Annotated in this window: 204 protein-coding genes, 9 tRNA genes and 1 riboswitch (1 of these 214 only partly in view); of the genes, 138 read left to right on the top strand and 75 right to left on the bottom strand. The window is 69.3% G+C overall.

The features are described from left to right. Positions 1–103 precede the first annotated feature (103 nt). Positions 104–1,639, bottom strand: coding sequence for a leucyl aminopeptidase (locus RBS12_RS00775; protein WP_307964147.1), 1,536 nt, complete (start codon positions 1,637–1,639; stop codon positions 104–106). Positions 1,640–1,854: 215 nt separating this feature from the next. On the opposite strand from RBS12_RS00775, the gene RBS12_RS00780 reads away from it, so the two are divergent. The 4 genes from RBS12_RS00780 (at position 1,855) to RBS12_RS00795 (ending at position 7,229) form a co-directional block, all read left to right on the top strand. Further along, the gene (locus tag RBS12_RS00780; protein WP_307964148.1) at positions 1,855–2,874 is read left to right on the top strand and encodes a PAC2 family protein; all 1,020 of its coding nucleotides are present in this window, start codon (positions 1,855–1,857) and stop codon (positions 2,872–2,874) included. A 10-nt stretch (positions 2,875–2,884) separates the two neighbouring features. Then, entirely contained in the window at positions 2,885–4,216 is a 1,332-nt protein-coding gene (locus RBS12_RS00785) for an MFS transporter (protein ID WP_307964149.1), read from the top strand. Between the two features lie 133 nt (positions 4,217–4,349). Then, the gene (locus RBS12_RS00790) at positions 4,350–5,678 is read left to right on the top strand and encodes a DUF4192 domain-containing protein (RefSeq protein ID WP_307964150.1); all 1,329 of its coding nucleotides are present in this window, start codon (positions 4,350–4,352) and stop codon (positions 5,676–5,678) included. A gap of 222 nt (positions 5,679–5,900) precedes the next feature. Continuing rightward, positions 5,901–7,229, top strand: coding sequence for an RNA polymerase sigma factor (locus RBS12_RS00795; RefSeq protein ID WP_373886460.1), 1,329 nt, complete (start codon positions 5,901–5,903; stop codon positions 7,227–7,229). Between the two features lie 165 nt (positions 7,230–7,394). Here RBS12_RS00795 and RBS12_RS00800 read toward each other — a convergent pair whose 3' ends face one another. After that, positions 7,395–8,522: a hypothetical protein gene (locus tag RBS12_RS00800; protein ID WP_307964152.1), complete on the bottom strand. Its 1,128-nt coding sequence runs from the start codon at positions 8,520–8,522 to the stop codon at positions 7,395–7,397. 236 nt (positions 8,523–8,758) lie between these two features. After that, positions 8,759–8,980, bottom strand: a complete 222-nt coding sequence (locus RBS12_RS00805; protein ID WP_307964153.1) for a hypothetical protein — start codon at positions 8,978–8,980, stop codon at positions 8,759–8,761. A gap of 265 nt (positions 8,981–9,245) precedes the next feature. On the opposite strand from RBS12_RS00805, the gene RBS12_RS00810 reads away from it, so the two are divergent. Continuing rightward, entirely contained in the window at positions 9,246–11,354 is a 2,109-nt protein-coding gene (locus RBS12_RS00810) for a DNA topoisomerase IV subunit B (protein ID WP_307964154.1), read from the top strand. A 14-nt stretch (positions 11,355–11,368) separates the two neighbouring features. On the opposite strand, the gene RBS12_RS00815 is transcribed toward RBS12_RS00810, so the two are convergent. Together RBS12_RS00815 and RBS12_RS00820 are read right to left on the bottom strand one after the other, a co-directional pair. Continuing rightward, on the bottom strand, positions 11,369–12,352 hold the full coding sequence (locus tag RBS12_RS00815) for a M56 family metallopeptidase (protein ID WP_307964155.1): 984 nt from the start codon (positions 12,350–12,352) through the stop codon (positions 11,369–11,371). Positions 12,353–12,379: 27 nt separating this feature from the next. After that, positions 12,380–12,751, bottom strand: coding sequence for a BlaI/MecI/CopY family transcriptional regulator (locus tag RBS12_RS00820; RefSeq protein WP_307964156.1), 372 nt, complete (start codon positions 12,749–12,751; stop codon positions 12,380–12,382). 271 nt (positions 12,752–13,022) lie between these two features. Here RBS12_RS00820 and RBS12_RS00825 point away from each other — a divergent pair, with 271 nt between their 5' ends. The 4 genes from RBS12_RS00825 to RBS12_RS00840 all read left to right on the top strand — a co-directional run bounded on the left by RBS12_RS00825 (position 13,023) and on the right by RBS12_RS00840 (position 20,202). Further along, complete coding sequence (locus tag RBS12_RS00825; protein ID WP_307964157.1) at positions 13,023–14,609, top strand: cytochrome ubiquinol oxidase subunit I; 1,587 nt, start codon at positions 13,023–13,025, stop codon at positions 14,607–14,609. A 9-nt stretch (positions 14,610–14,618) separates the two neighbouring features. Continuing rightward, entirely contained in the window at positions 14,619–15,704 is a 1,086-nt protein-coding gene (gene cydB / locus RBS12_RS00830) for a cytochrome d ubiquinol oxidase subunit II (protein ID WP_307964158.1), read from the top strand. Positions 15,705–15,708: 4 nt separating this feature from the next. Continuing rightward, a complete protein-coding gene (gene cydD, locus RBS12_RS00835; protein ID WP_307964159.1) occupies positions 15,709–19,128 on the top strand; it encodes a thiol reductant ABC exporter subunit CydD in 3,420 nt (1,139 codons plus the stop codon). A gap of 150 nt (positions 19,129–19,278) precedes the next feature. Beyond that, positions 19,279–20,202, top strand: a complete 924-nt coding sequence (locus RBS12_RS00840) for a G1 family glutamic endopeptidase (protein WP_307964160.1) — start codon at positions 19,279–19,281, stop codon at positions 20,200–20,202. Here RBS12_RS00840 and RBS12_RS00845 read toward each other — a convergent pair. The 4 genes from RBS12_RS00845 to RBS12_RS00860 form a co-directional block, all read right to left on the bottom strand. Next, on the bottom strand, positions 20,199–20,717 hold the full coding sequence (locus RBS12_RS00845) for a DinB family protein (RefSeq protein ID WP_307964161.1): 519 nt from the start codon (positions 20,715–20,717) through the stop codon (positions 20,199–20,201). The genes RBS12_RS00840 and RBS12_RS00845 overlap by 4 nt on opposite strands. Before the next feature lie 9 nt (positions 20,718–20,726). Beyond that, a complete protein-coding gene (locus tag RBS12_RS00850; protein ID WP_307964162.1) occupies positions 20,727–21,656 on the bottom strand; it encodes an NAD(P)-dependent oxidoreductase in 930 nt (309 codons plus the stop codon). Positions 21,657–21,681: 25 nt separating this feature from the next. Continuing rightward, a complete protein-coding gene (locus RBS12_RS00855) occupies positions 21,682–23,166 on the bottom strand; it encodes a four-carbon acid sugar kinase family protein (protein WP_307964163.1) in 1,485 nt (494 codons plus the stop codon). Between the two features lie 112 nt (positions 23,167–23,278). Further along, a complete protein-coding gene (locus tag RBS12_RS00860; RefSeq protein WP_307964499.1) occupies positions 23,279–25,750 on the bottom strand; it encodes a DNA topoisomerase IV subunit A in 2,472 nt (823 codons plus the stop codon). A 104-nt stretch (positions 25,751–25,854) separates the two neighbouring features. Between RBS12_RS00860 and RBS12_RS00865 the strand changes: the two genes are divergently transcribed. The 4 genes from RBS12_RS00865 to RBS12_RS00880 are packed head-to-tail and all read left to right on the top strand — an operon-like array spanning position 25,855 to position 31,216. Then, complete coding sequence (locus RBS12_RS00865; protein ID WP_307964164.1) at positions 25,855–28,581, top strand: GNAT family N-acetyltransferase; 2,727 nt, start codon at positions 25,855–25,857, stop codon at positions 28,579–28,581. 58 nt (positions 28,582–28,639) lie between these two features. Further along, the gene (locus RBS12_RS00870) at positions 28,640–29,359 is read left to right on the top strand and encodes a DUF5998 family protein (RefSeq protein WP_373886461.1); all 720 of its coding nucleotides are present in this window, start codon (positions 28,640–28,642) and stop codon (positions 29,357–29,359) included. Positions 29,360–29,418: 59 nt separating this feature from the next. After that, positions 29,419–30,558 (top strand): alkaline phosphatase family protein, encoded by a 1,140-nt coding sequence (locus tag RBS12_RS00875; protein ID WP_307964166.1) that lies wholly within the window; start codon positions 29,419–29,421, stop codon positions 30,556–30,558. Further along, positions 30,551–31,216, top strand: coding sequence for a thymidine kinase (locus RBS12_RS00880; protein WP_307964167.1), 666 nt, complete (start codon positions 30,551–30,553; stop codon positions 31,214–31,216). The genes RBS12_RS00875 and RBS12_RS00880 overlap by 8 nt, the downstream gene beginning before the upstream one ends. A 33-nt stretch (positions 31,217–31,249) precedes the next feature. Here RBS12_RS00880 and sepH read toward each other — a convergent pair whose 3' ends face one another. Next, entirely contained in the window at positions 31,250–32,605 is a 1,356-nt protein-coding gene (gene sepH / locus RBS12_RS00885) for a septation protein SepH (RefSeq protein ID WP_307964168.1), read from the bottom strand. 245 nt (positions 32,606–32,850) lie between these two features. Between sepH and RBS12_RS00890 the strand changes: the two genes are divergently transcribed. Further along, positions 32,851–33,150, top strand: a complete 300-nt coding sequence (locus tag RBS12_RS00890; RefSeq protein WP_043122976.1) for a DUF4193 domain-containing protein — start codon at positions 32,851–32,853, stop codon at positions 33,148–33,150. Between the two features lie 6 nt (positions 33,151–33,156). Here the strand turns inward: RBS12_RS00890 and RBS12_RS00895 are convergent, their stop codons facing one another. Then, a complete protein-coding gene (locus RBS12_RS00895; protein WP_307964169.1) occupies positions 33,157–33,642 on the bottom strand; it encodes a DUF3093 domain-containing protein in 486 nt (161 codons plus the stop codon). A gap of 115 nt (positions 33,643–33,757) precedes the next feature. On the opposite strand from RBS12_RS00895, the gene dut reads away from it, so the two are divergent. From dut to RBS12_RS00915, 4 genes are all read left to right on the top strand, one after another. Then, positions 33,758–34,258 (top strand): dUTP diphosphatase, encoded by a 501-nt coding sequence (gene dut, locus RBS12_RS00900; RefSeq protein WP_307964500.1) that lies wholly within the window; start codon positions 33,758–33,760, stop codon positions 34,256–34,258. A 65-nt stretch (positions 34,259–34,323) separates the two neighbouring features. Further along, complete coding sequence (locus RBS12_RS00905; protein ID WP_307964170.1) at positions 34,324–35,049, top strand: DUF3710 domain-containing protein; 726 nt, start codon at positions 34,324–34,326, stop codon at positions 35,047–35,049. Continuing rightward, a complete protein-coding gene (locus tag RBS12_RS00910) occupies positions 35,042–35,359 on the top strand; it encodes a hypothetical protein (RefSeq protein ID WP_307964171.1) in 318 nt (105 codons plus the stop codon). Before RBS12_RS00905 ends, RBS12_RS00910 begins: the two co-directional genes overlap by 8 nt. Before the next feature lie 21 nt (positions 35,360–35,380). Beyond that, entirely contained in the window at positions 35,381–36,133 is a 753-nt protein-coding gene (locus tag RBS12_RS00915; protein WP_307964172.1) for a DUF3159 domain-containing protein, read from the top strand. Positions 36,134–36,157: 24 nt separating this feature from the next. Here the strand turns inward: RBS12_RS00915 and RBS12_RS00920 are convergent, their stop codons facing one another. Together RBS12_RS00920 and RBS12_RS00925 are read right to left on the bottom strand one after the other, a co-directional pair. Continuing rightward, complete coding sequence (locus tag RBS12_RS00920; protein WP_307964173.1) at positions 36,158–36,880, bottom strand: TrkA family potassium uptake protein; 723 nt, start codon at positions 36,878–36,880, stop codon at positions 36,158–36,160. After that, positions 36,877–37,551, bottom strand: a complete 675-nt coding sequence (locus RBS12_RS00925) for a TrkA family potassium uptake protein (RefSeq protein WP_307964174.1) — start codon at positions 37,549–37,551, stop codon at positions 36,877–36,879. The genes RBS12_RS00920 and RBS12_RS00925 overlap by 4 nt, the downstream gene beginning before the upstream one ends. Before the next feature lie 149 nt (positions 37,552–37,700). Between RBS12_RS00925 and RBS12_RS00930 the strand changes: the two genes are divergently transcribed. The 12 genes from RBS12_RS00930 to RBS12_RS00985 all read left to right on the top strand — a co-directional run bounded on the left by RBS12_RS00930 (position 37,701) and on the right by RBS12_RS00985 (position 53,999). Next, positions 37,701–39,674 carry an APC family permease gene (locus RBS12_RS00930; protein WP_307964175.1) on the top strand — a complete coding sequence of 658 codons (1,974 nt, stop codon included), beginning with the start codon at positions 37,701–37,703 and terminating at the stop codon, positions 39,672–39,674. Further along, entirely contained in the window at positions 39,671–41,002 is a 1,332-nt protein-coding gene (locus tag RBS12_RS00935) for a class I SAM-dependent RNA methyltransferase (protein ID WP_307964176.1), read from the top strand. Before RBS12_RS00930 ends, RBS12_RS00935 begins: the two co-directional genes overlap by 4 nt. Positions 41,003–41,418: 416 nt before the next feature. Beyond that, complete coding sequence (locus RBS12_RS00940) at positions 41,419–42,132, top strand: DUF559 domain-containing protein (protein ID WP_307964177.1); 714 nt, start codon at positions 41,419–41,421, stop codon at positions 42,130–42,132. 267 nt (positions 42,133–42,399) lie between these two features. Next, entirely contained in the window at positions 42,400–45,267 is a 2,868-nt protein-coding gene (locus RBS12_RS00945) for an aconitate hydratase (protein WP_307964178.1), read from the top strand. 161 nt (positions 45,268–45,428) lie between these two features. Next, the gene (gene dxs, locus RBS12_RS00950) at positions 45,429–47,411 is read left to right on the top strand and encodes a 1-deoxy-D-xylulose-5-phosphate synthase (RefSeq protein WP_307964179.1); all 1,983 of its coding nucleotides are present in this window, start codon (positions 45,429–45,431) and stop codon (positions 47,409–47,411) included. Then, complete coding sequence (locus RBS12_RS00955; protein WP_307964180.1) at positions 47,408–48,025, top strand: DUF402 domain-containing protein; 618 nt, start codon at positions 47,408–47,410, stop codon at positions 48,023–48,025. The genes dxs and RBS12_RS00955 overlap by 4 nt, the downstream gene beginning before the upstream one ends. Then, entirely contained in the window at positions 48,022–48,579 is a 558-nt protein-coding gene (locus RBS12_RS00960; protein ID WP_307964181.1) for a hypothetical protein, read from the top strand. The genes RBS12_RS00955 and RBS12_RS00960 overlap by 4 nt, the downstream gene beginning before the upstream one ends. A 42-nt stretch (positions 48,580–48,621) precedes the next feature. Next, positions 48,622–49,599 (top strand): aldo/keto reductase, encoded by a 978-nt coding sequence (locus tag RBS12_RS00965; RefSeq protein WP_307964182.1) that lies wholly within the window; start codon positions 48,622–48,624, stop codon positions 49,597–49,599. A 39-nt stretch (positions 49,600–49,638) separates the two neighbouring features. Further along, positions 49,639–50,709: a nucleoside hydrolase gene (locus RBS12_RS00970; protein WP_307964183.1), complete on the top strand. Its 1,071-nt coding sequence runs from the start codon at positions 49,639–49,641 to the stop codon at positions 50,707–50,709. 122 nt (positions 50,710–50,831) lie between these two features. Further along, positions 50,832–51,668, top strand: a complete 837-nt coding sequence (locus RBS12_RS00975; RefSeq protein ID WP_307964184.1) for an ECF transporter S component — start codon at positions 50,832–50,834, stop codon at positions 51,666–51,668. Then, positions 51,661–52,491 carry an energy-coupling factor transporter transmembrane component T gene (locus RBS12_RS00980; RefSeq protein ID WP_307964501.1) on the top strand — a complete coding sequence of 277 codons (831 nt, stop codon included), beginning with the start codon at positions 51,661–51,663 and terminating at the stop codon, positions 52,489–52,491. Before RBS12_RS00975 ends, RBS12_RS00980 begins: the two co-directional genes overlap by 8 nt. Continuing rightward, the gene (locus RBS12_RS00985; protein WP_307964185.1) at positions 52,488–53,999 is read left to right on the top strand and encodes an ATP-binding cassette domain-containing protein; all 1,512 of its coding nucleotides are present in this window, start codon (positions 52,488–52,490) and stop codon (positions 53,997–53,999) included. The genes RBS12_RS00980 and RBS12_RS00985 overlap by 4 nt, the downstream gene beginning before the upstream one ends. Before the next feature lie 21 nt (positions 54,000–54,020). On the opposite strand, the gene RBS12_RS00990 is transcribed toward RBS12_RS00985, so the two are convergent. The 3 genes from RBS12_RS00990 to RBS12_RS01000 all read right to left on the bottom strand — a co-directional run bounded on the left by RBS12_RS00990 (position 54,021) and on the right by RBS12_RS01000 (position 59,114). After that, positions 54,021–56,171: a 3-hydroxyacyl-CoA dehydrogenase NAD-binding domain-containing protein gene (locus RBS12_RS00990; RefSeq protein ID WP_307964186.1), complete on the bottom strand. Its 2,151-nt coding sequence runs from the start codon at positions 56,169–56,171 to the stop codon at positions 54,021–54,023. Continuing rightward, the gene (locus RBS12_RS00995; RefSeq protein ID WP_307964187.1) at positions 56,172–57,389 is read right to left on the bottom strand and encodes a thiolase family protein; all 1,218 of its coding nucleotides are present in this window, start codon (positions 57,387–57,389) and stop codon (positions 56,172–56,174) included. A gap of 132 nt (positions 57,390–57,521) precedes the next feature. Then, entirely contained in the window at positions 57,522–59,114 is a 1,593-nt protein-coding gene (locus tag RBS12_RS01000) for a long-chain fatty acid--CoA ligase (protein WP_307964188.1), read from the bottom strand. Between the two features lie 145 nt (positions 59,115–59,259). Between RBS12_RS01000 and RBS12_RS01005 the strand changes: the two genes are divergently transcribed. From RBS12_RS01005 to RBS12_RS01020, 4 genes are all read left to right on the top strand, one after another. Further along, entirely contained in the window at positions 59,260–59,604 is a 345-nt protein-coding gene (locus RBS12_RS01005) for a lipopolysaccharide assembly protein LapA domain-containing protein (protein ID WP_307964189.1), read from the top strand. An 84-nt stretch (positions 59,605–59,688) separates the two neighbouring features. Next, entirely contained in the window at positions 59,689–60,804 is a 1,116-nt protein-coding gene (locus RBS12_RS01010; RefSeq protein ID WP_307964190.1) for a hypothetical protein, read from the top strand. A 44-nt stretch (positions 60,805–60,848) separates the two neighbouring features. Next, positions 60,849–62,150 carry a histidine kinase gene (locus tag RBS12_RS01015; RefSeq protein ID WP_307964191.1) on the top strand — a complete coding sequence of 434 codons (1,302 nt, stop codon included), beginning with the start codon at positions 60,849–60,851 and terminating at the stop codon, positions 62,148–62,150. Next, the gene (locus RBS12_RS01020; RefSeq protein ID WP_307964192.1) at positions 62,144–62,818 is read left to right on the top strand and encodes a response regulator transcription factor; all 675 of its coding nucleotides are present in this window, start codon (positions 62,144–62,146) and stop codon (positions 62,816–62,818) included. Before RBS12_RS01015 ends, RBS12_RS01020 begins: the two co-directional genes overlap by 7 nt. On the opposite strand, the gene RBS12_RS01025 is transcribed toward RBS12_RS01020, so the two are convergent. From RBS12_RS01025 to RBS12_RS01060, 8 genes are all read right to left on the bottom strand, one after another. Next, positions 62,787–64,160, bottom strand: coding sequence for a ribonuclease D (locus tag RBS12_RS01025; RefSeq protein ID WP_307964193.1), 1,374 nt, complete (start codon positions 64,158–64,160; stop codon positions 62,787–62,789). The genes RBS12_RS01020 and RBS12_RS01025 overlap by 32 nt on opposite strands. Positions 64,161–64,189: 29 nt before the next feature. Then, positions 64,190–64,807 carry a DUF3000 domain-containing protein gene (locus tag RBS12_RS01030; RefSeq protein WP_307964502.1) on the bottom strand — a complete coding sequence of 206 codons (618 nt, stop codon included), beginning with the start codon at positions 64,805–64,807 and terminating at the stop codon, positions 64,190–64,192. A 182-nt stretch (positions 64,808–64,989) separates the two neighbouring features. Continuing rightward, the gene (locus tag RBS12_RS01035; RefSeq protein WP_307964503.1) at positions 64,990–66,057 is read right to left on the bottom strand and encodes a low specificity L-threonine aldolase; all 1,068 of its coding nucleotides are present in this window, start codon (positions 66,055–66,057) and stop codon (positions 64,990–64,992) included. A gap of 94 nt (positions 66,058–66,151) precedes the next feature. Next, the gene (locus RBS12_RS01040) at positions 66,152–66,913 is read right to left on the bottom strand and encodes an SDR family oxidoreductase (RefSeq protein WP_307964194.1); all 762 of its coding nucleotides are present in this window, start codon (positions 66,911–66,913) and stop codon (positions 66,152–66,154) included. Then, the gene (locus RBS12_RS01045; protein WP_307964195.1) at positions 66,910–68,295 is read right to left on the bottom strand and encodes a DUF6421 family protein; all 1,386 of its coding nucleotides are present in this window, start codon (positions 68,293–68,295) and stop codon (positions 66,910–66,912) included. The genes RBS12_RS01040 and RBS12_RS01045 overlap by 4 nt, the downstream gene beginning before the upstream one ends. A 149-nt stretch (positions 68,296–68,444) precedes the next feature. Further along, positions 68,445–68,897, bottom strand: a complete 453-nt coding sequence (gene msrB, locus RBS12_RS01050) for a peptide-methionine (R)-S-oxide reductase MsrB (protein ID WP_307964196.1) — start codon at positions 68,895–68,897, stop codon at positions 68,445–68,447. A gap of 14 nt (positions 68,898–68,911) precedes the next feature. Further along, positions 68,912–69,397 carry a hypothetical protein gene (locus RBS12_RS01055; protein ID WP_307964197.1) on the bottom strand — a complete coding sequence of 162 codons (486 nt, stop codon included), beginning with the start codon at positions 69,395–69,397 and terminating at the stop codon, positions 68,912–68,914. 88 nt (positions 69,398–69,485) lie between these two features. Then, complete coding sequence (locus tag RBS12_RS01060; RefSeq protein ID WP_307964198.1) at positions 69,486–70,592, bottom strand: thioredoxin domain-containing protein; 1,107 nt, start codon at positions 70,590–70,592, stop codon at positions 69,486–69,488. 227 nt (positions 70,593–70,819) lie between these two features. Between RBS12_RS01060 and RBS12_RS01065 the strand changes: the two genes are divergently transcribed. Then, the gene (locus RBS12_RS01065; protein ID WP_307964199.1) at positions 70,820–72,100 is read left to right on the top strand and encodes an alpha/beta fold hydrolase; all 1,281 of its coding nucleotides are present in this window, start codon (positions 70,820–70,822) and stop codon (positions 72,098–72,100) included. Here the strand turns inward: RBS12_RS01065 and ybaK are convergent. Beyond that, positions 72,086–72,604 carry a Cys-tRNA(Pro) deacylase gene (gene ybaK / locus RBS12_RS01070; RefSeq protein ID WP_307964200.1) on the bottom strand — a complete coding sequence of 173 codons (519 nt, stop codon included), beginning with the start codon at positions 72,602–72,604 and terminating at the stop codon, positions 72,086–72,088. The genes RBS12_RS01065 and ybaK overlap by 15 nt on opposite strands. A gap of 320 nt (positions 72,605–72,924) precedes the next feature. Here ybaK and RBS12_RS01075 point away from each other — a divergent pair, with 320 nt between their 5' ends. Next, positions 72,925–73,989, top strand: a complete 1,065-nt coding sequence (locus RBS12_RS01075) for a hypothetical protein (RefSeq protein WP_307964201.1) — start codon at positions 72,925–72,927, stop codon at positions 73,987–73,989. A 10-nt stretch (positions 73,990–73,999) separates the two neighbouring features. Here RBS12_RS01075 and RBS12_RS01080 read toward each other — a convergent pair whose 3' ends face one another. Further along, entirely contained in the window at positions 74,000–74,467 is a 468-nt protein-coding gene (locus tag RBS12_RS01080; RefSeq protein ID WP_307964202.1) for a SufE family protein, read from the bottom strand. Between the two features lie 86 nt (positions 74,468–74,553). Beyond that, entirely contained in the window at positions 74,554–75,468 is a 915-nt protein-coding gene (locus tag RBS12_RS01085) for a sulfurtransferase (protein ID WP_307964203.1), read from the bottom strand. Between the two features lie 237 nt (positions 75,469–75,705). Here RBS12_RS01085 and zapE point away from each other — a divergent pair, with 237 nt between their 5' ends. Next, positions 75,706–76,749 carry a cell division protein ZapE gene (zapE, locus tag RBS12_RS01090; RefSeq protein ID WP_307964204.1) on the top strand — a complete coding sequence of 348 codons (1,044 nt, stop codon included), beginning with the start codon at positions 75,706–75,708 and terminating at the stop codon, positions 76,747–76,749. Between the two features lie 545 nt (positions 76,750–77,294). Here zapE and RBS12_RS01095 read toward each other — a convergent pair. The 5 genes from RBS12_RS01095 to RBS12_RS01115 all read right to left on the bottom strand — a co-directional run bounded on the left by RBS12_RS01095 (position 77,295) and on the right by RBS12_RS01115 (position 77,813). Continuing rightward, a tRNA-Val gene (locus RBS12_RS01095) sits at positions 77,295–77,366 on the bottom strand. 59 nt (positions 77,367–77,425) lie between these two features. Further along, positions 77,426–77,498 (bottom strand) — tRNA-Gly (locus RBS12_RS01100). A gap of 22 nt (positions 77,499–77,520) precedes the next feature. After that, positions 77,521–77,592 (bottom strand) — tRNA-Val (locus RBS12_RS01105). Positions 77,593–77,629: 37 nt separating this feature from the next. Further along, a tRNA-Cys gene (locus tag RBS12_RS01110) sits at positions 77,630–77,700 on the bottom strand. A gap of 40 nt (positions 77,701–77,740) precedes the next feature. After that, a tRNA-Gly gene (locus RBS12_RS01115) sits at positions 77,741–77,813 on the bottom strand. 291 nt (positions 77,814–78,104) lie between these two features. Between RBS12_RS01115 and RBS12_RS01120 the strand changes: the two genes are divergently transcribed. The 15 genes from RBS12_RS01120 to hisF all read left to right on the top strand — a co-directional run bounded on the left by RBS12_RS01120 (position 78,105) and on the right by hisF (position 89,785). Then, a tRNA-Val gene (locus RBS12_RS01120) sits at positions 78,105–78,176 on the top strand. A 116-nt stretch (positions 78,177–78,292) separates the two neighbouring features. After that, positions 78,293–79,162 (top strand): cytochrome, encoded by an 870-nt coding sequence (locus RBS12_RS01125; protein WP_307964205.1) that lies wholly within the window; start codon positions 78,293–78,295, stop codon positions 79,160–79,162. Between the two features lie 67 nt (positions 79,163–79,229). Beyond that, a complete protein-coding gene (gene def, locus RBS12_RS01130; protein WP_307964206.1) occupies positions 79,230–79,832 on the top strand; it encodes a peptide deformylase in 603 nt (200 codons plus the stop codon). After that, on the top strand, positions 79,829–80,752 hold the full coding sequence (locus RBS12_RS01135; protein WP_307964207.1) for a methionyl-tRNA formyltransferase: 924 nt from the start codon (positions 79,829–79,831) through the stop codon (positions 80,750–80,752). Before def ends, RBS12_RS01135 begins: the two co-directional genes overlap by 4 nt. Beyond that, on the top strand, positions 80,707–82,257 hold the full coding sequence (locus tag RBS12_RS01140) for an RsmB/NOP family class I SAM-dependent RNA methyltransferase (protein WP_373886462.1): 1,551 nt from the start codon (positions 80,707–80,709) through the stop codon (positions 82,255–82,257). The genes RBS12_RS01135 and RBS12_RS01140 overlap by 46 nt, the downstream gene beginning before the upstream one ends. Beyond that, entirely contained in the window at positions 82,258–82,941 is a 684-nt protein-coding gene (gene rpe, locus RBS12_RS01145; protein ID WP_307964209.1) for a ribulose-phosphate 3-epimerase, read from the top strand. Between the two features lie 137 nt (positions 82,942–83,078). After that, positions 83,079–83,220: riboswitch (FMN riboswitch) on the top strand. A gap of 77 nt (positions 83,221–83,297) precedes the next feature. Then, the gene (locus RBS12_RS01150; RefSeq protein WP_307964210.1) at positions 83,298–84,086 is read left to right on the top strand and encodes a nicotinamide mononucleotide transporter family protein; all 789 of its coding nucleotides are present in this window, start codon (positions 83,298–83,300) and stop codon (positions 84,084–84,086) included. Continuing rightward, entirely contained in the window at positions 84,083–85,198 is a 1,116-nt protein-coding gene (ribD, locus tag RBS12_RS01155) for a bifunctional diaminohydroxyphosphoribosylaminopyrimidine deaminase/5-amino-6-(5-phosphoribosylamino)uracil reductase RibD (protein ID WP_373886448.1), read from the top strand. Before RBS12_RS01150 ends, ribD begins: the two co-directional genes overlap by 4 nt. After that, positions 85,198–85,854, top strand: coding sequence for a riboflavin synthase (locus RBS12_RS01160; protein WP_307964211.1), 657 nt, complete (start codon positions 85,198–85,200; stop codon positions 85,852–85,854). The genes ribD and RBS12_RS01160 overlap by 1 nt, the downstream gene beginning before the upstream one ends. Next, entirely contained in the window at positions 85,851–86,498 is a 648-nt protein-coding gene (gene ribB, locus RBS12_RS01165) for a 3,4-dihydroxy-2-butanone-4-phosphate synthase (protein ID WP_307964212.1), read from the top strand. The genes RBS12_RS01160 and ribB overlap by 4 nt, the downstream gene beginning before the upstream one ends. A 1-nt stretch (position 86,499) precedes the next feature. Next, positions 86,500–87,189 carry a GTP cyclohydrolase II gene (gene ribA / locus RBS12_RS01170; protein ID WP_307964213.1) on the top strand — a complete coding sequence of 230 codons (690 nt, stop codon included), beginning with the start codon at positions 86,500–86,502 and terminating at the stop codon, positions 87,187–87,189. Positions 87,190–87,222: 33 nt separating this feature from the next. Continuing rightward, a complete protein-coding gene (gene ribH, locus RBS12_RS01175; RefSeq protein ID WP_307964214.1) occupies positions 87,223–87,696 on the top strand; it encodes a 6,7-dimethyl-8-ribityllumazine synthase in 474 nt (157 codons plus the stop codon). A 98-nt stretch (positions 87,697–87,794) separates the two neighbouring features. After that, complete coding sequence (locus RBS12_RS01180) at positions 87,795–88,058, top strand: phosphoribosyl-ATP diphosphatase (RefSeq protein WP_307964215.1); 264 nt, start codon at positions 87,795–87,797, stop codon at positions 88,056–88,058. A gap of 82 nt (positions 88,059–88,140) precedes the next feature. Continuing rightward, entirely contained in the window at positions 88,141–88,986 is an 846-nt protein-coding gene (hisG, locus tag RBS12_RS01185; protein ID WP_307964216.1) for an ATP phosphoribosyltransferase, read from the top strand. 25 nt (positions 88,987–89,011) lie between these two features. Then, a complete protein-coding gene (gene hisF, locus RBS12_RS01190) occupies positions 89,012–89,785 on the top strand; it encodes an imidazole glycerol phosphate synthase subunit HisF (RefSeq protein WP_307964217.1) in 774 nt (257 codons plus the stop codon). 31 nt (positions 89,786–89,816) lie between these two features. Here hisF and RBS12_RS01195 read toward each other — a convergent pair whose 3' ends face one another. Then, positions 89,817–90,275: a hypothetical protein gene (locus RBS12_RS01195; protein ID WP_307964218.1), complete on the bottom strand. Its 459-nt coding sequence runs from the start codon at positions 90,273–90,275 to the stop codon at positions 89,817–89,819. 54 nt (positions 90,276–90,329) lie between these two features. Further along, positions 90,330–90,974 carry a TIGR03085 family metal-binding protein gene (locus RBS12_RS01200; protein ID WP_307964219.1) on the bottom strand — a complete coding sequence of 215 codons (645 nt, stop codon included), beginning with the start codon at positions 90,972–90,974 and terminating at the stop codon, positions 90,330–90,332. A gap of 78 nt (positions 90,975–91,052) precedes the next feature. On the opposite strand from RBS12_RS01200, the gene hisI reads away from it, so the two are divergent. The 11 genes from hisI (at position 91,053) to pyk (ending at position 106,472) form a co-directional block, all read left to right on the top strand. After that, on the top strand, positions 91,053–91,490 hold the full coding sequence (hisI, locus tag RBS12_RS01205; RefSeq protein ID WP_373886449.1) for a phosphoribosyl-AMP cyclohydrolase: 438 nt from the start codon (positions 91,053–91,055) through the stop codon (positions 91,488–91,490). A 122-nt stretch (positions 91,491–91,612) separates the two neighbouring features. After that, positions 91,613–93,178, top strand: coding sequence for an anthranilate synthase component I (locus RBS12_RS01210; RefSeq protein ID WP_307964220.1), 1,566 nt, complete (start codon positions 91,613–91,615; stop codon positions 93,176–93,178). Next, positions 93,171–93,854 carry a Trp biosynthesis-associated membrane protein gene (locus RBS12_RS01215; protein WP_307964221.1) on the top strand — a complete coding sequence of 228 codons (684 nt, stop codon included), beginning with the start codon at positions 93,171–93,173 and terminating at the stop codon, positions 93,852–93,854. Before RBS12_RS01210 ends, RBS12_RS01215 begins: the two co-directional genes overlap by 8 nt. Positions 93,855–93,976: 122 nt before the next feature. Then, on the top strand, positions 93,977–94,240 hold the full coding sequence (locus RBS12_RS01220; RefSeq protein WP_307964222.1) for an HGxxPAAW family protein: 264 nt from the start codon (positions 93,977–93,979) through the stop codon (positions 94,238–94,240). Further along, on the top strand, positions 94,240–95,070 hold the full coding sequence (gene trpC, locus RBS12_RS01225; RefSeq protein ID WP_307964223.1) for an indole-3-glycerol phosphate synthase TrpC: 831 nt from the start codon (positions 94,240–94,242) through the stop codon (positions 95,068–95,070). Before RBS12_RS01220 ends, trpC begins: the two co-directional genes overlap by 1 nt. A gap of 161 nt (positions 95,071–95,231) precedes the next feature. Then, positions 95,232–96,536 carry a tryptophan synthase subunit beta gene (gene trpB / locus RBS12_RS01230; protein ID WP_307964506.1) on the top strand — a complete coding sequence of 435 codons (1,305 nt, stop codon included), beginning with the start codon at positions 95,232–95,234 and terminating at the stop codon, positions 96,534–96,536. Then, positions 96,533–97,387 carry a tryptophan synthase subunit alpha gene (trpA, locus tag RBS12_RS01235; protein ID WP_307964224.1) on the top strand — a complete coding sequence of 285 codons (855 nt, stop codon included), beginning with the start codon at positions 96,533–96,535 and terminating at the stop codon, positions 97,385–97,387. The genes trpB and trpA overlap by 4 nt, the downstream gene beginning before the upstream one ends. Beyond that, positions 97,384–98,502 (top strand): prolipoprotein diacylglyceryl transferase, encoded by a 1,119-nt coding sequence (gene lgt / locus RBS12_RS01240; protein ID WP_307964225.1) that lies wholly within the window; start codon positions 97,384–97,386, stop codon positions 98,500–98,502. The genes trpA and lgt overlap by 4 nt, the downstream gene beginning before the upstream one ends. Positions 98,503–98,754: 252 nt before the next feature. After that, entirely contained in the window at positions 98,755–103,413 is a 4,659-nt protein-coding gene (gltB, locus tag RBS12_RS01245) for a glutamate synthase large subunit (RefSeq protein WP_307964226.1), read from the top strand. Next, the gene (locus RBS12_RS01250) at positions 103,406–104,863 is read left to right on the top strand and encodes a glutamate synthase subunit beta (protein ID WP_307964227.1); all 1,458 of its coding nucleotides are present in this window, start codon (positions 103,406–103,408) and stop codon (positions 104,861–104,863) included. Before gltB ends, RBS12_RS01250 begins: the two co-directional genes overlap by 8 nt. Before the next feature lie 124 nt (positions 104,864–104,987). After that, positions 104,988–106,472, top strand: a complete 1,485-nt coding sequence (pyk, locus tag RBS12_RS01255; protein WP_307964228.1) for a pyruvate kinase — start codon at positions 104,988–104,990, stop codon at positions 106,470–106,472. Between the two features lie 79 nt (positions 106,473–106,551). On the opposite strand, the gene RBS12_RS01260 is transcribed toward pyk, so the two are convergent. Continuing rightward, complete coding sequence (locus RBS12_RS01260) at positions 106,552–107,193, bottom strand: response regulator (protein ID WP_307964229.1); 642 nt, start codon at positions 107,191–107,193, stop codon at positions 106,552–106,554. Between the two features lie 145 nt (positions 107,194–107,338). Between RBS12_RS01260 and RBS12_RS01265 the strand changes: the two genes are divergently transcribed. The 4 genes from RBS12_RS01265 (at position 107,339) to RBS12_RS01280 (ending at position 109,538) form a co-directional block, all read left to right on the top strand. Further along, positions 107,339–107,420, top strand: a tRNA-Leu gene (locus RBS12_RS01265). Between the two features lie 122 nt (positions 107,421–107,542). Beyond that, the gene (locus RBS12_RS01270; RefSeq protein WP_307964230.1) at positions 107,543–108,736 is read left to right on the top strand and encodes an anion permease; all 1,194 of its coding nucleotides are present in this window, start codon (positions 107,543–107,545) and stop codon (positions 108,734–108,736) included. After that, on the top strand, positions 108,733–108,969 hold the full coding sequence (locus tag RBS12_RS01275; RefSeq protein ID WP_307964231.1) for a hypothetical protein: 237 nt from the start codon (positions 108,733–108,735) through the stop codon (positions 108,967–108,969). Before RBS12_RS01270 ends, RBS12_RS01275 begins: the two co-directional genes overlap by 4 nt. Positions 108,970–108,998: 29 nt before the next feature. Further along, positions 108,999–109,538 (top strand): dihydrofolate reductase family protein, encoded by a 540-nt coding sequence (locus RBS12_RS01280; RefSeq protein WP_307964232.1) that lies wholly within the window; start codon positions 108,999–109,001, stop codon positions 109,536–109,538. 50 nt (positions 109,539–109,588) lie between these two features. On the opposite strand, the gene RBS12_RS01285 is transcribed toward RBS12_RS01280, so the two are convergent. Next, positions 109,589–110,083, bottom strand: a complete 495-nt coding sequence (locus RBS12_RS01285; protein WP_307964233.1) for a hotdog fold thioesterase — start codon at positions 110,081–110,083, stop codon at positions 109,589–109,591. A gap of 103 nt (positions 110,084–110,186) precedes the next feature. Between RBS12_RS01285 and polA the strand changes: the two genes are divergently transcribed. The 4 genes from polA (at position 110,187) to rpsA (ending at position 116,744) form a co-directional block, all read left to right on the top strand. Then, a complete protein-coding gene (gene polA, locus RBS12_RS01290; RefSeq protein WP_307964507.1) occupies positions 110,187–112,820 on the top strand; it encodes a DNA polymerase I in 2,634 nt (877 codons plus the stop codon). Between the two features lie 24 nt (positions 112,821–112,844). After that, entirely contained in the window at positions 112,845–114,128 is a 1,284-nt protein-coding gene (locus RBS12_RS01295) for a GNAT family N-acetyltransferase (protein ID WP_307964234.1), read from the top strand. A 62-nt stretch (positions 114,129–114,190) separates the two neighbouring features. Further along, positions 114,191–115,117, top strand: a complete 927-nt coding sequence (locus RBS12_RS01300; protein ID WP_307964235.1) for a polysaccharide deacetylase family protein — start codon at positions 114,191–114,193, stop codon at positions 115,115–115,117. Between the two features lie 160 nt (positions 115,118–115,277). Then, a complete protein-coding gene (rpsA, locus tag RBS12_RS01305) occupies positions 115,278–116,744 on the top strand; it encodes a 30S ribosomal protein S1 (RefSeq protein WP_307964236.1) in 1,467 nt (488 codons plus the stop codon). 174 nt (positions 116,745–116,918) lie between these two features. Here rpsA and RBS12_RS01310 read toward each other — a convergent pair whose 3' ends face one another. Then, positions 116,919–117,596 carry a YigZ family protein gene (locus tag RBS12_RS01310; protein ID WP_307964237.1) on the bottom strand — a complete coding sequence of 226 codons (678 nt, stop codon included), beginning with the start codon at positions 117,594–117,596 and terminating at the stop codon, positions 116,919–116,921. Positions 117,597–117,650: 54 nt separating this feature from the next. Between RBS12_RS01310 and coaE the strand changes: the two genes are divergently transcribed. Genes coaE through RBS12_RS01325 form a run of 3 tightly spaced genes read left to right on the top strand, consistent with a single transcriptional unit; the run spans position 117,651 to position 121,798 of the window. Beyond that, on the top strand, positions 117,651–118,277 hold the full coding sequence (coaE, locus tag RBS12_RS01315) for a dephospho-CoA kinase (RefSeq protein ID WP_307964238.1): 627 nt from the start codon (positions 117,651–117,653) through the stop codon (positions 118,275–118,277). 52 nt (positions 118,278–118,329) lie between these two features. Continuing rightward, complete coding sequence (gene uvrB / locus RBS12_RS01320; protein ID WP_307964239.1) at positions 118,330–120,438, top strand: excinuclease ABC subunit UvrB; 2,109 nt, start codon at positions 118,330–118,332, stop codon at positions 120,436–120,438. Next, complete coding sequence (locus tag RBS12_RS01325) at positions 120,431–121,798, top strand: MFS transporter (protein ID WP_307964240.1); 1,368 nt, start codon at positions 120,431–120,433, stop codon at positions 121,796–121,798. Before uvrB ends, RBS12_RS01325 begins: the two co-directional genes overlap by 8 nt. A 75-nt stretch (positions 121,799–121,873) precedes the next feature. Here RBS12_RS01325 and RBS12_RS01330 read toward each other — a convergent pair whose 3' ends face one another. The 3 genes from RBS12_RS01330 to RBS12_RS01340 all read right to left on the bottom strand — a co-directional run bounded on the left by RBS12_RS01330 (position 121,874) and on the right by RBS12_RS01340 (position 126,390). Further along, a complete protein-coding gene (locus tag RBS12_RS01330) occupies positions 121,874–123,175 on the bottom strand; it encodes an alpha/beta fold hydrolase (protein WP_307964241.1) in 1,302 nt (433 codons plus the stop codon). A gap of 11 nt (positions 123,176–123,186) precedes the next feature. Beyond that, entirely contained in the window at positions 123,187–123,648 is a 462-nt protein-coding gene (locus tag RBS12_RS01335) for a GNAT family N-acetyltransferase (protein WP_307964508.1), read from the bottom strand. Positions 123,649–123,831: 183 nt separating this feature from the next. Further along, positions 123,832–126,390: a DUF3516 domain-containing protein gene (locus RBS12_RS01340; RefSeq protein WP_307964242.1), complete on the bottom strand. Its 2,559-nt coding sequence runs from the start codon at positions 126,388–126,390 to the stop codon at positions 123,832–123,834. A gap of 34 nt (positions 126,391–126,424) precedes the next feature. Between RBS12_RS01340 and RBS12_RS01345 the strand changes: the two genes are divergently transcribed. Then, positions 126,425–127,234 carry a trans-aconitate 2-methyltransferase gene (locus tag RBS12_RS01345; RefSeq protein WP_307964243.1) on the top strand — a complete coding sequence of 270 codons (810 nt, stop codon included), beginning with the start codon at positions 126,425–126,427 and terminating at the stop codon, positions 127,232–127,234. Between the two features lie 25 nt (positions 127,235–127,259). Here the strand turns inward: RBS12_RS01345 and RBS12_RS01350 are convergent, their stop codons facing one another. After that, positions 127,260–127,910: an MBL fold metallo-hydrolase gene (locus RBS12_RS01350; RefSeq protein ID WP_307964244.1), complete on the bottom strand. Its 651-nt coding sequence runs from the start codon at positions 127,908–127,910 to the stop codon at positions 127,260–127,262. Between the two features lie 63 nt (positions 127,911–127,973). Between RBS12_RS01350 and RBS12_RS01355 the strand changes: the two genes are divergently transcribed. The 13 genes from RBS12_RS01355 to secG all read left to right on the top strand — a co-directional run bounded on the left by RBS12_RS01355 (position 127,974) and on the right by secG (position 142,478). Beyond that, the gene (locus RBS12_RS01355; RefSeq protein ID WP_307964245.1) at positions 127,974–128,351 is read left to right on the top strand and encodes a GntR family transcriptional regulator; all 378 of its coding nucleotides are present in this window, start codon (positions 127,974–127,976) and stop codon (positions 128,349–128,351) included. Between the two features lie 155 nt (positions 128,352–128,506). Beyond that, positions 128,507–131,371, top strand: a complete 2,865-nt coding sequence (gene uvrA / locus RBS12_RS01360) for an excinuclease ABC subunit UvrA (protein ID WP_307964509.1) — start codon at positions 128,507–128,509, stop codon at positions 131,369–131,371. A 102-nt stretch (positions 131,372–131,473) separates the two neighbouring features. Further along, on the top strand, positions 131,474–132,235 hold the full coding sequence (locus RBS12_RS01365; RefSeq protein WP_307964246.1) for an HAD hydrolase-like protein: 762 nt from the start codon (positions 131,474–131,476) through the stop codon (positions 132,233–132,235). Continuing rightward, complete coding sequence (locus RBS12_RS01370; RefSeq protein ID WP_307964510.1) at positions 132,235–132,897, top strand: lysophospholipid acyltransferase family protein; 663 nt, start codon at positions 132,235–132,237, stop codon at positions 132,895–132,897. The genes RBS12_RS01365 and RBS12_RS01370 overlap by 1 nt, the downstream gene beginning before the upstream one ends. 74 nt (positions 132,898–132,971) lie before the next feature. Continuing rightward, on the top strand, positions 132,972–134,909 hold the full coding sequence (gene uvrC / locus RBS12_RS01375) for an excinuclease ABC subunit UvrC (RefSeq protein WP_307964247.1): 1,938 nt from the start codon (positions 132,972–132,974) through the stop codon (positions 134,907–134,909). Between the two features lie 17 nt (positions 134,910–134,926). After that, positions 134,927–135,850 carry an RNase adapter RapZ gene (gene rapZ, locus RBS12_RS01380; RefSeq protein ID WP_307964248.1) on the top strand — a complete coding sequence of 308 codons (924 nt, stop codon included), beginning with the start codon at positions 134,927–134,929 and terminating at the stop codon, positions 135,848–135,850. Positions 135,851–135,857: 7 nt separating this feature from the next. Next, positions 135,858–136,862, top strand: coding sequence for a uridine diphosphate-N-acetylglucosamine-binding protein YvcK (gene yvcK / locus RBS12_RS01385; protein ID WP_307964249.1), 1,005 nt, complete (start codon positions 135,858–135,860; stop codon positions 136,860–136,862). Positions 136,863–136,950: 88 nt separating this feature from the next. Then, complete coding sequence (gene whiA / locus RBS12_RS01390) at positions 136,951–137,931, top strand: DNA-binding protein WhiA (RefSeq protein WP_307964250.1); 981 nt, start codon at positions 136,951–136,953, stop codon at positions 137,929–137,931. 111 nt (positions 137,932–138,042) lie between these two features. Further along, complete coding sequence (locus RBS12_RS01395; protein ID WP_373886450.1) at positions 138,043–138,666, top strand: superoxide dismutase; 624 nt, start codon at positions 138,043–138,045, stop codon at positions 138,664–138,666. Positions 138,667–138,973: 307 nt separating this feature from the next. Further along, positions 138,974–139,981 (top strand): type I glyceraldehyde-3-phosphate dehydrogenase, encoded by a 1,008-nt coding sequence (gene gap, locus RBS12_RS01400; RefSeq protein WP_307964251.1) that lies wholly within the window; start codon positions 138,974–138,976, stop codon positions 139,979–139,981. A gap of 42 nt (positions 139,982–140,023) precedes the next feature. Next, positions 140,024–141,259 carry a phosphoglycerate kinase gene (gene pgk / locus RBS12_RS01405; protein WP_307964252.1) on the top strand — a complete coding sequence of 412 codons (1,236 nt, stop codon included), beginning with the start codon at positions 140,024–140,026 and terminating at the stop codon, positions 141,257–141,259. Positions 141,260–141,353: 94 nt separating this feature from the next. Further along, on the top strand, positions 141,354–142,166 hold the full coding sequence (gene tpiA, locus RBS12_RS01410) for a triose-phosphate isomerase (RefSeq protein ID WP_307964253.1): 813 nt from the start codon (positions 141,354–141,356) through the stop codon (positions 142,164–142,166). A gap of 54 nt (positions 142,167–142,220) precedes the next feature. Beyond that, entirely contained in the window at positions 142,221–142,478 is a 258-nt protein-coding gene (gene secG / locus RBS12_RS01415) for a preprotein translocase subunit SecG (RefSeq protein ID WP_307964254.1), read from the top strand. Positions 142,479–142,645: 167 nt separating this feature from the next. Here secG and pgl read toward each other — a convergent pair whose 3' ends face one another. The 6 genes from pgl to tkt form a co-directional block, all read right to left on the bottom strand. Next, positions 142,646–143,464: a 6-phosphogluconolactonase gene (pgl, locus tag RBS12_RS01420; RefSeq protein WP_307964255.1), complete on the bottom strand. Its 819-nt coding sequence runs from the start codon at positions 143,462–143,464 to the stop codon at positions 142,646–142,648. Continuing rightward, on the bottom strand, positions 143,454–144,395 hold the full coding sequence (locus tag RBS12_RS01425; RefSeq protein WP_307964256.1) for a glucose-6-phosphate dehydrogenase assembly protein OpcA: 942 nt from the start codon (positions 144,393–144,395) through the stop codon (positions 143,454–143,456). Before RBS12_RS01425 ends, pgl begins: the two co-directional genes overlap by 11 nt. Beyond that, positions 144,392–145,948, bottom strand: a complete 1,557-nt coding sequence (gene zwf, locus RBS12_RS01430) for a glucose-6-phosphate dehydrogenase (protein WP_307964257.1) — start codon at positions 145,946–145,948, stop codon at positions 144,392–144,394. Before zwf ends, RBS12_RS01425 begins: the two co-directional genes overlap by 4 nt. Positions 145,949–146,044: 96 nt before the next feature. After that, positions 146,045–147,655, bottom strand: coding sequence for a glucose-6-phosphate isomerase (locus tag RBS12_RS01435; protein WP_307964258.1), 1,611 nt, complete (start codon positions 147,653–147,655; stop codon positions 146,045–146,047). Then, the gene (tal, locus tag RBS12_RS01440) at positions 147,652–148,773 is read right to left on the bottom strand and encodes a transaldolase (RefSeq protein WP_307964259.1); all 1,122 of its coding nucleotides are present in this window, start codon (positions 148,771–148,773) and stop codon (positions 147,652–147,654) included. The genes RBS12_RS01435 and tal overlap by 4 nt, the downstream gene beginning before the upstream one ends. Positions 148,774–148,816: 43 nt before the next feature. Beyond that, positions 148,817–150,925: a transketolase gene (gene tkt / locus RBS12_RS01445; RefSeq protein WP_307964260.1), complete on the bottom strand. Its 2,109-nt coding sequence runs from the start codon at positions 150,923–150,925 to the stop codon at positions 148,817–148,819. 305 nt (positions 150,926–151,230) lie between these two features. On the opposite strand from tkt, the gene RBS12_RS01450 reads away from it, so the two are divergent. After that, the gene (locus RBS12_RS01450) at positions 151,231–152,169 is read left to right on the top strand and encodes a heme o synthase (protein WP_307964261.1); all 939 of its coding nucleotides are present in this window, start codon (positions 151,231–151,233) and stop codon (positions 152,167–152,169) included. A 40-nt stretch (positions 152,170–152,209) separates the two neighbouring features. Here the strand turns inward: RBS12_RS01450 and RBS12_RS01455 are convergent, their stop codons facing one another. Genes RBS12_RS01455 through RBS12_RS01465 form a run of 3 tightly spaced genes read right to left on the bottom strand, consistent with a single transcriptional unit; the run spans position 152,210 to position 154,891 of the window. Continuing rightward, entirely contained in the window at positions 152,210–153,139 is a 930-nt protein-coding gene (locus RBS12_RS01455) for a COX15/CtaA family protein (RefSeq protein WP_307964262.1), read from the bottom strand. A 25-nt stretch (positions 153,140–153,164) separates the two neighbouring features. Further along, positions 153,165–153,905, bottom strand: a complete 741-nt coding sequence (locus RBS12_RS01460; RefSeq protein ID WP_307964263.1) for an ABC transporter permease — start codon at positions 153,903–153,905, stop codon at positions 153,165–153,167. Next, complete coding sequence (locus tag RBS12_RS01465) at positions 153,902–154,891, bottom strand: ABC transporter ATP-binding protein (RefSeq protein ID WP_307964264.1); 990 nt, start codon at positions 154,889–154,891, stop codon at positions 153,902–153,904. The genes RBS12_RS01460 and RBS12_RS01465 overlap by 4 nt, the downstream gene beginning before the upstream one ends. A 127-nt stretch (positions 154,892–155,018) precedes the next feature. Between RBS12_RS01465 and RBS12_RS01470 the strand changes: the two genes are divergently transcribed. The 7 genes from RBS12_RS01470 (at position 155,019) to RBS12_RS01500 (ending at position 162,545) form a co-directional block, all read left to right on the top strand. Next, positions 155,019–155,828, top strand: a complete 810-nt coding sequence (locus RBS12_RS01470) for a winged helix-turn-helix transcriptional regulator (RefSeq protein WP_307964265.1) — start codon at positions 155,019–155,021, stop codon at positions 155,826–155,828. Then, positions 155,828–157,297: a Fe-S cluster assembly protein SufB gene (gene sufB / locus RBS12_RS01475; RefSeq protein WP_307964266.1), complete on the top strand. Its 1,470-nt coding sequence runs from the start codon at positions 155,828–155,830 to the stop codon at positions 157,295–157,297. Before RBS12_RS01470 ends, sufB begins: the two co-directional genes overlap by 1 nt. Then, entirely contained in the window at positions 157,297–158,613 is a 1,317-nt protein-coding gene (gene sufD, locus RBS12_RS01480; RefSeq protein ID WP_307964267.1) for a Fe-S cluster assembly protein SufD, read from the top strand. Before sufB ends, sufD begins: the two co-directional genes overlap by 1 nt. A gap of 75 nt (positions 158,614–158,688) precedes the next feature. Next, positions 158,689–159,468, top strand: a complete 780-nt coding sequence (sufC, locus tag RBS12_RS01485) for a Fe-S cluster assembly ATPase SufC (protein ID WP_307964268.1) — start codon at positions 158,689–158,691, stop codon at positions 159,466–159,468. Positions 159,469–159,483: 15 nt separating this feature from the next. Then, positions 159,484–159,828 carry a metal-sulfur cluster assembly factor gene (locus RBS12_RS01490; RefSeq protein ID WP_373886451.1) on the top strand — a complete coding sequence of 115 codons (345 nt, stop codon included), beginning with the start codon at positions 159,484–159,486 and terminating at the stop codon, positions 159,826–159,828. A gap of 121 nt (positions 159,829–159,949) precedes the next feature. Further along, positions 159,950–161,350: an AMP-binding protein gene (locus RBS12_RS01495; RefSeq protein ID WP_307964269.1), complete on the top strand. Its 1,401-nt coding sequence runs from the start codon at positions 159,950–159,952 to the stop codon at positions 161,348–161,350. Next, complete coding sequence (locus RBS12_RS01500; protein WP_307964270.1) at positions 161,331–162,545, top strand: thiolase family protein; 1,215 nt, start codon at positions 161,331–161,333, stop codon at positions 162,543–162,545. Before RBS12_RS01495 ends, RBS12_RS01500 begins: the two co-directional genes overlap by 20 nt. A 77-nt stretch (positions 162,546–162,622) precedes the next feature. Here the strand turns inward: RBS12_RS01500 and RBS12_RS01505 are convergent, their stop codons facing one another. The 3 genes from RBS12_RS01505 to RBS12_RS01515 are packed head-to-tail and all read right to left on the bottom strand — an operon-like array spanning position 162,623 to position 164,597. Beyond that, positions 162,623–163,261 carry an energy-coupling factor transporter transmembrane protein EcfT gene (locus RBS12_RS01505; RefSeq protein WP_307964271.1) on the bottom strand — a complete coding sequence of 213 codons (639 nt, stop codon included), beginning with the start codon at positions 163,259–163,261 and terminating at the stop codon, positions 162,623–162,625. Further along, on the bottom strand, positions 163,261–163,974 hold the full coding sequence (locus RBS12_RS01510) for an ABC transporter ATP-binding protein (RefSeq protein ID WP_307964272.1): 714 nt from the start codon (positions 163,972–163,974) through the stop codon (positions 163,261–163,263). Before RBS12_RS01510 ends, RBS12_RS01505 begins: the two co-directional genes overlap by 1 nt. Further along, positions 163,971–164,597 carry a biotin transporter BioY gene (locus tag RBS12_RS01515; RefSeq protein WP_307964273.1) on the bottom strand — a complete coding sequence of 209 codons (627 nt, stop codon included), beginning with the start codon at positions 164,595–164,597 and terminating at the stop codon, positions 163,971–163,973. Before RBS12_RS01515 ends, RBS12_RS01510 begins: the two co-directional genes overlap by 4 nt. A 185-nt stretch (positions 164,598–164,782) precedes the next feature. Here RBS12_RS01515 and RBS12_RS01520 point away from each other — a divergent pair, with 185 nt between their 5' ends. Further along, positions 164,783–166,384, top strand: coding sequence for an ABC-F family ATP-binding cassette domain-containing protein (locus tag RBS12_RS01520; RefSeq protein ID WP_307964274.1), 1,602 nt, complete (start codon positions 164,783–164,785; stop codon positions 166,382–166,384). A 7-nt stretch (positions 166,385–166,391) separates the two neighbouring features. Here RBS12_RS01520 and RBS12_RS01525 read toward each other — a convergent pair whose 3' ends face one another. Genes RBS12_RS01525 through RBS12_RS01540 form a run of 4 tightly spaced genes read right to left on the bottom strand, consistent with a single transcriptional unit; the run spans position 166,392 to position 168,516 of the window. Next, positions 166,392–166,877, bottom strand: a complete 486-nt coding sequence (locus RBS12_RS01525; protein ID WP_307964275.1) for a YbaK/EbsC family protein — start codon at positions 166,875–166,877, stop codon at positions 166,392–166,394. Then, positions 166,874–167,788 carry an SURF1 family protein gene (locus tag RBS12_RS01530; protein WP_307964276.1) on the bottom strand — a complete coding sequence of 305 codons (915 nt, stop codon included), beginning with the start codon at positions 167,786–167,788 and terminating at the stop codon, positions 166,874–166,876. Before RBS12_RS01530 ends, RBS12_RS01525 begins: the two co-directional genes overlap by 4 nt. Next, complete coding sequence (locus tag RBS12_RS01535; RefSeq protein ID WP_307964513.1) at positions 167,789–168,022, bottom strand: hypothetical protein; 234 nt, start codon at positions 168,020–168,022, stop codon at positions 167,789–167,791. An 11-nt stretch (positions 168,023–168,033) separates the two neighbouring features. Next, the gene (locus tag RBS12_RS01540) at positions 168,034–168,516 is read right to left on the bottom strand and encodes a DUF3099 domain-containing protein (RefSeq protein WP_307964277.1); all 483 of its coding nucleotides are present in this window, start codon (positions 168,514–168,516) and stop codon (positions 168,034–168,036) included. A gap of 209 nt (positions 168,517–168,725) precedes the next feature. Here RBS12_RS01540 and RBS12_RS01545 point away from each other — a divergent pair, with 209 nt between their 5' ends. Beyond that, entirely contained in the window at positions 168,726–169,451 is a 726-nt protein-coding gene (locus RBS12_RS01545; protein ID WP_307964278.1) for a beta-ketoacyl-ACP reductase, read from the top strand. A gap of 34 nt (positions 169,452–169,485) precedes the next feature. Continuing rightward, the gene (locus RBS12_RS01550; protein ID WP_307964279.1) at positions 169,486–170,253 is read left to right on the top strand and encodes an SDR family oxidoreductase; all 768 of its coding nucleotides are present in this window, start codon (positions 169,486–169,488) and stop codon (positions 170,251–170,253) included. Positions 170,254–170,356: 103 nt separating this feature from the next. Here RBS12_RS01550 and serB read toward each other — a convergent pair whose 3' ends face one another. Beyond that, positions 170,357–171,235 (bottom strand): phosphoserine phosphatase SerB, encoded by an 879-nt coding sequence (gene serB, locus RBS12_RS01555; protein WP_307964280.1) that lies wholly within the window; start codon positions 171,233–171,235, stop codon positions 170,357–170,359. A 66-nt stretch (positions 171,236–171,301) separates the two neighbouring features. Between serB and RBS12_RS01560 the strand changes: the two genes are divergently transcribed. From RBS12_RS01560 to RBS12_RS01580, 5 genes are all read left to right on the top strand, one after another. Next, on the top strand, positions 171,302–172,105 hold the full coding sequence (locus RBS12_RS01560; protein ID WP_307964281.1) for an ABC transporter ATP-binding protein: 804 nt from the start codon (positions 171,302–171,304) through the stop codon (positions 172,103–172,105). 2 nt (positions 172,106–172,107) lie between these two features. Continuing rightward, complete coding sequence (locus tag RBS12_RS01565) at positions 172,108–172,905, top strand: sulfite exporter TauE/SafE family protein (RefSeq protein ID WP_307964282.1); 798 nt, start codon at positions 172,108–172,110, stop codon at positions 172,903–172,905. A gap of 54 nt (positions 172,906–172,959) precedes the next feature. Beyond that, entirely contained in the window at positions 172,960–173,772 is an 813-nt protein-coding gene (locus RBS12_RS01570) for an RNA methyltransferase (RefSeq protein WP_307964283.1), read from the top strand. 120 nt (positions 173,773–173,892) lie between these two features. Beyond that, entirely contained in the window at positions 173,893–174,150 is a 258-nt protein-coding gene (locus tag RBS12_RS01575) for a type B 50S ribosomal protein L31 (RefSeq protein ID WP_307964284.1), read from the top strand. 99 nt (positions 174,151–174,249) lie between these two features. Next, positions 174,250–175,308: a biotin/lipoate A/B protein ligase family protein gene (locus RBS12_RS01580; RefSeq protein WP_307964285.1), complete on the top strand. Its 1,059-nt coding sequence runs from the start codon at positions 174,250–174,252 to the stop codon at positions 175,306–175,308. A 12-nt stretch (positions 175,309–175,320) separates the two neighbouring features. On the opposite strand, the gene pepN is transcribed toward RBS12_RS01580, so the two are convergent. Further along, a complete protein-coding gene (gene pepN, locus RBS12_RS01585) occupies positions 175,321–177,960 on the bottom strand; it encodes an aminopeptidase N (protein ID WP_307964286.1) in 2,640 nt (879 codons plus the stop codon). A 109-nt stretch (positions 177,961–178,069) separates the two neighbouring features. Here pepN and RBS12_RS01590 point away from each other — a divergent pair, with 109 nt between their 5' ends. From RBS12_RS01590 to RBS12_RS01600, 3 genes are all read left to right on the top strand, one after another. Continuing rightward, entirely contained in the window at positions 178,070–179,626 is a 1,557-nt protein-coding gene (locus RBS12_RS01590; protein WP_307964287.1) for a circularly permuted type 2 ATP-grasp protein, read from the top strand. Between the two features lie 72 nt (positions 179,627–179,698). After that, the gene (locus RBS12_RS01595; RefSeq protein WP_307964288.1) at positions 179,699–180,625 is read left to right on the top strand and encodes an alpha-E domain-containing protein; all 927 of its coding nucleotides are present in this window, start codon (positions 179,699–179,701) and stop codon (positions 180,623–180,625) included. Beyond that, positions 180,622–181,473: a transglutaminase family protein gene (locus tag RBS12_RS01600; protein WP_307964289.1), complete on the top strand. Its 852-nt coding sequence runs from the start codon at positions 180,622–180,624 to the stop codon at positions 181,471–181,473. Before RBS12_RS01595 ends, RBS12_RS01600 begins: the two co-directional genes overlap by 4 nt. 57 nt (positions 181,474–181,530) lie before the next feature. Here the strand turns inward: RBS12_RS01600 and RBS12_RS01605 are convergent, their stop codons facing one another. The 4 genes from RBS12_RS01605 to glgC form a co-directional block, all read right to left on the bottom strand. Continuing rightward, positions 181,531–182,730, bottom strand: coding sequence for an MFS transporter (locus tag RBS12_RS01605; RefSeq protein ID WP_307964290.1), 1,200 nt, complete (start codon positions 182,728–182,730; stop codon positions 181,531–181,533). Positions 182,731–182,833: 103 nt separating this feature from the next. Further along, the gene (locus tag RBS12_RS01610; RefSeq protein ID WP_307964291.1) at positions 182,834–183,442 is read right to left on the bottom strand and encodes a TetR/AcrR family transcriptional regulator; all 609 of its coding nucleotides are present in this window, start codon (positions 183,440–183,442) and stop codon (positions 182,834–182,836) included. A gap of 43 nt (positions 183,443–183,485) precedes the next feature. Then, entirely contained in the window at positions 183,486–184,955 is a 1,470-nt protein-coding gene (locus RBS12_RS01615) for an SDR family NAD(P)-dependent oxidoreductase (protein ID WP_307964292.1), read from the bottom strand. Positions 184,956–184,978: 23 nt separating this feature from the next. Continuing rightward, positions 184,979–186,400, bottom strand: coding sequence for a glucose-1-phosphate adenylyltransferase (gene glgC / locus RBS12_RS01620; protein ID WP_307964293.1), 1,422 nt, complete (start codon positions 186,398–186,400; stop codon positions 184,979–184,981). 111 nt (positions 186,401–186,511) lie between these two features. On the opposite strand from glgC, the gene glgA reads away from it, so the two are divergent. Next, positions 186,512–187,708, top strand: a complete 1,197-nt coding sequence (gene glgA, locus RBS12_RS01625; RefSeq protein ID WP_307964294.1) for a glycogen synthase — start codon at positions 186,512–186,514, stop codon at positions 187,706–187,708. A gap of 104 nt (positions 187,709–187,812) precedes the next feature. Here the strand turns inward: glgA and RBS12_RS01630 are convergent, their stop codons facing one another. The 3 genes from RBS12_RS01630 to RBS12_RS01640 all read right to left on the bottom strand — a co-directional run bounded on the left by RBS12_RS01630 (position 187,813) and on the right by RBS12_RS01640 (position 191,301). Then, on the bottom strand, positions 187,813–188,265 hold the full coding sequence (locus RBS12_RS01630; RefSeq protein ID WP_373886452.1) for an Hsp20/alpha crystallin family protein: 453 nt from the start codon (positions 188,263–188,265) through the stop codon (positions 187,813–187,815). A gap of 109 nt (positions 188,266–188,374) precedes the next feature. Next, positions 188,375–190,471, bottom strand: coding sequence for an acyl-CoA dehydrogenase (locus RBS12_RS01635; protein ID WP_307964295.1), 2,097 nt, complete (start codon positions 190,469–190,471; stop codon positions 188,375–188,377). Further along, positions 190,468–191,301, bottom strand: coding sequence for a TetR/AcrR family transcriptional regulator (locus tag RBS12_RS01640; protein WP_373886453.1), 834 nt, complete (start codon positions 191,299–191,301; stop codon positions 190,468–190,470). The genes RBS12_RS01635 and RBS12_RS01640 overlap by 4 nt, the downstream gene beginning before the upstream one ends. 90 nt (positions 191,302–191,391) lie before the next feature. On the opposite strand from RBS12_RS01640, the gene RBS12_RS01645 reads away from it, so the two are divergent. Genes RBS12_RS01645 through RBS12_RS01655 form a run of 3 tightly spaced genes read left to right on the top strand, consistent with a single transcriptional unit; the run spans position 191,392 to position 195,010 of the window. Then, complete coding sequence (locus RBS12_RS01645) at positions 191,392–192,696, top strand: acetyl-CoA C-acetyltransferase (protein WP_307964296.1); 1,305 nt, start codon at positions 191,392–191,394, stop codon at positions 192,694–192,696. 11 nt (positions 192,697–192,707) lie between these two features. Further along, positions 192,708–194,087 (top strand): 3-oxoacyl-ACP reductase, encoded by a 1,380-nt coding sequence (locus RBS12_RS01650; RefSeq protein ID WP_307964297.1) that lies wholly within the window; start codon positions 192,708–192,710, stop codon positions 194,085–194,087. Further along, positions 194,084–195,010 (top strand): MaoC/PaaZ C-terminal domain-containing protein, encoded by a 927-nt coding sequence (locus RBS12_RS01655; protein ID WP_307964298.1) that lies wholly within the window; start codon positions 194,084–194,086, stop codon positions 195,008–195,010. The genes RBS12_RS01650 and RBS12_RS01655 overlap by 4 nt, the downstream gene beginning before the upstream one ends. Positions 195,011–195,110: 100 nt before the next feature. Here RBS12_RS01655 and RBS12_RS01660 read toward each other — a convergent pair. Next, a tRNA-Leu gene (locus RBS12_RS01660) sits at positions 195,111–195,194 on the bottom strand. A gap of 234 nt (positions 195,195–195,428) precedes the next feature. Continuing rightward, a tRNA-Leu gene (locus RBS12_RS01665) sits at positions 195,429–195,512 on the bottom strand. A gap of 163 nt (positions 195,513–195,675) precedes the next feature. Here RBS12_RS01665 and RBS12_RS01670 point away from each other — a divergent pair. Both RBS12_RS01670 and RBS12_RS01675 read left to right on the top strand, forming a co-directional pair. Continuing rightward, positions 195,676–196,998, top strand: coding sequence for a M20/M25/M40 family metallo-hydrolase (locus RBS12_RS01670; RefSeq protein ID WP_307964299.1), 1,323 nt, complete (start codon positions 195,676–195,678; stop codon positions 196,996–196,998). A gap of 51 nt (positions 196,999–197,049) precedes the next feature. Then, positions 197,050–198,210, top strand: a complete 1,161-nt coding sequence (locus RBS12_RS01675) for an acyl-CoA dehydrogenase family protein (RefSeq protein WP_307964300.1) — start codon at positions 197,050–197,052, stop codon at positions 198,208–198,210. Positions 198,211–198,215: 5 nt separating this feature from the next. Here RBS12_RS01675 and RBS12_RS01680 read toward each other — a convergent pair whose 3' ends face one another. Continuing rightward, the gene (locus RBS12_RS01680; protein WP_307964301.1) at positions 198,216–198,446 is read right to left on the bottom strand and encodes a DUF5703 family protein; all 231 of its coding nucleotides are present in this window, start codon (positions 198,444–198,446) and stop codon (positions 198,216–198,218) included. A gap of 87 nt (positions 198,447–198,533) precedes the next feature. Here RBS12_RS01680 and RBS12_RS01685 point away from each other — a divergent pair, with 87 nt between their 5' ends. Beyond that, positions 198,534–198,755, top strand: coding sequence for a hypothetical protein (locus tag RBS12_RS01685; protein WP_307964302.1), 222 nt, complete (start codon positions 198,534–198,536; stop codon positions 198,753–198,755). 63 nt (positions 198,756–198,818) lie between these two features. Next, the gene (mshC, locus tag RBS12_RS01690; protein ID WP_307964303.1) at positions 198,819–200,093 is read left to right on the top strand and encodes a cysteine--1-D-myo-inosityl 2-amino-2-deoxy-alpha-D-glucopyranoside ligase; all 1,275 of its coding nucleotides are present in this window, start codon (positions 198,819–198,821) and stop codon (positions 200,091–200,093) included. A gap of 29 nt (positions 200,094–200,122) precedes the next feature. On the opposite strand, the gene RBS12_RS01695 is transcribed toward mshC, so the two are convergent. Further along, positions 200,123–201,025 (bottom strand): PAC2 family protein, encoded by a 903-nt coding sequence (locus tag RBS12_RS01695; RefSeq protein WP_307964304.1) that lies wholly within the window; start codon positions 201,023–201,025, stop codon positions 200,123–200,125. A gap of 107 nt (positions 201,026–201,132) precedes the next feature. On the opposite strand from RBS12_RS01695, the gene RBS12_RS01700 reads away from it, so the two are divergent. From RBS12_RS01700 to RBS12_RS01785, 18 genes are all read left to right on the top strand, one after another. Beyond that, entirely contained in the window at positions 201,133–201,867 is a 735-nt protein-coding gene (locus tag RBS12_RS01700; RefSeq protein ID WP_307964305.1) for an HAD family phosphatase, read from the top strand. Next, positions 201,864–203,048, top strand: a complete 1,185-nt coding sequence (locus tag RBS12_RS01705; protein WP_373886454.1) for a site-2 protease family protein — start codon at positions 201,864–201,866, stop codon at positions 203,046–203,048. The genes RBS12_RS01700 and RBS12_RS01705 overlap by 4 nt, the downstream gene beginning before the upstream one ends. A gap of 52 nt (positions 203,049–203,100) precedes the next feature. Then, positions 203,101–204,117 (top strand): tRNA (adenine-N1)-methyltransferase, encoded by a 1,017-nt coding sequence (locus RBS12_RS01710; RefSeq protein WP_307964306.1) that lies wholly within the window; start codon positions 203,101–203,103, stop codon positions 204,115–204,117. 148 nt (positions 204,118–204,265) lie between these two features. Then, on the top strand, positions 204,266–206,014 hold the full coding sequence (gene arc / locus RBS12_RS01715; RefSeq protein WP_307964307.1) for a proteasome ATPase: 1,749 nt from the start codon (positions 204,266–204,268) through the stop codon (positions 206,012–206,014). A gap of 24 nt (positions 206,015–206,038) precedes the next feature. Then, entirely contained in the window at positions 206,039–207,688 is a 1,650-nt protein-coding gene (gene dop, locus RBS12_RS01720; protein ID WP_307964308.1) for a depupylase/deamidase Dop, read from the top strand. A 105-nt stretch (positions 207,689–207,793) separates the two neighbouring features. Beyond that, complete coding sequence (locus tag RBS12_RS01725) at positions 207,794–207,994, top strand: ubiquitin-like protein Pup (RefSeq protein WP_307964309.1); 201 nt, start codon at positions 207,794–207,796, stop codon at positions 207,992–207,994. A gap of 9 nt (positions 207,995–208,003) precedes the next feature. After that, a complete protein-coding gene (gene prcB / locus RBS12_RS01730) occupies positions 208,004–208,813 on the top strand; it encodes a proteasome subunit beta (protein WP_307964310.1) in 810 nt (269 codons plus the stop codon). 1 nt (position 208,814) lies between these two features. Then, positions 208,815–209,513, top strand: coding sequence for a proteasome subunit alpha (gene prcA / locus RBS12_RS01735; RefSeq protein WP_307964311.1), 699 nt, complete (start codon positions 208,815–208,817; stop codon positions 209,511–209,513). 46 nt (positions 209,514–209,559) lie between these two features. Next, the gene (pafA, locus tag RBS12_RS01740; RefSeq protein WP_307964312.1) at positions 209,560–210,936 is read left to right on the top strand and encodes a Pup--protein ligase; all 1,377 of its coding nucleotides are present in this window, start codon (positions 209,560–209,562) and stop codon (positions 210,934–210,936) included. Between the two features lie 115 nt (positions 210,937–211,051). Then, positions 211,052–211,972, top strand: a complete 921-nt coding sequence (locus tag RBS12_RS01745) for an FKBP-type peptidyl-prolyl cis-trans isomerase (RefSeq protein WP_307964313.1) — start codon at positions 211,052–211,054, stop codon at positions 211,970–211,972. A 43-nt stretch (positions 211,973–212,015) separates the two neighbouring features. Next, positions 212,016–212,411 (top strand): FKBP-type peptidyl-prolyl cis-trans isomerase, encoded by a 396-nt coding sequence (locus RBS12_RS01750; protein ID WP_307964314.1) that lies wholly within the window; start codon positions 212,016–212,018, stop codon positions 212,409–212,411. Positions 212,412–212,505: 94 nt separating this feature from the next. Then, positions 212,506–214,479: a WYL domain-containing protein gene (locus RBS12_RS01755; protein ID WP_307964315.1), complete on the top strand. Its 1,974-nt coding sequence runs from the start codon at positions 212,506–212,508 to the stop codon at positions 214,477–214,479. 9 nt (positions 214,480–214,488) lie between these two features. Beyond that, positions 214,489–214,845: a hypothetical protein gene (locus RBS12_RS01760; protein ID WP_307964316.1), complete on the top strand. Its 357-nt coding sequence runs from the start codon at positions 214,489–214,491 to the stop codon at positions 214,843–214,845. A gap of 27 nt (positions 214,846–214,872) precedes the next feature. Continuing rightward, positions 214,873–215,151 (top strand): Sec-independent protein translocase subunit TatA, encoded by a 279-nt coding sequence (gene tatA, locus RBS12_RS01765; protein ID WP_307964317.1) that lies wholly within the window; start codon positions 214,873–214,875, stop codon positions 215,149–215,151. A gap of 44 nt (positions 215,152–215,195) precedes the next feature. Further along, positions 215,196–215,990: a twin-arginine translocase subunit TatC gene (tatC, locus tag RBS12_RS01770; protein WP_307964318.1), complete on the top strand. Its 795-nt coding sequence runs from the start codon at positions 215,196–215,198 to the stop codon at positions 215,988–215,990. A 9-nt stretch (positions 215,991–215,999) separates the two neighbouring features. Further along, entirely contained in the window at positions 216,000–218,969 is a 2,970-nt protein-coding gene (locus tag RBS12_RS01775) for a DEAD/DEAH box helicase (protein ID WP_307964319.1), read from the top strand. Between the two features lie 88 nt (positions 218,970–219,057). Then, positions 219,058–220,698 carry an amidohydrolase family protein gene (locus RBS12_RS01780; protein ID WP_307964320.1) on the top strand — a complete coding sequence of 547 codons (1,641 nt, stop codon included), beginning with the start codon at positions 219,058–219,060 and terminating at the stop codon, positions 220,696–220,698. A gap of 371 nt (positions 220,699–221,069) precedes the next feature. Further along, a complete protein-coding gene (locus tag RBS12_RS01785) occupies positions 221,070–221,804 on the top strand; it encodes a polyprenol monophosphomannose synthase (protein WP_307964321.1) in 735 nt (244 codons plus the stop codon). 16 nt (positions 221,805–221,820) lie between these two features. On the opposite strand, the gene RBS12_RS01790 is transcribed toward RBS12_RS01785, so the two are convergent. Further along, on the bottom strand, positions 221,821–222,834 hold the full coding sequence (locus tag RBS12_RS01790; RefSeq protein ID WP_307964322.1) for a LacI family DNA-binding transcriptional regulator: 1,014 nt from the start codon (positions 222,832–222,834) through the stop codon (positions 221,821–221,823). A gap of 370 nt (positions 222,835–223,204) precedes the next feature. Here RBS12_RS01790 and RBS12_RS01795 point away from each other — a divergent pair, with 370 nt between their 5' ends. The 5 genes from RBS12_RS01795 (at position 223,205) to RBS12_RS01815 (ending at position 227,684) form a co-directional block, all read left to right on the top strand. Continuing rightward, the gene (locus RBS12_RS01795; protein ID WP_307964323.1) at positions 223,205–224,131 is read left to right on the top strand and encodes an extracellular solute-binding protein; all 927 of its coding nucleotides are present in this window, start codon (positions 223,205–223,207) and stop codon (positions 224,129–224,131) included. Positions 224,132–224,367: 236 nt separating this feature from the next. After that, a complete protein-coding gene (locus RBS12_RS01800; RefSeq protein WP_307964324.1) occupies positions 224,368–225,015 on the top strand; it encodes an ABC transporter permease subunit in 648 nt (215 codons plus the stop codon). Next, positions 225,012–225,773, top strand: coding sequence for a hypothetical protein (locus RBS12_RS01805; RefSeq protein ID WP_307964325.1), 762 nt, complete (start codon positions 225,012–225,014; stop codon positions 225,771–225,773). The genes RBS12_RS01800 and RBS12_RS01805 overlap by 4 nt, the downstream gene beginning before the upstream one ends. Further along, a complete protein-coding gene (locus RBS12_RS01810) occupies positions 225,770–226,855 on the top strand; it encodes an ABC transporter ATP-binding protein (protein WP_307964326.1) in 1,086 nt (361 codons plus the stop codon). The genes RBS12_RS01805 and RBS12_RS01810 overlap by 4 nt, the downstream gene beginning before the upstream one ends. A gap of 10 nt (positions 226,856–226,865) precedes the next feature. Next, positions 226,866–227,684, top strand: a complete 819-nt coding sequence (locus RBS12_RS01815) for an MBL fold metallo-hydrolase (RefSeq protein ID WP_307964327.1) — start codon at positions 226,866–226,868, stop codon at positions 227,682–227,684. 93 nt (positions 227,685–227,777) lie between these two features. Here the strand turns inward: RBS12_RS01815 and RBS12_RS01820 are convergent, their stop codons facing one another. The 4 genes from RBS12_RS01820 to RBS12_RS01835 form a co-directional block, all read right to left on the bottom strand. Then, positions 227,778–228,122, bottom strand: coding sequence for an RNA polymerase-binding protein RbpA (locus RBS12_RS01820; RefSeq protein WP_307964328.1), 345 nt, complete (start codon positions 228,120–228,122; stop codon positions 227,778–227,780). Positions 228,123–228,264: 142 nt separating this feature from the next. Next, positions 228,265–229,374 carry an SPFH domain-containing protein gene (locus tag RBS12_RS01825; protein ID WP_307964329.1) on the bottom strand — a complete coding sequence of 370 codons (1,110 nt, stop codon included), beginning with the start codon at positions 229,372–229,374 and terminating at the stop codon, positions 228,265–228,267. A 44-nt stretch (positions 229,375–229,418) separates the two neighbouring features. Beyond that, positions 229,419–229,883, bottom strand: coding sequence for an NfeD family protein (locus tag RBS12_RS01830; protein ID WP_307964330.1), 465 nt, complete (start codon positions 229,881–229,883; stop codon positions 229,419–229,421). Positions 229,884–229,983: 100 nt separating this feature from the next. Next, positions 229,984–230,686, bottom strand: the 3' portion of a protein-coding gene (locus RBS12_RS01835) for a PLP-dependent aminotransferase family protein (protein WP_307964331.1). 698 nt of this gene lie beyond the right edge of the window; only the last 703 of its 1,401 coding nucleotides appear in the window; its start codon lies beyond the right edge, outside the window — the gene reads right to left on this strand; it ends in the stop codon at positions 229,984–229,986.

Consider the following 230,686-nt stretch of genomic DNA (forward strand, 5'->3'; position numbering starts at 1 on the left):
GGTGGGGCGGCTCCCCGGGGGGGGTGGGGGGGGGGCGGGGGGGGGCCCCCCCCCCCCCCCCCCCCTCTCGGGTCTTCGGGGACCGCAGATCGGTACGTGCTCGTCAGGACGCGGCCGCGTCGGCGACGCCCTCGAGATAGCGCACGAGGGTGCGGACGATCGCTCCCGTGCCGAGCTTCGGGGTGTAGCCGTAGGCCGAAGCTGTGTTGTACGAGGGGCCGGCGATGTCGATGTGTGCCCACGGGATCGGCGAGCCGTCTGCCCGGTCGCCCACGAACTCGCGCAGGAAGATGCCCGCCGTGAGCATGCCGCCCGGCCGGTCGCCGACGTTCGCGATGTCCGCGACCGACGAGTCGAGTCCGGCTCTCAGCTCGTCGGGAAGCGGCATGGCCCACGCGGCCTCGCCTTCGTCGTCGGCCGCCGCCTTGAGCGCGCCCGTCACCTCGGTGTCCCCCATGAGCCCCGCCGTCCGCATTCCCAGCGCGATGATGGCTGCGCCTGTGAGTGTTGCGACGTCGATGATGGCGTCGGGGCCTTCTTCGCTTGCGGCGGCGAGCCCGTCTGCCATGACGAGGCGGCCTTCGGCGTCCGTGTTGAGCACCTCGACGCTCGTGCCGCCGCGCGTCACGATGACGTCGGACGGTCGCTGCGCGCTGCCCGAGGGCATGTTCTCCGCGATGCACAGCCACGCGGTGACCTTGGCCTTGACCCCGAGGCGAGCCGCGGCGACGACCGCGGCGAGGGCCGATGCGGCGCCGGCCATGTCGCTCTTCATCTCGTCCATCTTTGCCGCAGGCTTGATGGAGATGCCGCCCGAGTCGAACGTGATCCCCTTGCCGACGAGATGGATGGACGGAGCCTTGGACGCCTGCGACGGCACGTATTCCATCTTGACGAGTCGAGGCGGGCGCGCGCTGCCCTGGCCCACGGCGAGGATGCCGCCGAAGCCGTCCTTCTCGAGCCGCTTCTCATCCCACACGGTGATCTTGACGGGCAGGCCCTTGGCGAGGTCCTTCGCCGCGTCCGCGAAGGACGCGGGGAAGAGCTGGCTCGGCGGCATGTTCACGAGGCTTCGCGTCGTGTTGACCGCATGGCCGACGACGACGGCCCGCGCGAGCGCAGCGTCGGCAGCAGCGCTGCCTGCCGCAGGGGAGAGGACGACGACGCGCGCGACGTTGGGCTTCGCGGCGGCGGACGAGCGCTTCCGGTGCTCGGTGTAGGAATACGCGCCGAGCGCCGCGCCTTCGGCGACGGCTGCGAGATCGTCGGCCGTCGGGGCCGGGAGCGCGAGGGCAACCGTCTTGAGGCCGGCGAGCTGCCTCACGGCGGAGCCGGACGTGCTGCGGAGCTGATCGCGGGAGGGGGCATCGCCGTCGAGCTTTCCGACCCCCGCGAGGGCGATGACCTGGGTGTTCAGCTCGGGAACACCGGGAAGCCGCACGAGTGAATCGGCCGCGCCGGTGGCGCCGAGCATGGCGAGCGTGGCCTGGATTGCCTCGGCATTCTTGGCGCTCAGGGGGCTGTCGAGGAGGACGGGGCCCTCCGGCCCCTGGGCGACTCCGATGACTACCGCGTCGCTGGGGTGCTTGCGCAGATCCCGGGCGACGGCGCTCAGTGATGCTTCGGCGTTGGTGAACACGGTGTGGGGCCTCGATTCTTCGCGTGCGGGCAGAATGCCTGCGGGCCCGTCAGGCGTCGTGCGTCCCCTTCCGTGCCCGGACTTCCGATCGTAGTCGGTGGTGGAATGATGGAACGCCGTGCGCCGTTGTCCTTGAGGAGACCGTCGCTGCGGCACGCCCTGTCGGTTCTCGTAACAGCTGCCGCCAAGCCGTCGCCGAGAGGAGCGAACGCCACATGAACGACCCCCTGGGTGGGCCACGCCAGGATCCTGCCGGCCTGTACGCTGCGGCGCAGGAGCTCTTGGATGATCCGGAGCTCAAGGGGCTTCCGATGCTCATGGGCTTCACGGGGTTCGCCGACGCGGGCCACGCGGTCGAGCAGATCACGACCGAGCTCCTCCGCTCCGGATCCCCGCGGACTCTCGCCGAGTTCGACGTCGACCAGCTCGTCGACTACCGCGCGCGGCGTCCGCGCATCACGTTCGTCGAAGACCACCTCGAGGACTATGCGCCGCCTCGGCTCGCCCTCCACGTGCTCGACGACGGGCTCGGCCAGCCGTATCTCCTCCTCGCCGGCCCCGAGCCCGACTTCCAATGGGAGCGGTTCGCGCGCGCCGTCGTCGGCCTCGTCGAGGAACTCGACGTGCGGCTGGTGGTGTGGACCCACTCGATACCCATGCCCGTCCCGCACACGCGGCCCCTAGGCGTCACGGTGCACGGGAATAGGCCCGAGCTCATCGAGGGCATCTCGCGATGGAAGCCGGTCGTGAGCGTGCCAGCCGCGATTGGCCATCTTCTCGAGCTCCGGCTCGTCGAAGCCGGCCGAGGCGTCGCGGGGTTCGTCGTCCACACACCCCACTACCTGGCCGAGGCGGAGTACCCCGCAACGGCTGTGGCGGGCCTCGAGCACCTGGGGGCGGCGGCGTCGCTCATGCTCCCCACCGACCGTCTGCGGGAAGCCAACCGGGAGATCGAGCGCCAGATCGCCGAGCAGGTTGCCTCCTCGGACGAGGTCCGCGAGCTCGTCGAGGGGCTTGAAGCGCGATTCGACGAGCGCAGCGAGGACGTCCCGCGCCGCTCGCTGCTCGCGGCCATGAGCGGAGAGCTTCCGGACGCCGAGGTGCTTGGCGCCGCGGTCGAGGCGTACCTTGCGACCCAGGACGGAGGGCGCGAAGAGCCCGGCTTCCGAGATGAGACGCACGACGACGCCGCCGACGACGGCGGGACTGCGGAAGGAGCTGCGCCCGCCGACTAGGATCGGTGGGGTGAACAGCTGGCGCGCGTGGACAGTGTGGGGGATCGGGGTCTTCGCGTACCTCGTGGCAGTCGTTCAGAGGACCTCGTTCGGCGTGGTCGGGCTCGAAGCTTCGGACCGGTTCCACGTCGGCGGTGCCGTCCTCTCGGCGTTCACGGTGCTCCAGCTCGTCGTGTATGCCTCGCTCCAAATCCCGGTCGGCATGCTCGTGGACAGGTTCGGCTCCCGCGTCATGGTCTCGACTGGCGCCGTCTTCATGGCGCTCGGCCAGCTCCAGATTTCGGTGGCCGAGTCGGTCGTGACAGGCATCATCGGGCGCATGCTGGTCGGCATGGGGGACGCGATGACGTTCGTCTCGGTCCTGCGCCTCGTCCCACTCTGGTTCAATGCCAAGCGGGCGCCGCTTCTCACTCAGCTCACGGGGATGCTCGGCATGCTCGGCCAACTCGTGAGCGTCATCCCGTTTCTCGCGCTCCTGCACGCGCGCGGCTGGAGCACGGGCTTCCTTTCGCTTGCCGCCCTGTCCGTCCTCGTCGTCGTCCTCGTCCTCGCGGCGTTGCGCGATGCCCCGCAGGGAAGCGCACGGACCGCCGAGGGGACGCCTGAGGGGACCAAGGCGGTGTTGGCGGCGGCCTGGCGGCAGCCGGGAACGCGGCTCGGCTTGTGGAGTCACTTCACCGTGCAGTTCAGCGGGACCGTGTTCGCGCTTGCCTGGGGCTTTCCGTTCATGGTCGCCGGCCAGGGCTACGACTCCGGGACCGCGGCCGCGCTCATGTCCTTCTTCGTCGTCGTGGCGCTCCTGGCTGGCCCGCCCATGGGCCGTTTCGTGTCCCGCCACCCTCTGCGCCGCTCGACCCTCGTCCTGCTCATCACGGGGCTCACGGCCCTCGTATGGGCGGTCGTGCTGCTGTATCCCGGGCGGGCGCCGCTATGGCTCATGGTCATCCTCGTCGCGGTGCTCGCTGTCGGCGGCCCGTCGTCGATGATCGGTTTCGACTTCGCGCGGACGTTCAATCCCTCGCACCGCCTCGGCACGGCGACCGGCATCGTCAATTCGGGCGGCTTTGTTGCGGCCCTCGCGACCATGTTCCTCGTGGGGTACCTGCTGGACCTCCAGCATGCGCTCGGCATGTCCCCAGCAGGCCTGTATTCGCTTGATGCGTTCCGGGTCGCGCTCGCGGTCCAGCTCGTCGTCATGGGCTTCGGCTCGGCGATGATCTTCGGTGTGAGACGCAAGGTGCGACGCCAGCTCGCCGCAAGCGGCGTACACGTCGCTCCTCTCAAGGTGGCCTTGGGCGTCGCGCTCGCCGACGCGCGGGCGAGGCGTCTCGCCCGCCGCTGAGGACCCTTCGACCGCGCCGTGCCCCTCCGCGGGATCGGGCCGTATGTCCTCCCCAGAAATTGCCTCCCGCGTGTCGTCCACATAGGGCTCATCGCGCAGGGCCGGCGCCGTGCCGCGCCGGAAGACTAGCGGCATGGACAAGGCGATTCACGACGACGCAGACGGCACCGGACCCCTCGACGCGCCCGGACCGGCACCGGGTGCCCTCTCGATCCGAGAGCCGGAAGATCTCCTGGGATTCATTCCCCACACGATCGGGGAGTGGCCGCGCGAGAGCCTCGTGGCGGTATCCGTCGGAGCCGGGTCGATCGGCGTGACGGTTCGGGTGGACCTCCCGCCACCGGGTCGGGACGGAGACCTCGGCGCCTATGCGGCAGCGGTCCGGGACTACCTCCTGACCGATGTTCTCGCGGAGGGCGCCGTTCTCGCGGTCTACACGGCAGAGCCCTGGGTGGTCGTGGGGTCGCCGCCGCAGGGCAGCCTCGTCGGAGCGCTTCGGGAAGCTCTTGCGGAGGCAGGGCTCCCTCTTCTCGACGCGTGGATCGTGGGCGAACGCTTCTGGCGGAGCCTCCTGTGCGAACGCAGCTCGTGCTGCCCCTGGCCGGGGAAGCCGCTCGACGCCATCACCTCGAGCCAGCTCGGAACGGAACTCGTCTACCGCGGCAGCACGTATGAATCGTGGGAGCCGTCCGGTGGTTCGGCCGAGGGGGAACCACCTCGCCACGCCGATCCTGCCGCACCTGCGCGCTCGGGGGCGCCGCCGGGGCCCGTGCCCTCGGACGCCGCCGCTGAGGCGCTCCTCGAGCGGCTTCGCGGCGCTGAGGATGCGTGGTGGGAGCCTCCCGTCTTTGCCGCGGCTCTTGCGGCCTGGGACGATACGCTCAGCAGCGACCGCGCCCCTGAGGCTCGCCGCGTGGCGCTCCTGGCGGCAACACTGGCCCGCCCAGCCGTCCGCGATGCCGCGATGGTGTCGGCATCCATCGGAGCCTCTGCGGCGTGGCGCGGGTCCCCCGCAATCGGGATGGTCCACAGCGCGGACGGGCCGATTCCTGAGCTCCCGGGCGGGCTGAGCGCGCGGGACGTCGAGCGCTTGATCTTGGCGTGGACCGAAGGCGAAGGCGACTGGCCCGAAGGCGCCGTGCTCGAGTTCGGGGCCGTGTTGCTCGGCGCCACGCGCGCTGCACCCGATTGGAGGCGGATCGCGCGCCTCGAACGCCAGGCACGGCGCCTTACCGAGTTCGAGGACCCAGAGGTTCGTGCTCCCGCCCTGTCCCTTCTCGGCTGGATCTGCTGGGCGCGCGGCCGCGGATCGAAGGCGGCCGGATATCTCAGGCGTGCCCTGACCGTCCAGCCCGGATATCGTTTCGCGGAGCTTTTCGCGGGAATGATCGATGGTGGAGAGCTCGCGGGCTGGGCGAAGCGCCCCGAGACAGCGTGGCGGCGGCTTGAGGATGTCGCATAGCCGCGATTGCGTGGTGAATGCCGTGGAGACGGGAAGGGCGTGCGACAATGGACGACAGACCCGGTCGGGTCCGAGCACCGGAAGCCAGATTGTCCCTCGCGAATATTCCGTCGGCGGGAACGAATCAGGCTGCTGGAGGGTTGTTATTTGAGACCCTTCGGTCCGGATCGCGCATGGCGCGTCGCACGGACTTGACAGGGTCATAGTGGTGTTGCCCTCATGGTGACGCCGGACAGCAGCAGGAAGGTGATCGTGACGCCCCCCACGGAGAAGGAAACGGCTCAGAAGGCCACGGCTGAGACCGAGGCGCTCAAGGCTGCATCCACCAAGCGCGCGACGGCGGGCCCGCGCTCCAAGGCCTTGGCGGCAACCAAGGCCAAGGCACCGGCGCGGAAGACCGCGAGTGTGAAGGATGGGGACGCGAAAGACGCCCCGACGGACGGCGCGGCCGCACCCGCAGAGGCGGAAGAGCTCGAGGCCGCGGATCTCGATGCAGTGACTCCCGGCGACGAAGAGCTCGCTGCCGAGACCGACGCCGAGGAAGCCGACGAGGAGAAGGAGACGCGCGGTTCGGCCGCGATGGTCATCTCCGACGCCGACGAGGACGATGCCCCGGTCCAGCAGGTCACGTCTGCAGGTGCGACGGCGGACCCGGTCAAGGACTACCTCAAGCAGATCGGCAAGGTCGCGCTGCTCAACGCGGAACAGGAGGTCGATCTCGCGCTGCGGATCGAGGCCGGCCTGTTCGCGAAGCACAAGCTCGATGAAGATGGCGGGACGTACGACGCCCAGTATCGGCACGATCTCGAACGGATCGTGCACGACGGCGAGCGGGCAAAGAACCACCTGCTCGAGGCCAACCTGCGCCTCGTCGTCTCGCTTGCGAAGCGCTACACGGGGCGCGGCATGCTCTTCCTGGATCTCATCCAGGAAGGGAACCTCGGCCTCATCCGCGCAGTCGAGAAGTTCGACTACACCAAGGGCTTCAAGTTCTCGACCTACGCGACGTGGTGGATCCGCCAGGCGATTACGCGCGCCATGGCGGACCAGGCTCGCACCATTCGCATCCCTGTCCACATGGTCGAGGTCATCAACAAGCTCGCCCGCGTTCAGCGCCAGATGCTCCAGGACCTGGGCCGCGAACCCACCCCGGAAGAACTCGCCAAGGAACTCGACATGACCCCCGAAAAGGTCGTCGAGGTGCAGAAGTACGGCCGCGAGCCGATCTCGCTGCACACCCCGCTCGGCGAGGATGGCGACTCCGAGTTCGGCGACCTCATCGAGGACTCCGAGGCAGTCGTCCCGGCCGACGCCGTGAGCTTCACGCTCCTCCAGGAGCAGCTGCACTCCGTCCTCGACACGCTCTCCGAGCGCGAGGCCGGCGTCGTCGCGATGCGTTTCGGATTGACCGACGGCCAGCCGAAGACGTTAGACGAGATTGGCAAGGTCTATGGGGTGACGCGTGAGCGGATCCGCCAGATCGAGTCCAAGACGATGTCGAAACTTCGGCACCCGTCGCGCTCCCAGGTGCTGCGCGACTACCTCGACTAGGCACCGCCCGGCCAGGCGCTGCCTGGTGGGCACCCCACGGCGAAGCGCCGGGGCCACCGCGGTTTCAACCGCGGGGTCCCGGCGCTTCGCTGTTGATGCGTTCAGAGTGCGGGTCGTTGCCCCGTCATCCAAGCCTCACCGGCCTAGGCACCACTGACTCAGGAGTCATTGGCCGAAGCCGAACGGCGGCGTCAAGCCCGTGTAGTCGCCCACAACCTTCGCGTCATAGGGCGCGAAGAGTCCGACCGTCGTCGTGCTGGGGCTGTACCCGGACACGTTGAGCAGCCCTTCCTGGCGGACGATCATGCCGGCCGGGTTGACCTCGATGACCCGGTTGTTGAACTGATCGCTGATGAGCGTGTTGCCGGTCGCGAGGCGGACCGCCCGCGTGGGCAGAGGGGCCCGGTTGCTGCCCTTCTGGAGGTCGGTCGTGTAGCTGAAGACGACCTCGCCTGCCATGGTCACCTCGATGACCCGGTTGTTGTTGGAATCCGTGATGAGCGTGTTCCCGCTGGGAAGCCGGCTTGCGAACGCCGCCCCGCTCAGGAGCTCGCGGCGCGGGTCCTCGGGGTACTGCCACACGATGTCGTGCTGGCGGTTGACCTCGATGACCCGGTTGTTGTTCTCGTCGGAGATGAGGATGTTCCCGTTGGCGAGCAGTTCAGCGCTGTTGGGGTTGTTGAGCTGATCGAATCCGATCCCCGTGACGCCCGTCATGCCGTACTGCCACACGATCTCCTTGGACTGCGTGACTTCGATGATCCGCTCGTTGGACTGGTCGGTGATGAGGACGTCCGTATTGGGCAGCCACGTCGATTGGACCGGCGTATTGAGCTGGTTCGGGCCCGAGCCGGTCACCCCGAACTGCCCGTACTGCCAGACGATCTGCCCGGACCGGTTGACGAGGATCACCCTGTTGTCAGGGCAGCCCTGCGGGCACTCGGGCACCGTGCTGGGTGGTGTCCCGGTGCCGGCCATCAGAGTGAAGGACCCGACTCGCTGGGCGTCGTTGGTGCCGATGATCGAGCGGGCCGAGAAATCGTTGGGGCCAAGGCCGAACTGCCACACGATCTGGTGGGCAGCGTTGACCTCGATGACGCGATTGTTGAATTGGTCGGCGATCAGGAGGTCGCCGGGTTGGTTGAACGTGGTGGAATCGGCTGAGGATCCTGCCGAGGCGAGGGCTTGGGCGACGGCGGGAGCGGCCGTGCCCATCGCGACGACGAGGACCGAGAGGCTCGCCGCGGAGAGCCAACGGCGGAGCCGGCCAGTGCGGGCCGGTGCATTGAACATCGGGTTGTCCTTTCCAGGGGCACGACCGCACCGCCGGAAGGAGAGAGCGGCGGCAAACGGGCCTGGGTCCCTATAGACGATTCTCCCGGCCCGATGGTTCACGTCCTACGCCCGGCGAAGCCCAGAGAACGCGGATAGGCCCGGACACCATCGGTGTCCGGGCCTATCCGGCGGCTGTTCGGGCTACGAACGGCGAGGCGTGACGCGCGAGGCGACGGACGCCGTCGTCCGGCAGGTCAGTCCTCCGGAAGGGCGGCCTTCTCGCTCAGGCGGTCCGTCTCGTCGTGCCACTCGGATGCGAGAGGGCGCAAGGTCGTCTCCACGGCGCGCGCGTGGTGCCCACAGAACATGAGCTCTCCGCCGGACGCCTCGAGGACCACAAGCACGTAGGCCTGGGCTCCGCAGCGGTCGCAGCGGTCGACTGCGGTCAGGGTGCGATCCGCAAGGGCTGAAGTCATCTTGGCCTCCTTCACTTCACCGGGCAGTTCCGCGGTTCATCTCATCTAACACCCCACTGCCAGTTGTCCCATCCCACGAAACGGCTACTTTCGCTCGCGGCGTATCAAGCTTCTGTAACGAGGAGGACCTGATTCGGGGCCGTGGGTCCCGATTCGGTCTCCGCCAGAGTGGCAGAACCGCTGAAACGCGGGTTGCGATTACCCTGTGGAATAGCGCGTGTCCCGACCGCCCACCCACATGCCTTGATGAAGGAGCCCCTCGAGCGTGACCCCGAGCTCTGAATACACCGCCCGACACCTGTCGGTCCTCGAAGGTCTTGAGGCCGTGCGCAAGCGACCGGGCATGTACATCGGTTCAACGGATTCCCGCGGGCTCATGCACTGCCTGTGGGAGATCATCGACAACTCCGTCGACGAGGCCCTCGCGGGCTTCGGGCATGACATCAAGGTCATCCTGCACCCGGACGGATCCGTCGAGGTCCACGACGACGGTCGCGGCATCCCCGTCGACGTCGAGCCCAAGACGGGCCTCACGGGCGTCGAGGTCGTGTTCACGAAGCTCCACGCGGGCGGGAAGTTCGGCGGCGGCTCGTACACGGCCTCGGGCGGCCTCCACGGCGTCGGCGCGTCCGTCGTCAACGCACTCTCGGCGCGCCTCGACGTCCAAGTGGACCGCGGCGGCAAGACCTACCAGATGTCGTTCCGTCGCGGAGAGCCCGGCCGCTTCGCGGACACCGGGTCACGTCTCAATCCAGAAGCCCCGTTCGAGCCGTTCGTCGAGGATTCGGTGCTCGACGTCGTCGCGAAGGCCAAGCGGGGCGTGACCGGCACGCGCATCCGCTACTGGGCGGATCGCCAGATCTTCACCTCCGACGCACGGTTCTCCTACGACGATCTCGTGGGGCGCGCGCGCCAGACGTCGTTCCTCGTGCCTGGCCTCAAGATCACGGTGCGCGACGAGCGGCGGCTGGCTGGGACGCCGGGGGAATCGGGCCCGCACGAGGAAGTCTTCCATCACGACGGCGGGATCTCGGAGTTCGTGGACTTCCTCGCGATCGACGCCCCGGTCACCGACACGTGGCGGTTCCACGGCTCGGGGACGTTCAAGGAGACGGTGCCGGTGCTCGACGACCAGGGGCACAGCCGGATCGCCGAGGTCGAGCGCGACTGCGACGTCGACCTCGCCGTCCGCTGGGGGGTCGGCTACGACACGGCGGTCCGGACCTTCGTCAACATCATCGCGACGCCCAAGGGCGGAACCCATCAGGCCGGATTCGAGGCTTCGCTCCTCAAGGTGTTCCGCAAGGCGGTGGAGACCAATGCGCGCAAGCTCAAGGCCGGAAGCGACAAGATCGAAAAGGACGACGTTCTCGCGGGCATGACGGCCGTGCTCACGGTCCGCCTCGCCGAGCCCCAGTTCGAGGGCCAGACGAAGGAGATCCTGGGAACCCCGGCGGTCCGGCAGATCGTCTCGCGCGTCATCGAGAAGGAACTCGCGGCGAAGCTCAACTCGACTGCACGGGCGGACCGGAACCAGAGTTCCGTTCTGCTCGAGAAGGTGGTCAACGAGATGAAGTCGCGCGTGACAGCGCGGCTCCACAAGGAGACCCAGCGCCGCAAGACGGCGCTCGAGACCTCGACCCTCCCGGCGAAGCTCATCGACTGCCGGACCGACGACGTCACGCGGTCCGAGCTGTTCATCGTCGAGGGCGATTCGGCCCTCGGGACAGCACGCCATGCGCGCTCGTCCGAATTCCAGGCGCTTCTGCCCATCCGGGGCAAGATCCTCAACGTCCAGAAGGCCTCGGTCGGCGACATGCTCTCCAACGCCGAATGCGCGGCCCTCATCCAGGTGGTCGGGGCGGGCTCCGGCCGCAGCTTCGACATCGACGCGGCGCGGTACGGTCGCGTGATTCTCATGACGGATGCCGACGTCGACGGCGCCCACATCCGCACCCTCCTGCTGACGCTGTTCTTCCGCTACATGCGGCCCATGATCGAGGCGGGGCGCGTCTACGCGGCCGTCCCGCCGCTCCACCGCGTCGAGGTCGTCAACCCGGGCAGCAAGGCCAATGAGCTCGTCTACACGTACTCGGACGCCCAGCTCCACGCGCTCCTCAAGCGCCTCGCGTCCGAGGGCCGGAAGCACAAGGAGCCACCGCAGCGCTACAAGGGCCTTGGCGAGATGGACGCGGACCAGCTCGCCGAGACGACCATGGACCCGCGCCATCGGAGCCTGCGGCGCGTGACGATCGAGAGCGCGCAGCGCGCGGAGGAGGTCTTCGAGCTGCTCATGGGGTCCGATGTGGCCCCGCGCAAGGACTTCATCGTCTCGGGCAGCGCGAACCTCGACCGGGACCGGATCGACGCGTAGGGCCGGGGCCGTGCCTAGCTCGTGAGCCCCGGGACGAGAAGAAGCACTGTGGGGACGGCGAGAAGAAGCGCAGAAGCCGCGAGCACGGCCGTCCTCGCGGCCCCGCCGAGCGGCGGCCGCGGGCTCAGGAGACGGCCGACCCTCGACGCGAGGGACGCTTCGCCTTCGTCCGGCATCCCGCTCTCGGAGCGGGCGTCGGCCACAGTCGTTGTGACGGCGGCGGCCCCGCCTTCCGATGCCCCTTCGCTGCGGCCGAGCGCGACGAGTGCGATGGCGCGGACGAGGACACCGTCGGGCGTAGTCCGGCGTGCGACGTCGTCCGCGAGCATCTCGACGAGCGAGGACACAGCCTGCCGGGAGAGGCGAGAGGTCGGGAGCCACGGAAGTGCCTGGCGCCACGCCTCGAACGCCCAGAGGAGCAGGTGGTGGCGTTGCGTCAGGTGGGCCCGTTCGTGGTCGACGACGGCGGCGAGCTCATCCGGCGTGAGGACCTCCATGAGCCCGTCGGAGAGGACCGTGACGGACCGCGAGCCCCCGGGAAGACAGTATGCGACCGGAGCCGGATGGCTGATGACGAGCGTGCGTTCCATGGCTCCCGACGGCGAGCTGAGCACTTCGAGGAGCTCTCGGTGCCGCCGGCGCTGGGTCGTGATGCGCGCATACGTGAGCCCGAGCGTGAACACGAGGTGTGTTCCGAGCAGCGCCGCAGCGCACAGGGCGAAGAAGTGCCAGAAGGGCAGTTCCGCCGACGAGCGATTGCCCAAGATGATCTCGGCGGCTCGCCGCACCGCGTGGATGAGGTTGTCCCCGAGCGGTTCGAGGCCGTAGACGAGCATCGCGCCGATCATCGAGAGCCCGCCCGCGAGCGCGATCGACTGCCACAGGACCATCGCCGTAAAAGGTGACCGCGATGTCCAACGCGCGCGGGAGAGGGCCACTGGCACCGGCCATGCGAGCAGGACTGCCAGCAGTGCGAGGAGGTACGCGGTCAGGAGCACGGCCGGTCCGGAAGGACTGAGCTCGGGTCAGCCGCGCGACAGAAGCCTGCGCAGAGTCGCGGCCTCGGCCTCGCTCACGCTGCCGATGAAGCGGGCGAGGACGGCCTCGCGGTCGGGCGCCGTGCCGAGGGCTTCGTGCATGAGCCGGGCCGTGTGGTCTTCGCGCGTCGAGACGGCGCGGTAGCGATGCGGACGCGTTCCGCGCTCGCGCTCCACGAGGCCCTTCTTCTCGAGCCGGGAGAGGACGGTCAGGACCGTCGTGACCGCGAGATCCTTCGCCTCGTGATCCTGCCCCTCGCTCTGGGCCAGGCGGTCCCGCAGCTCATTTGCGGTGGAGGCCTCCGATGTGGACCACAGCTGGTCCATCACTGAACGCTCGAGCTCCCCGAGGCTTGCCATCGTTCTGTCCTCCCCTGATGATCGTCCCGGGTCCGGGTGCCAGCCGACAGGATGGATCCGAAACCCTGACCCTCATTCTACGTGAGGTAGAAGAAGGGCGCAGCACAAGCCTAGCGTGTTCGCTGTCGGCGGCACGCGTGGCGCGACAGTGCCGGTGCGCCGGCGCGGAAGTGCTGTGGGGGTGCGGGGCCCGACCGAAGTGTTCTACACTCTGTAGAAGAATCATTTCTACGGAACGTAGAAGATTCTCGAGCCGTCGACAGGAGCGCAGATGGACGCCTTGGAAATCGCCCGCTGGCAGTTCGGCATCACGACTGTCTACCACTTCATGATGGTTCCGCTGACCATCGGACTCGGCCTCGTCGTCGCCGTCATGCAGACGGCCTGGAAACGCACCGGCAAGGCCGAATACCTCAGGATGACCAAGTTCTGGGGCAAGCTCTTCCTCATCAACTTCATCATGGGCGTCGCGACGGGCATCGTGCAGGAGTTCCAGTTCGGCATGGCGTGGAGCGAGTACAGCCGCTTCGTCGGTGATGTCTTCGGGGCGCCGCTCGCCATGGAGGCGCTCCTCGCGTTCTTCGTCGAGTCGACGTTCCTCGGGCTCTGGATCTTCGGATGGAAGCTCCTGCGCCCGGGCCTCCACCTCGCCGCCCTGTGGTGTGCCGTCATCGGCTCGGCCGTCTCGGCGTATTTCATCATCGTCGCGAACAGCTGGATGCAGCATCCGGTGGGCGTGACCGTCGTCAACGGCCGGCCGGTCATGACCGACCCCTGGGCCGTCTTCACGAACAACACGGCACTTGTCGCCGTGCCCCACACGCTCCTCGGCGCCCTCGGCGTCGCGGGAGCGTTCCTCCTCGGCATCTCGTGGTACCACCTGTGGCAGCGCCGGCGCGACGGCATCGACACGGCGGGCGCCGACGGGCGCGTGATCCCCGGGGAGGACCTCGAGCTCCCGGGCCGCGACCGGACCGACCACCGCGTGTGGCTGCGCAGCCTGCGCATCGGTGCCGTCGTCGCCATGATCTCCTTTGCCGGCACGGCGATCACGGGTGACATTCAAGGCAAGCTCATGTTCGAGCAGCAGCCCATGAAGATGGCCGCGGCCGAGGCCGCGTGCCACGACGGGACGAGCTTCTCCGTCCTGTCCGTTGGCGACGTCGGCTCGAAGGACTGCTCGAACGTGGCCGCGGTCATCGAGATCCCGGGCCTCCTCTCCTTCCTCGCAAAGGGCGACTTCTCGACCGACGTCAAGGGCGTCAACAGCCTCCAGAGCCAGTACAGGCACGCCTACGGCACGAACCTTCCGAACAATCCCATCTACGGCGACCGGGCCGGCCAGCCGATCCAGTACGTACCCGTCATGGAGGTCACCTATTGGGGCTTCCGGATGATGATCGGCTTCGGCGGGCTCGCAGCCCTTGCTGCCGCCGTCGCGCTCTATCTCACGCGCAAGGGCACGGTGCCGCAGTCGCGGTGGCTCATGCGGCTCGCCGTCGTCGGCATCCTCGCGCCTTTCGGCGCGAACGCTGCGGGCTGGATCTTCACCGAGATGGGCCGCCAGCCGTTCGTCGTCGCGCCGAATCCCGCCATGGCCGGGAGCGTGGATCAGGTGTTCATGTTCACCGCGGCCGCCGTCTCGCCGGGCGTGAGCGCAGGAGAGATTCTCACCTCTCTCATCGTCCTCACACTCATCTACGCGGCCCTCATGGTCGTCGAGGTCCGGCTTCTGTGGCGCTACACGCGCGGCGGCGTCGCCTCCGCGATGCCCGAGCTCACGGCCCCGCACAGTGGCAAAGGGGACGGGCCGGGAGACGGCAAGCAGTCCGACGACGTCCTGGCCTTCGCCTACTAGGAGCGCACCATGTCTTCAGAAGTTCTGCCCACCGTCTGGTTCTCCGCGGTCGCCGTCCTCTGGATCGGCTACCTCTTCCTCGAAGGCTTCGACCTCGGGGTCGGTATGCTCATGAAGCTCTTCGCCCGCAGCGATGCCGAGCGGCGCGTGCTGCTCAACACGATCGGCCCCGTGTGGGACGGCAACGAGGTGTGGCTCCTCACCGCGGGCGGCGCCACCTTCGCAGCGTTCCCGCGCTGGTACGCGTCGCTGTTCTCTGGCCTGTACCTGCCGCTCACCCTGGCCCTCGTCGCGCTCATCTTCCGCGCTGTCGCGTTCGAATACCGCGGCAAGATCGTCTCGGAGCGGTGGACGCGCGCATGGGACTGGGCCATAGCGCTCGGCTCGGGAGTTGCGGCGTTCTGCGTCGGGGCCATGCTCGCCCTCACGACGACCGGCCTCCCCCTCAACGCGAACGGCGACCGGGTGGGAGGGCCGTTCGCGTGGCTCAACGGGTACGCCGTGCTCGGCGGCGTGGCCGTCGTCGCCTTTGCGCTCGTCCACGCGCTCGCCTTCCTCGCGCTCAAGACCGACGGTGAGATCCGTTCGAGGGCCCACCGCTCGTTCCGCCGTTGGATGCCCCTCGGGCTCCTTCCGCTCGTCGCGTGGGTCGCCGTCGTCCAGCTCGCCGACGGCAAGTGGTGGAGCTGGGTCCTCACGGGCCTCGCGGCCGTCGCGGCATTGGCATCGTGGATGCTCGCGAACAGGGGATCGGAAGGCCGCGCGTTTCTGCTCCTCGCGGGCTTCCTCGCGACCGGCGCGGCAGCGATCTTCAGCGCCGTGTTTCCCGTCGTGCTTCCCTCGACCCTCGACGCGGCGCACAGCCTCACGGTCACGAACGCGTCGTCGTCCGCGACGACGCTCGGGCTCATGACGGTCGTCGCGCTCATCGGCCTCCCGCTCGTCCTCGCGTATCAGAGCTGGACCTACTGGGTGTTCCGCAAGCGGATCACGGTGGGCAGCATCCCGAGCGCACACAACGTCGTGCCCGCGTTTGTCGCCCGGATCGTGACGGGCCGCAGCCCCGCGGATGGCTCGCCCGCGGCAGGAGCCTGAGCCCATGCGCCCCAGCGTCCCGCCCGGCCGCACGACCAAGGCCGCGCTCGCCGTCCTCGGCGTCCTCGCGGTCGCCAAGGCCGCTGGCCTCGTGCTCGTCGCGCAGGGCCTCGCGACCGGCCTCTCCGACGCGTTCGCCGGCGCGCCCGACGGGCCGGGCGCGTGGCGCGGGGCGGCGCTCATGGCGGCTGCCGGCGTCGTCGTGCGCGCGGTGGCGGAGTGGGGCTCGCTCCAGGCGGGGCGCTGGGCCGCAGTGGGCGTGCGCGAAGAGCTCCGAGCACGGCTCGTGGGCGGGGCCCTCGAGCACGGCGGCCGCGCCGCGCCGGACGGGCCGGCGGGGGCAGAGGACGACGGCGCTGCCCGCGTCGCGTCGTCGGCTGCCGCGACCGCCGTGCTTGCCGTGCGCGGCCTCGACGCCCTCGACGCGTACTACACGGCGTACCTCCCGGCCCTTGTGCAATGCGCCGCGATTCCGCTGCTCGTCGGCGCGCGCGTCCTGGGAGCCGACTGGGTGAGTGCGCTCATCATCGCGCTCACTCTGCCGCTCGTCCCCGTCTTCATGATCCTCATCGGCAAGCACACCGAGAATCGCGTCGCGGCGGCGCAGCACGCCCTCGCCCGCCTCGGCACACACCTCGTCGAGCTCGCCCAGGGGCTCCCCGTCCTCGTCGGCCTCGGAAGGGCCGGCGAGCAGCGCAGGGCGCTCCGTTCCATCTCGGAGGAGTTCTCGGCCCGAACGATGGCGACGCTGAGGGTCGCGTTCATGTCCTCACTCGCGCTCGAACTTCTCTCGACCATCTCGGTCGCGGTCGTCGCGGTCTTCATCGGGGTTCGGCTCGTCAACGGCGAGCTCCCGCTTGAGACCGGCATCCTGGCCCTCGTCCTCGCCCCCGAGTGCTTCCAGCCAGTGCGCGACCTTGGAACCGCGCACCATGCGAGCCAGGACGGAATCGAGGCCCTTCGGCGGGCCGAGGACGCGATCGCCCGTCCGCACGGCACCCCGCTCGCGCGAGCCGCCGGCATCGCGTCTGATCAACCTGGCCTTTCGGCGCCGACCGCCCTGCGCGCCGAAGGCCTCCGCGTCCGGTATGACGGCCGCGACGACGCGGTGCTCGACGGCATCTCCTTCACGGCCCCCGCGGGGGAGATCACGCTGCTCGCGGGGCCGAGCGGGGCCGGCAAGACGACGCTCCTGCACGTCGTCGCCGGACTCGTCTGTGACGGCGCCGCGGCGAGCGTCCGCGGCGCGCTCGCGGGGGCAGAGCCCGAGCGCATCGCCTACGTTCCGCAGCATCCGCAGTTCACCGAGCCGAGCGTCGGCGCCGAGCTCGCCCTCGCCGCAGAGGGGATCCCCGGGGATCAGGCTGAAGCCGCCGTCGCCCACGTGCTCGATGCCGTCCTGTGCACGGGACTCGCCTCGGCCGCCCCCGCGGAGCTGAGCCCCGGGCAGCAGCGGCGCATCGCCGTCGCCCGCGGCCTCCTCCGCGTCCGCGCGGGCGCGACCCTCGTGCTCCTCGACGAGCCCACCGCCCATCTCGACGCGCGATCGGCCAGCGCCGTCGAGGCCGCTATCGCGGCTCTCCGCGGAAGCGCGACCGTGCTGCTCATCGCCCACGATCCCGCGACGGCGGCGCTCGCCACCACTCGCGTCGAGCTCGCGGCCGCGCCACGCGAGGTCGCGGAGCCCGCGACTCCACCCGTCGCGGGCCGCTTCGAGGTGGACTCGTTCGCGCCGGATGAGAGTGCCGCGCGCGCGGGGTCAATACCGTGCGACGACGGGGCGGCGGCGCCCGGAGCGACCCTCCGCGCGCTGTGGAGCCTCACCCGCCCTGACCTGGCCCGGTATCTCCTCGCCGCCTTCGCAGGGCTCGGGTCCGCGTCGGCGGCCGCGGCGCTCGCGGGCCTCTCCGGCTGGCTCATTGTGCGCGCCGCCGAACATCCGCCGATCCTGTACCTTCTCGCGGCGATCGTCGGCGTGCGGTTCTTCGGGATCGCGCGCGCGGTGCTCCGCTACGCCGAGCGGCTCGCGACCCACGCCGCCGTCTTCGCGACCCTCACGGCACTGCGCGACAGGCTCTGGCGCTCGCTCGCGTCCCGTGGCCTGAGCGCGCGTCGGCTCCTCGTCCCGGGCGCCGCGCTGGAAAGCCTTATCGGGGACGCCGAGTCCGTCCGGGACGAGCTTCCGCGCGTCGTCCAGCCCGTCGCGACAGCTGTCCTCGTTGGCGTGGCTTCGCTTGTCGCGATTGGCTGGCTCCTGCCGGGGCAGGTTCCCCCGCTGGCGTGCGCCGAACTGGCGGCACTCGTGGTTGCACCGATCGCAACCCTCTGGGCGGACCGCCGTGCCGCACGCGACATCCAGGCCGGGCGAGCGCGCCTGCTCGAAAGGATCGGGCAGGTGCTCTCGGCGGCCAACGACATCAAGGCCAACGGGCTCGCGCCGCGAGTCCTCGCGTCCATCACGGCGGACGATCGCCGACTGGCCGCATTCGAGCGCCGCGGAATCGCCGCGGAGGGGCTCGGCAAGTCCCTCGTCGTCTTGGCCATGGGGTTCGCCGCCGTCGCAACGCTCGCGCCGGGCAGCGCGCCCGCGCCGGTCCTGGCCGCCGTCGTCATGCTGCAGCTCGCGCTCGCCGAGCCGTTCGCGGCGGCGAGCACCGCGGCCCAGCGGGTTCCCGCACTCCGTTCAGCCCTGCGTGGCCTAGTGCAGGCCTCGCGCGAGGGCGACGCGCGGGCCGTGCAGCCTTCCGCGGGGCCGCACCCCGAAATGCCCCGGCCCTCTGAGGGGTTGGCGATCGAGGGCTTGGCGGCGGGATGGCCAGGGGGCCATGACGTCTTCGGTGGCCTCGACGCCGTCGTTGACCCGGGGGAGTGGCTCATCGTGGCAGGACCATCGGGAAGCGGCAAGACCACGCTTCTCGCGGTGCTCCTCGGCTTCCTTGCGCCGCGCGCCGGGGCCGTCCGCGTCGGCGGCCGCGTCGCATGGTGCCCCCAGGAGTCCCATCTGTTCGACTCGACCTTCCGTGGGAACCTTGCCGTCGCGCGTGCCCGTGAGGATGCACCGGACGACGACGAGCTGTGGGCCGTGCTCGACCGCGTCGGCCTCGGCGACCATGTCCGCGGGCTTCCCGGCGGGCTCGACGCGCGGATCGGAAGCCGCGGCTCCCAGCTCTCGGGAGGCCAGCGCCAGCGGCTCGCCGTCGCACGCACGCTCGTCGCGGGCGCCGCCGTCGTCCTCCTCGACGAGCCGACGGCGCACTTGGATCCCGAAGCTGCCCACGAGCTCGTCTCCGCCCTGCACACGGCCCTCGCCGACCGCGCCGTCATCATGGTCACCCACCGCGCGGCGGAGCTTCGGGACGGGGATCTGCTCGTCCGGCTGGACGCCCTCGGCGATGGCGTCCGGCGGTTCGCGCTCGCGAGCTGACGCTCCCTCGGGCCGAACCCGTGCCGAGGCGGAACGAAATCGACGCCTCCAAGCGAACATGTCAAATTATTCTGGCATCTGAAATGCCTTTGACATGACAGGAATTGCAATTTAGTTTACAGAATTGTGAAAACGCGTCTGGGAATTCTCGTGACCGTCGTAAGCCTCATTTCGTTCGTGCTCATCGCGGCCAGCGGCGCCGCCGCAGACGCGCATCCCACCGCCGTCGCCCACCGGGCCCCGAGCTGCGGGCCCCATGTTTCTGTGCTCACGCCGACGTCCCCAGACGGGGCGATGGCCGCCTCCGACGCGGGCATGCCGAAGGGCGCCGCGCTCTTCGCGAAGGCGGCGGCCCACCATGCGACGTGGCGCTCCGCGCTCCAGTGCACGGCCATGAGGTCGCGGCACGAACGGGCGGCTGCGCCCTCCGCGACCAAATATTCGCTCAACTGGTCCGGATATATCGCCGCCGCGACCGCACCGACCTACGCGCAGGCCGAATGGGGCGTGCCGGCCGTGACCTCGACGGGGAGCGGGCCCGCCTACTCGTCCATCTGGCCCGGGATCGGCGGGGCCGGCGGAACGTCCGGAACGCTCATCCAAGCGGGAACGGAACAGGACGTGACAGGAGGCAGCCAGTCGACGTTCTTCTGGATCGAGGTCGTTCCGAACGACCCGTACGAGCTCAGGATCTCGAACCTCGTCCCCGCCGTGGGCGACGACGTTGCGGCCGCCGTGTCATGGAACAACGGGACGGCCTACTTCACGCTGTGCGACTACACGCAGCAGTCGTGCGTCACGGCGCAGCAGACCGGCGTCGCGGCGCCCGGGAACAGCGCCGAATGGGTCGTCGAGCGGCCCACTCTGGGCAGCGGCGCAGTCGCGGACCTCGCAGGCTTCGGCACCGTCTCCCTCAGCAATGCGTATTACGGCGCGGGAGGGACGTACTACGCGGCCTCGGCGGGCGGCGAAGCGACGGTCATGCTCAATTCATCAGGGAATGCCCTCGCGTATCCCGGCGCGTTCACGCCCGCAGGGGCAGGATTCACTGACTACTGGCTTTCCTACAACTAGCCCCGGACGTCGTGCAGATGATGCTCGACGTCGTGGAGGAAGTACTGGGCGAGGGTCACGACCGTGAACTCCGAGCCGTTGCTCCGCAGCCCTCGGCGCCCGTAGGACTCCTCGGGCACCGCGGCGAACGCGTCGCGCGCGGACGCGCCCCGTTCCGCCAGCTCAGCCCGCACCGCTTCCGGGTCCGAGTCCGCGTAGGCCTTCTCGAGCGCCGTCGCGTCCTGATCCCAGTTCGCGAACCTCGCGCCGTCCTCGGCGAGCATGAGCTCGAGCCGGTGCCGGAAGAGTTCGAAGACGTCCCGCACGTGGCAGCCGTATTCGAGTGGCGACCAGGTCTGCTCGTCGGGGCGCTTGCGGACCTCCGCATGGCGGAGCGCCGCGTCCCAGCGAGGCAGGGTGGAGTCCACCCGCCGGGCGACGTCACGGGGTGTGAGGCCGGTCGCCTCGAAGCCGCATTCGGGGCACCGCTCGGTGAGGACCCAAGTCCAGTCCTTGGTGTCAGGGGTGATCGCCATGCCCGCAGTCTACTGGCCGGCTGCGGTGCGCTTCTCCGGCGCGATGACCTTGATGACAGCGGAATCGTCATGCGCAGCGAGGCCCTGCGCCTGCCCGAGGAGGTAGAGCTGCTCGGCCGCTGCCGCGACCGGCGACGCGAGACCCGCGGCCCGGGCCGCCTTGCCCACGATCCCCATGTCCTTCACGAAGATGTCGAGGCGACTCAGGACCTCCGCGCCGGCGCCGGCGTAGGCCTCGAGCATGCGGGGGCCGCGATTCGCGAGCATGAATGATCCCGCGGCCCCCGCGTTGAGCGCTTCGAGCGTCGTCGCCTGGTCGAGGCCGAGGGCATCCGCGAGGGCGAGGGCCTCGGCTGCGGCCGCGATGTGCACCCCGCACAGGAGCTGGTTGACCGTCTTGAGCGCCTGGCCGTCGCCGGGCCGATTCCCTACGACCGTGAGCGTCGACGCGAGGAGTTCGAGCACGGGTCGTGCCTTCTCGAGGTCCTCGGGCGCCGCTCCGACGACGATGAGCAGATCGCCCTCGCCGGCGCGGACGGGGCCGCCCGAGAGCGGCGCGTCGACGAGGCCGACGCCGAGCGCGGCCAGGCCCTCAGCCGCCGCCCGCACGGCCTCGATGCCGACAGTGCTCGTGAGGATGACGACGGAGCCTCGCCTGAGCGAGCTCGCGACGCCCTCCGCGCCGAACAGGACATCATCGAGCTGCTCGCCGGTGCGGACGGCGAGGACCAGGGCGTCGGCCCCTTCCGCGGCGGCACGACCCGACGTAAAAGTCGCGACGCCCGCCTCGGCCGCGAGGTCGAGGCGCGCTTGGGCGATGTCGAAGCCGTGCACCGTGAGCTGGCTTGCAAGGCGTGCGGCCATGGGCAGGCCCATGGCCCCTAGCCCGAGGACTGCGACGACGGACGTTCGGGCGGACGCGATGAAATTCTCGGACATGGTGTCTCCTGGGGGCGGGCGGGGATCAGAACGTGCGGCTGAGCGTGCGGGTCACGTCCGCGAGCGATTCGTCGTCGCCCACGTTGCCCGCGAACACGACGTAGGGGATTCCACGCGCAGGGCCGTCGACAGGCTCCCAGAGCGAGACGATTCCCGGGAGCATGGGTCCCCGGACGATCGCGCGGCGGATCTCGAGCCCGTGTGCAGCGACATCCGAGGACGTGATGCCGCCCTTGGCGATGACGAAGCGCGGCGGCGTCGTCGTGAGCACGCGGTTGACGAGGCGTACGACGGCGGCGCTCACCGTGCGAGCGATCCGCAGGCTCTCGGCCGGGTCGTCCGAGCGCACGAGTGTGCGGCTCGTGTGGACGATGACGTCGCCCGCAGCGAGGGCCTCAATGACGACCGCGACGCGTGCGTCGAGGTAGGCCTCGGCCCGCGGCGGGTCGAGGAGGTGCTCGACGTCGAGCTCGACGATGCGGGATGACGAATGCTGTTCCGTGAGCCGCGCGAGCTGGCGGGTCGTCTGTCCGACATGCGAGCCGACGACGATGAGCCCGCCCGCGGCAGCGCCCCCGAGGGCGCGGTCTTGGCCGTGGAAGATCTCGTCCGCGGTGAGGGGCTTTCGTTCTTCCTGGCCGATCCGGCCTCGCACAAACGGTGGACCCACGCGGTAGAGGAGCTTCTTCCCGCGGCCTTCGGCGGCCTCGAGCCCGAGGGCCAGGGCGCGGAAGTCGGACTCGGCCACGATGTCCGCGACGATGGGCGTCGACGATTCGGCGGGCGCGATCGCGTCGGCGATGGCCTCGGCGCCCGCGCGGATCGTGCCGAGGTCGAGGACGATGACGTCGGAGGAGGCGAGCCGCCCGGCCGACTTCTCCTCGACGTACGCGGGAAGGTACGACGTGGAGAAGCCGAAGCTCGCGTCCCGGGCGAACTCGGTCTCGCTCACGCGGGTCAGCGCGGCAGCGCCGTCTGGGCCGCTCGTCCGCATGTAGTGCTCCCCGCCGATCGTGACGCGTCCCGCGTCGGGGAATGCGGGGACGATGACGATCCCGTCGACGGCGCCGCGGCCGCCGTCGGCCGTACCGTGCTCGGCGAGGGCCTCCGAGATCACGTCGGTCTCGAGCGGGAAGTGGCCCCGGAGCGTCGAGTCGCTGCGGCTCACGAAGGCGATCTCGGTGCCGCTCTCGGCCGCAGCCTCGAGGGCGGCGCCCACCACTTCGCGGTTTCGGCGCGCGGCCTCGTCCGGGTCGAGACTGCGGGTGTTGGTGAGGACATAGACGGCGGACGCGCGCGACCCCGAGAGCTCGACGCCGAATGCCCACCGGAAGTCGTCGACCTCCCAGCTCGTGAGCACGGGCAGATCCGCGACGGACTGGGTTCCGGTCGGATCGTCGTCGAGCACGACGAGGACGCGGCCCGAGCGGGCGACGGCGGAGGCGACTGCCGCGGCGGGTATCAGCGATTCGGCGGGATACGGGGCAAGCGCATCGGCTTCGAGGAGCAAAGTGACACTTCCTTGTGCTGGGCGTTCGGCCACAGACATCATTTGTAAGATGTCTGACATCTACCTCAAGGGTGGCACATCCTCGATCGGACCGCAAACGGTCCGAAACCGATCAGCCGAAGCTCGGGCCGACCTCTTCGACGCCCTGCGAGAGCGGGACGCCCGAGCCGTCGCGCCGACCATGCTCGCTGGGGAGCGAGCGCGCGACGCCCGCCGTCGAGGAGGCCTTCGCGGGCCCGTGGCCCGCCCAGGCCACGAGGAGAACATCCTCGCCCTTGAGATAGCGGTGCGAGCGCACGCCGCCCGTCGCGCGCCCCTTTGCGGGGTACTCGGCGAACGGCGTCACCTTCGCTGTTCCCGGCGCGGTACCCGGGAGCGCGCCGCGGCTCCCCGCGATCGTGACGACGACGGCGGCCTCGTCGCCCGGCGCCACGACGCCGAAGTACAGCACCTTGTCCCCCTCCGCGAGCTTGATGCCGGCCATGCCGCCAGCGACCCGGCCCTGGGGCCGCACGCTTGACGCGGGATAGTGGAGGAGCTGGGCCTGCTCCGTGATGAAGGCGAGCGAATCGTCGTCGGCCGCCGGCGCGGCACCGATGACACGGTCGCCTGCCTTGAGCGTGATCCCCTCCCAGTCCTCGCGGTTGAGCGGGTATTCGGGCGTGACACGCTTGACGATGCCCTGCTCCGTCCCGAGCGCAAGCACCGTGTCGAGCGGGACGAGCGCGACCAGCGCCTCGCCCTTCTCGAGCGTCACGAAGTCCTTCGCGGGCACGCCGCCCGCAAGGTTCGGGAGTCCCGCGGCCGGGGCGAGGACCGGGAGGTCGACGGCCTGAAGCCGCACCATGCGCCCTGCCGACGTCACGGCACCCAGCTCGCCGCGCGCCGTCGTCCGCACGACTGAGCGGAAGACGTCGTGCTTGACGCGCGGGCCGCCCTCGGCGAGCGGCTCGGCGGTCGCGGTGCGGGCCATGACCCCCGACGCCGAAAGGACCGCCCAGCATGGTTCGTCGGCGATCTCGAGCGCGAGGGCGGGCGCCTTGCCCGGGGCCTTCTTGGCGTCGCCGTCGCCCGAAGCGGCGAGCGCGGACGCCGGCCGTGCCTCGGACTCGAGCAGCACCGTGCGGCGCGGCGTGCCGTACTTCGCCGCGACGTCGCCGAGCTCCCCCGACACGAGCTCGCGCAGGAGCAGGTCCGAGCCGAGGATCGCCTCGAGCGCCTCGATCTCGCGGCGCAGCTCGTCCTGCTCCTTCTCGAGCTCGATGCGCGAGTACTTCGTGAGCTGGCGGAGGCGCAGCTCGAGGATGTAGTTGGCCTGGATCTCGGAGAGGTCGTACACGGCCATGAGCCGTTCGCGCGCGACGGCGGCCTCGTCCGAGGTCCGGATGATCTGGATCACCTCGTCGATGTCCATGATCGCCACGAGGAGGCCCTCGACCAGGTGGAGGCGGTCCTTGCGCTTGCCCAGCCGGAACGCTGTGCGCCGGCGCACGACCATGAGACGGTGGCCCGCGTAGACGCGCAGGAGCCCGAGGAGGCCGAGCGTCTGGGGCTGCCCGTCGACGAGCGCCACGTTGTTGATGCCGAACGAGTCCTCGAGGGGCGTGTAGCGGTAGAGCTGCTCGAGGACGGCGTGCGGATTGAACCCGTTCTTGAGCTCGATCACGAGGCGCAGCCCGTGGTTGCGGTCCGTGAGGTCGACGACGTCGCTGATGCCCTGGAGCTTTTTCGAGTTGACCGCGTCCTTGATCTTCTCGATGACCTTCTCGGGCCCGATCGTGTACGGGAGCTCGGTCACGACGAGTCCCGTGCGGCGCGCCGAGAGCTGTTCGATCGCGACGGTCGCGCGCGTGCGGAACGAGCCGCGTCCCGTGCGGTACGCGTCCCGGATGCCCTCGAGGCCCACGATGCGCCCGCCCGAGGGAAGGTCCGGTCCCGGCACGAGCTGCATGACGTCGTCGAGGGTCGCGTCGGCGTTCGCGATCACAAGCTGCGCGGCCGCGACGACCTCGACGAGATTGTGGGGCGCCATGTTAGTGGCCATGCCGACGGCGATGCCCGTCGCTCCGTTGACAAGCAGGCTCGGGAACGCGGCCGGGAGGACCTCGGGCTGCATGAGCTGGCCGTCGTAATTCGGGACGAAGTCGACGACATCCTCGTCGAGATCATCCGTGAGCGCGAGCGCGGCGGCGGCCATGCGGGCCTCGGTGTAGCGGGGCGCGGCGGGACCGTCGTCGAGCGAGCCGAAGTTCCCGTGCCCGTCGATGAGGGGCAGGCGCAGCGAGAAGTCCTGCGCCATACGCACCATCGCGTCGTAGATCGCGGCGTCGCCGTGCGGGTGGAGCTTGCCCATGACCTCGCCGACGACGCGGGCGCTCTTGACGTGCGCGCGGTCGGGCCGCAGGCCCATGTCGCTCATCATGTAGAGGATGCGCCGCTGCACGGGCTTGAGCCCGTCGCGCGCGTCCGGAAGGGCGCGCGAATAGATCACGGAATACGCGTATTCGAGGAACGACGTCTCCATCTCGGACGCGACATCGATGTCCGTGATGTTCTCGGCCGGGGCGTCGCCCAGGGGCAGCATTTCGGAGGACTTCCCGGACGGGGACGATCGACGTGCCAACGCTTGCTGAATCCTTACAGTTGAGATGACGAGGGGGAGAACGGGGCCTGAACTAGGCTAAGCCTATGGCGGATCAGGGCTCTGTCAGCGCATATCCCCAGCACTGGGAAGCCGATGTCGTGCTCCGGGACGGCGGGACGGCCCATTTGAGGCCTATTCGCCCGAGCGATGCCGAGGCGCTTCAGGCATTCCACCTCGGCCAGTCGGAGAACTCGGTCTACCTGCGCTTCTTCAGCTACAAGGCGCGTCTCACCGACGCCGAGCTCAAGCGCTTCACGGAAGTGGACTACCGCGATCGCGTGGCCCTCGTCATCACCATCGGGGACGAGATCCTCGGCGTGGGCCGCTACGACCGGCTCGACGATCCCGCCGAGGCCGAGGTCGCGTTCAACATCTCCGACCGCCACCAGGGGCGCGGACTCGGCTCGATTCTCCTCGAGCACCTAGCGGCCGCGGCCCGCGAGCGCGGAATCCGCCGCTTCACCGCGGAGGTCCTGCCCGAGAACCGCAAGATGCTCACCGTCTTCGCCGAGGCTGGCTATGCGGTCGAGCGGCATTTCGACGACGGCGTCGTCATGGTCGCGTTCGAGATCGACCCGACCGAGAAGTCCCGTGCCGTCATGGAATCGCGCGAGCATCGTGCCGAGGCCCTCTCGGTGCGGGGCCTCCTCGCTCCCAGGTCGGTCGCGATCGTCGGCGCGAGCCGGCGCTGGGGCTCGATCGGTCAGCAGCTCCTCGCCCATATCGTCGAGGGCGGCTTCCCGGGCGGGGTTGCCGCGGTCAACCGGGAGGCCCTCGAGCTCGGGGGGATGCTCACCTACGCGGGCATTCGGGACGTCCCCGGGCCGGTCGACGTCGCCCTCGTCGCGGTGCCGTACGACGACGTCGCCGAGGTCGTCGCGGAATGCGCCGCCGCGGGGGTCAGGGGAGTCGTCGTCGCCTCCGCGGGCCACGCGGAGGACGGCGAACGCGGCCTCGCACGCCAGCGCGAGCTCGTGCGGGACGCCCGCGCGCGCGGCATGCGCGTCGTCGGTCCGGGCTCGCTCGGCATCGTCAACACGGACCCGGACGTGCGGCTCAACGCGTCCCTCGCCCCCGACATGCCGCGCCGTGGCACGCTCGGCCTGTTCAGCCAGTCCGCCGCGATCGGCATCGCGCTCTATGCGGCGGCCGCGCGCCGCAGGCTCGGCTTCTCGACCATCGTCTCTGCGGGAAACCGCGCGGACGTCTCGGGCAACGACGTCATGCAGTTCTGGGAGGACGACGCCGCGACGAGCGCCGTCGCCCTGTACCTCGAATCCTTCGGCAACCCGCGCAAGTTCTCGCGCATCGCGAGGCGCCTCGCCCGGACCAAGCCCGTCGTCGTCGCGAAGAGCGACGTGCTCGGGGTCCGGCTGCCCCCCGGGCACGCCGTGCGGGCCTCCGAGGCCCCGCCGGGGGCCCTCGATGCGATGCTGCGGCAGGCCGGGGTCATCCGCGTCTCGACGCTCGAGGAGCTCGTCGACGTGGCCCAGGTGCTCCAGGGCCCGTTGCCAGCGGGTCCCCGGGTTGCCGTGGTCGCGAACGCCGTCTCGCTCGGCCGCGTCGTCGCGGACACCTCGGAGTCGCGTGGGCTTGTCGTACGGCTCAACGCGTGGGACGTCGACCTCTCGGGCCCCTCGACCGCGCTTCCCGAGTTCACGGCGCGGGTGCTCGAGATCATGGACAGCGGAGAGGTGGACGCCGTCGTCGTCGCCCTCGTGCCCACGGCGGGCGTCCGGCCGCACGCCGTGGCCGAGGCCCTCGCGGAGTGCGCCGCGTCCCGGTCGAAGCCCGTCGTCGCGGCGTTCACGGGCATCCTCGGCCACCCCGAGGACGCCGAGGGCATGATCCCCGATGACTCCGGCGCGGAGCTGACTCCTGCACGGATTCCCGCCTTCACGAGTGCCGGCGACGCGGTCGCGGCCCTCGGCGCCGTCGTGCGCTACAGCGAATGGCTCGCGCGGGAAGAGGGGACCCAGTTCGAGGCCGAGCACGACGCCGCCGCGGCGGACGCGCTCATCGCGCGGGTGCTCGCCCAGGCCGGAGCCGCGGGCACTGACCTCGTCCGGCTCGAGCCGGACCTTTCGGCGGCCCTCCTCGCGTGCTACGGCATCTCGGTCCTCCCGTCCCGTCCCGTCGTGAGCGCGGAAGAGGCTGTCGCGGCGGCCGACGAGCTCGGCTGGCCGGTCGCTGTCAAGTCCACCGCGGCGAGCCTCCGCCATCGCCTCGATCTCGGGACCGTGCGGCTGGACATCCGCGACGAGGCATCGCTGCGTTCGGCCGTGGGCGTCATGGAGGAGTCGCTCGCCGCGTACGGACCGCTCGCCGAGGCACCGGGCGAGGCGGCGAAGCTCGAGGTCCAGCGGATGGCTCCCCTCGGCGAGGCCTGTGTCGTCCGGGCGATCGAGGATCCGCTGCTCGGCCCGGTTGTCTCGTTCGGGCTCGCGGGGGATGCCGTCGCGCTGCTCGACGACTGGGCGCACCGCGTCCCGCCGCTCACGACGCAGGACGTGGGCGACCTCGTCAGGGCACCGCGCGCCGCGCAGAAGCTCTTCGGCTACGAGGGGCTGCCGGCGCTCGACGTCGCCGCCCTCGAAGGGCTCGTGGGTCGCGTCGCCCTCCTCAAGGACACGCACCCCGAAGTGTCGGTGCTCGAGCTCAGGCCCGTCGTCGTGAGCGAAACGGGACTCACCGTCCTCCACGCCGACGTGTGGCTCGGCAATGCCGCCCACCGCACGGACACCGCCCGCAGGGCGATGTCCGAGCAGTAGGGTAGGCCCGCGCGAGCCCACCATGGCAGAACGCGTGCTCGACGTGGGTTCTGGGACAATGGTGCGCATGAGCCATACGCCGTCCCCCCGCGTGCCCGGACAGGAGACCGCGGCGCCGAGGACCCTGAGCGCCGACCTCGAGCGAACCGGCTTCTACCCGCGGCTCGTCGCCGACGTCGTCGACGACGCCCTCGACGGCGCGCCGACGCTCGCCCACCTCGTGCATCTCGAGACCCACTTCGAGCGCGCCGAGGTCCGTCGCCATGTGACCGTCCTCGCGCTCACGGACGAGCTGCTCGTCATCACCCACGTCGACGAAGCGCCGCTCGAGGCGGACCCGCAGAGCACCACGGCACAGGTCTCGACCGAATCGGTTCCGCTCGCCCAGATTGCGACGGTGGTCTTGAGCTACGTGTTCTCCGAGCCCGCCGCGTACCAGCCGGGGGATCCGGTCCGCGAGGTCACGCTCGCGATCGCGTGGTCTGGCGGCCAGCGGGTCGACATGCTCCCGGCCTCGTGCGGCGACCCGAACTGCGACGCCGACCACGGGTACACAGGGACCATTGCGCAGGAAGACATTGTGCTGAGAATCAGCGCCGAGGCGGACGGGCCGGAGGCGGTCAGCACCGCGAAGCACTTCGCTCGGCTCCTGCGCGCCGCGAACGCGGCGAGCCCGTCGGGTCCGGCAGGAGGCGCGGCGGGCGCCGCGGCCGATTCCCCGCGGCCCAGGCTCGCAGGCTTCGGCGGGCGCGTCCGCGGCCACGGGGGCCGCCAGTGACGGCTGTCGGGCAACCGCTGCCCGAGCCGCCCGCGTATGGTCGCCGCAGCCTTACCGAAGTGCTTCCGAGCTGCGCCGCCGCGCTCGGCCTCCCGGGCTTCGACAATGCTCTCGGCCTGCCCGCGGCCTCTCGGGTCTGCGTCGTCATGGTCGACGGACTCGGCCGCTCGCTTCTCACCCAGCGGGCGGCCCACACGCCATTTCTGCGCGCCAAGCTGCAAGAGGGCCAGGGCGGGATCCCGACGACGCTCGACGCAGCATTTCCCAGCACGACGGCGTCGTCCCTCGCGAGCTTCGGAACGGGACTGCCGCCGGGGCAGCACGGGATGGTCGGCTACGACGTGCTCGCGCCGCACCTCGACCGCGTCGTGAACCAGCTCGGGGGATGGGACCCGGACGTCGATCCGGACCGATGGCAGCCCTTCCCCACCATCTTCGAGCGCATGGCCGGGACCATCCCGGTCGCGACCGTGAGCCTCCCGCAGTTCGAGCGCTCGGCGATGACACGCGCGGCTCTGCGGGGCAGCCGGTTCATCGGGGCCGAAACTCTCCATGCACGCTCGACGGCCGCGGCCCAGACGATGGCCGCGACACCGCGCATGCTCCTCTACTTCTACCTCAACGATCTCGACAAGGCAGGCCATCTCTCGGGCTGTGGGTCGAGGGCCTGGGAGGAGGCCCTCGAGGAAGTCGACTCGTGCGTCCGACGCCTCGACGCCCAGCTTCCCGGCGGGACGCTGGTCCTCGTCACGGGCGATCACGGCATGGTGGATATTCCCGAGCACCGGCGCATCGACTTCGGGGCGGAAGCCGACCTCATCGAAGGGGTGCGGCATACCGCGGGCGAGCCCCGCATGGTCCATCTGCACGTCGAGGATCCCGCGCGCGACGGCGCGGTGCAGCGCGTGATCGACCGCTGGCGCGAGCGCTTCGGCAGCCAGGCCTGGGTCATGACGCGGAAGGAGGCCGTCGAGGCGGGCTTCTTCGGCGACGTGCGCGAGGAGGTCCTGCCGCGCATCGGCGACATCCTGGTCGCCGTCCACGGCGAAATCGCCCTGTACGACGGCCGCCGCGTCCGCCCCACCGCGTTCTCGATGGTGGGCCAGCACGGCTCGCTCACGAAGGCGGAGCGCCTCGTCCCGCTCGTCGTCTTCCGGGCCGGTGGCCCGACGAAGGCGAAGCGGAGGCGGCGTGGCTGAGCTCGTCTTCTTCACGGGAACAATGGACAGCGGGAAATCGACCCTTGCGCTCCAGATGGACTACAACCACCGAGCGGGCGGGCGCCGCGGAGTCCTCTTCACGAAGCACGACCGGGCGGGGGAGGCCGTGATCACGAGCCGGCTCGGGCTGCGGGTCGGCGCGACCGAAGTCACGGGCGGGCTGAGCTTCTGGGACGAGGTCGTGCGGCTGCGCACATCCGGCCACGAGGTCGACTATCTCGTGTGCGACGAGGCCCAGTTCTACGAACCCGCCCAGGTCGACGAGCTCGCGCGGGTCGTGGACGAGCTTGAGGCGGACGTGTACGCGTTCGGGATCCTCACGGACTTCCGCACCGAGCTCTTCCCGGGATCGCGGCGCCTCGTCGAGCTCGCCGACCGCATCGAGGTGCTCCAGGTCGAGACGCTGTGCTGGTGCGGGCGCCGGGCGACCCACAACGCGCGCACCGTGGGCGGCCGCATGGTCCTCGAGGGGGACCAGGTGGTCATCGCGGACGTGAACGCCGCACAGGACGAGGGGAAGGTGGGGGAGGAGGTCGGCTACGAGACGCTGTGCCGCCGGCACCATCGCGAAGGCCGGACGGCTGCGACTGCCAACGTCCTCCGCGAGGAAGAGCAGCTCTTGCCGTTCGGCGACTGACCCGCGCGTCGACGATGGCCGATGCGGACGGCGCTAGTCGCCCTTCGTGCCGAAGACGATTTCGTCCCAGCTGGGGATCGACGAGCGCTTGGGCCGCGACGAACGCCGTTGCGGCTCTGCGGCGGGTTCGTCGGTCGCAGAGGATTCGGCTCCGCCCGATTCCGACGTCTCCGCCGTAGCCGGGGCGCTCGCGGGTGCGGGTGCCTCGTGGTCGCCGTCCGCGGGTTCGGAGTCCCCTCCCGATGCAGGCGGTTCCGCCGCGGCGTCGGTCGAGTCTTCCGGCTCGGACGGCGCGTCCTGCTCGGTGTCGCTCCGCTCCGGACGCAGGGTCGGGGCGGCGGGCAGGATGGTGACTTCCCGGGTCGCCGTCAAGATGCCCGGGGCCAAGCGCAGATGTCCGTCCTCGGACGAACGGCTCGCCTCGTCCTCGCGGGGCAGACGCGGGAAGATCGGGGTGATGCTGTCGCGGACGGGCTCGAGCCGGCGCGGGCGCGGCTCGCCGTCGCGTCCTTCGCGCTCGGACTGGCCCTCGGCCGGTCGGGGATGCGCGGCCGGAATGCCCTGCGTGAGCAGGAGCGCGAGGGCGTCGTCCGCGTTTTCGTCGACCCCGAGGCGCTGGCCCCGACGGGCCCGGAGCATGTCGAGGAGATCGGTTTCTGCGTCGTGCGCATCCTGCTGGGCCGGCTCGGCTTCGACATCGAAGGGACGGTCGACGACGGAGAGGCGCCGCGGCGACGTCGGGCCGTCCAAGGGCTCGAGCTCGCTCAGCTGCTGCGCCCAGCGGTTCGCGTTCGCGACGGTCCGGCGCACGGGATTGAAGGTCCAGGTTGCGGGGGGCTCCTCGCCGATTGACGACGGGGCTCCTTCGGAGAGCTCGAATCGTGCGACGACGGTCCACAGGCCGTCCCGTCGACGCCACGAGTCCCACTCGACCGTGGACGCGTCCACGCCGTGGACGGCGAGCCGATGAGCGACCATGTCGCCAAGATGCGCGGGACCCTCCCCGAATTCGGCGGCAAAGGCGGACTGTGCGGGCGGCGGAGGCCCGACTTCCGCGGCCTGGGCGAGGCGCACCATGTGCTCCCGCTCGGCGAGGACCGGCGTCTCATACCGCTGGACCCTCGCGAGCGGTATCCCGGAGGCTTCGGCGATGCTCTCCGCTGAGGCGCCGGCACGGATCTCGGCTTGGATCTGGCGGGGGGACATGTTCGCGGCGCCGGACGGCGCCGGCCGCTGGGGAGCCGGGCGTGCGATAGCGCGCCGGAGCGCCTCGTCGAGGGGCAGGCGGAATGTCCCGCCCGAGCCGGCGGTCAGCAGAAGGTGCTGGCCGTCGTCGTGCACTCCGACGAGGCGAAGTTCCTGCAGATGATCCTGCGGCTGATCCCGCATCGACGCCTCCAGCGTTGCCTAGTCCTCGACAGAACTTTGCCATCCTCTTCCTCGGATTTCCGGGCAATCGCTCGGTGTGCCGCGACATCGGCACGGTCAATTTCTGTTCCCGAGTGGCGAAACCGGCGCCGATCGGGAACAATCTCCCCGTCACTGGGCACAAAATGGGGGCCGAGTGCGTTAGAGAGTGGACTACGTGGAGTGACCACGTGACGAAGCGATAACCGGAGCGTGAACGAAGAACTATGGCGACCGATTACGATGCGCCGCGCAAGAACGAGGAAGAGCTCAACGAGGATTCGATCGAAGAGCTGAAGACGCGGCGCACGGACAAGCAGTCCGCCTCGGTGGACGAGGACGAGGCCGAGGCCGCAGACAGCTATGAGCTGCCCGGCGCGGATCTGTCCGGCGAGGAGCTGCTCGTGCGAGTCCTGCCCGCGCAGGCGGACGAATTCACGTGCGCATCGTGCTTCCTCGTGCGCCACAGGTCGCAGATCGCCCGTGAGAAGAACGGCCTGTACTACTGCAAGGAATGCGAGGGCTGACGCGCGTCAGCCTTGCGTGACGGCCAGTGCAGCGACGAGCTGCGCTGGCCGTCGCGTTGAGACGAGCCAGTACGGCGTGGGGTCGTCCGGATCGTCGAGCTGGACGCGGACGACGGGCGAGATCCATCCGCGCAGGCACAGGTAGGCCCTGCCGTCGAGCCGTGTGCCGCGCTCGGCGGTGGCTTCGTCGCCCATGAATCCCTCGGCCGAGGCGACGAACTCGCGGGGCAGGACGGCGCGGCCCGCGCGGAACTCCTGCGGGGTCACGACGACGGCGGGCGTCGTCGCGACGAGGATCCCGCACAGCACGACGAAGACGATGGCGGCGCCCGTGAAGCCCGCAGCAACGCTGATCGGCGCGAGCACGAGGACGCACGCGCACGCGATGCCGAAGACGACCACCCACACCCACCACGCGGGCCAGAGCTTCTCACTGAAGACGGCTCCCGCGGATTCTCGGGGCAGGGGTGCGGCGGAGGACGAATCAGACATGGTTCCAGCTTTCCATTACGCGCTCGCAAGCGCCAAAGCGGGCGGACAGGCCCGCGCCAGCCGATACAGTGGATGGGTGACCGCAGCCCAGACGACTGACGACCAGCCCGACGCCATGGCTGACCCGGCCGAGATCGCCCGTTCGGCGGCCCACGACGCGTGGCGGCCGACCCTCGACGTCGAGGTGGTGATGCTCGACGACGGCCTGCCGGCGCCGTCGTACGCTCACCCCGGCGACGCGGGCGCCGACCTGCGCTCGCGCATCGACTTCACCCTCGCTCCGGGGGAGCGCCGCCTCGTCCCGACCGGGGTGAGCATCGCGCTGCCGTTCGGCTACGTCGCCCTCATCCACCCGCGGTCCGGCCTCGCGACGAAGCACGGCCTCACCGTGGTCAACGCGCCGGGCACCGTCGACGCCGGCTACCGCGGCGAAATCGCGGTGACGCTCCTGAACACGGATGTCCGCGAGACACTCAGCCTCCAGCGCGGCGATAGAATTGCACAGATGGTGATCCAGCGCGTCGAGTACGCGCGCTTCGTCCCTGTCGCCGAGCTCTCGGAGTCGGCGCGGGGGACCGGCGGCTTCGGCTCCACCGGGGGATTCTCGGCGCAATAGCGCCTGCACGGACCGGGCCCCGCCCTGCGGGAGCGCCAGGACGGCTGACTGAAGGAGTTGTAGACGTGCTGTTCGGACGTGGCAAGAACGCCAAGCTGACGGCCGAGGACCCCACGGTCCTCGGCGCCCCTCGGCGGCGCCCCGAGCCAGACAAGAGCGGCTATGGCCGGCCTGACAAGGGCCCCTTCGACGCGAGCGAGAAGGACACCGCCGTCGGCTACGTCGATCTCGGTGCCATCCTCATCCGGCCCATCGAGGGCCTCCAGATCCGTCTCGAGGTCGAGGAGGCGACGCGCCGCGTCGTCGCCGTCACGATGGACCTCAACGGCTCGAGCCTTCAGGTCCAGGCCTTTGCGGCTCCGCGCTCTGAGGGACTGTGGGGTGAGATCCGGGCGCAGATCGCGCAGTCGGTCGAGAGCCAGGGCGGCACGGTCGAGGAGGTCGAGGGAAGCTTCGGCGCCGAGCTCATCGCGAAGCTCCCGACGTCGATGGCAGACGGCCGCCGCGGCCACCGCGTCGCACACTTCATGGGGGTCGACGGCCCGCGGTGGTTCCTCCGCGGCGTGATCTCGGGCAACGCCACGACGGATCGCGGAGCGGCGGCGGAACTCGAGGAGCTCTTCCGATCGGTCGTCGTCGACCGCGGCGAGTCGCCGCTCCCGCCCAGCGAGCTCCTGCCCCTGCGGCTCCCGGTCGATCAGGCGCAGGCCGAGGGCGAGGCGTCGGACGCGTCGCCGGATCAAGCTCCGAGCGCGCCGGAACGCGGCCCGGAGATCACGCATCTTGGCTGACGGTCCGACCGCGATCCCGTCGGATTTCTCCCGGCTCCCGGATCGGGGCCGAGTCGCGGGGGAGGGCGTCATCCGCTCGGTGACGTTCGTGCCACCGTCGGAGGCTCCCAGCTTCAGCGCCCTCATCGAATCGAGGAGCGCGCCGCATCCGGGTCGCGGCCCCGCCGTCCGCCTCATCTGGCTCGGCCGTCGGCGTCTTCGCGGGGTCAGTGCCGGCACGCCCCTGCGGTTCTCGGGCATGCTCTCGACGCACCGGGGCGAGCCGACCATCTACAACCCCCGCTACGAGATCCTCGCGAAGGAAGACTAAGAAGGACTAGGAGAGGCAGCCATGGGCCCCGCCGGAGAGCACAAGGAACACGAGGACCGGGAGGCCGGGCGCTCGGGCTTCGCCCGGGAGATCGCGAGCGCATATGCCGCGAAGGCCGGACTGCATCGTCACGAGGACGGTCGCATCGACGTGCTCCGCAGCGCGGGCGGCATCCGCGGCGTCGTCGAAAGCGTGCTCCCGGGGCTCGTCTTCCTCGTCGCGTTCACGGCTCTCAAGGACCTCGTGCTCTCCGCCGTTCTTTCGGTGGCTGTCGCCGCCGTCTTCGTCGTCGCCCGCCTCGCAGGGCGATCGACGCCGACCCAGGCGTTCGCGGGCATCGTCGGCATCGGCGTGTCCGCGGCTCTCGCGCTCTTCACCGGCAAGGCCGAGAACTTCTACGTGTCGGGGTTCGTCACGAACGCGGCCTACATCCTCGTGCTCGCCATCTCGATCGCGGTCCGCTGGCCGCTCATCGGTGTCCTGTTCGGCTTCCTGCGCAACGAGGGCCTCCACTGGCGTGGGGACGCCGTCAGAGCCCGGCAGTACCGGATCGGCACGTGGATCATGGTTGCCGTGCTCGCGCTGCGGCTCGTCGTCGAAGTTCCGCTCTACCTCATGGGCGACGCCGGGCTCGTCGCCCTCGGCGCGATGCGGCTCATCCTCGGGGTGCCCCTCTACGCGCTCGGCCTCTGGCTTGCCTGGCTTGTGACTCGCGTGATCGCGAGCGCGCCGGAGGACGCCGCCCGCGCCGCGGAGGGCGACGCGCGCCCCTAAGGGTCGACCGCCGACGCGGTCGCGTCAGCCGTCGAAGCCGTCGTCCTCGGTCTCGTCGGACACGAGCTCGTCGGATTCCGCATCGCCGGCGCCGGGCGAGAGGAGCACGCGGAGCTCGTCCTCGGCAGCGATCGTCGAGACGAAGAAGAGCTCGTCGCGGTGGTCGATGACGTCGTCGCTGCTCGGCGCGAGAGGTGCCTGATCCCGCAGGATCGCGACAAGGGTCGCGTCCGTGGGCCAGTCGATCTGGCCGACGGTCCGGCCGATGAGGTCGGAGCCGTGCGGCACCGTGAACTCGACGAGTGACGCGACGCCGGTCTGGAGCGTCAGGAGCCGCACGACGTCGCCGATCTCGACCGCCTCCTCGACTAGCGCGGTCATGAGGCGCGGCGTGTTGACCGCGACGTCGACGCCCCACGAGCCATCGAACATCCAGTCGTTCTTGGGATTGTTGACGCGACCCACCGTGCGGCCCACGCCGAACTCGGTCTTGGCCAGAAGGGAGACGACGAGGTTGACCTTGTCGTCGCCCGTCGCGGCGACGACGACGTCGGCGCCGTCGACCTGGGCCTCCTTGAGCGTCGAGAGCTCGCACGCGTCGCCGATGAGCCACTTGGCGCCCCTGAGCCCGCTCCGTCCGATGACTTCGGGCTTCGGGTCGATGAGGAGGACCTCGTGCCGGTGGGCGAGGAGTTCGCGCGCGATGGAGGAGCCCACGCTTCCGGCTCCCGCGATGATGACTTTCACATGCCCTCCTTGGCGGGCGGCGCGGCGAGGATGCGGGCCACCTCGGACGAATCGTCGAGGCGCATCATGACGTGGACCGTGTCGCCCTCCTGATAGCCCGTGCCCGGGCCGGGGATGATCCCCTCGCCGAACCGGGTCAGATACGCGACCCTGACTCGCGCGGCGCTCTCGATCGCCGACACCGGCTGGCCCAGCCACGAGGGGTCGAGGTCCACCTCGGTCAGCACAAGCTGGCCCGACGCGTCGCGGAAATCGCCCGCGATCCCGGCCTCTGGGAGGATGCGGCGCAGCACCTGATCGGCGCTCCAGCGAACCGCGGCGACCGTCGGGATTCCGAGCCGCTGGTAGATCTCGGCGCGGCCCGGGTCGTAGATGCGGGCGACGACATGGGGCACATGGAATGTCTCGCGCGCAACGCGCGTCGCGAGGATGTTGGAGTTGTCTCCGCTCGAGACGGCCGCGAAGGCGTAGGCCCCCTCGATGCCGGCCTGCTTCATCGTGTCGCGGTCGAAGCCGATTCCCGTGACCTTCCGGCCGCCGAACGTCCGGCGCAGGCGGCGGAACGCCCGGTCGTCCTGGTCGATGATGGCCACCGAGTGCCCCGAGTCCTCGAGCGTGTGGGCGAGGGAGACGCCGACGCGCCCGCACCCCATGATCACGTAATGCGCCACGCATGCTCCTTGCTTCCTCAGCCGACATCAAGCCGGCCCGCCTCCGTGCATGGAGGCTCGAGACCCAATCTATCGAATCGGCCGCCGGTCGCGTCGTGTCCCGCGGGCGCAGACTATGACTTGCCGCGCGCAGCGCATACCGTGTCAGAGTGCTGCAGATACTCAACGCGGTCAAACGGGTGCTCGTCGGGCGGCCTTACCGCAACGACCGGATGAGCCACACGCTTCTTCCGAAGCGGATCGCCCTCCCGATCTTCGCCTCGGACGCGCTCTCGTCCGTCGCGTACGCCCCGGATGAGATCCTCCTGACGCTCGCACTCGCGGGCGTGGGTGCTGTGGCCTTCTCGCCGTGGGTCGGGATCGCCGTCATCCTTGTTCTGCTCACGGTGGTCGCGTCGTATCGCCAGAACGTCCACGCCTACCCCTCAGGCGGAGGCGACTACGAGATCGCGACTACCAACCTCGGCCGCGTTGCGGGTCTCACCGTCGCGTCCGCCCTGCTCGTCGACTATGTCCTGACCGTGGCGGTCTCGATCTCGTCTGCCGCGAGCTACCTCACGACCGCGCTCCCGTTCCTGGCCGGCCAGCGGTCGGCGATCGCCGTCATCGGCGTCCTCGTCCTCGCCCTCGTCAATCTGAGAGGCGTCAAGGAAGCCGGCACCGTCTTCGCAGCACCGACCTATGTCTTCATGGCCTCGATCCTCGGCATGACGCTCGTGGGGCTCGTGCAGTTCCTCACGGGCAACCTCAAGCCGGCTGCGAGCGCGGCCTTCGAGATCGTTCCTTCCCCGGATTTCGACCAGGGCCTTGTGGGCCTCGCCGGCGGGTTCCTCCTCCTGCGGGCGTTCTCCTCGGGTGCCGCGGCGCTCACGGGCGTCGAAGCCATCAGCAACGGCGTGCCGAACTTCAGGGCGCCCAAGAGCGAGAACGCGGCGAAGACGCTGCTTCTCCTCGGCGCTGTCGCGGCGAGCATGCTCGCCGGAATCCTGTTCCTCGCGAACACGACCCACGTCCACCTCGTGCAGGATCCCGCCATGGGGCTCCGACAGAACGGGCAGCCGCTTCCGGCCGACTACGTCCAGACCCCGGCCATCGGTCAGATCGCCGACGCCGTCTTCGGCAGCGGGAGCATCGCGTTCTACATCGTCGTCGTGGCGACGGGCGTCATCCTCGTCTTTGCGTCCAACACGGCCTTCAACGGCTTCCCGATCCTCGGGTCGATCCTCGCGCAGGACGGCTATCTCCCGCGCCAGCTCCGGACCCGCGGCGACCGCCTCGCGTTCAGCAACGGGGTACTCGCGCTCGCGGCGGGCGCCCTCGTGCTCATCATCGCCTTCGACGCCGACGTCACCAAGCTCATCCAGCTCTACATCGTCGGCGTCTTCGTTTCCTTCACGTCAAGCCAGTTCGGCATGATCCGGCACTGGACCCGCGAGCTCAAGCGCGTCAAGGACCGTCATGTCCGGCAGCGCATGGTGCGCTCGCGGGTTGTGAACTCGATCGGCTTCGCCATGACCGCGACGGTGCTGGTGATCGTGCTCATTACGAAGTTCGAGCACGGAGCATGGATCGCGATCCTCGCGATGGTCGTCCTGTTCCTCATCATGTGGAGCATCCGCGCGCACTACGACAGGGTCGCGCGCGAGCTCGCGGTCGGCGACGACTCGTCGGCGCGTGCCCTCCCGAGCCGTGTGCACGCCGTCCTCCTCGTCTCCCACGTGCGCAAGCCGGTTCTCCGCGCGCTCGCCTACGCACGCGCGTCCCGCCCCTCGCGGCTCGACGCCGTCACCGTTGATATCAGCCCCGAGGAGACGGCCCAAACGGTCGCCGACTGGGAAAAGCTCGACATCCCGGTGCCGCTCACGGTCCTCGCGAGTCCCTTCCGCGAGACCGTCACGCCACTGCTCGATTACATCGAGAACGTGCGGCGCGAGTCGCCACGCGACCTCATCGTCGTGTATATCCCGGAGTACGTCGTCGGGAAATGGTGGGAGCAGCTCGTCCACAATCAGACGGCACTCCGGATCAAGGCCCGCCTCCACTTCGAGCCCGGCGTCATGGTCGCGAGCGTCCCGTGGCAGCTCAAGTCGTCGGAGCACGCACGGAGGTTCCAGGAGCTATGAACACACTTCTTGACCTGCAGCTTGGGGCCATCGCCCATGGCGGGCACACCGTCGCGCGCCACGAGGGCCGCGTCGTCTTCGTCCGCCATGGCCTTCCGGGCGAAGCCGTCCGGGTACGCCTCACGGAGGCGGAGGAAGGGAAGAAGTTCTGGCGGGCCGACGTCGTCGACGTGATCGAGGCCTCGCCGGCCCGGCGCCCGCACGTGTGGGCCCCGGCGGACGCGCTCGCGGCCTACGCCGAGGGCCGACTCCCCGTCGGAGGGGCCGAGTTCGGGCACATCGACCTCGCGGAGCAGCGCAGGCTCAAAGCCGCTGTCGTGCGCGAGCAGCTCGAGCGCCTGGCTCGCCTCGAGCTCGACGTCGAGGTCGAGGCGGTGCCAAGCGCGTCGCCACGCGCTGGCGCGGCCGACGACGACGGTCTCCGCTGGCGGACACGCTGCAGCTTCGCGGTCGACGACGGCGGGCGGCTCGCGATGCACGCCCATCGCTCGACTGAGACGATCGCGGTGCACGACATGCCGCTCGCGGTCGATGCGATCTCGAAGCTCGGGCTCTGGGACGTGGACCTGACCGGCGTCGAGCGGGTCGAGGTCGCGGCGCCCGCGGCCGGGACGCCGCCGCTCGTCGTCTTCACGCTCGCCGAGGAGCTTCCGTCCGCGCGACTCAAGGAGCTCGTCGAGGCCGTGGATCCGAGCGCGTCCGTGAGCGCCGTCGGGCCTCGCGGGAAGACACCGCTCACCCTCCGCGGCCACGGCTCTGTCGCCGAAGAAGCGGGGGGCTACCACTACACCGTGACGGGTGAAGGGTTCTGGCAGATCCACCGACGAGCGCCCGAAACGCTCATGGGTGCTGTGCTCGACGCCGTCGGTCCCGTTCTGGGCACGGGAGCGGCGGTCGCCGACCTGTACGCCGGCGCGGGGCTGTTCACGGCGCCGCTCGCCGCGGCCGTCGGGCCGTCCGGCTCGGTCCTCTCCGTCGAGGGCTCGCCCGGGACGAGCAGGGACGCGCGCCGGACGTTCAAGCATCAGCGGCATGTCGACGTCGTCCAGGGACGCGTCGAACGGGTCCTGCGGCAGCGCTCGGGCGGGCGCTTCGACGCCGTCGTCCTCGACCCGCCGCGCGCGGGGGCCGGCCGCGAGGTCGTTCGCCAGCTCGTGGACGCCGCTCCCAGGGCCGTCGCGTACGTCGCATGCGACCCAGCGTCGTTCGCGCGAGACCTCGGCTGGTTCCGGGAGGCCGGATGGCGGCTCGAGTGGCTCCGGGCGTTCGATCTGTATCCGCAGACCCACCACGTAGAGACGGTCGCTCTGCTGCGGCCCGGATCCTGAGCCCGCCCGGATCAGGGTGGGGGACGGGGCGGACGGTCGCTCTGCTGCGGCCCGGCGCCTGAGCCCGCCTCGCGCCGCCCGCGGTCCAGTCCGGTTGATTCTCCTCGATCGGTCGAAACGCGGCGTGTCCCGCCAGAGCACGATTCCGAGGGCAGATGAACCGGACTGGAACGCGCGCCTCGACGTGCCGCAATCGCCCTCCCCAGAAGTGGAATGGGCGTGTTGTCCACATGGGCCGGCTTGCGTCCCCACGGCGATGACTGACGTGAACTGCTTGGGGGATGGACCCTCTTAAGCTCTTGCAGTCGCTCGGCGGTGTGGCCCGTGCCAGGACGCTCCTTGACGCCGGCCTCGGGCGGAGCGATCTGGTTTTTCTCTCAAGCCATGTTGCGAGACCGAAGCGAGGTGTCTACGCGATGCCTGACTGCCGCAGCGATTACCTCGCGGCGATCATGCACAACGGAGTAGTCAGCTGCGCGTCGGCTGCGCGTGACTACGGGCTCTGGATTCGCAGCGCTCCTCGGCAGGTCCATCTCGGGTGTCCTCACGGATACCTGCGCGGGACTTCGGGCCCCGCGACCCCGTTGTTCCACCGAGGCCTTCGATACCCCGCTCACCACACGCTCCCCTTGGCGGCCGTCGAGGACGTCGTGTTTCACGCCCTTCGCTGCCTCCCAGCCAACGTGGCCGTTCCGCTTGTTGCATCGGCCGTCAGGGTGCACGGCCTCCGGATTGAGCTCCTCGAGGAGGACCTCTTGGCGCGCAAATCTGGCCGGGTCCTCACAACGCTCCGACTCGTCGATCCTCGAGTCGAATCGCTGCCGGAGGCTGAGGCCCTCCTCCTCCTCTTGGAGATCGCGCGCGAATTAGGTGTGGACGTGGAACCCCAGGCATTCGTTCCGGGCGTCGGTCGGGTCGACTTCCTCATCGCCGGGTTCCTCATTATTGAGATCGACGGGTTGGCCTATCACAGCGACCGGGCGTCGGCGCGGCGCGACCGCGGGCGGAACAATGCGGCGACCTTGTATGGCTACCGCTGCCTCCGATACGTACCGGAGACCGTGTGGAACGAGCCCGAGCGGATCGTTGCCGAGATTCGGGCGGCGCTGACGGGGCGCGTCATGCGGTGAGGGTGAGGCGGACCCCCATTCCAGTCCGGTTGATTCTCCTCGATCAGTTGAATAGGCGGCGTGTCGGGCGGGACGCGTCCTGGTGGCCTGAAGAACCGGACTGGAACGCATGTGACGGTCGCTCTGCCCAGGCCCGGCGCGCGGAACTAGGATGGGCGGTGGCGCCGGGAGCCAGTGCGCGGCGGGCGCAAGCTAGCTTAGGCTCACCTAACTAGCAACGGCCCTTCCGCGCGGCAAAGATGGCAGTGTTGCGAGAGGAGTGGTGCATTGAGCACTGTGGACAGCTTCGGATCCAAGGGCGTACTGAACGTCGGTGGCACCGATTACGAAATATTCCGACTGAGCGCCGTGGAGGGGTCGGAATCCCTCCCGTTCAGCCTCAAGGTTCTGCTCGAGAACCTTCTCCGCACCGAGGACGGTGCCAACATCACGGCGGACCATGTGCGTGCCCTCGCCGGGTGGGACCCGAGCGCGCAGCCCAACACGGAGATCCAGTTCACGCCGGCGCGCGTCATCATGCAGGACTTCACAGGCGTCCCCTGTGTCGTGGACCTTGCGACGATGCGCGAGGCGATCAAGGACCTCGGCGGCGACCCGGAGCGCGTCAACCCGCTCGCGCCGGCCGAGCTCGTCATCGACCACTCCGTCCAGATCGACGTCTTCGGCAACGCCGGCGCGATCGAGCGGAATATGGAGATCGAGTACCAGCGCAACGGCGAGCGGTACCAGTTCCTGCGGTGGGGCCAGACGGCGTTCGAGGACTTCAAGGTCGTCCCCCCGGGCATGGGCATCGTCCACCAGGTCAACATCGAGTACCTCGCGCGCACCATCATGACCCGCGAGGTCGAGACTCCGGAGGGCACGGTCCTCCGCGCGTACCCCGACACGCTCGTCGGCACCGACTCCCACACGACGATGGTCAACGGCCTCGGCGTCCTCGGCTGGGGCGTGGGCGGCATCGAGGCCGAGGCTGCGATGCTCGGCCAGCCCGTCTCGATGCTCATCCCGCGTGTCGTGGGCTTCAAGCTCTCGGGCTCGATCCCGGCCGGCGCGACCGCGACCGACGTCGTCCTCACGATCACCGAGATGCTGCGCAAGCACGGCGTGGTCGGCAAGTTCGTCGAGTTCTACGGCGAGGGCGTCGCGGCGGTCCCCCTCGCGAACCGCGCGACGATCGGCAACATGAGCCCCGAGTTCGGCTCGACCGCTGCGATCTTCCCGATCGACCAGGTCACGCTCGACTACCTGCGCCTCACGGGCCGTTCCGAAGAGAACCTCGCCCTCGTCGAGGCGTACACCAAGGAGCAGGGACTCTGGCACGACGCGGCCCACGAGCCGCGGTTCTCCGAGTACCTCGAGCTCGACCTCTCGACCGTCGTCCCGTCGATCTCCGGGCCGAAGCGCCCGCAGGACCGCATCGAGCTCTCCGACGCGAAGGAGCAGTTCCGCAAGGACCTCCACAACTACGTCGAGATCGGCGACGGCCATGTCGAGGACGGCACGGTCGACGAGACGCTCGACGAGTCCTTCCCGGCCTCGGACGCGCCGACGACGACCGAGGCGGACAGCCACGTCCACGAGACGGCGCGGCTCTCCAACCCGCTCGAGTCCGCCGCGAGTGGGGCATTCGGGCGCGCGTCCAAGCCGACCCACGTCAAGATGGCCGACGGCCGCGAGTTCGAGCTCGACCACGGTGCCGTGACCATCTCCTCGATCACGTCGTGCACGAACACGTCGAACCCGTCCGTCATGCTCGCAGCCGCGATCCTTGCGCGCAACGCGGTCGAGAAGGGCCTCGCGTCCAAGCCGTGGGTCAAGACGTCCGTCGCCCCGGGTTCGAAGGTCGTCACGGACTACTACGAGAAGTCGGGCCTCGTGCCCTACCTCGAGAAGCTCGGCTTCTACACGGTCGGCTACGGCTGCACCACGTGCATCGGCAACTCCGGTCCGCTCGAGACGGAGATCTCCGAGGCCGTCCAGGCCAACGACCTCTCGGTCACGTCGGTCCTTTCCGGCAACCGCAACTTCGAGGGCCGCATCAACCCGGACGTGAAGATGAACTACCTCGCGTCCCCGCCGCTCGTCATCGCCTACGCCCTCGCCGGCACGATGGACTTCGACTTCGACACGGAGCCGCTCGGCCAGGACCAGAACGGCAGCGACGTGTTCCTCAAGGACATCTGGCCGAACCCGACCGAGGTTCAGCAGGTCATGGACGCATCGATCGACCAGGACATGTTCACGAAGTCCTACGCGACGATCTTCGACGGCGACGAGCGCTGGCAGTCCCTCCCGACGCCGACTGGCTCGACGTTCGAGTGGAGCGACGACTCCACGTACGTCCGCAAGCCCCCGTACTTCGAGGGCATGAAGGCGCAGCCGGACGCCGTCTCCGACATCGAGGGCGCGCGCGTGCTGCTCAAGCTCGGCGACTCCGTCACGACCGACCACATCTCCCCGGCCGGCTCGTTCAAGTCGGAGACCCCCGCGGGCCAGTACCTGCTCGCCCACGGCGTCGAGCGCAAGGACTTCAACTCCTACGGCTCGCGCCGCGGCAACCACGAGGTCATGATCCGTGGCACGTTCGCGAACATCCGCATCAAGAACCAGCTTCTGGCCGATTTCAACTCCGGTGCCGGAGTTGAGGGCGGCTTCACGAAGGACTTCTCACAGGACGGCGCGCCGCAGGCCTACGTCTACGACGCCGCGATGAACTACCAGAAGGCCGGCACGCCGCTCGTGGTCCTCGCGGGCAAGGAGTACGGCTCCGGCTCCTCCCGCGACTGGGCCGCGAAGGGCACCGCGCTCCTGGGCGTCAAGGCCGTCGTCGCCGAGAGCTACGAGCGCATCCACCGCTCGAACCTCATCGGCATGGGCGTCCTTCCCTTGCAGTTCCCCGCCGGCGAGTCGGCCGCGACGATCGGCCTCACGGGCAACGAGGTGTTCTCCTTCGAGGGCATCACGCAGCTCAACGAGGGCACGACGCCGTCGACCGTCACGGTGACCGCGACGGCGGAGGACGGCAGCGCGAAGTCCTTCGACGCCGTCGTCCGCATCGACACCCCCGGCGAGGCGGACTACTACCGCAACGGCGGCATCCTCCAGTACGTCCTGCGCCAGATCTCGGCGAAGTGACGTATCACGCTGACGTAGCCAATCGCTGAGCAGGTCGCGCGAGGGCCCCCACCGCAACGGTGGGGGCCCTCGCCCGTTCGGCCCGATTCCGGGCGGATTCCGGGGCCTGCGAGGCCCAGGCGCTAGAGTGGGTTGAGCACGATTCGAGCAAGGAGCCGCCGTTGGGCATTCTGGAGAGCATTCGGGGACCGAAGGACCTCGACCGACTCACCTCCCACGAGCTGACGGATCTGGCCGAAGAGATCCGCCGGTTCCTTATCCGCAACGTCGCCCAGACCGGGGGGCATCTCGGCCCGAATCTCGGGGTCGTGGAGCTCACGCTCGCAATCCACCGCGTCTTCGACTCGCCGCGCGACAGCGTCGTCTTCGACACGGGACATCAGTCGTACGTGCACAAGCTCCTCACGGGGCGCCAGGACTTCTCAACCCTTCGGCAGCAGGGCGGTCTCTCGGGGTACCCTTCGCGGGCCGAGAGCGAGCACGACATCGTCGAGTCTTCGCACGCGTCGTCGTCCCTCTCCTGGGCGGACGGCATCTCGAAGGCCCGCAAGCTCACGGGCCAGGGCGACCGCTACGTCGTCGCCGTCGTGGGGGACGGCGCGCTCACTGGCGGCATGGCCTGGGAGGCCCTCAACAACATCGCGGCAGACAAGGACCGCCGCGTCGTCATCGTGGTCAACGACAATGGGCGGTCCTACGCGCCGACCGTCGGCGGCTTCGCCGATTACCTTGCGTCGCTGCGGCCGGCGATCGACGCCGTGCGCACGGCTGCCGCGTACGAGGGCACGCTCGAATTCTGGAAGAAGCGTCTCCAGGAGGGCGGGCCCGTGGGCCGCTTCGCGTACAAGAGCCTTCACGCCGCGAAGAAGGGCGTCAAGGACTGGTGGGCGCCGCAGGGCATGTTCGAGGACCTTGGGCTCAAGTACCTCGGCCCCGTCGATGGACACGATGAGAGGGCCCTCGAGAACGCCCTCACGACGGCGAAGAATTTCGCGGGGCCCGTGATCGTCCACGCGATCACCGAGAAGGGCCGCGGCTACGCCCCGGCCCGGGCCGATGAGGCGGACCAGTTCCACGCCGTCGGCATCATCGACCCGGACACGGGCCAGCCCGTCTCGGCGAGCGGGGCCGCCTCGTGGACGAGCGTCTTCGCCGACGAGATCGCGGCCATCGCCGACGAGCGGCCTGACGTCGTCGGCATCACCGGGGCGATGCTCATTCCAGTCGGCCTGCACAAGTTTGCCGAGCGTCACCCGGAGAGGGTCTTCGACGTCGGCATTGCCGAGCAGCACGCGATCACGAGTGCCGCCGGAATGGCGTTCGGCGGTCTGCATCCCGTCGTCGCCGTGTACTCGACGTTCCTCAACCGCGCGTACGACCAGCTGCTCATGGACGTCGCGCTCCACAAGGCGGGAGTCACGATCGTGCTCGACCGCGCCGGGGTCACGGGACCCGACGGCGCGAGCCACCACGGCCAGTGGGACATGGCGCTCGTCCAGAGCGTCCCGGGCCTGCACCTCGCGGCGCCGCGCGACGCGACGCGGCTCCGCGAGGAGCTGCGCGAGGCGGTCGCGATCTCCGACGCCCCGAGCGTCGTGCGCTTCTCGAAGGGGACAGTCGGCCCCGAGACGCAGGCGATCGAGCGCCTCGCCGACGGCGTCGACGTGCTTCGCCGCATGGGCACCGGGGGACCGGGGCAGCCCGGACCCGACGTCCTCCTCGTCGCCGTGGGCGCCATGAGCGATCTCGCGCTCGATGTCGCGGAGCGGCTCGATCACCAGGGCATCAGCTCGACGGTCGTCGACCCCCGCTGGGTCCTCCCGGTCCCGAAGAGCGTCATCCGGCTCGCGGCCGAGCACCGCATTGTCGTATGCCTTGAGGACGGGGTGCGCGCGGGCGGCGTCGGCTCGCGGATCCGGCAGGAGATGCGTGCGGCAGGCGTCGACACCGCGCTCAACGAGGTGGGCCTCCCGGCCGAGTTCCTCGACCACGGGACCCGAACGGAAGTCCTCGCGCGCGTGGGGCTCACGGGCCAGCAGATCACGCACGACATCGTCGCCCAGGTGCTCGGCACCAAGGTTCCGTTCGCGCGCCCGCTCCCGGGACAGACCGCGCCGCGGACCGGAAGCCTCCCGCAGCTGTGAGCTCTGGAGCGAAGCCCGACTCGGCGGCCTGGCTCGACGGTGACCTCCCGCGCCAAGGAGAGCTCGTCGTCGCCCGCAACCGCAAGTGGGACGGGAGCGCCCATTGGGTCGTTCCGGGGTTCCACCTCGGCGAGGACGAGCACGGCGCATGGATCTACCAGGGGCGCGGGGAGTTCATCTCGCGGCCCGGCGTCGCCCTCCACACCCTTGCCGATGCGGTCCTGCTGGTGCCCCGGGAGGGGAAGTACGCCGCGACCTTCTACGACGACGAGAATCCGGGCGAGTTCCGCATCTATGTCGACCTCGCGTGGGACCTCGCGTGGCGTCGGATCAGGGCGGCGTCGGCCGGCCGCAGGGGTGCCGTCGAGTTCCACATGATCGACATGGACCTTGACGTGATCCGCTCCGCGACGCGCGGCGTGTTCGTGGATGACGAGGACGAGTTCGAGGAGCACGCCGCGAGCATGGCGTACCCCGAGTGGCTCGTAGGCGCCGTGCGCGACGAGTGCGCGCGGCTGTACGAGGCCGTTCGGAATGGAACAGGGCCCTTCGGAGGCGCGGCCGACGCATGGCTCGCCCGGGGCCGGCAGCATACAAGAGAGGACCGTTCATGAGCTTCCTGCGCTTCTACCGTCGCCGCGGCGACGGCACACTCGAATTCCGGGAGGCATGGCACGACGCCGAAGCGGCGCAGTTCGTCGTCAACCACGGCACCGTGGGCCACGTCTCGACGTCCAAGTCCACGGACGACGTCGACGCTGCCGCCGGCGAGGCGCTGCTCGGCGCCTTTGCTGCCCAGTGCGGCGAGGACGGGTACGCGGAGATCCCGGAGTCGGAGCTGCACCGCGTCGTCGCCCAGTTCTCGCTCAAGACCCAGGACGGGACGGAGCGCGACAGGTTCCTCGAGCGTCAGGCCGTCGGCGCCCTCGCGGCCTACCTCGCGTGGCGGGGCCTCGGCACGGTCGATGGCAGCTCGCTCGGATCAGGCAAGCTCACGATCTTCACGCGATGCGTCGAGCCGAACAAGGCCGTCGCGGCGGTCAAGACGTGCCTGCGCGAGGCGACGAGCGATTTCACGAAGCTCTCGATCGCCGTCGCCGGCCCCGACGAGCCCGAGGCATTCAAGCTCAAGCACGCGCCCGCGGGCGTCCGCAGCTTCTCACTCTGACCGGGGCGCGCGGGCCCCAGCGGGCCCGAGTAGGCTGGCGCTATGACTGACTACCGCCGCCTCGGCCGCTCCGGCCTGACCGTCTCGACCGTTGGCCTCGGGTGCAACAACTTGGGCCGCGCCAACACCCCCACCGAATCGCAGGAGGGGACCGACGCCGTCGTCCACGCCGCGATCGAGGCCGGCATCACGCTCTTCGACGTCGCCGACGTGTATGGGAAGACGCCCGGCCTGAGCGAGGAGATGCTCGGCCGTGCGCTCAAGGGCCGTCGTGACGACGTCATCGTCGCGACGAAGTTCGGCATGGACATGCACGGCGCCAACGGGAAGGACTTCGGTGCGCGCGGCTCGCGGCGGTATATCCAGCAAGCCGTCGAGGCGTCCCTGCGCCGCCTCGGAACCGACTGGATCGACCTGTACCAGTTCCACACGCCGGACCCCGAGACGCCGATCGAGGAGACGCTCTCGGCCCTCGACGACCTCGTGCGCGAGGGCAAGGTGCGATACATCGGGCACTCGAATCGCGCGGGGTGGCAGATCGCCGAGGCCGAGTTCGTTGCGCGCATGGGCGGCTACACGCCATTCATCTCGAGCCAGAACCACTACAACCTCCTCGACCGTCGCGCCGAGCTCGAGGTGACGGAGGCGGCCGAGGCGTACGGCCTCGGCGTCCTGCCCTACTTCCCACTCGCGAATGGGCTCCTCACCGGAAAGTACTCGCGCGGAATCGCGCCAGAGGGTTCGCGGCTCTCGCACTCGAGGACCAACCTCGTCCACGACGCCGACTGGGACCAGCTCGACCGATTCTCGGCCTTCGCGGAGGAGCGGGGTCTCACCGAGCTCCAGGTCGCGTTCTCGTGGCTCGCGGCCCAGCCGTCGGTCGCGAGCGTCATCGCCGGCGCGACGCGGCCCGAACAGATCCGCGAGAACGCCGAGGCCGCGTCGTGGCAGCCGAGTGCGGAGGACCTCGCCGAACTCGACGAGATCTTCCCGCGCACGCCCAAGGTCGCGCTGTTCTGAGCCGGCGCCAGCCAGCCTGCTCCTTTCGGGGCGAACCCTATGCATGACGCCTCACGCCCCGTCCCGCACGAGCCGAGCCGAGATCCCGTGGCCATCCTCCTCGACTGCGACACCGGCATCGACGACGCGCTCGCGCTCATCTACCTATGCAGCCAGCCGCACGTCGAGCTCGTGGCGGTCACGAGCACGCCCGGCAACGTGGACGCCGCGCAGGCGGCGCGCAACAACCTCGCGCTCCTCGAGCTGTGCGGCCGTCCCGACGTGCCCGTGGTCATCGGCGCGAGCTCGCCCCTGCGCGTCCCGCTCGTGACGACGCCCGAGACCCACGGACCGCAGGGGATCGGCTACGCCGAGCTCCCGCCCGCGCGTCGCACGCTGGACGCACGGGACGCCGTCGAGCTCTGGGTCGAGGCCGCCCGGGCACGCCCGGGGGAGCTCACCGCGCTCCTCACAGCGCCGCTCACGAACTTCGCGTTGGCGTTGCGCGCCGAGCCGCGGCTCCCAGAGCTCCTCAGGCGAACCGTCATCATGGGCGGCTCGTACTACTACCAGGGGAACACGACCCCGACGGCCGAGTGGAACGCCCACGTGGATCCGCATGCGGCGGCTGAGGTCTTCGCGGCGTTCGCGGGCCAGCCCGAGGAGCGGCTCCCGACGGTGTGCGCGCTCGAGACCACTGAGCGGATTGAGCTGCGCCCCGAACACGTCGCGGCGCTCGCCGAGGCCGCCGGGTGCGCCGACCCCGAGCTCGTGCTTCCAGAGCAGCCCGAGGGGCTGCGGAGCCGCGCCTCGAACGGGCTCGTGCGGCACGTGAGTGACATGCTGCGGTTCTACTTCGAGTTCCATCGCGGCTACGACCAGGGCTACGTCGCGCACGTGCACGACTACTTCGCCGCGAGCGTCGCGGCCGGGACGGCTTACTGCGCGACGCGGACCGCAAGCGTGCACGTCGAGACCGAAGCCCCGCGGCTCATGGGGACCACGGTTGCGGACTACCGTGGGCTGTGGGGAGAGCCGCCGAACGCCCGGATCGTGAGCGACAACCGGCCGGACGAGTCGTTCGCCGAGTTCGTCCGTTCGGTCGGGGCGCTCGCGCGAACGCTCGGCTAGACTCGCAACCGGGCCCCCGCGAGGGACCTCCGCCGAGGTGACATGAGGCGGAACCCCAGTCCATCCGCAGCATCGAAGGCCGCCATCGAGGGCCTTCCCATCATCGAAGGACAAAGTCCGTCATGTCACATCAGCTCACTGTTGATGCGCCCCGCCGTTCGCCCCTGAGGGTCGTCCTCACGATCCTCGGCGTCGCGGCGGTCGTCGCGACCTACGCGTTCCTCATCGTGTCCCAGCCGGCCGACGTCGTGAATGGGCCTACAGCCGCCTCGGCGCTCGTCGCACTCGCCGGCTTCGGCCTCGCGATGGTGCTGCTCTTCGTCGGCATCCTGCCGACATTGCCGACGACGACGCTCGCCCTCATCCCCGTCGCGCTTGTGCTCAACATCGTTCTCGGCCAATTCGTCGGAAGCACCCTCGTCCCCATCTATCTCGACTCGATCGGCACCGTGCTCGTCGGCTTTCTCGCGGGGCCTTCGGCCGGCGCCGCGACCGGGCTGTTGAGCAACCTCGTCTGGTCGTTCTTCAATCCGTCGGTCCTCCCGTTCGCCGCGGGCGCGGCGGCAATCGGCGCCCTGGCCGGCGTCGCGGCCCGCCTCGGCATCGTGCGCCGCTTCTACCTGGTGCCTGTCGCGGGGGTCGTCACGGGCTTCGTCGCGGCGGCTATCGCGGCGCCCATCGCGGTGATCGTCTTCGGTGGAACCGCGACGGGCGCCACCGGGGCCGTTATCGCGCTCTTCCGTGCAGCTGGGGACAGCCTCGTCCAATCCGTGACCACGGGAGCTTTCACGTCGGATCTCCCCGACAAGCTCGTGACCTTCTCTCTCGCGGCCGCGTTGGCGTACGCGCTCCCGCGGCGGAGCACGCGGCGCTTCGAGTTCGTCCGCCGCCACCGCGTGCTCGCGGGCGCGAAGCGCTCGGTGGAGACCGCGGACACCAAGGCGGCACCTGCTGCCTGAGTTTCCCGCGCACCATCCCGAGCCCGGCGATGGCGGTCCCCTCGACCGCGACTCGACGCCGAAGCAGCGCCTGAATCCCCTCACCGGGCTTGTCCTCGCGGGCTCCGGGGCGCTGGCGTGCCTGGCGTGGGCCCATTGGGCCGTGTGGCTTGCGGTGCTCGCGGCCTCCGCGGGCGCAGCCGCGGCGGGTCGAGTGCTCGGAAAGGTCGCGGCCGCGGCGTCGATCGTCGTCGTGCCGTTCGCGCTGTGGGCCTTCGTGATCCACGGCCTGTTCTTCCCCGAGGGACGCGCTGTGCTCGCCGCCCTCGGCCCAGCCCGCGTGACCGCGGAGGGCCTCGCGTACGCGGGCGGGATCGTGCTGCGCACCGCAGCGCTCGTCGTCGTCATGCTCGCGTTCTCGACGTGGGTCGAGGTGCCCGTGCTCCGGGCCGCGCTTGTCCGTCGCGGTGTGCCGGCACAGCTTGGGTACGTGCTCGCGACTGCGTTGGGCCTTGCATCCACCGTCGCGGAGCGTCTCGAGCGGATCCGCGAGGCGCAGGAGGCGCGAGGGCTCATCGTGCGGCAGAGCCTCGGGGGTCGGTTCGTCGCAGCGCGGCTCCAGGTGGTGCCCCTTGTCCTCCAGCTTGTCGACGAGGCCGGCGAACGAGCCGCGGCCCTCGAGGCCCGCGGGCAGGCTCTCCCGGGCCGCCGCACGTCGTACGTCGACGAGCCGGACTCGCGCGCCCAGCGCACGCTCCGCTGGGTCCTCGCGACGGCGAGCCTCGCCGTCGTCCTCTCCGTCGTGGTGCCCGCCGTCGCGGGCGTCCTCGGGGGCGGGCGATGACGCCGGTCCTGACGGCGCACGTGCGGCGCTTCGCGTACGACGACGGGCCGGCGGCCGTCCGAGACGTGCACCTCGCGCTTGAGCGGGGTGCGCTTGTCGCCGTGCTCGGCGCGTCAGGGAGTGGCAAGTCGACGCTTGCGAAGATTATTGCGGGGTGGGCCCTCCAAGGCGGCCACGCGCGGTTCAGCGGGACACTTGAGCTGGCCCCCGGGCCGCGTGGCGCCGGGGGACGGCTCGACTTTGCCGGGGGTCATGACGATCCGAGGCTGCAGCTCGGCGCGTGGGGCGAACGCGTCGCGTACGCGCCGCAGAGGGCCGGCGACCTGCTGACCGGGGCGGCCGCGAGCGTGGGGGAGGAGCTCGCGTTCTCGCTCGAGCAGCGCGGGATCGAGCGGGGCGAAATGCGCGACCGCGTGCGGCGGGGGGCCCGGGCAGTGGGGCTCGAGGATCTTCTGGACCGTCACCCGGGGCGGCTCTCGGGCGGTGAGCAGCGGCGTCTTGCGCTCGGCTGTGCGCTCGTGGAACGGCCCGACGTCGTTGTGCTCGATGAGCCGTCAGCATCGCTTGACGCCGCAGGTGCCGAGGCACTCGTCGAACTCGTGGCTAGGCTGCGCGGGGGCGGGGCGACCGTCGTGGTGTTCGCGACCGGCGTCGACGCCCTTGTCCGGCACGCGGACCGGTGCCTCCTGCTCGACGGCGGGACGGTGGCAGCGGAGGGCACACTGGACGACGTGTTCGCGTCGGCGGCGTTCGCGGAGTCTGGGGTGGTGCCCCAAGCCCGGGAGCGGGAGCCCGGCTGTCCGATGGTGGGCGCCGAGGTTCCGGCGACCGGCGTCCCGCTCGCCGAGCTCGAGCGGGTGACGTTCGCGTATGCGCCGCGCCGGTCTGGCCGGTCGGCGCGCACGGTGCTCGACGGAGCGTCCGTTGCGGTCCACGCCGGCCAGGTGATTGCGCTCACGGGGCCGAACGGAGCCGGCAAGTCCACGGCATTGCGGCACTTCGCGGGGCTTGCGCGGCCATCGTCCGGGACGGTCCGGATCGGCGGGTCGGACATCGCGGGCGTCCCGGCAGGCCGGGTTGCCGCGACGGTTGGGACGCTCTTCCAAGACCCGCGCGATCAGCTCTTCGAACGGACGGCGCTCCGCGAGGTCTCATTCGGTCTCGGTGCCTTGGGCCTCGCAGGGGAGGCGGCGCGGTCGCGGGCTTTCGAGGCGCTCGATGCCGTGGGGCTCGCGCAGCGGGCCGACGTGCACCCGTATGAGCTCGCGGCGTCCGAGCAGCGGCTCGTGGCCCTCGCAACAGTCCTCGCGCGGCGCCCGAGGGTGCTGCTGCTCGACGAGCCGACCGTGGGGCTCGACGGCCGGGCGCTCGCCCGCCTCGACGCGGCGGTGACCGGCGCGGCCCAGGCGGGTTCCGCCGTCGTCCTCTCGACCCACGCGATCGCTTGGGCTCGGCGGATGTCCCACCAGGTTCTCGCACTCGACGGGGGCCGATTCGTGGGGGCATGACCGCGTCTCACCTGACGGATCTCACCCTTCGGCGTGGAACTTCCTTCCGTTGACGCGTTCGGAGGCGCCGACCCGGTCGAGGTACGGCGTGATGCCGCCGAGATGCATGGGCCAGCCCGCCCCGAGGATCATGCAGAGGTCGACGTCCTCCGGACCCGCGACGACCCCCTCTTCGAGGAGGAGCCCGATCTCCTGCGCGAGTGCGTCGTGGCACTGGACGAGGACCTGCTCGCTCGTCGATGGCGAGCTGCCGAAATGCAGGCGGGCGAGAGTTGAGGCCGGGATCTCGTGGCCGCCGTCTTCCGTTGGCGCCCAGAGCCCCTTGATTCCTGCGTCGATGAGGGCCTGCTGGTTCGCCGAGACGTGAAAGCGCTCGCCGAATGCGGCGTGGAGCGATTCGGACACATGCTGCGCGACGGGAAGCCCCACCATGGCAGCGAGCGTGAACGGCGACATGGGCAGGCCCATCGGCTTGAGGGAGGCGTCCGCGACCTCCGCGGGCGTCCCCTCGTCGAACGCTGCCGTGACCTCGCCCATGAGACGCAAGAGGACCCGGTTCACCACGAAAGCGGCCGCGTCCTTGACGAGTACAGCGGTCTTCTTGAGCGACCTGGCGAGGGCGAACGCGGTTGCGAGGACGGCGTCCTCCGTCTTCGGGGCACGCACAATCTCGATGAGCGGCATGACCGCGACCGGGTTGAAGAAGTGGAAGCCGACCACGCGCTCGGGGTGCTGGAGGTCCTCGGCCATCGCCGTGACGGAGAGCGACGACGTGTTGGTCGCGAGGATGCACTCGGGCGAGACAACGGCTTCGACCTCGGCGAAGACCTGCTTCTTGACCGCAAGTTCCTCGAAGACCGCCTCGATCACGAAATCGGCGTCCGCGAACGCCTCCTTCGAGACCGAGCCGGTCACGAGGGCCTTCGTGCGCGTCGCGGCGTCCGGGGAGAGGCGCCCCTTCGCGAGGAGCTTGTCGACTTCGGCGTGGACGTAGCCGACGCCCTTGCCCACGCGCGCATCATCGACGTCCGTCATGACGACCGGCACCTTGAGCTGGCGCGCGAAGAGGAGCGCGAGCTGGCTCGCCATGAGCCCCGCGCCCACGACGCCGACCTTCGTCACGGGGCGCGCAAGCTTCGCATCGGGCGCGCCTGCCGGCCGCTTCGCGCGGCGCTGGACGAGGTCGAGGAACGCGTACACCGTGTCTCGGAACTGGGGCGACTGCATGAGCTCCGTGAGGGCCCCGACCTCGAGCTCGGCGGACTCCTTCTGGGTTGCGAGTTTGCCGGCCTCGAAGACGTCGAGCACCTTGCTCGGCGCGGGAGCGGCGTCGCCGGACTTGGCGGCGACGAGGGCCCGCGCGGCTTTGGCTGCGGCGTCCCAGCGCTGGGCGACGGCGGGGTCGGTGGCGGGATCGACGGCGTGAGGGCGTTCGACGGCGGTGTTCCCCGCGAGCACTTCGCCCGCCCATGCGAGGGACTGCTCGAGGAAGTCGGCGGGTTCGAAGAGCGCGTCGGCGACGCCAAGTCCAAATGCCTCCGGGCCCGCGATCGTCCGGTTGTTGCTCAGCGGGTTCCCGATCATGACCTTGAGCGCGGCCTCGGGGCCGATGAGCCGAGGCAGCCGGTACACCCCGCCCCAGCCGGGAACGAGGCCGATGAACGCCTCGGGCAGCCCGATGCCGTTCGCCCCGGCCGAGACGGTGCGGTACGTGCACGCGAGCGCGATTTCGAGGCCACCACCGAGCGCCACGCCGTTGATGAAGGCGAACGTCGGGACGCCGAGGTCGGCGAGCAGGTCGTAGGCCTCGTGGCCGAGCCGGGCCATCATGGCCCCGTGGGCCGGATCCTTCAGCTGCTTGACCGTCGTGAGATCGGCGCCCGCGACGAGGAAGTAGGGCTTGCCGGTGACGGCGACAGCGTCGATCTCCCCGGCGGCGGCGCGGTCCCGAAGCGTTTCGAGGGTGCGGCCGAGCTCGACGAGCGTGGAGGGCCCGAGCGTCGTCGGCTTGGAGTGGTCGAAGCCGTTGTCGAGGGTGACGAGCGCGATGCGGGCGCCCGCGGTTCCGCCCGCCCCCGGAACGACGATGTCCTTGACGAGGGAGTGCGTGACGATCTCGTGGGGCACTGCTGCCGTGAGCGCCGCGTACTGGTCGAATGCAGAGGCGGTCATTCACTCGCCTTTCCGGTAGTCGGGGTGGAGGGGATTCTCCCAGATGACCGTGCCGCCCATGCCGAGCCCGATGCACATGGTCGTCATCCCAAAGCGCACGCTCGGGTCCTCGGCGAACTGTCGGGCGAGTTGGGTCATGAGGCGCACGCCTGACGAGGCGAGGGGATGCCCGACGGCGATCGCGCCGCCGTAGCGGTTGACGCGCGGGTCGTCGTCGGCGATGCCGAAGTGATCGAGGAAGCTCAGCACCTGGACCGCGAACGCCTCGTTGATCTCGAACAGCCCGATGTCCTCGATCGAGAGCCCTGCCTTCGCGAGCGCCTTCTCTGTCGCGGGCACTGGCCCGATGCCCATGACTTCGGGCTCGACTCCGGCGAACGCGAACGAGACGAGCCGCATGCGCGGCGTGAGCCCGAGTTCGTCGGCAGTCTCGGCCGAGGCGAGGAGGCACGCCGTCGCGCCGTCGTTGAGCCCGGCGGCGTTGCCCGCCGTGATGCGCCCGTGGGGACGGAACGGCGTCCTCAGGCCCGCGAGGTCCTCGAGCGTGGTCCCAGGCCGGGGCGGTTCGTCGGCCGTCGCGAGGCCAAAGCCCTCGCCGGGGCGGTGGGTTGCGATCGGCACGAGGTCCGGCTGGATCTGGCCGTTCTCGTAGGCCGCCGCGAGCTTCGCCTGCGACGCGACGGCATACCGGTCCGCGCGCTCCTTCGTGATGGCGGGGAAGCGGTCGTGGAGGTTCTCTGCGGTGCTGCCCATCGTGAGCGCGGTCGGGTCGACGAGCCGCTCGGCCATGAACCGAGGGTTCGGGTCCGTGCCTTGGCCCATGGGGTGGTTGCCCATGTGCTCGACGCCCCCAGCGATGACGACGTCGTACGCGCCGACCCCGATGCCGCTCGCCGTCGTCGTCACCGCGGTCATGGCACCTGCGCACATGCGGTCGACGGCGAAGCCCGGCACGGTCTTCGGGAGGCCCGCGAGGAGCGCGGCGCTGCGTCCGATCGTGAGGCCCTGATCGCCCGTCTGGGTCGTTGCGGCGATCGAGACTTCGTCGACGCGCTCGGCCGGGAGCGTCGGGTTGCGACGCAGGAGCTCCCGGATCGTCTTGACGACGAGGTCGTCGGCGCGGGTGCCGTGATACATCCCCTTGTCGCCGGCCTTGCCGAAAGGGGTGCGGACGCCGTCGACGAAGACGACGTCCCTGATGTGCCTGGTGGTGGCCATGGGCAGCTCCTGTGGGTGGAGGGGAATCAGATGATGGGAGGCAGGCGTGGAAACCTCGAGGCGTGTCGTGCTTCTTCCATGTTACTAGTGAGTAACTTACGGGGCAATGGGTGTCGCGCCGTGCGGCTTCGCTCAGATCGCGGCCGGCGGCGCCGTCTCCGCGCCCTGAGCGTACCGGGCCGCAAGCTCGCGCTTGAGCACCTTTCCGCTGGGGCCCATCGGCAGCTCGGCCAGGAGTTCGATGATCCGGGGGTACTTGTAGGCCGCAAGGTGCTGCTTCGCGTACGCGCCAAGGTCGTCGACGGTAACCGAGCTCCCGGGGGCCACGACGATCGCTGCTGCAACTTCCTGGCCGTGCACCTCGTGCGGAACCCCGTACACCGCCGCGCTCACGACGTCGGGATGGTGGCTGAGGACCTCTTCGACCTCGCGGGGGTACACGTTGTAGCCGTTGCGGATGACCATGTCCTTCTTGCGGTCGAGGATGCGCAGGTACCCGTCATCGTCCTTGATCCCCAGGTCTCCCGTGCGGAACCATCCGCCGACGACCGCCTCGGCGGTGGCCTCCGGCCGATTGAGATAGCCCGCGAAAAGGTTGTGTCCGCGGATGACGAGCTCCCCGAGTTCGCCGCTGGGCAGCAGCTCGATCGCGTCGGCAACCTCAGGCCGCGCGATCTCGACCTCGACACCCCAGATCGGAATGCCGATCGTGCCCGGGCGCGGCGCTGTGCCGACGTGGTTGAAGCTCGCCACAGGAGAGGTCTCAGTGAGCCCGTAGCCTTCGTAGATCTCGGCGCCGAAGACCTCGCGGAACCTGTCGAGCACGGCCAGTGGCAGGGAGGCCCCGCCTGAGATTCCGTAGCGGAGGCTCCGGGGGCGCAGGGGGCTCGCCTTCGAGGCCTCGATGAGCGCCACGTACATCGTGGGCACGCCGAAGAAGACGTCGATGTCGTGCTGGTGGAGCAGCTCGAGCGCGGTCCCGCCGGTGAACTTGGGGCACATGACGATGGTCGCGCCGGCGCGCAGGCCTGCGTTGAGGACGCAGGTCTGGCCGAACGTGTGGAAGAGCGGGAGCCCGCCGAAGACCGTGTCCCCAGGGCGGACATCGAAGGTGCTCGTCAGGAGGACATTGACCTGTTCGACGAGTGCGAAATGCGTTCCGAGGGCCCCCTTCGGCTTGCCCGTGGTTCCCGAGGTGTAGAGGATCGTCGCGATGTCGGCAGGCTCGCGCGGGACGTAGCTCTCAAGAGGGTCCGCGGCACCCGCCTCGGCTTCGAGCCGGGACGGGCCCTCCGCGTCCTCGGGGGCCATGACGGTCACGACGTCGATGCCCGCGGCGTCCGCTGCGGCGGCCCCTTCGCCCAGCAGAGGGGCCGCGCAGACGAGGAGCCGAGACGCGCTGTCGCGCAGCATGTATTCGATCTCGCGGGCCCGTAGGAGTGCATGGACCGGAAGGACGATTCCCCCGAGCGCGAGTACCGCGTAATACACGCGCGCAAAGTCCGCGACGTTCGGAATGAGGATCGCGACCGTGTCGCCCGGTCCGACGCCCCGCGCGCGGAGCGCGCCAGCATATGCGCGGGTCTGGTCCCACAGCTCGCCGTAGGTGGTCTGTTCGTCGCCGACGACGAGGGCCGTGGCCTGCGGCATGCGAGCGGCGGATTCGGCGAGGATGGCCGCGACCGAGATCGTGCCGAATCGTCGGGGTGAAATGGTGTCTGTCATGGTGTGGGCTCCGTGCGGGGAGGGTGATCGGAATCACTTTCCGCCATCATGCAGTGATACTCAGTTCCGTGTCAATTGAGACTTAGTGTCACCGTGCCGTCTCTGCGTACGATGGGCCCATCGCTGGACTAGGGAAGGAAGCCACGTGAGCCAGGAGCCCAAAGACGAGCCGACAGCCAAGGCACCTGCGTCAGATCGAGCGGCCGGGCAGGCTGACGAGGTCAAGGTCACGCGTGCCGGCGCTGCGTGGACTGCCGTGGTCGTCGCGCTCGCCGTCCTGGTGTTCCTCATCGTGTTCTTCCTCCAGAACCAGGACACGGTGAGGGTTCGGTTCCTCGGGCTCGACGGGCAGGTCCCGCTCGGGCTCGCGCTGTTCATCGCCGCGGTGGCTGGCGGAATCCTGGTGGCGATCGCCGGCGCGGCACGGATCATTCAGCTGCGCATCGCTGCCGCACGCCGCCGTCGCCCGCCGCGACCCGACGCCCGCTGAGCGAGGCAGAGTCACCCGTTCGGGGGACCCGAAGCCCCCTTGCGAGGGAACCGCGCGGCGTCCCGACTCGCGACGCTTGGGGGTATGGAGAACCAGGCAGCACACCTCACAGCATCCCCACGTTCGGCCGTTCGGCGGCGCTGGCCAGAACTCGCGGCCCCGATCACCGCGATCTGCGCCGCTCTCTACGCCGCCGCTGCCGGCCTATGGCTCGCGCTCGGGCACCAATATCCGTTCGGCACCGGAACCTTCCAGTCTCCGAGCCTCCTGACCCGTGACTGGCCCTCCCAGTCGGCCGCCGTCCTGGCCATCGGCGCGGCCCTCGCGGGCTCGGTGCTCGCTGGGCTGGTCGCGCGCAGGAGGCGGCCGGGCCGGCTCCTCACGGGGGCCGTCGTCGTCTTCGCGACCGCCTTCGCCCTTGCCTTCCTGACGGTTGTCGCGGACACGAGCATGCTCGCCATCCTCGGCTATCTGCCGTTCATGATCGTCAAGCTCGTGAGTGACCCCGGCTGGTTCGCCGGCCGCGATATCCCCTGGGCGGGCGTCGCGAATGAGTACGCCGTGCTCGCCGGCTCGGTCCTCTGGATCGCCGTTGCGGTCGTCACCGTGAGACGGCGCGTCGGTGCGTGTCTCGTGTGCGGCCGCCCGGGCCTGGACGCTTCGCGCGCCCATAGGCCTGCCGCTCGCCGCAGCCCGGTCTGGGGCGCCGCCGCGGTGTGGACTGCGATTGCCATCCCGCTCATCTATGCCGCGACCCGGTTCGCGTGGGCCGTGGGCATTCCGCTAGGGCTCGACGACGACTTCTACCGTTGGCTCCGCAGCGAGGGCGGGCTCAGTGCTGCCGTCGGGCTCGCGTCGATGGCCGCCGTCGGCGCCGTCCTCACGTGGGGGCTCATCGCGCGGTGGGGCGAAAGGATCCCTGCGTGGGTTCCGGGGCTGGGAGGTCACGATGTTCCCGTGGCCGCGGCCGTTGTCCCGGCTCTCTTCGTCGCGAGCGTGATCTTCCCGGCTGGGCTCCAGATGATCCGCGAAGGGCTTGGGCTCGCACCGGGCCTCGTCAGCACCGTGACCCCAGCAGACTGGGGCGCGTACGGGCCGACGCTTCTGTGGCCTCTGTGGTCGGTCGCGCTCTCAGCCGGTGCCATCTCGTACTGGCTTCGGCGTCGCGGGGCCTGCCCACGATGCGGTCGTGCCGACTGACCATGGCGCTGACATCAAGCAGGGCGCGGGACAGAATGTGTGTCATGCGGCAGTTCATTCTCCGCCCCGCGCCCCCTCGCTGGCGGCGGAGGCTCGGACGCGTGGCCTTCCTCGCGCTGGGTGCCCTGCTGTCTGCGCCCTACGTCCTCGTGACCGTCTGGGCGGCCGAGCTCTATCGGTTCGCCGCGGTCAACCCGATCGCCCCCGTCTTCGCGACCGCCGTCGGGCTCGGACTTTTCGCGGTGCCCGCGTCGCTGCGCGTCACGGCGGCGCTCGAACGAACTGCGTCCGACGAGCTCCTCGGGACGCGGCTCGGCGCCCAGACGGCGCGAGCCGAGCTCTCCGACGTCCTGCGAGCCGCCGCGTGGTTTGCCGCACATCTGGGCGCGGGGCTCCTGTTCGCCGTCGTCCTCGTGGTCCTCGTGCCGCTCGACGTACTCCTGGTGCTCACGTGGGCGGGAATCGCGCCTTCTGCCGACATCGCACGTGCCGCTCCCGGCTTCGACGGGCCGACGACGGCGGTGCTCGTCCTCGTAGGCACGGCGGCGTGCGGGACGCTCCTCGTGGGCGTCGGCACGCAGCTGCCGCGATGGGCCGTGCTCCTCCTCGGTCCCTCCACCGGCCAGCGCCTCGCCCTCGCGGAACGCTCGGCGCGCCTCCAGGCCCAGCGCAACAGGCTCGCGCGGGAACTCCACGACTCTGTGGGGCACGCGCTCGCCGTCACGACGTTGCAGGCGGCCGCGGCCCGCGCGCACCTCCGCGACGACCCCGACGCGGCAGAGACCGCCCTTGAGGCCGTCGAGGAGACCGGGCGCCGCGCGCAGGCAGAGCTCGACGCCGCCCTCGCGATCCTGCGCGATCCGACGCCGGACCCAGGCCGGGACGGAAGTGCAGCGCAGCCGCCTGGACTCGACGAGCTCGACGCTCTCATCGGCTCCTTCCGGGCCGCGGGGCTCGCCGTCGAGACGGACCTGAGCCTCAACGCTTCCGTCAACGTGCCCGACGTCGTGTCCCACGAGGCCTATCGCCTCCTGCAGGAGGCCCTCACCAACGCGCTGCGGCACGGCGCGGGGCATCGGGCGTCCCTGCGGATGACGGCAGACCACGGCGTCCTCCGGGTGCACGTCGACAACCCCTTCGCCTCGCAACCCGGCGAGCCTCTCAGGGGCCGAGTTCCCGAGCCGGGCCGGCCGGGCGGACTCGGGCTCATTGGCCTCCGGGAGCGGATCGTGCTTCTCGGCGGTCGGCTCGAGGCCGGGCCACGCGGCGCCCTGTGGGCTGTGGACGGCGAGCTTCCATTGGGAGCGCAGGCCGACGCAGCGCATGAAGGGGCCGTGCGATGGTGACGGTGCTCGTGGTTGACGACGACGCCCTCGTCCGCTCGGGGCTTCGCGCGATCCTTGCCGGGCGGTGCGCGATCGACGTCGTGGGGGAGGCCGTCGACGGGGCCGACGCCGTGTCCCAGGCCCGTGTCCTTCGGCCCGACGTCGTGCTCATGGACGTCCGCATGCCCGGCATCGACGGCATCCAGGCGACGCGCCTCATCCTCGGCGCTGGGCCCGCGGACGACGGCGGAAGGCGAACGCGGGTCCTCGTGCTCACGACGTTCGGCAGCGATGAATACGTCTACGAAGCACTCCGCGCGGGAGCGGCGGGATTCCTGCTCAAGCGCTCGCGGCCCGAGGAACTCGCCACGGCGATCGTCACGGTGGCGGAGGGGGAGAGCCTCGTCTTCCCCGAGGCGATCCGGACTCTCGCCGCTGCACATGTCGGCGCAGCGGGCAGGGGCCTCACGCGGGCCGGACTGACGCAGCGGGAAGAGGAGGTCCTTCGTGGCCTCGCGCGTGGGGGCAACAATGCGGAGATCGCGGCGGATCTCTACCTCTCGCCTGAGACCGTCAAGACCCACGTGGCATCGCTCCTCGCGAAGCTCGGGGTGCGCGACCGCACGCAGGCCGTCATCGCGGCCTACGAGTCGGGCTTCATTGATCCTCGGCGTGGGCCTTCTTCTTGACCGGGAGCGGCTCGGGGTGCTCGAAGGAATCGAGGACGGTCGGGAGCACGCGCTCGATCTGCCATTCGCGAGCGCCGAGATCGCGCAGCGCGGCGGCGAGGGACTCGGCCGTGAGCGGCACGGGCGGGCGCCACGCGATGCGCCGCAGATGATCGGGCGTCAGGAGGTTCTCCGTCGGCATCCCGAGATCCTCGGCGACGGCCGCGACGCGTGGCCGGGCCGTTTGCAGGCGGGCTGCGGCCTCTGGGTCGCGGTCCTCCCAGACGCGCGGCGGCGGGGGAGCATTCGTCTGCAGGTGCAGCGGCGGGAGCTCGTCCTCGGAGAGGCTTCGTGCCGTCGCGACAGCCCGGAGCCAGCGGGGCGCTTCACGCTGCGCGGCCCGGCCGTGGAAGCCCTTCGTCGCGATGAGCTGGGGAACGGTCGAGGGCATCGAACGGGCGACGGCGACGAGCGCCGAATCCGGGATGAGCTTGCCCGGCGCGATATCTCGCTTCTGCGCGAGCGCGTCGCGTTCGGTCCACAGTTCGCGCACCGCGGCAAGTTGGCGGCGGCTGCGGATGTGGTGCACGCCGGACGTGCGGCGCCACGGATCCGGCTTGGCCCCCGGGAGTCCGGCCGCGAGAATGGCCGCGAACTCCTCCTCGGCGAACTCGAGCTTCCCCTGTGATGCGAGCAGCTCCGCGAGCTCGTCGCGCAGCTCGACGAGCACTTCCACATCGAGGGCCGCGTAGCGCAGCCATGGTTCCGGAAGAGGGCGGGTCGACCAATCGGCGGCCGAATGCTCCTTCGCGAGCCCGAAGCCGAGGAGCTGCTCGACGACGGCCGCGAGACCCACGCGGGGCAGGCCCGCGAGCCGGGCGGCCAGTTCAGTGTCGAAGAGCCGGTCAGGCCACATGCCGAGCTCGGCGAGGCACGGGAGATCCTGTGTCGAGGCGTGGACGACCCATTCGACGCCACGCAGCGCGTCGTTGAGGGCCGCGAGGTCTTCGAACGGCTCCGGGTCGATGAGCCACGTCCCGGCACCCTCGCGCCGGATCTGGACGAGAAAAGCCCGCTGGCCGTAGCGGAATCCCGAGGCACGTTCTGCGTCGACGCCGGCGGGGCCGCTTCCGCCCGCGATCGCCGCCGCAGCCCGCTTGAGCCCCTCGAGTGTATGGATGACGAGCGGCACGCCGTCGCGCGGTGCATCGAGTTCGACGACGGCGGGCACGGGCTGCGCGAAGCCGTCCACGTGCACGTGGGTCGTTTCGGCGCCGGAGCCGATCGGCTGTGGGGCGGCGGAACCGGCGGCTCCGTCGGGTTCCGAGGCAGCGTGGGTCGCGTCCTGAGACTGTGCGGTCATGATGTGCTGAGTCTACGCCCGGGTGACACTCAGTTCCGGCGCCGCGGGAGCGGCGCGACGCCGTCGGGCAGCGGCGGAAGGCCCGCGAAGGTGCAGATCATGTCCGCCCACGCCTCGAGGTGGGACCGCACCGCGGGGCCCTGAGGGGTCCACGAGGCGCGCAGTTCGATGTCGATCGATTCGCGGCGCCCCGCGAGGGTTCCGAAGCTCTCCGAGAGAACGCGGGTGGCCGTTCCTCCGGCTGCCGTGTATTCGGCTCCGTGCTTCTCGAGGGCTTCGACGAGCCACGTCCAGGCCACCGACCCCAGGAGGGAGTCCTCGGCCATCTCCGGCTCGAGGCGCGCGCGGATGTACGTCACGATCCGGAACGTGCCCTGCCACACGGCGGGGGGCTCGGGATCGTGGAGGAGGATGAATCGGCCCGTCGCGAGCTCGGACGAGGCGAGCTCGGGCGCGGCAGGATGTCCAGCGACGCGGCCAAGCCCCGACGGCTCGAGCACTTCGGCTTCGAGCGCGACGGCGTATGGCGCGAGCCGGGCTGGCGCCGGGATTTCCTGGAGCTTGAGCTCGGGGCGCCCGACGGCGGCCCGGAGCGAGCGCAGGGCACTCAGGAAGTCCGCAGGCAGCTGAGCTAAAGCGGTCACGATCACAGCGTACGTCGAGGGGCCCCTGCCTGCCGGTCTGGCACGCCGGGGCCCCTCGACGCACGGGAGCGCGGCTAGCGGGCGAGCTCCTCCCGCAGCGCGGCGACAAACGCGCTGCCCTCTGCGCGGCTAGTGGGCGAGCTCCTCCCGCAGCGCGGCCACAAAGGCGCTGCCCTCTGCGCGGCTCAGCGGGCGAGCTCCTCCCGCAGCGCGGCGACAAACAGATCTACATCCTGCTCCGTCGTGTCGAACGAGCACATCCAGCGCACCTCGCGGCGCGCGGCGTCCCAGTCGTAGAACGCGAACCGCTCGCGAAGGCGGTCCGCGACGCCGTCGGGCAGGATCGCGAAGACGCCGTTCGACTGGGTCTCCTGGGTGAGCGCGACGCCGTCGAGCCCCTCGACCGCGGCCCGAAGGCGCGCCGCCATCGCGTTGGAATGCGCGGCGGAGCGCAGCCACAGGTCATCTTCGAGGAGCGCGAGGAACTGCGCGGAGACGAAGCGCATCTTCGACGCGAGCTGCATGTTCATCTTCCGCAGGTACGCGAGCCCGTGCGCGGCCTCGGGGTCGAGCGCGACGACGCACTCGCCGAACAGCATCCCGTTCTTCGTTCCGCCGAAGGAGAGGATGTCGATGCCCGCCTCACGGGTGAAGGCCCGCACGGGCACGCCAAGGCCTGCCGCGGCGTTCGCGAGCCGCGCGCCGTCCATGTGCACCTTCATGCCGAGCGAGTGAGCGTGCTCCGTGATGGCCCGCAGCTCGCCGATCGAGTAGCGGGTGCCGAGCTCGGTCGTCTGGGTGAGCGATACCGCGAGCGGCTGCGCGCGGTGCTCGTCGCCCCAGCCCCAGGCCTCACGGTCGATGAGCTCGGGGGTGAGCTTGCCATCCTCAGTGGGCACGGCGAGGAGCTTCATGCCGCCGACGCGCTCGGGCGCACCGTTCTCGTCGACGTTGATGTGGGCCGTCTGCGCGCACACGACCGCCCCCCAGCGCGGCAGGAGCGACTGGAGCGAGAGGACGTTGGCTCCCGTGCCGTTGAACACGGGGTACGCCTCGACTCCGTCGCCGAACAGCCTCTGCATCTCGGACTCGAGCCGCGCCGTGTACTCGTCGGCGCCATAGGCGGTCTGGTGGCCGCCGTTCGCCGCGGCGAGCGCCGCGAGCACTTCGGGATGCGCGCCCGAGTAGTTGTCGGATGCGAAGCCGCGACGCTCCGTGCTGTGGAGCGGCCAGCCGGCGGGAGGTCCCGGCACCTGGCCGGAGGACACAGCGGTGGGGGCAGGGTCGATCGAAGTCACTGTCACAGTATTGCGTACCGTTCTCTCGGAGATCTCGGGGGTGCTGCGCTCACGCCGTGAGGTCGAGGCGCGCGCCGTTGATGCCGGCGGCGTCCTCGGCGAAGAGCGCGACGGCACGGGCCGCGAGCTCATCGACGTGCGTGTAGCCCGGAAAGCGGCGCTCGGGGTGTGCGGCACGCATTCCGTCGTCGAGGAGGGCCTTGACCGCGAGGACGACGGCGGCGCTCGCCTGGGGCGCGGGATCCTCCTTGCGCGCGGACTGCGCCGCGGCGAACCCCTGCGCCATCGCGCGGGTCCACATCTCGGCCGCGGCCTTCGCGGCGGCGTAGTTCGCGATCCCTGCGGTCGGCCGGTCGAGGGTCGTGGAGGTGACCATTGCGAAGCGGCCACGCGACGAGGCAACCAGCCAGTCGAAGAAGGCGCGACTCGTGTTCCGCAGGGTCGTGATCGCGGCGCGCGAGAGGATGTCCCAGTCCTCGTCGCTCTGCTCGGTGAGAGTGCCGCCGCCGCGCCATCCGCCCACGAGGTGGAAGACGCCGTCGACCGCCCCGAACGTCGTGCCGAGCTCGGCGGCAAGGGCCTGGACCGCCCCGAAGTCGGCGAGGTCGCACACGCGCTGGGGCACACCGCCGTCGTTCGCTTCAGCAGGCGGCGTGCCGAACGCCGCGGCGAGCCGCTCGGCGTTGCTGCCCACGGCGATCGCGGTGGCTCCCGCGGAGCGGAGGGCACGGACCGCCGCTTGGCCGGACGCCGAGGTGGCGCCGGCGACGACGACGACCGCGCCCTGCGCTCCCTCGGACCCGGAGGTCACGCCGCGGCTCCCGGCAGGGGCGCCTCGCCCGTGATGCCCGCGGTGGACTCGATGACTGAACGCATCTTCTTCTCCAAGGCCTCGTAGAACATCGACAGCGGGAACTCGTCGTCGAGCACCTGGTCGGTGATCTCCCGCGGCGTTCCCGTGAGCGGGAGCGCGTCGGGGCCCTTGGCCCACACGGAGGCGGGGTTCGGGGTCACCGTTCCGGAGACGAGCTTGTACGCTGCGAGCCAGTGTGCCACCTTCGGGCGGTCGATGGAACGCCAGTACAGTTCGTCGATCGCGTCCCCGAGGGCGCTCACGACGGCCGGGACCTCGGCCCAGTCGATCGCGAGCTTGGTGTCCGTCCAGTGGAGCACGCGATGCTGGTGCATCCACGCGAAGAGGAGCTGCCCGCCGAGCCCGTCGTAGTTGCGGACGCGGCTGCCCGTGATCGCGAAGCGGAAGATCCGGTCGAAGATGACCGCGTACTGGACGAGCTTCGCGTGCCGGCGCGCCTCGGGGTCAGCGTTCTCGTCGCGCTCGATCTTGACCGACTCGCGGAAGGCCGTGAGGTCGCAGCGGAGCTCCTCGAGCGAGTAGAGGAAGAACGGCATGCGCTGCTTGATCATGAACGGGTCGAACGGGAGGTCGCCCCGCATGTGGGTGCGGTCGTGGATGAGGTCCCACATGACGAACGTCTCCTGCGCGAGCTTCTGGTCGGCGAGCAGCTCGGCGGCGTCGGCGGGGAGCTCGAGGTTCGTGACCTTCGTCGCGGCGTCGAGGACGCGGCGGAAGCGCGCGGCCTCGCGGTCGGCGAAGATCGCGCCCCACGTGAACTTCGGCACCGCGCGCATCGCGACCGTCTCGGGGAACAGCACTGCGGAGTTGGTTGCGTAGCCCGGCGTGAAATCGAGGAAGCGGATCGGCACGAAGAGCTTGTTGCTGTAGTCCCCGGCTTCGAGCTCGGACACGAACTCGGGCCAGACGACCTCGACGAGCACGGCCTCGACGAGCCGATCGCGGCTGCCGTTCTGCGTGTACATGGGGAACACGACGAGGTGCGCCAGGCCGTCCTCGCGGTGAAGCTGCGGCTCGAAGGCGACGAGCGAGTCGAGGAAGTCGGGCACGCCGAAGCCGCCGTCGGCCCAGCGGCGGAAGTCGTCGACAGCGAGGCGCAGGTACTCGGAGTCGTGCGGGAAGCGCGGCGCGAGGGCGTGGATCCCCGCGATGATCTGCTCGACGAGTTCGTGGGCCTGCTCGTGGTCGCCTGCCCCGGGGACGGACCCGTCCTGGATCTGGAGCGTCTGAAGGCGGATGGCGGCGTCCTTGAGGCTCAGCCAGGCGGGGTCGTGGGCGACGGCGCCGGCGGACTCGGGGGCGTGAACAACGGTGGTCATGGGAGTCTTCGCTCTCTCTCGGGTGGGAAGCTGATTCGAGAGTAGCCATGAACAAGGATCACTGTGTGTAAAAAGCCTTGAGCAATAGAAAGTCTATTGCTCAAGGCTTTCGAAGTTGCGCCGTGCCCTCGCGGTGCAGGGCCTCGGCGTCACTCCCCGTCGGGGACGAGCGTGAGCGAAATCGAATTGATGCAGTATCGCTGGTCGGTCGGGGTCTCGTACCCCTCGCCTTCGAACACATGCCCGAGGTGTGAGTTGCAGTTCGCGCAGCGCACCTCCACGCGGTCCATGCCGAACTTGCGGTCGTGGAGGTAGACGACGGCGTCGTCTGCGAGCGGCGCCCAGAACGACGGCCAGCCGCAATGCGAGTCGAACTTCTCGCGGCTCGTGAACAGCTCGGCTCCGCACGCGCGGCACCGATAGCTGCCCTTCGTATGCGTGTCCCAGTACTCGCCCGTGTAGGCGCGTTCAGTGCCCGCTTCCCGGAGCACGTGGTACTCGGCTGGCGTCAGCCGATCGCGCCATTCGGACTCGGGGCGGGATCCCGCCTCAGGGTCGGCGTGCGGGGCGCGAGGCGCAGAGGTGGGCTCAGGAGAACTCATGACCAGTCAAACGATCAGGAGTCGCCGATAAATCCCGTGCCCGCGTAAAGGTGCAGAACGGGGATGCCGATCCGGCGCTGGGCCTGATTCGCCCAGTCGGTGTGGAACGTGTCCTCGATGGCGTGCGGGAGCGTCACGACGATGGCCTGCCCCGCGCCCGAGGCCGACGCCCGGTCGGCGAGTCCCACGACCGGATCCCCCTCGATGAGGGTGCCCGTCACGTCGGCGCCGAGGCCCTCGAGCGCCGCGAGCGATCCCTCGAGCGCCGTCTGCGCGACGCCCCGCTCGGCCGCCGGATCGGTGTGGCCCGAAAGTCCCTCGAACGCCTTGCCGAATTCGAGCAGCGAGAGATGGTCGAGGAAGTCCACGAGAAGCCTGCGTTTCCGCCCGACTGGCACGAGGACCTCGAGGGGAGTGTCGCCCTCGACGAGGTCGGACACCGCGGCACGCTCCGCGGGTCCCAGGGCGACTTCGGTCAGGATGAGGATCGGCGCCGTCATGGGTTCAGACTAGCTGTCACGTGCGTGTTCGCCCACAGCTTTCGTGTGCGGGTCTCGTGCCGTGAGGCGAAGGGCTTCGGCACCTTCCTCACGCCCTGACTCCCTCGCGGGAGTCGAAATCGGCCTGGAGGAACTGGAGGAAGTCCGGTCCCTTGGAGAGGTCTCCGCTCCACTGCCTGCCGTCGACGAACGCCGCGGGGACCCCGTTGATCCCGCTGTCCAGCGCGAGCCTGGTGGAGTAGCGTGCCCAGGCCACATACGTGCCATGGTCGACGCACGTGCCCGCCTCAGCGCCCACCGACGCCATGAGCGACTTGAGCTCGTCGTCGCTCAGGCCGGCAGACCCTTCCGAAGGCTGGCGGGCATACAGCAGGTCAAGGAAGCCGGCGTAGCGGTCGGGGTGGCCGTTGGCGACGCACGCGGCGGCGTTGGCCGCGCGTAACGAATATCGGGTCGTGGACCGATGGTCGAGGAATGCGACAGGCCGGTACTCGACGGTGATCCGTCCCTGATCGCGCAGCCGGTCGAGGGCCGGCCCGTACGAGGCGTGGAATTCGGCGCAGTACGGACACGCGAAATCCACGTAGACCACGACCCGGGGCGGTTGGCCCTTCGGAGCGGCGTCGGCACCGGGCGGGTGCGGCGGCGGGACTGAGGAACCCGGACCGAGAGGAGCCGGCGAGGGGAGGGTCCTGACGTCGACGTCTGAGGCCGCGACAGGTTCCACGCGGCCGTCGGCGAGAAGCCTGATTCCGCCGTTTGCGTTCATGTTGGCGGGTCTCGGTCCGCGGTCGGGAAGGGCGGACGAAGGGTTCGAAGGATTGCCCCCGGTCAAGGGGCCGGCATAGAAGCGGAGCGCTCCGGAGGACGCGAGCGTCGCCACGAGGGCGACGGCGAGGGCCGCCGAGGCAAGGCCCGTGTAGCCGATCACGAGACCGGCGACGGCGAGGCCCCGCCCGTCGTCGCCGCTCCGCCTGATCCGGGAGAGGGCGACGTGGCCGAAGACGACGCCGAGCAGGCTCACGAAGAAGGAGCAGACGAGCGACGCGATCGCGAGCGGTTCGGTACGTCGCGGCGGTGGGGGAGAGGCGGGTGCTGGGTAGGGCGGTGGATTGGGCGAGGGAGCTGACCGCGGGTCCGTCCAGACAGTTGACGGCGGCGCCCACGGGGCTCTCGTTGGCTGTTCGTCATTCACGCGGAGCGCTCCTTCGGCTGTGCAGGAGCCCCTTCAGTGCCCCCCATGGGCGAGAGCATAGTGCCGCGCCGGAATCCGCGGCAGGGAGTGCCGATACTCGATTCCGTGGCGCGCGCCACGCGCCCGAGCCTGCGGGTACTCGATTTCACGGTCGAGGCCGAGCCTCGCTGGAGTGGAGGGGCGCGCCGTCGTCCGCTCCGTGCCTTCAGGCTTGCGAGAATGGGGCCATGCCCCGAACACCCGCGTCCGCCCGCCCGTCGGCCAGTGAGCCGCTGCCCCGCAGCGTGTGGGCCCTGCTCGGAGCCGGTGCCGGGCTCGCGGCGGCGTCCGCCGTCGCCGCGTCAAGCTCGGCGCTCGCGGCCTACTTCGCCCGGCGGGTCGTGACCCCCGAGCGGGTCAAGGCAGAAGACCAGGAGATTCTCGCCGTCCAGGGCACCGGCGCCGAGCGGCGGGTCATCCTCAAGGCCTCGCCGGATACCGTCGTCGACGGCCAGTACAGCCTCTTCTTCGCAGGCGGCGCCGGCCATGTGCGGCTCGGCCCCCTCGAGGACTACTCGCCCGGCGACGAGACGGTCACGCGACGCGTCGTGGCCGAATACAGCGGCGACCTGTCGGCGGCTGTGCGCGGCAAATGGAGCGGGGTCGTGTTCTCCTCGCCGGCAGACCTCGGGTTCGAATATGAGGACATCGACATCCCGACCGAGCTCGGTCTCGCGCCCGCGTGGTTTGTCCCACACGAGAGCGCGGAGGGATCGTCGACGTGGGCCATCATGGTCCACGGCCGCGGGGCCACCCGCCAGGAGACGCTTCGAAGCCTCATCCCCGCCCGCCGGCTTGGTCTCACGAGCCTCATCATGTCCTACCGCAACGACGGCGACGCTCCCGCGACCGCCGACGGCCGCTACGGCCTCGGCATGACGGAATGGCAGGACGTCGAGGACGGCATCGCCTACGCTCTCGCCCACGGGGCGCAGGATGTCGTGCTTTTCGGATGGTCGATGGGCGGCGCGATCAGCCTTGCGGCCGCCGACAGGTCGAGTCTGCGGCAGTACATCCGCGCTCTCGTCCTCGACGCGCCCGTGGTCGACTGGGTCGACGTCCTCGCTCATCAGGCGCAGGTCAACCGGATCCCCAAGGGGATCGGCCGGTTCGGGCAGCTCCTGCTCGCGCATCCGTGGGGACGCCGCATCACGGGGCTCGCGGCGCCCCTCGACTTCCGGGCGATGGACTGGGTGACGCGCGCCGTCGAGCTGCGCACGCCAACCCTCATCCTGCACAGCGCGGACGACGACTTTGTGCCATTCGGGCCCTCGGCACTCCTCGCCGGCCGGAATCCGGAGATGGTGACCCTCGAGACGTTCCGGAGGGCCCGCCACACGAAGGAATGGAACGTCGACGCCGAGCGCTGGGAGCTCGCGATCACGTCGTGGCTCGCCCAGACGCTCGCGCCACGGCCCGGGCCCGGTGGGCCCGCGCCGTCGTCCGTGGGAACGTCAGCGGGCGCTTAGGGGCGCGACGGACGCCTTCGTGAGCCGAATGAGGTCCGCTGGGGCGAGCTCGATGTCGAAGCCCCGGCGGCCGCCCGAAACGAGGATCGTCTCGAAATCGAGCGCCGATTCGTCGATCGCCGTGGGGGAGGGCTGGCGCTGGCCGAGCGGGGAGATCCCGCCAAGCACGTAGCCCGTGCGGCGCTCCGCCGCCGCGGGGTCGGCCATCGACGCCTTCTTCGCGCCGAACGCCGCTGCCGCGGCTTTGAGGTCCAGGTTCCCGCTCACGGGGACGACGGCGATGCACAGTTTCCCGGCGACGTCGCCGCCGAGGTCTACGACGAGTGTCTTGAAGACACGCTCTGGGGCGACCCCGAGCACCTCGGCCGCCTCGAGCCCGTAGCTCGACGACGACGGGTCGTGCTCGTACGGGTGCGCCGTGTACGCGATCCGGGCGGCGTCGAGCGCCGCCGTCGCGGGCGTCCCGGGCCCGCGGCCGCCCCTCGTCTTGCCTGTGGATCGCACCGCTACCTCGCGCTGTCTTGTGCTCGTTCATTCACGGTCATGAGGGTATCGCCCATCGGGCGCACGTTGGCGACGGGCGGGCAGTGCGCTGGCCCCGCATGTCGACGTGCCCCGCGCCCCTTGGCGCCTGAGGCGGCAGACGACTATGCGCGGTAGCATACGGGCGTTCAGCGCGCTCGGAGAAGAAGGTGAACCAGTGACGAACGAAGTTCGCAGCCGCGCCGTGGTGCGGCAGCTCATCGCCCGAGTGCAGACCCTTGTCTGAGGTGTTGATCTGGGCAGGCTTCGCGCTGGGAGTCTGCCTCGTGGTGGGAACCTCGATGAGCATCATCGGCGCGCTGGTCGTGGCGCGGCGTGTCGATTCGTGGGTCACCGCAGTCATCGACACAGGGCTTGACCGCGCCTTCCTCCTGGCGCTCCGCGGCGTCGACTCGTTCGAACGGCGCGACCGGGCCCTCGGCTGGCAGGGCCCGCTGACGCTCGTGGTCCGCCTGACCGCGTGGATGGGGATGCTTGTTGTCGGCTTCGGGCTGCTCATGCTGCCGGGTACCGACGGCGATTTCGGCGCGGCCCTCGAAGACGCCGGCTCCTCGATCTTCACACTCGGGTTCGCGGTCCCCCACAGTGGCGGCGGACAGTTTGTCGCCTACGTCGCCGGGTTCGCCGGCATGGTCGTCATCGGTCTTCAAATCGGGTACCTGCCGACCGTGTACACCTCGTTCAACCGACGCGAAACCGAGGTCAGCCTTCTCGTCGCGCGGGCCGGAGCTCCCGCCTGGGGACCAGAAATCCTGCTGCGCACGCACTGGGGAACGGGCAGCAGCGACTCGGGGCCGGTCCTCGACGAGCTCTTCGTGCGGTGGGAGCGGTGGACCGCGGAGGTCGCCGAATCGCACACCACCTACGTTGGACTGCTACGCCTGCGGTCGCCGAAGCCGAACTCCCACTGGCTGACGTCCCTGATTGCCGTCATGGATGCCGCCGCCCTCCACCTTGCCCTTGCCCCCGACGCGGAACCGAGGATCGCGGCGCGGCTGATGCTGCGTATGGGCTTCGAAACCCTCAACGATATGGCGCAGGCCATGAAGCTGCCGGTGCCCGATCTGGCGCAGGCCTCCGTCGACTCGACCCCCATCTCGGTCACCTTCGACGAGTTCGCCCGGGCGGCCGCCTCTCTTCGCTCGGTCGGCTACCCAGTCACGGAAACCGACGAGGACGCGTGGCCCCACTTCGCGGGATGGCGGGTGAACTACGATCGCGCGGCGCTCGCGCTGTGCCGTGAACTCGACGCACCGCCGTCAATGTGGACAGGCCCCCGACGGTGGCCTTCCCAGCCAACAGCACCCCAGCGTCCCAACCCCGGACGGTCACGCACGCAGAAGTGAGCGGAGAGCCTCAGGCGGTCTGGCCGAGGTGGCACTCGCCGGCCACCTTGCGCTTGATGCGCACGAGCATCGCGGTCATGCCGCGCAGCCGCAGCGGCGAGACGGCCCGGTCGAGACCGAGCTCGTGGGCGATGTCGTCAGGCACGGCGAGGATCTCGTTCGCGGGGAGGCCGTCCAGCCCCTCGGCGAGGATGCTCGCGAAGCCGCGCGTGGTCGGGGCCTCGCGCGGAGCGGTGAGGAAGAGGCGCACGGTCGGGGACGCGCCGTCCTGAGCGGGTTCCGTCTCGATCGTGATGAAGACCGGCGACTGGCACTCGACGACCTGCTCAAGCCGTTCGGGGTGGTTCTCGTACCGCTCGGGCAGCTCGGGGAGCGACTGCGCGAACTCCAGCAGGAGCTGAAGCCGGTCGCGCTCCTCGAGCCCCTGGAACTCGTCGATGATTTCCGCGAGCGCAGCGGGTGTGGTGTGAGTCGTCATGTCCCTTCCAGACTATGCCCTGCGATGCACGGCGCGGCGGCCTCGCTGTGAGACCGCCGCACCGTACTGCCGCTAGTTGCCGCGCCTTAGCTGAGCGGCCACGTGCCTCGTTCTTCACCCTTAACAATCGGAACGCGCACCGCATTTCCCCACTCGGTCCACGAACCGTCGTAGTTGCGCACGTTCTCGAAGCCGAGGAGGTACTTGAGTGCGAACCACGTGTGGCTCGAACGCTCGCCGATGCGGCAGTACGCCACAACCTCGTCGCCTGCCGTGAGGCCGGCCTCGCCGAGGTACAGGTCCTCGAGCTGCTCGCGCGACTTGTAGGTGCCGTCCTCGGCCGCCGCGCGGGCCCACGGGATGGACGCAGCCGTCGGGATGTGGCCACCGCGGAGGGCGCCCTCCTCGGGGTACGCGGGCATGTGGGTGCGCTTGCCCGTGTACTCCTCAGGCGAGCGGACGTCGATGAGCGGCTTGCCGAGGTGCGCGAGGACATCGTCCTTGAACGCGCGGATGGGCGCGTCGTCGCGCACGACGACGGGGTAGTCGCCCTCGACCGGGGTCGGGACCTCGGTCGTGAGCTCGCGGCCCTCGGCGATCCACTTGTCGCGACCGCCGTCGAGGAGTCGGACGTCCTCGTGGCCGAAGAGCGTGAACACCCACAGCGCGTACGCGGCCCACCAGTTCGACTTGTCGCCGTAGATGATCACGGTCGTGTCGCGGGAGATGCCCTTGGAGGAGAGGAGCTTCGCGAACGCGGGGCCGTCGACGTAGTCGCGAGCCACCTCGTCGTTCAGATCGGTGTGCCAGTCGATCTTGACGGCGCCCGGGATGTGGCCCGTCTCGTAGAGCAGGACGTCCTCGTCGGACTCGACGACGGCGAACGTCCCGCCTTCGAGCGCGCCGTCGGCGAGCTGGGCGGCGAGCCACTCGGTGGAGACGAGTCGCTCCGGGTGGGCGTAGGCAGCGAACTTCTCGTTGCTGTCGAAGGGGTAGCTCATGGCGGTTGCCTTTCGCTCGGCTGGGCCGGGCAGCCGCCGCAGAGGGACGGCATGCCTGGAAAAATCCCTTCCAGCGTAGTCACGGTGCGCGCGTGCCGTGAGAGCCGTCGTCGTCGGCTGTCATGCTGCGAAACATGACGTGCGGGTCCGCGATATCCTTGCCTCTGCCCCTCAATCCATGTAATCGCCCCTTGGGACCCGTTTGCGGCCCCCCGGGCCCAATGACGGACGGAATCCTTGGCGACTGTCGCACACCTGACCACTCGCACGCCCAAAGTGTCGGTGGAAGATCTCCTGGCCGGCCTGCACCCCTCGCCCCGCTTCGGCGAGGTCTCGTTCGACAGCTACCGGCCGGATCCTGCCCAGCCGTCGCAGGCCGCGGCCGTCAGGTCTCTTCGCGAATTCGGCACATCGATGGACGGCACGGGCGGCGGCGGGGGACTGTTCTCCCGGTTCTTCGGGGGCAGCAAGGCCAAGGGCCGGGCGGGCATCTACCTCGACGGCGGCTTCGGCGTGGGCAAGACGCACCTGCTTGCATCGCTGTGGCACTCGGCTCCGGGCCCCAAGGCCTTCGGGACCTTCGTCGAATACACAAATCTGGTCGGCGCCCTGTCATTCCGCAAGACCGTCGAGGCACTCAGCTCGTATCGGCTCGTGTGCATCGACGAGTTCGAGCTCGATGACCCCGGCGACACCGTCCTTATGTCGCGCCTCATGCGCGAACTCGCGGACGCTGGCGTCAAATTGGCCGCGACCTCCAACACGCTCCCCGGCGCGCTCGGCGAGGGCCGCTTCGCCGCCGTCGACTTCCAGCGCGAAATCCAGGTGCTCGCGGATCAGTTCGACGTCGTGCGGATCGACGGCGAGGACTTCCGCCACCGCGGACTGCCCGCTGCGCCGCCGCCGCTCAAGACCGACGAGCTCGACGCGCGGATGAATGCGGAGTTCGACGGCGGCGTGGTCGCCGTCGACGACTTCGGCGCCCTCATGAAGCACCTCGCCGGGGTGCATCCGAGCCGCTACCGGCAGCTCATCGATGGGATCGACGGCATCGTCTGGAAGGACGTCCACACCATCGAGGAGCAGGCGGTCGCCTTGCGCTTCGTGGTCCTCGCCGACCGGCTCTACGACAAGGATGTGCCGGTCCTCGCCTCGGGCGTGCCGTTCGACCAGCTCTTCACGGCGGAGATGATGGGGGGCGGCTATCTCAAGAAGTACTTCCGGGCCGTCTCCCGCCTCACCGCCCTCGCCCGCGAAGGCCAAGCCCACGAGCCTGCATAGGCCCGTTGTCCGAGTCCCGCTGGGTCTGACCGCGGACGCAGAAATGCCGGTCCCGCCTCTCAGCGGTACCGGCATCCCTGTGACGTATCTTGGTCGGTCCGGCTTCTGCCGGCTGAGTCCCTAGGACTGGCCCCCGATAGGTCGGGCGAGTTCCTCGAAGACTTCGAGACCCCTCGTGCAGCTTTCGGTCCTGGCCGCGATCGCGTCGACTGAATTCACGGCCACCTCCTTTCCCCTCAGGGAGCCACAGTGCTCCACCACAAGAGATGGTAGCCACGTGTCGAGCCCAATCCAACCCCCTCTCTGGAGTTTGGGGGCATGTCTCAAGGAATAGGGCTGGGGGCGGCCCGCACGCGGCTACCGGGGGAAGAGAGATGGGGCGGGCGCAGGTATGACGCGACATCCGCAGAGTTCCAAGGTGAACAATGGGTTAACGACCGGGTGGCGGCTTGAGGCGGCTTTTCGCCGAGCCGGGTCTTTTGGCGAGCCGGCCCTCACAGGAACTGGGGCGTACACAAAAGGCGCCCCGAAGGGCGCCTCGCGAGTGGGCGATACTGGGATCGAACCAGTGACCTCTTCCGTGTCAGGGAAGCGCGCTACCGCTGCGCCAATCGCCCATGTTCAGTTGTGCCCCCAGTGGGGTCTCTTCATTGGGAAGTCCCTTTAACAAGAAGAGAGCGGACGACGAGATTCGAACTCGCGACATCCACCTTGGCAAGGTGGTGCTCTACCAACTGAGCTACGTCCGCAGGGGAGGGGTGAGCCTCTCCGTGGGCGATACTGGGATCGAACCAGTGACCTCTTCCGTGTCAGGGAAGCGCGCTACCGCTGCGCCAATCGCCCGGAGCCCCGGATCAACCGGGATTCAGGATGTGCACCGAGGTGGGGACGGGATTCGAACCCGCGTATACGGCTTTGCAGGCCGCTGCCTCGCCTCTCGGCCACCCCACCGTGTTGGCACCCACGAGGGTGCTTCCGACAGTGTCCTGCGAGCGGACGACGAGATTCGAACTCGCGACATCCACCTTGGCAAGGTGGTGCTCTACCAACTGAGCTACGTCCGCAGGGTGTCTGCTCGGCTTCTTCCGTTCTGGCGATTCCGTTCTCGGGTCGCCGTTCGGGCTTCTTGGCCGCGCTTCAACGAGTAAAGACTCTATAGGACCGATGGGCAATGCACAAATCGCGCCGCGGGGAAGCGGCGGTCGTGGGGCGGCAAACCACAAGCGTGCAATTCTGAGCGCAGATCCCGGGGATGATTTGGAACCGCGCCGCGGGTGGGCTAGAGTCGTAGAGCGCTCGACGAAGGGTGCATCAGATCAGCGCAGAACAGTGCAGAGGAAATCTGCCGGATCGCTGGGCGATTGGCGCAGTGGTAGCGCGCTTCGTTCACACCGAAGAGGTCACTGGTTCGAACCCAGTATCGCCCACATCGAAACCCCCGGATGCCGTCCGGGGGTTTTCCTTGTTCCCGGCGGGATGCGCCCAGACCGTGCTCGTCACGGGCCGGGCTTGGCTTGTCGGACCCGTGTGAAAGGGTGACGTCATGACAGTCCCCGGCCTCGCCGCAGAATCCCCCGACGGCTTCGGAAGGATGTACCGCCGGTCGCTCTCCGATGAGCCGACCGTCCCGTCCATCACCACCGTGATCGCCCAGCAGCCGCTGGATCTCGACGGGTGGCGCAGCTACATGGCGGCCCGGCACATCGCCGACCATCCTGAGCTGCGTGAGGCTCTCGACAGCCCCGCGAGGATCCGCCAGCTCGTCCGCACCGCGGTCGATGCGTCCCACGAGTACGCGCGCTCGGCCGCCCAGCGCGGCGACCGCGTCCACGGTTTCGCGGAACAGCTCGCCCTCCAGGCCCTCGGGCGCGCCAATCGGCTCGACGAAGCGAGGGAGGAGCTGAGCCGCAACGGCGAGGAAGGGTTCGGGGCGAGCGTCGAGAGCTGGTGGGAGAGCTTCGGGGTCGAACCGATAGCGCCCGAGCAGACCGTGTGGAACACATCGGTCGGCTATGCGGGGACGCTCGACCTCGTCGCGCGGATCAACGGCCGGGTCTGCCTCGTCGACTACAAGACGAAGGGGACCACGCGTGATGGGCGTGTCAAACCTCCGGACGACAAGGTCGCAATGCAGCTTGTGGCCGGTATGAAGGCCGAGGAGTCCCTGGTCGACGCATCGGCGGGGGAGTGGGAGGCCTGGCAATACGGTGAGGACCCGCTGCTGATTGCCGTCGCGATCGGCGAGACCGAGTACGCAGCCGTGCGGGTCAACCCGGACGTGAGGAAGTTCCATTGGGCTACGTTCTGCCGCCTCCGTCGCGTCTGGGCGGCGCGGGTCGAGGCGGCCGCGGCTGGCCGCACCCTGCTTCCGCTTCCTCCGCCGCCGGGGACCCCGAGCCAGCCCGCTGACTAGACTTAGCCCTGCCCACCCGCCCTCAATCGCCCCAGCCCTCACCACGCATCGAAAGGCTCCCTCAGCCATGGCCATCCTGCCCATCCGGATCATCGGCGACCCCGTGCTGCGCACGCCAGCGGACCCCGTGACCGAATTCGGGCCCGAGCTCGAACGCCTTGTCGAGGACATGCTCGAGACGATGGACGACGTCGACGGCGCGGGACTCGCCGCACCCCAGGTCGGCGTCAGCAAGAGGGTCTTCACATACCAGATCGACGGCACGCGCGGGCACATCGTCAACCCCGTCCTGTCCCTGTCGGAGGACTATCAGGACGACGTCGTCGAAGGGTGCCTCAGCATCCCCGGCGTCGCATTCCCCGTGCATCGCAGGCAGAAGGCGACGGCGACGGGCTTCGACGCGCACGGAAACCCCCTCGAGATCGACGCGGACGGGATGCTCGCCCGCGCCTTCCAACACGAGACCGACCACCTCGATGGCATCCTCTTCGTCGACCGCCTCGAAGGCGATGACCGCAAGGCGGCGCAGCGCGCAATCCGCGCGATCGACTACGGCTCGGTGGCCGGCCAGACCGTCACGAAGCGCGCGGGCCACGTGGGCTCGGCCTTCGGCAAGGGAGCCTCCTTCGCCGGAGGCGGGTCGTTCGGCGAGGCGGGGGCATCCGCATGAGGGTCCTTTTTGCGGGAACCCCTGCGGTCGCGGTTCCCTCGCTCGACCGGATCGCCAATGAGCCCGGGCTCGATCTCGTCGGCGTGCTGACCCGCCCCGACGCGCCGATCGGACGCAAGCGGGTCCTCACGCCGTCGCCCGTCGCCTCGCGCGCCGAGCAACTCGGCCTGCCCATCGTCAAGGCGAGCCGGATCACGCCCGAGGTGACTGAACAGCTTGCGGCCCTCGCCCCGGACATCGCGGCCATCGTCGCGTTCGGGGGGCTCGTTCCGCCGGCCGCGCTCGCGGTTCCTGCCCACGGGTGGATCAACCTCCATTTCTCCCTGCTTCCCGCGTGGCGAGGCGCCGCTCCCGTCCAGCACGCCGTGATCCACGGAGACGACGTCATGGGCGCCTCGACCTTCCTGCTCGAGGAGGGGCTCGATACGGGCCCCGTGTACGGGACGATGGCGATGACGCCGTCGGCCGACGCGACGGCTGGGGAGCTGCTTGCAGAACTCGCCGAGAGCGGAGCCGGGCTCCTCGTCCGCACGATGGAAGGGATCGACGCCGGCTCCCTGATCGCACATCCCCAAGTGGGTGAGCCGAGCTACGCTCCCAAGCTGACTCTCGACGACGGCCGGATCGACTGGTCGCAGCCAGCTCTCGCGATTCAGCGCAGGGCGCGCGGCGTGACGCCCGAGCCGGGGGCGTGGACGCTCCTCGACGGGCAGCGGTTCAAGCTGGAGCCGCCCACACTCCGACCCGACGTCACCGGCCTTGAGTCTGGGCGCGTCATGTGGAACGGAAGCTCGCTGCTCGTCGGCACGGCGACTCACGCGCTCGAACTGGTCCGTGTCCAGCCCGCCGGCAAGAAGATCATGGGAGCCGCGGACTGGGCCCGGGGCGCCGGGACGCGAGAGGGGATGAGGTTCGAGTGAGGGACGAACGGCGCAACGAACGCGGGCGCGAGCGGAATCGCGGCGGCGCCGGCCCTCGCCGCTTCAGCCAGCAGGCGCCGAGCGAGCGCTCGAGGAACGCGGACCCCGCGCGTCTCGTCGCCTTCGAAGTCCTGCGTGCCGTCTCCCGGGATGACGCGTACGCGAACCTCGTCCTTCCCGCGCGCATCCGGCACCACCGCCTAGACCGCAGGGACGCCGGGTTCGCGACCGAACTCGCCTACGGCGCGCTGCGGGGGCAGGGGACGTACGACGCCGTCCTGTCCCGTTGCGTCGACCGCCCCCTCGATCGGCTCGACCCGGCCGTTCTCGACGTCCTCCGCCTCGGCGCACACCAGCTCCTCTCGATGCGTGTCCCGCCTCACGCCGCGCTCGACCAGACGGTCGCCCTCACGAGGGCCGTGGTCGGGGCCGGGCCGGGCTCGCTCGTCAACGCCGTCCTGCGCCGTGTCAGCGAGCGGGGGCTCGACTCGTGGCTGGACGAGCTCGCCGCGGAAGCCCCCGACGAGATCGAGGCCGCGGCCATACGGCATTCGCACCCCGCGTGGATCGTCCGAGCGCTCCGCCAGTCGCTCGTCGCGCACGGTCGGCCCGTCGACGAGATCGACGAGCTTCTCGAAGCGGACAACGCCGCCCCGGTCGTGAACCTGGTTGCGCTTCCCGGCCTCGGAAGCCTCGACGAAGCTCTCGAGGCCGGAGCGACGCCCGGAGAGCTCGTCGAAGGCTCGGCCCTTTCCTCGGGCGGCGACCTCGGCCGCTGGGCCGCCGTGCGGGGAGGGACCCTTCGCGTTCAGGATGTCGGCTCGCAGCTCGTGGCGCGGGCCGTTGCCGCGGCATCGACCGCCGCCGGCACAGGCGACGGCGCTCGGTGGCTCGACCTCTGCGCCGGCCCGGGCGGCAAGGCCGCGCTCCTCGGCGCCCTGGCGGCGGAACGGGGCGCGACGCTTCTCGCGAACGAGCCCGCGGAGCATCGGGCCGAGCTCGTGCGCCAGGCCTTGCGCCCGGTGCCCCATGAGGCCTGGTCTGTGCGCACCGGCGACGGCCGGACGCTCGGCAGCGAACAGCGCGGCGAGTTCAGCCTCGTCATCGCCGACGTCCCGTGCAGCGGGCTGGGCGCGCTTCGCCGACGCCCGGAGTCGCGGTGGCGGCGCACGCCGCGCGACCTCGCCGAGCTCGCGCCCCTCCAGCGCGAGCTGCTCGATTCGGCCATTGAGGCGGCGGCGCCGGGCGGCGTCATCGGCTACGTGACGTGCTCGCCGCATCCCGCGGAGACTATCGCCATCGTCGAGGATGCGCTCCGCCGCCACCGCGACATCGAACCCCTCGACGCGGGGGCCGCCCTCGACGCCGTGGCGCTCGAGCCTCTCGGCGCTGGGCACCCCCTGAGCGGCGGGCGAGGCGCGACGGCCCAGCTGTGGCCGCACCGCCACGGGACCGACGCCATGTTTCTCGCGCTGTTTCGCAAGCTATCCCATGAGGAGTCCTGAGTGAGCCGCTGCTGCATCCACCCGAGCATCCTGTCCGCCGACTTCGTCAACCTCGAGGCCGAGCTTGCCCGCATCGGTTCCGCCGACGCGGTCCACGTTGACGTCATGGACAACCATTTCGTCCCGAATCTCACGCTCGGCCTTCCCGTGGTCGAGCGGATCCAGGCCGTGAGTCCCATCCCGCTCGACGCGCACCTCATGATCGCCGACGCGGACCGGTGGGCGCCGCTCTATGCGGATCTGGGCCTTGCGTCCGTGACGTTCCACGCCGAGGCGGCCATGGCGCCGATCAAGCTCGCGCGCGAGCTGCGCGCGCGTGGGTCGAAGGCAGGCATGGCATTGCGTCCCGCGACCGCCGTCGAGCCCTACCTCGACTTGCTGGGTGAGATCGACATGCTGCTCATCATGACGGTCGAGCCAGGTTTCGGCGGGCAGGCATTCCTCGATGTGACCCTCCCCAAGATCCGTCGCGCCCGCGCGGCAGTGGACGGAAGCGGAGCGAAGGTCGCCATCCAGGTCGACGGCGGGATCTCCGCGTCGACGATCGAGCGTGCCGCCGAAGCGGGAGCCGACGTCTTCGTCGCGGGCTCCGCCGTCTACGGGGCCGAAGACCCGGCTGCAGCGATCGCGGCGCTTCGCGCGTCAGCCGAGGCGGCGCTTCGCGCGGGAGGCCCTGTCCGCTGAGCCTCGGCGCCCGGGCAGCCAGGCCGGGGAGCGGCGGCGATTTGTGACGCCACGTCACGGCGCCGACACGGGATGTGCCACAATGTCAGTGGCCGTTTGATTGATGCGTCAGCAGCGATCGGCGGCCGTCAGCAAACTAACGTGCTCCGGGGTCGGTGAAAGTCCGAACCGGCGGTGATAGTCCGCGACCCGGCGGCCCTCTCGTTGCGAGAAGGCCAAAGGTTGAACCGGTGGAACTCCGGTACCGACAGTCAAAGTCTGGATGGGAGAAGCACGTACAGTCTGCGGTGCGCCGTATCGGCGTCCCGCTTCTGTCGCAACCCCGGAGCCGCTGCGGTCCGGAAAGGAAGGTTGCGATGGACTTCATGCAGTGGCTCTTGACAGCGCAGATCCCCGTGGCGGGGTCTGCCCTTCTTCTTCGCGAGGTGCTCGGCAACGCCTTCGGCCTCGCGAGCGCCCTCGGCGGGATGGCCCGCCGGGTGTGGGCGTGGCCCGTGGGAATCGCGGGAAATCTCCTCCTTTTGACGGTCTTTGCGGGAACGGCCTTTGCCGGTGCGGCGTTCGGCGTGGCACCCGCGGGCGGCGTCGGCTCGGCCACACTCTGGGGCCAAGTGGGCCGGCAGGTCATGTTCCTCGCCGTATCCGCCTACGGGTGGGCCCAATGGCACCGCTCCCGATCGGCTGCCCGGCGTGCGGATGGCACGGGGCGCAGCCATACGGGGCATGACAGCGCGGCGGGCGATGGCGCGGTTGCGCCACGCTGGGCGGGCGGGCGAGCCCGGTTTGGCCTCGTCCTCGCGATGGTCGCGGGCACCGCGGCCCTGACCCCGGTCTTCTCCTCACTCGGTTCGTATCCGCCGGTGTGGGCGGACGCGTGGACGTTCATGGGATCGCTTCTCGCGACCTACGGCATGGCGCGCGGCTGGACCGAATTCTGGCTCATCTGGGTCGCCGTCGACGTCGTCGGCGTCCCGCTTCTCTTCAGCGCCGGGTATTACGCGAGCGCGACGATGTACGCCTTCTACGGAGCGTTCACCCTCGCGGGCTTCTTCGTGTGGTGGCGAGCCCAACGCCGCGAGGCCCGGCGGGCGGCCGCCGTCGCGTCGGCACCGCTTTCCGCCGAGAACACGGCGGTGATCGCATGAGCACGGTCGGCGTGCCGGGGACCTCGTCCCTGCGCGCTGTGGACGCGGACGCAGCCCACATGCAGACTGCGCTCGAGCTCGCGGCGCAGGGCGTGCGCGGCGCGAACCCCCTCGTCGGGGCCGTCGCGGTCTCGCCCGACGGAGCGGTCCTCGTGACCGGATTCCACCGCGGCGCCGGCACTGCGCACGCCGAGGCGGACGCCATCGCAGCGGCGCAGCGCGACGGCGTCGACCTCTCGGGCGCGACGATGTACGTGACCCTCGAGCCGTGCAACCACACCGGCCGCACGGGGCCCTGCGCCCAGGCGCTCATCAGGGCGGGCGTCGCGCGCGTCGTGTACGCGATCGACGATCCGCACGACGCGGCGTCGGGCGGAGCGCGGACCCTGCGCGCCGCGGGCGTGAACGTCGACTCGGGCGTTCTCGCGGACGACGCCGAAAAGCTCAACGAGCGCTGGCTCACCGCCGTCCGCACGCGCCGCCCGTTCGTGACGGTGCACATCGCGCAGACGCTCGACGCGAGGATTGCCGCGAAGGACGGCACCAGCCAGTGGATCACATGCCCCGAGTCGCTCGCAGACAACCATGCGATCCGCTCGCGCATCGACGCGATCCTCGTGGGCTCCCAGACGGTCGCCGTCGACAACCCACGGCTCACGGCGCGTGGCACGGATGGGAGCCTCCTGCCACATCAGCCGCTCCGTGTCGTCATGGGCCTGCGAGACGTCCCCGCGGACGCCGCAGTCCGGGGGACCGACGGTCGGTTCCAGCACGTCAGGACCCAAGACCCGGCCGCGGCGCTCGCCGAGCTGTTCGAACTCGGCGCCCGGCACGTCATGGTGGAGGGCGGCTCGCGCGTCATCGCGGCGTTCCTTGCGGCCGGGCTCGTCGACGAGCTCATCGTCTACGAAGCGCCGACCGTCCTCGGAGCCGGCAAGAGCTCGGTCGCCGACCTGGGCATCCGGACGCTCGCCGAGGCGCAGCACTGGGCGTGGGACGAAACCGGCGGAGGGGCGGTTCGACGACTCGGCAACGATCTCCGCCTCCATCTGCGGCCCGGCCCCGAGTCCACCCAGCACACCACCCTTGCCTCAGCAGAAGGAAGCAACTGATGTTCACCGGAATCATCGCAGAGCGCGGGACCATCGAGGCCGTCGAATCAACGGGCGAGAGCGCCGTCATCACCCTGACCGCCCCGAGCCTCGCCGAAGACCTGCCCCTCGGCGGCTCGATCGCCGTCGACGGATGCTGCCTCACCGCGATCCGCAACGACGGGCACACCTTCTCCGTCGACGTCATGGGGGAGTCGCTCGTGCGCACGACAATCGGCTCGCTCCTTCCCGGCGACCGCGTGAACCTCGAGCGCTGCGTTCCCGCGGGCGGGCGGCTCGACGGGCACGTCGTGCAGGGCCACGTCGACGGCGTGGGCGCCCTCCTCGAGCGGGAGCCGCTCGAGAACTGGCACCGTCTGCGCTTCTCGATCCCGTCCGCGCTCGCCCCCTATGTCGCCGAAAAGGGCTCCATCGCGGTCGACGGCGTATCCCTCACCGTGACGGCGGTGAGCCCCGCGGGGGAGGCTGAACAGTGGTTCGAGGTCGGCCTCATTCCCGCGACCCTCACCGAGACCGGGCTCGGCGGCAAGCCGATCGGGGGCGGAGTGAACCTTGAAGTCGATGTGCTCGCGAAGTACACGGCCCGGCTGCTCTCTTTCGATTCGGTCGCCCAGGGCGGCGTGCCGGATGCGACGCAAGAGGGGGCGACGGCATGAGCGCCCACGCCCAGGCGATCCGACTCGAGCCCATCCAGGCAGCTGTCGATGCGCTCCGCCACGGCCGCGCCGTCGTCGTCGTCGACGATGAGGACCGTGAGAACGAAGGCGACATCATCTTCGCCGCGCAGTTCTCGACCCCAGCCCTCATGGGGTGGACCATCCGCCACTCCTCCGGCGTCGTGTGTGTGCCCCTCGACGGTGCCTCCGCCGACCGGCTGGCGCTTCCACCCATGGTCGTGCTCAACGAGGACTCGAAGAGGACCGCGTACACCGTTTCGTGCGATCTCCGGCACGGGATCTCCACGGGCATCAGCGCGACGGACCGTTCAAAGACCGTCGCCGCCATCGCGGACGCATCCTCGACGGCCGCGGATTTCACCCGCCCGGGGCATATATTCCCGCTGCGGGCGGTTGACGGTGGTGTGCTGGCCCGGCGTGGCCACACCGAGGCGGCCGTTGACCTGTGCCGTCTGGCAGGCTTGGCTCCGGTAGGAGTGATCGCAGAATTGGTCCACGACGACGGGGAGATGATGAGGCTGCCCGCCCTGCGCGGATTCGCCGACGAGTTCGGATGCCCCCTCGTCTCGATCGCGGACCTCGTGGAATTCGTGGCGTCCCGGGCGGACGCCGGGAAGGAATGAGATGAGCAGCGCTTATAGGGCGAGTGCCAACGGTGCGAGGCGCCCTCACCCGGTGGCCGGCGGCCCGATCGTCAAGCTTCCGACGGCCTTCGGCGATTTCGTCGCGCAGGCCTGGATCGACGAGGAGACCGGGGCCGAGCACCTCGCGGTGAGCTCGCCCGAGCCGCCGGCCGACGGCGTCGCGCCCCTCGTGCGACTTCACTCGGAGTGCCTCACGGGCGATGTCTTCGGCTCGTATCGCTGCGATTGCGGCGAGCAGCTCGCCTATGCCCTCGCCGTCATCCGCGAAGAGGGCGGAACGCTCCTCTACCTGCGCGGGCAGGAGGGCCGCGGCATAGGCCTCGCGAACAAGATCAAGGCCTACGCGCTCCAAGAGGCCGGTTTCGATACCGTCGAGGCCAACGAGCAGCTCGGCCTCCCCGTCGACGCACGCTGCTATGAGGCCGCCGCGCAGATCCTCGCGGAGATGGGGCTCACGCGCATCCGGCTCCTGAGCAACAACCCGGACAAGCAGAACCGGCTCGCGCAGGCTGGTGTGCACGTCGTCGAGATGGTTCCGACCGAGGTGCCCTCGCGCGCCGAGAACCTGCGCTACCTCCAGACGAAGAAGGAGCGCATGGACCATCGCCTCACCCTCGACGTCGAGGCCGTCCTCCCGCGGCTTCCTCGCATCAACCCAGACAACGACTGACCAGCCCGACAGACGGCAGAAGGAATCACCCACGTGAGCGGACACGGCGCCCCCACCCTTTCACTCGACGACCCCCAGCTCGCCGAGCTGCGCCTCGCGATCGTCGCGGCGAGCTGGCATACGCAGATCATGGACGGCCTTCTCGACGGCGCGCTGCGGGCCGCACGCGAGGCGGGCATCGAGTCGCCGACGGTCGTGCGCGTGCCGGGGAGCTTCGAGCTTCCTGTAGTCGCGGGGCGGCTCGCGGACACGCACGATGCGGTCGTCGCGCTCGGTGTCGTGATCCGCGGCGGCACCCCGCATTTCGAGTACGTGTGCGAGGCGGCCACGTCGGGGCTCACCGACGTGAGCATCCGAACGGGCGTGCCTGTGGGCTTCGGCGTGCTCACGTGCGACACGGAGCAGCAGGGCATCGACCGGGCCGGGCTGCCGGGTTCGTCCGAGGACAAGGGGCACGAGGCGACGACGGCGGCGCTGCTCACCGCGGCGACCCTGCGATCCCTCTGATCCGGGCCGCCGTCGCCCGTGGCGGCTTCGTCACACGTGCCGCGTCATGGGGCCGTCCACGGTGCGGACGGCCTCGCACGCTCCAGTAGGCTTGACCCGTGAAGGATTTCGAGTCGCTGTTCGCCGAGCTCAGCGAGAAGGCGACGAGTCGCCCTGAGGGCTCCCGCACCGTCGCCGAGCTGGACTCGGGGGTCCACGGCATCGGGAAGAAGATCGTCGAAGAGGCCGCAGAAGTGTGGATGGCGGCCGAGTATGAGTCGGACGGGGCAGCCGCTGAGGAGATCTCCCAGCTCCTGTACCACGTTCAGGTCCTCATGATCGCGAAGGGCCTCACGCTCAAGGACGTGTACACGCATCTCTAGCCGCGGCGCGCGCCCGCACCCCTTTTCTGGGCGCCCCGTGGCGAGAAGCCAGGCACGATCCCTTCCGAAAAGAAAGACCACCATGCTCCGTGTAGCAGTCCCCAACAAGGGCTCCCTGTCCGAAGCCGCTTCCTCAATGCTCGCCGAAGCCGGCTACCGCCAGCGCCGTGAAGGGCGCGAACTCGTCATGCTCGATCCCGAGAACGACGTCGAGTTCTTCTTCCTCCGTCCCCGCGACATCGCGGTCTACGTCGGCCAGGGCACGCTCGACGTCGGCATCACGGGCCGCGACCTGCTCATCGACGCCGAAGTCGAGGCGGAGGAGCTCCTCCCGCTCGGCTTCGCAGCCTCGACGTTCCGCTTCGCGGGTCCCGCGGGCGAGTTCACGTCTGTGTCCGAGCTCGAAGGCCGCAGGGTCGCGACGAGCTACGACGGCCTTCTCCGCACGTATCTCAAGGATCAGGGCGTCACGCCGGCTCGCATCGTTCGCCTCGACGGCGCCGTCGAGTCCTCGGTCCGCCTCGGCGTCGCCGACGCGATCGCGGACGTCGTCGAGACCGGCAACACGCTCAAGGCGGCCGGCATGGCCGTCTTCGGCGAGCCGATCCTGCAGTCCGAGGCGGTCCTCATCGGCCGCCGCGGCCACGCCCTCACGGCAATCGAGGTCCTCATCCGCCGTCTCACGGGCGTCCTCGTGGCCCGCAGGTACGTCCTCATGGACTACGACGTGCGGAAGGACCTCGTCGAGCAGGCCTCGGCTCTCACACCGGGCCTCGAGTCGCCGACAGTTTCGCCGCTCCGTGACTCGGAGTGGGTTGCCGTCCGCTCGATGGTTCCCAAGAAGGACACGAACCGGGTCATGGACGAGCTGTACGAGCTGGGCGCGCGCGCGATCCTCGTGAGCAGCATCCACGCGTGCCGGATCTAGCTCAGGCCTAGGAAGGGAGCGAGCCATGGGCGTTGCCGTCCGTGTCATTCCGTGCCTCGACGTCGACGCGGGCCGCGTCGTCAAGGGTGTCAACTTCCAGGGACTTCGGGACGCAGGCGATCCCGTCGAGCTCGCCCACCGGTACGACCGAGCGGGCGCCGACGAGCTCACGTTCCTCGACGTCACCGCATCGTCGTCGGAGCGCGAGACGACGTTCGACGTCGTGCGCCGCACCGCGGAGGAAGTCTTCATTCCGCTCACGGTCGGCGGCGGCGTGCGCGGCGTGGCCGACGTCGACCGCCTCCTGCGCGAGGGCGCGGACAAGGCGTCGATCAATACGGCCGCGATCGCCCGTCCCGAGGTCATCGACGAGATCACGCGCCACTTCGGCTCGCAGGTGCTCGTGCTCTCGGTCGACGCGCGCCGCGTCCAGGGGGAGACGCACACCTCGTCCGGCTTCGAGGTCACCACGCACGGCGGTCGCCGCGGAACGGGCATCGACGCGGTCGCGTGGGCCAAGGAGGCTGCCGACCGTGGCGTGGGGGAGATCCTGCTCAACTCGATCGACGCCGACGGCACGAAGGAGGGCTTCGACCTCGGGCTCATCCGGCTCATCCGCGCGGCAGTGCGGGTACCGCTCATCGCGTCAGGCGGCGCCGGGGCGCCCGAGCACTTCCCTCCGGCCATCGAGGCCGGCGCGGACGCGGTGCTCGCAGCGTCGATGTTCCATTTCGGTCCGGACGACATGATCGCCAAGGTCAAGGCGGCGATCCGCGCGGCCGGCCACGAGGTCCGCTGACCCTTTCGCGCGGTCGAAAGGCCTCAGGCCCTCACACGCGCCGCAGCCGCCCTGCCTCGCTCCAGCCGGGGCCGAGGTAGGGCGGCTGTTCTGTCCCTTCAGCGACGGTGTAGAGGGTCTCGGCGCCCTCGGCGAACGCCTCCTGGGCGAGCGCCGCGAGCAGGCCCGGCGCGAGCTGCTCGGGCAGCTGCCCTTGCTGGAATTCGAAGCGGCCGACGGCGGCGATTCCGTCGCCGTACGCGATGCGGGCCTTCGCCGCGGGGCGGCCGAAGAGGGTGAGCTCGACGACGTCGTACTCCCCAAGGGGCGCCTCGATGACATCGGCGCCTTCCGGGAGGACCGGGGACGGGTCGACGTCGGAGGTCCGGATGGCGAACACGACGGCCTCGCCGGACGCCACGGGCGAGACGGCTAGGCGACCTTGCTCGCCGCCACCGAGCGCTTCCCAGAGCGGCGCGAGGGAGGTCCAGATTTCATCGAACACGGTCATGAGCGCGTTCCTTTCCGGCTCGCGGATCGTCCGCGGACGCGGGCGGCGCGATTGTCAGGGGCCGACGTCAGCGGTCGTGAGGAGGGCGACGGCGTCCGGCTGGCCCTCGAAGGTCACGAGGGCGTGCGAGCCCCGTCCCGTCGCGTGGAGCAGCAGCTCCCCGGGCTCGCCGACGATCGCGACCGACACCGGCGCGCGCTTGGCGACGTGCCGCGGGCCGTGCGGGCTCACAAGGACGATGCCGAGGTCCACGCCCCGGTACAGGATCGCTGCGTGCCGCACGAGGTGGTCCCACAGGGCGTCCGCGTAGGCCGTGTCAAGCGCTCTGGGCGCCCACTTCGCGGTGGCGCGGCGCACGTCCTCGGTGTGGACGAAGAACTCGGTGAGATTGGCCGCCTCGTCGAAGCGCCCGATGCGCAGCGGCGATGCCTTGGGCGGGCCGGCCCGGAAGGCCTCGACGAGCGAGCAATAGCCTTCGGTCGTCGCGTGCTTGCCGGCGAGGCGCACGGTGGCAGCGTCGGACACGCCACGGAGCCCGCGCACGGCGAGCCCGAACCCGACCCGGGGGCTGCGTTCGCGCAGATAGAGGTGCGCGGCGAGCTCCTTCGTCGTCCAGCCCTCGCACAAAGTGGGCGCGTTCGGGCCGGCCGCGAGCAGGGTCTCGGCCAGGACTTCCCGGGATGGCGGAACGAAGAGCATCACTAGCGAAACTAGCACGCGAGCGGGGGCCCGCGCGCGGGGACGGGCGCGCACGTCGCGCGCACTAGACTTGAGGGGATGTCTGAGCAGATGAACCCCACCGCACGCGCCGCCGGAATGGCTGTCGGCGAGGCTCCCGTCCGTGCCCAGGACGACGGCGCCCCGACGCTTCCGGCCGAAGTCGCCGAACGCCTCAAGCGGGACGCGGCCGGTCTCGTGGCCGCCGTCGTCCAGCAGCACGACACGCGCGAAGTGCTCATGGTGGGGTGGATGGATGACGAGGCGCTCCGCCGCACGCTGACGACCGGGCGCGTCACGTTCTGGTCCCGCTCTCGGCAAGAGTACTGGCGCAAGGGCGACACGTCCGGGCACGTTCAGTGGGTCAAGTCCGTCTCGCTCGACTGCGACGGCGACGCCCTCCTCGTCGAAGTCGACCAGATCGGCGCGGCCTGCCACACCGGCACGAGGACCTGCTTCGACGGCCGGGGGATTCCCGCCGTCGTCGGCTCGGCCTGAGCCCGCCGCCAACCTCGCCGCACAGGTCGAGCCGGCGGCAGCCTAGCCGACACGCCGCCCCAGCCGACCCACCGCCCTATCCACCCGCCCACCCGCCCCTACGGAAGGCCCGCACGCAAGCTATGCTCGACCTCGGAGTCATCGAACCCTCTCTCGGGGAGTTCCGCACGCTCGCCGCAGACCGTCGGGTCGTCCCCGTGCGCGTCAAGCTCCTCGCGGACGCCGAAACGCCCATCAGCCTCTACCGCAAGCTCGCGGACGGGCACCCGGGCACATTCCTCTTCGAGTCGGCGGCCGTGGGCGGCGCGTGGTCGCGCTATTCGTTCATCGGCGCCGAGTCACGCGCAACCCTCACGAGCAAGAACGGCGAGGCGCACTGGACTGGCGAGCCGCCGGTCGGCGTCCCGACCGGCGGCAACCCGCTCGAGGCCTTGCGGGACACGATTGCGGCCCTGCGCACCGAGCGCTTCGCGGGCCTCCCCCCGCTCACGTCCGGCATGGTCGGCTTCGTCGGCTGGGAGGCCGTGCGTCGCTGGGAGAAGCTTGTCTCCCCGCCCGAGGACGACCTCGAGCTCCCCGAGCTCGCGATGAACCTCGTCACGGATCTCGCGGTGCACGACAACGTCGACGGCACCGTGACGCTCGTCGCGAACGCGATCAACTTCGACAACAGCGACGAGCGTGTCGATGAGGCCTGGCATGACGCTGTCACGCGCCTCACGCGCATGGTCGAGCGCGTCCTGCAGCCCGCCCCCGCGGCCGTCTCAGTCCTGGGCCCGGTCGTCGATTACCGGGACAAGGTCCAGGAGAACTGGGAAGAGTCCGGGTACCTCGCCGCGATCGCGCGCGGCAAGGAGGCGATCGTGGACGGCGAGGTCTTCCAGGTCGTCATCTCGCGCCGCTTCGAGCTCGACTTCGACGCCGCGCCCCTCGACGTGTACCGCGTCCTGCGTGCCCTCAACCCGAGCCCCTACATGTACCTCCTGAGCCTCGCCGATGCCGACGGCCGCGAGTACTCGATCGTCGGCTCGTCGCCCGAGGCGCTTGTGACCGTCACGGGGGACCAGGTCGTGACCCACCCGATCGCCGGCTCGCGCCCCCGCGGTGCCACGGTCGAGGCGGACCGCGCGCTCGCCGAAGAACTCCTCGCGGACGACAAGGAACGGGCCGAGCACCTCATGCTCGTCGACCTCGCGCGCAACGACCTCTCGAAGGTCTGCCGCCCGGGCACGGTCGAGGTGAGCGAGTTCATGGCCGTCGAACGGTTCAGCCACATCATGCACCTCGTCTCGACGGTCGACGGCCACTTGCGCCCCGATGCGACCGCCTACGACGTGCTCGCGGCGACGTTCCCGGCCGGCACGCTCTCGGGCGCGCCCAAGCCGCGTGCGCTCCGGCTGCTCGACGAAGTCGAGCCGCGCCGGCGGGGCGTGTACGGAGGGGTCGTGGGCTACTTCGACTTCGCGGGGGACATGGACATGGCCATCGCGATCCGCACGGCGCTCCTGCGGGAGGGCCGCGCGTACGTCCAGTCGGGCGGCGGCATCGTTGCCGACTCCGACCCGGCCACGGAGGCCCTTGAATCCGTGAACAAGGCCGCCGCGCCGCTGCGCGCCGTCCACACCGCCTCTGCCCTCCGCTCCGCGAGCACGCTCCCCGGCGTGGGGGTTGGGAGGGCGCGTGGCTGAGCCGGGCCGGAAGCCCGACGGGACGACGGCGGGACATGAGCCTCGCCGCGTCGCGGCGTGGGCGCGCAAGTCCACGGTCGTGGCGCTCAGTGTCCTCGTGGCCATCGTGGCGTTCGCGACGACGACGCAGACCTGGATCGATGCCGACGTACAGGGCGCTGCCGTTCGGACCGCCCACGTGGCCGTCCAGGGCAGCAAGGCGGCCACGGCCGTCACCGCCCTCGCGCTCGTCGGCCTCGCCGGCGTGCTCGCGGCCGCCGTCGCGGGGCGGATCGGGCGCGCGGTGGCGAGCGTCGTCGTCGTCCTTGCCGGGCTCGGCGTCGCGGCAGCCTGCCTTGCCGTCATCGCGGATCCCCGTGGCGCCGCCGACAGCTCGATCGCCACGGCGACCGGGGCTTCGGGCGCGCCGGCGACGACGGCGCTGACCTGGTTCCCGGCCGCGGCAGCTGTCGCTGGCCTGCTCCTCGCCCTGTGCGGCCTGCTCGCCCTGCTCGCCTCGCGCCGGTGGCCCACCCGGACGAAGTATGACGCCGGTCGGCGCAGAGATCCGAACGCACAGACGGCTGGATCGGCCGACGGCGAGCGGGCGGGCGATCAGACGAATGCGCCGGCGGGGCGCGTCGACGACATCGACGGCTGGGACCGCCTGACCCGCGGCGAGGATCCGACGGCCTGAGGCGCGCGCCATACGTTCCGCGCACACCCCGAAAGCCGCGACGCGGAACGCCTCGGAAGCCGCCACGGCCCTCCGAAGATGGCAGAATGGCCACTAGACCCCCGAATGAGGAGAAGGAAGACATGAGCAACGCGAGCGGTTCCCAGAGCAGCACCAAGGCAGTCGTCCACGGCGAGGACCTCGGCCACGGGAACAGCCCTGCCGCGTGGACCTGCGTCTTCATCATGCTGATCGGCTCGCTCGTGTCGAGCGTCGCGTTCATCATCGCGAACTCCCCGATCTTCTGGGCCGGCGTCGTGATCGTCGGCATCGGCCTCGTGGTCGGCTGGGCGATGCGTCGCGCGGGCTTTGGCGTGGGCGGCAGCAAGCTCAAGAACACCCACTGATGTCGACGGTCCTCGACGACATCATCGTCGGCGTCCGCGAGGACCTCGCCGACCGCATGCGGGACCTTCCGCTCGCCGCAGTGCGTTACGCCGCAGCCGAACGCCCCGCGGCGCTCGACGCCTTCACCGCGTTGGGCGGCGCCGACGATCCCCGCAGCGAGCTCAAGGTCATCGCGGAGGTCAAGCGCCGGAGCCCCTCGAAGGGTCAGCTCGCCGATATCGCGGATCCCGCGCAGCTAGCGCGCGAGTATGCCGACGGCGGCGCCTCGGTGATCAGTGTCCTCACCGAGCGGCGGCGCTTCAACGGGAGCCTCGCCGACTTCGATGCCGTGCGGTCCGCCGTTGGGATTCCGCTCCTGCGCAAGGACTTCATGGTCGATGAGTACCAGTTCCACGAGGCACGTGCCCACGGCGCGGATCTCGTCCTGCTCATTGTCGCGGCCCTCGACGACTTCCAGCTCAAGGACTTCCTCGACCTCACCCACGATCTCGGCATGAACGCGCTTGTCGAGACCCACACCGAGGACGAGGTCGACCGCGGCCTCGCCGCGGGGGCGCGGATCCTCGGGGTCAACGTACGCAACCTCAAGACGCTCGACGTCGACCGCGCCGTGTTCGGCCGGCTCGCCGACCGCATTCCGGCGGGGCCCATCGTCGTCGCCGAATCGGGTGTGCGGGATGCCGACGACGTGGCGGAGTACGCGGGCCTCGGGGCGAACGCCGTGCTCGTCGGCGAGGCGCTCGTGACGCACGGGTCCCCCCGCGAGCGGATCGCAGACTTCCAGCGGCGTGGCGCCGCGGCCATCGCCGAACGGCACCACGCGCACTGAGCCGGGCGGCCCGCGCCGCGGCTCGGGCAGTCGGCAGACAACAACCAAGGACGGAGACATTCGTGGCCGAGAACGCGCCAGAAGGATCCGCGGCGGCCTCGGGCCCGAACGCGGACACGAACGATTCCCGGGGGCCCGCGGACGCCTTCCTCGGGGGAAGCCTGCGCCACGCGGCCGGGCCCTACTACGGCGCCTACGGCGGCCGCTGGATGCCAGAGTCGCTCATCGCTGCCCTTGACGAGCTCGAGGAGACGTTCGAGAAGGCCAAGCAGGATCCGGAGTTCCTCGCGGAGATCGCGGAGCTCAACCGGAACTACTCGGGCCGGCCCTCGCTCCTGACCGAGGCGAAGCGCTTCTCGGCCCACGCGGGAGGGGTGCGCGTGTTCCTCAAGCGCGAGGACCTCAACCACACGGGCTCGCACAAGATCAACAACGTGCTCGGCCAGGCGCTCCTCGCGAAGCGCATGGGCAAGACCCGCATCATCGCCGAGACGGGTGCCGGCCAGCACGGCGTCGCGAGCGCCACGGCCGCGGCGTTCCTCGGCCTCGAATGCGTCGTGTACATGGGCGCCGAGGACTGTCGGCGCCAGGCCCTCAACGTCGCCCGCATGCAGCTCCTCGGCGCGACCGTGGTCCCCGTGACCAACGGCTCGCAGACCCTCAAGGACGCCATCAACGACGCCCTGCGCGACTGGGTCGCGAACGTCGAGACGACGCATTACCTTCTGGGCACAGCGGCCGGGGCCCATCCGTTCCCGTCCCTCGTCCGCTTCTTCCACGAGGTCATCGGCGAGGAGGCCCGCGCGCAGATCCTCGAGCAGACCGCCAAGCTGCCCGACGCTGTGTGTGCGTGCATCGGAGGCGGATCCAACGCGATCGGCATCTTCCACGGGTTCCTCGACGATCCGTCGGTGCGACTCTACGGCTTCGAGGCCGGCGGCGACGGCGTCGAGACGGGCCGTCACGCTGCGACCATCACGCTCGGCCGCCCCGGCGTCCTCCACGGCGCCCGCTCGTATCTCATGCAGGACGAGGACGGACAGACGATCGAGTCGCATTCGATCTCGGCCGGGCTCGACTACCCCGGTGTGGGTCCCGAGCACTCCTACCTCCACGACATCGGCCGCGTCGCGTACGAGCCGATCACGGATGCCGAGGCCATGGAAGCGTTCAGCCTCCTGTGCCGCACGGAGGGGATCATTCCCGCGATCGAGTCGTCCCATGCGCTTGCCGGGGCCATCAAGGTGGGGCAGCGTTTGGCCGCGGAGGGAGGCGACCCGAGCGATCGGATCGTCATCGTGAACCTCTCTGGCCGGGGCGACAAGGACGTCCAGACGGCAGCCGACTGGTTCGGCATGCTCGACGAGAACGGCCAGGTCAAGGGCACAACGCTCTCGACGAGGCAGCCCAAGGGAGCCAGTCCGCACACCGCCGGCGCAGTCGGCACGGGGGAGGAGAACGCATGAGCGCGTCGCAGCAGACCGGGCCGGTCACGGGGGAGCGGGCGGCCGTGAGCAAGGTCGCGGCGGCGATCGACCGAGCAAAGGCCGAAGGCCGTGCGGCCCTCGTGGGCTATCTGCCGGCGGGCTACCCCAGCGTGCAGGAGAGCATCGACGCCGCCATCGAACTGGCGCGGAACGGTGCGGATGTCATCGAGATCGGCATTCCGTACTCGGACCCGGTGATGGACGGAAGCGTCATCCAGGCAGCGACGACGGAAGCACTGGCCCGCGGATTCCGCGTGGCGAGCGTGTTCGACGTCGTCAAGGCCGTCACCGACGCAACGGCCGCGCTCGGTACCGCGGTGCTCGTCATGACCTATTGGAATCCCGTCATGCGGATGGGCGTCGACGAGTTCGCGCGCCGCCTGGCCGAAGCAGGCGGAGCGGGCCTCATCACGCCCGACCTCATTCCGGACGAGGCGGCCGAATGGTTCGACGCGTCCGAGAAGTACGGTCTCGACCGCGTGTTCCTCGTCGCCCCGTCGACGACGCCCGAACGCATGGCCATGACGGTCGCAGCGACGCGTGGCTTCACGTACGCCGTGTCGCTCATGGGAGTGACGGGTGCGCGCGAGGCGGTCGACCAGAGCGCCCAGCGCGTCGTCGCGGGGGCCCGCGAGGCCGGCGCCGAGCGGGTGTGCGTGGGGCTCGGCGTCTCGAATGCCGAGCACGTCCGAGAGATTGCCGCGTATGCGGACGGCGTGATCGTCGGCACCGCGATCGTGAGCGCGCTGCGCGACGGCGGACCGGCTGCGGTCGGCCGCCTTGCCGCCGAGCTCAGCTCGGGCCTCGGCCGAGCGACGGGCCCTGCGTGACCCTCGCGGTCGCTGAGCGAGTCTTCGCGCCTGCGGCGATCCCGACTCCCCCGTGGTCCGGGTTCGATCTCCCACTCCCGTGGGGTTCGCTGCGGATCCACGCCTACGCGCTCTGCATCCTCCTCGGCATCGTCGTGGCCCTGTGGCTCACGGCGCGGAGGTGGAAGGCGAGGGGCGGCAGAGTCGACTCGATCTGGGACATCTCGATCTGGGCGATCCCGGCCGGGATCATCGGCGGGCGCCTCTACCATGTGTTCTCCTCCCCGGACCGGTACTTCGGGCCGGGGTACAACGGCACCGGCGATCCGTGGGCGATCCTGCGGATCTGGGAGGGCGGCCTCGGCATCTGGGGTGCCGTTGTCCTCGGTGCCGTCGGGGCGTTGATCGGGTGCCGCCGTTCCGGGGTGCGGCTCACGGCCTTCATGGATGCCGCCGCGCCGGGCCTCCTGCTGGCTCAGGGCATCGGCCGGTGGGGCAACTACTTCAACCAGGAGCTGTTCGGCGGTCCGACGACGCTGCCGTGGGGCCTTGAGGTGGACCCGTCGAACCCGAACTTTCCAGCCGGCTACGCGGTGGGCACGCTGTTCCACCCGACGTTCCTCTACGAATGCGTGTGGAACCTTGTCGGCGTCGTGCTGCTCGTGTGGCTTGACCGTCGGTTCCGTGTGCGCGGGGGGCGGCTGTTCTGGACATACGCCGCCTACTACACGCTCGGTCGTGTGTGGATCGAGGCCCTGCGGATCGATCCCGCCCAGCAGATCACGCTGTTCGGCGTCACGACGCGTCTCAATGTGTGGACGAGCATCGTCGTCTTCCTTGCCGCAGCCCTTGTGCTCCTCGCCCTGAGCGCGCGCCGCGCACGCGAGACGGATAGCGTGTGGCTCCCCGGCCGCGAGCCCCTGGGCGGGGGCGGTGCCGGGATGGATCAGGAGCCCCTCCAGGACGCGTCGTATGCAACCTCTGGTGCCCCATCGGCAACTGATATCCAACATTCGGACTCGGCCGTCTCGGAATACGGCGACCATGGTAAGGTGACGTCACATCGAGCCGCCCTCGATGACCCGCGTCCCGCATCTCAGGACGCGTCGGATTCGGCAGGGGGCGAAGGCAAGTAGGGCTTCGGCCAGGCTCGCCACGATGCAGGCCACCGCCAGCGCGTCGCTCGCACCACAAGGATGTGGATCACCGGTCACCCGAGCTCCGTAAAGCCGGGCCAGGGTGGGTAGGAGGCTCGACGCTGTTCGACGGCGCGGCGCTCACCCTACAATTTCCAGTAATCATCGCCGTGTTTGGGCGCACCATGCCCGGCAATGCGGGGCCAACGTTGTCCCCTGTCGCGAATCGACCAGGAGGAAGGACGTTTCGTCATGACTCACCCGACACACGGCACCGCCGTCGAGCCCAGCGCAGGAGTCGAACACAGCGCAGGAGTCGAACACAGCTCAGGGGGGGCCACCTCCCCGTTCGAGCGATTCTCGGCCCTTCCGGCGTCGACGGGCCTCTACCGTGCGGACCAGGAGAAGGACGCGTGCGGTCTCGCAATCGTCGCGACTCTCCGTGGCGAGGGCGGGCACGACATCGTCGATGCTGCCCTTCATGCGCTGCGGGCGCTTGAGCACCGTGGCGCTGTCGGCGCCGATGAAGGAACGGGCGACGGCGCGGGCATCCTTCTCCAGGTCCCGGACGCATTCTTCCGCGCGGCTGTCGACTTCGAACTCCCCGCCGCCGGGCAGTACGCGGTGGGCATCGCGTTCCTCCCTGCCGAGGACCGCGAGGACGCCGCCGCGCGCTCCGGCATCGAGGCACTCGCCGAGTCGGAGGGCCTGACGGTCCTCGGCTGGCGCGAGGTCCCCGTCGTCGCTGAGCTCGTCGGAGCGATGGCGCGCGCGTGCATGCCGCGCTTCGCGCAGCCGTTCTTCGCCTCGGCGACGGGCGCGGAGCTCGACCGCAACGATCTCGACGCCCGCGTGTGGCGCATTCGTAAGCGCGCCCAGAACAAGCATGGCGTGTACTTCCCGTCGCTGTCGTCGCGCACGATCGTCTACAAGGGCATGCTCACGACCGCGCAGCTCGAGCCGTTCTATCCGGACCTGTCCGACGACCGGTTCACCACGAAGCTCGCCATCGTGCACTCGCGCTTCTCGACGAACACGTTCCCGTCGTGGCCGCTGGCCCAGCCGTTCCGCACGATCGCGCACAACGGCGAGATCAACACGGTCAAGGGCAACCGCAACTGGATGCGCGCTCGTCAATCGCAGCTCGCGAGCGCGCTGCTCGGCGACGTCCCCGAGGAGCTTTTCCCGATCTGCACGCCCGGCGCCTCCGACTCGGCCTCGTTCGACGAGGTCGCGGAGCTCCTGTGGCTTTCGGGCCGGCCGATCACGCACGCGATCATGATGATGATCCCCGAGGCGTGGGAGAACCACGCGACGATGGATCCGGCTCGCCGCGCGTTCTACGAGTACCACTCGCTCCTCATGGAGCCGTGGGACGGCCCCGCGGCCGTCTCGTTCACGGACGGGAGCGTCGTGGGCGCGACGCTCGACCGCAACGGCCTCCGGCCGTGCCGCTACTGGGTGACCGAAGACGGCCTCGTCGTCTTCGCGTCGGAGGTCGGCGTCGTCGACATCGAGCCCGCGAAGGTCGTCAAGAAGGGCCGCGTCTCGCCGGGCAAGATGTTCGTCGTCGACACCGAGGCTGGGCGCATCATCGAGGACGCCGAGGTCAAGGCCGAGGTCGCGGGCGCGAACCCGTGGCAGGAATGGGTCGACGAGAACGTCATCCGCCTCGACGAGCTCCCCGAGCGCGAGCACGTCGTCCACACCCCGCAGTCGGTCAACGTCCGCCAGCGGACGTTCGGCTACACCCAGGAAGAGCTGCGCGTCCTCGTCGGGCCCATGGCCCGCACGGGCGCGGAGCCGATCGGCGCCATGGGCTCGGATACCCCCGTCGCGGTCCTCTCGAAGCGTCCGCGCCTCCTTTTCGACTACTTCGTGCAGTCGTTCGCGCAGGTGACCAACCCGCCGCTCGACGCGATCCGCGAGGAGCTCGTGACGAGCCTCAACGGCGCGATCGGGCCCAACGGCAACCTGCTCAGCACGGGCCAGGTGCGGGAGAAGCAGCTCATCCTTCCGTTCCCGGTCATCAACAACGACCAGCTTGCGAAGATCGCGAACATCGAGGCTGCCTCGGGGCCCAATGCGGGCGACCGGATCGCAGTCAAGATCCGCGGCCTCTATCGGCCCGAGGGCGGCGAAGCCGCGCTTCGCGCGCGCCTGACCGAGATCTGCGAGCAGGTCTCGGGCGCGATCAACCGCGGGGTCCAGTACATCGTGCTCTCGGACCGTGATTCGAACGCGCAGTGGGCGCCGATCCCGTCGCTCCTGCTTGTCTCGGCGGTGCACCACCATCTGCTGCGCAGCGCGAACCGCACGAAGTCTGCGCTCGTCGTCGAGGCGGGCGACGTGCGCGAGGTGCATCACGTCGCAGTCCTGCTCGGGTACGGCGCGTCTGCCGTCAACCCGTACCTCGCGATGGAGTCCGTCGAAGAGCTCATCCGCTCGGGGGACCTTCCGGGCGTGAGCCCCGAGGCCGGCGTCTACAACCTCATCAAGGGCCTCGGCAAGGGCGTCCTCAAGATCATGTCCAAGATGGGCATCTCGACCGTCGCCTCGTATTGCGGCGCGCAGACGTTCGAGGCGCTGGGCCTCTCCCAGGATCTCGTCGACGAGTTCTTCGCCGGCACGCACAGCCAGCTCGGCGGTGTGGGCCTCGACGTCATCGCGGCCGAGGTCGCGGCGCGCCATGAGATGGCGTACCCTGCGTCGGGCATCGAGCAGCCCCACCGGGCGCTCCTCAACGGCGGCGAGTACCAGTGGCGCCGCGACGGCGAGCCGCATCTGTTCAACCCGGAGACGGTCTTCCGCCTCCAGCACGCGACGCGCGAGCGCCGCTACGACGTGTTCAAGGCGTACACGAGGGGCGTCGACGACCAGTCGAAGAACCTCATGACGCTGCGCGGCCTGCTCGCGTTCCGTGAGGGCATCCGCCCCGCGGTGCCGATCGAGGAAGTCGAGCCGGTCTCGAGCATCGTCAAGCGCTTCTCGACGGGCGCCATGAGCTACGGCTCGATCTCGAAGGAGGCCCACGAGACCCTCGCGATCGCCATGAACCGCCTCGGTGCACGCTCGAACACGGGCGAGGGCGGCGAGGACGTGGACCGCCTCCTCGATCCCGAGCGGCGTTCGGCGATCAAGCAGGTCGCGTCGGGACGCTTCGGCGTCACGAGCCTGTACCTCACGAACGCGACGGACATCCAGATCAAGATGGCCCAGGGCGCGAAGCCCGGCGAGGGCGGCCAGCTCATGGCCCAGAAGGTCTACCCGTGGGTCGCGCGGACGCGCCATTCGACTCCCGGCGTGACGCTCATCTCACCGCCGCCGCACCACGACATCTACTCGATCGAGGACCTCGCGCAGCTCATCTACGACTGCAAGCGGTCGAACCCGAGCGCGCGCGTCCACGTCAAGCTCGTCTCGGAGGTGGGCATCGGCACGGTCGCCGCAGGTGTGACGAAGGCGAAGGCCGACGTCGTCCTCGTCTCGGGGTACGACGGCGGAACCGGCGCCTCGCCGCTCAACTCGCTCAAGCACGCGGGCGTCCCGTGGGAGCTCGGCCTCGCCGAGACGCAGCAGACGCTTATGCTCAATGGGCTGCGCGACCGCGTGGTGGTGCAAGTAGATGGCCAGCTCAAGACCGGTCGCGACGTCGTCATCGCGGCGCTCCTCGGCGCCGAAGAGTACGGCTTCGCGACGGCGCCCCTCGTCGTCTCGGGCTGCATCATGATGCGCGTGTGCCACCTCGACACGTGTCCCGTGGGCGTCGCCACCCAGAACCCTGAGCTCCGCGCGCGTTTCGCGGGCAAGCCCGAGTTCGTGGTCAACTTCTTCGAGTTCGTCGCCGAGGAGATCCGCGAGGTCCTCGCGCAGCTCGGCTTCCGCTCGCTCGAGGAGGCAATCGGGCGCTCGGAGTTCCTCGACACGAAGGACGCGATCGACCACTGGAAGGCTGAGGGCTTGGACCTCTCGCCGATCCTGGCGGGGCTCGACTTCGACGAGGATGCGCCCCTGCGCAACCTCACGGGTCAGAACCACGAGCTCGACAAGCACTTCGATGTCGAGCTCATCGAGATGTCCCAAGACGCGCTCAGGGATCGCAGCCCGGTCAAGATCAGCCTGCCCGTGGTCAACACGGACCGCTCGGTCGGCACGATGCTCGGGCACGAGGTCACCCGCACGTTCGGGACCGAGACGCTTGCGACGGACACCATCGACGTGACCCTCACGGGCACGGCCGGCCAGTCGCTCGGCGCGTTCCTTCCCGCGGGCATCACGCTGCGGCTCTTCGGAGACTCGAACGACTATGTCGCCAAGGGCCTCTCCGGCGGCCGCGTGATCGTCCGCCCGGACCGCACGAACGTGTTCCCGGCCGAGGAGAACGTCATTGCCGGCAACGTCATCGGCTACGGCGCAACGAGCGGCGAGATCTTCCTGCGGGGGATCGTTGGGGAGCGCTTCCTCGTCCGCAACTCGGGTGCCACCGCCGTCGTCGAGGGCATCGGCGACCACGGCTGCGAGTACATGACCGGCGGCCAGGCCGTGATCCTCGGCCGTACCGGCCGCAACTTCGGCGCGGGCATGTCCGGTGGAACCGCCTTCGTGCTCGACCTCGACCCCACGAAGGTCAACACGCAGTCGCTCGACACGGGCGAGCTCACGCTCCTCGAGCTCGACGACGAGGACCGCGACATCGTGCGGAACCTCATCGCGAAGCACGCGGAGGAGACGGGCTCGCAGCTCGCGCAGCGGCTGCTCGACAACTTCGACGACACCGCGGCCCGTATGACGAAGGTCCTGCCGCGCGACTACGCGGCGGTCCAGCAGACCCGTCTGAGCGCCCTCGAGGAGGGCCTCGACCCGGACGGGGAGGAAGTTTGGTCTCGCATCCTGGAGGTGACCGGTGGCTGATCCACGCGGATTCCTGAAGGTTCGGCAGCGTGAGACGCAGCCGCGCCGTCCTGTTCCCGTCCGCATCATGGACTGGAAGGAGGTCTACGAGGCCCAGGAGAACGGCGTCCTCAAGCGCCAGGCGAGCCGCTGCATGGACTGCGGCATCCCGTTCTGCCACCACGGCTGCCCGCTCGGCAACCTCATTCCCGAGTGGAACGACCTCACGTGGCGCGGCAAGGAGCAGGACGCGAGCGAGCGTCTTCACGCGACGAACAACTTCCCCGAGTTCACGGGGCGCCTGTGTCCCGCGCCGTGCGAGTCCGCGTGCGTGCTGGGCATCAACCAGCCGGCCGTGACGATCAAGCAGATCGAGGTCTCCATCGCCGAGCAGGCGTTCGAGGGCGGGTTCGTCGAGCCGCTTCCGCCGGCGCGCCTCACGGGCAAGACGGTCGCCGTCGTCGGCTCGGGGCCCGCGGGCCTCGCCGCCGCCCAGCAGCTCACGCGCGTCGGCCATACGGTCGCCGTCTATGAGCGGGACGACCGCATCGGCGGCCTCCTGCGCTACGGCATCCCTGACTTCAAGATGGAGAAGGAGGTGCTCGACCGCCGCCTCGAGCAGATGAAGGCGGAGGGCACACGCTTCCGTTCCGGAGTCGACGTCGGCCGCGACGTGAGCTGGGACCAGCTGCGGCGGCGGTACGACGCCGTGGTCGTGGCCACGGGTGCGACACTGCCGCGCGATCTCGCGATCCCCGGGCGCGAGCTCGACGGCGTGCACTTCGCCATGGAGTACCTCGTCCAGTCCAACCGGGTCGTCGCCGGGGAAACGGTCGAGAACCAGATCGACGCACGCGGCAAGCACGTCGTCATCCTCGGCGGCGGTGACACCGGCGCCGACTGCATCGGCACGGCGCACCGGCAGCAGGCCGCCTCCGTCACGACGCTCGCGATCGGCACGCAGCCCCCGTCGGAGCGCCCCGCCCACCAGCCGTGGCCGATGTTCCCGAACCTCTTCGAGGTCGCGAGCGCGCACGAGGAAGGCGGCGAGCGGACCTACCTCGCGTCGACGGTCGAGTACATCGGCGAGAACGGCAAGGTCACGGGCCTCAAGGTCGCCGAGACCGAGTTCGTCGACGGGAAGCGGCTCCCGAAGGCCGGGACGGAGCGGATCATCCCCGCAGATCTCGTCCTCCTCTCGCTCGGCTTCACGGGCGCGGAGAAGTCGGGCCTCCCCGAGCAGATCGATGCCCCGTTCGACGAGCGCGGCAACGTGGGGCGCGACGCCGCCTATATGACGGCGACCCCTGGCGTCTTCGTCGCGGGAGACGCCGGGCGCGGCCAGTCGCTCATCGTGTGGGCCATCGCCGAGGGCCGCGCCTGCGCGGCCGAAGTCGACCGGCACCTCATGGGCAGCACCATCCTCCCGGCTCCGGTCGCCCCCACCGACCGCGCCATTTCAGTCCTCTGATCCAACGCGCAGGGCCTGCCGAAGCAAAGCGTCGGGGGGCCCCGCGTGCTTGAGTGGGATCGAATCCCGCGAAATTCATCCCCCAGACATCCATGTCCCGCACACAACCCCTAGGGTGAGGTATATGAGACGCGCGAAAATCGTTGCCACGTTCGGCCCGGCCATTTCGAGCTATGAGAAGACCCTCGCGGTCATCGAAGCTGGCGTTGACGTGGCCCGGCTCAACATGAGCCACGGCGACCACAGTGTCCACGACGCGACGTATGAGAACGTCCGCAAGGCCTCCGCCGAGCTCCACAAGGCAGTCGGCATCATGGCCGACCTTCAGGGCCCCAAGATCCGGCTCGGCCGCTTCGTCGAGGGCCCCCACGAGCTCGCGCCCGGCGACGTCTTCACGATCACGACCGAAGACGTGCCCGGCACGAAGGAGATCTGCTCGACGACGCTCAAGAGCCTGACCGAGGACGTCGCACCGGGCGACACGCTCCTCATCGACGACGGCAAGGTCATGCTGCGCGCGACGGCGGTCGACGACGTCAAGGTCACGACCGAGGTCGTCATCGGAGGCATGGTGTCCAACAACAAGGGCATCAACCTTCCCGGCGTTGCCGTCAACGTCCCCGCTCTGAGTGAGAAGGACGAGGTGGACCTCCGCTGGGCCCTCCAGCGCGGCGTCGACTTCGTGGCGCTCTCGTTCGTGCGCGACGCGAAGGACATCGAGCGAGTCCACGAGATCATGGACGAAGAGGGCCGCCGGGTTCCGGTCATCGCGAAGATCGAGAAGCCGCAGGCCGTCGAGCAGCTCCACGAGATCATCGACGCGTTCGACGCCATCATGGTCGCCCGCGGCGACCTCGGCGTCGAGCTGCCCCTCGAGGAGGTCCCGCTGGTCCAGAAGCGCGCGATCGAGCTTGCACGCCGCTGGGCCAAGCCGGTCATCGTCGCGACCCAGGTCCTCGAGTCCATGATCGAGAATCCGCGTCCGACGCGCGCCGAGGCGTCCGACTGCGCCAACGCTGTCCTCGACGGCGCGGACGCCGTCATGCTCTCCGGAGAGACGAGCGTCGGGGCCTACCCGATCGAGACCGTGCGCACGATGGCGAAGATCATCGAGTCGACCGAGGATCACGGCCTCGAGCGTGTTCCGCCGCTCGGTTCACAGCCGAAGACGCGCGGTGGCGCGATCACCCGCGCCGCCGTGACGATCGCCGACCAGCTCGACGCGAAGTACATCTGCACGTTCACGCAGTCCGGCGATTCGGCTCGCCGCCTGAGCCGCCTGCGCCCGCAGAAGCCGATCTTCGCGTTCACGCCGCTCGCGTCGACCCTCAACATCCTGAGCCTGTGCTGGGGCATCCAGCCTCGCCTGGTCGAGTTCGCGCTGCACACCGACCAGATGGTCGCCCAGGTGGATGAGTACCTTCTCCGCTCGAGCCTGGCCGATCCCGGCGACCTCGTCGTCATCGCCGCCGGTTCGCCTCCCGGCGTTGCCGGCTCGACCAACGCGGTGCGCGTCCACAGGGTGGGCGATATCGCCGACGCCGGTGCCAAGCCCGAGCGCGAGCAGGTCGGCCCGTGGCCGCTCCCGCAGGAGCCCCGCGGCGTCTGACGCCTTGACGGCATGAAGAAGGGCGGTACCCGAATCGGGTATCGCCCTTCTTCGCTCGCCCCCAGAGGGGAAGCGACGGTCAGCTGACCTGGCTGATGATGGTCTCGGCGACTTCGCGCATGCTCAGACGGCGGTCCATGGACGTCTTCTGGATCCAGCGGAACGCCTCCGGCTCCGTGAGGCCCATCTTGGTCATGAGCAGGCTCTTGGCGCGCTCGACGAGCTTGCGGGTCGCGAACTGCTCCTGCAGGTCGCTCACCTCTGCCTCGAGGGTCTTGATCTCCTCGTGGCGCGAGAGGGCGATCTCGATCGCGGGGATGAGGTCGTTGGGGGTGAACGGCTTGACGACGTAGGCCATCGCCCCGGCGTCACGAGCGCGCTCGACGAGTTCCTTCTGGCTGAACGCGGTCAGGAGCACGACGGGGGCGATACGGGCCTTGACGATCTTCTCGGCCGCCGAGATGCCGTCCATCACGGGCATCTTGACGTCCATGAGCACAAGATCCGGGCGAAGTTCCTCGGCCAGCTCAACGGCCTTCTCGCCGTTGTCGGCCTCGCCGACCACCTCGAAGCCCTCGCCTCGGAGGATTTCGATGATGTCGAGGCGGATGAGGGTTTCGTCCTCGGCAACGACTACGCGGCGCGCCGGAGTGGCTTCCGCTGCGGCGGGCTTGGCGGACGGTGTGGGCTTGGCGGTCGTCTCCGACGTCTTCTCGGACACTCGGGCTCCTTGCTGCAGGTGAACGTGGATCTAGGTCGATCCTACCGGGGGACGCGCCGTCGCGCGCGAGTGACGCGGTAGGCCGCGGCGTCGGCGTGCCTGTAGAGTGGTTCCGCGCAGCCGACGCAGTGCGGTGCGCAGGCAGGCCCGAGTGGCGGAATCGGCAGACGCGCCGCACTCAAAATGCGGTATCGAAAGGTGTGAGGGTTCGAGTCCCTCCTCGGGCACCGTTAGGATGGTTCCTCGGCACGGGGTGAACCCCAGGCATCCGGAAAATGAACAGCAGGTGACATCCGGTCTGGGCTGGGCACACGCGCCGCATCACTGCCGACTTCGGATGGGACCCCGGGTGGACATCACCGCCATGATCGCGCTGGTCATCGCGCTCGCGCTCTTCTTCGACTTCACGAACGGCTTCCACGACACGGCGAACGCCATGGCGACCCCGATCGCGACGGGAGCCATCTCGCCGCGCAAGGCGGTGGCGCTCGCCGCGGTGCTCAACCTCGTGGGAGCGTTCCTCTCCACCGAGGTGGCGAAGACGATCTCGAGCGGAATCATCCGCGAAGGCACCGCGGGCGTCCACATCACGCCGGAGGTCATCTTCGCTGGCCTCATCGGTGCGGTCGTGTGGAACATGTTCACGTGGCTCCGCGGACTCCCGTCGAGCTCCTCGCACGCTCTCTTCGGCGGGCTCATCGGAGCCGCCGTCGTCGGCATCGGCCTGTTTTCGGTGAACTTCGTCACGGTGCTCTCCAAGGTCATCATCCCGGCGGTCGCGGCACCCCTCATCGCGGGAACATCGGCTTGGGTGTGCACGCGCCTCGCCTACGCCATCACGTCCCGGCGCGACGAGGTGACGGGGGCGAAGCTCCACCAGGGCCGGGCGGGCTTCCGCGTCGGCCAGATCTTCACGTCGAGCCTCGTCGCGCTGTCCCACGGCACGAACGACGCACAGAAGACGATGGGCATCATCACGCTCGTCCTCATCGCGGGAGGCCTCCAAGCTCCCGGGAGCGGACCGCAGTGGTGGGTCATCTTCGCGTGCGCAGCCGCGATCGCCCTCGGAACCTATGCGGGCGGCTGGCGCATCATCCGTACCGTGGGCACGGGCCTGACCGAAGTCCGGCCAGCCCAGGGCTTCGCCTCGGAGTCGAGCACGGCCGCAGCCATCCTCGCGTCCTCGCACCTCGGCTTCGCGCTCTCGACGACGCAGGTCACCAGCGGCTCCGTCATCGGTTCGGGCCTCGGCCGCAGCGGGACGTCGATCCGCTGGGGTACCGCGGGTCGAATCGTTCTCGGGTGGCTCCTCACCCTCCCGGCGGCCGCCGCCGTCGGCGGGGCTGCAGCGCTCGTCGTCGGATTCGGGCCGATCGGCGTCATCGTCGTCGCGGCGTGCGGGATCGCCGCCATCGTGTGGATGTTCGTGCTCAGCCGCCGCGAACGGGTGAGCCACCACAACGTCGTCGAGGTCGAGGAGGCCGGGGACGCCGTGAGCTTCCCGGATCGCCGCGTGCGCACTTCGAATGGAGGGAACCGATGATCGACTGGGCAGGGTTCTTCGTCGTCGCCGCTGCAACGATCCTCGGGGCCGGCAGCATCGTCCTGTTCTTCGCTCTCGGCGTGCGCCTCGGGGCCGAGGGCAAGGATCCGCTCCGCGGCGGCGAGCAGCGGCGACGGCTCGGCATCGTGGCCGCGTCGCGCGTCTGCTACGCGCTCGCCGGGATCGCCGTCTTGTACGGCGTCTATCTCATGGTGCCGTACTTCAAGCACTGACTTGGGCGCCGAGGGCTAGGCTGGCCCCCATGGGAGAGTTCGTGTACTACGTGGGGGCCAGCCTCGACGGCTACATCGCGCAGGACGGCGGCGGGTTGGCCTGGCTCGAGAAGTTCAACGACGTCGAGGGCCTGGGGGAGTCCTACCAGACGTTCGAGGACCGCGTGGGCTGCGTGGTCATGGGCGGCGAGACGTACGACTGGATCCGCGAGCACCACCCGGGCGAGTGGTCGTACAAAGTGCCGTGCTGGGTGTTCACCCACCATGAGCACACCGCCCCGGAGGGTGCCGACGTCGTGATTGTGCGTGGCGACGTCGCCGAATTCGCCGGCGAACTGCGGCGCGACGCGGGGGACAAGGACGTCTACATCGTGGGCGGCGGCGACCTCGCGGGCCAGTTCCTTTCGGCGGGTCTCGTGGACCGGATCGTCGTCACGCACGTTCCTGTCGTCCTCGGCGGCGGGGTGCCGCTGTTCGGCGGGCGGGCGCTCGAGAACCCGCGCGACTACCGCCTGGCCGGCGTTTCGGAGCGCGCGGGAACGGTCGAGCTCGACTACCGGCTCGCGTGAGCCGGGCCGCGTCTGCCGAGCAGGGCTGGGCCCCTTGAGCCTGACTGCGCCTACGCCGTGCCGCGGGCGTCTCGCAGCAGGTTGGTGATCCTCGCCGTGCAGACGCGACGTCCCTCGGCGTCCCAGATCACGACCTCGTGGGATGCCACGCTTCCGCCCAGATGAAGGGCCGTGCACACCCCGCGGACCACGCCCTCCGACACAGCGCGGTGGTGCGTCGCATTGAGGTCGAGGCCGACGGCGATCCGCCCGGGTCCGGCATGCAGAGTCGCCGAGAACGAACCGAGCGTCTCGGCGAGGGCCGCGCTCGCTCCGCCGTGCAGGAGGCCGACGACCTGCGTGTTGCCCGCGACGGGCATCGTCGCGACCGAACGCGCCGGCCCGAGCTCCTCGAAGACGATGCCGAGCTTCGCCACGAGTGCCCCGACGCCGGAGTCCGCAAGCCAGTCGCGCAGATGCGCCGGGATGTTGGCGTCGACGAGCTCCTGGGCGTAGTTGCCGGGCACGCCCACGACGCGGCCGGTCCGAGTGTCTTTCCCGTCCATGCCCACTAGGCTGGCACCCGTGAGTCAAACGAGCAAAGCCGAGTACGCCGTCGTCGATCCTGTGGGGAAGCCGGGGAGGCTCCTCGTCCTCGACGGGCACTCGATGGCCTTCCGCGCGTTCTTCGCGCTTCCAGCCGAGAGCTTCCGGAACGCCGAGGGCCAGCACACCAACGCCGTGCACGGCTTCACGTCGATGCTCATCAATCTCGTGCGGGACCAGAAGCCGACCCACGTCGCGGTCGCGTTCGACGTGAGCGACGAGACGACGCACCGCAAGGCGGAGTACAGCGACTACAAGGGCGGCCGCAACGAGACCCCCGCCGAATTCCGGGGCCAGATCGACCTCATCAAGCGGGTCATGGAGGCGCTCGGCATCCGCACGCTCGAGCTTCCCGGCCATGAGGCGGACGACATCCTCGCGACCCTCGCGACCCAGGGCCGAGACGCGGGCATGGAGGTCCTGCTCGTCTCAGGGGATCGGGACACCTTCCAGCTCGTCAACGACCACGTCTTCGTCCTCTACCCGCGCAAGGGCGTGAGCGACATCCCACGCATGGACGCCGCCGCGATCGAGGAGAAGTACTTCGTCCCGCCCGCCCGCTACCCGGACCTCGCCGCGCTGGTCGGCGAGTCCGCGGACAACCTCCCGGGCGTGCCCGGCGTGGGCCCGAAGACGGCGGCCAAGTGGATCACCCAGTACGACGGGCTCGAAGGGGTCATCGCCCACGCGGACGAGATCAAGGGAAAGGCCGGCGAGAGCCTCCGCGAGAACATCGAGTCGGTCGAGCGCAACCGCCGCCTCAACCGCCTCCTCACGGATCTCGACCTCGAGGTCTCCCTCGACGAGCTCGCCGATCCTCAGCCCGATACCGCGGCGATCGAATCGCTCTTCGACGAGCTTGAGTTCCGCACCCTGCGCACCCGGGTTTATGAGGTGTTCGCCACGGCGCCGGAGGCGTCGGGCGAGGACGTATTCGAGGTCCCGGAGCCCACCATTCCCAGCGAAGGGGAGCTCCCCGCTTCCCTTGCGCGCCTCGCGGAGGCGGCCGACGGCGGTGCTGTCGCCGTCGCGGTCCGCGCGGAGCCCGCGGGCGAGCGCCAGGAGGCCGTCGCCGTCGCCCTCGTCGCCCATCGAGTGGCGCTCTACGTCCCGCTCGACGGACGATTCCCGCCCGCGCTGTCCGACTGGCTCGCGAATCCCACGGAGCTCAAATCCGTCCACGAGTACAAGGAGACCGCGAAGGCCCTTCGCGCCGTCGGCGCCGAGTTGGGCGGCGTCGTCGACGACGTGTCGATCTCGGGCTACCTCATCGAGCCCGACCGCCGGAGCTACGCGCTCGCCGACCTTGCGCAGCATCATCTCGACGTCCAGCTCGGCGCGGCCCCGGCCGCAGGCCAGCTCGCTCTCGACTTCGAGGCCGATGGCGAGGTCGCCCACGCGCTCGTTCGGGAGGCCGCCGTCGTGCACGCCCTGCATGCGGACTTCGCCCCGCGTCTCGCGGAAGTCGGGGCCTCGGCGCTCCTGGCGGACCTCGAGCTCCCGCTCGCCCGCGTCCTGCTCGACATGGAATGGGCCGGGATCGCCGTCTCGACCCAGCAGATCGACCAGCTCATGGACGATCTCGGACGCGCGAGCGAGGAAGCCGCCCAGAAGGCCTACGCCGCGATCGGGCACGACGTGAATCTCGGCTCGCCGAAGCAGCTCCAGACTGTCCTCTTCGAGGAGCTCGAGCTCCCCAAGACGAAGAAGATCAAGACGGGCTACACGACGGACGCGGCGTCCCTCAAGGAACTACTCGACAAGACGGGCCATCCGTTCCTCGAGGGGCTCATGGCGCATCGCGAGTCGAGCAAACTGCGTCAGATGGTCGAGACGCTCAAGAAATCCGTCACCTCGGATTCGCGCATCCACACGACGTACGCGCAGAACATCGCCGCGACGGGCCGTCTCTCGTCGAACAACCCGAACCTGCAGAACATCCCGATCCGCTCCGAGGAGGGCCGCCGCCTGCGCGACGTCTTCGTCGTGGGGGAGGGCTATGAATCGCTCCTCGCGGCTGACTACTCGCAGATCGAGATGCGCATCATGGCCCACCTTTCGGGCGATGAGGGGCTCATCCAGGCGTACCGCGAGGGCGAGGACCTGCACCGCTTCGTCGGCGCGAGGATCTTCCACGTCGAGCCCTCCGAGGTGACGCCCGAGATGCGCTCGAAGGTCAAGGCGATGTCCTACGGCCTTGCGTATGGGCTCACGTCCTTCGGTCTGTCCAAGCAGCTTGAGATCTCCGTGGACGAGGCCCGGAACCTCATGAAGGACTACTTTGACCGCTTCGGCGGCGTCCGCGACTATCTCCGCGGCGTCGTCGAGCAGGCGCGCAAGGACGGCTACACGTCCACGATCTTCGGGCGCCGCCGGTACCTCCCGGACCTCAACAGCACCGACCGCGCGCGGCGCGAACTCGCCGAGCGCGTCGCGCTCAATTCGCCGATCCAGGGCTCAGCGGCGGACATCATCAAGCGCGCGATGCTCGGAGTCGAGCGCGAGCTGCGGGCCCGGGCGCTCACGTCTCGGCTGCTCCTCCAGATCCACGACGAGCTCGTCGTCGAGGTCGCTCCGGGAGAGGAGACGGCGGTCCGCGACGTGGTCGTGGGCGCGATGGGCTCGGCAGCCGAGCTTTCGGTACCGCTCGACGTCCAGGTCGGCGTGGGGCGGACGTGGAACGAGGCGGGTCACTGACCCATGAGCCAGGGGGACCGATACGTGAGTGACTACGAGGTGCGGCGCTTCCGCCCGTCTCTTCCGGGGGACGAGGGCTACGAGGCCACGCGCGAGTGGATCGGGGCCGTGGGGTCCGGCTTCTACGACAAGCGGCGCTCGGACGACTACGCGGCCAAGATCGCGGCCTCCTACGTCGCGGACGGCCGCGAACTCACGGGGGCCTACCAGCGCGAACCCGTTCCTGCCGGGACGCTGCCCGCCGGTGTGCCGGTCGCGACGTTCGGCACGTTCCGCAAGACGCTCAATGCGGGGTTCGGGGTCCTCGTCCCGGCCCACCTGATCACGGCGGTCACCGTTCGGACGAGCCATCGCCGCCGCGGCCTCCTGAGGCGCCTCATGACGGAGGACCTCGCGAGGGCGAAGGCCGACGGCGTGCCCGTCGCCGCGCTCACGGCGTCCGAGGCCTCGATCTATCGCCGCTTCGGCTTCGGAGTCGCGACCGCCGAGCGGCGCATCACGGTGACGACGGGGCCTCGCTTCGGGCTCGCCGTTCCGAGCGACCGCCGGGTCGAGGCGGCCGATCCCGCCGCGCTCCTCGAGCTCGCGCCCGAGATCTTCGCGAAGGTGCATCGTGTCACCCCGGGCTCGATCGACCGTCAGGACCGCTATCGCCTCGCCGCGGGCGGGCAGTGGGACGACGACGGCGGAGAGGACCGCGCGCTGCGCGCGGCCCTGCACTTCGGCCCGGCCGGCGAGCCAGACGGATACGTGACCTACGCGTTCCGGGGCTGGTCCCACGAGCCGCACACGATGGACGTGCACGATCTCGTGGCGGCGACGCCCGAGGCCTATCTCGCCCTGTGGGAGTTCCTCGGCTCGCTCGACCTCGTGCGGCGCGTCTCGTGGGCCGAGGCCCCTGCGGAGGACCCCCTCGCGTGGGCGCTCGAGGACTCCAGGGCGCTCAAGGCGGATGCGGCGTCGGACATGCTGTGGCTCCGGATCCTCGACGTCCCCGCCGCCCTCACGGCCCGCCGCTACGGCGTCGACGGAACTCTCGTCCTCGAGGTAGTCGACGGGCTCGGACTCGCTGGAGGCCGCTATCGCCTCGGGGTTGCCGACGGCACGGCGAGTGTCGAAGCGGCCGACGGCGAGGAGCCGGAACTCGTGCTCGACGTGGCCGAGCTCGCGTCGATGTACGTCGGGGGCGTGCGGGCGACTACCCTTAGGGAGGCAGGGCGCATCACGGAGACCACACCCGGTGCTGTCCTCGCCGCGGACCGGTTGTTCGCCGTCGAGCGCGCGGCCCGCTGTCTCACCCACTTCTGATCCGTACCCACCCCCCAGGGCCGGGCCCTAGGGCAGTCGGCTCGACGATTCCGGGAGCGCCTATGCCCGCCTTGCTGCAGCCCGTGCCGCGGCGCGCCCTCCTCGCGGCCGCGGGTGCTTCGGTCGTGGCGGCCCTCGCGGCATGTTCCGCTCGCGAGACCGCGGGGACCGCGATCGGGGGGCCTGAATGGGAGGTCACACCGTCTCCCGTGCCACCCACGCCGAGCCCGACGCCACACCCCGCGCACGAGCTCGACGCCGCCGGACGGAAGGCGGTCGAGGCCCGGTTCGCGGGCCGCGTTCCGCGGGACTGGGGCCTCGCCGTGCCGGGCGTCGTGACCCACACGACCTCGGGAGCCGTCGCCCTCACGTTTGACGCGTGCGGTGGGCCGGGCGGGGGATCGGCCTTTGACGCCAAGCTCATCGGGACACTGCGCACCCTGCGCATCCCCGCGACGCTCTTCCTCAATTCTCGATGGATCGCGGCCAATCCGTCCCTTGCGGCCGAGCTCGCGGCTGACAGGCTCTTCGAGCTCGGGAACCACGGAACCGCCCACATCCCGCTCTCGGTCTCAGGCCGTTCCGCCTACGGGATCCGCGGGACCGCGTCGCTCAGCGCGGCGCTCGACGAGCTGCTCGGCAACGCGGCGCGGATCGCGGAGGTTGCGGACGCGCCCGTGCCGTGGTTCCGCCCGGGAACGGCGTTCTACGACGACGTCGCCGCGCAGGCAACTACCGCGGTCGGGCTCGTGCCCGTCAACTTCTCCGTCAACGCCGATGCGGGCGCGACGCTGCCGGCGGCCAAGGTCTCTGCGGCGCTTGCGGGCGTGAAGGCCGGGGACATCGTGATCGGCCACATGAATCGCCCGGGATCGGGGACCTCGGCGGGCTTCGCGGCGGCCCTTCCGCGCCTCGTCGAGAGGGGAATCCGGTTCACCACCCTCTCGCAGTCCGGCCTCGTCCTTCCGGGCGCGCCGGCCTCTGCGTAGCGGCGGCAGAGAGAGGCATCGTCGCTTTGACCCGCTTTGCCGGCCCACACTAGACTAGACGGGCGCGTACTGCGCAGCTTGTTCCAATCCAATTTTCAGGATGCCGTGCTTCCGCGCGGCTGCCTGACCGACTGACTATCCACATCGGAGCCCCTACTACATGACCATCACCTCCGCCGAGAAGTCCGGCACCCCGCAGGTCGCGATCAACGACATTGGCTCTGCCGAGGACTTCCTCGCCGCCGTCGATGCCACCATCAAGTACTTCAACGACGGCGACCTCGTCGAGGGTACTGTCGTCAAGGTCGACCGTGACGAGGTCCTCCTCGACATCGGGTACAAGACCGAGGGCGTCATCCCCTCCCGCGAGCTTTCCATCAAGCACGACGTCGACCCGGGCGAGGTCGTGTCTGTGGGCGATCAGGTCGAGGCGCTTGTCCTTACCAAGGAGGACAAGGAAGGCCGCCTGATCCTGTCGAAGAAGCGCGCCCAGTACGAGCGCGCTTGGGGCGACATCGAGAAGATCAAGGAAGAGGACGGGGTCGTCACCGGCACCGTCATCGAGGTCGTCAAGGGCGGTCTCATCCTCGACATCGGTCTCCGTGGCTTCCTCCCTGCTTCGCTCGTCGAGATGCGCCGCGTGCGCGACCTGGCCCCGTACATCGGCCAGAAGCTCGAGGCGAAGATCATCGAGCTCGACAAGAACCGCAACAACGTGGTCCTGTCCCGCCGCGCGTGGCTCGAGCAGACCCAGTCCGAGGTCCGCTCGACGTTCCTCAACAAGCTCGAGAAGGGCCAGGTCCGTTCGGGCGTCGTGTCCTCGATCGTCAACTTCGGCGCGTTCGTGGACCTCGGCGGCGTCGACGGCCTCGTGCACGTCTCGGAGCTCTCGTGGAAGCACATCGACCACCCGTCCGAGGTTGTCGAGGTCGGCCAGGAGGTCACGGTCGAGGTTCTCGAGGTGGACCTCGAGCGCGAGCGCGTGTCGCTCTCGCTCAAGGCGACCCAGGAGGATCCGTGGCAGACCTTCGCGCGCACCCACGCGCTCGGCCAGGTCGTCCCGGGCAAGGTCACCAAGCTCGTTCCGTTCGGCGCGTTCGTGCGCGTCGAGGACGGCATCGAGGGTCTCGTCCACATCTCCGAGCTTGCCGAGCGTCACGTCGACCTCGCCGAGCAGGTTGTCTCCGTGGGCGATGAGATCTTCGTCAAGGTCATCGACATCGACCTCGAGCGCCGCCGCATCTCCCTCTCGCTCAAGCAGGCCAACGAGGGTGTGGACCCGGACTCGACCGAGTTCGACCCGGCGCTCTACGGCATGGCCGCCGAGTACGACGAGGAGGGGAACTACAAGTACCCCGAGGGCTTCGACCCGGAGTCCAACGAGTGGCTCGAGGGCTACGAGGCGCAGCGCGCCGCGTGGGAGCAGCAGTACGCCGACGCGCAGGCCCGCTGGGAGGCGCACAAGAAGCAGGTTGCTCAGCACCTCGCCGACGACGCCGCTGCGGCATCCGGTGGCCGCGAGGCCGCGCCGACGAGCTACTCCTCCGAGGCTCCGTCCGTCGAGAGCGGCACGCTCGCCTCGGACGAGGCTCTCGCCGCGCTCCGCGAGAAGCTGACGGGCAACTGATTCTCCTCGGCTGACGCCACCCGATCTGAATCACACCGCACGAAGGGCGGGTCCTGCGAAGGCAGGGCCCGCCCTTCGCTGTGCGCAGCGTGCAACGCCACAATTCGGTTCGGATTCCGGCGGTCTTTCCCGGAATGTGGCAGTGACTTGTGGCGTTCCGAGCGGCGATCGGTGCTAGCGGAGATCCACCCAGGACGTTCCGAGGTCATGGGCCGCCGACGCCCCGGCCGTGAGGCTGGCTAGGCGCTCCGCGAAGGCGGTGACGGCGCCGTCGTCGTCCTCGACGGCGACCCGGAGCGTCGCGGCTCGCGCGCCGTAGTCCGTGCCGAGGACGGCGACGCCGGCGGCGCGGAGATCGTTCTCGAGGCGTCCCGCGGCCCCATGGGCGGCATCGACACCGAGGAGCCGCAGTCGTTGCCGTCGCACGAGCCGCGCTGTCGCGAGCGCCTGCGACACCGAATCGGAGTAGGCCCGCACGAGACCGCCGGCGCCCAGCAGGATGCCCCCGAAGTACCGCACGACGACGGCGACCGTATCGCTCAGGTCCGCCGCGCCGTCGACCGCTGCTCCCTTGAGGAGCGCTTCGAGCATCGGGACGCCTGCCGTGCCGGACGGCTCGCCGTCGTCGCTGCTGCGCTGGGTCGTGCGATCGGGACCCAGGACGAACGCGCTGCAGTGGTGGCGTGCATCGTGGAACTCCCGCCGCAGCTCGGCGACGAGAGCGCGCGCCTCCTCCTCGGATTCGACGCGCCGGAGGACCGTGATGAAGCGCGAGCGCTTGATCTCGAGCTCGTGCCGGTGCTCCCCGTCGATGGTGCTGTAGCGGAGGGCATGGCTTGTCGTCTCGGTCACCGGTCCAGCTTAGGTGCGGGCGGGCGGGTGGGTTCAACCAGCTACAGTGGCCTCGTGCTGAGAGTGGGCCTGACGGGCGGGATTGGGGCGGGCAAGTCGGAGGTCGCCCGGCGGCTCGCCGAGCTCGGGGCCGTGCTCGTGGACGCGGACGCAATCGCCCGCGAGGTCGTCGAGCCCGGAACCGCGGGCCTCGCCGACGTCGCCGAGGCGTTCGGGCCGGAAGTCATGACGGACGACGGCGAACTGGACCGAGCGGCGCTTGGCGCCATCGTCTTCGCGGACCCGCGGCGACGAGAGCTCCTGAACTCGATCGTGCATCCCCTCGTACGGGCGAGGGCCGCGGAGCTCGTCGCGGCGGCTCCCCAGGACGCCGTCGTGGTCGAGGACATTCCGCTTCTCGTCGAGACGGGACAGGCCGCGCGCTTCGACGTCGTCGTTGTCGTGGAAGCCCCGGACGAGCTCAGAGTCCGCCGGCTGGCTGACCGCAGGGGCATGGGTGAGGACCAGGCCCGCGCCCGCATGGCCGCCCAGGCGTCGGGCGAGGAGCGCCGTGCCGCAGCGGACCACGTCATCGAGAATAGGGGCAGCCTCAGCGAGCTGCGCGCCGCCGTCGACCGCCTCTGGCGCGATGTCCTCGAACCAGCCGCGACGAGCGAAGGGCGCGGGGCGGAACGCGGTTAGCCGCCGACGAATGCGGACATGTCCTGTCCGCAGTGCAGCGTAGATTTGATGCATGAGCCTAGCGCAGGAGATCAATCGCGTCGTCGCACCGTTCGAGGTGGTCAGCGAGTACCAGCCCGCAGGCGACCAGCCGACCGCGATTGCCGACATCGCGGAGAGGATCCAGAACGGCGAGAAGGACGTCGTGCTCCTCGGCGCGACCGGCACCGGCAAGAGCGCGACGACGGCGTGGGTCATCGAGAAGCTTCAGCGGCCCACGCTCGTGCTCGTGCAGAACAAGACGCTCGCGGCGCAGCTCGCCAACGAGTTCCGCGAGCTCCTGCCGAACAACGCGGTTGAATACTTCGTCTCGTACTACGACTACTACCAGCCCGAGGCGTACGTCCCGCAGACCGATACGTTCATCGAGAAGGACTCGTCGATCAACGAGGAGGTCGAGCGGCTGCGACACTCGGCCACGAACTCGCTCCTCACGCGCCGCGACGTCATCGTCGTCGCAACGGTCTCGTGCATCTACGGCCTCGGCACTCCCGAAGAGTACGTCGCCGGGATGGTCACGCTCCGGAAGGGCATGGAGCTGGACCGCGACGCGCTCCTGCGGCAGTTCGTCGCGATGCAGTACGTCCGCAACGACATGGACTTCCACCGCGGCACGTTCCGTGTGCGCGGCGACACGGTCGAGATCATCCCGATGTACGAGGAGCTCGCGCTGCGCATCGAGTTCTTCGGTGACGAGGTCGAGAGCGTCCACACGCTCCACCCGGTCACGGGCGAGGTGATCCGCGAGGAAACGGAGATGTACGTCTTCCCGGCCTCGCACTACGTGGCAGGCCCCGAGCGCATGAACCGCGCCATCACGGCGATCGAGGACGAGCTCGCGGAGCGGCTCAAGGCGCTCGAGTCGCAGAACAAGCTCGTCGAAGCCCAGCGCCTGCGCATGCGCACGACCTATGACCTCGAGATGATGCAGCAGATGGGCTTCTGCTCCGGCATCGAGAACTACTCGCGGCACATCGATGGCCGCGACGCCGGGACGGCCCCGCACTGCCTCATCGACTACTTCCCGGACGACTTCCTGCTCGTCATCGACGAGTCCCACGTCACCGTCCCGCAGATCGGCTCGATGTACGAGGGGGACATGTCCCGCAAGCGAACGCTCGTGGAGCACGGCTTCCGGCTGCCTTCGGCGATGGACAACCGTCCCCTCAAATGGGACGAGTTCCTCGAGCGAATCGGCCAGACGATCTACCTCTCGGCGACCCCGGGCAAGTACGAGCTCGGGAAGTCCGACGGCGTCGTGCAGCAGATCATCCGCCCGACCGGCCTCATCGATCCCGAGGTCGTCGTCAAGCCGACGAAGGGCCAGATCGACGATCTTCTGGGCGAGATCCGGGACCGCGTGGAGCGGGACGAGCGTGTGCTTGTCACGACGCTCACGAAGCGCATGGCCGAGGACCTCACCGACTACCTCATGGGCCACGGCGTCAAGGTGCAATACCTGCACTCGGACGTCGACACGCTGCGCCGCGTCGAGCTCCTGCGCGAGCTGCGCCTTGGCGTGTTCGACGTCCTCGTCGGCATCAACCTCTTGCGAGAGGGCCTCGACCTGCCCGAGGTCTCGCTCGTGAGCATCCTCGACGCAGACAAGGAGGGCTTCCTCCGCTCGTCGACGTCCCTCATCCAGACGATCGGCCGCGCGGCCCGCAACGTGTCCGGCCAGGTGCACATGTACGCGGACAGGATCACGGACTCGATGGCCCAGGCGATCGATGAGACCAATCGGCGGCGCGAGATCCAGATCGCGTTCAATCGCGAGAACGGCATCGATCCCCAGCCGCTCCGCAAGCGCATCGCGGACATCACGGACCAGCTCGCGCGCGAGGACCAGGACACGCGTGCCCTCCTTGAGAGCAACCGCCTCGCGAAGGGCGGCAAGCGGCGCGGCGCGGGCGATTCGACCGAGAAGGCCGAGGCCGAGCTGCGCCGTGACGGCCTCGCGGCGGCCCCGGCAGAGGATCTCGTGGGCCTGATCCAACAGCTCACCGACCAGATGCACGGCGCGGCAGCGGAGCTCCAGTTCGAGCTTGCCGCGCGCCTGCGCGACGAAGTGGCAGACCTCAAGAAGGAGCTCCGGCAGATGCAGGCCGCCGGGCATGCCTGAGCTCGCTGAGACCTTCGGTTCGATCACTGCTCAGCGGCGCCGTGCCCAGCGCCGAACGGTTGGTGTTCTCGCGGCTGCCCAGCTTCTGAGCGGCGTCGGGAACGGCGCAACGCTCGCCGTCGGGTCCCTCCTCGCCGTGCAGTTCGCCGGCTCCGACGCGTGGGCTGGTTCCGTCACGACCACCCTGACGCTGAGCGCGGCGATGACGGCTCTCCCCCTGAGCGGCATCGCGGCGAGGCACGGGCGCAGGGCCGCCCTCGTGGGTGGCCTCGCGGCCGCCTCGGCGGGGGCCGCACTCGTGGTCCTTGCGACCATCGAGTCCTCGCTCGTCGTCCTCCTCGCGGGTGCGGTCCTGCTCGGCGTCGGATCGGCCGTGAACCTCCAGTCTCGCTTCGCCGCCGTCGACCTCGCCGACAGCGCCCGCCGGGGTCGCGACCTCTCGCTCGTCGTCTGGTCCATCACCGTGGGCGCGGTCGCCGGCCCGAACCTCATCCGTCCCGGCGCGGCGTTGGGCACCGCGCTCGGGCTGCCCGGCACGGCCGGGCCCTTCGTCATCTCCGTGGCCGGCATGGCCCTCGCCGCGGCCCTTCTTCTTGTGGGCCTGCGCCCGGATCCGCTGCGCGAATCCCAGCGCCTCGCCGCGCTCGACGTTTCAGCCCGTCTGGGGTCGGCAGCGGCGGACGACGGCGCCCTTCCGCCCGAGTCGGTTCCGCCGGGACGCGGCTGGGCCTCGCTGAGGGCGGGGGCGCGTGCCATCCGCTCCTCGAGCGGGGCGACGCTCGCCGTCGCCAACGTCGTCGTGGCGCAGGCCGTGATGGTCTCGGTCATGGCGATGACCCCGCTCCATCTCTCGCACCTCGCGATGGCGCACAGCACCGGGGGCGCGGACCGCGCGAGCGTCGACGCGTTCGCGATCATCGGCTTCACGATTTCGCTGCACATCGCGGGGATGTTCGCGCTCTCGCCCGTCATGGGCTGGCTCGCGGACCGCTGGGGCCGGCGGCGCACCCTCGCCCTTGGGCAGTCACTCCTCGTCGCGGCCGTCGCCGTGGCGGGGCTGGGAGCCGGCGATCCGGTGCTCGTCACCGCCGGACTCGTCCTGCTTGGCCTCGGTTGGTCGGCGTCGACCATTTCGGGCTCGGCCCTCCTCGCCGAATCAGTCCACGGGGCGAGCCGCGTTCTGGCGCAAGGCGTGTCCGACACCGCAATGGGACTCGCGGGCGCCCTCGGTGGCGGGACGGCCGGCGTTGTCATGGCCGGGCTTGGCTACGGCGGGCTCGCCGCGATCGCGTCGGTGCTGAGCGGTTGCGTCCTCGCCGCCGTCGCCCTGACGAGGCCGCGATCGCTCGCTGCCGCGTGACCTGTCCCGCGTGACCTGTCCCGCCGTGGCCCCGTCGCGGCCCACCCGCGCGGCGCGGCCTCTGACCCGAGCTGGCTAGGCGGCGCGCGCCATGGCGAGGAGCCTCGCGAAGATGGCCTCGCCGTCGTCCGAAATCCCGTCGTGATGGAAGTCAGGCGTTTCCCAGACGCGGAGGCCGCGAACACGCCCCGCGGTCTCGAGCGAGAGCGCGCGGTCCACGTAGATGTCGTCCCGGTAGACCGCAGCCGCGACGGGCACTGCGTTCTCGGCAAGGCGCGCCGGGTCGTAGAGCCTGCCCCAATCGGACTTCTCGGCGAGCAGCCGCGCCGTTGCGGCGAGTGGCGCGAGCGCGGGGTCCTGCTCGAAAAGCCACGGGCATACCATCTCTCCCAGGAGGAGCGGTTCGGCCGCGTCGGCGCGGAAATCCGGGTATTCGTCGAGCACGCGCCACGCGGCCCAGGCGGAAGCCTCGCCCTGCGCGTAGATGGATTCGTGGAGGACGGCGTAGAGCGGGTTCGGCGCACGGGTCACGAGGGACTGGACCTGGGTGAGGAACGAGTCGGAGAGCCGGTCCCCGTCGGCCCCGTGCGTGAACGCGTCCTCGAGCAGGTGGTGCAGCGAGTCGACCCGTGTGTTCCCGCCGAGGAGGTTTCCCACGAGCTGGAATCGTTCCGGCGAGAGCCGGCTCCCGTCGGGGAGCCGCACACCGTGCGCACGGAGATGGTCGATGACCTCGGTGGCCCGTGCGCGGTCCTCGGGGTACCACGAGAAGTATTCGGCGTTGCGCGCGGCGAGGCGCGCGTAGGTTGCGCGATACACCCGCTCGGCTGGGCCGTCGAGCGGCGCGAGTCCGCCCGTGATGAGTGCCTCGCGCAGGCCGTTGGGGGCGATCGAGAGGTAGGTCAGGGTGCAGAAGCCGCCGAAACTCTGCCCGTAGACGGTCCATGGGCCGGAGCCGAGGGCGCGCCGGATGGCCTCGCAGTCCAGGACGATCGAGTCGGCCCGGAAATGGCTGAGGTATTCCGCCTGCTGGGCGGGCTCGCCGCGCAGCGGCAGGGTAGTCCGGTCCGCCGGCGTCGAGAGGCCGGTGCCGCGCTGATCGAGCATGAGGATGCGGAACTCCTTCGCGGCCTCCTTCATCCAGCCCGAGAGCGACGTGACCCGGTTCCCGCGTCCGCCCGGCCCGCCCTGGAGGTAGACGAGCCACGGGAGGCGGGCCACGACGTCCGCCGGATGAGCGGAGGAGATCAGTTCCCGGGCGAAGACGTCGATGGCCTCGCCATCGGGGTCGCCGTGGTCCAGCGGGACCGCGAAGACATGCTCGGTGGCGCGCAGCCCCCGGAACGCATGCTCCCCGAGGACCCGGTGGCGGGCCACGTCGACACGCCTCACGGCGCGGTGCCGAAGGAGGTGAGGGCGCCGCCGGTCAGGCGGAAGGTGTCCCACTCCTCCATCGGAACGGCCCCGATGCTCCGGTAGAACCCGATCGACGGCTCATTCCACTTGAGCACGCTCCATTCAACGCGCGCGTAGCCGCGTTCGACGGCGATGCGCGCGAGTTCCGCGAGGAGCAGCTTGCCGTAGCCGCGACCGCGGGTCTCGGGGCGCACGTAGAGGTCTTCAAGGTAGATCCCGTGCGTGCCTTCCCACGTCGAGTAGTTGAGGAACCACAGCGCGAAGCCCGCGATGCGCGACGAGCCGGTGCCGTCGGCATCGTCGATCACGTGCGCGAAGATGGCCGGGTTCTCGCCGAAGAGCTGCGCCTCGAGCACCGGGACGGTGGTCTTGACGGCGTCCGGCTCACGCTCGTAGACGGCGAGCTCGTGGATGAGCTCGAGGATTGCCGGCACGTCGTCACGGGCAGCCGGCCGGAGGCCGGCGGCGGGCGGGCGGGAAGAATCGGGCCGGAGGCCGGCGGCGGGCGGGCGGGAAGAACCGGGCCGGAGGCCGGCGGCGGGCGGGCGGGAAGAACCAGCGCGCCGGAGCGTGCCGACGGTCAGGGAGTCTGTGGAGGGGGATTCCATGTGTCCAACTTAGCCGCCCAGCCGCCCGATCTGCGTGACACGGATGACGGCGGATCCCGCCTCGTCGCTCGCCGCAAGGTCCACGTCAGCCGAGAAGCCCCAGTCGTGGTTCCCCGCCGGATCGTCGAAGATCTGGCGCACGTGCCATACGCCGGGCTGTTCGTCGATGATGAGGAGCTGGGGTCCGCGCGCGTCCGGCCCGGTCCCGATGTCCTCGTGCTCCTCGAAGTACCCGTCGAGCGCGCGCTCCCACGCGGCGACGCCGAAGCCTTCGTCTCCATCCAGATCGGCAAGCGCCTTCGAGTCCTCGTCCGCGAACAGCTCGACGCGGCGGAACAGCTCGTTGCGGACCATGACCCGGAACGCCCGGAGGTTCGAGGTGAGGGCCGGGGGCGGGGGAGGAGGAGCGTCGTGCGGGTGCAGCTCGTGGCCGCTCGTGAGCTCCTCCCATTCGTCGAGGAGGCTCGAGTCCACCTGCCGTACAAGCTCGCCGAGCCACGCGACGAGGTCCTCGAGATCCTCGCGCAGCGCGTCTTGTGGGACGGTCTGGCTGAGCGCCTTGTAGGCGTCCGTGAGGTATCGCAGCACGATGCCCTCGCTGCGCGCGAGCGAATAGAACTGGACGAATTCGCCGAAGTCCATCGCGCGCTCGTACATGTCCCGCACCACGGACTTGGGGGCCAGCTCGAAGTCGCCGACCCACGGCGCGTGCTTGCGGTATTCCTCGAACGCGGCCTCGAGGAGCTCCTTGAGCGGCTCCGGGTACGTGACGGCGTCAAGGAGCGCCATCCGCTCGGTGTATTCGAGGCCGTCCGCCTTCATCGCGGCGACGGCGTCCGCGCGGGCGCGTTTGAGCTGCGCGGAGAGGATCTGGCGCGGCTTCTCGAGCGTTGCCTCGATGACGGAGACGACGTCGAGCGCGTACGACGGCGACTCCGGGCCAAGCAGGTCGAGTGCGGCGAGCGCGAAGGGGGAGAGCGGCTGGTTGAGCGCGAAGTTCTCCTGGAGGTCGACCGTGAGGCGCAGGGTCCGGCCGGTCGCGCGGTCCTCGGCGCTCTCATCGGCCTCTGGGATGCGTTCGACGACGCCTGCCGCGAGCAGCTCCCGCAGGATCCCCAGTGCCCGCCGCATGAGCCGCAGCTGGACTTGGCGCGGTTCGTGGTTCTCCTCGAGGAGACGGCGGGCAGCAGCGACCGGGTTGCCCGGACGCGCGACGAGGTTGAGAAGCATTGCGTGGGTGACGGTGAAGCTCGAGGTCAGTGGCTCGGGCGCCGCGGCGACGAGCCGCTCGTACGTCGGCTGTCCCCACGAGACGAACCCCTCGGGCGGCTTCTTCTTGACGACCTGACGGAGCTTGCGGGCGTCGTCGCCGAACTTTGCGCGGGCCTTCTCCATGGCCCGGTTGTTCTCGATGACGTGCTCGGGCGCCTGCACCACGACGGTCCCGGCGGTGTCGAAGCCCGCTCGCCCGGCTCGGCCGGCGATCTGATGGAATTCGCGCGCGTTGAGGTGCCGCGTCCGCTGGCCGTCGAACTTGGTGAGCGCCGTGAGCAGGACCGTGCGGATCGGCACGTTGATCCCCACGCCGAGCGTGTCCGTCCCGCAGATGACCTTGAGCAGCCCCGCCTGGGCCAGCTGCTCGACGAGGCGCCGGTACTTCGGCAGCATCCCCGCGTGGTGCACTCCGATCCCATGCCGCACGAGCCGATTGAGGGTCTTCCCGAACCCTGCGGCGAAGCGGAAGCGTCCGATGAGCTCGGCGATGCGGTCCTTCTCTTCGCGCGTGCACACGTTGACGCTCATGAGCTGCTGGGCCCGCTCGATCGCCTCGAGCTGGCTGAAATGCACGACGTACACTGGCGCCTGCTTCGTGGCGAGGAGCTCTTCGAGCGTCTCGTGGACGGGCTTCTCCTCGTAGTAGTAGTGCAGCGGAATGGGGCGCTCGGCACCCGCGACCGTCGTCGTCGTCCGCTTTGTGCGCTCGGTGAGCTCGCGCTCGAACCGGCCCACGTCGCCGAGCGTCGCGCTCATGAGGAGGAATTGCGCCTGGGGCAGCTCAAGAAGGGGGACCTGCCACGCCCAGCCGCGCTGGGGATCGGAGTAGAAGTGGAACTCGTCCATGATCACCGGACCGAGTTCGGCCGCCGCTCCCTCGCGCAGCGCATGATTGGCGAGGATCTCGGCGGTGCAGCAGATGATCGGCGCTTGGCCGTTCACGGATGAGTCGCCCGTGATCATCCCGACGTTCTCCGCACCGAAGATCTCGCACAGGGCGAAGAACTTCTCGGAGACGAGCGCCTTGATCGGTGCCGTGTAGTAGCTCCGCTGCCCGGTCGCGAGCCCGTAGAAGTGAGCGGCGATTGCGACGAGTGACTTTCCGGAGCCCGTCGGCGTCGCGAGGATCACGTTGTTGCCCTGCACGAGCTCCATGACCGCCTCGTCCTGGGCGGGGTACAGCGAGAGCCCGCGGCCCTCGGCCCACGTGACGAACGCCTCGTACACCGCGTCCTGCAGATTCTCGGGCGCGGTGGTGTCTGGGGCATCGGGGAGGAGCTGGTCGAGTCTCATGGCGACTTCAGCCTAACCGCACTAGCGTGGAGCCATGAGCGCTTCGCCCACGTGGGATCCCGCCCTCTACGTCCGCTTCGGCGACCATCGCGGACGGCCATTCTTCGATCTCACCTCCCGGATCGGCGCCGATTCGCCCCTCCACGTCGTCGACCTCGGGTGCGGGCCGGGAGCACTCACCGCCGCGCTCGCGGACCGCTGGCCCGACGCTCTCGTCGAGGGAATCGACAGCTCGCCGGACATGATCGCGGCGGCCGAGCGCACGACGCCCGGACGGCCCCGCCTGAGCTTCCGGCTCGGCGAGATTGTGGCCTGGGAACCCGAGGACGACGTCGACGTGCTGGTTTCGAACGCCGCGCTCCAATGGGTGCCGGGCCACCAGGCGCTCATCGGGCGGTGGCTCGAGCAGCTTGCACCCGGCGCGTGGCTTGCTGTGCAGGTGCCGGGGAACTTCGGAGCGCCCTCTCACACGCTCATGCACGAACTCGCGGAGTCATCGCAGTGGGAACGAAAGCTGCGCGGAGTGCTGCGCCACAGCGACGCCGTCGGCGAGCCCGCCGACTACCTCGAGCTCATGCTCGCGGCGGGCTGGGAAGCCGACATCTGGGAGTCGACGTACCTCCAGGTCCTCGCGGGTGAGGATCCCGTGCTCAACTGGGTGCGGGGCACGACGCTCCGGCCTGTCCTCGATGCGCTCACGCCCGAGGAGGGGGTGCAGTTCGAGGAGCAGTACAACCAGCTCCTGCTCGATGCGTATCCCGTGCGGGACTACGGCACCGTGTTCCCCTTCCGCCGCATCTTCTGCGTGGGTCGGAAGCCCGACGACGCCGCGGGGCCCGTCTGAGCGGAGCGCTCGCCGCGGCCTTGAGTCACCAGCCCCGCGCGCGCCACTCGTCGAGGTGCGGGCGTTCGGCGCCGAGCGTCGTCGGCGCGCCGTGCCCGGGATGCACGACGGCGTCGTCCGGATACACGTCGAAGAGCCGCTCGACGACGTCCCCGATCAAGAGGGTGAAGCGATCGGGATCCTTCTGCGTGTTGCCCACGCCGCCCGGGAACAGCGAGTCGCCGGAGAAGATGAGGTGCGGGCCGTCGTCGTCCTTGAGGACATACGCGATCGAGCCCGGCGTGTGGCCCCGCAGATGGACCGCCGTGAGGTCGAAGCCCTGGAAGTTCCCGACGTCGCCGTGGTCGAGCACGACGTCGACCGGCACCGGGATGCCGGATACGTCCTGCCGCCCGGCCGCCGTGTGGGCTCCGGTCTCGGCCACGAGCCCTTCGAGGGCCCGCACATGGTCCCAGTGCTGGTGGGTGGTGGCGATGAGCGCGAGCCGGGCAGGCGCCGACGCGTCCCCGGCTCCCTCGGCGAGGAGCGCACGGATGGCCGGGAGATCATCGGCGGCATCGATGAGGACCTGGTCGCCCGATTCCTTCGCCGTGATGACGTACACGTTGTTGTCCATGTCGCCGACCGCAACGCAGCGGACAGTGACGTGCTCGAGGTCGTGGATGAGGCTCGTCATGGCGCCAGTCTAGGTGCGGGCGTCCCGATGTGGTCCGTCTCGCGCGGCGCTACTCTGGTGCGCATGCAGGAAGCGGACTTTCCCGGGGCGTGGCGGCCCGACCAGAGCCAATCGATGCCGCTCTTCGAGCAGCTGCGACGGCATGTCGCCGACCTTGTGACAGTCGGCGGGCTTCCCGCCGGCAGAAGGCTTCCGCCGGTGCGCTCCCTCGCGGCCGAGCTGGGGGTGGCTCCGCATACCGTCGCCCGCGCGTACCGCGAGCTCGAAGAGGCCAAGATCGTCGTCACGAGGGGGCGTGCGGGAACGGTCGTCGCGCCCCGCGATGCCCGCGAGCAAGAGCTCACGACGGCGGCCGCCGCCTACGCTGCCGCGGCGCGGGCGCGCGGATGCGAGCTCGAAGAAGCTGTGCGGCTCCTCGAACAGGCCTATTCGCGGCTGTGATCAGACTTTCGCGCACCGGGGGAGCACGTTCACCGTGGGCCTCGGCGGTGCGTTGGAAGTTCGAAGACGTTTTCGACTAGCATGGTCCCGTGCAGACTGCTCCCACACCCACGGATCTGGCGGATCACGCCGCCCATGCGCGGGATGACGCACCCGTGAGCGCCCTCCGGGCCGACCTCTCCCGGCTCGTCGTCAAGGGGGCACGGGAGCACAACCTCCGGAACGTCGACCTCGACCTGCCCCGCGACGCAATGATCGTCTTCACGGGCCTCTCTGGCTCCGGGAAGTCCTCGCTCGCCTTCGACACGATCTTCGCGGAGGGCCAGCGCCGCTACGTCGAGTCACTGTCCGCGTACGCGCGGCAGTTCCTCGGCCAGGTCGACAAGCCGGACGTCGATTTCATCGAAGGGCTCTCGCCGGCCGTCTCGATCGATCAGAAGTCGACGAGCAAGAACCCGCGTTCGACCGTGGGCACTATCACCGAGATCTATGACTACATGCGCCTTCTGTGGGCGCGCGTCGGGCGTCCGCACTGCCCGATCTGCCACGAGCCCGTGACGCGGCAGACGCCTCAGCAGATCGTCGACCAGCTTCTCGATCTCGAGGATGGGACGCGCTTCCAGATCCTCGCTCCGGTGGTGCGCGGGCGCAAGGGCGAATTCGTCGACCTCTTCAAGGAACTTGCGGCGAAGGGCTACGCGCGCGCACGGGTGGACGGAGAGATCGTGCAGCTCTCCGAGGCTCCCAAGCTCGGCAAGCAGTTCAAGCACACGATCGAGGTGGTCGTCGATCGCCTCGTCGTCAAGGAAGGCATCCGCCAGCGCCTCGCCGATTCGGTCGAGACGGCGCTCGGGCTCGCGGAGGGCCGTGTTGTCGCCGATTTCGTCGACGTCGCGCCCGACGACGATGCCCGCACCCGGGCGTTCTCCGAGCACCTCGCGTGCCCGAACGAACATCCCCTGGCGATTGACGAGATCGAGCCGCGCTCGTTCTCGTTCAACAACCCGTTCGGAGCGTGCCCCGCCTGCACAGGCATCGGCACGAAGCTCGAGGTCGACGAGGAACTCGTCGTCCCCGATCCGCAGCTGAGCCTCAGCGAGGGAGCCATTGCTCCGTGGTCCCTCGGAACCGCCACCCAGGAATACTGGACCCGTCTCCTCGAAGGCCTCTCCGACGAGCTCGGCTTCTCCATGAACACGGCGTGGCACAGCCTTCCGCAGTACGCCCGCGACGCGGTTCTCTACGGGAAGGACCACAAGGTCGTCGTCCAGTACCGCAATCGCTTCGGTCGCGAGCGCAAGTACAGCACGGGCTTCGAAGGCGCCGTGTCCTACATTCAGCGCAAGCACGCCGAGACCGAGTCGGACTACGCGCGGGACCGCTACGCGGAATACATGCGCGAGATCCCGTGTCCCGAATGCGGGGGAGCGCGGCTCAATCCGGCGTCGCTCTCGGTCCTCGTGGGCGGAAAGTCGATCGCGCAGGTGTGCGCGCTGCCGCTGCGCGAGGCGAGCGAGTTCCTCGCGACCCTCGATCTGACCGAGCGCGAACGGCACATTGCCCATCAGGTCCTCAAGGAGATCGACGCACGCCTCGCGTTCCTGCTCGATGTCGGGCTCGAGTACCTCAACCTCGAACGCGCCGCCGGGACCCTCTCGGGCGGCGAGGCTCAGCGCATTCGGCTCGCGACCCAGATCGGCTCCGGCCTCGTCGGTGTCCTGTACGTCCTCGATGAACCGAGCATCGGGCTACACCAGCGGGACAACCGCCGTCTCATCGAGACCCTCACGCGACTTCGCGACCTCGGGAACACGCTCATCGTCGTCGAGCACGACGAGGACACGATTCATGAGGCCGACTGGATCGTCGACATCGGACCGGGCGCGGGCGAGCACGGCGGTATGGTTGTGCACTCGGGGTCGCTCGCCGACCTCCTCGAGAACCGGGGATCGCTCACCGGCGACTATCTCTCGGGGCGCCGGCGGATCGAGGTGCCGCGGAAGCGGCGGCCGATTGACCGCAAGCGCCAGCTCAAGGTCATCGGTGCCCGCGAGCACAACCTGCAGAACGTCGACGTGACGTTCCCCCTCGGCGTGCTCACCGGGGTGACGGGCGTGAGCGGTTCGGGCAAGTCAACTCTCGTGAACGAGATCCTGTTCAAGGTCCTCGCGAACCGGCTCAACGGCGCCAAGCAGGTCGCCGGTCGCCACACTCGCGTGGAGGGCCTCGAGCACCTCGACAAGGTCATTCATGTCGATCAGAGCCCGATCGGCCGCACGCCTCGCTCCAACCCCGCGACGTACACGGGAGTGTTCGACCACATCCGCAAGCTCTTCGCCGAGACCACCGAGGCGAAGGTCCGCGGCTACCAGCCCGGCCGATTCTCCTTCAACGTCAAGGGCGGCCGCTGCGAAGCATGCTCGGGTGACGGCACGATCAAGATCGAGATGAACTTCCTGCCGGACGTCTATGTCCCGTGCGAGGTATGCCACGGCGCCCGGTACAACCGCGAGACGCTCGAGGTCCACTACAAGGGCAAGACCATCGCGGACGTCCTCGACATGCCGATCGACGAGGCGGCCGAGTTCTTCGCGGCGTTCGGCCCCATCGCGCGTCACCTCACCACCCTCGTGGATGTCGGCCTCGGCTACGTGCGCCTGGGACAGCCCGCGACGACGCTTTCGGGCGGCGAAGCGCAGCGCGTCAAGCTCGCCTCCGAGCTCCAGCGACGCTCGAACGGGCGAAGCATCTACGTGCTCGACGAGCCGACGACCGGCCTTCACTTCGAGGACATCCGCAAGCTTCTCCTCGTGCTCCAGGGTCTCGTCGAGAAGGGCAATACGGTCATCACGATCGAGCACAACCTCGACGTCATCAAGAGCGCGGACTGGATTATCGACTTGGGCCCCGACGGGGGGTCCGGCGGCGGTCAGGTCGTCGCCACAGGGACTCCCGAGGACGTTGCCAAGGTCGAGGTGAGCCACACCGGACGCTTCCTGGCCGAGATCTTCGCGCGCTGATCGATGAACGCCGCGGAATGCGTGTCGCCCCCTGCGGCCGGCAATATGCCGTGAGATTCATGTGAGTTTTAGGCATGCCGATCGGTATGCGAGACTGTCCCGGTGACTGACAGCCCGGCCCTCGTGATCTTCGACCTGGATGGCACACTCGTCGATCCCGCCGGCAGCATCACCGGAGGCATCGCCTTCGCCCTTGAAGCCAACGGCCTGCCCGTGCCCGACGCGGCGACGCTCGATTCGATGGTAGGGCCGCCGCTTCTCGAGTCCCTGAGCCGTCTCGCAGAGGTTCCCGCCGACGTCGTGCCCGCGGTCGTCCACGCGTATCGGCGGCGCTACATCTCGACCGGAATGACGCAGAGCCGCCCGTATCCGGGCATTCCCGAGCTGCTCGATCACCTCCGAGGCGCGGGCTATCACCTTGCGGTCGCGACTCAGAAGCCCGAGGCGCTCGCGAAGAAGCTCTTGACCGTCCAAGGTCTCGACTCACGCTTCCACAGCATCCACGGGGCCCCCGATGATGAGACGCTGCCCCCGCTCGCGGACGGGAAGGCGAGCATCGTCGCCGCGGCCCTTGCCGTCAACCACGCCGTGCCGGAACGCTCTCTCATGATCGGAGACCGCCGCCACGATGCGGCCGGGGCCGAGGCCAACGGCCTCCGCTGCGTCGGTGTTGCCTGGGGCTTTGCCGAGCCCGGCGAGCTTGAGGTTCTCGAGCTCGCGGCCTACGTATCGGACGCGGTCGAAGCGGGCGCCGCCGTCGAACGACTTCTCCCTCTGGACGGGTATGCGGCCGTCCCCGCTGCTGCCCCTGTTCTGTCCGGGTCTGCAGACCCCGAACCCGTGGAGGCCGACTCGTGCCGCTGATGTACCAGGCAAGCCGAACGAGCATCCGAGCCCTCATCTCCGGCCTGTGCCGTCCGACCGTGACGGGTCTTGAGAACGTTCCCGTGGAGGGACCGTTCATCGTCGCGTCCAATCACCTCTCGTTCCTCGACTCGGTCATCATCCAGGCGCTCATGCCGCGCAAGGTCGGGTTCTTCGCGAAGGCCGAGTACTTTACCGGGCGGGGGGTCAAGGGCAAGCTCATGAAGGCCTTCTTCGAGGGCGTGGGTTCGATTCCGGTTGAGCGCGGCGAGCAGGCGGCCAGTGTCGCGGCCCTCAAGACGCTGCTCGACGTCCTTGAGCGCGGAGAAGGCGTCGGCATCTATCCCGAGGGAACGCGCTCGCGCGACGGGCTCCTCTACCGCGGCCGCACGGGCGTCGGCTGGCTCACGCTCACGACAGGTGCGCCGGTCGTGCCCGTGGGCCTCGAGGACACCGACAAGCTCCAGCCGGCAGGGAAGAACACCGTCAAGCCCCAGCATTTCAGCATGCGGGTCGGCGAGCCGCTCTACTTCGACAGGCTGGGCCCGGACCATTCCCTTCCCGTGCGCCGCGACGCAACGGACCGGATCATGGACGCCATCGCTGCCTTGAGCGGGCAGGAACGGGCTGACGGCTACAACAAGCCGCCGGCCCACGAGTAATCGCGGGACCACCCCGCCACCCTCACCCGCCCCACCACCCACATCAACCCAGCCACCCTCACTAGACTGAAGCAGTGGCAGATCCAGCGAGCTACCGGCCGAAGACCGGGGAGATTCCGACTGATCCGGGCGTCTATCGGTTCCGCGACCCGCACGGACGGGTCATCTACGTAGGCAAGGCGAAGAACCTCCGCCAGCGGCTCACGTCCTACTTCGCGAACCCCGCGACGCTCCTGCCGAAGACGTACGCCATGGTGCACTCCGCTGCGAGCGTGGAGTGGACGGTCGTCGGGAGCGAGCTCGAGGCGCTCCAGCTCGAGTACACGTGGATCAAGGAGTTCGATCCCCGCTTCAACCTCGCGTTCCGCGACGACAAGACCTACCCCTATCTCGCGGTGACGATGGGGGAGAAGTTCCCCCGAGTCCAGGTCATGCGCGGCGACCGCCGCAAGGGCACACGGTATTTCGGGCCGTACACCGCGGGCGCCATCCGCGAAACGATGGACACCCTCCTCAAGGTCTTCCCCGTGCGCAGCTGCAGCGCCGGGGTGCTTCGGCGGGCCGAGCAGAGCGGGCGACCGTGCCTCCTCGGCTACATCGACAAGTGCTCCGCGCCGTGCGTCGGCCGGGTCACGCCCGAAGAGCACTACGCAATCGCCGAGGACTTCTGCGCGTTCATGGGAGGCGAGGCAACGCGCTTCATCTCCCAGCTCGAGAAGAAGATGGCCGCGGCCGCGGAGGAGCTCGACTTCGAGACGGCCGCGGCCCTTCGTGACGACGTCATCGCGATGAAGAAGGTCTTCGAACGCAACGCCGTCGTCCTGTCCGAGGACACCGATGCGGACGTGTTCGCGGTCGAGGAAGACGATCTCGAGGCGGCCGTCCAGGTGTTCCACGTCCGCGGGGGCCGGATTCGCGGGCAGCGGGGCTGGGTCGTCGAGAAGGTCGAGGAAGCGACCGGCCCGGCCCTCATCGAGCACCTCCTCCAGCAGGTGTACGGCGCGCAGGCGGAGACCGATGCGCGCATTCCGCGCGAGGTCCTCGTTCCGGTGATGCCGGACGACGCCGAACAGCTCACCGCGTGGCTCTCGGGCCTCCGAGGCGCCAAGGTCGATCTGCGGGTTCCTCAGCGCGGGGACAAGGCGGCCCTCGCGAAGACCGTGCGTGAGAATGCGGTCCAGGCCCTCCGGCTCCACAAGATCCGGCGCGCGGGCGACATCACCAACCGCTCTCTCGCGCTCCAAGAGCTTCAGGAGGCCCTCGACCTGGCCGAGCCGCCCCTGCGCATCGAGAGCTTCGACATCTCCCACGTCCAGGGCACGAACGTCGTCGCCTCGATGGTCGTGGTCGAGGACGGCCTCGCCAAGAAGGCCGAGTACCGCAAGTTCGCCATCTCCGGCGAGGCCGCCCGGGACGATACGGCCGCGATGCACGACGTGCTCACCCGCCGGTTCCGCAACTACCTGGCGGAAAGGGACCTTCCCGTCGAGGAACGAGACCAGAGCCGCAAGTTCGCCTACCCGCCGAACCTCGTCGTCGTCGACGGGGGCCAGCCCCAGGTCGCGGCCGCGGCCGCGGCTCTCGCCGAACTCGGCATCGGCGATGACGAGGTGCGCGTCGTGGGCCTCGCGAAGCGGCTCGAAGAGGTGTGGCTCCCCGAGGGGGACTTCCCGGTCATCCTTCCCCGCGCGTCGCAGGGCCTCTACCTGCTCCAGCGCATCCGCGATGAGGCTCACCGCTTCGCGATCACGTTCCATCGCCAGAAGCGCGGCAAGGCCATGACGGCGTCCGCCCTCGACGAGATTCCCGGTCTCGGTCCGGCTCGCAAGAAGGCGCTCCTGTCCCATTTCGGCTCGCTCAGACGGCTCCGCGCGGCGACGGCGGAGGAGCTCGCCGAGGTCGCGGGCGTCGGTCCAGCGCTCGCCGCGACGGTCTTCACGACGTTCCACGGCCCCGAGGCCGAGGAAACCGAACCGGCGGTGAACCTCGCCACCGGCGAAATCCTCGACTGATTGGCTAGGCTGGGCGCATGACCCAGACCAGCGCGGCGGACCCGCACGAGCCCACTGAGCTGATGCCCGTCAAACCACAGTCGGCTGAGTTCCTCATCGTGACCGGCATGTCGGGGGCGGGGCGGAGTACGGCTGCCAATGCCCTCGAGGACCACGGCTGGTACGTCGTCGAGAACCTGCCTCCGCAGCTTCTCGGCACGCTGTCCGAGCTCATCGTCCACGCCTCGGACAAGATCCCGAAGCTCGCGGTCGTCATGGACGTGCGCAGCAAGGCGCTCTTCGCTGACATCCGCGAAGCCTTGCATGCCCTCGACACCCGAGGCATCGAGTACCGGGTCCTCTTCCTCGATTCGAGCGACGACGTCCTCATCCGCCGCTTCGAGCAGGGCCGGCGCCCGCACCCGCTCCAGGGCGGAGGGCGTATCCTCGACGGCATCACGGCGGAGCGGGCACTGCTCGCCGAGCTCAGGGAACAGTCCACGCTCGTCCTCGACACGTCGGACTACAACGTGCACGGTCTCGCGACAGCGATCACGGAGCTCTTCTCGGAGAAGGGGCCCGTCACGCTGCGGCTCAATGTCATGAGCTTCGGCTTCAAGTACGGGCTGCCGGCCGACGCCAATTACGTTGCCGACGTGCGCTTCCTCCCGAACCCGCACTGGATCCCCCAGCTTCGCCCGCACACGGGCCTGGACCCGGATGTGCGCGACTATGTCCTTGTCGCAAGCGGTGCGGAGGAATTCGTGACCCGCTTCGTCCACGCCCTCGAGCCCGTCCTTGCGGGATACCGCAAGGAGAACAAGCACTACGCGACGATCGCCGTGGGCTGCACGGGCGGCAAACATCGCTCCGTGGCGATAGCCGAGGAGCTCTCGAAGCGCCTCGCCCAGCAGCCGCGCGTCACGGTGACGACGTCACACCGAGACCTCGGGCGGGAGTGACGCACCGGTGTTCACTGGCCAGCTTCCCCTCGTCCCGCCGGGCGCAGGATCCTCGGGCGGCACGCCGAAGGGTCCCTCCGTCGTCGCCCTCGGCGGCGGGCACGGTCTCGCGGCGTCGCTGTCTGCGCTCCGCCTCCTGACGGCGGACCTCACCGCGGTGGTCACCGTTGCGGACGACGGCGGATCCTCTGGGCGCCTGCGCCGCGACTTTGGCGTCATCCCCCCAGGGGACCTTCGCATGGCCCTCGCGGCGCTGTGCGACGACACGGACTGGGGTCGCACGTGGCGTGACGTCATGCAGCACCGCTTCACGTCGCCCGCAGGGACGAGCGGGCTCGAGAACCACGCGATGGGCAATCTGCTCATCATGACGCTGTGCGAGCTCCTCGGGGACGTCGTCGACGGGCTCCGCTGGGCCGGCGCGCTGCTCGGTGCACGGGGCCAGGTCCTCCCGATGTCCCAGATTCCGCTCATGATCGAGGGGACGGTCGCATCCCCGACGGGCGGCCCCGGAGAACTCATCCGCGGCCAGGCCGCGTGTGCCGTCGCGGGCCGCCTCGAGGACGTCCGCCTCCTGCCCGAGAACGCTCCCGCGTGCCCCGAGGCCCTCAGCGCGATCGAATTCGCCGACTGGATCGTGCTCGGACCCGGCTCGTGGTACACGTCCGTCCTCCCGCATCTCCTCCTGCCCGAGATGCGCCAGGCTCTCTCCGACACGCCGGCGCGGCGCTGCCTCGCGATGAACCTCCTGAGCGACACGAAGGAGACCAGCGGGATGTCGGCGTCGGACCACCTTCGCGTCCTGCAGCGCACGGCGCCGGAGTTCACGGTCGACGCCGTCGTTGCCGAGTATGGGACCGTGGGGGACCCCGCCGAGTTCGAGCGCGCGGCGGCCGAACTCGGGGCCGAGGTCCATTTCGGTAGAGTAGGAGTTTCCGGCCAGCGCGCTGTGCACGATCCTTTGCGGCTCGCGGGGGCCTATCACGAAGTGTTCTCCGGCAGCGGGAAATGACGCGGCGGATGACAGAGGGCATGTTGACAGGGGAATGGATGATGGCAGCGCAGACGGCGTCCGAGGCAGCAGCGCAGGAGGCACCCGCGTGGCACTGACCCAGAGCGTCAAGGAAGAGCTCTCGCATCTCACGGTCAAGAAGTCCTCCGAGCGAAAGGCCGAGGTCTCCGCGATGCTGCGCTTCGCGGGGGGCCTGCACATCATCTCGGGGCGCATCGTCATCGAGGCTGAAGTCGATCTCGCGTCGACCGCGCGCCGGCTCAGGACAGCGATCTCAGAGGTCTACGGCCACTCGGCGGAGATCATCGTCGTCTCCGGCGGCGGTCTGCGGCGCGGGAGCCGCTACGTCATCCGCGTCGTGCGCGAAGGCGAGGCCCTCGCACGTCAGACCGGCCTGCTGGACAATCGCGGCCGCCCCGTGCGGGGGCTGCCCTCCGCCGTCGTCAACGGTTCGGCCGCGGACGCGGAAGCCGTGTGGCGCGGCGCGTTCCTCGCCCACGGCTCGCTCACGGAGCCGGGGCGCTCGTCGTCCCTCGAGGTGACGTGCCCCGGGCCGGAGGCGGCCCTCGCCCTCGTCGGCGCGGCGCGGCGGTTGGGCATCGCCGCGAAGGCGCGCGAAGTGCGCGGGGTCGACCGCGTCGTCGTGCGCGACGGCGACACGATTGCCGCGCTGCTCACGCGCATGGGTGCGCACGATGCGCTCATGGCGTGGGAGGAGCGCCGCATGCGCAAGGAGGTGCGGGCGACCGCGAATCGGCTCGCCAACTTCGACGACGCCAATCTGCGCCGCTCGGCGCAGGCGGCGGTCGCGGCGGGCGCGCGCGTGGAGCGGGCCCTCGAGATCCTGGGGGACGACGTGCCCGAGCACCTGCGGTACGCGGGGGAGCTGCGCGTGGCCCACAAGCAGGCGAGCCTCGACGAACTCGGGCGCCTCGCGGATCCGCCCCTGACGAAGGACGCGATCGCGGGCCGCATCCGCCGCCTCCTCGCGATGGCGGACAAGAAGGCGGTGGAGACGGGAATCCCCGGCACCGAAGCGAACGTTACGCCGGACATGCTTGACGGCTGATTCGCGACGGCTTTTCTGCGTCCGATCGGCGCATCTGCATAGGATGTAGCCGTCACCAGCCCGTCCCGCGATGCCAACGCGCGGCGGGGAACCGACCGATGGAGGATAGTTGTGACCTACGTACTGCCTGAGCTCCCGTACGACTACGCGGCCCTCGAGCCGAACATCTCGGCGCGCATCATGGAACTCCACCACGACAAGCACCACGCCGCGTACGTGGCCGGCGCCAACACAGCGCTCGAGAAGCTCTCCGAGGCCCGCGAGTCCGGCAGCTTCGCCGACGTCACGCGTCTCAGCAAGGACCTCGCGTTCCACCTCGGTGGCCACACGAACCACTCGATCTTCTGGAACAACCTGTCCCCGGAGGGCGGCGACAAGCCCGAGGGCGAGCTGGCCGCCGCCATCGACGAGTCGTTCGGTTCGTTCGACAAGTTCGTGGCCCACTTCAGTGCCGCGGCGACGAGCCTCCAGGGCTCCGGCTGGGCGATCCTCGCGTACGAGCCCCTCGGCGGCAACGTCGTCATCGAGCAGCTCTACGACCAGCAGGGCAACGTCCCCGTCGCGACGGTTCCGCTCCTCATGCTCGACATGTGGGAGCACGCGTTCTACCTCGACTACGTCAACGTCAAGGCCGACTACGTCAAGGCGTTCTGGAACATCGTCAACTGGGCAGACGTCGCTCGGCGCTTCGACGCAGCCCGCGCCGGCGCGCAGAAGCTCGTCCTTCCCGCGTGAGTCCTGTGCGGTTCTGTGAGCACTGAGTTGCTCGGGACCGCGCCCGGCTGGTGAGAGATTTCTGTCACATTGCGGGGATTTCACGCCGAAGGCCCTGAAAGAGGGCCCGTCTGTTCACGGACGGGCCCTTTTTCCGTAGGATGGGGTGCGGAAAGGCTCACCAGCCTTTCAGCCATGGACAATGGAGACTCGGGCTGCTGGCCTTTCCTTGTGCAAATCTCTGCCCAATGATGTGCGAGACCGTTCAGACAGTCCGAGCAGTCACCCAGGTGGGATGCTCGGCTGAGCATCAAGGAGAGCTACCAGAGTGACTACCCGCATTGGCATCAACGGCTTCGGCCGGATCGGCCGCAACTTCTTCCGCGCAGCGCTTTCCCAGGGCGCCGACCTCGAGATCGTGGCCGTCAATGACCTCACGAGCCCCGAGACTCTGGCCCACCTGCTCAAGTACGACTCGGTGACCGGCCGCCTGGGCGAGAAGGTCGAGGCCCGCGACGGCAACCTCGTCGTCGGCGGCAACGAGATCAAGGTCTTCGCGGAGCGCGACCCCGCGAACCTGCCGTGGGGCGAGCTCGGCGTCGACATCGTGATCGAGTCGACCGGGTTCTTCACGAAGGCTGCCGACGCGAAGAAGCACCTCGAGGCGGGCGCCAAGAAGGTCATCATCTCGGCTCCGGCCACCGATGAGGACGTCACGATCGTCATGGGTGTGAACGACGGCCTATACGACGCCGAGAACCACAACATCATCTCGAACGCGTCGTGCACGACGAACTGCCTCGGCCCGCTCGCCAAGGCCATCAACGACGCGTTCGGCATCGAGCGTGGCCTCATGACGACGGTCCACGCCTACACGGCCGACCAGAACCTCCAGGACGGCCCGCACCGCGACCTCCGCCGCGCGCGTGCCGCCGCGATCAACATGGTCCCGACCTCGACGGGTGCGGCGAAGGCCATCGGCCTCGTTCTCCCGGAGCTCAAGGGCAAGCTCGACGGCTTCGCGATCCGCGTTCCCGTCCCCACGGGCTCCGCGACGGACCTCACGGTCACGGTTTCCCGCGAGGTGACGCGCGACGAGGTCAACGCCGCGGTCAAGGCAGCGTCCGAGACGGGCCCGCTCGCCGGCTACCTCACCTACACCGAGGACCCGATCGTCTCGAGCGACATCGTGTCCGACCCGGCGTCGTCGATCTTCGACGCCGGCCTCACGAAGGTCATCGGCAACCAGGTCAAGGTCGTCTCGTGGTACGACAACGAGTGGGGCTACTCGAACCGCCTCGTGGACCTCGCCGAGCTCGTCGCGTCCAAGCTCTGAGACCCGGCCGTAACGTTCTGGGAACTCGGATAGCCTGAGTCCATGACTGAACACACTCTCGACGAGCTGCTCGCCGATGGTGTCCGTGGGCGGCACGTTCTGGTCCGTTCGGACCTGAACGTGCCGCTCGACGGTTCCACCGTCACCGACGACGGCCGCGTCCGCGCATCGCTGCCCGTCATCGCCAAGCTGGCCGACGCCGGCGCCCGGGTCATCGTCATGGCCCACCTCGGCCGCCCCAAGGGGACCCCGGACGAGAAGTATTCCCTGCGCCCCGCCGTCGACCGGTTTGCGGAGCTTGCGGCCTTCCCGGTGCGCCTTGCGGGCGACGTCGTAGGCCCGAGCGCTCAGGAACTCGCGGCCGCCCTTGGCGACGGCGAGGCCCTCGTGCTCGAGAACGTGCGCTTCGACGCGCGCGAGACGAGCAAGGACGACGCCGAGCGAGCCGAGTTTGCGCGCGAGCTCGCCTCGCTCACGGGCGAGAACGGCGCCTACGTTGACGACGCATTCGGCGCCGTGCACCGCAAGCATGCGAGCGTCTACGACATCGCCGCAGTCCTCCCGGCCTACTTGGGGGAGCTCGTGCGGGCCGAAGTCGAGGTGCTCAAGCGCCTCACTGAGAGCGCCGAGCGGCCCTACGTCGTCGTGCTCGGCGGGTCGAAGGTCTCGGACAAGCTCGCGGTGATCGACAACCTCATCGGCAAGGCGGACCGCCTCCTCGTGGGCGGCGGCATGCTGTTCACGTTCCTCGCGGCGCAGGGCCACAAGGTTGGTTCGAGCCTCCTCGAGCAGGACCAGATTCCGACCGTCCAGGCGTACCTCGAGCGGGCCGCGACGGCAGGCACCGAGTTCGTGCTCCCGACCGACGTCGTGGTCGCCTCGAAGTTCGCGGCCGACGCTGAGTTCGAGGTGGCCTCCGCGGACGCGATCGAGGGCACCGCGTCCGGCGAGTCCGGTATCGGCCTCGACGTCGGGCCCGAGACGGCCGCTGCCTTCGCGAAGGAGATTGCCGCCGCGAAGACCGTGTTCTGGAACGGCCCCATGGGCGTGTTCGAGTTCCCGGCATTCGCCGCGGGCACGAAGGCCGTTGCGCAAGCCCTGGCCGACGCCACGACGGCGGGCGCGCTGACCGTGGTCGGCGGCGGCGATTCCGCGGCTGCCGTGCGCACACTCGGTTTCGCAGATGACCAGTTCGGTCACATTTCGACCGGCGGCGGCGCGAGCCTCGAATACCTCGAGGGCAAGGAGCTCCCGGGCCTCACGGCCCTCGGAGCCTAGACCCCTTCCGCGCTCGGGCGCCGTCTGGACTGGAAGTCCGGCGGCGCCCCCGCGTGCCTCAACCTCAGGACCAGCAGGATCACCAGGAGACACCGTGACCACCTCCTCGAACGGCACGTTCGACCGCACCCCGCTCATCGCCGGCAACTGGAAGATGAACATGGACCACGTCCAGGCCATCACGCTGCTCCAGAAGCTCGCATGGACCCTCGATGACGCGCGCCACGACTTCGGCCGCGTCGAGGTCGCCGTGTTCCCGCCGTTCACGGATCTCCGTGGTGTCCAGACGCTCGTCCACGGCGACGACCTCAAGGTCCTCTACGGCGGCCAAGACCTCTCGCAGTTCGACGCCGGCGCCTACACGGGCGACGTCAGCGGCGCCTTCCTGTCCAAGCTCGGCTGCGCGTACGTCCTCGTCGGCCACAGCGAGCGGCGCACGATCCACGGAGAGTCTGACGACGTCCTCAACGCCAAGACGCAGGCCGCGTACCGGCATGGGCTCGTCCCCGTCCTGTGCGTGGGCGAGGGCCTGGAGGTGCGTCAGGCCGGCGAGCACGTCGAGCACACGCTCGCGCAGCTCCGCGCTGACGTGGACGGCCTCACCGCGGAGCAGGCCGCGGCGCTCGTCGTGGCCTATGAGCCCGTGTGGGCCATCGGCACGGGCGAGGTCGCGGGGCCCGAGGATGCACAAGAGATGTGCGCGGCGATCCGAGCGGAGCTCGCGACGCTCTTCGGTCTCGAGGCGGCCGCCTCGACGCGCCTCCTCTACGGCGGCTCCGTCAAGGCGGCCAACGCCGCGGCGATCCTGGGCCAGCCCGACGTCGACGGCGTGCTCGTCGGCGGCGCGAGCCTCGACCCGGCCGAATTTGCTAGCATTGTCAGGTTCGAGAGCCACGCGGGCGCATAGCGTTCGGTCCGGCGAAGCCGCACATCACTCGAGGGAAGGCCACGAGGCAACACGGTGCAAGTACTCCAGATCATCCTGCAGATCCTGCTCGGCATCACGAGCCTGCTGCTGACCCTGCTCATCCTGATGCACAAGGGCCGCGGCGGCGGGCTGTCGGACATGTTCGGCGGCGGGATGTCCTCGGGCCTTGCGTCCTCGGGCGTCGCTGAGCGGAACCTCAACCGCTTCACCATCGTCCTCGGCCTCACATGGGGCATCGTCATCATCGCCCTCGGGCTCATCCTCCGCTTCTCGGGGGCAGGGGAGTCCTAGGACAACAGACTCGAAAGGGGCGGGAACAGCGCTGCTGTTCCCGCCCCTTAGCCGTTCAAGGGTCAGGTCCTGCGGGTGTTCCACCCCCTCAATCGTTCAAGGGTCAGGTCCTGCGGGTGTTCCACCCGCAGGACCTGACCCTTGAACTAGTGGCGCAACCTCTCGGACTAAGCCGAGGCCGGCTCTTTGCGGAGGAGATTCCCGGGCACCTTCGCGGCCGCGGCCGCATCGATGAGCCACAGCGTGCGATCGCGTCCGCGGGCCCCCGCCGCCGGGACCTGAACGGTCCCCGCCCCTGCCAGCGCGAGTCCAACGGCTCCAGCCTTGTCCTCGCCCGCCACGAGCATCCAGACCTCTCCTGAAGATTTGATGGCGGGCAGCGTGAGCGAGATGCGCGACGGCGGCGGCTTGGGCGAGTTCTCGACGCCGACGACTGTTCGCCCCGTCTCGCGGATGCCCGCCATCTCGGGGAAGAGCGAGGCCACGTGCGCATCCGGCCCCACCCCGAGGAGCAGGACGTCGAAGCGTGGGAGCGGCCCCGGCTCGTCCGGGCGGCTGTCGGAGTAGTCCGCGACGTGTTCGCGGGCAGCGGCATCGGCGAGCTGCCTCGCGTAGTCCGCGGCGGCGTCGTCGGCTGTCGCAAACTCGCCCGCAGCGCCCGGAACGTGCACGCGCGCCGGATCGAGGGGCAGCCTGTCGAGGAGGGCCTGCCTGGCCTGGAGGACGTTGCGGTCGGGGGAACCGGCCTCGACGAAGCGTTCGTCGCCCCACCACACGTTGACCTTCGACCAGTCGACGGCGGCGCATGCGGGGGAGTCGCCGACGGCTCGGAGCGTCCCGATGCCCATCGATCCGCCGGTGAGGACGATGGTCGCGTCCCCGTACTTGTCCTGGGTGTCGACGAGCTTCGTGATGAGCCGCGCCGCGATGGCCGCGAGCAGCACGCTCGAATCCGGATGGATGCTGACGCGGGGATCAGCGCTCACTGGGCGTCACACTCCTCAGGTTGGTGCGCGGAAGGCCCTCCGCAAGGACTTCGCCGAACACCTCGTCGGGGTCGAGGCGGCGCAGCTCCTCCGCGAGGCAGTCCTCGAGGGTGCGGCGGGGAAGGGCGATCCGCTGGGACGGCTGTCCCGGCTGGGTGAGCTCGGCGACCGTCAGGCCGGGGCGGTAGAGCTGGACGTCGCCCGACGCGCGGCTCAGACGGACGCGGCGGATGCCGGTCCCCGCCGGATCGGACACGATGGTGACCGGCACGTCGAGCTCAAGGGTGAGCCACGCCGCGAGGAGCACCGTGCTCGGCGAGTCGGAGGCGCCCTCGACGGTCACGGCCGTCACGGGGGTGTCGTCCGCCTGGTCGAGGGCAGCGGCCAGCTGGATGCGCCAGTTCGTGAGGCGCGTCCACGCAAGGTCCGTGTCGCCCGCGCGGTAGGTTTCGCGGAGGTGGTACAGCGCCTCGGTGGGGTCCGGCTCGTTGCCCGAGTCGGTGATGCGGCGGTGGGCGATGCAGCCGATCGACGACGCGCTGGCATCCACGGGAGCCCCGTGCGGCCACCACGCGACGATCGGGGCGTCGGGGAGCAGGAGCGCCGAGACGAGCGACTCGTTCTCCTCGGCAAGGCGCCCGTAGCCGCGCAGGACGACGACCTCGGACGCACCGGCGTCGCCCCCGACGCGGATCTGGCCGTCGATGCGGTCGGCGGAGTCACGCCCCGAGTCGACGAGCACGATGATGCGGCACGGATGCTCGCGGCTCGCCTGGTTGGCGGCCTCGATCGCTTCCTCTTCGTATCCGTGCTTCGTGATGACGACGAGCGTGAGGACCCGTCCGAGCGCCACGACGCCGCCCTGGTGGCGGAGGTTCATGAGCTCCTTCGATACCTTCGACGTCGTGGTGTGCGGAAGGTCGATGATCATGGTCGCCTCCAAGAACGTCCGTCGCGGGCCATGAGCGCGTCCGCGGACGCGGGGCCCCAGCTGCCAGGTGCATACGGCTCCGGCTTGTCGCCGGTCGCCGCCCAGTATTCCTCGAACGGGTCAAGGATCTTCCACGAGAGCTCGACCTCTTCGTGGCGGGGGAAGAGCGGCGGTTCGCCGAGCAGGACGTCGAGGATGAGGCGCTCGTACGCCTCGGGCGACGATTCGGTGAACGAGTGGCCGTAGCCGAAGTCCATGCTCACGTCGCGCACCTCCATCTGGGTGCCGGGGACCTTCGATCCGAAGCGGATCGTGGCGCCCTCGTCCGGCTGCACCCGGATCACGACGGCGTTCTGGCCGAATTCATCGGTGCTCTGGTCCCTGAAGAGGAGGTTCGGGGCCTTCTTGAACACGACGGCGATTTCCGTCACCCGTCGCCCGAGCCGCTTGCCAGCACGCAGGTAGAACGGGACGCCGGACCAGCGTCGCGTGTGGATGTCGACGCGGATCGCGGCATACGTCTCGGTCGTCGAATCGGCGGGGATGCCGTCCTCTTCGAGGTAGCCCTTGACGAGCTCTCCGCCCTGCCAGCCGCCCGCGAACTGGCCGCGGGCCGAGTGGAGCGAGAGATCCTCGGGCAGCCGCACCGCGGCGAGGACCTTCTCCTTCTCGGCGCGAAGGTCCTCGGCGTCGAAGGAGATCGGTTCCTCCATCGCGGTGAGGGCGAGGAGTTGGAGGAGGTGGTTCTGGATGACGTCGCGCGCTGCACCCACTCCGTCGTAGTAGCCAGCGCGTCCGCCGGTGCCGATGTCCTCGGCCATGGTGATCTGGACGTGGTCGACGTAGTTGGCGTTCCAGATCGGCTCGAAGAGCTGGTTGGCGAAGCGAAGGGCCAGGATGTTCTGGACAGTTTCCTTGCCGAGGTAGTGGTCGATGCGGAAGACGGCGTCCGGCGGGAAGACCGACTCGACGATGTCGTTGAGCTTCCGCGCCGACTCGAGGTTGTGACCGAACGGCTTCTCGATGACCACACGGCGCCACTGGCCGTCCGTAGCCTGCGCGAGTCCGTGCTCCGAGAGCTGGCGGCACACCTGCTCGAAGGCCTTGGGCGGGATTGACAGGTAGAACGCGTGGTTGCCCCGCGTTCCGCGCTGCTCGTCGAGCTGGGCGAGCGTGTCCTTGAGCCGTTCGAACGCCTCGTCGTCGTCGAACGAGCCCTGAACGAAGCGGACTCCCTCGTTGAGCTGGGCCCACACCGCCTCGTCGAAGGGCGTCCGGGCGTACTGCTTGACCGAGGCCTTGACCTCTTCCGCGAAGTCCTCGTTCTCCCATTCGCGCCGGGCGAAGCCCACGAGGGCGAAGCTCGGCGGGAGCAGGCCACGGTTCGCGAGGTCGTAGACCGCGGGCATGAGCTTCTTGCGGGCCAGGTCGCCTGTCACTCCGAAGAGCACGAGCGACGACGGCCCCGCGATGCGATTGAGGCGCCGATCACGAGGGTCGCGCAGCGGGTTGCGCCGCTTCGACCCGGTCGCGCCGTAGTCGTTCTCTGGCATGATGCCTTTCTATTCCATCGTGGGCGGTCCGCGCGACACAACGCGCAGCAAAAGCCGCCGGCCCGGCCGTGGTGGCCGGGCCGGCGGCTCGGTGCCTCAGCGGGCCAGCGCCGACACGAGCTCGGTCAGCTGCCCGACGCCGGCTGCACGGTCGGTGAGGTGGAGGCGCAGCACGGGGCGCCCGTGCTCCGCGAGGACCTGTGCGTCGCCCGCGGCCTGAGCCTCGATGAGCTGGCCGAACGTGAACGGACGCCCCGGGATTTCGACGTCGACATCCGTCGCGGCCGTGATCTGGAGGAACACGCCGACAGCGGGGCCGCCCTTGTGGTACTGGCCCGTCGAGTGAAGGAACCGGGGGCCCCAACCGAAGGTCGTCGGCCGGCCCGTGGCCTTCGCGAAGGCGTCGCGGACGCCCTCGAGCTGCGGGAAGGCCAAACGGTCCAGGTACGCTTGGACGCTCAGGTATCCGTCGGGGCCGAGCTGGGCGAGAAGCGCCTTGAGGGCCTCCTCGACCGTCGCTGCGCCGCCGAGCCACTCACCGCCGCGCACTTCGATCGGGCCTTCGGCGAAATTGGCCCGGGTCGGCTCCGGGCGCGCGTCGAGCAGGCCGCGCGCAGCGACCTTCGCTGCCTCGACGTCGGGCTGGTCGAACGGGTTGATGCCGAGGAGGCGGCCGGCGATCGCGGTCGCGAACTCCCATACGAGCATCTGGGTGGCCAGGGTCCCGCCGACGGCCGCCTCGTTCGCATCAAGGGAGGGTTCGGCGTCGGCGGTGACGAGGCGGACGACGAGCACGTCCGCGGCGCCGTCGTTCACCTCGGGCGAGTCCACGGACGCGACGACCGGGAGGATCCCCCTGCCGATCTTGCCCGTCGACTCGGCGATGAGCTGCTCGGCCCAGTCCGCGAAGCCCGTGATCCCGGAACCGTCCTCGACGATGACGATCTTGTCCCGCAGCGGGGAGGTTCCGCCGAGGACGGCTCCAAGCTGGAGCCCGATGTTGTCCTCGGAGTCCTCGCGCAGCAGCTCTGCGGCTTCTTCGGCTTCGTCGAGGAGCGCCTGGATGTCGACGCCCGCGAGACCCGACGGCACGAGCCCGAACGCGGTGAGCGCCGAGTAGCGTCCGCCCACGGTGGGATCGGCGTTGAAGATGGCGCGGTACCCGGCCTCGCGGCTCGCCGCTTCGAGGGGTGAGCCGGGATCGGTGACGACGACGATGCGCCGCTTCGCGTCGATGCCCGCCGCCTCGAATGCGGCCTCGAAGGCACGGCGCTGCGAATCGGTCTCCACGGTCGAACCAGACTTGGAGGAGACCACGATGGCCGTGGCCTCGATGCGCTCGGCCAACGCGCCGGCAACCTGCTCGGGGTCGGTCGAGTCGAGAACGACGAGGGGAACCCCGGCGGTCGCCGTGATGACCTCGGGCGCGAGCGACGATCCGCCCATTCCACACAGCACGATCCGGTCGACGCCCTCGGCCCGGAAGGCGTCCCGGAGGGCGACGATGTCCGCGACGAGGGGCTGCGAGACGCTCGCGGCGTCAACCCAGCCGAGGCGCTTCGAGGACTCGTCCTCCGCGTCCTTGCCCCACAGCGTGGGGTCCTTCGAGAAGATCCGGCTTGCCACGCCGTCGGCCGCCAACTGGCGAACCTGGGCCTCGATGGCCTCACGCGCGGCACCCGTCGCGTCGAACGTGAGGGCGCTCACGCGCGGGCTCCTTGCGCCAGGGCAGCGAGGGTGCCTTCGACGTCGGCGAGGAGTTCGTTCCAGGAGGCGACGAACTTGTCCAGGCCTTCGGTTTCGAGGACGGCGACGACGTCGTTGTAGGACACGCCGAGGTTCTCGAGGGCGTCGAGGTGGGCGTTGGAGTCGGTGTAGGTGCCGGTGACGGTGTCGCCGGTGATCTGGCCGTGGTCGTAGGTGGCGTCGAGGGTCTTCTCGGGCATGGTGTTCACCACGCCGGGGGCGACGAGGCCGGCGACGTAGAGGGTGTCGGGCAGGTTCGGGTCCTTGACCCCGGTGGAGGCCCACAGCGGGCGCTGGGGGAGGGCGCCGGCGTCGGCGAGGAGCTTGAAGCGCTCGGAGGTGAACTCCTCCTCGTAGACCTGGTAGGCCAGGCGGGCGTTGGCCAGGCCGGCCTTGCCCTTGAGCGCGGCGGCCTCGGGGGTGCCGATCGCGTCGAGGCGCTTGTCGATCTCGGTGTCCACGCGGGAGACGAAGAACGAGGCCACGGAGTGGATGGTGGAGAGGTCGTGGCCGTTGGCCTTGGCCTTCTCGAGGCCATTGACGAACGCGTTGATCACGGCGCGGTAGCGCTCGAGGGAGAAGATCAGCGTCACGTTGACGCTGATCCCGGCGCCGAGGGTCTCGGCGATGGCCTCGAGGCCCTCGAGGGTGGCCGGGATCTTGATGTGGACGTTGGCCTTGCCGACCTTGGCGTGCAGGCGGCGGGCCTCGGCGATGGTGCCGGCGGTGTCCCACGCCAGGCGGGGGTCGACCTCGATCGAGACGCGCCCGTCGACGCCGCCGGTGGCCTCGGCGATGGGGGCGAAGAGGTCGCACGCGTCGGCGACGTCGGCGGTCGTGAGCTCGAAGACGACCTGCTCGACGTCGGCTCCGGCGGCGACGAGCTCGCGGAGCCGGTCGTCGTAGCCGTGGCCCTTGGAGATCGCGGCTTGGAAGATCGAGGGGTTCGTGGTCACGCCGACGACGTTCTTCTCGGCGATCAGCGCCGCGAGCGAGCCGTCGGAGAGGCGCTGGCGGGAGAGGTCATCGAGCCAGATGGAGACGCCGGCGTCGGAGAGGGCCTTGGTGGGGGTGGTCATGGTGGGTTCTCCTTGGTGGGGGGTGATCGGGCGGGCGAGCGGGTCAGCTCGCCGTGGCGATCGAGTCCTTGGCGGCCTGGGCGACGGCCTCGGCGGTGATGCCGAACTCGTGGAAGAGGGTCTTGTAGTCGGCGGAGGCGCCGTAGTGCTCGAGACTGATGGTGCGGCCGTTGTCGCCGACGAACTCGCGCCAGCCCAGCGCCAGGCCGGCCTCGACGGAGACGCGGGCGGTCACGGCGGCGGGCAGGACGGACTCGCGGTAGGCGGGGTCCTGGGCCTTGAACCATTCGACGCAGGGCATGGAGACTACGCGGGCGGCGATGCCCTCGGCGGCGAGGGCCGCGCGGGCCTCGACGGCGAGCTGGACTTCGGAGCCGGTGCCGATGAGGATCACGTCCGGGGTGGTCTCGGCGCCGTCGCGCTGGGCCTCGGCCAGGACGTAGCCGCCCTTGGCGACCCCGGAGACGTCGCCGAAGGCGCCGTCGCCGCGCTCGTACACGGGCAGGTTCTGCCGGGTCAGGACGATACCGGCCGGGTTTGCGGTGTTCTCCAGGATGGTCTTCCACGCGTAGGCGACCTCGTTAGCGTCCGCGGGGCGGACGACGTCGAGGCCCACGATGGCGCGCAGCGAGGCCAGCTGCTCGACCGGCTGGTGGGTCGGGCCGTCCTCGCCGAGGCCGATCGAGTCGTGCGTCCAGACATAGGTGGACGGGATGCCCATGAGCGCGGAGAGGCGGATCGCGGGGCGCTGGTAGTCGGAGAAGATCAGGAACGTGCCGGAGAACGCGCGGGTCTTCCCGCCGAGGGTGATCCCGTTGACGATCGAGGCGGCAGCGTGCTCGCGGATGCCGAAGTGCAGCACGCGCCCGTAGGGGTTGCCCTTCCACGCCGCGGTCGAGCGGGACGCCGGGATGAACGAGGGCGAGCCTTCGATCGTGGTGTTGTTCGACTCGGCGAGGTCGGCTGAGCCGCCCCAGAGCTCGGGCAGGACCGGGCCGATCGCGTTGAGGACCTTCCCCGAGGCGGCGCGGGTCGAGACGTCCTTGCCCGCGGGGAACACCGGAAGCGAGGACTCCCAGCCCGCCGGGAGCTGGCGGGCTTCGATGCGCGCGTGCAGCGCAGCGGCCTCGGGGTTTGCCGCGGCCCACGCGTCGAAGGACTCCTGCCAGGCCGCGCGCTCGGCGCGTCCGCGCTCGAGGGCGGCCCGGGTGTGCGCGAGGACCTCCGGGTCGACCTCGAAGGACTTCTCCGGGTCGAAGCCCAGGACCTGCTTCAGGGCCGCGACCTCGTCGGCGCCCAGGGCCGAGCCGTGGATCTTGCCGGTGTTCTGCTTCGTCGGGGCCGGCCAGCCGATGACCGTGCGCAGCGAGATGATCGAGGGGCGCCCGGTCTCGGCCTTGGCCGCGGCCAGCGCCTCGTAGAGCTCGGGCACGTCCTCGGCGTACTCTCCGGTTTTGGTCCAGTCGACCCGCTGGGTGTGCCAGCCGTACGCGGCGTAGCGGGCCAGGACGTCCTCGGTGAACGCGACGTCGGTGTCGTCCTCGATAGAGATGTGGTTCTCGTCGTAGATCACCACGAGGTTCCCCAGCTCCTGGTGCCCGGCCAGCGAGGACGCCTCCGAGGTCACGCCCTCCTGCAGGTCCCCGTCCGAGGCGATGACCCACACGGTGTGGTCGAACGGGGAGGTGCCCTCCGCGGCGGCCGGGTCGTACAGGCCCCGCTCGCGGCGCTGGGAGTACGCGAAGCCGACCGAGGACGCGAGGCCCTGCCCGAGCGGGCCGGTCGTGATCTCGACGCCCTTCGTGTGGCCGTACTCGGGGTGGCCCGGGGTCAGCGAGCCCCACGTCCGCAGCGACTCGAGGTCCTCCAGCTCGAGCCCGTACCCGGCCAGGAACAGCTGGATGTACAGGGTCAGGGACGAATGCCCGGGGGAGAGGATGAACCGGTCGCGGCCGATCCACGCCGGGTCCGAGGGGTCGTGCCGCATGAGCTTCTGGAACAGCAGGTACGCCGCCGGGGCCAGGCTCATCGCCGTGCCCGGGTGCCCGTTGCCCACCTTCTGCACCGCATCCGCCGCCAGCACGCGGATCGTGTCCACCGCCTTGCGGTCCACATCGGTCCACGTCAGAACATCAACATCAACAGCAGGCACGGAAACGAGCCCCTCTCCATCGCAGACGGCCTCCGGCCCCGCGGGTCCCCGTCATGGTGGGCCCTCGGATGCCGGCCGGCCGTTCACCATTGAAACGTCTTCTTGTGTATCCCTCGCGTTGCGACAACGGGACAACCAGCTCACATACTACGCACGCGGCTCGGCAGGGGTCAGTGGTTTGCCGGAAATTGGGCCTAATGTGAATCACGGGACACCGTGGCGGGCGTGAAGCTGCCGAAACCGTCCCGACACGTGCGCGGGTATGATGGAGGTTCGTCGGAGAAGCAGAAAAGAGTAGCGCACCCGTGAGTACAGAGGCCCACGCTCCATCCCGCCCGAAGGGCTCAAGGATCGTCCGCAAGCTCAAGGCATATGTCGCTCTCACCAAGCCGCGCGTCATCGAACTCCTGCTCGTGAGCACGCTTCCCACGATGATCTACGCGCAGCGCGGCTTCCCGTCTCTGGGCCTCATCGCGGCGACCCTGGTCGGCGGCGCGTTCGCGGCCGGCAGCGCGGGCGCGTTCAACTGCTACATCGACCGCGACATCGACCGCCTCATGAGGCGCACGGAGAACCGCCCGCTCGTCACGGGCGAGGTCACGCCGCGCGAGGCCCTCGCCTTTGCGTGGCTGCTCGGCATCGCGTCCCTCGCGATCCTCTGGTTCGGCGCGAACCCGCTTTCCTCGGTACTCGGGGCCGCCGCGATCTTCTTCTACGTCGTCATCTACACGCTCGTGCTCAAGCGCCGCACGGCTCAGAACATCGTGTGGGGAGGCGCCGCGGGATGTTTCCCGGTGCTTATCGCGTGGGCTGCCGTGACCGGCACCGTGGCGTGGCCCGCCGTCGTCCTCTTCATGGTGATCTTCCTCTGGACGCCGCCGCACTATTGGCCGCTTTCGATGCGGTATGGCGAGGACTACCGGAACGCCCAAGTTCCCATGCTCGGTGCCGTGGCGGGGGCCAAGATCGTCTCGGTTCAGGTCGTCCTGTATGCGTGGGCCATGGTCATCTGCTCGCTCCTCCTCGTGCCGCTCGGGCACGCGGGCTGGGTCTACACGATTGCGGCGACCGCGACCGGCGGATGGTTCCTGTGGGAGTCCCACGCGCTCTACGCGCGCGCCCAGCGTGAGGAGATCGAGGACAAGAAGGCCATGAAGGTCTTCCACGGCTCGATCAGCTACCTCACGGTGCTCTTCCTCGCCCTCGCGATTGACCCCTTCGTCGGCGCACCGATCGTCGGCTGAGCCGCGCGACGGCGACGTCGCACCGCCGTGCCCTTGGGGGCTAGGCCTTCGGGCTCCAGCGAGCGAGGTCTGCGGCGTTGACGGCTGCCGCCATCAGCAATGCCGCGACGAACATGTGGAGGCCGACCAGAAGCGCCGGGATGCCCGTGTAGTACTGCGTGATACCGATGGCCGCCTGGAGCACCGTGAGGCCGAGAAGCGCCGCGACGGCGTTGCGGAACGGCCCGTGGAGACGGCGCGAAACCACCACGACGACGCCGAAGAGGGCGCCGAACGTGACGAGATAGGCCGGGACAGCGTGGATGTGGGAGACGAGATCCCAGTCGAGGCCGTTGCGCGGAGCGTCTGCGTCGCCCGCGTGCGGGCCGGCACCCGTGACGACGACGCCGAGGACGACGGCGAGCGCGGCCGCGACGGCCGTGGCGAGCATGACCGGACGCATTGAGCCGGGCAGCGCGGGGAGCGTGCGCGTCATGTTGGCCCCGGTCCGCCCATAGGTCCGGTTGACGAGAAGCGTCGCGAACACGACGAGTGCCATCGAGACGAGGAAATGCAGCGCCACGACCCACGGGTTGAGCTGCGTCAGGACCGAGATGCCGCCGATGACTGCTTGAGCCGGGATGCTCGCGAGCAGCGCGATCGCGAGCCAGAAAAGGTCGCCGCGCTTCTTGCGGAGGTTCCAGAGCGCGACGACCATCGCGAGCGCGACGGCGGCGAGCGCGAACGTGAGCAGCCGGTTGCCGAACTCGATGACGCCGTGGAAGCCCATTTCGGGGGTCGTTGTGAGGGAGTCGGCCGTGCAGCGCGGCCACGTCGGGCAGCCCAGTCCGGAGGACGTGAGGCGCACGGCTCCGCCGGTCACGATGAGCACGATCTGGCCGACGAGCGACGCCGCGGCAAGGGCGCGCACACGGGCGTCGACTTCGGTCGGGAGCCAGCCGACGAAGCGGGCGACGGCGGTCTGGGACATGATCAGTCCTTCTTCCGGGGTCTATTCAGTTCCACTTGAACCATCGCACGGCGGCGAGGCCGGCCACGGCCCCCCAGGCGACGAGGACGACGGCGGCCGGGATGTCGAGCGCTCCATGCAGGAACGCAGCGCGCGCGGCGTCGCCGAGCGCTCCCGACGGGAGGAAGGCGACAATGCCGGCGATCTGCGACGGCAGACGCGTGCTTGGGAGGGCGATGCCGCCGAACGCGCCGAAGAGGATCCACACGAGGTTCGTGACAGCGAGTGTCGCTTCGGGCCGTGCGGTTCCCGCGATGAGCAACCCGAGCGCCGTGAACACGGCTGCGCCGAGCGCGAGCAGGACGAGGCCGAGGAGGGCCCCAGGGAGCGAAGGCCTCCAGCCGAGAGCGAGCGCCACTCCGCCGATCACGACGACCTGGAGAGCGAACACGACGAGGACGGCGATGACCTTGCCCGCGATGAGACCCGCGCGCCCGAGCGGCGTCGTCGAGAGGAAGCGCAGCACGCCGTAGCGCCGGTCGAAGCCCGTCGCGATGCCTTGGCCCGTGAACCCGACCGAGAGTGTGCACAGGGCGAGCACTCCCGGCGCGGCGATGTCGATGCGGCTCGCGCCGAGTCCGTCGAGAAACGGTGTGACGGTGAGGCCGATGATTGCGATGAGCGGCAGGACGAGCATGAGGACGAGCTGCTCTCCGTTCCGCAGCATCGCGAGCGTCTCGTAGCGGCCCTGCTGCCACACGCGCGCGGCCAAGGGAGCGGCGCTCATGCTGACTTCCTTCCGGTGCCGGCGAGTTCTTCCTGGGCGGACGCTTCGGCGATGTCGAGGAAGACGTCCTCGAGGCTGCGGCGCCCGAGCTCGAGCGAGCTCGGCATGATCCTGCGTGCGTCAAGCCATCGGGCGAGGGCTGCGAGATGTGCCGTCGAGAGCTCGCCGTCGATCGTGTAGTGGCCCGCGGGCGTCTCCGAGATGCTCACAGGCTCGGTGCCGGAGAACGCCTCCGCGAGGTCGAGGGCTGCCGGCGCCCGAAGGGTGAGGCGGCGCGCCGTCGTCGTTTCGGTGCCGAGGAGTTCCGCGACGGTTCCCTCGGCGACGATGTGGCCGCGGTCGAGGATCGCGACCCAGTCGGCGAGCCGCTCGGCGTCGTCGAGCAGGTGGGTGGTCAGGATGATGCCGAGCCCCTGCGCGCGCAGGTCGGCGATGAGATCGAACACGACCTGACGGGATTGCGGATCGAGGCCCGCGCTCGGCTCGTCGAGGAAGACGACGTCGGGGCGCCCGACGAGGGCTGCGGCGAGTGCGACGCGCTGCTTCTGGCCGCCCGAGAGGCGGCGGATCGTCGTGCCGGCGAACTCATGGAGCCCGAGCCGCTCCGCAAGATCGGCGACGGGGAGGGGATTGCGGTACATGCCCGCAACGTGCTGCAGAAGCGCCAGAGGGCGTGCCGACGGCGGGAGGCCGCCGTCCTGGAGCATGACGCCGACCCGCGAACGGAGTTCGGCGTTCGCCGTCTGGGGGTCCTCGCCGAGGAGGCGGATCGTGCCTCCTGTGCGGCGCCGGAGTCCTTGGGCGCACTCGAGGGTCGTCGTCTTCCCGGCGCCGTTGACGCCGAGGAGTACCGTGACCTGCCCGGGGTAGGCCGCGAGGTCCACCCCGGCGAGCACGCGCTTCATGCGGCCCGCCTCGGCGGCGATCGGGCCGACGTCGTGGATCAGCCCCTCGATCTCGAGGCAGGGGGTACCGGTTCTGAGCACCCATACATTCTACGCAAGGTAGTAGTGCGCGGCCTCCGTGGGGCCCGCCGGGGTGTGTGATGCATCAGTCACTCAACTAAGTCCCGCCTTACTGGATGACATTGGCAGATTAGGCAATGATTGTTTTGTGTATTCCGTGGCCGAACAGAACCCGAGCAAGCGTGCCGCCGGTAGCCGCGCCGCCGGCGACGCCGAGGACCGCACGCGCAACCGCGTCCTGGGAGCCGTTCTCGAGCACGGTCCGGTGAGCGCCGCTGATCTGGGGGAGATGCTCAACGTCACGCCCGCGGCTGTGCGCAGGCATCTCGACGCGCTGACACGCGAAGGCGTCGTCGAGGTCAAGCGCGTCGCCACGTCTGGCATGGGCGCGGGACGGCCCGCCCGTCGCTACGTCCTGACGTCGCGAGGCCAATCGTCGATCGGCGACGATTATCTGGACATTGCGCGCACCGCGCTTCACCGGCTCGCCGAACTGGCTGGGCCGGGCGCCGTCGAGGACTTCGCCGAGGAGCGCTTCGGCGCCATGGAGCGCCGCTATCAGCCGATCGTCGACGCGGCGGGCGACGACGTCGCGGCGCGTTCGCGCGCGCTGGCGGAGGCGCTCACGAACGACGGCTTCGTGGCTTCCGCCGCCGAGGTTGCAAGCCGCGCACCGCTTCCCGCCCACATGGCAAGCGTCCAGCTATGCCAAGGGCACTGCCCTGTGCAGCAGCTCGCCGCCGAGTTCCCCGCCTTCTGCGATACGGAGACCGCGGTCTTCTCACGCCTCCTCGGCGTCGATGTGCGGCGGCTCTCGACCCTCGCGAGCGGGGGGCACGTCTGCACGACCCACATTCCCACGGGACGCGGCGGTCGGCTGCCATTTTCCGGCACGTCAGACCGCCACGTTGACCAAGCCCCCGACGTTAATGAAGCCCTACGAAACGAGAGGCCGTGATGACGGATCAATTGGCCGAGAAGCATGCCGTGGACGTTGAGCCTACGGTGATCTCGGAGATTCTCGAGAAGAACCCCGAGCTCCACGGGATCGGCAACTACGAGTACGGCTGGGCCGACTCGGACGTTGCGGGCGCCAACGCCCGCCGTGGGCTCGACGAGGAGGTCGTCCGCGACATCTCCGGCAAGAAGGGCGAGCCCGAGTGGATGCTCGACCTGCGCCTCAAGGGCCTCAAGTATTTCGACCGCAAGCCGATGCCGCTGTGGGGCGCCGATCTCTCCGGCATCGACTTCGACAACATCAAGTACTTCGTGCGCTCGACCGAGAAGCAGGCGGAATCGTGGGAGGACCTCCCCGAGGACATCCGCTCGACGTACGAGAAGCTCGGCATCCCGGAGGCAGAGCGCAGCCGCCTCGTCGCCGGCGTCGCCGCCCAGTATGAGTCCGAGGTCGTGTACCACCAGATCCGCGAGGACCTCGAGAAGCAGGGCGTGATCTTCCTCGACACCGATACCGCGCTCAAGGAGCACCCGGAGTTCTTCAAGGAGTACTTCGGAACGGTCATCCCTGTCGGCGACAACAAGTTCGCGTCGCTCAACACGGCCGTGTGGTCCGGCGGCTCGTTCGTCTACGTGCCGAAGGGCGTCCACGTCGAGATCCCGCTCCAGGCCTACTTCCGCATCAACACGGAGAACATGGGCCAGTTCGAGCGCACGCTCATCATCGCGGACGAGGATTCCTACGTCCATTACATCGAAGGCTGCACGGCGCCGATCTACTCGTCGGACTCGCTGCACTCGGCCGTCGTCGAGATCATCGTCAAGAAGGGCGCCCGCGTCCGCTACACGACGATCCAGAACTGGTCGACCAACGTCTACAACCTCGTCACCAAGCGCGCCGTCTGCCACGAGGGCGCGACGATGGAGTGGATCGACGGCAACATCGGCTCCAAGGTCACCATGAAGTACCCGGCCGTGTACCTCGTGGGCGAGCACGCGAAGGGCGAGACCCTCTCGATCGCGTTCGCGGGCGAGGGCCAGCACCAGGACACGGGCTCGAAGATGGTGCACATCGCGCCGAACACGAAGTCCTCGATCGTGTCCAAGTCCGTGGCTCGCGGCGGCGGCCGCGCGGCCTACCGCGGCCTCGTCCAGGTGCGCGAGGGCGCCAAGCACTCGGCCAACACGGTTCGCTGCGACGCTCTGCTCGTCGACACGATCTCGCGCTCCGACACGTACCCGTACATCGACATCCGTGAGGACGACGTGGTGCTCGGCCACGAGGCCACGGTGTCCCGCGTGAGCGAAGAGCAGCTTTTCTACCTGATGTCTCGCGGGCTTCCCGAGGACGAGGCCATGGCCATGATCGTGCGCGGCTTCATCGAGCCGATTGCGCGCGAGCTCCCCATGGAGTACGCCCTCGAGCTGAACCGCCTCATCGAACTGCAGATGGAAGGGTCCGTCGGTTAATGACTGAAATTTCGGAACGCGCTGTGGCGGATACCGCGCAGGAGGCAGTGCGAGAAACAGTGTACGAAAAGGCGCGAATCGGCGCGCCGTCGATCGCCGGCTTCACGGAGGAGGGCGAGAGCCTCTCGCCCGAGCCCGTCGTCACGGGCCCGCTCGGCGGTGCCGCGTCGAAGAGCCACTCGCACGGCGGCGGCTACGGCATCCCCGACAGCTCGCGTGCGGGTCGCCTCACGTCCTACAGCCTCGCGGACTTCCCCGAGCTCAAGGGCACGGAGGAGGACTGGCGCTTCACGCCGCTCCGCCGCCTCGGCGGCCTGCACAAGGACGCGCTCGACGGCGCCGCCCCGGCTGTCGCTGTCGAGGCCCCGGCATCGGTCCGGGTCGAGACCGTCGGCCGCGACGACGCCCGGATCGGCTCCGCTGGAATCCCCGAGGACCGCGTGTCCGCCAACGCGTGGGCGCACTTCATCGACGCGACCGTCGTGACGATTCCCGCGGGCACCGAGCTCGAGGACCGGATCCTCGTGACTCTCGCGGGCGAGGGCCTCGCCGCGGCAGCCCAGCACGTGGTGATCATCGCCGAGGAGGGGGCTCGCGCCGTCGTCGTCCTCAACCATGAAGGCCAGGCGATCGTCTCCGAGAACGTCGAGGTCGTCGTCGGCGACCGCGCAGACCTGACCGTCGTGACGCTCCAGGAATGGTCGGACGATTCCGTCCACGTGTCGTCGCAGCAGGTGAAGGTGGGCCGCGAGGCGAAGATCAAGCACGTCGCCGTGAGTCTCGGCGGCTCGCTCGTGCGCCTGACGCCGACCGTCCGCTTCGCCCAACCGGGCGGCGAGGCCGAGGTGTACGGCCTCTACTTCGCGGACGCCGGCCAGCACCTCGAGCACCGCACGTTCATCGACCACGCGCAGCCCAACTGCATCTCCAACGTGCTCTACAAGGGCGCGCTGCAGGGCAAGGATGCGCACACGGTGTGGGTCGGCGACGTGCTCATCCAGAAGCAGGCCGAGGGCACCGACAGCTACGAGAAGAACCAGAACCTCGTCCTGACGGATGGCTGCCGCGCGGATTCCGTGCCGAACCTCGAGATCGAGACGGGCCTCATCGAGGGAGCGGGCCATGCAAGTGCGACCGGCCGGTTCGACGACGAGCACCTCTTCTACCTCATGGCACGCGGCATCCCGGAGGATGTGGCCCGTCGCCTCGTGGTGCGCGGCTTCCTGAACGAGATCATCCAGAAGATCGGCGTTCCCTCCATCGAAGAGCACCTCACCGAGGCCGTCGAGCGCGAGCTCGAGGCCGGAGACAACTGACCCCAAGGATTGGTCCGGCGGCGCCGGGCACCGTTAGAGCACAGCCCCGCGCCAAGGGGCACTAGGAGAAAACACATGTCGACTCTGGAGATCAAGGACCTGCACGTCTCGATCGAGACCGAGCAGGGCGTCAAGGAGATCCTCAAGGGCGTGACGCTCACCGTGAAGACGGGCGAGACGCACGCGATCATGGGCCCCAACGGCTCGGGCAAGTCCACGCTCGCCTCGACGATCGCGGGCCACCCGCGCTACACCGTCACGTCGGGCTCGATCACGCTCGACGGCGAAGACGTCCTCGCCATGAGCGTCGACGAGCGCGCCCGCGCCGGCCTCTTCCTCGCGATGCAGTACCCCGTCGAGGTCCCGGGCGTCACGATGACCAACTTCCTCCGCACCGCGAAGGCGGCGATCGACGGCAAGGCCCCGGCGATCCGCACGTGGACGAAAGAGGTCAAGGATGCGATGGCGCAGCTGCGCATCGACGCGGACTTCGCCCAGCGCAACGTCAACGAGGGCTTCTCGGGCGGCGAGAAGAAGCGCGTCGAGATTCTCCAGCTCGAGCTCTTCAAGCCGAAGTTCGCCGTCCTCGACGAGACGGACTCCGGCCTCGACGTCGACGCCCTGAAGGTCGTCTCCGAAGGCGTCAACCGAGCCCACGCGGCCGGCAACATGGGCACGCTGCTCATCACCCACTACACGCGCATCCTGCGCTACATCAAGCCGGAGTTCGTCCACGTGTTCGTCGACGGCAAGATCGCCGAGCAGGGCGGCCCCGAGCTCGCCGACCGCCTCGAGGAAGAGGGCTACGACCGCTACCTCGCCGGCGCCGGCTCCGCGGTTCACGTCCAGGCCTGACCAAAAGGAGACACCGTGTCTGATACCCCTGTGGCCGGGCTTGAGCCGGGCCAGACCTCGCTCGAGGACGTCGAGGAGCGGCTCAAGGACGTGATTGACCCCGAACTGGGCGTCAACGTCGTGGACCTGGGGCTGGTCTATGGGCTCGAATACGGCGAGGACGGGGCGCTGCTCATCAGCATGACCCTGACCACCGCAGCCTGCCCTTTGACCGACATCCTCGAGGAGCAGGTGGGCCAGGCCCTCGATGGAGTCGTGGACGAGTGGCGCCTCAACTGGGTGTGGATGCCGCCGTGGGGCCCCGATCGGATCACCGAGGACGGGCGCGACCAGATGCGCGCGCTCGGTTTCAACATCTAGGCATCGCAGCTGACGACGGCGGCCGGCGGCCTTCCCCGCGGAAGGTTACCGGCCGCCGTCGTCGTGTGTCTCGAGCGTTGTTCGGTGGGGGAACGAGTCCGCGCGCCGATAGACTCGGAGGATGCCTTTCGTGGACCGGTTGTCCTGGTGGGCCGCCGAGAAGGCGGACGAGCCCGCCGTCGTCTGCGGACCGGAACACCTTACGTGGGGCGAGCTCGCCGCCTCCGCGACGCGGCTTGCGGGCAGCGGGCAGGATCTGCGGGTTCTCCAGTCAGGCAACGGCGTCGACTTCGCCGTCCGGTGGGCGGCAGGCGTCGCCGGCGACCGCGAATGCGCGGTCCTCGACCCGCATTGGCCCGCAGCGCTTTCCGACGAGGTCCGGGGACTTCTCGTGACGCGCTGGGCTCACACCCGGCCCGGGCCCGCCGAGCTTCGCGACGGCGCGCCCGAGTCGAGCTTCCTCGTCGGATTGACCTCGGGCACCACGTCCGTCCCCAAGGCGTTCTCCCGGACCAGAGCCTCGTGGAGGAGCTCATTCGACGCGTCGATCACGCTCTTCGGCCTCACATCCGAGGACAGGGTCCTCGCCCCCGGGCCGCTCTCAGCGAGCCTCAACCTCTACACGCTGTCCGAGTCCCTCTATTGCGGTGCATCGTTCCATACCCTTCCCGCATTCGATGTCGGCGACGCCCACGCCGAGATCCGCCGCCGGGGCATCACGCGCCTCGTGCTCGTTCCCACGATGCTGCGCGTGCTCGCCGAGCGTGGCTTCGCGGGCGACGTCGACGCGAGCGGGATCACGGCGATCGTGTGCTCAGGCCAGAAGCTCGACCGCCGCACCCTCGAGGCCGTGCGGCGATGGGCGCCCCAGGCCGTCGTGTGGGAGTACTACGGGGCTTCCGAGCTCAGCTTCGTCGCCGCGACCGCCCATGCGCCCGGCGCGGGGCCCGCGGAGGTGGGCACCGCCGTCGGCCGCGCGTTTCCCGGCGTGGACCTCGCGATCCTGGACGACGACGGCGTCCCCCTCCCCGACGGCGAAACGGGGAACATCAGCGTCCGGAGCGGGCTCGTGAGCGACGGCTATGTATGGGGCGACGACGGCCAGGCGTTCACACGGCTCGGCGAGTGGTGCACGGTCCGTGATCAGGGCTTCCTCAAGGACGGAGAGCTGCATGTCCTGGGGCGCACCCAAGACATGATCAACACGGGAGGGCACAACGTCTACCCGCATGAGGTCGAAGCGGCGCTGGCGATGCTCCCGGGGGTGGCCGAGGTCGTCGCGGCGGGCATCCCCGACGACATCCGCGGGCAGCGCGTTGTCGCGGGTGTCGTGCCCGCCCACGCCGGCCTGTGCCAGCTTCAGCTCCGCGCGGGGCTCGAGGGGCGCCTGTCACCCTCCAAGCGGCCGCTGCAGTACTTCGAGCTCGACGAACTGCCCGTCACGGAGCGGGGAAAGCTCAGCCGCACCCAGTTCCAGCGGTGGGTGCTCGAGGGGGACGCGCGTGCGCGGCCACTCGCCTGATACGGCGAGCGCTCCGCTCGTCATCGCGGGGCTTCGCACGCCGCTCGCGAGGGCGGGAACGGCGTTCGCGGACATTCCCGTGCATCGCCTGCTCGCCCCGGTCCTCCGGGCCGTCGTCGAACGCACGGGCCTGCCGAGCGCGCAGTTCGCCGACGTCATCGCGGGCAACGCCGTTGGCGGAGGGGGCAACGTGGCCCGCCTGGCAGCGCTCGAGGGGGGACTTCCCGACACGCTCCCGGGGCTCACGGTCGACAGGCAATGCGGCTCGGGCCTCGATGCGATCGTTCTCGCGTGCCGCCTCGTGCAGGCCGGGGCGGGGCGGGCGTATCTCGCGGGGGGAGCCGAGTCGATCAGCACGGCACCCGTGCGCGGTCGCCGCCGCCCAGACGGCGAGATCGACTTCTTCTCCCGCGCACAGCACGCGCCGACGCGATCGGACGAAGCCGAGCCCGGGGATCCCGACATGGGCTTCGCGGCCGAGACTGTCGCCCGCGAGGCCGGCGTTGCGCGCGCGCGGCAGGATGCCCTGGCCCTCCGGAGCCACCGGCGGGCGCTCGCCGCCCTGAAGGCAGGAACGTTCGACGGCGAAATAGTGCCCGTGCCCGCACGCGGCGGGTGGGTGCGGACGGACAACGGACCGCGGCCGCGGCTCGACGAGCGTCTCGTGGCGCGGTTTCCGGCCGCGTTCGTGCCGGTCGGCACCGTGACGGCCGGGAACTCGTGCTTCGACGCGGACGGAGCTGCCGCGGTCGCGGTTGTCTCGGCGGACGCTGTCCCCGCGTTCCCCGATTCGGCACCGACTGCCCTCGCGTTCCGGGGTGCCGCGACGGTCGGCGTCGATCCCCGCAGGCTCGGCCTCGGTGCCGCGGCCGCGGCCGAAGCTCTCCTCGCGGAGCACGGCGTGTCAGCCAGCGAGGTCGCGGCCGTCGAGTTCAACGAGGCCTTTGCGGGCCAGGTCCTCGCGTGCACGGACCGTCTCGGCCTCGACGACGCGTCGCTCGACCGCGTCCTCAACGCCGACGGCGGAGCGCTCGCCCTCGGGCATGCCTACGGCGCTTCGGGTGCCGTGTCTGTCGTCCGCCTTCTCGCCCGCGCGTCGTCGCTTCGGGACGGCGACCTATGCCTCGCAATGATCAGCTCGGCGGGCGGCATCGGGACGGCAGCCCTCTTCGAGACCCGCCGCCTCGCTCCCTAGCCAACGCCTGGCCATCTCTCGCCCGACTCGCCGGTGGGGATCTGGCCACCGCCGGGGATGGTCACGTCCGGCGAGAGCTACGCGTGGTCGTCGTCGCCGTCGCCGAGGCCCCGCGCAGCGAGCGCCTCGCCAGTCCGGCGGGCGTAGGCCACGGCGGAGAGCACCACCGGGACCGTGCGTGCTCGGACGTCGCGCTCGAGTCCCCGCGCCCGTGCCGCTTCGCCGACCTCGTCAAAGGCGCCTGCGATGACGGGGATGCTGCGCAGCATGATGGCGATGGCCAGGGCGAAGCGCTCCGGATTGGCCCCGAGACGCCGGAACGGCCGGGCGAGGCGGGCGACGGCGTCGAGCAGCGTGCGCAGCGGCACCGTCGCCGTGAGGAGGCCCGCGGCCACGAAGCACAGTGCGAGGTTCAGCACAATACGGGCCGCGGTGGCGGGGCCAAGCTGCCACCACTGGAACGCGCCGAGTACGAGGCACAGCGGTGCGAGCAGCCGCGCCGAGGCCGCAAGCCGCCGCCAGCCGAGTCCAGCCGAGAGCCAAGCCAGGAGGACCACCCCGAGGGCGGTCGCCGAGACCCGCCAGTCGAGCAGCACGAAGCTCGCTGCCCCTGCCGCGACCACGCCGAGGAACTTGGCCCACAGCGGCGCGCGGTGCAGCCACGAGTTGCCCGCCACGTAGCCCGCGAGGACCCCGTGGGACGGGCGGCCGCCCATCAGGCCGCCTCGGAGGGTGCCGAACACAGCGCGCGGTAGAAGGTGACGGCGTCTGCGGGCGCGCCGTCGAACGCGATCCTGCCGCGGTCGACGACGAGGGTGCGGTCGGCGTCGAGAGCCAGCTCGAGGTCATGGGTCGAGAAGACGATCTGCTGGGCGAGTCCCGCGAGCGAGCGGCGGAGGAGCTCGCGGTTGCGCAGGTCGAGGAGCGTCGACGGCTCGTCGAGCACGAGCACGTCGGGGTCCACGGCGAGCACGGCGGCGAGCGCCATGAGCTGGCGTTCGCCGCCTGAGAGGTCGTAGACGCTCTGGTCGGCGAGCGGCCCGAGAGCGAAGCGGTCGAGCACGGCCTGCGCGGCGGCCGCCCGTTCGGTGCGATTCCGCTGGCGTCGGCGCAGCGAGAGCTCGACGTCTTCGCGCCCGGTCGGCATGACGAGCTGCGAGAGCGGATCGGTGAAGACGAAGCCGACTCGCTGGCGAACGGCGCGGCCGTCGCGCCCGGTATCGAGCCCGTCGACGGTGACGGTTCCCGCCGTCGGCGCGATGAGCCCATTGAGCAGCCTCAGAAGAGTGGACTTGCCCGAGCCGTTGGCCCCGATCACGGCAACACGCTGCTCTGTGAGCACGGCCGACAACCCGTCGAGGATCAGCCGCTCCGGCTGATCCTCGACGGGGACGGCGACGCGGACGCCGGCGAGCTCGATGCGGCTCACGCGCCCTTGACCCTGCGCACGAGCACGTCGGGGAATGCTCTGTGGACGGCAACCGCGGCGAGCGAGGCGACGATGTTCTTGAGGATGTCACCCGGGTAGTACGCCAGATCCGCGACGAAGGCTGCCTGCCACGAGAGCTTGAGGTTGATCATCATCCCGAGCACGCCAAAGCCATGGATGACGACGACGGAGACGAGCATCGCGGCGACGAAGAACCACAGCGCGCGTCGCTTCGCCCCGAAACGGCGGATGATCGCCTGGGCGAGCAGGCCGAGCACGAACGCGCCGACGAGGAACGCGACGATGTACCCGGCCGATCCGCCGGCGAGGACCTGAAGCCCGGCGCGGCCGTTGGAGAAGATCGGCAGCCCGGCGAAGGCCAGCACGAGGTAGAGGCCAACGGCCGCGGCCGCGCGCGTCCCCCCGAGGACGAGCCCCGTGAGGGCGATGGCAAGCGTCTGGATCGTGATCGGCACGCCGAAGCTTCCCACCGGGATGCCCGGGGCGACGGCGGAGGCCGCGATGAGTGCCGCGAACACGGCGACGAGGGCGAGGGACTGCGCGTCCCACGCACGGTAGCGGCGGGCAGCGCCCTTCCCCTCCGATGCGGTCTTCTGGCTCATGGATTCCTCCCTTGCGGCCAGCGGGTGCTGGCGCCTACGCGAAAAGGCTACGTTTCGGCGTCGTCCCCGATTTTGTGGGACTCCCACGAGCCGCGAGGACCCAGCGTTGGCGAGCGGCCACAATCACGGCCGGTAGACTGGTCGAGGCCCGCATCCGGGCCGCGTCCCGAAAGGCCTTTCCCAAAGTGATCACTGTCCAAAACCTCGAACTCCGTGCCGGCGCGCGCCTGCTCATGGATGAGGTGACGTTCAGGATCGACAAGGGGGACAAGATCGGCCTGGTCGGGCGAAACGGGGCGGGCAAGACCACACTCACTCGCGTTCTCGCGGGGGAGGGCCTGCCTGCGGCGGGCGAAGTGACCCGCAGCGGCGAGATCGGCTACCTCCCCCAGGACCCGCGGACCCCGGACATGGAGCAGCTCGCGCGGGACCGCATCCTGTCCGCGCGCGGCCTCGACGTCGTGGTCCGGAAGCTTCGCGAGGCGCAGACAGCGATGGCGAGCGACGACGCGGACGTGCAGCGCAAGGCGATGGGCCGCTACGACCGGCTCGAGTCGGAGTTCCTCGCGGGCGGCGGCTACGCGGCGGAGGCCGAGGCCGCGGCGATCTCGGCGAACCTCGCGCTCCCGGACCGCATCCTCAACCAGCCGCTCCGCACGCTCTCCGGCGGCCAGCGCCGTCGCGTCGAGCTCGCGCGCATCCTGTACTCGGCCGCGGACACGCTGCTCCTCGACGAGCCCACGAACCACCTCGACGGCGACTCGATCGCGTGGCTGCGGGACTTCCTCAAGGCCCATCAGGGCGGGCTCATCGTCATCTCGCACGACGTCGAGCTCCTCGAGGCGACCGTCAACAAGGTCTTCCACCTCGACGCGAACCGCGCCGTGATCGACATCTACAACATGGGCTGGAAGCGCTACCTCGCCCAGCGCGAGACCGACGAGCGCGCACGACGGCGGGAGCGCGCCAACGCGGAGAAGAAGGCCCAGGTGCTCCTGGACCAGGCGAACAAGATGCGGGCCAAGGCGACCAAGGCCGTCGCGGCGCAGAACATGGCGAAGCGCGCCGAGCGCCTGCTCGCCGGGGTCGCGGAGGAACGCGTCTCGGACCGCGTGGCCGCGCTGCGCTTCCCGGAGCCCGCAGCCTGCGGCAAGACGCCGCTCCAGGCAGAGGGCCTTTCGAAGTCGTACGGCTCGCTCGAGATCTTCACGGATGTGGACCTCGCCATCGATCGAGGCTCGCGTGTCGTGATCCTCGGTCTCAATGGCGCGGGCAAGACGACGCTCCTGCGCATGCTCGCGGGCGTCGACTCGCCGGACACGGGCGAGGTCGTCCCGGGCCACGGGCTCAAGGTCGGCTACTACGCCCAGGAACACGAGACCCTCGATCCGGACCGCACGGTCCTCGAGAACATGCGCCGTTCCGCGCCGGACCACCTCGGCGACGCGGACGTGCGCGGCATCCTCGGTTCGTTCCTTTTCACGGGCGACGACGTCGACAAGCCCGCGGGCGTCCTTTCGGGCGGCGAGAAGACGCGTCTCGCGCTCGCGACCATCGTCGCGTCGAGCGCCAACGTCCTGCTCCTCGACGAGCCCACGAACAACCTCGACCCCGCGAGCCGCCGCGAGATCCTCGGGGCCCTCAAGACGTACAAGGGCGCGGTCGTCATGGTGAGCCACGACGAAGGCGCGGTCGAGGCTCTCAACCCCGAGCGCGTCGTGCTCCTTCCCGACGGCGTCGAGGACCTCTGGAGCGCGGACTACCTCGACCTCATCACGCTCGCGTAGGCCTCTCCTAACGCACCTCGAGCGGCTCCGCGCCCGTCACCCGGGCCAGATCGGCGTAGCTGATTGAGAGCATCGACTGGTGGTCGCCCGCGCCCGCCCACAGGAGGGGATAGCCCCTGAGATGCACGTCGATGAGTGTCCGCAACGGCTCTGGATGCCCCACCGGGGCGACGCCGCCCACGCGCTGCCCCGTGTGCTCCAACACGAACTCGGGCGCAGCGCGCTTGATCTTCCCCGAACCGAGCTGCCGCGCCACGAGCTTCGTATCGACCCGGGCGGCCCCGCTCGCAAGGATGAGCAACGGGGCGCCGTCGAGCTCGAACACGAGGCTGTTCGCGATCGCACCGAGCTCGCATCCGAGGACTTCCGCCGCCGCGGCCGCGGTGGGCACGTCGTCGTCGAACGTTGTGACGGTGTCCGGCAGGCCCGCCGCGAGGAGGGCGCGGCGCACGCGGTCGACGGCGGGGCGGTCGCCGTCAAGCGCGCCGGTCACCGGAAGCCCTGCGCGTCGAGAATGGCGTCCTCTTCCTCTTCGGCAGTGGGCCGCTTCCGCTTCTTCGGCGTGAAGCGGGCGGCGCGCGCCGCGGCATCGTCGGCCGCCTGCTGGGCCTCTGCGTGATCTTCGCCGTGGGCGCGCGCGGCGTCGGCGGCTTCGGCTGCCTCAGCCGCCGCGTCGATCGCGCGGTTGCGGGCCTGCTGCCGCGCCGCGTAGCCGAAGCCGATGAACATGAGGACGCCGAACGCGAGCCATTGAAGCGCGTAGGAGAGGTGCGTGCCGTCGTCGGGCTGCGGCTTGGGGAGGGACGCAGGGGTCGCGGAGGCCGCGGGAGTCTCGTTCGCCATGAGTCCGTACGACCCCGTCATGATCGGGTACTGAAGCTGCCCCGCGTAGGTCGGAAGGTCGATTGAGGCGAGCTGCCCGGCGGGGGCGCCGCGGTCCAGAGTGGGTTCGCTCGGGCGGAGGCGCACGACGACGGAGACCTCGCCCGAGGGTGGCGCCGGGACGGAGTCGGGCCCGCCCTGCTCCTGGTTGCCGATGGGGAGCCAGCCGCGATCGACGACGACAGTCTGGCCCGAGTCGAGGCGGAGCGGCACAACGACCTCGTAGCCCGGCTGCCCGTTGAGCGGGCGGTTGCGGACCACGCGCGTGTCGGCGACCTCATAGGAGCCCCGAAGGCTCACTTGCTGCCATTCGTGGCCCTCGGAGAGATGCCCGAACTGGTCGGACGCTTGGGCGAATGGCACGGGCGCCGCGTCGTAGTTCCGGTTGACGAGGTCGATCACTGCCTGGGCCTCCGCGAGACGCCCCATCTGCCAACGGCTCAGCAGGACGCATGCGACCGCGAAGAGGATGGCGAGGCCGAGGTACGTGAGCCATTGGCGCGAGAAGAGGAAGCGGTACACCTACCGTCCTCCGTTCCCGTGCAAGGAAGCCCCGTGCGGCAGGGTTTCCTTCCACAGGGACCGCGTCGTGAGGTACTCCTCGAGCCATTCGCGGTGCTCGTCGCACGCGAGCCACACCTTGCGCCGCTCGGGAGTGTGGATGCGGGGGTTGTTCCACAGAAGCTGCCATGTCGCCGCGCTGCGGCATCCCTTGCGCGAGCACACCGCTTCCGCGGGTTCCTCGCCCGGAAGCATTCCCAGCAGACTCACGCGCTCCTCTTCTCCTCGCCCGCTTCGTCCCCGCGGTCCCCACCGTCCCCAGCGCGCCCTGCGGGCCCGCCGCTGGCGGGCGTACCGCCGTCGTCCTCGCCGTCGAACAGCTCACCCTGAAGGACGACGTCGTCCTCGCGTGCCGCTGCGAGCCCGCCTTCGAGCTCGGCTACTGGGGGAGCGTCGATGAGGGCATCGCTGGGGGTCTCTGCCGTATCCTGGGCGTTCGCGATGACGACTGCGACCCACGGCAGGAACACGGCGCCGGCGACGGCGATCAGCTTGAACCATCCGTCGAGGACGAAGAGCATGATGATGCACACCATGCGGATGCCCATCGCGATCGCGTAGCGGACCATGCGCTTGTGCATGTCCTCGCTGTGTCCCGGGGCAGCCGAGGTGATGCTGTGAACCTCAGGATCCTCGGAGGTCCGTTCGTCCTCCGGTCCCTCGCCGGTCCCGTCAGTCAGTCTCTTCATCACACTCCCAGTCGATCTATTGTCCCACTCGTGCCGTAGCCGGGCGAATCGCGGGCCGCGCTGCTCATGACGCGCGAAGCCAGAGCATTTCCTGCTTCGCGGCCTGCGGGGCTCGACGTGCAGTTAGGATTCTCGACAGACAACGGCTGTCGGGTGCCGCGCACGCGTTACCCGCGCGGCCGCCGCACCATCACCTTCGAAGGAGCACTGTGAGCACGGAAGCCCACACGCCGCGCAGCGTCCTGGTCACGGGAGGCAACCGTGGCATCGGCCTCGCGATTGCGAAGGCCTTTGTCGCCAACGGCGACAAGGTCGCGGTGACCTACCGCACCCAGACCGAGCTGCCGGACGGGATCCTCGGCGTTCAGGCCGACGTCACCGACGAGGCCTCGGTCGATCGCGCGTTCACCGAGGTCGAGGCTGCACATGGCCCCGTCGAGGTACTCGTGGCCAACGCGGGCATCACGAAGGACACGCTCCTGCTCCGCATGAGCGAGGATGACTTCACGTCCGTGCTGGACACGAACCTCACCGGCGCGTTCCGCGTCATCAAGCGGGCATCGAAGGGCATGATCCGCCTGCGCAGGGGCCGCGTGATCCTCATCTCGTCGGTCTCGGGCCTCTACGGAGCCCCCGGGCAGATCAACTACTCGGCCTCGAAGGCTGGCCTCGTAGGCCTCGCCCGCTCGTTCACGCGCGAGCTCGGCAGCCGCGGGATCACGGCGAACGTCGTGGCACCGGGCTTCATCAAGACGGACATGACGGCCGAACTGCCCGAAGAGACGCAGAAGGACTACCTCTCGCGTGTCCCGGCCGGCCGTTTCGCCGACGCCGAGGAGGTCGCCAACGTCGTGCGCTGGATCGCGAGCGACGAGGCGGGATACATCTCGGGCGCCGTCATCCCGGTCGACGGCGGCCTCGGCATGGGCCACTGAGCCCCCCTCGAACTCCACGACGGAAGGAAGCAACATGACAGAGCAGGGTACGGCGCAGGACGCGCCGCTCGCGGGCAAGACGGCCATCGTCACGGGTTCGTCCCGCGGCATCGGCGCGTCCACGGCGAAGATCCTCGCGGGGGAGGGCGCCGCCGTCGTCATCAACTACCGGCAGAAGGCTCCGCGGGCGAACAAGGTCGTCGCGGACATCGAGGCTGCAGGCGGTCGCGCGGTCGCCGTGGGCGGCGACCTCACGAACGTGGACGACGTCGAGGCCCTCGCCCAGGCGGCGATCGACCATTTCGGCTCGCTCGACGTCCTCGTGCTCAACGCGTCGGGCGGCATGGAGTCGGGCCTCGGCGAGGACTACGCGCTCCGCCTCAATCGCGACGCCCAGGTCAACATGCTCAAGGCCGCGGCCGAGCGCATGAAGCCCGGCGCGCGCGTTGTCTTCGTCACGAGCCACCAGGCGCACTTCATCGACACCGTGCCCACGATGGACGCGTACGAACCCGTCGCACGGTCCAAGCGCGCGGGGGAGGTCGCCCTGCGTGAGCTTGTGCCGTGGCTTGAGGATCGGGGGATCACGTTCGTGGTCGTCTCGGGCGACATGATCGAGGGCACCATCACCGCGACGCTCCTGGACCGTGCTGCTCCCGGAGCCATCGAGGCGCGCCGCGAGGCGGCCGGCAAGCTCTACTCCGTGGACGAGTTCGCGGCCGAGGTCGCGAAGATGGTCACGGCCGACGTCCCGACGGGTCACACGGAATACGTGGGCGGCGCGGGGCACTTCACCGGCTGACCATTCGCCAGTGGAGATCTGGCCACTCGTCGCATTCCGACGAGTGGCCAGATCTTTCTCGACCTGTGGCCAGACCTCGCCATACGAGTGGCCAGGTCCGTGGTCAGACCGCCGCGAAGTGCCGCACGACGTCGAGGTACGGGAGGTCGACGGCGGCGTCCGCAGCCGCGCGGACCGCGGGCTTGGCGTGGAAGGCAACCCCGAGGCCCGCCGCGCCGAGCATGTCGAGGTCGTTCGCGCCGTCGCCCACCGCGACGCACGCCTCGAGCGGCACACCGCGCTCGGCCGCCCACACACGGAGGCTGTGCTCCTTGACCGCGCGGTCCACGACGTCTCCGACGACGCGGCCGGTCAGCCTGCCGTCCACGATCTCGAGCTCATTGGCTCGCCAGTAGTCGAGGCCCAGGCGTTCCGCGAGCGGGGCGAGGATCTGATTGAAGCCGCCCGAGACAACCGCCACGGCGTGTCCCGCTGCGTGATAGGCCTTCACGAGGTCCTCGGCGCCCGGCGTGAGCAAGACGGCGTCCCGTACGCGGTCGATGACGTCGACGGGAAGGCCCGCGAGCGTTTCAACGCGCGCGTGGAGGCTCTGGGCGAAGTCGAGTTCGCCGCGCATCGCGGCCTCTGTCACGGCGGCGACTTCGGCGCGCTTCCCCGCGTGCTCGGCGAGAAGCTCGATGACCTCCTGCTGGATGAGCGTCGAGTCGACGTCCATGATGAGGAACTTCCGCGCCGAATCCCGCACCGTCGAGGGAACGAGCGCGGCTTCCGCTTCGGCAAGGCCCTCGAGGGCGTGACGCGCCTCGGTCAGCCGGGCGACGTCGAGCTCGACATCCGCAACGAGGACTTCGTAACGCTCGTCCCCGGCGCGTTCGAAGCGGCCGACGGCGGCCCCCAGCGGGGCGAGCAGCGCGGCGGCGGCGTCGCCCGACTCGGGCGACAGTGCGCGCGCAGAGAGGACGAGGGCGAAGCGGGATGGCATAGGCGCGATTCTACCGAGCGCGCGCGTGGTTCGCCGACGGCGGAAGTCTGGAATAGGGTCTTCTCCATGAGCAATGTTCTCCAGTTGTCTGGGGTCAGCGTCGTGCGTGGAGCCAAGACGCTGCTGGACGGTATCGACTGGCAGGTCCGGGAAGGGGAGCGGTGGGTTGTCTTGGGCCCCAACGGCGCGGGCAAGACGACCCTCCTGCAGCTTGCGGCGGCCAGGATGCACCCCACCCGCGGCACCGTTGGCATCCTCGACGAGACCCTCGGCAAGGTTGACGTCTTTGACCTCCGGCCGCGCATCGGCCTTGCATCGGCCGCCCTCGCCAACCAGATCCCCGAGCACGAGAAGGTGCTCGACGTCGTCGTGACCGCTGCCTACGGCGTGACCGGGCGCTGGCGCGAGCTGTACGAGAAGGACGACGAGCGTCGCGCCTTCCGCCTGCTCAACGAATGGGGCATGGGTCCGCTCCTGGGCCGGGTCTTCGCCACGCTCAGCGAGGGCGAGCGCAAGCGCGTCCAGATCGCGCGAGCCCTCATGACCGACCCCGAGCTCCTGCTCCTCGACGAGCCGGGCGCGGGCCTTGATCTCGGCGGCCGCGAGGAACTCGTCTACAAGCTCAGCGAGCTCGCGCAGGACGACTTCGCGCCGGCCCTCATCCTCGTCACGCACCACCTCGAAGAAGTCCCGCCGGGCTTCACCCACGCATTGCTGCTGCGCGACGGCAAGGTCGTAGCGCAGGGCGAGATCGACGACGTCCTGACGGAGGAGAACCTCGGCGCGACCTTCGGGATGCCCCTCGAGGTCACGGCAAACGGAGGCCGCTACACCGCCGTACGCCGCGCTCCCGCGCCCGCCGCCGTCTGACCGTGGAGTTCTGGCGCGACCTCCTGGTCTTCATCGGCGGCCTCTGGGCCGGCACGATCAACACGATTGTCGGCTCTGGCTCCCTCGTGACGTTCCCGATCCTCGTCGCGCTCGGGTTCCCGCCCGTCAACTCGATCATCTCGAACGCCATGGGACTCGTGGCCGGCGGCTTCTCGGGAGCGTGGGGCTACCGCCGGGAGGCCGCGAGCGCGAGGCGGACGCTCGTGCGGCTCCTGCCCGTCTCGTTCTTCGGGGGCCTTCTTGGGGCGTTCCTCCTCCTGATCCTGCCCGAGAAGGTCTTCGGCTACGTCGCCCCGGTGCTCATTGTCGCGGCGATCCTGCTCGTCATCTTCCAGCCGCGGCTCTCAACGTGGGCCAAACGGCGCCAGGCCCTGACCCATGTGACTCCCGAGGAAGCGGACCACCAGAAGCTCCCCGCCATCCTCTACGTCCTCACGTTCCTCATCGGCGTCTACGGAGGCTACTTCACCGCCGCCCAGGGGGTACTGCTCATGGCGGTCCTGGGGATCTTCTTCCACGGGACGCTCCAGCAGTCGAACGCGGTCAAGGTCATCCTGAGCCTCGTCGTGAACCTTATCGCCGCGATCGCGTACCTGCTCTTCGCGTTCGACCGCATCAACTGGCTCGCCGTCCTCCTCATCGCCGTCGGCTCCCTGCTCGGCGGTTTCCTCGGTGCCGGCATCGGACGGCGGCTCTCGCCGACGGTCCTGAGGATCGTCATCGTCCTCCTCGGCGTCGTCGCGCTCGGGAACATGATCGCGAAGCTCGTGGCGCCGTGAACCGCGACCCGGAATGCACGGTGGGCACGATATGAACCGCGCCGTGAGCGCCGCATGAGCATCGTCCACATCGACAGCGCAGACGATCCGCGCGTCGCCGACTATACCCACCTCACCGATGTCCACCTCCGCAAGCTGCGAGAGCCGTCCGAGGGCCTGTACATCGCCGAGTCATCGCGCGTTCTGAGGCGCGCCCTCGCCGCCGGGCACCGCCCCCGGTCCTTCTTCCTCGCGGAGAAGTGGCTTGAGGGCCTCGCGGACGTGCTCGCCGCGCATCCGGAGGTGCCCGCGTTCGTCGGTTCGCCTGGGCTGCTCGAGGAGATCACCGGCTTCCACCTTCATCGCGGCGCCATGGCCGCGATGCACCGACCGGCGCCCGTCCCGGTCGAAGAGCTCCTCGCGGGGGCGCGGCGCGTCGCGATCCTCGAAGACATTGTCGACCATACGAACGTCGGCGCGATCTTCCGCTCAGCCGCCGCCCTCGGCATCGATGCCGTGCTCGTCACGCCGCGCTGCGGCGACCCTCTCTACCGGCGCAGCATCCGCGTGAGCATGGGCACGGTCTTCCAGGTTCCGTGGGCGCGTCTCCCCGAGGGCGGGTGGCCCGAAGGCATCGACGAGCTGCGCGACCTCGGCTTCGTGGTCGCGGCGATGGAGCTCACGGACGATGCCGTGGATCTCGACGAACTCGGCGCGCGCGGCCTCGATAGGCTTGCCCTCGTGCTCGGCACGGAAGGCGCGGGCATCCTGCCCGAGACGCTCGACGCCGTCGACCTCGCCGTGAAGATCCCGATGCGCGGGGGCGTGGACTCGCTCAACGTCGCCGCGGCGAGCGCCGTCGCGTTCTGGGAACTGCGCCCGAGGTGACCGTCGACTGCCAGCGGCGGACCTCGCCGTCGTGCTAAAATCGATGGCTGGCCCTCCAATCGGGAGGGCGTTCACACCTTGTCTCTGGCAAAATCCAGGGACATAAGCAAAGGGCCTATTGTGAAGTCTGATATCCACCCGAAGTACGAGCCCGTCGTTTTCAACGACCTCGCTTCCGGCGTCAAGTTCCTCACCCGTTCGACCGTCACCTCGGACAAGACGATCGAGTGGGAGGACGGCAACACCTACCCCGTCATCGACGTCGAAGTCTCGTCGGAGTCGCACCCGTTCTACACGGGCAAGCAGCGCATCATGGACTCGGCCGGTCGCGTCGAGCGCTTCAACGCGCGCTTCAAGAACTTCGGCAAGAAGGCCTGATCTGGCCTCTCGCCGCGCGAGAAGGCGCCGCCCCCTCGGGGCGGCGCCTTCTTCTTTGGCAGACGGCGGCGGTCCCAGCCGCGGGACTAGGCTGGGGCTGTGGCTGAACATCACGGCGAATACAAGGTGCCCGGCGGCAAGCTTGTGGTCGCGGACCTCGCGACCGACGACGGCGCCATCACCTGGGCGAGCATCAACGGCGACTTCTTCCTCGAGCCCGATGAGGCGCTCATCGACATCAATGCCGCGCTCGTCGGCCTTTCGGCCGATTCGCCCAATTCGACCATCAGCGCCGCGGTCGCGGAGGCCGCCGGTCCCGGCACGGTCATGTTCGGGTTCGATCCGGATTCCGTGGCGGTCGCGGTGCGTCGCGCTCTGGGCCACGCGACGACGTGGGCAGACCACGACTGGGAGGTCATTCCGCCCACGCCCCTGCACATCACCGAACAGGTCGCGCTCGACGAAGTGCTCACTCGCGAGGTCGGCGAGGGCACCCGGAGGCCGACCCTCCGCCTGTGGGATTGGGACGAGCCCTCGGTGGTCATCGGGACGTTCCAGTCTTATCGGAACGAGGTCGATCCCGAGGCCGTCGCACGGCACGGGATCACGGTCGTCCGGCGCGTGAGCGGTGGCGGCGCCATGTTCATGGAGGCCGGAAACTGCATTACGTATTCGCTGTATCTCCCGACGTCCCTTGTGGACGGCCTCTCGTTTGCGGACTCGTACCCGTTCCTCGACGCATGGGTCATGGAGGCCCTCGCCGTCGTCGGGGTGAAGGCGTTCTACAAGCCCCTCAACGACATCGCGACCGAGGCCGGCAAGATCGGGGGCGCGGCGCAGAAGCGATTCGGCAATGGGGCCATGCTCCACCACGTGACCATGAGCTACGACATCGATGCGGCGAAGATGACCGAGGTGCTCAGAATCGGCCGCGAAAAGATCTCGGACAAGGGGATCGCGAGCGCGCAGAAGCGAGTGGACCCCCTCAAGCGGCAGACAGGGCTCGCCCGGGGAGCCATCATCGAGGAGATGATCGCGACGTTCGAACGCCGCTATGGAGCCCGGCGGGTTGAATTGCCGCAGTCCTCGCTCGAGGCCGCGCGGGCGCTTGCGGCCACGAAGTTCGCGACGACCGCGTGGCTTCACCGCGTGCCGTAGGCACCTGCCCCTCTAGCCGCGGCGGGATCGCTCCTGTGCCACGAGGGACCTGTGCAGGTGGTCACGCTGCTCGACGACGAGTCGTCGCAGCGCCGCGGGAGCGTTCTCGTGGCCTACGAGCCACCCGTCGGCGAGGCGAATCACCTCGTCATCCTCGGGAGCCTGTTCTTCCCCGAGGCTCCGGTCTCCAGGAAAGAGTCCCGTCACGATCCGGCTCGCGATCTCGTTCGAGCGTTCAGACCACACGCGCTCGAGGCTATCGAAGTACACGTCGACGTAGGGGGTCCGAAGGCTCGTGGGGCCGAGCATGAAGCCTTCCGCCGTCGCTCCGAGCAGCTCGTTGGAGAGCGAGTCCTGGTCGACGACGGCCCTCCAGGCGGCGCGTTTCGTCCTCGCATCGGGCCGCGCGGCGGCCGCGAGGGCCCGGCCGACGCGTCCGCGGGCCGTCTCGTCCCTCGCGAGCTCGTCGTCGAGTTCGACGTCACTCGCCTGCCCCTGGGCCGCGAGGGCCTGCAGGAGGGACCACCGCAGCTCGGCGTCGGCCGAGACGCCCACAGCGCCGTCGTCCAGGAGGGCGCGCACTCTGCCAAGCTGACCGCCGCCGTACCTGCTGCCTTTCGCGAGGGCGCGTGCCCACGCGAGCTCGTGGTCGGATCCAGGCTCCGCGGCGTCGAGGTGTGCGGCGACCGATCCGAGATATTCGTTCCTGAGGGCGTCCCGCTCCTCGACGTGGGTGTAGCGCTCGATGGCCATGCGGGCGTTGTCGAGGACCGTCAGCAGGACTCCAATGGTCGTCTCGGCGGGCCCGAAGGCAGCGACGGCCCGCACATAGTCCCGGGCCGGAACTTCGCCGTCGCGGGCTGCGTGCCACAGCGCGGTCCAGCACAGAGCCCGTGCGAGCGGATCGGCGATGTCACCGAGGGAAGCCCGGACGGTCTGCTCGGACGCGGGATCGAGGCGCGCCTTGGCATAGGTGAGGTCCTCGTCGTTGACCAGGAGGAGGTCCGGCGTCGGCAGGCCCGTCAGCTGCGGCAGCTCGGTGAGCTCGCCGGCGGATCCGCCTTCGATTTCCACGTCGATGCTCTGAGTCCGCACGATGCTCCCGGCCTGCCCGCGCGAGTAGAGGCCGACGCGCAGTCGATGGGGGCGGGGCACGGAGGCGCCGGTCACAGCGTCGATCGCGGTCTGCCGCAGGGCCACGCGGGCGAGCCGACCGCCGTCGTACTCGACCTCGGGTTCGAGCAGCGGCAGGCCGGCGGTCTGAAGCCACGCCGCGGCCCATCCGTCCATCGCGCGCCCCGACGCCGCGCTGAGCGCATCGAGCAGGTCGGCCAGCGTCGTGTTGCCGAACGCGTGCCGCGCGAAGTACTCGCGGGCCGCCTCGAAGAAGGCCTCTTCGCCGACGAACGCGACGAGCTGTCTGAGCACCGACGCGCCCTTGGCGTACGTGATCCCGTCGAAGTTCTGCTCGGCCGCCTCAAGATCGGGGACGTCCGCCACGATCGGGTGCGTGGTGGGGAGCTGGTCCTGGACGTACGCCCAGCCCTTGCGGCGATTCGCGAAATTCACCCAGGACGTCTGCCAGTCGGTTGCACGTTCCACGGCGAGCGTCCCCATGAATTCCGCGAACGACTCCTTGAGCCACAGGTCGTCCCACCAGCGCATCGTGACGAGATCGCCGAACCACATGTGGGCCATCTCATGCATGAGCGTGTTCGCGCGGGCCTCGTACTGCGAGTCCGCCGCGCGGGACGCGAAGACGTATTGCTCTGTGAACGTGACGAGGCCCGGGTTCTCCATGGCGCCGAGGTTGTACTCCGGGACGAACGCCTGCTCGTACTTTCCCCATGGATACGCCGGCGCGAAGACCGAATGATAGAAGTCGAGGCCACGCTTCGTGAGCCCGAAGATGCGGTCCGCATCGAAGAACTCGGCGAGGGACGCGCGGCAGTAGGCAGCCAAGGGGACGCTGAGCGCGGTGCCGTCGAGGTCGCTGCCGGTCCATTCATCTTCGACCCGGTGATACGGGCCCGCGAGGACCGCGGCGAGATAGCTCGGCATGGGCGGCGTCGGGGCGAAGTCCCAGCGGACGACGGCGGGGCCCTCCTCGGTGCCTGGCAGCGTGGACTGCGCTGCAAGGGCTCCGTTGGCGCTCACGACCCAGTCGTCGGGCGCGAGGATCGTGAACGAGAACCGCGCTTTGAGGTCGGGCTGGTCGAAATGCGCGAAATAGCGCCTCGCGTCGGCCGGCTCGCATTGCGTGTAGAGGTACGTTTGGTCGTCCGCGGGGTCCACGAAACGGTGCAGCCCCTCGCCCGTGCGGCTGAACAGTGCGCGTCCCGTGATCTCGAGGACGTTGTGTTCGGCGAGGCCGCGGACCTGGAGGCGGGCGCCGTCGTACAGTCCCGCCACCTCCACCGGCTCGCCGTTCAGGACGACGCTTGTGACGTCGTCGCCGACAAAATCGAGAAACGTCTCCGCGCCCGGACGCGCACGGAATTCGAGGACGCTCTCAGTGGGGAACGCTCGCTGCCCCGCGTCCGGCGCGCCGCTCAAGTCAAGCGTGACGTGGCACGATTCGACGTCGATGAGCCCCGCACGGTGTGCTGCTTCGCCGCGGCTCAGATTCTCGCTCGACTTGTCGTGTGGCACGCGGCCATTCAACCACGGGACGCCGACAGCGCTGGGCGAGGGCGCGTAGGAAACACGTCAGAAACAGGGTCGACATGCGCGAGTCGCCGATTGGTGTAAAGCTTTGTCCATGTCGGATCTCTTCGAGGACTACGCCGTCGCCGCGGCCCGCACTGGGGCCTACGACGAGATGTTCGCGCCGGACCAAATCGCGCGACCCATGTACCGCCAGCTGGCGGGGGCACTAGCCAGCCTCGACCTTGCCGACGTGAGCTCGCGCGCCGATTCGATGGCGCGCACCTTCCTCGACCGCGGCGTCACGTTCGACTACGCGGGCGAGGAACGCCCGTTTCCCCTCGACATCGTCCCGCGCGTCATTTCCGCGGACGAATGGAATGTCCTCGAGCGCGGCGTCGCGCAGCGCGTCAGGGCGCTCGAGGCGTTCCTCAACGACGTGTACAGCAAGATGTCCGTCGCCGCCGACGGCGTCGTGCCGCGCAGGATCATCACGTCGAGCAAGCATTTCCATCGCCAGGTCCACGGCTTTGAGCCGGCGGGAGGCGTGCGCGTGCACATCTCGGGCATTGACGTCGTCCGCGACGGCGCCGGCACGTTCCGGGTCCTCGAAGACAATGTGCGTGTTCCGTCGGGCGTGAGCTATGTGCTCGAGAACCGCAGGGCCATGGCCAAGGGCCTGCCGGAGGCGTTCAGCGAACAGCCCATCAGGCCCGTCGAGGAGTATCCGCGGAGGCTCCTCTCGGCTCTTCGGAAGACCGCGCCTGCGGGTGTCGACGATCCGACCGTCGTCGTGCTCACGCCCGGCGTCTTCAATTCGGCCTACTTCGAGCACACCCTGCTCGCGGGCCTCATGGGCGTCGAGCTCGTGGAGGGCCGCGACCTCATCTGCCGCGGCAACCGCGTCTACATGCGGACGACGGCGGGCGAGCAGCGCGTGGACGTCATCTACAAGCGGCTCGACGATGACTTCCTCGACCCCCTCCAGTTCCGTTCGGATTCGATGCTCGGGTGCCCGGGGCTCGTCAACGCGGCACGCGCGGGCGGCGTCACGATCGCGAACGCGCTGGGGAACGGCGTCGCCGACGACAAGCTGGTCTATTCGTATGTCCCGGACCTCATCCGGTACTACCTGGGCGAAGAGCCGATCATCTCCAACGTCGACACGTTCCGCCTTGAAGAGGACGCCGCGCGCGAAGAAGTGCTCGATCGACTCGACGAACTCGTGGTGAAGCCGGTCGACGGCTCAGGCGGCAAGGGACTCGTGATCGGTCCCGACGCGACGCGGGACGAGCTCGACACCCTCCGGCGGCAGCTCGTTGCCGATCCGCGCGGGTGGATCGCCCAACCCGTGCTGCAGCTGAGCACCGTTCCCACGCTGAGCGGGAACAGGTTCGGCCCGCGCCACGTCGATCTGCGTCCGTTCGCCCTCAACGACGGCGACGATGTGTGGGTCCTGCCCGGCGGTCTCACCCGGGTGGCGCTCAAGGAGGGCAGCCTGATCGTGAACTCGAGCCAGGGCGGCGGGTCGAAGGACACCTGGGTGCTCGCGGAGTCCCGCAATGTGCCCGTCGAGGCCGAGCCTCGCCATTCGATCAGCATCCGCGAGAGGACGAGCGTCTGGCCCGTCGAGAGCAGCTGGCGCGACCGCGAGGCGGAACAGCAGCAGTGAGTACTCCGCGCTGGCGGGTTTCCGCTCCCGCCCATCCCGCCCCCACGACCCCGAATGCCCGAGGAGGGTTCCATGCTCAGCCGCATCGCTGAATCCCTGTTCTGGATCGGGCGCTATGTCGAACGGGCGGACGGCACGGCCCGCATCCTCGACGTCCATTTGGAGCGCCTGAACCATCTGCCGCCGGAGGACCAGCACAGCGTCGCCCAAGAGCTGCTCGCCGTCATGGGGTCGCGGCCCGAGCGCGAGGACTTCGGCCTGCCCGAGCTCCTCCATGCGCTCGCCTACGACCGCACGCATGCGACGTCGATCGCTGGCTCCCTCGGGGCCGCGCGCGAAAACGCACGCCGTGCCCGCGAGACCGTGTCGTCGAGCCTGTGGGAATGCCTCAACACGACGTACTACGGGCTCAGCCAGCACCGCAAGGACGTCGTGGGGACCTATCGCTTCTGCCATTGGGTCCTCGAGCGGACGGCGATGGTGGGTGGGCTCACGGACACCACGATGAGCCACGACGACAGCTGGCTGTTTCTCGTCCTCGGCCGCTCGCTCGAGCGGGCCGATATGACGGCACGCATGCTCTCGACGCGCGAGGTCCACACCGCCGGCATGTCCTGGGTCAACATGCTGCGCTGCGCGGGCGCGTACGAAGCGTTCCTGCGTACGCGGCGCGCCGCCTTCGACGACCGGCATGCCGCCGAGTTCCTGCTCATGGACCGGCTCTTCCCTCGGTCGATCGTGTATGCGCTGCGTGATGCGGATGACGCCCTCGAGAAGCTTGATCCGTCTGATCAGCGCGTCGGCTTCATCAACGACGCGCGGCGGGTCGTGGGCCAGGCCCGAACCTTCCTCGAGTTTCACCGGACAGACGATCTCATGATCGAGCTGCCCGAGCATATGGAACGCGTCCAGCGCGCCGTCGCGCAGGCTTCGGACGCGATTTCGCGCAAGTACTTCAATCGGGCCGATGAGCAGGCCTGGGTGGGAGAGGTGTCATGACCCGGCTGCGGATCGTCCATCGGACGGCCTACCGCTACAACAAGCGTGTCACGCTGAGCTACAACGAGGCACGCATGACGCCGCTCACGGAACCGCAGCAGGTCGTGCTCGAGTCGCAGGTCCGCGTGCTTCCGTCGCAGGCCGCGGTGAGCTCGTACAAGGACTACTGGGGCTCGCGCGTCACGGCGTTCGACATGCAGCTGCCGCATGAATACCTCGAGGTCACGTCGACCACGACGGTCGAAGTGCACCGGGTCGAGCGTGCGCCGTCCGACGGCGACGTCGTGCCGTGGGAGAGGCTGCGGAGCCCCGAGGTCGAGAACCAGTTCAGCGATTGGCTCCCGCAATCGCGCCTCTCCGGGCCGGGCAGCGAGGTGCTCGGCCTCCTGCCGGGCATCGCGGGCGGCCTTGGCCCCCACGATGCGGCCCACGCCGTCTTCGACTGGCTGCGGGGCGAGATGAGCTACATGCCAGGCACAACGGCGGTCACGACCGACGCCGAGCAGGCCTGGAACCAGCGGCAGGGCGTGTGCCAGGACCTCGCGCACCTCGCGATCGGCTCGCTCCGGAGCCTGGGCATCCCCGCGCGGTACATTTCCGGGTACCTGCATCCCCGGTCGACGGCGGATATCGGCGAGATCGTCGCAGGCCAGTCGCACGCGTGGCTCGAGTGGTGGGACGGCCAGTGGCGAAGCTGGGACCCGACCAACCACAAGCCGGCAGGAGACTTCCACGTGACGGTGGCTCGCGGTCGCGACTATCGCGACGTTCCTCCGCTCAAGGGCATCCTCTCGGGCGGCGGCGGCTCGCACCTGGACGTCTCGGTCGAGATCACGCGCCTCGCCTGAGTCCGCCGGGCCGTCCACGTCCGACGGCCTGGCACCCGGCAGAGGTGGTGCAGCCTGCTATCGGCGCGCGCCGAGGGAGCCCGCGGAGACGAGGGCGGCAGCCATGAGCGCGACGATGAGCCAGAACGCGCCGAGGAGCCCGGTGGATTCGGCGAGCAGGCCGATTGCTGGCGGCCCCGCGAGGTTGGCGAGATAGCCGATCGACGCGACGACGCTCACGCGCGCCGCGGGGTTGGAACCGCTCTCGGCCGCGGCCGACATCCCCAACGGGAAGCCCATCGACACGCCGATCGCCCAGAGTACGACGCCCGGGAGAGTGAGCCACGCCGAACCGCCGAGGATGAACAGGGCGAGCCCTGCGATGCCCAGGGCGGTCGTGACCCGGATCGTCCGCACCCGACCCAGGCGGTCGACGACGGGCCCTCCGAAGATGCGGGCGAGGGCCTCGCCCGTGGCGAAGACCGTGAAGAACAGGGCGGCGACGGCGGCGGTCTCGCCGTGGTCGTTCTGCGCCGAGAGGGTGAGCCAATTGTTCGCGGAGCCCTCGCCGAGCTCGACGCCCAGCATGACGACGCCAATGAGCAGGAGCCGCCAATCGGTCCAGCCTCGCAGCCATTGCCGGATGTGGTCTGCGCGGCTCATAGCCGGCCCGTGATCCTCTTCCCTGGTCCCGGACGGGATCGAGCCGGATCCCGCCAAGGCGACGGCGGCGATCGCCACGGCCTCGCAGACGAACTGCATCGACGGCGTGATCCCAGCCGCAGCGCACACGGCCCCGATGCCCGAGCCGATGGCGGCGCCGACCGACCACGCCGCGTGCATGAGCGGCATGAGCGTGCGGCCGGCCGTGCGCTCGACGGCGGCGCCCTCGACGTTGATGAGCACATCGAGCGTGCCGATGCCGAAGCCGGTGACGGCGAATGCCACGGCGACGAGGGGCAGGAGTCCGGCGGCGAGCATGCCGCCCATGAGCGCGATCCCCGCCGCGACGATGAGGAGTGCGCCCGTCACGCTGCGCCGGCTTCCCAGCCAATGGAGAATCGGAGTCGCGGCGAGGAGGCCCCCGATGGAGCCGACCGTGACGCATGCGAGGAGCAGCCCGATTGTCCCGGTATTGACGCCAAGTTCCTCGGTGACTGCGGGCAGGCGGGGGCCCCACGCCGAGACCGAGATGCCGCCCAGTCCGAAGGCTGCGACGATCGCATTTCGCCAGCGCGCGAGCGAGGCGCGCTCGAGGGTGGCCGAGGTCTGGGTCATGAGCGGGAACTCCTGGCTGGAACGTAAACTTTCCAGTGGAAAGTTTCTGCACCGATCGTAGCCGGAGCCCCCAGGGAAGGCGCAAGGCCTCGTGTCCGTGTCCCTAGGGGTGCGGGGGGAGAAGCTGCTCGAGAAGCGAGAGGACCCGGCCCACGTCGACGGCCTCCGGGTCAAGCAGCCACTGGATCTGGAGACCGTCGGACGCGGCGATGATGAGGGCCGCGACATCCTCAGGCGGAAGGCCGGCGGCAATCGTGCCGGCCTCCTGCCCATCCTTGATCTGGCCGGCAATCGCGCCGCGCAGTGACCGGAAGCGCTCGCGCACGAAGCCCTGTGTCTGGGGGTGCTGCTCTTGGATGGCGTCGGTCGTGAGCGTGGTGTAGAGCTGGACGAGGCCCGGAATCGAGCGATTCCGCTCCGCCGTCGCGGCCATGGCCCGCACGGGATCACTTTCGACGTCTCGAATGCCCTCCGACGTGCTCGCCTCGTGGGCGCGATAGACCTCGACGAGGAGTTCGTCGCGCGAGGCGAAGTAGTGCCGAAGGGCCGTGTGGGAAACCCCGATCGCTTCGCCGATCGAGCGCAGCGATGCCGCGTCGACCCCGCGCTCCGCGAAGAGCTCGATCGCGCTGTCGAGGATCTGGCGGCGCCTCGCCTCGCCCTTCGTCCGCGAGCGGCGTCCCGCGGCCTCGTAGTCCGGAGCTGTCGTCACCGGACCATCCTAGGAGCGCTGGGCTCGCCGGTGCGCACCGTCCTCACCAGGGCGAGGGCTTGTAGTCCTTGAGGAACACGCCGTAGAGGTCCGTCCCGCCCTCTCCCATGACGATCGGGTCGTACACCCGCGCAGCGCCGTCGACGAGATCGAGGGGAGCGTGGAACCCCTCGTCCGCGAGCCTGACCTTCGTGTAGTGGGGGCGCTCGTCGGTGATCCAGCCCGTGTCGACGGCCGTCATGAGGATGCGGTCGCTCGTGAACATCTCGCCGGCACTCGTGCGCGTGAGCATGTTGAGGGAGGCCTTCGCCATGTTGGTGTGGGGATGCCCAGGACCCTTGTATTTGCGCCCGAACTGACCCTCCATGGCGGAGACGTTCACGACGTACTTGCGCAGCGCCGTCGAACGCCGCATCGCCTCGCGCAGGCGGCTGATCAGCAGGAAGGGCGCGGTGACGTTGCAGAGCTGCACTTCGAGCAGCTCGAGGGGGTCGACCTGGTCCACGACCTGCGTCCACGAATTGATGGTCGCGAGGTCGGGAACGAGGCCGCCCGCGTCGATCGCCGTGCCGGCCTCGATCCGGTCGAGTGAGGCGGACCCGGTCGAGAGGGCCAGGGCCGTGACCGCATCAGGCGCGAGGACGGGGTGTCCTGCGACGCTCCCCGCGATCGAGAGCGGGTGGCGGTCATGCGCGTGCCCGAAGGTAAGGAGCTCGGGCCCGCCGTTGGACGCGAGGAGCTCGGCCGGGAGCGGCTCGTCTTCGGCGTCGACGAGCGGGCGGTACGCAGTGGGGGAGCGGCGCACGGTCTGGGCCGCGTTGTTGATGATGATGTCGAGAGGACCCTCGGCGTCCACCGAGTCGGCGAGAGAGATGACCTGAGACGGGTCGCGCAGGTCGATGCCGACAATCCGCAGGCGGTGCAACCATTCCCCGCTGTCCTCCATCGCGGCGAATCGCCGTGCCGCGTCCTTGGGGAAGCGCGTCGTGATCGTCGTGTGGGCGCCGTCGCGGAGGAGGCGGAGCGCGATGTACATCCCGATCTTGGCGCGCCCTCCCGTGAGGAGGGCGCGCCGACCGGTCAGATCCGTGCGCGCGTCGCGCTTCGCGTGGCTGAATGCCGCGCATTCGGGGCACAGCTGGTGATAGAAGGCATCCACCTGCGTGTACGGCTGCTTGCAGATGTAGCACGCCCGTGCCTTGATGAGGTGCCCGGCAACCTCTCCGGTGGCCGAGGGCTTGAGCTTGTTGCCCTTGGTCTCATCGTCGATGCGATCGGGGGCCGCCGTCGCCGTCTGGGCGATGACGGTGCGGTCGGCCTCGGCGATCGCATCCCGCTTCTGGGTCCGTGTGAAGCGCCGGTGCGCCTTGAACATCTTGCCCGTGGCGCGCCGCACGGCGATGAAGTCCGGGTGCTCCTCGTCGTACTCGTGGATCTTCCCGAGCACTTTGAGGCAGGCTTGGATTTCCTCCGGGCTCAATGCCTCGGTGGACGCGGGATCGGTGGAGCTCATGACCTCCTAGTCTACCGAGGGGTCTAGCGAGGCTGCACCTCTGCTGCTTCGCGCACGGACGACGACGGCGTGCCCGCCTCGGCGCCGTCGTCGGCTGCCGCGGTGGCTGCGTGGGCACCGTGCGACGTAGCGGCGGCGTGGTCCTCGTAGTCGGCCGGATGCTTGGAGGCCCAGGCCGCGGCAAGCTTGCGCTCGTCGTCGTCCGGCTCGGGCACGTGCTGGTCCTTGGCGAGCACGGTGATCCCGGAATCGGTGACCTGGAAGCCCCGGGCCTTGTCGAGCTTCGCGTCGAGGCCCACCGTAGCGCCGGCGGGAACAACGACGTTCTTGTCGAGGATCGCCCGGTTGATCACCGCGCCTTCGCCGATGCGGCAGCCGTCCATGAGCACCGAGTCGAGGATCCGCGCGCCAGCATTGACGCGCACATCGTGCGCGAGCACGGATCCTTCAACCGAGCCGCCCGTGACCACCACGCCGCTCGACACGATCGAATCGAGCGCCGATCCGACGCTGCCCCCGACGCCTCGCACGAACTTCGCGGGCGGGGATACGCTCTGCCGGGTGTAGATGGGCCACTTCGAGTTGTAGAGGTTGAACACCGGCAGCGGCGAGATGAGGTCCATATGGGCGTCGTAGAACGAGTCGATCGTGCCTACGTCGCGCCAGTACGTGCGGTCGCGTTCGGTGGAACCGGGAATCTCGTTCTGGGTGAAGTCGTAGACGCCCGCTTCCCCGCGATCGACGAAGTAGGGCACGATGTCGCCGCCCATGTCGTGCTTGGTGTCGAGCCGCTCGGCGTCGCGCTTGAGCGCCTCGACGAGCGCCTCGGAGTCGAAGACGTAGTTGCCCATCGATGCGAGGAACTGGTCGGGCGCGTCGGGGAGGCCGGGAGTGGTCGGGGGCTTCTCGACGAACGCCGCGATCTTCCCCGGATCCGTCGCGTCGGTCTGGATGACGCCGAACTGGTTCGCCATGCTGAGCGGCTGGCGCACGGCGGCGACGGTGGCCTTGGCGCCTGACGCGATGTGGGCCTGGACCATCTGGTCGAAGTCCATGCGGTACACGTGGTCCGCGCCGACGACGACGACGATGTCCGGCTGGTCGTCCTTGATGAGGTTGAGGGACTGGTAGATGGCATTAGCACTGCCGAGGAACCAGCTCTTGCCAACGCGCTGCTGCGCGGGAACCGACGCGACGTAGTTCTGCAGGAGCGTCGAAAGTCGCCACGTCTCGGAAATGTGGCGGTCAAGGCTGTGGGATTTGTACTGCGTGAGGACGACGATGTGCCGGTACCCGGAATTCACGAGGTTCGACAGGGCGAAGTCGATGAGTCGATACGAGCCCGCGAACGGCACGGCCGGTTTAGCCCGGTCCGCGGTGAGCGGCATGAGCCGCTTCCCCTCTCCACCGGCCAAGACGATAGCTAACACTCGTTTGGGCGCCATTGCGCAACCCCCGTCTTCCGTCGTTCCGGACAGTCTGACCCCCTCCGTCATCGGAGGATCGCCACGGGGTTCACACTAGATCACCAACCCGTCACCGACTACGTTGGTCCCGTGCGAATTGACATTGTGACCAAAGAATTTCCCCCGGAGATCTATGGTGGCGCGGGGGTGCATGTCGCTGAGCTCAGCAGGGTCCTCGCCCGCGAGGTCGATCTCAGGGTCCACGCCTTCGGCGCGCCCCGCGACGCGACCGTCGACGGCGCGGCGATCACGTCCCATCAGGTCCCGCCTCAGCTCGCGGGCGCGAACGCCGCGCTGCAGACCCTCGGGATCGATGTCGACATCGTGCCCGAGGTCTCGGGCGCCGATGTCGTCCATTCACACACGTGGTACGCGAACATGGCCGGGCACATCGCGTCGATCCTGTACGGCATCCCGCACGTTCTGAGCGCGCACAGCCTCGAGCCCCTTCGGCCCTGGAAGGCGGAGCAGCTCGGCGGCGGCTATCGTCTCTCGTCGTGGGTCGAGAAGACCGCCTACGAGGCCGCGTCGGCCATCATCGCCGTATCACACGGCATGCGAGACGACATCCTGCGCTGCTACCCGGGCGTTGACCCCGCGAAGGTCCGCGTGGTCCACAACGGCATCGACGTTTCCCTGTGGGGACGCGACGAGGGCACGGACTACGTGCGGGCACTCGGCATCGATCCCGAGAAGCCGTCGGTCGTGTTCGTCGGCCGCAACACGCGCCAGAAGGGCGTGCCGTATCTCCTCAGGGCCGCGTCCAAGCTTCCCGCCGACGTCCAGCTCGTCCTCTGCCTTGGCGCCGCGGACACTCCCGAGCTCGCGAAGGAGACCGCGGCCCTCATCGACGGGCTCAAGGCCGAACGCGAAGGGGTCATCCTCATCGAGCGCATGCTTCCGCGCGCCGAGCTCATCCAGGTCCTGAGCCACGCGACCGCGTTTGCCTGCCCGAGCATCTACGAGCCCCTGGGCATCGTGAACCTCGAGGCGATGGCGTGTGGCGCGGCGGTCGTCGCAACGGCCACCGGCGGCATCCCCGAGGTCGTCGACCACGGGACGACGGGCCTCCTTGTCCCGATCGAGCAGGTCACGGACGGGACGGGCACGCCGTTGGACCCGGAGAAGTTCGTGGGCGACTTCGCCGCGGCCCTGATCGAAGTCGTGTCGGACCCGGCGCGAGCACGTGCGATGGGCAAGGCGGGTCGCTCCCGGGCCGAGCAGAACTTCTCGTGGGGCAGCATCGGCAACGCGACCCTTGAGGTTTACCGCTCGGTCCTCGCCTAGCGACGAAGCGAGCGGACGGCCAACGCCGGCACCCCCAGCCGGCCCCGCGGCCGCGGCGGGAGCGGCCCCGGGGGGCCGCTCGCGGTCGTCGTCCGCTGCCCAGGTCAGTCGCGGCTCACGTTGATTCTCGTGGGACCGGGACCGCTGTCTGATGCCGCGGGGACGCGCACCTCAAGGACGCCGTCCTTGTAGCTGGCCCTGATATCGTCCTGCACCGCGTTCCGCGGGAGCGGCACCGCGCGCGAGAACGAGCCGTAGCGGAACTCCGAGCGGTAGCCCTCCTTGGCCGCGTTCTCGCTGCTCTCCTGACGCGTGGCCCGGATGTTCAGCTCGCCGTCGCGCACCGTGACGTCGACGTCCTGCTCCGGGTCGATCCCGGGGATCTCCGCCCGCACGACGAACGTGTCGCCGTCGCGGAACTCCTCGACCCTCAGCCACCCGGTGTCCCAATCGCCCTCCATAAAGCGGCGGACGTGTTCTGGGAACCCGAAGCGGCGGAACGGCGGCGGCACCGGCATGTCCCACGGCCCCCTGCGCGCCCATCCTTCGCCACCCATGGCATCCTCCTCCAAGGTCTGCCCGGTCCCCGTGGCCGGGCCCTGCCCTCAGGCTAGACCCGGCCTTCCACGCGCGGAAGCCGCGCGAGCGCGGCCCTGAGCGAAACTCTCAGGCCCTCGGCTTGGTCGGCTTGGCGTGCTTCTCGAGGCGCGGCTCCTGGCCTGATTCCCGCAGCGCCGCATAGTACGCCGCGGCCTCGTCCTGGCGCTCGGCCTCGGCACCCGTTGCGATCGGCGCGCGCACATGCTCGGGGCCGTAGCCGAACGCCTCGGCGAGGTCGAGCGCGTGCGGACGGAGCCGGGCAAGGAGGCGATTGATGTACTCGCCGACGGTGCGCCCGCGCTGCATGCTCAGGCGACCGTTCATGAGGTACCACGAGAGGTGCTTCTCGATGAGCGAAAGGCCGAAGAGGTCGCGCAGCCACGTGAGGATCTTCTTTGTGCCCGGGTCGCGGACCTCCGCGAGGGCCTCCGTGAAGGCCTCCCATTGGAGGAGCTCGGCATGAGCCCGGGCCGCTTCGATGAGCTCGTTCTGGTGGTGGTTGAACCGCGCGGCCGCCTCGGCCTGCGGAAGCTTGTTCGCCCCGTGCAGGGCCTGCGCGACTTGGGCGACCATCGTCTGGACGCGGTCGGCGAGGAGCAGACGCTGGGTGTCCTCGTCCCGAAGCGCGAGCGCGGCCCTCTGGGCGCGGCCGCTGTCGCGGACGAACTGCGCGACGGCCCCGAGCCCGGTCTTGTAGGCCACGCCGGCCGCCTGGCCGAGCGCGAACTTCGCGAGCGCCCCGACGCCCATGCCCCGGAATTCCTTGGCGTAGTCGTTGAGGAGGCGCTTGGCGACGAGCTGGAGAAGCACGTTGTTGTCGCCCTCGAACGTCACGTAGATGTCGAGGTCAGCGCGGAGCGATGCGAAGCGGTTCTCCGCGATGAATCCAGCGCCACCGCACGCCTCCCGGCACTCCTGGAGGATGTCGAGCGCGTTCCACGTCGCAAGCGGCTTGAGGGCCGCCGCGAGGGTCTCGAGCTCTTGGCGATCCTCGTCGGAATCGGCACGCCCCGAGAAGACGTCGTCGAACTTTGCCAAGAGCTGTTCGTGGGCGAAGCTCATGGCGTAGGCCGACGCGAGCCGTGGAAGAAGCCTGCGCTGGTGCCGCTGGTAGTCGAGGAGCACCTCCTCGGCCGTCTCGGAGGACGCGTTGAACTGCCGGCGTTCCGTCCCATAGCGGATAGCAGCGGTGAGGGCGAGCTTCGAGGCCGCCGTCGCCGCGCCGTCGAGCGACACGCGGCCCTGGACGAGGGTTCCGAGCATCGTGAAGAAGCGGCGGCCCGGGCTCGAGATGGGGGAGGAATAGGTGCCGTCGGGGGCGACAGCGCCGTAGCGGTTCAGGAGGTTGGTGCGCGGAACCCGCACATGGTCGAAATGGAGGCGCCCGTTGTCGATCCCGTTGAGGCCGCCCTTGACGCCGTCGTCCTGTCCGCCCACCCCGGGCAGGAACTCCTTTGTGTCGGGGTCGCGGAGAGGCACGTAGAACGCGTGGACTCCGTGATTGACGCCCTTCGTGATGAGCTGCGCGAACACGACGGCCGCGAGTCCGTCGTTGGCGGCGTTCCCGATGAACTCCTTCCACGCGGCCTTGAATGGCGTGTGGATGACGAACTCCTCGGCCTCCAGGTCGTAGGTCGCCGTCGTCGCGATGCTCGCGACGTCCGAGCCGTGGCCGATCTCCGTCATCGCGAAGCAGCCGGGCACCTCGAGGGACATGATGCCGGGCAGCCATTCCGCGTGGTGCTCCTCAGTGCCGAGGTGCAGGACAGCCGCGCCGAAGAGGCCCCACTGGACCCCGGCCTTGATCTGAAGCGACGGGTCCGCCGTGACGAGCTCCTCGAACCCCGCGATGTTTCCGCCGTGGTCCTCCTCACCGCCGAGCTCCTTGGGGAAGGCGCGGTGGACCGCCTTGTGGTCAACGAGGTACTTGAGCTGCCCGAAGACGCGCTCGCGGTGTTCCAGGTACGTGAGGCCCTCGAGCTTGTGGAGCTCGGGGCGCCCCGCAAGCTCGCGCGCAATGCGCCGCGTCTCGGCCCAGCCTCCGAGGAGCTGCTCCGCGAGCGACGCGACGTCGACGCGCTCGCCGGACGCCGGTTCGACGGCGAGCGCCTCGTCGGCGGCCTCGCCCGCCGTGGCGATGGTTTCGGAAGCGAGTTCGGTCATGGCTGCTCCTTCGTGGGGATCGGGTCTGCCTCGGCCGAGATGCCAGCGAAGAGCCAGTCGGCGATCATCGCGGCCATCGACTCAAGGGAGGGCTTGTGCGTGGATTCGGGGGTCTCGAGCCAGCGTTCGCCGGCCGCGCGGACCAGCCCGATGGCGGCCGCGGGCCAGAAGGCGATCGTCGCGTGCCGCCCGGGGGCGAGGAGGCGCTGCATGGGCAGCTCGATCATGCCGCCGACGGCGTCGAAGAAGTTCCCGAGCGCCGCGCCGGCCTCAGCGTCGGCCGGCCCGCCGGACGGCACGCGGGTGACGAACTCATACACGTTGGGCGAGCTCGCTGCCATGCCGAGGTACGCGGAGACCATCGCGCGCAGCCCCTCGTGCGGCGTCTGCGCCGCCCGTGCTGCGTCCGCGATGCGGTCTTGCATCTGCGCGAGCACCACCTCGCCCATCGCCGCCTGGAGGCCGGCCTTGTCTCCGAAGTAGCGGTAGAAGACCGACTTGGAGGTCCCCGCGGCCGCGGCGATCTCCTCCATCGGCACCTCGGAACCGAGGCGATGCACGGCGCGTCGCGCCGAGCGGATGAGCTCATGCCGGCGTTCTTCCCGATGGGCGGCCCACCGCGCGCTGCGGCCGTCTCGCCTCTCCGTGTCGTGGCCGAGGGCGTCTTGCCCGACAGTTACTTGCCTCACGGCGTCTTGCCTCACGGCGTCTTGCCTCACGGCGTCTTGCCTCACGGCGTCTTGCCTCACGGCGGGTGCCGGGTGCGTGTCGTTGTCCGCTGCGGGTTCTTGCGCGCGGAGCGGCAGCCGCGCCGCTGGGGGGAGGTTCACGATACCCAGCGTATCAGGTACGCTTGGTATCGGTAATTCAGCTCACACGGGCAATCCACCAGTATCAGGTGACCCCATCCCCACGGAGGCATGATGTCCACCCTGCGCAACGCCGTCGTCGTCGGCGGAAACCGCATCCCGTTCGCCCGCGCCAATGGCCCCTATGCCATGAGCTCGAACCTTGACATGCTCACGGCGGCCCTCGACGGGCTCGTCGCGCGCTTCGGATTGCAGGATGAACGCATCGGCGAGGTCGCGGCCGGCGCGGTGCTCAAGCATTCGCGCGATTTCAACCTCACGCGAGAGGCCGTCCTTGGCTCCTCGCTCTCGCCCGAGACACCGGCCTACGACGTCCAGCAGGCGTGCGCGACGGGGCTCGAGACGGTGCTCAGCCTCTCGGACAAGATCAAGCTGGGCCGGATCGAATCGGCGATCGCGGGCGGCGCCGACAGCGCTTCGGACGCGCCCATCGTCGTGAGCGAGGGGCTGCGCCAAGCGGTCCTCGAGCTCAACCGGGCCAAGACGCTCCAGCAGAAGCTCAGGGCTGTTTCGAAGATCCGGCCCAGGGACGTCGCGCCCGTCGCTCCGGGTACGAACGAGCCCCGCACGGGGCTCTCGATGGGGGAGCACCAGGCTCTCACGACCGCCCAGTGGAAGATCACACGCGAGGCCCAGGACGAACTTGCCCTCGCAAGCCACCGCAACCTCGCGGAGGCCTACGAGCGCGGCTTCTTCGACGACCTGCTGACTCCGTACCGAGGCCTCACGCGGGACGGCAATCTCCGCGCCGATACGTCCCTTGAGAAGCTCGCATCGCTCAAGACCGTCTTCGGGCGTCAGCTGGGCGATCGGGCGACGATGACCGCAGGCAACTCGACCCCGCTCACCGACGGCGCCTCGACGGTGCTTCTCGCCTCCGAGGACTGGGCCGCATCCCACGACTTGCCCATCCTCGCCCGCATCGTCGACGGCGAGGCCGCCGCCGTGGATTTCGTGCACGGCAAGGACGGCCTCTTGATGGCGCCCGTCTTCGCCGTGTCGCGGCTTCTCGGCAGGCTGGGGCTCACGTTCGAAGACTTCGACTACTTCGAGTTCCACGAGGCCTTCGCCGGAACCGTCCTCTCGCACCTCGCCGCGTGGGAGGACGAGGAGTTCTGCCGCGAGCGGCTTGGCCTCGACGGGGCGCTCGGCAAGGTGGATAGGGCCAAGCTCAACGTCAATGGCTCCTCGCTGGCTGCGGGGCACCCGTTTGCCGCGACCGGTGGGCGGATCGTCGCGTCGCTCGCGAAGCAGCTCCATGAGCGCGGTGAGGTCAACGGGCGGCCTGCGCGCGGCCTCATTTCGGTCTGCGCGGCCGGTGGGCTCGGCGTCGCCGCCGTGCTCGAGGCCCGCTGAGGGTGAGCGAGATGACAGACAAGTACACCGCGTTTGTGAGCCACGGCTGGGGCCGCGACCTCGCGAAGCGACTGGGCCTACCGCAGCCCGTGGCCCTTCGCCGCCATGCCCCAGGGGAGCGGCTTCCGGAACCCGTGCTCGTCGTCGGGTCGGGTCCGTCGGCAGGCGTGCTCGCCGCAGCGCTCGAGGATTGGGGGGTCGAGGTGCGCCGTGAGGGGGCGGACGACGGCGGCGCGTCGCCTCAGGTGGGCCCCGACGGCGCTCGCCGATCCAAGCTAGGGGCGGTCCTTCTGGTCCTCGACAGCGTCGAGCGCCCCGAGGACCTGAGCGGGCCGGTGCTTGCCGCCGGCAGGGCGCTCCGTTCGCTCGCCGGGTGCGGGCGAGTCATCACGGTGTCCCGCCGCGCGTCGACCGCTGACGACCCCGCGGTCGCGGCAGCGCGGCAAGGCGTCGAGGGCGTTCTGCGCTCGCTCGCGAAGGAGCTGCGCGCCGGGGCGACGGGCAACGGCATCCTGCTCGCGGAGGGTGTGCCAGCGGATGCGGCGAGCGTGCTCGGTGCGCTGCGCTTCCTCCTCTCGGGCAGATCGGCGTTCGTCGACGGACAGTTCCTCACGGTTGGCACAGATGGGGGAGAGCTTCCCGAGGATCCCGAGCGTCCGCTGAGAGGGAAGGTCGCCGTCGTCACCGGCGCGGCGCGGGGCATCGGTGCTGCGATCGCCCGGACGCTTGCACGCGACGGTGCGAAGGTCGTGGTGGTCGATGTCCCGGCTGCCGGCGATTCTCTCGCGCGGGTGGCCAACGGCGTCCGCGGAACGGCGCTCCAGCTCGACATCACCCGCCCCGACGCCGGCGAGCGCATCCTCGAGCATGCGCTCGGGCGCCACGGTCGCCTCGACATCATGGTCCACAACGCGGGCATCACGCGGGACAAGCTCCTCGCCAATATGGACGACGCGAGGTGGAACTCCGTCATTGCGGTCAACATCGCCGCCCAGCTGCGCATCAACGAGGCCCTGCTCGCGTCCGAGCGGTTCGGTGCGGGGGCCCGCATCGTGTCCGTCTCCTCGACAAGCGGGATTGCGGGCAATCGCGGACAGACGAACTACGCTGCGTCGAAGGCTGGCGTCGTCGGCATGGTGCGTTCGACGGCGGTACGGCTCGCCGCGCGCGGTGGAACGGCCAACGCCGTCGCCCCGGGGTTTATCGAGACCGAGATGACGGCCAAGATCCCGTTCGCGACCCGCGAGGTCGCGCGACGCCTCAACTCTCTCCAGCAAGGCGGGCAGCCGCAGGACGTCGCGGAGGCGATCGCCTTCCTCGCGTCCGACGCGGCAGGCGGCATCTCGGGCAACGTCCTGCGCGTGTGCGGGCAGAATCTGGTGGGCCAATGAGCGCGGCACCTGCTCGAGGGATCGAGACCGTCGAGCTTCCGGAGATGCCCTCGCTGTCGCGTCTGTACGTGGGCGCGGCGCGCGAGGCCGCGAAGAAGCTCATGAAAAAGGGTGCGATGCGCGCGGCCCTTCCGGCCGCCCGCCACCACGTGATCGGGGTTCGGCCGGATCTCGGGAAGATGACGGCGTATCAGTCCCTTCTTGGCGAGACGAAGCTCGACATCGCTCCGGCGGGCTACCTGCACGCGCTCGCCTTCCCCGCGGCGATGTCGGTCATGGCCCGGGAGGACTTCCCGCTCCCGCTCCTCGGGATGGTCCATGTGCGGAACAAGGTCGAGTATCGCCTTCCCGTGCTGTATCCAGACCTCCTCGAAGTCACGGCCTGGGCCGAGGGGCTGGCGGGCCACCGGGCCGGCACGCAGGTCGGGCTAGTTGTCGAGGTGCGGCACGCAGGGAACGACGACGTCGCGTGGCGAGGCGTGTCGACGTACCTCGCGAGGGGCGTCTTTCTGCCGGGGCTCGACAAGCCCAGTCCCGCCGGGCCCCGGGGGGAGTTCCGGGCGCCCCTTCCAACCGCCCTGTGGCGTCTGGGCTCCGAGACCGGACGCGAGTACGCGGCCGTGTCGGGGGATTTCAATCCGATCCACCTGAGCTCGATCTCGGCCCGTGCCCTCGGCATGCGCCGCTCGATCGCTCACGGCATGTACACAGCCTCGCGGGCGCTCGCCGAGGTCGGCGCACAGAAGGGAGACGCGTTCGCGTGGGACGTGACGTTCGAGGCGCCCGTGTTCCTTCCGGCACGCGTGTGCTTGAACATCGCGGACTCAGTCGACGATCATGGCGCGTGGGAGCGGTCCAACTTTGCCGGGTGGAGCCCGACGTCGGGGCGGCGCCACTTCGTGGGAAGCGTCGGCCGGCTGTAGCAAGGTTGAGTTAAAACGACGAACACCCCCGGTCCGAAGACCGGGGGTGTTGCCGATGTCGCTAGTCATCCATGAAGGATGTCGCGAGCCATCACATGTGTGCGCGGAGGGGGACTTGAACCCCCACGCCCTAAACGGGCACTAGCACCTCAAGCTAGCGCGTCTGCCATTCCGCCACCCGCGCAGGTGACTCCGGAGGGGTCCGCTTGATGCTTTTCCCATCGGGGCAACGAGTAGATACTCTACACCATTCGAGGCAGGCCGATGACACGCTGCAAGGCGTGGCGGGTCGCCCTCGTTCGCGTTGCCCTAGTCCGATCCGAACCCCGTGATCCCTGGAAATCCGGGCGGCGCGGCGCAGTGGATGCTTGTGGAAACGACGAATGCCCCGGCCTTCAGACCGGGGCATTCACCAACGTGCGCGGAGGGGGACTTGAACCCCCACGCCCTAAACGGGCACTAGCACCTCAAGCTAGCGCGTCTGCCATTCCGCCACCCGCGCAGGTGGTCTCGGAAAGCAACACATGAAGCGTTTTCCTCCCGAACAGCGAATAAAACTCTACACGATTCTGAGCGCATGAAGAAATCGGGAGCTCCCACAGCCGTCCAAGGGTTCGCGGGCTAGGCTGGCTTCACCGAACCGTCGATGCCGAGGAGGAACTCCCATGTCCGACCGCCCAGTCGAGGGCCCGCTCCGCGCGGAAGACGAGGTAGTCCAGATCTGCCGGGACCTCATCCGGTTCGACACGAGCAACTTCGGCGACGCCGCCGGCCCGGGGGAGCGCGCAGCGGCGGAGTACACGGCGGGACTCCTCGAAGAGGTCGGCCTCGCTGCGGAAATCTTCGAATCGGCGCCTGGCCGCGCGTCGGTCGTCGCCCGCCTTGAGGGCACGGATCCTTCGGCGAGCGCGCTCGTGGTGCACGGGCATCTCGACGTGGTTCCCGCGCAGAAGGAAGACTGGAGCGTCGACCCCTTCGCCGCCGAGCTCAAAGACGGGCTCATCTGGGGGCGCGGCGCGGTCGACATGAAGGACATGGACGCGATGGTCCTCTCGGTCGTCAGGGAGCTCCAGCGCACCGGAACCCGCCCGAGGCGCGATCTCGTCATCGCGATGTTCGCGGACGAGGAGGCGGGAGGCACCTACGGTGCCCGATGGGCCGTGGATCACCGCCCCGAGCTGTTCGACGGCGCGAAGGAGGCGATCAGCGAGGTCGGCGGTTTCTCCGCCGAGATCGGGGGCCAGCGCACGTATCTCCTGCAGACCGCGGAGAAGGGCCTTTCGTGGCTCAGGCTCACGGCGTCGGGGCGCGCGGGACACGGATCGCAGACGAACACGGACAACGCCGTCACACGGCTCGCGCGCGCGGTCTCGCGGATCGGGGACTACGAGTGGCCGATCGAGCTCACGGATACGACCCGTCGATTCCTCGATGGCGTCACCGAGCTCACGGGCATTGAGTTCGACCAGGAGAATCCGGAGATCCTCCTCAAGGAGCTCGGCACCCTCGCGCGCTTCGTTGGCGCGACGCTTCAGAACACCTCGAACCCCACGGTGCTCAAGGCCGGCTACAAGGACAACGTGATCCCAGGGCACGCCGAAGCTCGTGTCGACGTCCGCACGCTCCCGGGCCAAGACGAGCTGGTGCTCGAGAAGATCAGGGAACTGGCGGGCGACGGCGTCGACCTCGCCTACGTCCACCACGATGTCTCGCTCGAGACCCCGTTCGAGGGGTCGCTCGTCGAGGCGATGGTCGGGGCGCTCGAGGCCGAGGATCCCGGGGCGAAGGTCCTTCCCTACACGCTCTCGGGTGGGACCGACAACAAGTCGCTCAGCCGCCTTGGCATCACGGGGTACGGCTTTGCGCCGCTCCAGCTTCCCTCCGACCTCGACTTCACCGGCATGTTCCACGGCGTCGACGAGCGTGTCCCGGCGGCTTCGCTCGAGTTCGGAGCCCGCGTGCTGCGGCGCCTCCTGACGACGTACTGATCCACTGCAGCGCAAGCGCCCGCCGGGGACCCTCGACGACAAGGAGGCGGCATGAACCTCGATCCCTCTGTTGTGCTGCCGGAAGCGCTCATCGAGCGCATCCACTCGAGGGCGCCCGGCTACGACGAGCGCAACGAGTTCTTCCGGGAGGACTTCGACGAGCTCGCGGCCTCCGGCTACCTCAAGGCGTTCGTCCCGGAAGCCGCCGGCGGGCTGGGAGCCAGCCTGGCCGACGTCGTTCGCCTTCAGCGGCGCCTCGCCGCGGCCGCGCCGGCCACGGCGCTCGGGGTCAACATGCACCTCGTGTGGACCGGCGTCGCACGTGTCTTCCAGACACGCGGCGACACGGCGCTCGACTTCGTCCTCGACGAAGCGGCGGCTGGTGAGGTCTTCTCGTTCGGGATATCCGAGGCGGGCAACGATTCGGTCCTGTTCGATTCGGTGACCGCGGCCGTTCCCGACGCCGATGGCGGCTACCGTTTCACGGGGACGAAAGTCTTCACGAGCCTCGCCCCCGTCTGGACCCGCATGGGCACGTTCGGCAAGGACACGACCGGCCCGGAGCCGGCGCTCGTGTACGGCTTCATCCGCCGCGACGCGCCGGGGTGGCGGCATCTCGATGACTGGGACACGCTCGGCATGCGCGCGAGCCAGTCGTGCACGACCATCCTCGAGGGCGTTCACGCGCCCGCCGACCGCATTGTTCGACGGCTGCCGGTCGGTCCCAATCCGGATCTGCTCGTCTTCGGGATCTTCGCCGTCTTCGAGACCCTGCTCGCCGCCGTGTACACAGGGATCGCAGAGCGTGCACTTGCGCTGGGTGTCGAGGCGGCGCACCGGCGCACGTCACTCAAGAACGGCGGTCGGCCGTACGCGAAAGATCCCGACATCCGCTGGCAGCTCGCCGATGCCTCGATGGCAGTCGACGGCGTGCTGCCGCAGCTCGAGCGGGTGGCGGACGACGTCGACGCCCTCGTCGACCGCGGCACCGCCTGGTTCCCGGCGCTCAGCGGCCTCAAGCACCGGGCGACCGAGACGGCCCGCCGCGTTGTCAACACGGCCGTCCGCGTGGGCGGCGGGGGAGGGTATTTCCGCTCTCACGAGCTCCAGCGGCTCTACCGCGACGTGCTCGCGGGCCTGTACCACCCGTCCGATCCCGAGTCTGCGCACGCGACCGTTGCGAACGCCCTTCTCGGGCCGCTCGAGGACTGAGACGGCTACGGAGTCCGCTCGACGACCATGACCCGTCGTCGGAGCCAGTACATCCGACCCCCGCCCATGTAGAGCCGGCTCCGTTCGAGCTCCCATCGGCCGTATTCTGCGTGCTCCCGCACACGTTGGCGGGCCTCGGCCAGCGACTCTCCCGGATTGACGGACAGCACGAGATACTCGTACGGCCCCTTGAGTGCCCCGCTGGCAGGACTCGAGCTGAGGATCCGTTCCTTCATGGCCTCGCTTCCTGACGTATGCCAACATCGCCTTCGGCGCCGGGGGCCGTCTAGGCAGTGCCCCGGAATCAGATTACCGTGGGGGCCATGAGCATCGACCCGCGCGTTGCCCTCAATTCGCTCACGGCGGCCCTCGAGGAACACCTTGTGGCCGCGGCTTCCCGCCGCGGCGATGACGATCCTGCCGTCGAAACCGCCTATTTCGCGGTCGCGGATGCCTTCGAGGCTTATGCCGACGCGCTCTACGATGCCTACGGCGAAGACCTTCCGATAGATCTGCTCGAAGAGGGCGGGGAGGAACAAGGCTAGGCCGTCCGGGTCCTGCGGCGCACGAGTTGCGGGGCGCGCTCGCCCTGGCACTAGGCTTGTGGGGTGAAGACTTGGCGCCAGGCTCCCGTTCCTCCCCTCCCCGGTCGGAGCGGATCGATCCGGCTGTGGGACTCCGCCCGCGGCGAGCTTGCTGAGCTTCCAACGGCCGCCGAGCAGTCGGTGTACGTGTGTGGGATCACGCCGTACGATGCGACCCACCTCGGACATGCCGCGACCTACGTCGCGTTCGACGTGCTCAACCGTGTGTGGCGAGACGCGGGAAGCGCCGTCGCCTACGTGCAGAACACGACCGACGTCGACGATCCGCTCCTTGAGCGCGCGGACGCGACCGGCGTCGACTGGCGGACCCTCGCGAAGGAGCAGATCGCCCTCTTCCAGGCCGACATGGAAGCGCTCAACGTGCTTCCCCCGGACCATTACATCGGTGCGGTCGAGTCGATCCCGTGGATCGTCCCCGAGGTTGAGAGGCTCCTCGACGAGGGGCTCGCCTACCAGCTCGCCGGCTCGGAGGGCGAGCCCGACGGCGACATCTACTATGACGTGACCGAGGCGACGCGCAGGGCCGACTTACCCGAGGCATGGCGCCTCGGGCAGGTTTCGCACCTCACGGTCGCGGAGATGATCTCAGTCTTCGGCGAGCGGGGAGGCGACCCCGAACGCCCGGGCAAGCACAGCCCGCTCGATCCGATCCTGTGGCGCGAGGCCCGGCTCGGCGAGCCCCATTGGGACGGCGGAACTCTGGGCCGAGGCCGTCCCGGCTGGCATATCGAATGCACGGTCATCGCGCAGCGCTTCCTCCCGGCACCGTTCACCGTCCAGGGCGGCGGCTCCGACCTCGCGTTCCCGCATCACGAGATGGGAGCAGGCCACGCATGGTCGCTGCACCACGTGCCGCTCGCGCGGCATTTCGCCCACACGGGCATGGTGGGGCTCGACGGGCAGAAGATGAGCAAATCGCTCGGAAACCTCGTCCTCGTCTCAAAGCTGCGCGCGGCCGGCGAAGAGCCGCAGGCCATCCGGCTCGCGATCCTCGCCAACCACTACCGTTCCGACTGGGAATGGACCGCGGAGCTCTTCGACGCGTCGAAGGCACGGCTGGCCCACTGGCGGGACGCGATCCCGCACGCCCCGCTGGGATCGGGGGAGCTCCTTCTCGCCGAGATCCGCAAGGCCCTCGCCGATGATCTTGACGCGCCTCGGGCGCTCGCGGCCGTCGACAAGTGGGCCGATGACGCCCTCGCGGGCGGCGACTCCGAGCCGGCCGACGGCGCGCTCGTCACCGCGGTGCTCGACGCGCTCCTCGGCGTGCGCCTCTAGGCTTCGAGCGCCGGCCTCGGGACGGCGTCTCAGGTCGTCGAGGCGCCCCCGTCTTTGCCGCGGCGCTTGAGATAGCGCTCGAACTCTCGCGCGATCGATTCGCCCGTCGCCTCCGGGAGATCGGCCGTGTCCTTGGCCTCTTCGAGCTGCTGGATATAGGCCGCGATCTCCGGGTCCTCCGTCGCGAGCTCGTTGACGCCCCGCTCCCAGGCTTCGGCATCCTCGGCGAGGTCATTCGTATCGAGCGGGATCTGGATGAGCTCTTCAATCCGGTGCATGAGAGCGAGCTGGGCCTTCGGCGAAGGCGCCTGAGCGACGTAATGCGGAACGGCCGCCCAGAGCGAGACGGTCGGAATCCCCTGATGGTCCGCGGTATCCGCGAACACACCGACAATGCCGGTCGGACCCTCGTACTGCGAGGCCTCGAGGTTGAGGCGTTCCCTCAGGTCGCCCGTCTCGCTCGTGGCCGTCACCGGAATCGGCCGGCTGTGCGGGACGTCAGCTAGCAGGGCCCCGACGACGACCAGGTAGTCGACGCCGAGGTCTTCGACGAACTCCATGAGGTCCTCTGTGAATGCACGCCAGCGGTACGACGGCTCGGTGCCCTGTACGAACACGAGATTGACCGGGTAGTCCTCAAGCCGCGCGGTGGAGATCCGCGTCGAAGGCCAGCGGATCCTGCGGCGGCCCGAACCGGAACGGCGGACCGTGGGCCGCGTGAACTGGAAGTCGTAGTAGTCGTCGGCGTCGATGGCCCCGACCTTCTGGGCCCCGAATTGCCGCTTGATGGCGCGCACCGCCTCGCTCGCAGCCTCGCCCGCGTCATTCCAGCCTTCGAAGGCCGCGATCATGACCGTGACCCGCTCGCCCTCGGTAGGCGTCGGGAAGAGGCCGGGGTGGGGAGCCGGGGCGTCGGCGTCGAACTCGTTCATCGCTCCAGACTATGACCATGCACCCGCGTTCGCAGGGTCGTTGGGGTCAGCGTCGTGCGAGTTTCGCGCAGGGAGTACACGCCGTGGCGCCCCGTAGACTGGTGCATATGCGCCTCCCCGCCGAAACTGACGCTGCCCTGCGTGCCGTCCTCTGGGATATGGACGGCACGCTTGTCGATACCGAGCCCTATTGGATCGTCGCCGAGCACGAGCTCGTCGAGTCCTTCGGCGGGACGTGGGGGCACGAGCAGGCCATGCGCCTTGTCGGCCAGGCGCTTCCGACGTCCGCCGGCATCCTCCAGGAGGCCGGAGTCGCGATGGGAGTGCGCGAGATCATCGACACCCTGACCGCGCGCGTCGTCGAACAGCTCGGCGTGGCCGTCCCGTGGCGTCCAGGCGCACGCGAGCTGCTGACGGAGCTTTCCGCGGCGGGGATCGCGTGCGCGCTCGTGACCATGTCCGAGCGGCCCATGGTCGAGCGCATCCTCAAGCACCTCCCGGCGGGTACGTTCGCGGCCGTCGTCACGGGGGACTCCGTGACTCGCGGCAAGCCAGACCCCGAGCCATACCTCAAGGCCCTTGACCTGTTGGAGGGTGGGCTCCCGGGCCTCACCGACTCTGAGTGCGTCGCGATCGAAGACTCGCTCCCGGGCGCGACCTCAGCCGTCGCGGCAGGCCTCGCGACCATCGTCGTGCCGAATGCCCTCGACCTCCCCGTGGACTTGGGTGCTGCGCATTGGGCCACGCTCGCCGGCCGCACCGCCGGCGACGTCGCGGCGGTTCTCTCCCAGGTCGTCACGGCACAGGCCGTCACGGAAACAGCGGACCGGGTGGGCGCGTGAGCGGAAGCCTTGGCGATCAGCAGCCGCCGCGGCCCGAGGGGGAGCACGCCCACTCCGCGGCCGGGCGATCCCGGGACGGGATCCGCCTCGGACGAATCGCGGGGGTGCCCGTCTACCTCGCGTATTCGTGGTTCCTCATCGCGGGCTTCACCGTCGTCGTGTACGGGCCCACCCTTCAGCTGCGCCAGCCCCAGCTCGGCACGGGTGCCTACCTCGTGGCATTCGCATACGCCGTTCTCCTGCTGATCTCAGTCCTGGTCCATGAGCTCGCGCATGCCCTGAGCGCTCGGGCGTTCGGATGGCCCAGCCAGAAAATCGTCCTCAACCTGTGGGGCGGCCACACCCAGTTCGAGAGCTTCACCGCGTCGCCCGGCAAGTCCGTTGTCGTCGCCCTCGCGGGGCCCGCGGCCAATCTCCTGCTGGCCGGCGGTGCGTGGGCGCTCGTGAACGCGGTGAGCCTCCACGGCGTCGCGGACATCCTCGCCAACATCTTCATGTGGGCCAATTTCCTCATTGGACTCTTCAACGTCCTCCCGGGGCTTCCGCTGGACGGCGGCCGGCTTGTCGAGAGTGCGGTCTGGAAGGCAACAGGCTCACAGGAGAAGGGGACCATTGCGGCGGGATGGGCGGGGCGCGTCGTCGTCGCCGGCGTGGTCTTCCTCGGCGTCGTCCTCCCACTCCTTCAGGGCCAAGGGTTGGACATCTCGTTCACCCTCGTGACGGTGCTCATCGCGGGATTCCTGTGGCAGGGCGCTACCGCCTCGATCCGCAACGCCGGGTTCCGCAGCCGCCTTCCCAACGTCGTCGCGGGCAGACTCGCAGCTCCGGCCGTGGGCGTGCCCAATTTCGCCACGGTAGAGCAGGCCGTCGGGGCAGGCGCCGGGCAAGGCACCGTCGTCGTCCTGTGCGCGCCCGACGGCAAGCCGCAGGGCGTCGTCGATCCGGCGGCGATCGCCCGCGTTCCCCACGAGGCCTGGGCCTCCACGCCCGTCACCGCGGTCGGGTACGCCCTCGCGCCAGGCGCGTATGTTCCCGAGACTGCGTCGGGCCAGGAACTCGTCCAGTACCTCTCCCAGCTCCAAGGCACCGAGTACGCCGTCGTCGACGCCTCGGGCCGCGTCGTCGGCCTGCTGAGCCAGCGTGCCGTCGTCGCCGCCATCTCCGGCCGCCCCGCGCGTTAGCCACGGGCGACGTGCGTCGCCCTGAAAGCTCCACCTCATGAAGAAGGGACCCATGACCGAAAGCAGCACTCCGGCATCGCCCGCGCTCGCCCCGGAGCCCACGGGCTCGGCCATCCGCCGCGGGCCATTCCGGGTCGGCGAGCGGGTCCAGCTCACCGACGAGCGCGGCCGCATGAACACGATCACTCTCGAGGCCGGGGGTGCGTTTCACACCCACAAGGGCTTCCTGAACCATGACGCGGTCATCGGACTGCCCGACGGCTCGGTCGTGACGAACACGGCAGGGCACCAGTATCAGGCCCTCCGGCCGCTGCTGTCTGACTTCGTGCTCTCGATGCCGCGCGGTGCGGCGGTGGTGTACCCCAAGGACGCCGGGCAGATCGTCACGATGGCAGACATCTTCCCGGGCGCTCGAGTCGTCGAGGCCGGGGTGGGCTCCGGCGCCCTGTCGATCTCCCTCCTTCGGGCGGTGGGCGACGGCGGGTACCTCCACTCGTTCGAGCGCCGCAAGGAATTCGCTGACATCGCGCGCGGCAACGTCGAGACGATCTTCGGGGGGCCGCATCCCGCGTGGCGGATCTCGCTCGGCGACTTCCAGGAGGAGGTCGTCAAAGCAGAGGAGCCGGCGAGCGTCGATCGGGTCGTGCTCGACATGCTCGCGCCATGGGAATGCCTCGACGCCGTCGCCACAGTCTTGGCCCCCGGCGGCGTGTGGATCAACTATGTCGCGACGGCGACCCAGCTTTCGCGGACGGCGGAAGCGATTCGTGCGGACGGCCGGTTCACCGAGCCTGATGCCTGGGAGTCGATGGTCCGCGGGTGGCATCTCGAGGGCCTTGCCGTCCGCCCCGAGCACCGCATGGTGGGGCACACGGGTTTCCTCCTCGTCACCCGGCGGCTCGCCGAGGGCGTGGCGCCGCTCGTCCGCAAGAAGCGGGTGAAGACGGAGTTCAGCGAGGAAGACCTCAACGCCTGGACCCCTGAATCCGTTGGCGAACGCGCCGTGTCGGACCGGAAGCTGCGCCGGGCCGCGCGCGACGCCCGAGCCGGGCGGCCAGAGGAAGCCTGAGCGTCGCTTCGCGGATGCTTTTTGGCCTCCCAAACGTTGCGTGAGTGTAACGCTTAGTGACTCTGGTGCTTCGGAGAGTTTCGGCTGGCTCTTGTGGAGCTAGTGTCGAAGTATCGGAAGATCCGAGCGGTGGGAGGGTGTGAGAGTCATGGAAGAGCGCGATGGGACCGGGACCGGTCGCGACGATGCCGTCCAGCGTGCAAACGCGGAGCAATTGAGCGTTCTCGAGCGTCAGGTCAACGTCCTCCGGGATAAGCTCCGGGCGGTGGATCGGCAGCTCTCCGCGGCGACGTCGAACAACACCCGCATGTCGGAGATGCTGCAGACGGCCAAGTCCGAGATCGTACGGCTCAAGGCCGCCCTCGAGCATGAGGGCCAGCCCCCGTACAGCTACGGCACGGTTGTCCAGCTCAATCGCCGCCGTCCGGCCGGGGGCGCCGCGGCTGCCGTGACGGACGAGAGCGTCGACGTCGTGACATCGGGGCGCAAGATCCGCGTGGGCCTCAGCCCGCTCATCTCCCTCTCGGAACTGAGCGTCGGCCAAGAGGTACTTCTCAACGAGGCGTTCGAGGTCGTCGCGGGCCTTGGCTATGAGCGTTCCGGCGAGCTGGTGACGATCAAGGAGCTGCTGAGCCCTGATCGCGTCCTCGTGATCGGTCGCGGCGACGAGGAACGCGTCGTCAGGCTCTCCGGGCCGCTCCTCCTCGAGCAGCTTCGGGTGGGCGACGCCGTCTCGATCGACAACCGGACACAGACCGCCCTCGAGAAGGTCCCACGCTCAGAGGTCGAGAATCTCGTCCTCGAGGAGATTCCGGACATCAGCTACGCGGACATCGGCGGCCTCGCCTCCCAGATCGAACAGATCCGGGACGCCGTCGAGCTACCGTTCTTGCACCCGGGACTGTACCGCGAGCACGGGCTCAAGGCCCCCAAGGGCATCCTCCTGTACGGCCCCCCGGGCTGCGGCAAGACGCTCATCGCGAAGGCCGTCGCCAATTCGCTCGCCGCTCGGGCGATGGAGCGCGCTGGCCAGGACATCAGGAGCTACTTCCTCAACATCAAGGGCCCGGAGCTTCTCGACAAGTACGTCGGGGAGACCGAGCGCCACATCCGCCTCATCTTCTCGCGAGCCCGGGAGAAGGCGTCGGACGGAAGCCCTGTCGTCGTCTTCTTCGATGAGATGGACTCGCTGTTCCGCACCCGTGGGACGGGGGTCTCCTCCGACGTCGAGACGACGATCGTCCCGCAGCTTCTGAGCGAGATCGACGGAGTCGAACGCCTCGACAACGTGATCGTCATCGGCGCGTCGAACCGCGAGGACATGATCGACCCCGCAATCCTCCGGCCAGGCCGGCTGGATGTGAAGATCAAGATCCAGCGACCCGACGCCGAGGCCGCGGCGGACATCTTCTCGAAGTACCTCACCGCCGACCTACCAATCCACACGGCGGATCTTGGCGAGCACGGAGGCGACCCCGAGGCGACGGTCCAAGCCATGATCCAGCGGACCGTCGAGGCGATGTACTCGACGGACAAGGTGAATGAGTACCTCGAGGTGACCTATGCGAACGGCGACACCGAGATCCTGTACTTCAAGGACTTCAACTCTGGCGCGGTGATCCAGAACGTCGTGGATCGCGCCAAGAAGGCAGCCATCAAGGAGCTTCTCACCACGGGTTCGAAGGGCATCCGGGTCGAGCACCTCCTCCGCGCCGTGGCCGATGAGTTCCGCGAGCACGAGGACATGCCGAATACGACGAATCCCGACGATTGGGCGCGCATCTCCGGAAAGAAGGGAGAGCGCATCACATACATCCGGACGATCATCCAGGGCAAGGGAGGCAGCGAGCCCGGTCGCACGATCGAAACGGCCCAAAGCACCGGCCAGTACCTGTGAGTCGGCACCGGGAAGGGGAGTGACATGTCGACCAGCGAACACGGGCCCGACGGCCTGCCAGCGGGCGGAGCCCTACGGGTCATGGGCTCCGAGACCGAGTACGGGATCCATGCGCCGTCGACGCCGGGAGCGAATGCGACATATCTCTCGTCACAGGTGATTGCTGCATACGCGCGCCTCACGCGGGAACGGCTCCATGCCTCGCCGGGGGCCGGGTGGGACTACACCGACGAGACGCCGCTTCGAGATGCCCGCGGCTGGTCGGTTCGGCGCAGCCAGGCTCATCCGGATCTCCTGACGGATCTCGAGCCCGTGCTCACGGCGGAGGGCGTCGCGCTCGCCCACGGTCCTGCCGAGATCGAGCTCGACGGCGATCAGGAGCCGGCTCTCATGAACCTCGTGCTGGGCAATGGCGCGCGCCTCTATGTTGACCACGCCCATCCCGAGTACTCGAGCCCCGAGGTCACGAATCCGCGCGATGCGGTGGTTTGGGATTCCGCGGGGGACGCCGTGGTCCTCGCCGCCGTGAGGGCGCTCGCCTCCGACCCCGAGCACGGGCCGATCAACCTGTACAAGAACAACACCGATGGCAAGGGTGCTTCGTACGGCTCGCACGAGAACTACCTCGTGCCGCGTTCGGTGCCGTTCTCGGACCTCGTCCGCGGCCTCATCCCGTTCTTCGTTTCGCGTCAGCTCGTCTGTGGGGCAGGGCGCGTCGGCATCGGGCAGGACGGCCGGACTCCGGGATTCCAAGTGAGCCAGCGTGCTGACTTCTTCGAAGCCGAAGTCGGGCTCGAGACCACGATGCGCCGACCCATCATCAACACGCGGGACGAGCCGCACGCCGTCGCCGACAAGTACCGGCGCCTGCATGTGATCGTGGGCGACGCCAATTGCAGCCACGTGGCGAACTATCTCAAATTCGGCACGACGGCTCTCGTGCTGAGCCTCATCGAGGCGGGCGCCGCCCCCGCGATCGAGATCCACGAGCCGGTAGCCGCGATGCATCGGCTCAGCCATGACACCGACCTGCGCGAAACAGTGCGCTTGCTGGACGGACGCCGGCTCACCGGGCTCGAGCTCCAATGGATCTACTTCGAGGCGGCTGCCAAGCTCGCGGCCGACGCCGGAGTTGCTGCCGAACACGGGGGAGACGGGCATACCGCCACGGTCCTGCGGCTCTGGGAGCGCGCCCTCACCGCGCTCGGATCGGATCTGGATGCCGCAGCCGGCTACATCGAATGGGCGGCGAAGCAAATGGTCCTTGAGGGCTACCGTGCGCGAGACGGCCTCGCCTGGAGCGACCCGCGACTCGGCCTCATCGACATCCAATGGTCGGACGTCCGCCCCGAGCGCGGCCTCGCGAATCGGCTCATGGCGAGCGGGCGCCTCTCGCGCATGGCGGACGACGTCGAGATCGCCCGCGCGGCGATCGAACCCCCGGAGGACACCCGGGCCTGGTTCCGCGGAAAGAGCATCCAGCGATTCCCGGCCAACGTCGCCAGCGCGAGCTGGGACTCGGTCGTGTTCTCGCCGCCGGGCAGCTACCGGCTTCAGCGCGTCCCCACCCGTGAGCCGCTGCGCGGCACGCGCGCGCTCACGGGCGGGCTCTTCGAGAGCCACCCGGATATCCAGGGGTTCCTCGACGCGCTCCTCGGGGAGCGGCATACCTAGCTCCACGGTCCTGCTTCCCGAAGTCCGGTCAACGGCATGAAAGAGTGACAGTATTGGTCTCACAGCCCGTCGCACAGGCGGCGAGTTCGATGCAAGGAGGCGGCTATGGCCGGTCAGGAGCAGAAGAGCAGCCAGTCACGGGAAGACGTCGAAGACGTCGAACCGGGTGCCGCGCCCGCACCGGCTGCTCCGCAGGCGTCTGAGGCGACCCAAGGCGTTGACGATCTGCTCGACGAGATCGACGGCGTGCTTGAGAGCAACGCCGAGGAGTTTGTGCGAGGTTTCGTCCAGAAGGGCGGCCAGTAGGCCTCCAGGATGAACGACTTCCTCGCAGAACGCGTCGTCGGCAACGCGACGTCGTCCTTCACCGAGCATCTGGCAGCCGTTCGTCCGGACCTGCTCCCATCGAATCGGGTGGTTCCGTCTGACGCGTCCCACCTCTCACCGCACGGTACAACCGTCGTCGCGATGTCTTTCGCGGGCGGGGTCCTCATGGCCGGCGACCGCCGTGCAACGATGGGCAGCATGATCGCGAGCCGGCACATCGAGAAGGTCTTTCCGGCGGATCAGTACTCGGTCCTCGGAATCGCCGGAGCGGCCGGTCTCGCAGTCGACATCGTGCGCCTCTTCCAGGTCGAACTTGAGCATTACGAAAAGATCGAGGGCACGCTCCTGAGCCTCGAGGGGAAGGCCACGCGGCTCGGGGCGATGATCCGCGCGAATCTGTCGCTCGCGCTCCAGGGCCTCGCGGTGGTCCCGCTCTTCGCGGGCTTTGATCTGTATCAGGGCGTGGGGCGCCTCTTCTCCTACGACGTGACGGGCGGCCGCTACGAGGAACTCGAGCACCACTCGGTGGGCTCGGGATCCGTCTTCGCGCGCGGAGCCCTCAAGAAGCTGTGGCGGCCCGGCCTCGCGGAGGCCGATGCCGTTCGGGTCTCCGTCGAGGCGCTTTTCGACGCGGCCGACGACGACTCCGCGACAGGCGGCCCGGATCCCCTCCGTCAGCTCTGGCCGGTCGTGTACACCGTCACCCGCGTGGGGAATCGGCGGGCGTCCGAGAACGAGCTGGCGCAGATCGCGGGCGACATCTTCGAGCAGCGCAGCATCGCAGGACGGGAGGCCTGACATGACCCAGCCGTTCTACGTTTCGCCCGAGCAGGTCATGAAGGACCGCGCTGATTTTGCACGAAAAGGTATCGCGCGAGGCCGGTCCGTCGTCGTGCTGTGCTGCCGGGACGGAATCGCGCTCGTCGCCGAGAACCCCTCGCCGTCGCTCCACAAGATCGGCGAGATCTACGACAAGATCGCCTTCGCGGCAGTTGGCAAATACAACGAGTTCGAGAGCCTGCGCCAGGCGGGCGTGCGCTACGCCGATGTTCGCGGCTACTCGTACGACCGTGTCGACGTCACCGGGCGCGGGCTCGCGAGCGTCTACGCGCAGAGCCTCGGAGCCGTGTTCACGGCCGAGCAGAAGCCCCTCGAGGTCGAGCTCACCGTGGCCGAAGTCGGGCACGACGTCGGCTCCGACCACTTGTTTCGCCTCACCTTCGACGGCTCGATCGCCGACGAACGGCGCTTCGTCGTCATGGGAGGAGCCGCCGAGCGCGTCGCCGAGGCCGTCATCGGAGGGTGGAGTGCCGAGGCGTCCTTCGCCGAGGCAATCCAGCTGGCGGCCAAGGCCTTGCGCGATGAACGCACCGATCCGACGCTCAGCCTCGAAGTTGCGGTCCTCGACCGGAAATCCGAGACCGGGCGGGGACTCCGCCGAGCATTCCGGCGCATCAGCCAGGATGAGCTCACGGAGCTTCTGACCGGGCCGATCTAGCCGCTGGCCAGCTTCCCTGGCCCGCAGAAACGACGTTAGGAGCCGCGTGGACCGCCGCATCTTCGGGGTCGAGACCGAGTTCGGGATCGCGTACTCGAGCCCGCAGGGCAGGCCGCTTGCCCCCGAAGAGGTGGCGCGCTACCTGTTCCGCAAGGTCGTGAGCTGGGGCCGTTCGTCCAACGTGTTCTTGGGCAACGGCTCGCGGCTCTATCTCGATGTCGGATCCCACCCCGAGTACGCAACGGCAGAATGCGACGACGTCGCCCAGCTCGTGGCGCATGACCGAGCCGGCGAGCGCATTCTCGTAGACCTCATCGACGAGGCGCAGAAGCGGCTCCGCGAGGAGGGGTTCGACGGCAGCGTCTACCTCTTCAAGAACAACACGGACACGGCCGGCAACTCGTATGGGAGCCACGAGAACTACCTCATCCCGAGGCGCACAGAGTTCTCGAGACTCGCCGAGATCCTCATCCCGTTCCTCGTGACTCGACAGCTCTTGTGTGGCGCCGGCAAAGTACTCCGCACGCCCCATGGACCCGTGTACGCCTTCTCCCAGAGGGCAGACCACATCTGGGAGGGCCTCTCCTCGGCGACGACGCGATCGCGCCCGATCATCAATACGCGGGACGAGCCGCACGCCGATGCCGAGCATTTCCGACGCCTGCACGTGATTGTGGGCGACTCGACGATGTCCGAGACGACCACGATGATGAAGATCGGCACCGTCGATCTGATCCTTCGCATGATCGAATCGGGCGTCATCATGCGGGACCTGAGGATGGAGAACCCGATCCGCAGCATCCGGGAGATCTCGCACGACCTCTCGGGGCGCGCCGTCGTCCGCCTCGCGAACGGCACCGAGATGACGGCCCTTGACATGCAGCGCGTCTATCTCGAGAAGGCGTCGCATTTCGTTGGCCAGCATGGAGCGCACACTCCGCATGTCGCGCGCATCCTCGGCCTGTGGGAGCGCACCCTGGACGCGATCGAGTCCGGGGACACCTCGGGGATCGACACCGAGGTGGACTGGGCGATCAAGAAGAAGCTCATTGACAGCTACTGTGCGCGCCATGGCGTCGATCTCGATTCGGCGCGCGTTGCCCAGCTCGACCTCACGTATCACGACATCAGCCCCGAGCGCGGACTCTTCTTCCTCCTGCAGCGCCGGGGCCAAGCCGCACGAGTGGTCGACGACGCCGCCATTGCGACGGCGGTGGAGTCGCCGCCGCAGTCGACGCGCGCGAGACTCCGGGGACGCTTCGTCCAGGCGGCGCAGGCGGCAGGAGCGGACTACACGGTCGATTGGGTTCATCTCAAGCTCAATGACAGAGCCCACCACACCATCTTGTGCAAGGATCCGTTCTCCAACGAGGACTCGCGCGTCGACGAACTGCTCGAGACTCTGCGGCCCTTCACTGGATGACGTGCGGGACATGAGGCTGAAACGGGCGTTCTCAGGCTGAGTCGCTACCCTAGAGGGGGCCTTCGGCCTCGACCGTCGCCACGAATGGCGAAGAATCTCCACAGGAAGTAGATCAGTGCGCCGATTCCTTGCGCTCGTGCTGCCCCTTGCGCTGCTTATCGCGGGCTGCAGCTCTGGAGGCTCGAACGGGCCGACAAGCCAGTCCGCAGGCGATGTTAACGCCTTCAGTTCGCTCAAGGTGACTCCGGGGGACAAGGCCCCGACCGTCGATTTCGCCAAGCCCCTGTCTGTGTCGACCCCCACGATCAAGGTGGTTCAGGAGGGATCGGGCGCCGCCGTCAAGGCGGGGCAGTCCGTCGTCGTCAGCGTCCTTGCGCTCAAGGGAACGGACGGCAGCACGCTCGGCGATTCATTCTCCTCCGGGCAGCCGCAGAAGGTCCCGGTCGACGACAGCCTCAAGCAGGGGAACTCCGTCCTCTACAACGCGTTCGTCGGTGCCAAGATCGGTTCGTACCTCGCCTACGCGACCCCGCCGGCGAGCGCCGACAAGGGCGGGGACAACGCGACGACTCTTCTCATCGTCAAGATCACCGACGCGAAGGACATCCCGGCCCCGCTCAAGAAGCCAGAGGGAGACCCCGTGACTCCGCCCGCCGGACTTCCAGCGGTGACCGAAGACTCGAAGGGCGTCCCGCAGATCGACGTCAAGGGCGTCGCGAAGCCCGCCCAGCTCGTCTCTCAGGACCTCATCAAGGGCAAGGGCGCCACGGTCCAGGCGACGGACACGATCGTTGCGAACTACGTGGGCGTCAACCTCTCCGACGGGACCAAGTTCGATTCGAGCTACGATCGCGGGACGCCGGCCACCTTCGGCCTCGGCCAGGTGATCGAGGGGTGGACCAAGGGCCTCACGGGCAAGACCGTCGGATCCCGGGTTCTCCTCGTCATTCCTGCCGCGCAGGCGTATGGCGACCAGGGCCAAGGGCAGGCGAAGGGCGACCTCGTCTTCGTTGTCGACATCCTCGGCGTCCAGTAGATTCAGTCGGACGCCCAGCAATCCATCCCACGAGAGGAACACCATGTCCTTCGGACAGCGCGAATACGACCGACAGAAGCCTGAGATCGACTTCCCCGAGGGTCCTGTGCCCACGGAGCTCAAGATCGTGGACCTCGTCGAGGGCGACGGCCGAGAAGTTGTGGCTGGCGACACCGTCACGACGCACTACGTCGGCGTCGCGTGGTCCACGGGGGAGGAGTTCGACGCAAGCTGGAACCGTGGGGCTCCTCTCGACTTCCGGGTCGGTGTCGGCCAAGTCATCCAGGGCTGGGACCAGGGCCTCCTCGGCATGAAGGTCGGCGGCCGCCGCCGGCTCGAGATCCCGTCGGACCTCGCCTATGGGCCTCGCGGTGCGGGCGGTGTCATCGGCCCGAACGAGTCGCTCATCTTCGTCGTCGATCTTGTCGGAGTGGGCTGAGTCGGAGCGCACTGACACAGCACCGTTTCATCATCCGGGGCGCGGGCAGCACATGCTGTCCGCGCCCCGCGTGCGTTCCGGGTAGCCTGCACATGTGTCCCAGAAGAAGACCGAACGTCTCCTGAACCTCCTCATCGCGCTCCTGCATACCGAGCTCGGCATCTCTCGCGAGCGGCTCCTCAAGGACGTCTATGGGTGGGTGCCGGGAGCCGATCGCGAGCGGGACGCGGTGGAGCGCCAATTCGAACGGGACAAAGCCGATCTCCGGGCGCTCGGGGCCGAGATCCTCGAACGCCAGGGCTACGAACGCGCAGACAGCCCGTCGATGACGTCCCTCTACCGGATTGACCCTCGGCAGTTCCGCCTTCCAGAACTTGATTTCACGCGGCAAGAGCAATCGTTGCTCGCCCTCGCCGGCCTCGCGTCCCAGGGCGCACTCGCCGGCGCAGCAGCCAGGGCGGCCTTGCGGCGCCTCGAGGCCGCGGGAGCGCTCCCGGACTCACCGCCGTCGCTCGTCCAGCCGCGCGTGCGCCTCGATGACCCGCGCTACGCGACGCTCGCCGATGCGGCTTCTCGCCGTGCCGAAGTCACGTTCCAGTATTTCGCGACGAGCACGGGCCGCGAGGAGGAACGTTCGGTGCAGCCGTGGGGGCTTGGCCAGCGCTACGGGCAGTGGTACCTCGTAGGACTGGACACAGGCCGGCAAGCGCCGCGCGTCTTCCGTCTTTCACGGATCCGGGGCCGCGTGAGCGTCGGCGTGGAGCGATCCTTCGACGTCCCCGCCGAGGGTGCCGTCCACGAGCAGCTCGAGCGCCTCTCAGCTCTCCCGGAGCAGCTCGCGCGGGTCCGCATCGCCGAGGGCCGTGCGCTCGAACTCAGACTGACGGCGTGGAAGCCCGTGAATGCCGAGGCACCCGAAGGGTGGGAGGCGGGTTCTTACAGCTTCCGCGACGTGACCGTCGCGGCCGATCATCTTGCGGGCTACGGCGATGCGCTCGTCGTCGAATCGCCGCCCGAGCTCGCGCGAGCCGTCGTCGCGCGCTTCGAAGGGGCCCTCGCCGCGCTCGGCACTGCGGGAGCCGCTCCCGTTACGCGGGGACCCGAAGGACGGAAGACGAGGCCCTCCGACGAACGGTTCGGACGGATCGTCGATCTTGTGCCTTACCTGCTGCAGGGTCCAGTCCAGATCGGCGCCGCGGCGGAGCGCTACGGCGTGTCGCCGCGCCAGCTCGAACAGGAACTCTCGGTGCTCGAATACACCGGACCGACGGATGTGGGCGGCTGGCAGGACTACATCGAAGTCGACGTGCACGACGGCGTCGTGAGCCTGGCCAATGCGCCCGAGCTCGCGCGCCCCCGCCGGCTCAGCGTCGAGGAGGCGCTCTCGCTCCAGCTCGGCCTTCAGACGCTGCTGCCGATGGCTTCGGCCGACGAGCGTCCGACCCTCGAAGCACTTGTGGAGAAAGTCCGTGCCGCCACCGCCCACGGCGCGCGGGCGATGCCAGAGGTCGACGTCGATGCGGAACCGCAGCGCAACGCCGACCTCGTGCCGCTCCTCCGCACGGCCGTCGCCGACCGCAGCACGCTCCTGCTCGAATACCTCAACCCGACCAAGGATGAGCGCACCGAGAGGCTCATCAGCCCGCTCGCCCTCCGTTCGGATGGGGATCGCTGGTATGTCGAGGCCTATTGCCATCGGGTTTCGGAGCGGCGCGTCTTCCGGGTCGACCGCATCGTCTCGCTCACGCCCGCTGATCCGCTTCCGCTGCCGCCTGGGATCGAGGCCGTACTGGCCGATCGCCTCATCGAGCCGAGCGATGCCGACGTCGAGGCCGTGCTGCGGCTCGCCCCAGAGGCGCTGTGGGTTGAGCATGAGTATGCCGCCGAGGACGGGATCGACCTCGTGGACGGGAGCCGTCGCGTCCGGATGCGCGTCGCAGGGCTCGACTGGCTTCCTCGCTTTCTCGCACAGTTCGGCGGCTCAGTAGCCCTCGAGGGCCCCGAGCCCGCCGTCGAGGCCTGCCGGGCATGGCTGACGCGTGCGCTGGGCGCATCCCGCACCGGATAGGCTCTTCCTGTGCCGTGGTGGTTCTGGATCCTGCTCTGGGCGGCGCTGCTGGTCGGCGCTGCGGGTGCCGTCGTGGGCAGCGGCTATTGGCTCGTCCGCAAGGCGCTGCGGGTGGTGAGCGACGCCGGGGCGGACCTTGCGCGGCTGTCGGCACCCCGCGCCGCGAGCGGCGCGGACGTGCTCCGGAACGAGAATGGTGTGGATCCTCCCGCGCCCGGAAGCGCGGTCTTCGCCGACCCCGACGCCATGAGGCGGGCCTACGTGCAGGGGAGGGCCGATCGCCGCACGGCACGGACCGCTCGGCGCGTTGCGCGGAGGGCGCAACGGGGGCAAGCGCAGTCACTCCGTGACCTCGGACTCATCTAGACTTGAATCAGAAGGAAAGGATTTCTTGTGCGTATCTTCGAAAACCCAGCGGTCATCATTGTCATCATCGTCGTGGTGCTCCTGCTGTTCGCGGCGCCGAAGCTTCCGGGCATGGCGCGCAGCCTTGGCCAGTCAATGCGGATTCTCCGTTCCGAGGTCAAGGAGATGAAGAAGGACGGGCAGGATGCGTCGTCGTCGGGTTCTGCCGAGAAGCCGGCTGATGAGCAGCCCGTTGAGGGCAAGGTCATCCCGCCGAAGGGCGCTGAGGGCGACGGCGGAGCCGCCGGCCCGTCCCAGCGCGCCTGAGCGTGACCGCGGCCAAGGGGCGAAAGGCCAATCCCGAAGGCCGGATGCCCCTCCTCGAGCACCTCAAGGAGCTCAAGAACCGGCTCGTCAAGGCGGCAATCGGAGTTCTCTTGGGGGCGGTTGCCGGCTGGTTCCTCTACGATCCTCTGCTTGAGGCTCTCCAAGAGCCGGTCAAAGACATCGCGGCCCGAACGGGCGGCATGTCGGGGATCAACTTCTCGACCGTCGGCTCGCCGTTCGACTTCAAGCTCCAGCTCTCGATCCAGATCGGGCTCGTGCTCGCGAGTCCCGTGTGGATCTACCAGGTCTGGGCTTTTGTCATGCCTGGACTCACGACGAAGGAGCGCCGGTACACGCTCGGCTACATGGCCGCGGCGGTCCCGTTGTTCCTTGCGGGCGTGTGGGTCGGGTGGTCGGCCACACCGCAGGTCGTCCGAGCGCTCACCCAATTCACGCCGTCCGGGTTCTCCAATCTCATCGACGGGCGCGAATACATCGACTTCGTGACGCACATGGTGCTGTTCCTCGGCATCGCGTTCCTCGTCCCCGTGCTCCTTGTGGGACTCAACGCGGCGGGCATCCTCCCTGGCAAGACGATCCTCAAGGCGTGGCGCATCACGGTGTTCGCGGTGTTCGTCATCGCGGCCTTTGCGGCACCGGGGGCCGATGTGGTCTCGATGTTCATGCTCGCCGTCCCGCTGCTCGCGCTCTTCTTCGCCGCGATCGGCGTGTGCCTGCTACGGGATCGGCGGCGAGCGAGGAAGCAGGCGAAGGCCGCTGCGGAGACGGACGCCGCGGCTGACTCGGCCACGTCACGCGAGGACCTCGACAAGTTCTAGGCTGGACCCATGTCCTCTGTCCCCGACAACCTCAGCCCGGCAGAGCGGTTCGCCCTCGACGCCGAACGCCGGGCCTTCGCCAAGACCGAGCTGGGGGCCTTTGCCGCCGACCTGCCGTTTCCGCTGGACCCTTTCCAGCGCGAGTCGTGCCGCGCGCTCGAAGCGGGTAACGGCGTCCTCGTCGCCGCGCCGACCGGTGCCGGCAAGACGGTCGTGGGTGAGTTCGCCGTCTATCTCGCGCTCCGCCGAGGGCTCAAGGCCTTCTACACGACGCCCATCAAGGCCCTGTCGAACCAGAAGTACAGCGAGCTGTGCGAGGCGTACGGAGCCGACCGAGTGGGCCTGCTCACGGGAGACGTCACGCTCAACGGCGAGGCGCCCGTCGTCGTCATGACGACCGAGGTCCTCCGCAACATGCTCTACGCAGGCTCGTCGACGCTCGACGGACTCGGCTATGTGGTCATGGACGAGGTGCACTATCTCGCTGACCGATTCCGCGGCGCGGTCTGGGAAGAGGTGATCATCCACCTCCCGAAGGACGTCCGCGTCGTGTCCTTGAGCGCGACCGTCTCGAACGCCGAGGAATTCGGGGCCTGGCTCGACACGGTGCGGGGCGAGACGGACATCGTCGTCTCGGAGCACCGGCCAGTGCCGCTCTGGCAGCACGTCATGGTCGGGCGGCGGCTCGTCGACCTCTTCGCCACGCGTCAGTCCTTCGAGGATCTCGCCGATGCGCACGACCACCTAGGAGTCCCGGACGCGGCGCGCTCCGCGGACGCCGCGGAGCGTCCGGCGGCGCGGGCGGGGGAGCCCCGAGAGCTGACCTCCGTCAATCCCGAACTGGCCGAGATCGCGCGGCGCGAGTCGCACGCCGATTACCGCGCCCGATTCGCGCACGGCGGCAGAGGACGACGGCGGGACGACCGTTCGCGCGGTCCTGCCGGCGGGCGGCAGGGCGGGCGCCCCGAAGGCGTCCAGGCGTCCGCGACGCGCGCGAGCCGTCCCCAGATGATCCAATCGCTTGAGCGGCAGGGGCTGCTCCCGGCGATCGACTTCATCTTCTCGAGGGCCGGATGCGACGCCGCCGTGCAGCAGTGCGTCGACGCGGGCCTCGACCTCACGACTCCGGCCGAACGCACCCAGATCGCCGAGGCCGTTGAGGCCGCCGCGAAGGATCTTCCGCCCTCGGACCTCGGCGTTCTGGGGTTCTGGGGCTGGCGCGAGGGGCTGCTGCGGGGTCTCGCCGCTCATCATGCGGGCCTTCTGCCGACGTTCAAGGAAGTCGTCGAGAAGCTCTTCGCGGCTGGCCTCGTCAAGGCTGTGTTTGCGACGGAGACTCTTGCGCTGGGCGTCAACATGCCTGCGCGGAGCGTCCTCATCGAGAAGCTCGAGAAGTTCAACGGCGAGGCCCACGTCGACATCACGGCGGGGGAGTACACGCAGCTCACGGGCCGCGCCGGGCGGCGCGGCATCGACGTCGAGGGGCACGCCGTCGTCCAATGGCGGCCTGGGCTCGATCCAGCGGCCCTCGCGGGGCTCGCGTCCCGCCGGACCTATCCGCTCAACTCGAGCTTCCGGCCTACATACAACATGAGCATCAACCTCGTGGCCCAATTCGGCCGAAAGAGGGCACGCGACATCCTCGAAAGCTCCTTCGCGCAGTTCCAGGCCGACCGCTCGGTCGTGGGGCTCGCGCGGCAAGTGCGCGACCGTGAGGAATCGCTCGCGGGCTACGAAAAGGCCATGACCTGTCACCTCGGCGACTTCACCGAGTACGCGCGCCTCCGCGAGGAGCTCTCGTCCGCCGAGAAGTACGCGTCCCGCGAGGCCGGCCGGGCACGGCGGAACATGACCGTCGACTCGCTCGCGCGTCTCCAGCCCGGCGACGTCGTCGAGTTCGCGCAGGGTCGGCTGAGCGGCACCGCCGTCGTCCTGGCCGCGGACACGAACGCTCGCGAACCCCGCCCGCACGTGCTGACCTTCGACCACGATCTGCGCCGTATCGGGTTCCAGGACCTCGAGGGTCCCATCGAGCCGATCGCCCGGATCCGGATCCCCAAGCATTTTGACCCCAAGCGGCCCAAGGACCGGCGCGACCTCGCCGCATCGATGCGCCACGCCGTCGACCGCTCGCGCAGTGGGCACGACGCGGCGCGCGACCACGCCCCGGGTCGGCATGAGCCGCGCCGCTCTCGGCGCGACTTCGCCTTCGCCGCGGGCTACGAGGACACCGAACAGCGGATCGCGGAGCTGCGGCGCAGACTGCGCACGCATCCGTGCCATGGCTGTGCCGAACGCGAAGACCACGCGCGGTGGGCCGATCGCTGGACCAGGCTGCGCCGTGAGACCGACCGACTGGTCGAACAGATCCAGGGGCGCACCAACACGATCGCCAAGACGTTCGACCGCGTGTGCGAGGTCCTCGAAGCCTACGGCTGCCTCGAGGGCGCCGACGGCGACCTCCGCGTGACGGACCGGGGCCAGCAGCTTCGCCGCATCTACGGGGACAAAGATCTTCTCACCGCGCTCGCCCTACGAGCCGGTGCGTTCGACGACGTCGACGAAGCGGAGCTCGCGGCCCTCGCAAGCATCCTCGTGTATCAGGCGAAGCGCGACGAGCCGGGCCTGCCGCCCAAAATGCCGACCGTTTCGCTCGACATCGCTGTCGACATCGTGCTCCGGGAGTGGTCCCAGCTCGAGGACGTCGAGGAACAGCACCGCCTCCCGCGCACCGCGGAGCCCGATTTCGGGCTCGTGTGGCCGCTGTACAAGTGGGCGCGCGGGCGCGACCTCCAGAACGTGCTCGCGGGCACCGAACTCGCTGCGGGGGACTTCGTGCGGTGGGTCAAGCAGGTCATCGACCTGCTCGACCAGCTCGCCGACGTCCCAGGCATCGAGCCGCGCGTGCGGCGACTCTGCCACGCCGGGATCGACAGCATCAAGCGCGGCGTCGTCGCCTACTCGGGCGTCGCCGACTGACCGAACGGTTTCGGCACGGAATGCACGCCCAACGCCGCATCGACAGCGCCGCGTCGACAGCGCCGCCAACAGAAAGGCCACGCAAGGCATGAATGAATCCGGCACGCCCGCAGAACGTGCTCTGACCCTCTATCGCAACGGCTCGGTCTACTCGACCGCGGATCCCTTGGCGTCGGCCATGCTCGTCGACGGCGACACCGTGGCGTGGGTCGGCACGGAACACGCCGCCGAGTCGATTGCGGGCCCCGGGACGAGGATTGTTGACCTCGACGGAGCGCTCGTGGCGCCCGGATTCGTCGACTCGCACGTCCACCTTGCCGACACGGGCCTGGCCCTGCAATCGCTTGACCTAACGGGCGTCCGTTCGGCCAGAGAGCTCCTCGATGCGGTGTCCGCTGCACCCGCAGCAGAGGGCATCCTGCGCGGCCACGGCTGGGACGAGTCTCTGTGGGACGATCCGACGCTGCCCACGGCGGAGGAGCTCCACCGAGCGGCCTCCGGCCGCGAGGCGTTCCTCGTACGCGTCGACGTCCACTCGGCGCTCGTCACCGCTGGCCTGACCGCCGCCGCGGGCGCCGCCCCTCTCGAGGGATGGTCGAACGGCCCGGTGGCTACACAGGCCGCGCTCGGGGCGATCCGGGAGACCGCGAGGCCCTCTCGCCCCGCCGAGCTCAGGGCCCTCCACCGCACGGCGCTCGAGCACGCCGCGAGACAGGGCTACGTCGCCCTCGTCGAACAGGCGGCGCCCCAGATCGCCGGGATCGAAGACCTCCGTCTCTTGCTCGGGGATCGCGGCGACGACGCGCTCCCCGAGGTCATGGCGTACTGGGGCCAGCTCATCTCCGAGGCGGACGAGGGGCGCGCGCTCCTTGCCGAACTGGGCGTTCCGGTCCTGGGCTTCGCCGGCGACCTGAGCATTGACGGCTCCATCGGCTCCCGGACCGCGTTCCTCACAGAGGACTACGACGACGATGCCGGACGCCGCGGGGTGGCGTACCTCGACCCGGAACAGGTGGCACGGCATCTCGCGGCGTGCTCCGAGCTGGGGATTCAGGGCGGCTTCCACGTGATCGGCGACGGCGGGCTCGCGATCGCGCTCGAGGGCCTTCGCCGTGCTTCCGAACGCGTTGGAGCCTCGGCCATCCGCGCGGCCGGGCATCGCCTCGAGCATGTGGAGATGGCGTCCGCCGAGGCGATCTCGGCGCTTGCGGGCCATGCCGTGACCGTGAGTGCGCAGCCGCTCTTCGACGCGGCCTGGGGGACGCCCGGCCAGCTCTACGATCGGCGTCTGGGCACGCGCAGCAGGGGAATGAATCCGTTCGCGAGCTTCGCCTCGGCAGGGGTCCCCGTGTGTTTCGGCAGCGACGCGCCCGTCTGCGCCCTCGATCCGTGGGCGAGTGTGGCGGCATGCTTGCGGCATTCGACTCCGAGTGAGCGCATCTCGGCTCGGGCCGCGTTCATCGGTCACACCCGAGCGGGCTGGCGCGCCGTTCGGCACCCGCACCCGCTCATCGGTCAGCTCGTTCCGGGAGCGCCTGCGAGCTTTGCCGTGTGGGAGGTCGACGAACTCATGGTCCAGGTTGCCGACGAGCGGGTGCAGGCGTGGAGCACCGACCCGAGGGCCCGCACCCCGTTGCTCCCGGCCCTCGACACCGAGAACCGTCCGCGCTGCCTCGCGACAGTTCATCGCGGCGTCGAGCTCTTTCGCGCTGAGGGATTCGCCGCGTGACTTGCGTCATGTGTCGCGGTTTGCGGCGGTGAGAGCCTTTCCGGGCACGCCGAAAAGCGAGCTGAGGTGGGGAAACGTGCGTCGTCGCAGGTCGGGAGACGGTTGACAGGACTGGTGGGGCACGTAGGATCGATTGTCATCGGGCTGCGCCGCGGTGCGGACAGTCCAGTCGCCGCCGAGCAGCTCGGGCGGTGGCACTGCCCCTGGGGGCAGGTCCACGTGTCAGTAGAAAACAGTCGGGGGACTGACCAGCTGCCAGCCCCGCGACTGGCCCGAAGGCGCGTGGGCCTGCCTGGGCACTGGATATAATGGGACATTGCGCCCTCTTCCGCGGGCGCCGACCCTGTCCAGTCTCCGAAAGGGACGCCCGCGTGCGTATTCTGACGATCATCCCGACGTACAACGAGCTCGAGTCCCTTCCCAAGACTCTCGGGCGGCTGCGTTCGGCGGTGCCCGCGTCCGACGTGCTCGTGACCGACGACAACAGCCCTGATGGAACCGGTGCGCTGGCCGATCGCATCGCCGCGGAGGATTCCCAGGTTCACGTCATGCACCGCAGGGGCAAGGAGGGCCTCGGGGCCGCTTACATCGCCGGCTTCAAGTGGGGCCTCGAGCGGGACTACGACGTCATCATCGAAATGGACGCAGACGGATCGCACCAGCCTGAGCAGCTTCCGCGTCTTCTCGATGCGATCGAGAGTGGCGCTGATCTCGTGATCGGCTCGCGCTGGGTTCCCGGCGGGTCGGTCGTGAACTGGCCGTTCTACCGTCAGCTCATCTCGCGGACCGGCAGCACCTATGCGCGGATCATGCTCGGCCTCAAGGTCAAGGACATGACTGCCGGATATCGTGCCTTCCGCCGCACGACGCTCGAGAAGCTCGATCTGGGCGCCGTCGAGTCGGTCGGCTACGGTTTCCAGGTCGACCTCGCGTGGCGGGTTGCGAAGATGGGGCTCTCCGTCGTCGAGGTACCCGTGACCTTTGTCGAGCGCGAGCTCGGCTCGTCGAAGATGAGCGGGAACATCGTCGTCGAGGCCATGCTCAACGTCACGAAGTGGGGCCTTTCCGATCGCTGGGCGCGGCTCACGCGCCGCGCCGAGCGCTGAGACTTCGACTCAGGGGCTAGGGAGCGCGAAGGTCCGCGACCGAATCCCGCGCGACGAGGCGGACCGGGAGGCGGATGTCTCGCGGCTCTGATCGTGCGTCGAGCAGCATGGTCATGATCTGGCGCCCCAGTCGTTCCTGGTCGAAGGCAATTGTCGTCAGGCCGGGCGCGAGGAGGGCGGACGTCGCCAGGTCGTCGTGGCCGATGACGCTCACGTCACACCCAATGCGTTTGCCGCATGAATGCGCCGCGTCGTAGATGGCCGCCGCCAGATAGTCTGAATTGACCACGAACGCCTGGTGGGCTGCGCCTCTCAGGGAACGCGCCACGGCTCGCGAGACGCTTTCGTGATCGAGGGGGCAGCGAATGATCCGGCCCTCCATGTTCCATTCCCCGCAGAGCCGGATGAACTCGGCCTCTCGCCCCCAGTCTGCGGCGAGCTCGGTGGGCGCCGCGACGAGAATGGCACTGCGGTGCCCACGTTCGCGGAGGTGTCCCACGGCGAGCTGCACGGCGCTGGGATCGTCAGGACCGACGGTGGGAACTCGGGCCGATGTCGCACGATCGGCTGGGTCCGGCGTCCGGTTGAACGCGACGACGGGAAGGCTTGAGTGCGCTGCCGCCCATTCGGCAAGCGGACCCTTTCGGCCGATCGGGGCGATCGCGATGCCGCCAACCCCCTCTGCCGTGAGCCGTCGGAGGGCGGCAGCCTCGCGGGCCGGGTCGTAGGCCGAGTTGATGATGAGCAGCGACGCCTCGTCCTCCTCCGCGCGCATTTCCATGCCGCGCAGCACGTTGAGGAAGAACGGGTTCCGCATGTTCCGGATGATGACGCCATAGACGGTCGACCGTCCGGTGCGCAGGCTGCGCGCCCGGGCGTCCGCGTGGTAGTCGAGGTCACGGGCCGCCGCGAGCACGCGTTCGACGGTCGACGCCGCCACGCGGCCGGTCCCGTTCAGGGCGTAGCTGGCGAGAGCAGTTGAGACGCCTGCGCGCTGTGCGACATCCAAGAGCGTGGGCCGCGCGGCCATGTGCCTCCTCTGATTGGGCTTCTCCGCGGGCGACAGCCGCGGTCGTTCAAGTATCAACCTTGCAGATGCGGGCCCTCGTGCAGCCGGCCGATAACCCGCGGCCGGTTCACCTGATGTTCGGTTTCCCTGGGGCAAGCGTTCAGCAAGATTCACCCGAGCGGCCACGGCGGTGCTGAATGGTTTAAGCATCGGCGGCCCGAGCCGCCGCACTCGCACCTTTCTCGGAGGAACAGCCATGATCTCTCGTCGAACCGCACTCACCGGAATCATTTCCCTGATCTCAGTCGCATCAGTTCTCACTGCGTGCGGAAACGTGACTCCGCCTGCGGACGCCTCGCAGTCCAAACCGTCGGCTTCGGGTGACTCTGTCGTGATCACCTACAACTCGCCGGCCCAATGGGGAAACTTCGGCGAGGTGCTTCCAGCCTTCACCAAGAAGACCGGCATCAGCGCCCCCAATGATCCGAAGAACTCCGGCCAGGCGCTTGCCGCACTCCAGGCCGAGAAGGGGGCGCCGGTTGCGGACGTAGCCTACGCTGGCATCGCCTTCGCGGGCCAGCTCTCGGCAGCTGGTGTCCTCGAGAAGTACGTCCCCGCCGGGGCCCAAGCTGTACCCACCGGCCTGCGGGATCCAGGGGGCCTCTGGTCGGCCGTGCACACCGGCACGGTCGCCTTCATCGTGAACAAGGACCATCTGGGCGGTGCCCCGGTCCCCACGAGATGGAAGGATCTCCTCGACCCGAAGTACAAGGGGAAGGTCGGGTATCTCGACCCGACGCAGGCGGCCGTCGGATACTCGGTCGCGACAGCAGCCAATCTCTCGCTCGGCGGGAGCCTCGATGACTGGCGTCCAGGGCTCGAGTATCTGAGGGCGCTGAAGGAAAACGGCGCTTCGACCTCTGCCCAGACGGCGACGGCGAAGGTCGCCCAAGGCGAGATCCCGATCCTCATCGACACGGATTTCAACGGCTACAAGCTTCGCGACACCGGAGCGAACGTCCAGGTGGTCATTCCTGAGGAAGGATCGCTCCAGATCCCCTACATTGTGGGGCTCGTGGCGGGAGCGCCCCATCGCGCCAATGGGCAGGCGCTGCTGGACTTCTACTTCTCGAAGGATGGGCAAGAACTGTTCGCGAAGGGCTACATGCGCCCAGTGGTTGGGAGCGTCCCGGCGGATATCGCCGCCAAAGTGCTGCCGGACGCGGACTACCGGCGTGCGGTGACGATCGACTACGCGAAGCAGGGCGCGGTGCAGCAAGACTTCATCAAGCTGTACCAAGACAAGGTCGGCTTCTGATGCCGACCGGGTCGCTCTCAGCGCCGCGCGGCCTTCGATTCGGAGACGTGCTCCCCGGGGCTTTCGTCCTGGTCCTCGCGCTTGCGCCGGTCCTGCTGTTCAGTGTGTATCCGGTCGCCGTCCTGGTGGCCAACTCCTTCGGCGTAGGTATCGCACCGGCCAGTGGTGGCTTCACCCTCGAACACTATGACCGAGCCTTCGCATCGAAGAGCGTCAGTTCTGCTCTGGGAAACTCTGTGCTTGTTGCCATCGGGAGCGTCTGCATCAGCCTCGGGCTCGTCCTGCCGATCGTCCTTCGCCAAGGCAAGCGCAGCGCAGCCCGGCGGGAGAGGGCCAGCGCCTCGGCCGCCGACACGCTGCTGGCTCTCCCGATGGCCCTCCCGGGCATCATCATCGGGTTCTTCGCCATCGTGCTCGTGGGACGGACAGGCCTCCTCGGCCTCATCTGGGAAGGATTTTCCGGGTTTGCGTACGTTTTCGGCGGGATGCTCGTGGCGTACGTCTACTTCAGCTTCCCCCGCGTGCTCGGACCTCTGCGGGGCGCTGCCGCCGCTCTCGACCCCGCGCTCGCTGAATGCGCCCGAACTCTCGGGGCATCGCGAGTGCGTGTTTTCGCGACCGTGACCCTTCCGATGCTCCTGCCTGCCGTCATTGAGACGTGCGCGACGGCGAGCGCCGTGGCCCTTGGCGGCTACGGCACGGTCGCCACATTGTCTGAAGGTGTGCGACTGCTCCCGCTGAATGTCGTCAACGAACTCACGACTGGCTATCGCCTCGCCGATTCGTCGACGCTTGCCGTTCTCTTGGCGCTCGGCGCCGTGGCGGCCATCGCGGTGGGGCGGCTCCTATCGCGGGGCGCGAAGTGGGCGGTGAGCCGCGCATGAACCGAGCCGTACTCGCCGTCGTCCTGTCATTCGTCCTGCTGCCGATTCTCGCGACCGCCATCGCCGCCACCAGCGTCGACTTCTCCCACGGCCCGTGGGGCGGTGGACCCACGCTCGACTGGCTCGGCTACGCCTGGGTCCCACTCGCTCCAGTGGTCGCCCGAAGTCTCGCGATCGCGCTGGGCGTCGTCCTGCTCAATCTCCTGCTCGGCGGCGTGATTTCGTGGTGGGTTGCACGGCGCCCGTCGTGGGCGACATTCCTTGTCGGCTACCTCGTGAACGTTCCGCTCGCCATTCCCGGAATCGCTTTGAGCGTGGCCCTCGTGGGGACCTTCCCGCCGTTGCGTCCGAGCGGATTCCTCCTCGTCATGGCCCACCTCGTCTTCACGCTTCCGTTCACCCTCGCCGCACTCGTCCCTGTGCTCGCCGATCCCAGCCTGCGGGCGGCTGAGGACGTGGCGCGGAGCCTTGGCGCGAGCCACGTGCGCGTGGCCCGGACCATCACGATTCCCGCGTGCGCCGTAGGGCTCGCACAGGCAGCAGCCATGGTCTTCGCACTGTCTTTCGGCGAGTTCAACATCAGCTTCTTCGTGAATCCGCCCGCGGCGCCCACGATTCCGTTCGCTCTGTTCGACGCCTATTCGACAGGGCGCCTCGAGCTCGCCTCCGCCCAGACCATCATCTTCATCGCCTTCATCGTGCCAGTGCTCGGCGCGATCGTTGCCCTGCAGCGACGGGCAGGAAGGAGCAAGACATGACGATCGTCCCGGAATCCCTCGCGGCCCACGCAGGGCTCCTCATCGAGCGGGCCACCGTGCGCTACGGCGGAACGGTGGCGGCGGGGGAGATCACCCTCGACGTGGCCCCCGGAGAAACAGTCGCACTCGTCGGCCCTTCCGGGTGTGGGAAGAGCACGACTCTCCGTGCGGTCGCCGGCCTCGTTCCGCTCAGCGAAGGACGCATCGCGATCAGAGGGCTCGACGTCACTCGTGCTGCCCCGCCCTCGCGCGGCGTAGGACTCGTTCCTCAGAACTACGCCCTGTTTCCGCACATGAGCGTCGCGGCCAACATCGCGTACGGCATGCGGGCGCGGAGAGTCCCTGCGACAAAGCGCCAGCGCACCGTCGACGGGCTCCTCGAGCTCACGTCCCTCGGACATCTCGCCGATCGCCGTCCAGACCAGCTCTCGGGCGGACAGCGCCAGCGGGTGGCCCTCGCCCGGGCCCTCGCCGTCGAACCGAGCGTGCTCTTGCTTGACGAGCCGATGGCAGCTCTTGACCCGCAGCTTCGTGGCGGTCTCCGGCGAGAGCTCGCCGAGCTGCTGCGCGCTGCGGACAGCGCGACGCTCCTTGTGACCCACGATCAGCGCGAGGCGCTTGCCCTCGGACAGAGGATCGCTGTGCTCCGCGAGGGTCGCATCGTGCAGTTCGGCACAGCTCGCGAGCTCTGGAACGACCCGGCCGACGCCTTGGTTGCGGATTTCCTCGCCGGGTCTCGGCTGCTCGATGCGCATCTCGACGGGGAGCATGCCGTGCTCTTCGACGGCCGCTGGCGGGTGCCTCTCGACGGACTCGTCAAGCGGACTTCGGCCCACGGACGAACGCGCGTTCTGATGCGCCCCGAGTCGCTCATGATCGTTGGCGACGCGCCTCGCGATCAAACAGCGCTTGACGCCGAAGTGACCCATACCGAGTTCGTCGGCGAGGCGCTCCACATCACGCTCGAGGCGGCGGGGACCGTCCTCACCATCCGAACTCCAGCTGATGTCGGCGTCCCCAGGCACGTCCGCGTCGCTGTGCGACCAGGCCACGCGAGCCTCCTCATCGGCTCGCCCAACTGAAGGAACCCCATTGCTCGAACTCGAAATCCTGGGCGGCAGCGCAACAGCGCCGACCGCGCATGGTGCAGCCTCCTCGTACCTTGTGCACGGTCGGACTGGACTCATCCTCGTCGATGCGGGACCCGGTTCGCTCCTCGCCTACTGCCAGGCGGGCCACGACCTTGCTGAGCTCCGGGCCATCGTCGTGACACATTTGCACGCCGACCACAGCCTCGACCTCATGGCGTGGGCCTACAGATGGACCTTCCCACAGGTGCGGCCACGGATCCCCGTCTACGTCCCCCGCGAGGAGATCGATCGCCTGAGAAGGTTCGACGAGCTCTTCGGCATCGAGTCCCTGCCAACCATGAACAGCCCGATCCTCCAGTCATGGGAGATACGCGGCCTTGCGCGGGATGGCGTGACCTCGTTGGAGGCGGACGGACTGCAGTTCCGCTCCTACGCCGCCCACCACAGCGTTCCATCGGCGGCCCTGCGCTTCGAATCGCCGGACGGTGGGGTGGTCGCCTTCTCCTCGGACACCGGCTACTGCCGGCCAGTTCTCGAGGCGGCAGCGGATGCCGACATCTTCGTGTGCGAAGCGACCTATCTCGAGGCCGACGACGACGCGCTGGTGGGGCACGGGCACCTCACCGCCAGAATGGCTGGCGAGCTGGCCTCCGAAGCCAGCGTGAGACGCCTCGTCCTGACGCATCTTTCTGATCCTGCGATGGGCGCTCAGGCTCTCGTGGACGCTGCCGAGGTGTTCCGTGGCCCTGTCCAGCTCTCGGTGGCGGGAGAAACCATCCGCCCGAGCAGCGTAGTCGAGCGCGGTGGCGGCGCGGGATAGGGCGCCTCATCCAGAGCGCGGACGACGATTGAGGGGCGGGAACCCATTCGGTTCCCGCCCCTCAATCGTCCGACAAGTGCACTGTGCCGTGCGTCAGCCGGCGCGCTCTCCGCGCTTCTCCCTGAGGAGCGCGAGGCGATCCTCGAGGATCTGCTCGAGCTCCGGGATGCTGCGCCGCTCGAGGAGCATGTCCCAGTGCGTGCGAACGGCCTTCTCGGCGTTCTCGGACGGCCGCTCGCCGTCGACGAGGAACGCCTCCTTGCCGGTCTTCGACGTCCAGACGGGAGGGATCTCCGCCTCGGAGGAGAACGTCACGAAAACCTGCTCGCCGTCCTCGCACCGGTACTCGACGCGCTGACGCGGCGCCGGCTCGACGCCGGCTTCGCTTTCCATGGACTGTGCACCCAGACGCATGCCGCGCAGGCTGCGGTCGCTCATATCTTCTCCCTCACGATCTGCTGCCCGGCCTCAGGGCCTGACGCACATGACAACGCCCGCCGGAGCTCGCGTGTTCCCGGGCGGACTTCCCATTATAGGCCGGACGCTGCAGGAGCGCGCTCGGTGCGGTCAGTGGCGTCGGTCAGGGCGTGTCGTCGTCGCCGGCGAGTCGGCGTGGATGGTGCTCGAGGAGCCGTTGGGCCTCGGCATCGAGCTCTGACGGTCGGGAGGCCTCCTCCTCGAAGGCGCGTGCGTCCTCCTCCAGGTTCGGCACGGGCGCGGAGGTCAGCTCAGCGCCTCCAGCCGAGGGCGCCACGCCGTCGGCCGTGGAAGGCGCTGCTGAGGGGCCAACCCCCGCGGCAGCCGTTTGCCCGACGTTGCCGAGCACCCCGCCGATGCCTTTGAGTGCGTCCCCGACCTCGCTCGGGATGATCCAGAGCTTGTTGGAGCCGCCCTCCGCGATCTTGGGCAGCGTCTGGAGGTACTGGTAGGCGAGGAGCTTGGGGTCCGGGTCGCCGCGGTGGATGGCCTCAAAGACCTTCTGGATGGCCTGGGACTCGCCGTCGGCCTTGAGGACGGCGGCCTTTGCCTGGCCTTCGGCTTTGAGGATCTGCGCCTGCCGTTCGCCCTCTGCCGTGAGGATCGCCGACTGCTTGGTGCCCTCGGCCGTGAGGATCAAGGCGCGCCGATCACGCTCGGCCCGCATCTGCTTCTCCATCGAGTCCTGGATCGAGTGCGGCGGCTCGATGGCCTTGAGCTCGACACGCGAGACGCGAAGGCCCCAGCGGCCGGTCGCCTCGTCGAGGACGCCGCGGAGCTGGCCGTTGATCTGGTCACGCGAGGTCAGGGCCTCTTCGAGGTTGAGCCCGCCGACGACGTTGCGGAGCGTCGTGATCGTGAGCTGTTCGACTGCCTGGATGTAGTTCGCGATCTCGTAGGTCGCGGCTCGAGCATCGGTCACCTGGAAGTACACGACCGTGTCGATCGACACAACGAGGTTGTCCGAGGTGATGACCGGCTGGGGCGGGAAGGAGACCACCTGCTCGCGGAGGTCGAGGAGCGGCAGGAGGCGATCGACGAACGGGATGAGGAGCGTGAGGCCAGGCGTAAGCGTGCGCTGGTACTTGCCAAGGCGTTCGACGACGCCGGCGCGCGCCTGCGGGATGATGCGCACCGAACGGACGAGCACCGTCATGACGAACAGGATGAGTGCGATGACGACGACGATAAGGACAATTCCGCCTGCGTCCATGGTGATCCCCCTTGCTGTTGGTTCGCCTCAGGCCTGCTCGGCCGTCAGCTCCGATACGGTGAGGTTTCGTCGCCGGGAGCGACGACGGCTGTGGCCCCGTCGATGGCCACGACTTGGACGACGTCTCCGGGCAGGAACTCTCCGCGCTCGGCCCGCGCGGTCCAGACGTCGCCGCCGATCTTGATGAGTCCCTTGGCGCTGTCGACGGGCTCCATGACGGTGGCCCGCGAGCCGACGAGCCGATCGACATTGGTCCGGACGTCTTCGATGCCACGACGCATGCGCCGAATGGCGAGGGGGCGGACGAACACGATCATGCCGACGGAGACGAGAGCGAAGACGAGGCCCTGAAGCCAGGCCGGTCCGTGGAGCAAGGCCGTCACGAAGGCCGCGAGTGCTCCGCCGCTCAACATGAGGAAGACGAAGCTCAGGCTGACCATTTCGATCCCGCCCAGGACGAGGGCCAGCACGAGCCACAGCATCCACGCGTTGTTTTCGATCCAGTCCATCGACCGTCCTCCATCCCCCATTCCTTCCACTACCCTAGCCCAGCGGAACCCCCGTTGGGGGGCTTTGGCGGGCAACATGTTCATCGCGGGCGAGCGCCGCTCAGACGGCCACGAGGGGCTCGGGGAGGGGGCCGCTCGCATGCCGATCCGCCGACCTCCTGAGCGCCCCGACGGCCTCCCGAATGGTCGAGGGTGACTCGGTGAAGGGCAGGCGGAGCCGGTGTTCGAACGCGCCGTGCAGGCCGAATCTCGGACCGGCCGTGAGGGCAAGCCCCTCCTCCCGGGCGCCGAGGACGAGCTCGGACGATGACCACGGCGCGCAGCTGATCCAGAGCGCCAGCCCGCCCTCCGGATCGGGGATGGTCCACTCGGGAAACTGCTCGGTGAGGGCCGAGCGCATCGTTCTCAGCCCCTCGGAGAGCCGCACTCGCCGCTCGGCGACCAGCTCCGCTTCGCGCGCTATGAGCTCGACGGCGACGAGCTGCTCGAAGACGGGCGTGCCGAGATCCATGCTCGTCCGCGACTGGGCGAGCCGGGCGATGAGAGTCCTCGGGGCGCGGATCCATCCGACACGCAGGCCGCCCCACGCGAGCTTGCCGAGCCCGCCGACCGTCACGACGGAAGGGGAGAAGGCGGCGAGCGGCTCACGCGGCCCGCGCCGGAGGTCGAGCCACATGGTGGTCTCGTCGGCGATGAGCACCGTTGCGTGCCGGTCGGCCGCACGGGCGAGGCGTGCGCGCGCGTCGTCGGGCAGGCTCGCGCCAGTCGGGTTCTGGAAGTCGGGCATGACGTAGCCGACCGAC

The organism is Sinomonas sp. ASV322 (genome assembly GCF_030908245.1).
GTDB lineage: Bacteria > Actinomycetota > Actinomycetes > Actinomycetales > Micrococcaceae > Sinomonas.

Coding starts and splice junctions, on each gene's coding strand:
- RBS12_RS01650 (WP_307964297.1), top strand. CDS start 192,708: ATGACAGACAAGTACACCGCGTTTGTGAGCCACGGCTGGGGCCGCGAC.
- RBS12_RS01710 (WP_307964306.1), top strand. CDS start 203,101: ATGACCGAAAGCAGCACTCCGGCATCGCCCGCGCTCGCCCCGGAGCCC.
- hisG (WP_307964216.1), top strand. CDS start 88,141: ATGCTCCGTGTAGCAGTCCCCAACAAGGGCTCCCTGTCCGAAGCCGCT.
- rapZ (WP_307964248.1), top strand. CDS start 134,927: ATGACCCAGACCAGCGCGGCGGACCCGCACGAGCCCACTGAGCTGATG.
- RBS12_RS01645 (WP_307964296.1), top strand. CDS start 191,392: ATGATGTCCACCCTGCGCAACGCCGTCGTCGTCGGCGGAAACCGCATC.
- RBS12_RS01055 (WP_307964197.1), bottom strand. CDS start 69,397: ATGACGGCGCCGATCCTCATCCTGACCGAAGTCGCCCTGGGACCCGCG.
- gltB (WP_307964226.1), top strand. CDS start 98,755: ATGACTCACCCGACACACGGCACCGCCGTCGAGCCCAGCGCAGGAGTC.
- RBS12_RS01015 (WP_307964191.1), top strand. CDS start 60,849: ATGCGGCAGTTCATTCTCCGCCCCGCGCCCCCTCGCTGGCGGCGGAGG.
- RBS12_RS00825 (WP_307964157.1), top strand. CDS start 13,023: ATGGACGCCTTGGAAATCGCCCGCTGGCAGTTCGGCATCACGACTGTC.
- ribB (WP_307964212.1), top strand. CDS start 85,851: ATGAGCGCCCACGCCCAGGCGATCCGACTCGAGCCCATCCAGGCAGCT.
- trpA (WP_307964224.1), top strand. CDS start 96,533: ATGAGCGCGTCGCAGCAGACCGGGCCGGTCACGGGGGAGCGGGCGGCC.
- sufD (WP_307964267.1), top strand. CDS start 157,297: ATGACTGAAATTTCGGAACGCGCTGTGGCGGATACCGCGCAGGAGGCA.
- cydD (WP_307964159.1), top strand. CDS start 15,709: ATGCGCCCCAGCGTCCCGCCCGGCCGCACGACCAAGGCCGCGCTCGCC.
- RBS12_RS00890 (WP_043122976.1), top strand. CDS start 32,851: ATGGCGACCGATTACGATGCGCCGCGCAAGAACGAGGAAGAGCTCAAC.
- RBS12_RS00800 (WP_307964152.1), bottom strand. CDS start 8,522: ATGTTCAATGCACCGGCCCGCACTGGCCGGCTCCGCCGTTGGCTCTCC.
- arc (WP_307964307.1), top strand. CDS start 204,266: ATGGAAGAGCGCGATGGGACCGGGACCGGTCGCGACGATGCCGTCCAG.
- RBS12_RS01695 (WP_307964304.1), bottom strand. CDS start 201,025: ATGAACGAGTTCGACGCCGACGCCCCGGCTCCCCACCCCGGCCTCTTC.
- RBS12_RS01135 (WP_307964207.1), top strand. CDS start 79,829: ATGAGGGTCCTTTTTGCGGGAACCCCTGCGGTCGCGGTTCCCTCGCTC.
- RBS12_RS01540 (WP_307964277.1), bottom strand. CDS start 168,516: ATGAAGAGACTGACTGACGGGACCGGCGAGGGACCGGAGGACGAACGG.
- RBS12_RS01195 (WP_307964218.1), bottom strand. CDS start 90,275: ATGACCGTGTTCGATGAAATCTGGACCTCCCTCGCGCCGCTCTGGGAA.
- RBS12_RS01535 (WP_307964513.1), bottom strand. CDS start 168,022: ATGCTTCCGGGCGAGGAACCCGCGGAAGCGGTGTGCTCGCGCAAGGGA.
- RBS12_RS00965 (WP_307964182.1), top strand. CDS start 48,622: ATGACTGACTACCGCCGCCTCGGCCGCTCCGGCCTGACCGTCTCGACC.
- RBS12_RS01590 (WP_307964287.1), top strand. CDS start 178,070: ATGTCGGATCTCTTCGAGGACTACGCCGTCGCCGCGGCCCGCACTGGG.
- zwf (WP_307964257.1), bottom strand. CDS start 145,948: ATGCCAGAGAACGACTACGGCGCGACCGGGTCGAAGCGGCGCAACCCG.
- RBS12_RS01280 (WP_307964232.1), top strand. CDS start 108,999: ATGGGAGAGTTCGTGTACTACGTGGGGGCCAGCCTCGACGGCTACATC.
- RBS12_RS01150 (WP_307964210.1), top strand. CDS start 83,298: ATGGACTTCATGCAGTGGCTCTTGACAGCGCAGATCCCCGTGGCGGGG.
- RBS12_RS01680 (WP_307964301.1), bottom strand. CDS start 198,446: ATGAAGGAACGGATCCTCAGCTCGAGTCCTGCCAGCGGGGCACTCAAG.
- RBS12_RS01775 (WP_307964319.1), top strand. CDS start 216,000: ATGTCCTCTGTCCCCGACAACCTCAGCCCGGCAGAGCGGTTCGCCCTC.
- RBS12_RS00870 (WP_373886461.1), top strand. CDS start 28,640: ATGGTGCGCATGAGCCATACGCCGTCCCCCCGCGTGCCCGGACAGGAG.
- RBS12_RS01065 (WP_307964199.1), top strand. CDS start 70,820: ATGCCCCGAACACCCGCGTCCGCCCGCCCGTCGGCCAGTGAGCCGCTG.
- RBS12_RS01010 (WP_307964190.1), top strand. CDS start 59,689: ATGGAGAACCAGGCAGCACACCTCACAGCATCCCCACGTTCGGCCGTT.
- prcB (WP_307964310.1), top strand. CDS start 208,004: ATGAACGACTTCCTCGCAGAACGCGTCGTCGGCAACGCGACGTCGTCC.
- RBS12_RS00895 (WP_307964169.1), bottom strand. CDS start 33,642: ATGTCTGATTCGTCCTCCGCCGCACCCCTGCCCCGAGAATCCGCGGGA.
- RBS12_RS01325 (WP_307964240.1), top strand. CDS start 120,431: ATGCCTGAGCTCGCTGAGACCTTCGGTTCGATCACTGCTCAGCGGCGC.
- RBS12_RS01125 (WP_307964205.1), top strand. CDS start 78,293: ATGACAGTCCCCGGCCTCGCCGCAGAATCCCCCGACGGCTTCGGAAGG.
- RBS12_RS01605 (WP_307964290.1), bottom strand. CDS start 182,730: ATGACCCAGACCTCGGCCACCCTCGAGCGCGCCTCGCTCGCGCGCTGG.
- RBS12_RS01370 (WP_307964510.1), top strand. CDS start 132,235: ATGTACCAGGCAAGCCGAACGAGCATCCGAGCCCTCATCTCCGGCCTG.
- RBS12_RS01045 (WP_307964195.1), bottom strand. CDS start 68,295: ATGACCACCGTTGTTCACGCCCCCGAGTCCGCCGGCGCCGTCGCCCAC.
- RBS12_RS01455 (WP_307964262.1), bottom strand. CDS start 153,139: ATGTCCCAGACCGCCGTCGCCCGCTTCGTCGGCTGGCTCCCGACCGAA.
- RBS12_RS01355 (WP_307964245.1), top strand. CDS start 127,974: ATGCAGGAAGCGGACTTTCCCGGGGCGTGGCGGCCCGACCAGAGCCAA.
- RBS12_RS01340 (WP_307964242.1), bottom strand. CDS start 126,390: ATGAGACTCGACCAGCTCCTCCCCGATGCCCCAGACACCACCGCGCCC.
- RBS12_RS01790 (WP_307964322.1), bottom strand. CDS start 222,834: ATGGCCGCGCGGCCCACGCTCTTGGATGTCGCACAGCGCGCAGGCGTC.
- RBS12_RS01000 (WP_307964188.1), bottom strand. CDS start 59,114: ATGACAGACACCATTTCACCCCGACGATTCGGCACGATCTCGGTCGCG.
- tal (WP_307964259.1), bottom strand. CDS start 148,773: ATGACCACCCCCACCAAGGCCCTCTCCGACGCCGGCGTCTCCATCTGG.
- RBS12_RS01460 (WP_307964263.1), bottom strand. CDS start 153,905: ATGAGCGCCGCTCCCTTGGCCGCGCGCGTGTGGCAGCAGGGCCGCTAC.
- RBS12_RS01810 (WP_307964326.1), top strand. CDS start 225,770: ATGACGATCGTCCCGGAATCCCTCGCGGCCCACGCAGGGCTCCTCATC.
- ribD (WP_373886448.1), top strand. CDS start 84,083: ATGAGCACGGTCGGCGTGCCGGGGACCTCGTCCCTGCGCGCTGTGGAC.
- uvrB (WP_307964239.1), top strand. CDS start 118,330: ATGAGCCTAGCGCAGGAGATCAATCGCGTCGTCGCACCGTTCGAGGTG.
- RBS12_RS01825 (WP_307964329.1), bottom strand. CDS start 229,374: ATGGACGCAGGCGGAATTGTCCTTATCGTCGTCGTCATCGCACTCATC.
- RBS12_RS01350 (WP_307964244.1), bottom strand. CDS start 127,910: ATGACGAGCCTCATCCACGACCTCGAGCACGTCACTGTCCGCTGCGTT.
- RBS12_RS01275 (WP_307964231.1), top strand. CDS start 108,733: ATGATCGACTGGGCAGGGTTCTTCGTCGTCGCCGCTGCAACGATCCTC.
- cydB (WP_307964158.1), top strand. CDS start 14,619: ATGTCTTCAGAAGTTCTGCCCACCGTCTGGTTCTCCGCGGTCGCCGTC.
- serB (WP_307964280.1), bottom strand. CDS start 171,235: ATGCCATCCCGCTTCGCCCTCGTCCTCTCTGCGCGCGCACTGTCGCCC.
- RBS12_RS00865 (WP_307964164.1), top strand. CDS start 25,855: ATGGCGGATCAGGGCTCTGTCAGCGCATATCCCCAGCACTGGGAAGCC.
- RBS12_RS01725 (WP_307964309.1), top strand. CDS start 207,794: ATGGCCGGTCAGGAGCAGAAGAGCAGCCAGTCACGGGAAGACGTCGAA.
- RBS12_RS00915 (WP_307964172.1), top strand. CDS start 35,381: ATGGGCCCCGCCGGAGAGCACAAGGAACACGAGGACCGGGAGGCCGGG.
- RBS12_RS01675 (WP_307964300.1), top strand. CDS start 197,050: ATGAACCTCGATCCCTCTGTTGTGCTGCCGGAAGCGCTCATCGAGCGC.
- RBS12_RS01570 (WP_307964283.1), top strand. CDS start 172,960: ATGAGCATCGTCCACATCGACAGCGCAGACGATCCGCGCGTCGCCGAC.
- RBS12_RS01670 (WP_307964299.1), top strand. CDS start 195,676: ATGTCCGACCGCCCAGTCGAGGGCCCGCTCCGCGCGGAAGACGAGGTA.
- RBS12_RS01750 (WP_307964314.1), top strand. CDS start 212,016: ATGTCCTTCGGACAGCGCGAATACGACCGACAGAAGCCTGAGATCGAC.
- glgC (WP_307964293.1), bottom strand. CDS start 186,400: ATGGCGCCCAAACGAGTGTTAGCTATCGTCTTGGCCGGTGGAGAGGGG.
- tatC (WP_307964318.1), top strand. CDS start 215,196: ATGCCCCTCCTCGAGCACCTCAAGGAGCTCAAGAACCGGCTCGTCAAG.
- RBS12_RS01495 (WP_307964269.1), top strand. CDS start 159,950: ATGCCTTTCGTGGACCGGTTGTCCTGGTGGGCCGCCGAGAAGGCGGAC.
- RBS12_RS01805 (WP_307964325.1), top strand. CDS start 225,012: ATGAACCGAGCCGTACTCGCCGTCGTCCTGTCATTCGTCCTGCTGCCG.
- polA (WP_307964507.1), top strand. CDS start 110,187: ATGGCCTTCCGCGCGTTCTTCGCGCTTCCAGCCGAGAGCTTCCGGAAC.
- RBS12_RS01820 (WP_307964328.1), bottom strand. CDS start 228,122: ATGAGCGACCGCAGCCTGCGCGGCATGCGTCTGGGTGCACAGTCCATG.
- pgk (WP_307964252.1), top strand. CDS start 140,024: ATGACTGAACACACTCTCGACGAGCTGCTCGCCGATGGTGTCCGTGGG.
- RBS12_RS00995 (WP_307964187.1), bottom strand. CDS start 57,389: ATGGCCACCACCAGGCACATCAGGGACGTCGTCTTCGTCGACGGCGTC.
- RBS12_RS00990 (WP_307964186.1), bottom strand. CDS start 56,171: ATGACCGCCTCTGCATTCGACCAGTACGCGGCGCTCACGGCAGCAGTG.
- RBS12_RS00860 (WP_307964499.1), bottom strand. CDS start 25,750: ATGCTGCCCCTGGGCGACGCCCCGGCCGAGAACATCACGGACATCGAT.
- RBS12_RS01020 (WP_307964192.1), top strand. CDS start 62,144: ATGGTGACGGTGCTCGTGGTTGACGACGACGCCCTCGTCCGCTCGGGG.
- RBS12_RS00935 (WP_307964176.1), top strand. CDS start 39,671: ATGAACACACTTCTTGACCTGCAGCTTGGGGCCATCGCCCATGGCGGG.
- RBS12_RS01085 (WP_307964203.1), bottom strand. CDS start 75,468: ATGAGCTACCCCTTCGACAGCAACGAGAAGTTCGCTGCCTACGCCCAC.
- RBS12_RS01635 (WP_307964295.1), bottom strand. CDS start 190,471: ATGACCGAACTCGCTTCCGAAACCATCGCCACGGCGGGCGAGGCCGCC.
- prcA (WP_307964311.1), top strand. CDS start 208,815: ATGACCCAGCCGTTCTACGTTTCGCCCGAGCAGGTCATGAAGGACCGC.
- RBS12_RS01655 (WP_307964298.1), top strand. CDS start 194,084: ATGAGCGCGGCACCTGCTCGAGGGATCGAGACCGTCGAGCTTCCGGAG.
- sepH (WP_307964168.1), bottom strand. CDS start 32,605: ATGCGGGATCAGCCGCAGGATCATCTGCAGGAACTTCGCCTCGTCGGA.
- RBS12_RS00985 (WP_307964185.1), top strand. CDS start 52,488: ATGACGCCGGTCCTGACGGCGCACGTGCGGCGCTTCGCGTACGACGAC.
- RBS12_RS00805 (WP_307964153.1), bottom strand. CDS start 8,980: ATGACTTCAGCCCTTGCGGATCGCACCCTGACCGCAGTCGACCGCTGC.
- RBS12_RS01160 (WP_307964211.1), top strand. CDS start 85,198: ATGTTCACCGGAATCATCGCAGAGCGCGGGACCATCGAGGCCGTCGAA.
- RBS12_RS01595 (WP_307964288.1), top strand. CDS start 179,699: ATGCTCAGCCGCATCGCTGAATCCCTGTTCTGGATCGGGCGCTATGTC.
- RBS12_RS01210 (WP_307964220.1), top strand. CDS start 91,613: ATGCTCGACCTCGGAGTCATCGAACCCTCTCTCGGGGAGTTCCGCACG.
- RBS12_RS00850 (WP_307964162.1), bottom strand. CDS start 21,656: ATGTCCGAGAATTTCATCGCGTCCGCCCGAACGTCCGTCGTCGCAGTC.
- RBS12_RS01025 (WP_307964193.1), bottom strand. CDS start 64,160: ATGACCGCACAGTCTCAGGACGCGACCCACGCTGCCTCGGAACCCGAC.
- RBS12_RS00780 (WP_307964148.1), top strand. CDS start 1,855: ATGAACGACCCCCTGGGTGGGCCACGCCAGGATCCTGCCGGCCTGTAC.
- RBS12_RS00845 (WP_307964161.1), bottom strand. CDS start 20,717: ATGGCGATCACCCCTGACACCAAGGACTGGACTTGGGTCCTCACCGAG.
- def (WP_307964206.1), top strand. CDS start 79,230: ATGGCCATCCTGCCCATCCGGATCATCGGCGACCCCGTGCTGCGCACG.
- sufC (WP_307964268.1), top strand. CDS start 158,689: ATGTCGACTCTGGAGATCAAGGACCTGCACGTCTCGATCGAGACCGAG.
- RBS12_RS00790 (WP_307964150.1), top strand. CDS start 4,350: ATGGACAAGGCGATTCACGACGACGCAGACGGCACCGGACCCCTCGAC.
- hisF (WP_307964217.1), top strand. CDS start 89,012: ATGGGCGTTGCCGTCCGTGTCATTCCGTGCCTCGACGTCGACGCGGGC.
- RBS12_RS01300 (WP_307964235.1), top strand. CDS start 114,191: ATGCCCGCCTTGCTGCAGCCCGTGCCGCGGCGCGCCCTCCTCGCGGCC.
- ribA (WP_307964213.1), top strand. CDS start 86,500: ATGAGCAGCGCTTATAGGGCGAGTGCCAACGGTGCGAGGCGCCCTCAC.
- RBS12_RS01830 (WP_307964330.1), bottom strand. CDS start 229,883: ATGGACTGGATCGAAAACAACGCGTGGATGCTGTGGCTCGTGCTGGCC.
- RBS12_RS00975 (WP_307964184.1), top strand. CDS start 50,832: ATGTCACATCAGCTCACTGTTGATGCGCCCCGCCGTTCGCCCCTGAGG.
- trpC (WP_307964223.1), top strand. CDS start 94,240: ATGTCGACGGTCCTCGACGACATCATCGTCGGCGTCCGCGAGGACCTC.
- RBS12_RS01515 (WP_307964273.1), bottom strand. CDS start 164,597: ATGAGCCAGAAGACCGCATCGGAGGGGAAGGGCGCTGCCCGCCGCTAC.
- RBS12_RS01425 (WP_307964256.1), bottom strand. CDS start 144,395: ATGATCATCGACCTTCCGCACACCACGACGTCGAAGGTATCGAAGGAG.
- dop (WP_307964308.1), top strand. CDS start 206,039: ATGTCGACCAGCGAACACGGGCCCGACGGCCTGCCAGCGGGCGGAGCC.
- pyk (WP_307964228.1), top strand. CDS start 104,988: ATGAGACGCGCGAAAATCGTTGCCACGTTCGGCCCGGCCATTTCGAGC.
- RBS12_RS01220 (WP_307964222.1), top strand. CDS start 93,977: ATGAGCAACGCGAGCGGTTCCCAGAGCAGCACCAAGGCAGTCGTCCAC.
- RBS12_RS01700 (WP_307964305.1), top strand. CDS start 201,133: ATGCGCCTCCCCGCCGAAACTGACGCTGCCCTGCGTGCCGTCCTCTGG.
- RBS12_RS01285 (WP_307964233.1), bottom strand. CDS start 110,083: ATGGACGGGAAAGACACTCGGACCGGCCGCGTCGTGGGCGTGCCCGGC.
- RBS12_RS01550 (WP_307964279.1), top strand. CDS start 169,486: ATGACAGAGCAGGGTACGGCGCAGGACGCGCCGCTCGCGGGCAAGACG.
- RBS12_RS01780 (WP_307964320.1), top strand. CDS start 219,058: ATGAATGAATCCGGCACGCCCGCAGAACGTGCTCTGACCCTCTATCGC.
- RBS12_RS00970 (WP_307964183.1), top strand. CDS start 49,639: ATGCATGACGCCTCACGCCCCGTCCCGCACGAGCCGAGCCGAGATCCC.
- RBS12_RS01345 (WP_307964243.1), top strand. CDS start 126,425: ATGAGCGCTTCGCCCACGTGGGATCCCGCCCTCTACGTCCGCTTCGGC.
- msrB (WP_307964196.1), bottom strand. CDS start 68,897: ATGAGTTCTCCTGAGCCCACCTCTGCGCCTCGCGCCCCGCACGCCGAC.
- RBS12_RS00960 (WP_307964181.1), top strand. CDS start 48,022: ATGAGCTTCCTGCGCTTCTACCGTCGCCGCGGCGACGGCACACTCGAA.
- hisI (WP_373886449.1), top strand. CDS start 91,053: ATGTCTGAGCAGATGAACCCCACCGCACGCGCCGCCGGAATGGCTGTC.
- RBS12_RS00940 (WP_307964177.1), top strand. CDS start 41,419: ATGCCTGACTGCCGCAGCGATTACCTCGCGGCGATCATGCACAACGGA.
- sufB (WP_307964266.1), top strand. CDS start 155,828: ATGACGGATCAATTGGCCGAGAAGCATGCCGTGGACGTTGAGCCTACG.
- RBS12_RS01560 (WP_307964281.1), top strand. CDS start 171,302: ATGAGCAATGTTCTCCAGTTGTCTGGGGTCAGCGTCGTGCGTGGAGCC.
- RBS12_RS01080 (WP_307964202.1), bottom strand. CDS start 74,467: ATGACGACTCACACCACACCCGCTGCGCTCGCGGAAATCATCGACGAG.
- RBS12_RS01505 (WP_307964271.1), bottom strand. CDS start 163,261: ATGGGCGGCCGCCCGTCCCACGGGGTCCTCGCGGGCTACGTGGCGGGC.
- RBS12_RS01630 (WP_373886452.1), bottom strand. CDS start 188,265: ATGGGTGGCGAAGGATGGGCGCGCAGGGGGCCGTGGGACATGCCGGTG.
- dut (WP_307964500.1), top strand. CDS start 33,758: ATGGCTGACCCGGCCGAGATCGCCCGTTCGGCGGCCCACGACGCGTGG.
- RBS12_RS01685 (WP_307964302.1), top strand. CDS start 198,534: ATGAGCATCGACCCGCGCGTTGCCCTCAATTCGCTCACGGCGGCCCTC.
- rpsA (WP_307964236.1), top strand. CDS start 115,278: ATGACCATCACCTCCGCCGAGAAGTCCGGCACCCCGCAGGTCGCGATC.
- RBS12_RS00820 (WP_307964156.1), bottom strand. CDS start 12,751: ATGGCAAGCCTCGGGGAGCTCGAGCGTTCAGTGATGGACCAGCTGTGG.
- RBS12_RS01075 (WP_307964201.1), top strand. CDS start 72,925: ATGAGCATCATCGGCGCGCTGGTCGTGGCGCGGCGTGTCGATTCGTGG.
- RBS12_RS01600 (WP_307964289.1), top strand. CDS start 180,622: ATGACCCGGCTGCGGATCGTCCATCGGACGGCCTACCGCTACAACAAG.
- RBS12_RS01200 (WP_307964219.1), bottom strand. CDS start 90,974: ATGCTCTTCGTTCCGCCATCCCGGGAAGTCCTGGCCGAGACCCTGCTC.
- RBS12_RS01615 (WP_307964292.1), bottom strand. CDS start 184,955: ATGAGCTCCACCGATCCCGCGTCCACCGAGGCATTGAGCCCGGAGGAA.